Raw genomic sequence first — 164682 nt, 5'->3', positions numbered from 1 at the left:
CGTGCATATCGGCCCGGCAACCGTGGGCGAAAGCTATCTTCGCGGCGATACGATCATTGCGGCGGCGCTGGCCACGGGGGCGCAGGCGATTCACCCCGGCTATGGGTTCTTGTCGGAAAACCCTGATTTCGTCGATGCTGTTACCAAGGCCGGGCTGGTGTTTATCGGCCCGCCTGCCGATGCGATCCGGGCCATGGGGTTAAAGGATGCGGCAAAGACGCTGATGGAACAGGCCGGTGTGCCTGTCGTTCCCGGGTATCACGGGGCGGGGCAGGGGGGCGATCTGTTGGCGCAAGAGGCCGAAAAGATCGGCTATCCGGTTCTGATCAAGGCCCGCGCCGGGGGCGGCGGCAAGGGAATGCGTCTGGTTGAACGGGCGCAGGATTTTGCCGCCGCGTTGGAAGGCGCACAGCGCGAGGGCGAGTCGAGCTTTGGCGATGCTGCGGTTCTGGTTGAAAAATACGTCACCAAACCACGCCATATCGAAATTCAGGTGTTTGGTGATGCCCACGGCAATGTCGTGCATTTGTTCGAAAGGGATTGTTCCCTGCAACGCCGCCACCAAAAGGTGATCGAAGAGGCCCCCGCGCCGGGCATGACCCCGGACATGCGCGATGCCATGGGCCGCGCCGCCGTTGAGGCGGCACGCGCGGTCGGCTATCAGGGGGCCGGGACGGTGGAATTCATCGTCGACGGGTCGGATGGGCTGTGCCCGGATCGGTTCTGGTTCATGGAGATGAACACGCGGTTGCAGGTTGAACATCCAGTGTCCGAGGCAATCACTGGCCTTGATTTTGTTGAACTGCAACTGCGCGTGGCGGCGGGCGAACCCTTGCCCTTTGCCCAGGATGATCTGGCGATCCATGGTCACGCGTTTGAGGCGCGCCTATACGCTGAAGATGTGCCAAAGGGTTTTTTGCCCGCCACCGGGCGGCTTGACCATCTGGCATTTCCCGAGGGCATCGCGTTTGAACGCGGGCCGGTTCGGATCGACAGCGGGGTGCGCACGGGTGACGCGATCACGCCGTATTATGACCCGATGATCGCCAAGGTGATCGTGCACGGCGATACCCGGGCGGCGGCGCTGCAACAGCTGATCGCTGCGTTGCGTGCGGCCCATGTGGCCGGAACAGTGACGAATGTGGATTTCCTGACGGCCTTGGCACGCGATCCGGGGTTTGCCACGGGCGATGTCGATACCGGGCTGATCGCCCGCAACATTGACGATCTGGTGGCACAGCCCGATCCCGATGGCACAGTCCGGGGTTTGGCGGCGTTGTCGGCCCTGGGGCTGCTGGATGTTTCGGCGGAACCGGACCCATGGCAGGCCCTGACCGGCTGGCGGGCCTGGGGTGTCGCGGCCCATGATGCGGGCCTGATCCACCGGGAAGAGGCACAGAACCTTCGGGTTGAGGTGCTGGGGCAGGGTGCCTTTGTGGTGAACGATGTGGCGCTGACCCTGCGCCGTCAGGGCGATTTCACGTTCGACATCACCCGGAATGGCCAGATCCGGCGTTTGCATCTTGTGCGCCACGGCCCCCAAATCACGGTGTTTGACGATGGCCAGACCCACCGTTTCACCGTGCCCGATCCGCTGGCCGAGGACGGCGAAGCCGGGGCGGGGGGCGATGTGGTGATCGCGCCGATGCCGGGTCTGATCAAACGCATCATGGCCGAACCGGGGCAGATGGTCGAGTTGGGCGCGCCCATGCTGGTGCTTGAGGCAATGAAGATGGAACACACCCTGACCGCGCCGCGTGCCGGACAGGTGGCCGAAGTATTGGCCGAGGTGGGCGATCAGGTGGCCGATGGCGCCATCCTGCTGCGGTTTGAGGGCGAAGATGGCTGAAACCGTCACGATTTTCGAAGTGGGGCCGCGCGACGGGTTGCAGAACGAGGCGGCGCAAATCGCAACGGCGGACAAGGTTGCGCTGGTCGATCTGCTGTCGGATTGCGGGATGCCCCGGATCGAAGTGACCAGTTTCGTCAGCCCCAAGTGGGTGCCGCAAATGGCCGATGCCGCCGAGGTGCTGGCCGCGATCCGGCGGCAGGCCGGTGTTTCCTATGCGGCGCTGACCCCGAACATGCGGGGGTTTGAAGGGGCATTGGCGGCGGGGGCCGATGAAGTGGCCGTCTTTGCCTCGGCCTCTGAGGGGTTTTCCCGGGCCAATATCAACTGTTCCATTGCAGAGAGCCTTGAGAGGTTCGCGCCGGTTTTGACGGCGGCAAAAACCGCCGGCATCCCCGTGCGCGGCTATGTGTCCTGCGTCACGGATTGCCCCTATGATGGCCCGACTCCGCCCGCGTCGGCGGCCCGGGTGGCCGGGGCGCTGCGCGAAATGGGGTGTTATGAAATCTCGCTGGGCGATACCATTGGTCAGGCTAGGCCAGAGGCCACAGACCGGATGCTTGATGCCGTGCTGAAAAACATTCCCGCCAATGCCCTTGCCGGGCATTTCCACGACACCGCCGGGCGGGCGCTGGCCAATATCGAAACGGCGCTGGCCCGGGGCGTTCGCGTGTTTGATGCGGCGGTGGGGGGCCTTGGCGGGTGCCCCTATGCGCCCGGCGCGGCGGGGAATGTTGCGACCGAACGGGTTGTCGCCCTGCTGCACGCGTTGGGGTTCGCAACCGGGGTTGACGTGGCGCGGTTGGCCACCGCCGCCGCATTCGCACGGGGGTTAAGACCATGAGCCTGTATCAGACACTGACACTGGATATAGACGCGCGCGGCGTTGCCTATGTCACCCTGAATCTGCCGGACAAGCGCAACGCGATGTCGGCGCAGATGATTACTGACCTGACCGATCTGGCCCAAACACTGGGCGCTGCCCAATCCACCCGTGCCATGGTTTTGCAAGGCGCGGGCAAGGTGTTTTGTGCCGGCGGCGATCTGACATGGATGCAGACGCAGATTGCCGCCGATCGCGCCACGCGCATGGCCGAGGCGCGGCGGCTGGCGATGATGCTGAACGCGCTGAACGAAATGCCCACCCCGCTGATTGCGCGCATTCACGGGGGGGCGTTTGGCGGTGGGGTCGGGCTGGCTTGTGTGGCGGATGTGGCGTTGGCGCAAACCGGAACACGCTTTGCGCTGACCGAAACCCGGCTGGGGCTGATTCCGGCAACGATTGGCCCTTATGTGATTGCCCGCATGGGCGAGGGGCGCGCGCGACGGGTGTTCATGTCGTCGCGGGTGTTTGACGCGACCGAGGCGCAGGAACTGGGCCTTGTCGCGCGGGTGGTGGACCCGGCGCAGATGGACAGCGCGATTGAAGCGGAAATCGCGCCCTATCTTGGCGTTGCCCCCGGCGCAGTGGGCGCGGCGAAATCCCTGGCGCGCGCCCTTGGCCCACGGATTGACGCGGCGGTGATTGATGACACCATCACCCGGCTGGCGGACATCTGGGAAGGCGCGGAAGCCGCCCACGGGATTGCCGCCTTTCTGGATCGCACCGCGCCGCCATGGGCCGCCGATTGAGCACTGCGCGCTCATACCCCCTTGCCAATCCTGCAAGTTATGCCATTCAAAGTAGACGGCATTCGTATCCGGGCAAAGACGGTGAGAGGCAAGGATGACACAACATCAAAGCTATGACGTGGTGATTATCGGCGGCGGAATCATGGGGGCATCGACCGCCTGGTTCCTGACCCAACAGCCGGATTTCGATGGCCGCATATTGGTGATAGAACGTGACCCCAGCTATGAAAACTGTTCCACCAGCCATACCAACAGTTGTATCCGACAGCAGTTTTCAACCACGATCAACGTGCAGGTTTCCCAATTCGGCGCCGAATATGTGCAGAACCTGCGCGCCCATATGGGCGGCAATCCCGATGTGCCGGATCTGAAAATCCAGAACTTTGGCTATATGTATCTGGCCAATACCCCGGCCTATGCCAAGGCCCTGCGCGCCAGTCACAAGGTGCAGGTTGCCGCCGGTGCGGGAACGCGGCTGTTGACCCCGCGCCAGATCGCCGAGGCGTTTCCGTTCTATCATCTGGATGATATTCTGCTGGCCAGCCACAACACCGTGAACGAAGGCTATTTTGACGGCAGCACGATGTTTGACTGGTGGCGCCGGGGGGCGCGGGCAAACGGTGTTGAATTCATCGCGGACGAAGTGATCGGAATGGACCTGTCCAAAGGTGGCAGCCGGGTGTTGCGGGTGCGGTTGAAATCGGGGGTGTCGGTGTCTTGCGGGCAGGTGGTAAATGCCACCGGGCCGCGCGCCGCCATCACCGCGCGCATGGCGGGCATCACTGTACCAGTCGAGCCGCGCAAACGGTTCACCTGGATTTTTCAGGCCGAAACCCCGCTTGATCGCCCCTTGCCCCTGACCATTGATCCTTCGGGCGTGCATGTGCGCCAGGAAGGCACGCAATATTACATGGCCGGCGCGCACAGCGATGATGACCCGGCGGTTGATCCTGATGATTTCGACATGGATCTGGACCTGTGGCAAGATCACGTCTGGCCCACGCTGGCCACCCGGATTCCCCGGTTCGAAGCCCTGCGCGTGATCCGCGAATGGGTGGGGCATTACGCCTGGAACCGGTTCGATCACAACGCCGTTGTCGGCCCGCACCCCGAAGTTTGGAATTTCCTGTTCATCAACGGATTTTCCGGCCACGGGCTACAGCAATCCCCGGCCATGGGGCGGGGAACCGCCGAAATGCTGGTGCATGGGGCGTATCAAACCCTTGACCTCAGCCCTTTTCACTTTGGTCGGATTGTGCGCAACGCACCTTTCGTGGAAAAGGCTGTGATCTGATTTTTGCGAAACACGGAAAGGCCACGATATGAAAAAACTTGTACTGACCGGCGCTGCGGGGCGGCTTGGATCGTATCTGCGCGAACCGCTTTTGGCGATGTGCGACACACTGGTTTCGACCGACATCGTCGAGGACATTGGCAAGCTGTATGATGGTGAAACCTATGTGCAGGCCGATCTGGCCGATCTGGACGCCATGATCGCAGTGACCGAGGGCGCCGATATGGTGGTGCATTTCGGTGCCATCGTGGACGAGGCGCCGTTTGACCAACTGCTGGGGCCAAACTTTATCGGGGCCTATAACGTCTGGGAAGCGGCCCATCGCAACGGACTGCGCCGGGTGGTTTATGCCAGTTCGATTCACGCGGTGGGCATGCACCCGAAAACCGATTTCATCGGCATTGATGCGCCCCACCGGCCCGACACCTTTTATGGTCTGGCCAAATGTTTCGCCGAAGATCTGGGCCGGATGTATTGGGAAAAGCGCCAGCTTGAATCGGTCTGCATGCGCATCCTGTCCTGTGCCAATGTCGGCAATCCCCGCGCCGTGGGAAGCTGGCTGTCCTATGATGATCTGATCCAACTGGTGACGCGGGCGGTTGATACGCCGGTGACCGGGTTCAGCATCATTTACGGGGTGTCCAACAATGACCGCGCGCCGGTCGACAATTCCGGCGCGGCGCATCTGGGCTATCGGCCCAAGGACAACGCCGAAGAATTCGCCGCCAAGGTGTTTGCCGAGGCGGGGCCGCTTGACCCGAACGATCCGGGCAACATGTGCCATGGCGGCCCCTTTGCGGCGGTCGATCTGGGCAACAGCGGGCTGGCCAACATGAACATCATCGACGACCGCAAAAAGACCTAATACGCCGGTTTCAAAGGGAACCAGCCGGGCGCCGCCGGATCGAGGTAAGCCCCCTCGATCCGGTCCACCTTGAACCGGTCGATCATGGCGCTGTCCGGCGTCACCCCAAGGCCGGGGGCGGTGGGCAGATCGAATCCACCGTCTGTCAGGGGCAGGGTGTCGGGGGCGATGTCCCCGGCCAGATAGGCGCGCTCTGTATCTATGGCCAGTGTCATGTTCGGGATCGCGGCGGCCAGGTGAACATAGGCGGCCTGTGACGGTGCCAGTTCGGCCCCCGAATGCAGCCCCACGGCAATGCCTGCCGCCTCGCAGATCGCGGCGGCCTTGATCACCTGCCACAACCCGCCCGCCTGATGGGGATCAAGCAGCACATAATCGGCGGCGCGGGCGGTCACGATATTGCCCACGTCCTGAAGGGTATAGGCGCTTTCATCCAGCGCGATCGGCACCGGTTGCGATTGGCACAGGGCGGCGTGGCCGGTCAGATCGTCCAGCTCCAGCGGTTGTTCCACATAGGCCGGGTCGCTGGGCAACAGACGCTGAAGCTGGCGCTTTGCCCGCCCCGGTGTCCAGGCGCCATTCACATCAAGGCGCAGAGGGTGGTGGCCAATCCGGGCGCGCGCCGCTTCGGCCAGCGCGATGTCGCTTTCGGGGTCAAACCCGATCTTGACCTTGAAACTGGTATATCCGGCATCCAGAAACCGCCCCAGCCTGTCGGCCAGCGCGTCAGGATCGCGGGTAAAGGTATAGGCCGCCGCCGCGACCCGCTGCCGAAAGGCGCCACCCCACAGGGCATACAGCGGCTGACCGGCGATCTTGCCAAAAGCATCCCACATGGCCATTTCCAGCGCCGCGATGGCCATGACCGCGGCGCGTTTGTGGTGGTAATATCCGGCGCCCAGAATGTTGCGGTACAGCCGCTCGGCGTCGCTGACGGCATAGCCAAGGCCGATCTTTGCCACCACTTCGTCAAACACCGCCGGAACCGTGTCGATCAGGCACAGGGTTTCGCCCCAGCCCACATGGCCGCTGTCGGTTTCGATCCGGCAGATCAGCCGTGTGGTGCCGATGCGTTTGCCCGATCCCCATGCGATGGTTTCGCTGAACGGCACCCGCACAAGGGTGCGGTCGATGCGTGTGATCTTCATTGTGGCTCCAATCTTCGGTTGACTTGGAACTAAGTTTCAAAATATGCAGAGGTCAAGGAAATTCAGCAGAAAGACCCGATATCTTGGCACAGGATACAATCGAAACCGTCGATGCAGGCACCAGTCAGCCCGGAATGCAGGCCCTGGTGCGGGGGCTGCGGGTGCTGGATTTCATCGCCGAATCGCCAAAGCCGGTGCGCTTTACCGCGCTGTTGGATGCCACCGGCCTGCCCAAGGGAACGTTGCACCGGATTTTGCACACCCTGATTGACGAACGGTATCTGCAACTGATGCCGATCGATCAATCCTACAAGCTCGGCTCGCGGCCCTTTCAACTGGCCCATCGGGTGTGGGATCAGTTCGACCTGCGCGGTGCCGCCGACCCCGAACTGTCGCGCCTCGCATCCCTTGCCCAAGAGGCGGTGCGCCTTGGCACTCTGGACGGTGACACTGTGCTTTATATCGACCAGCGCGATCCGGCCCGTCAGGTGCGCATCGGCAATGGCATCGGGGCGCGCACCGCCATTCATGCCTCGGCCATGGGCAAGGCGATCGCCGCCCATTTGCCCGAAACCGAACGCCGCGCGCTGATTTCCGAAGGCCAGCTTCAGGCCTTTACGGATCAGACGATCGTGTCGCACGGCGATCTGCACCAGCAGTTGAACATCATCAAGGCGCGCGGCTATTCGATTTCCATCGGCGAACAGCATGACGACATCAGCGCCGTCGCCGCCCCCATTCTGGATCATCGCGCCCGGCCCATCGGGGCCATCGGCATTGTCGGGCCAAGTTACCGGTTGTCGCCGGAACAGCTGCACGCGCTGGGGCGCGATGTCATCGAAGCAGGGCGGCGGATTGCCGGCAACGTAGGAGAATTGGCCATGTCGATCTCGGTTCAGTCGCGACCCCTGGGGGTGAGCAGCGATGAGGTGCGCTATGCCGTCCCGGGCGAGGATTTTCTGGGCGAAGGCCCGTTCTGGTCACCCGACGACGGGCGGCTGCACTGGGTTGATATTCTGGCCCCCGCTGTCATTTCCGCCGATCCCGATACGGGCGAACGCACGTCCTGCGCCATGCCCGAACTGATCGGGGTGGCGGTGCCAAAGGCCAGCGGCGGCTATGTCTGTGCCACCGAAACCGGGGTGAAAACCCTGTCGCCCGATGGTCAGATCGCCACCCTGTGCGACCCGGAACGCGAAATTCCGGGCAACCGGTTCAACGACGGGAAATGCGATGCGCTGGGGCGGTTCTGGGTGGGTAGCCTTGCGATCAACACCGAACCGGACAAGGGCCGTTTGTGGCGGATCGACCCGGACGGCACGGCGGTGTGCATGATCAAGGGCGTTCACATTTCCAACGGTCTGGGCTGGAGCCCGGACAACACCACGTTCTATTTCACCGACAGCGGCAAGCGGCTGATCTGGGCCTATGATTTTGATCTTGGCGCCGGAACCCTTGGCGAACGGCGCATATTTGCGCGCTTTGATGACGAACAGGGCGTGCCCGACGGGTTGTGCGTGGATGCCGAAGGCGGCGTCTGGGTTGCCATCTGGGACGGGTGGAAAATGCGCCGCTATCACCCCGATGGCCGCATCGACCGCGATGTCGCCTTGCCGGTGCCCCGCCCGACCAGTTGCTGTTTCGGGGGGCGGATATGAAAACGCTGTTCATCACCACCGCGCGGATCCGGCTGTCGGCCCAACAACTGAGCGACGCGCCCATGTCAGGCAGTGTTCTGGCGATCCGCACCGATGTGGCGGGGCGGCAGGAAACGATATTTGCCGGCTGACGGCGCAGAAAGGAACGAAAGCATGGCAGATCTGCAAATCGAAGGCCTGAGCAAGAAGTATGGCGAGGTCGAAGTCCTGCGCGATATTGATCTTGAGGTGGCGGATGGTGAATTCGTGGTCTTTGTCGGGCCGTCGGGCTGTGGCAAATCCACGCTGTTGCGGATGATCTGCGGGCTGGATGATGTGACCTCGGGGCGCCTGATGCTGGGGGGCGAAATCATCAACGACGTGCCGTCCTCAAAGCGGGGCATTGCGATGGTGTTTCAATCCTACGCGCTTTATCCGCATATGAGCGTGGCGGGGAATATGGGCTATGCCCTGAAACTGGCCGGGACGCCAAAGGATGACATCGCGCGCCGGGTGCAGGGCGCGGCGGATATCCTGAAAATCGGCCCGCTGCTGGATCGCAAGCCACGGCAGCTTTCGGGCGGGCAACGCCAGAGGGTTGCCATCGGGCGGGCCATTGTGCGCGAACCCGATGTGTTTCTGTTTGATGAACCGCTCAGCAATCTTGACGCCGCCCTGCGGGTCGACATGCGGATGGAGTTCGCCCGGCTGAAAGACCGGCTTGGCACCACAATGATCTATGTCACCCACGATCAGGTCGAGGCGATGACCCTGGCCGACAAGATCGTCGTCATGCACGATGGCCGGATTGAACAGGTGGGCAGCCCGATCGATCTTTATACCCATCCGATCAACCGGTTTGTGGCCGGGTTTATCGGATCGCCCAAGATGAATTTCCTTGGGGTGCGTCACAACGGCGGCGCGCTGGTGCTGGAGGCGGGGCGGCTGAGCCTGCCCCATGTGCCGGGCGATCTGGCCGAGATCGGCGTGCGCCCCGAACATCTGCGCCTTGGCGATGATGGGGATGGGGTGCTGAGCGGCGTGGTTGTGGCGACCGAACACCTTGGCTCTGACACCTTCGCCCTGCTTGATATGGCCGGAAGCGAGCGGGTCGTGATGGTGCGCATCCCCGGCGAGCGGCGTTTGCCCCATGGTGAGGCGGTATCGGTGACGTTTGATGCCGCAGCGGTGCATGGGTTCGATACGGCGGGGCGGGCCTTGGCCCTTGATCGCCAAAAGGCGGATGCCGCATGATGCTGGAACAATCGGACCATCCTGAACTGTCGCCCGTCGACATCGACGCCGCGCAATACCCGAGCTTGCGGGGCCGGTCGGTTCTGATCACCGGTGGCGGATCGGGAATCGGGATGTATCTGGTCGCGGCGTTCTGCGAACAGGGTGCGCGGGTGGCGTTTGTTGACAACAACACCGAGGCCGGTGAACGGGTGGCGGGGCTGTTGACCGATGCCACGGGCAACGCGCCCATGTTCCTTGCCGCTAATCTGACCGATATCGCCGCCCTGCGCGGCGCGGTGGCGAAAGCGGCCAAGGCCCACGGTCCGGCTCAGGTGTTGGTGAACAATGCCGGCAACGATGACCGGCTGCCGATCGAGGATGTAACGCCGGACTATTGGGATCAGCGGTTCAATGTGAACCTGCGCCACCATTTCTTTGCCGCCCAGGCGGTGCTGGGCGATATGGCGCCGGGGGCGTCGATCGTGAATATGGGGTCGAATTCCTGGATGCAGGGGGCGGCGGGCCTGATTTGTTATACCACGGCGAAATCGGCGGTGCAGGGCCTGACCCGATCCATGGCGCGCGAGGTGGGCGCGCGGGGTATCCGGGTTAATTCCATCGCGCCGGGCTGGATTCTGACCGAACGGCAGGTCAGCCGGGCCAAGGCGATCTATCAGGGCAAGTTTGACGATTATCTGGCGCGTCAGTGTCTGAAAGAATTCCTGTTGCCCCCCGATGTGGCGCGGATGGCGCTGTTTCTGGCCGCCGATGACAGCCGGATGATCGCGGGCCAGACCTTTATCGTCGATGGCGGCGTGGTGTGAGCGCGCCGAACATCCTGTTTCTGATGCCCGATCAGTTGCGGCCCGATTTTCTGGGCTGTTACGGTGCGGATTTTCTGCAAACCCCGGCGATTGACGGGCTGGCGGCCCATGGCACCCGGTGGGAGGTGGCAATTTCGCCGTCCCCGATCTGTGTTCCCGCCCGCGCCTCGATGCTGAGCGGGCAAGAGGCCCACGCCACCGGCGTGATCGACAATCTGTCATGGTTGCGCCCCGATCACGCCGCGATGGGGGTGCAAAGCTGGCCCGCGCTGTTGGCGCGGGCAGGGTATCGCACAGCGGCCATCGGCAAGATGCATTTCTATCCGTGGGACATTTGCGAAGGGTTCGATGAACGGATCATCGCCGAGGACAAGCGGCACATCCACATCGCCGACGATTACCACGATGCCCTTGCCGCGCGTGGATTTGCCCGGCGCCACGGGCGCGACATGGCGGGCTATCGCGAAAACGGCGGGGCGGGGGTGAATGACCTGCCTGACGATCTTCAGGTGGATCGCTGGGTTGCCAATCGTGCGGCGGAATGGATCGCCGGGCTTGCGGGGGATGCGCCCTTTGCGGCGATGGTTGGCTTTCCCGGCCCCCATTGCCCCTATGATCCGCCCGCCGCGGCGCTGGCACGGATCGACCGGGCGCGCCTGCCCGGGGCGCTGCCGATGACCGCAGAAAGCGCAACCCACGTTGACGCCTGCGTTGCGTCGTACCGGCGGGACTGGGCGGATCTTGACTATTCCACCCTGAATGCCGGTCAGATCGCCACGATGCGACAGCATTACGCCGCATTGGTTGAACGGCTGGATCGTGATGTTGCCACCATTCTGACCGCCCTGAAAGACAGCGGACGGTTGGACAATACCATTGTCGTCTTTGCCTCGGATCACGGGGATTATCTGGGCGATTTCGGGCTGGTGGGCAAAACGTTTTTCCACGACCCCAGCATCCGGGTGCCGCTGATCGTGACGGATTTCCGTGCGCCGCCCTTGGGCGATTGTCAGCCCGGGCCGGTGTCGCTGATTGATCTTTATCCCAGCTTTCTGGCCTGGGCCGGGGTGGCGGTGCCGTCTGCGGCGCAGGGCATCGCCCTCGGCGAACCGGTGACGGACCGGGTGATTTGCGGCGTGACGGCCCAGGGGATGATGGCGCGGGATGTGCGGTGGAAACTGGTGCGTTACGCCAATGGCAGAGAGGCGCTTTATGATCTGGCGAACGATCCGGGGGAACAGCGCGATGTTCTGGCCGAACAGCCCGGTGAACGGGCGCGGCTGGATCATGCGCTGACCCGCAGCCTGTTGGATGGGTTGCGCGCCGGGCATGGCGACAAACGGGTGCCAGAGGCGCAATCGCCGCCCGATCACGGGTTTTACCAACGGGGCTGGAGACGGCCCTATCCACAGACAAGCGCGTTTTGAAACTTTGTTCCAAAACTCTTGCAATGCTGCGGATTGTACCGTACCGATATGTTGGAACGAAGTTTCATTTCTGGGAGGACACGATGAAGCATACCCTTAAACTGACCCTTGCCTGCGCAACCGCAATTTCCCTGGCCATGCCCGCCATGGCCGATGAGGTTGATTTCATGACCTGGACCTATACCGAGGATTCGGGAAAGGCCGCCATCGAGGGCCTGGTGGACGGGTTTGCTGCGCAGTCCGACAACACGGTCAAACCCATCGGCTATGCCTGGGGTGACATGATCAAGAACACCTTTCTGCGGGCGCGCACCAACACCCTGCCGGACATTTCGCAGGTGCAGGGGCGGCTGTTGCCCACGGTGGCCAATATCGACGGAATCGTCGATCTGAACGGTGTGTTCGGCAAGGACAAGCTTGAGGCGATGTTCCCCCCGGGGTTCCTGGCCATGGGGCAGGTCGGCGGCAAACAGGTGGCGCTGCCGTTCATTGCCGGCACCATCGGCATGGTCGCCAACCAAAAGGTTCTGGATGCCGCCGGGGTGACGAGCCTGCCCAGGACCGTGGATGAATTCCACGACGCGCTGATCAAGGTGCGGGATGCGGTGCCGAATTCGGTGCCATATGGGCTGGCCACCAAGAACAACGCCTCGATCCTGCTGGATTATCTGGTCTGGGTCTGGACATTTGGCGGCGACGTTCTGGTGGATGGCCATCCGGCGGTGAACACCCCCGAGGCCGTGGCCGCGCTGGATTTCATGGTCGGGCTGGTCAAGGATCGCCTGTCCGCCCCCGAAATGGACCGCCCCGATGCGCGCCGCCTGTTCGGACAGGAAGCGACCGCGTTCTATTTTGACGCCCCCAGCGCCAAGAAATTCGCCGCCGATTTTTCGGGGCAGGGCGATGCCTATACGGTGAACGTCGTGCCGATGCCGACCCCGGTTCTGAAAGAGGGCAACGAACCCACCTCGATACAGTGGGGTCATGTGTTGGCCATGTTTGGTGACGAAAACGCCAACCCCGACAGCGCGGCGTCGGAATTCCTGATGTATGTCCTGTCCGATGACGTGATCGTGCCCTATGCCCTGGCCAGCGGCGCGATCCCGCCCACCACGACCGGATCGAACAGCGAAGCGGTTCAGAACGACCCATATCTTTCGGCATGGTCGGCGGCGGCTGTGGCGCCCCGGCGCAACACCATCGCATCGCTGGATAACGGATCGCAGGTGAATGACATCATCGGCGAAGAAGTGCAGGCGGCGCTGCTGGGGCAGAAAACCGCGCAGGATGCGGCAGATGCCATGCAGGCCCGTCTGGAAGATGCGATCGACGGCTGATCGCCTTTGGCCCCGGCGCCGCGCCGGGGCCTGACCACCCACGCCCCTGATTTCGACCAAGGATTGATCTGATGGCACTTCACGGCTGTTTTCCGATGCGCAAAAACGTCGCCGCCCCGCAACCCGGGCGGTCGGCATGAGCGATCTTGCACGCCCGGAACCACGGGTTTCGCCCCATGCCCGGCGGGGCGGGATCAAGGCCGGGGAAAACCGGTTCGGCATCCTGATCCTGATGCCTGCGCTGATCGCGTTCGGGGTGGTTGTGCTGTTTCCGTTTCTCGATGCGCTGCGGCTGTCGTTTTACGAATTCACCATCCAGATGATGGAGCCGAAATTCACCGGGCTGGACAATTTCCGCGCCATCCTGAGCGATCCGACGATCATCGGATCGTTTGTGACCACGCTGATTTTCGTGTCGCTGACCACGTTCTTTTCCCTGGCCATCGGGCTGGGCTGGGCGTTGATTTTGAACCATCCGTTTCCGGGGCAGGCGGCCATTCGCGGGCTTTCGCTGTTGCCATGGGTGATGCCCGCGGTGGTGGCCGCGTTTCTGTGGGGGTGGATTTTCAACTCCCGTTACGGGCTGATAAATTCTCTGGCGCTGGATATGGGGCTGATCGAATATCCGGTGGCCTATCTGTCGACCAACGCCGGGGCCATGGCGGCGGTTGTGATCACCAAGACCTGGCTGTCGGTGCCGCTGTTCATGGCGTTCTTCATTGCCGGGTTGCAGAACCTTGACCGCGAACAGATCGAGGCGGCGCGGGTCGATGGCGCGGGCAACTTTCATGTGCTGAAAGACCACGTTCTGCCCCATCTGCGGCCGGTTCTGATGGTCACGATCGTTCTGGGCATCATCGGCAACCTGCAACATTTCGATACCATCTGGGCGCTGACCGGCGGCGGGCCGGTACGGGCCACCACGGTTTTGTCGATCGAAGTGTACCGCCGCGCGTTTGAACAGTGGGATATCGGCATGGCCGCCACGGTTGGCGTTGTCTGGGTCGCGACAATCCTGCCGCCGGCCTATTTCTATCTGCGCCAACTGATGCTGAGGGCTGAATGATGCTCGATCTTTCCTCGACCAAGGCCCGGTTCGGGTTTGCCTTCTTTGCGCTGCTGATCGGGTTCTTCCTGTTCTTTCCGGTGTATTGGCTGATTATCTCATCGTTCAAACCCAATGCCGAACTGTACCTGACCCGCCCGACGCTGTTTCCCGAAACTTTCACGCTCGATCATTTTCGCCGCGCATTGTTTGAGGGCGGGTTGCTGTTGCAACTGGGCAATACGCTGTTTGTGTCGCTCTGTTCGGCGGCGCTGAATGCGACGCTGGCCTGTTATGCCGGGTATTCCTTTGCCAAATACCGGTATTTCGGCCGCAAGCCGATCATGCTGTTCATGCTGAGCGCACAGATGTTTCCCTTTGGGCTGTTGCTGATCACGCTTTATCCGACCCTGACAAGCTGGGGCCTGCTGGATACGCGGGGTGGGCTGATCCTGTCCTATGTGGTCTTTGCGCTGCCGGTGGCGACCTATATGATCTATAGCTATTTCAGCCAGATCCCGAACGAGCTGATCGAGGCGGCCCGGGCCGACGGGGCCGGGGATCTGCGGATCTTCCACACCATCGTTCTGCCGATCTCGGTCGCGCCGGTGGTGACGGTGTTCCTCTATTCCTTCATGTGGAGCTGGAACGATCTGCTGTATTCGCTCACTCTGATTGTAAGCGAGGACAAGCGCACCGTCGGGCCGGGGCTTTTGCTCAGCTATCTCAATGACAGCAAGGCCGACTGGGGCGGCGCGATGGCGGGGTCATTGCTCGCCTCGCTGCCGGTGATCGTCGGGTTCGTCATGCTGCAACGATTCTTTATCCAAGGTGTAACGGCAGGAGCGGTGAAATGAATTTGCGTGGGGTTTTTCCGGTGGTGCCGACACCCTTTGACGGTGCGGGCGCTGTCGATGGCGCGGGGTTCGACCGGGTGGTTGATTTCGTGGTCGCGGCGGGGGCCGATGGCTGTGTCTATCCCGGGGTCGCCTCTGAGGTGGATACCCTGAGCGACGATGAACGCGCGGCGCAGGTTGCGCGTCTGGGCGCGCGGCTGGCGGGGCGTATTCCCTTTGTGGTGGGCGCCAGCGCCCCGACCCCCGAGGCGGTGCTGCACCATATCCGCATCGGTGCGGCGGCGGGTGCGGCGGTGGCCATGGTGATTGCGCCCGGGGCCATCGGGCGCGATGCCGCCGCGCAGACAGCGTTTTTCGCTGCCATCGCCAAGGACAGCCCCCTGCCGATCATGTTGCAAAATCAGCCGGTGCCGGTTGGCGCGGGTCTGAGCGCCGAAATGGTGGCTGAAATTGCCGGGGCGGTGCCGAACCTGCGATATGTGAAGGAAGAAACCCTGCCGTGCGGGCAAAACCTGACCCTGATCCGGGCGGCTTGCGGCGATGCGATTGACGGTGTGTTCGGCGGGGCAGGGGGGCGGTATATCACCGACGAACTGGCGCGCGGATCGCTGGGCACCATGCCGGCGGCGGAATTCACCGATCTGCATGTGCGCCTGTTCCGCGCCTGGGACAGGGGCGATACCGCCGAGGCCCGGCGCCTGTTCATGGTAGCCCTTCCGGCGCTGAACCATCAGGCGGTGTTTCGGATGCACATGACCAAGGAAACCCTGCGCCGTCGCGGTGTGCTGACCGGCACCCATGTGCGCGGCAAGGGGCCGGTGCCCGACGCGGGGGACCGGGGCGAACTGGCGGCGCTGCTGGATCTGCTGGCGCCGGAATTTCAAACCTTTCCGATCACCGCAGCACAGGCCGCAGAATAGATGAAAGACCACAGCATGACCAACCGGCTTGACGCCATCGCCCGGATCGAAACCTTCATTATCGATGTCCCGCGCGCCGTGCCATACCTTGGCCCCCTGCGCGACGGCGAGGCGGTGAACGACAAGGGTTATCTGGTGCGCAAGGGCAACCGGTCGATCTATCCCGCGTCGGATCTGAGCGTAATCATCAAGATCACCGGTGAATCGGGCCATGTGGGATGGGGCGAAACCTATGGCATCGCGGCCCCCGAGGCGGTGACGGCGATCATCGACAATCTGCTGGCGCCGGTGATGCTGGGCCGTGACCCGTCGGATGCGGCGGTGATCCATGACGATCTTTACGATCTCATGCGCGTGCGCGGGTTTTTCGGCGGGTATTACGTGGATGCCCTGGCCGGTCTCGATATCGCCTGCTGGGATCTTTACGGTCAGGTGACGGGCCTGTCGGTCAGTCAGCTTTTGGGCGGGCGGCGGCACGACACCCTGCCGGCCTATGTGTCGGGCCTGCCCCGCGCGACCCTGCAAGAGCGGTGCGATATGGCCGTTGAATGGGTTGCCAAGGGGTTTCGCGGCATCAAATTTGCCGCTGCCGTATCGGACGAAGGCATCGTTCAGGAAATGGCCGCCCTGCGCGAGGCGGTGGGCGATGACATTGACCTGATGGTTGATCTGCACTGGAAATTCGAAGCAAGCGAAGCCATCCGCCTGATCCGGCGGCTGGAGCCCTATAACCTCTATTTCGCCGAGGCCCCCTGCCAGCCCGAAGATCTGGAAGGGCAGGCGCGGGTGGCGCGGGGGATTGGCGTGCCTCTGGCCCTGGGCGAAGAATGGCGCACCACCTATGAATACCGCCCCCGGTTCGAGGCCCGCGCCATGGGCCTGATCCAGCCCGAAATCGGCCACACCGGGATCACCGAATTCGCCCGGATCGGGGTGATGGCCCAGGCGTTTCATGTGCGGGTGATCCCCCATGCATCAATTTCCCTGGGGCTGTTCATGGCGGCATCCCTGATGGCGACGGCGGCGCAGGGGCGGGTGCCCTATCACGAATATCAGCATTCGATCTTTGACCGGAACCTGACCTTTACCGATGGCGCCATGGGCTGTGCCAATGGCCATTATACCTTGCCCACGGGGCCGGGTATCGGGGTGCGGCCCAACGAAAAGATGTTCGATTATATCCGAAAGGCCTGAGCGATGGCACATGCGTGGCAGGGGATCTATCCCATACTTTATGCCTTTTGGGATGATTCCGGCGCGCTGGATCGCGCCGCGATGGCGCGACAGGTCGATCATTGCATCGCCGCCGGGTGCCATGGCATCGCGGTGCTGGGGCTGGTAAGCGAAGTTCACAAGATGGACATCAACGAACGCCTGCATCTGGTCGAAATGGTCGGTGATCTGATCGGCGGACGGGTGCCCTATGCGGTGACTGTGGGCGAACCTTCGATCCCGGGGCAGGTGGGTTTTGCCCGCGCGGCGGCCCGCGCCGGGGCCGATTGGGTGATCCTGCAACCCCCGGCGATCAAGGGCACGTCACAGGCTGATCTGATCCGCTTTTTTGGTGCGGTGGCCGATGCGGTTGATGTAGATGTGGCGGTGCAGAACAATCCGGTCAATCTGGAGGTGTCCCTGTCGGTGGACGGGCTGACGGCGCTGAACCGGCAACACCCCAATATCCGCCTGCTCAAGGGCGAGGGGTTCTCCGTCGATATTGCCCGGGTGATTGACGCCTCTGGCGGGGCGTACCGGGTGTTCGGCGGCCACGGCGGAATCGAGTTTCCGGCGCTGCTGCGCTCGGGCGGGGCCGGGTTGATTCCGGCGCCTGATTTTCTGGCGCCCCAGGTTGAAATGTTCAACCTTTGGCAACACGGCACACCCGCGGCCCTGGCCCGGGCCGAAGACATTCACCGTGCGCTGTTGCCCGCCATCGTGTTCATGTCGCGCAGCGTTCCGGCGATGTTATGCTATGGCAAGCGGCTGTTCGCACGGCAGGCCGGAATTGCCCCGGGGGCCGACCGCGCCCCGGCCCTGCAACCAACACCGTTTGGCCTGTCGGAACTTGACCGGTTTGCGGATGAGATCGCGGCGATTGCCAGCGCCTGACGTTCAGTCCAGCACCCGTTGGGGATCATTCGTCGTCGGCACCTGACGCGCCCAATCACCATAAGCGCCGGTGGTGGCGCGGTGGTGCAGATCGCTCAGGGCGCCGATAGGATCGGATTCGTGGTGATCGACCCGCAGGGTCAGGGGCGGGTGATCGGGGTGCAGCACCAACAGCGCGGCCGACAACAATCCCCGGCTGTCACTGCCCGCCCGTTCCGCGCCCCGCAACGCGGTAATCAACCGGCTGTCAAACGGCCCTGTTGCGGCCTGAAATGCCCGGATCATCGCGGCGATGACCCCGGTGTTGGCCAGCATGTTGCCCGCCGCGACACCTGTTTCAAACACCGCACTGGCGATTTCGGGCGTGTTTGCGGTGCCGTCGAATGCGGCGCCGCCCCCCGCCGGATCAAGCGCGGCAAGCTGGCGATGGGCGCGGCCTGTATCGGCGCCGGTGATCCGGGCCACGGCAGTGCCGGCGTTGGCCCCCGCCTGCATCGCGTGCAACACATCTTCGCCCCAAAAGGTTGACGGCGCCGCGCCCTGACTGGCCGACATCCCGGCCCCCAGGCGCCCGCGCAACACCCACCCCCCGACACAAAGGCTCCCGGTGGCGGCGGCGCCACCGATGGCACCTGTTTCGGGATCGCGCGCAAGAATCGAAAAGGTCATAGCCTGTCCCTGAAATATTCACGTTCCAATTATCATGAAAAATTGACCGATGCAATTTATCATGATAATTTTACCCCAGAAGCCAACCTGGGAGAGCAACAGATGAACCTTTTCAATTGGACGCGGCGGGGCGTTCTGGCGGGCGCTTTTGCGCTTACGGCCATGCCCTTTGGCGCTGTCGCGCAGACGCCCGAAGGCGTGCTGATCGTCGGGCAGATTGCCGAACCGAAATCGCTTGATCCGGCGGCGGTGACGGCGGTGAACGATTTCCGCATTCTTGTTAATCTTTACGAAGGTTTGGTGCGTTACAAACCCGGCACGCTGGAGGTTGAACCACAACTGGCAAAAGGATGGGAAATCAACGACGACGGCACCGAATACACCTTTACCCTGCGCGATGGCGTGACCTTTCATGACGGCACCCCCTTCAACGCCGAGGCGGTGAAGTTCAACTTTGACCGGATGCTGGACGAATCGCATCCGTTTCATGACACCGGGCCATTCCCACTGGCGTTCTTTTTCAGCGCGGTGGAAAAAACCGAGGCTGTCGATGATCTGACGGTGAAATTCACCCTGAACGAACCCTATGCGCCGTTCCTGTCAAACCTTGCCTATCCCACGGGCCTGTTGGTGTCGCCCGCTGCGGTCAAGGCGAATGGCGCTGATTTTGGCCGCAACCCGGTGGGCACCGGCCCGTTCAAATTCGCCGAATGGCGCAGCAATGAGGCCGTGGTGATCGAGCGTTACGCCGATTACTGGGGCAATCCGGCAGGCACACAGGCGGTTGTGTTCCGCCCGATCACCGATGCCAACACGCGGGTGGCGGAAATGCTGGCGGGCGGCATCGACATGATGGTCGAAGTTCCGCCCACCGCCCTGGGCCAGTTTCAGGGCGATGGCTTCAACGTGGTCGAACAGGCGGGACCGCACGTCTGGTTCCTGATCCTGAACGCGAAAGAGGGGCCGTTTGCCGATAAACGTGTCCGGCAGGCCGCCAATTACGCGATCAACAAAGAGGCGATCGTCAACGACGTGTTGGAAGGCACCGCCGCCGTGGCCGCAGGGCCGACACCACCGGCCTTTGCCTGGGCCTATGACAAATCGCTGGAGCCGTATCCCTATGACCCCGCACGCGCCAAGGAATTGCTGGCCGAAGCGGGCGCCGAAGGGGCCGAGCTGACATTCTATGTCACCGAGGGCGGGTCCGGTATGTTGGACCCGATCGCCATGGGCACCGCGATTCAGGCCGATCTGGCCGCGGTCGGGCTGAAGGTGAACATCGAAACCTATGAGTGGAACACGTTCCTTGGCGAAGTGAACCCGGGGCTGGAGGGCAAGGCCGACATGGCCGAAATGGCCTGGATGACCAACGATCCCGACACGCTGCCCTATCTCACCCTGCGCACCGATGCCTGGCCCGACAAGGGCGGCTTCAACTCGGGCTATTATTCCAACCCCGAGGTGGACGCCCTGCTGGAAGAGGCCCGCACCGCCACCGATCAGGGCAAGCGCGCCGAACTTTATCGCAAGATGCAGGACATCGTGCAGGACGACGCGCCATGGGTATTTGTCGCCAACTGGAAACAGAACGCGGTGACAAGCGACCGGGTGCAGAATTTCAGCCTTGAACCCTCGTTCCTGCTGCAACTGGCGGATGTTGTGAAAAACTGAAACGGTTGGGGGCGGCGCGCCGCCCCCGCCCACACCGGGGGAAACCATGGGCCGCTATATCCTGAAACGTCTGATCTCGGCCATTCCGGTTCTGTTGGGGATCACAATCATCGTGTTCCTGATCATGGCGATGATCCCGGGCGATCCGGCAACGGCCATTCTGGGCAGCTATGCCACCCCGGAAAACGTGGCCAAACTGAACCGTGATCTGGGGTTGGATCAACCGCTGATACAGCGTTATTTCATCTGGCTGGGCAATATGCTCACCGGGGATTTCGGGCGGTCGTTTTCCCTCAACCGCCCCGCGCTGGATGAGATCACCGAGCGGTTCAGCGCCACGCTCGTTCTGGCCGGAACCAGTTTCATCCTCTGTTCGATCCTTGGCATTCTGGCGGGGGTCATTTCCGCCGCGCGCCAATATGGCCTGGCCGACAAGGCGATCACCTTTGTGGTGCTGATCGGCATTTCGGTGCCGTCGTTCTTTCTGGGCATGATGATGATCCTGCTGTTCGCGGTCAAACTGCGCTGGCTGCCGGTGTCGGGGATGTATGCGATTTATGGCGGCGGCGATCTGGTGGATTTGCTGAAACATCTGGCCATGCCCGCCCTTGCGCTGGCGGCTGTGGCAACGGGGGTGATTGCGCGCCTGTCACGCTCGGCCATGCTGGAGGTGCTGCGTCAGGATTACATCCGCACCGCCCGCGCCAAAGGTGTGCCGGAACGGCGGGTGCTGATGGGCCATGCCCTGCGCGCGGCCATGGTCAGCATCATTCCGGTGCTGGGCATTCAGGCCGGGTTTGTCCTGTCGGGCGCGGTCTATATCGAAATGGTGTTTCAATGGCCCGGGGTGGGGCGGATGCTGGTCGATGCGATTTTGAAACGTGACATCATTCTGGTGCAGGGGGGCGTGGTGTTTGTCGCGGGTTGTTACGTGCTGTTCAACATCGCGGTGGACGTGGCGCAAAGCCTGCTGGACCCGAGGATCAAGACGTGAGCGCCTTTCTGCGCCTGCTGTTCCGCAATCGCCTTGCCGCCCTAGGCGCCGTGGTTCTGGGCGCGATTCTGTTGCTGGTTCTGGCGATCCCGCTGTTGCCCCTGCCTGACCCGGATGTGATTGCCACCGCCGACAGGTTTCAGCCACCGTTCAGCGCGGGGCATCTTTTGGGCACCGATCATCTGGGCCGTGATCTGTTGTCACGGCTGCTTTATGGCACGCGCCTGTCATTGGCGGTGGGGGTGGTTGCGGCACTGGGGGCGGCGACCATCGGGTCGGCCATCGGGATCATCGCCGGATATTTCGGCGGGCGCACCGACAATATCATCATGCGCGGAGTCGATATGTTGATGGCCTTTCCCTATATCCTGCTGGCGCTGGCCATCGTTGCGGCCCTTGGCCCCGGGTTGCTGAACGCGCTGATCGCCGTGGCGGCGGTGAACATTCCGTTCTTTGCCCGCAACATTCGCGGCATCACGGCGGGTCTTGCGGGACGTGAATTTGTTGATGCGGCGCGGCTGGCTGGAATGGGCCACACCCGGATCATCCTGCAAGAGTTGTTTCCAAATGTCCTGCCGGTGATCGTGATCGCCATGTCCACCACCGTGGGCTGGATGATCCTTGAAACCGCTGGCCTGTCGTTTCTGGGTTTGGGGAGCCAGCCGCCACAGGCCGATCTGGGGTCAATGCTGGGCGAGGCGCGGGCGGCGCTGATTTCGGCGCCCCATACATCGCTGGTGCCGGGGCTGATGATTTTCCTGATTGTGATGAGTGTAAATCTGTTGGGCGACGGCATCCGTGATGCGCTGGACCCGCGCCTGAAATCCGGCGCCCTGTCCCGCCCCCTCGCGACGACGCGGGTGGAACGGGCCGGTGCGGTGCCCCCCGCCACCGACGATCTGCTGGCGATTCAGGAGCTTGAGACACAGTTTCACGTTGGCAAACGGGTGTACCGCGCGGTGAACAGGGTGTCACTGGCAGTGAAGCCCGGCGAATGCCTTGGGGTGATCGGGGAAAGTGGCTCTGGCAAATCGGTGACGGCGCTTTCGGTGATGGGCCTCGTGTCATCGCCTCCCGGTGTGATCACCGGCGGTGCTGTGCGGCTGAGCGGTGAGGATCTGCTGGGTGCGAAATACGAAACCCTGCGCCGGTTCCGGGGCGAAAAGGTGGCCTATATTTTCCAGGATCCGCTGGCCACGCTGCACCCGCTGTACAAGATCGGGCACCAACTGGCCGAGGCAATTCAGGTGCATCACAAGATCGCCGATAAAGACGCCCGCGCCCGGGCGCTGGACCTGCTGCAATCGGTGCGGATGCCGAACGCGCAAAGCCGGCTTGATAACTACCCCCATGAAATGTCGGGCGGAATGCGCCAGCGCGTAGGCATTGCCATGGCCCTTGCCAATGACCCCGAGGTGATTATCGCGGACGAACCCACAACCGCGCTGGATGTGACGGTGCAGGCGCAAATCCTTGCGCTGCTCGATGATCTGCGGCGCGAACGGGGGTTGGCCATTGTGTTTATCACCCATGATTTTGGCGTGGTGGCGCAATTATGTGACCGGGTGGCGGTGATGTATGCGGGCCAGATCGTGGAAGAGGGGCCAACCGCTGCGGTGCTGGAGGCTCCCGCCCACCCCTATACCAAACGCCTGATTGCCTGTGTGCCGGAACTGGGCGGCGGGCAGCGTGAACTGGCCGCGATTGCGGGCCTGCCGCCGGTGGTGGATAACCTGCCCGAGGGTTGCGCTTTTGCGCCCCGGTGCGACAAGGCGCGCGCTGAATGCAGGCGCGGTGCTGTGGCACTGGCCGGGCAGGCCCCCCGCGCCGTGCGCTGTCTGTTCCCCGAGGAGGAGGTCGCATGAGCGCGCTGAACGTGACCGATCTGTCAAAAACCTTTGCCTTGCCGCGCCGCCTGTTTGGCCCCGCCCGCCCCGGCGTGCGCGCCGTGCGCCCCGTGACGTTTCAGGTGGAAACCGGCGAAACCCTTGGCATCGTGGGGGAATCCGGCTGTGGCAAATCCACCCTTGCACGGATGCTGGTGGGATTGTTGGAGCCGACCACGGGCCAGATCGAAATCGCGGGCAAGGCGTTGGATAACGCCGATCCGGCGGTGTTCGGGCGGTTGATCCAATATGTGTTTCAAGATCCGATCAGCAGCCTGAACCCCCGCAAGACCATTCGCCAGATCATGGAAACACCCCTGAAACGGCTGTATGGCATGGACAAGGCGGCGCGGGGTGAACGGATTGCCGAAATCTTTGCCAGCGTGAACCTGCGCGAGGAATTCCTTGATCGCTACCCCCACGAATTTTCCGGCGGACAGGCGCAACGCATCGGCATCGCCCGCGCCCTTGCCGCCAGCCCACGGATTATCGTGCTGGATGAACCTGTATCGGCGCTGGATGTATCGGTGCAGGCGCAGGTTCTTAACCTGATGGGCCGGTTGCGCGCTGACTTTGACCTGACCTATCTGTTCATCAGTCACGATCTGGCCGTGGTCGAGGCGGTAAGCGACCGGGTGGTCGTGTTGTATTTCGGCGCGGTGGTGGAAATTGGCAGTGCAAAGACGATTTTCAGCGCGCCCAAACACCCCTATACGAAACTTCTGGCCGACAGTGCGCCCGTGGTGGGCCGCCCCCTGCGCGCGCCGGAACAGAAAGGGAGCGAGCTTCCCGATCCGTTGAACCCGCCGCCGGGGTGTGCCTTTGCCGGGCGCTGCCCCCGCGCTACCGAAATTTGCCGCACCGATGACCCGGCGCTGCGCCAGATGCAAGAGGATCAGTTTGCCGCCTGCCACCACCCCATCGAATAGCGAGGTAAAACTCAGCCGCCCGGTTCGGGTGGCCGAGGCGATCAAATCATGGGTCGTGGACGAGGGGCTGCGCCCGGGCGACAGGTTGCCGGGTGAAACCGAGCTGATCGCGCGCTTCGCCATGTCAAAGGGCACGATACGCGAGGCGATGCGCATTCTTGAGGCGCAGGGATTGATCAAAACCCGCACCGGCCCCGGCGGCGGCAGTTTCGTACACGAGGTGTCGCGCCAGCGGGCCAGGGCGCTTTTGGGCAATTATTTTTACTTCAAGGATCTGACGATCGGCGATATTTACCAGTTGCGTCTGGCGCTGGAACCGGCGCTGGTCACGGCCCTTGCTGGCACCCTTTCGGACGAGGTGATCGCCCAGCTTGAGGCAAACACCGCCCGCTATGACCGGCCTGCCCGCACCCTTGATGAAGAACGCGAACAACATGTGGCCTCTCTGCGGTTTCACGCCATTCTGGCGGCGCAATCGGACAATCCGCTGCTTAGTTTCATGATTGATTTCATGGTGAACATGCTGTCGGACCTGACCGTGCACCGCGAACTGTATGTCCCGCCCAACCCCGAACTTTGGGCGCGGGGGCGCGATTATCAGACGCGGCTTGTTGCGGCGCTGCGCGAGGGGGATGGCGGTGCTGCGCGGGCGATCATGACCGCCCATATGGAAACCGCCTGGGCGCTGATGCGTGGGCAAGAGGTGGAAATGCAGCGGCGGTTTATCTCGGAATAGGGGGAACCACTTGCGCGATGGCTGGTGGTGCGCTCTACACACCCGTGAAACGCACCTCTGAAAGGCCCCGATCATGCGTGATCTGTTGTTCGCCCCGCCACCCCTGAACACCCTGCCTGTCCATGGCGAAACCGGGGCCTATCCTGTTGGCCGCATTTTCTGTGTCGGGCGCAATTATGCCGCCCATGCCGCCGAAATGGGCAACACGGTGGACCGCGAGGCGCCGTGGTATTTCACCAAATCGTCGCAATCCATGTGTGCCAGTGGCGCCACGGTGCCCTATCCCCCCGGCACGTCGAATTTTCACTACGAGATGGAAATGGTCATTGCCATCGGTGCGGCAGTGTTTCGCGCTGACAAGGCGGCGGCGCAAAGCGCGGTTTATGGATACGGCTGCGGGTTGGACATGACCCGGCGGGATCGCCAGCAAGACGGCAAGGATCATCGCCGCCCCTGGGATCTGGGCAAGGATGTGGAAAATTCCGCCGTTCTGGGGCCATTGACCCGGGTGGGGGATGCCGGACCACTGGCCGAGAAACGGATTCACCTGTCGGTGAACGGTGAGATCCGCCAGGATGCGGTGCTGGGCGATATGGTCTGGTCGGTTGCGGAAATCGTCGGCCACCTTTCGGGCTATTATCACCTGCGCCCCGGCGATTTGATCATGACGGGAACACCCGCCGGGGTGGGGCCGGTTGTGGCGGGCGATCGGATTACCGGGGGGATTGACGGGTTGGGTGACATCGCGCTGACGCTTGGGCCGGCCGAATAGGCGCGACCACAAAACAGGGTGACATCCGCTGGCCCATGTGCATGACATCGCGTATCGGATTTGACCATAGGGAGAATATCCAGATGATGACCAACAGACGCCGATTTCTGGGGGCCATGGGCGGTTTGGCCCTTGCCGGGATCACCGCAACCGGGGCCTTTGCGCAGGATGTGACCCTGAAACTGCACCAATTCCTGCCCGCGCAGGCGAATGTGCCCAAGCTGGTTCTGGATGTCTGGGCCGATAATGTTGAAAAGGCGTCGGACGGGCGGATCAGGATTGATCGCTTTCCCTCGATGCAGTTGGGCGGCACCCCGCCGGGCCTGATGGATCAGGCGATTGACGGCGTGGCCGATGTGATCTGGACCGTGGTTGGCTATACCCCCGGGCGGTTTCCCAGCACCGAAGTGTTTGAATTGCCGTTTTTTGTCAGCGATGCGCGCGCTGCCTCCTATGCCTTTTGGAAGATGTACGCCGAACACATGCAGGAGGAATTCAAGGCGGTTCATATCCTTGGCGCATGGGTGCATGGCCCCGGCGTGATTCATTCCAGTGACCCGATCCTGACCCCCGCCGATATGAACGGCATGAAAATCCGTGGTGCATCGCGGCAGGTGAACGCGCTGCTGGAAACTCTGGGCGCCACCCCGGTGGGCCTGCCCGTTCCCGCGATCCCCGAGGCGCTGTCAAAGGGGGTGATCGACGGCACAACAATCCCGTGGGAGGTAACTGAATCGCTCAAGATTTCGGAACTGGTCGATTATCACACCGAATTCACCGGCCCGATGCTGTACACGGCGACCTTTGTTCTGGCGATGAACAAGGATGTTTATGACGGCCTGCCGGACGATCTGAGACAGGTGATCGACGATAATTCCGGGCTTGACCTGTCGGTCATTGCGGGCGGCGTGATGCAGGACATGGATGCCCCCGCGCGCCAGATTGCCCTTGATGCGGGCAATGAGATCGACACGCTGGACGCGGCGCAATCCGCAGTTTGGGCCAAAGCGGCACAGCCGGTTTATGATGCATGGCTGGCCGATATGGATAAAAAAGGCATTGATGGCCAGGCGTTGATCGACGAGGCCAAGGCGCTGATGGCAGAATATTCCGCCGCGCATCAATAACGGCGGCCTGGGGGGCATCATGCACGGGTTTTTCCGGGCTCTGTCGCGGGGTATGGCCTGTCTTGGCGGGGTGATGTTAAGCGGGCTGATCCTGCTGACCTGTGTGTCGGTGCTGGGGCGCGCCCTGAACGGCGCGCTGCACAGTGACGCCATGCAGGGGGCCATTCCGGGGCTGGCGGCGTGGCTGCTGGGCCTTGGTATTGGTCCGGTGCAGGGCGATTTCGAACTGATCGAGGCGGGTGTCGCCTTTTCGATCTTTGCCTTTCTGCCCTATTGCCAGATCACCGGGGGCCATGCCGCCGTTGATATTTTCACCGCCCGCTGGCCTGCGCGCCGGGATCGGTGGCGCCAGATGCTGACCGATATCCTGTTTGCCGCCGTGCTGATCCTGATCGCGGTGCAGCTTGGCGCCGGAATGTTCAGCAAGATGCGCAGCGGGCAGACGACGTTCCTGTTGGAATTTCCCCTGTGGTGGGCTTATGCGCTCAGCCTGACCGGGGCGGGTGTTGCGGCGCTGGTGGCCGCTTACATCGCCCTTGCCCGGATCGCTGAGGTGATCAAGGGCCGCGCCTTGTTGCCCGCCGAAGATGGCGCGCCATCGTGAGCGATCTGGCCATCGGTCTGTTGTCGTTTCCCGGATTGCTGGTGCTGATCTTTTTGCGGGTGCCGATCGGGCTGGCGATGTTCGTGACCGGGTTGGTCGGGCTGGTTCTGGTGACCGGGGGAGCCGGGCTGCCCCTTGCGCGGCTGAAATCCGAAACCTTCACGACATTTTCCAGCTATTCCCTGTCGATCATCCCGATGTTCCTGCTCATGGGGCATTTCGCCACCCTTGGGGGCATGTCGCAGGCCCTGTTCAAGGCGGCAGAGGCATGGTTGGGCCACCGGCGGGGCGGGGTGGCCATGGCGGCGGTGGGGGCCTGCGCCGGGTTCGGCGCGATCTGCGGATCGTCCCTGGCGACAGCCGCCACCATGGGGCGTGTCGCCCTGCCTGAATTGCGCCGCTATGGCTATGCCGGGGGATTTTCCACCGCGACACTGGCGGCGGGGGGGACATTGGGCATCTTGATTCCGCCCTCGGTGGTTCTGGTGATCTATGCCATCCTGACCGAACAAAACATCGCCAAGCTGTTTCTGGCTGCTGTCGTTCCGGGCATTCTGGCGGCACTTGGGTATTTCATCGTGATTTCGCTCTATGTGCGGTTCAATCCCGGCGCGGCAGGCACCCGGGCGCGAATGCCTTATGGCGCGCGGTTTCGCGCATTGCTCGCGGTCTGGCCGGTGCTGGTGGTGTTCGCGCTGGTGGTCGGCGGAATCTATCTGGGCTGGTTCACCCCGACCGAAGGGGCGGCGGTGGGCGCCCTTGGGACCGGGGTGATTGCATGGGTGAATGGCGGGTTGAACCGCGCCAGTCTGGGCGAAAGTTTTCTGGTCACGGCGAAATCCACCGCGATGATCTTTTTCATCGTGTTGGGAGCGGCGTTTTACAACGGGTTTCTGGCGCTGACCCAGGTGCCCCAGGAAATGGCACAGTGGGTCGTGGCCCAGGGGTTCAGCCCGGTTCTGGTGCTGCTGGTGATCCTGCTGTTTTATCTGGTGCTGGGGTGTCTGATGGACAGCCTGTCGATGATCCTGCTGACGATCCCGATCTTTTGGCCGGTGATGCAGGGGCTGGATTTCGGCATGGTGAACATGGCCGATCTGCACGCCGCCCGCGCGACCGAGGCTTTGGCAAAGGGTGCGCAACTGGCCCCTGACATGCTGCATTCGGTGCAGAACGCGCTGGCGCAGGGGGTTGAGCTGAGCCGCGATCAACTGCGCGCGCTGGACATCCGGGGGGTAAGCCGGGGTGCGCTGGCGCGGATCAACGGCGAACAGGTGGCGATCTGGTTTGGCATTCTGGTGCTGATCGTGGTCGAAGTGGGGTTGATCACGCCGCCGGTGGGGATGAACCTGTTCATCATCAATTCCATGGACCGCGAGACGCCGATGGGCGAAACCTATCGCGCGGTGCTGTTTTTCGTGCTGTCTGATCTGGTGCGCGTGGCGCTGTTGGTGGCCTGTCCGGCCATCACCCTGATGTTTATTCCCTGGTAGGAGAGGCAAGATGCAGATCGACGGACAAGTGGCCCTGATCTCGGGCGGTGCCAGCGGGCTGGGTGCGGCGACGGCGCGCTATCTGGCGGCACGGGGCGCGCGGGTCGTTATTCTTGACCGCGACGGCGACGGGGCCATGACTGCGGCGGCGGATTTTGGCGGGCAGGGGGTGCAATGTGACATCACCGATGCCGCACAGGCCCAGGACGTGATCGGTGCCTTGCCCGAGGCCCCCCGGATCGTGGTGAATTGTGCAGGCATCGCCGATGCCGCGCGGATTGTCGGGCGCGACGGGGCCACCTCGGTGCCGTTGTTCCGCCGGGTGATCGAGGTGAACCTGATCGGCAGTTACACAATCATGTCGTTCGCCGCCCAACGGATGATGGCGTTGAAACCGCTGAACACGGGTGAGAGGGGCGTGATCGTCAACACCTCATCGGCGGCGTTCGAGGATGGGCAGGTGGGGCAATCGGCCTATGCGGCATCGAAGGGGGCCATCGCCGCCATGTGCCTGCCCGCCGCGCGCGAATTTGCCCGCGCGGGCATCCGGGTGATGGCGGTGGCGCCGGGGCTGTTTCAAACCCCGATGATGGCGGCCCTGCCCGCCGAAGTGACGGATAAGATCACCGCAAACATCCCCTTTCCCGCCCGGTTGGGCGATCCGGGGGAATTTGCCCAGATGGTCGGGGATATTGTCGCCAACCCCTATCTGAACGGCACCGTGATCCGGCTTGACGGGGCGGTGCGGCTGCCCCCGCGCTGAGCGCGCAGGCACATTGTCACGCGGGTTTTTCGGCTGCGATCCAATCATGGATGCGGTCGATGGTGCGGCTCATGCGGCTGACGATCTGTTCCACGTCATCGCCCGTCACGATCAGCGGCGGGCACAGGGCCAGCGTGTCACCCAAGGGGCGGGTGATCAGGCCCTCTTCCTGCGCGAAAGCGGCGGCTTTCTGGCCCACCTTGCTGCCCGGTTCAAAGGGGCGGCGGCTGGCCTTGTCGGCGACCAGTTCAACGGCGGCGATCATGCCTTCGCCGCGCACTTCGCCCACATGATCATGGTCGGCCAGTTTGCGCAGCCCGGTCTGAAAGCCTTTGGTCTGGCGTGCGGCATTGCCGACCAGATCACGTTCTTTGATGATCGCGAGGTTTTCCAGCGCCACGGCGCTGGCCACCGGATGGCCCGACGCGGTGTACCCATGGCCAAAGGTGCCGATACTGTGGCTGTTGTCGGCCACGGGGCCATAGATTTCTTCGGAAAACAGCACAGCGGCCAGCGGCATGTAAGACGAGGTGAGCTGTTTGCTCAGCGTCATGATGTCGGGGGTGAACCCGTAATGTTCACAGCCAAAGGTGCTGCCCAACCGGCCAAAACCACAGATCACCTCATCGGCCACCAGCAGGATGTCGTATTTGCGGCACAGGGCCTCGATCCCTTGCCAGTATCCCGCAGGCGGGGGCATTACGCCGCCTGCCGCCATCAGGGGTTCACCGATAAAGGCGGCGATGGTGTCTGGGTCTTCGCGCAGGATCACCTCTTCTGCCTCGGCAATCAACCGGGCACAAAAGGCGGCTTCGTCCTCGCCCGGTGCACCAAAGCGGTAATGATGCGGGCAGGTCAGGTGATGCACCGGAATTGCGGGCAGATCGAAATCGCGGTGGTTGCCCGGCAGGCCGGTCAGCGACCCCGAGGCAACGGTGATGCCGTGATATCCTTTGAGGCGCGACAGGAATTTCTTCTTCTTCGGGCGGCCCAAGGCATTGTTCATGTACCAGACGAGTTTGATCACCGTATCGTTCGCCTCGGACCCGGACGAGGTGAAAAAACTGCGCGTCAGATTGGCCGGGGTCATATCGACCAGGGTTTGCGACAGGCGGATCGCCGGTTCGTGGCTTTTATGGGCGAAGGTGTGATAATAAGGCAGCTTTTCCATCTGCGCATTGGCGGCGGCGCGCAAGCGATCTTCGCCATATCCGACGGCGACCGACCACAGACCGGCAAGTCCGTCGATATATTCGCGTCCTTCCGTATCCCACATGCGGATGCCCGTGGCGCGGTCCATGATGACGGGGCCCTGGGCCTCGTGGGTGCGGGCGTCGGTATAGGGGTGCAGCATCGTGGTGACATCACTGTGATGCAGCGAGTTTGGCTTGGTGTTCATCATTGGCTCCGGGGCGTAGACTCAGGCAGATTGCCAGCCGACCATGAAGGTCGAAAGGTTGCGCGACAAGTGGTCTGACAGATAGCCGCCTTCCTGCACGATCACGCTGGGCAGGTTTGCGCGCGCAATGAGGCGCGCGGCTGTGGCGAATGTCGGGGTGGTGACGGCAAGGCCGCGGAAAGGATCGGCCTCGTGCGCATCCAGCCCAAGGGACAGAACCAGCGCGCCGGGGTTGAAGGCGGCAATCCGGGCAAGGGCGGTTTCGATGGCGGCGCACCACGGGGCATCGCCGCTGTCGCGGGGCAGGGGGATGTTCAGGTTGGCGCCGTCCCCCGCGCCTGCGCCGGTTTCATCGGTATAGCCGGTGAAGAACGGGTAATAGCTGCTGGTTTCGGCATGGATCGAAACGGTCAGAATATCGCCCAGGTCCCAGAATATGCCTTGGGTTCCGTTGCCGTGGTGCACGTCGATATCCAGAATGGCGACACGATCATGATGGCGGCGCAGATATTGCGCGGCAATGGCGGCGTTGTTCAACAGACAATGGCCCCCCGCCACCTCGGCCAGGGCATGGTGCCCGGGCGGGCGGCACAGGGCATAGGCTGCGTTTTCGCCCCGTGCCACGGCATCGGCGGCGGCCAGGGCGGTGTCGGCGGCGCGGCGCGCGGCGGTCCATGATTGCGGGCCAAGGGGGCAGGCGGCATCGGCCATATGCCACCCGGCCCGCCCGACGATTCCGGTGGGATATTGGCGCACCGGTCCGGCGGGGTGGACGTTGGCCACAACCTCTGGTCCCTGGTCGGGCAGGGCTTGCCATTCAGCGTGGGCGGTGGCGAGGAAATGCAGATAGCGTTCGGAATGCACCGCGCCAAGGGCCGCATCGGGGAAATGCCCCGGTTCTTCGGTGGTTAGCCCCGCATCGGCCAATCCGGCACAAAGCAGTTCGGCCCGCCGTGGCAGTTCCTTGTTCGTGGCCATCTGACCGCGCACCAGATAGAACCGCGGATCATGGCCTGTGGTTTCGGGGGCGTAAAAACATCTCATGCCGCATCCCCCTGTTCGGCGGCAATGGCGCGGTCCAGCATCAGGCGAAACATCTTGGCCCCCGCATCAAGGCCAAGGTCGATGGCCGGGACGCGCGGATTTTTCATGCCCTTATGCACGGCCTCCAACACGGTGCGGTCTTCCTCAAACGCCATCCGCGCGCCTGCGTTCATCTTCTCGGAAATCGCCCGGTCCGTTGGGTCGGTGTTGCGGTGCTGGAACCAGAAATAACGGGTGCGGTCGGCGTTGATCGGGGTCATGAAATTATAGGATATATTCACGTAAGTGTCGGCCACGTGCGGCGCATCCGGCCCGCCCGTTCCCGCAGGGGTGTAAACCGATTTGTTCAATGCAATCCCCGGCAGGCACATCTCGTAATGCTGCAACCGGTCGCATGGCCCATCGAACCGCACCAGCCCGGCGTAATAGGGCGAAGGCGGTTTGCCATAGATCCAGCGCGACACGATCACGCCGCGCTCGGTGCGTGCCACATCAAGGGGTTCGCCGTCAGTGCCCGCCCCCGCAAAGGATGTGACATGCACCCAGGCCACATGGCTGGGATCAAGCAGATTGTCGCAGACCCACAGATAGTTGCACTCAATATCCAGAACCCCGCCATCGGTGCAGCCCCATGTGGGATCATCGTAATTTTCAATGGGGAAAATCAGATCGGGATCGGCCAGCGCCGGATCACCCATCCAGATCCACAGCAGCCGATACCGATCAACCACCGGATAGGAATGCACCACGGCGCGGCGCGGAATTGCACCCGGCTGGGTGGGCGCGGCCACGCAACTGCCTGAACAATCAAAGGTCAGCCCGTGATAACCGCATTCAACCGTATCACCGATCAGCTTGCCCTGGGACAGGGGCAGCTTGCGGTGGGGGCAGGCATCTTCCAATGCGACGGGCGCGCCATCATTGCGGCGATAAAACAGGATGTTTTCGCCCAGCAGGGTTTCGGCTTTCAGATCGCGGGTGAAATCCTTGCTCCAGCCCGCCACATACCAGCAGTTTTTCAGAAACATCGCGCGCTCCTTTATTTGGGTTGGCCCGAGTCTGATCCGCCGCCGGGGGATTTTCCAGCCCCAAACGGGTTATGACTGTCATTAGCGTGACTAATGGCGTCGGGCAGCGGGGGTTGGATTTCCACTTCGTTGCGCAGCCAGGCGATGAACATTTTTATCTTTGGCACCTCCTGCGCGCGGCTGGGACAGACCAGCCAATAGGACAGGGGCGAAGGCGCCGTTTGGTCAAACGGGCGCACCAGCCGCCCGTCACACAGGGCATCAATCACCAGAGGTTCGCGCCCCAGCGCCACGCCCAGCCCTTCGATTGCGCCCTGAATCACCATGTTGGATTGCCCGAACCGGCGCGCCGGCAGGCGGGATGTCAGATGCACGCCGCATTCGCGCGCCCAATAATCCCATGTGGGTTGCGAGCCGCCAAAATCCCCCAGAACATCATGCAACAGGGTGTTTTGGGCCAGAAAGCTTTCAATATCGCGCACCGGGCGGCGGGCCAGAAGGCTGGGACAGCAGACGGGGAACAGCCTTTCCTGCATCAATCGTTCGACGTGCAGGCCGGGGAAATGGCCAAACCCGTACCTTATGGCAATATCGGCGTCCGAGCCGGAAAACGGCGCGGTGCCGGCATCGGTGTTGATGGAAATGGCAATGTCGGGATGATTCAGATCAAACCGCAAAAGCCGGGGAAACAGCCAGGTAAAGGCAAAGCCGGGCAGGCAGCTGATGACGATGGTGTTGTCGGCGCGGCGCCGGTCGCGCAGATCGGCACAGACCTCGGAAATCCGCCCCAACCCTTCGGAAATGGCCCGCGCCAGTTGATCGCCCTCGCGGGTGGGCAGGGATTGGCGCGCCCCCGGGTCAGCAATTCCTGACCCAGCCATTCCTCAAGGGATTTCACATGCTGGCTGACCGCGCTTTGGCTGACGCCCAATTCGTCGGCGGCGGGGCTGAACCCGCGGTGGCGCACCACCGCCTCGAATGCGCGCAGGGCGCTGAAGGGCAGGTTGAGGATCATATTAGACACCCTAATGGCCTACATTAAGCCTTTCAAATGGTATTCGCGCCCGCGACCCCGCACCATAAGGGAATGACCCACCCCATTGTCAGCAACGCCCCCCAGAGTGGCGCCCTTAACCTGTTGGTGAATTGTGCCAAGGCGCGGCCGGGGCAGGCCTTGCTGATTCTGCGTGAATCGCCTGATTTCGGGTATTATGAACCGGGGCTTGCCGAATGTATTGCCGGGGTGGCCCGCGATATGGGCATGGCTGTCACCCTGCACGACGTCGGGTTTTCGCCCGAAGCACCCGAGCTGACCCCGGACATTCAGGCCAGAATGGCACAGGCCGATATTACCCTGTTTCTGGCCCGGCTTGGCGATCAGTTGCGCTTTTGCGACATGCCCCATGAACGCGTCGTGGTCTGTTTCGCCATCAGCGAAGGCTGCCTTGGGTCGGCGTTTGGCACTGCCGATTATCGCGCCTTCACAGGGTTAAAGGATCTGGTCAACGACCATATGGCCAAGGCCCGGTTGGTGCGCGTGACCTGCGCCGCCGGGACCGATTTTTCGGGCCGCCCTGATATGGGTGATATGGCCGACACGTCTGTTTTGCGGTTTCCGGTGTCGGTCTTTGCCCCCGTGCCGGCGGGCGAATTTTCCGGTCGCGTTGCCTTGCCCCGGTTTCTGGCGGGCACGGGGTCGCGATATTATGATGATTACACGGTGCGGTTTCAGGGGCCGGTTCTGGCCCGGTTCCGCGCCGGGCGCCTGACCGGGTTTGAGGGCGGCGCGCAGGATGTGGCACGGGCCAACCGGCATTATGATGATGTGGCGCGGCGCTATGGGATTGACCGGAATCTGATTCATTCCTGGCACGCGGGCATTCACCCCGGCTGTGGCTTTGTCTGGAACGCCTCTGATCACATGGAACGCTGGAGCGGCATGGCGTTCGGCAACCCCCGCATCCTGCATCTGCACACTTGCGGGGATGCAGCACCGGGGGAAATCAGCATCAATGTGATTGATCCCACGGTTGAGATTGATGGCGTAAGGGTGTGGGAAAACGGCGTGTTCCACCCCGAGCGGCTAAGTGGCGGCGCGGCGATCCTGCATCAGGCACCCGAGGTGGGCGAATTGTTCGCCAACCCGGATCGGCGGATCGGGCTTGCCCCTGTCAAGGCCGCCGTTCCAGCCGCCTGAACAGCATCGACAGGGTGAAACAGATCACGAAATAAAACCCGGCGGTGGTGATCCATGCCTCGAATATCAGTCGGGTCGAGGCGACCAGTTCAACGGTCTTGTAAGTCAGTTCCTGCACCGAAATCAGCGAGATGATCGAGCTGTCCTTGATCAGGGTGATGAATTGGTTGGCCATGGGCGGCACCACTTTTTTGAACGCCTGCGGCAGCACGATAAAGCGCATTTCCTGCCATCGGCCCATGCCGATGCTGCGCGCCGCTTCGCGCTGACCCTTGGGGATGGATTGAATCCCGGCGCGCACGATTTCGCCCACAAAGGCGGATTCGAACAGGGCCAGAACGATCACCCCGGCCACGACCGAGGGAAACTGCCGCATATCGCCAAAGAAGAACTCCCAGATCCCGGCGTTGTCACCGCGCGCGATTTCCCGTGCCCAGCGGTTGAGATTCAGCGCGTCGATCAACTGTTGACTGAGAAAGAAAAAGAAGATGAACACGATGACCACGGGCGGGATATTGCGCAGCAGTTCCAGATAGGTGCGCGCCAGCATCCGCATGGTCAGGTTTTCGGCGGTGCGGGCAATGCCCAGAAGCGTGCCGAAAATCAGAGCAAGGACCGAGGCGTAAATGCTGATGCGGATCGTATTGATCAGCCCTTGCAGCAACAGGTTGGCAAACCATGTGTCGGTATCGCTGCGATAGCGCAGGATATAATTCGGGATCAGGTCCCACCGCCAGTTATAGTTCAGCTTGCCCCCGACCGTCACGGCAATATAGCCGAAGAACCCGGCCAGAACGGCCAGGATCAGGTAATCGGCCCATTTCAGGCGGCGGAAAAACGGGGGCAAGCTGGCGAATCCTTACTGGCTGACCTGATCGGCCCATTCGTCGCCTTTGAACCAGTAATCATTGCGCTGTTTCAACCAACCGCTGGCGGTGCGTACCTGAATCCAGTTGTTGAAAAAGTTAAGCGCGTCGATGTCACCCTTGCGCAGGGCAAACCCTTCGCCGGTGGCCAGAAAGGTTTGATCGAAAGGCACGTTCACGATGCCGGGGTGCGCCCGGGCGTCGGTGCTGGGGGTGGGTTCGGCGCCCATGGTGGCGTGGGCATTGCCGTTCAGCACCTCCTGGGTGGCGGCGCCGTCTTCGTCAAATTGCAGCAGCTTTGCCTTGGGGAACAACTGTGCGATCACGGAGGAAGGGGTGCCGCCGCGGCGTGCGGCAAAGGTCACATCGGGGCTGTTGTAATCCTCAAGCGTGAAACCCTTGGTCATGGCGGTATTGGCCAGGATCGTCAGCCCTGAATAGGCATAGGGCGTGGTGAAGTTGACGGTCAGGTTGCGCTGGGGCGTGATCGACATGCCGGAAATGATGACATCGAAATTGCCGGCGACAAGCGCGGGAATGATGCCATCCCACGAGGTGGGCACAAATTCGGCATCCACGCCCATATCTTCGGCCAGAGCGCGGCCCACGTCCAGTTCGAACCCGATCAGTTCGCCGTTCAGATCGCGCATGGCCCAGGGCACAAAGACCGAAAGACCGATGCGGATCACGCCGTCTTCCTTGATTTTTTCGATCACGGATTCGCTGCTGAGGCTTTGCGTGGCGGTCTGCGCCGAAGCGGCGATGCTGGTGGCGGCCAATGCGGCAAAGGCCAGGCCGAGAGTGCGGCGGGTCAGTGACATGATGAAGGCTCCTTGGGGTTGATTATTGATTGGCAGCAAGACGTTTCTCAAGATGCGATACGCCGATGGACAGGATCAGCGTGACCACCAGATATACGGCGGCCACGGTAAACCAGATTTCAAAACTCATGAAGGTGTCGGAAATGATATTGCGACCGACCGTGGTGAGTTCGGCCACTGCGATCACGCTGACGATGGCGCTGGATTTGATCAGTTGCACCATTTCGCCCGTCAGCGGGGGCAACATGAACCGCACGGATTGGGGCAGGATGATCCAGCGATAGGCCTGCGCGCGGCTCATCCCGATGCTGTCGGCGGCCTCCCACTGGCCCTTGGCGACGGCATTGATCCCGGCGCGGAAGATTTCCGAAATCAAGGCGCCGTGAAAAACGGCGAGGGTCAGGATCGAGGCCGTCCAGCGATTCAGCCCGAAAATCGGCCCGAGGACGTAATAAAACAGATAGAGCAGCACCAGCAGGGGAATATTGCGGATCAATTCCAGAAATCCGACCGCCACCGCGCCACCCACAACGAGCCCCGACAGCCGCAACAATGCCACCAACAACCCGATGACCATGGCCAACAGAAACGCCGTGCCCGACAACACCAGCGTGGTGACAAGCCCGACCATGATTTCGCCCCACTGAAACCCGTTATCCGTATAGGTAAACAGGTATTTCGGCACCTGATACCATTGCCAGTTATAGCCCATCTGCTGTGCCCCCACATAGGACGACCAGACGATCACCCCCATGATTGCAAGGTAAAGCGCAACGGAAACGGACCGTGTGTTCATCACGCGGCCCAGGGTCATGGGGCGGTTGGGGCGCACGCCTTAATGCTCCAGTATCTGATCAAGGAACAGGCGGGCGCGGGCGGATTCGGGGTTGGTGAAAAAGGTGTCGGGCGGCGCGGTTTCCACGATCCGCCCCTGTTCCATGAACACCATCGTATCGGCGACCTTGCGGGCAAACCCCATTTCGTGGGTCACGACAACCATTGTCATGCCCGATTGCGCCAGTTCGACCATGACATCCAGAACCTCACCGATCATTTCGGGGTCAAGGGCCGATGTGGGTTCATCAAACAGCATCACCCGGGGTTCCATGCACAGGGACCGGGCAATCGCGACACGTTGCTGTTGCCCGCCCGAAAGCTGCGCGGGTTTCTTGTCGGCCTGTTCGGGAATATGCACCCGCTCCAGATATTTGCGCGCGGTCGCCTCGGCCTCGGTGCGGGATTGTTTGCGCACTTTCATCGGGCCGATGGTCAGGTTTTCAAGGACGGTGAGGTGGGGAAACAGGTTGAACTGCTGAAACACCATCCCGACGTGCTGTCGCATTTCGCGCATCTTGGGCGAGCCTTCGAACAGATCGACACCTTCGACGCGCAACCGCCCGCCATCATGATTTTCAAGCCCGTTGAAACAACGGATCAGCGTTGATTTTCCCGACCCGGACGGCCCGCAGACGACAACCCGTTCGCCCTGGTGAACGCTCAGGCTTACATCGTCCAGCGCCTTGAAACTATCAAAGAATTTGTCGATATGTTCCGCCTGTATGATCGGTTCTGCTGGCATGTCGTGCTTTCACCGTTGCGCTTGCCGGTTTATCATAGGGCGTTTTTTGCGACTGCACAGGGCGATTTGCCCATTGGCAGCCAGACCAACGCAAAATTGTGCAATGGTGTTTTCGCCCGGCCCATGATCGGATGCGCCAAAATCAGGAGGAACCCCCATGGCCGCATGGATCAGAATGATCCCCGACGCAGAGGCGGAAGCCGATCTGCGCGACACCCTCGATCTGGCGCGCACGCCCCATGGTACGGTCGATAACGTGATGCGGGTGCATTCCCTGCGCCCCAACACGATGGTGGGCCATGTCAAACTGTATCGGGCCTGCCTGCATGACGGGGCCAACACCCTGCCCACATGGCTGCAAGAGGTCATCAGCTCTTACGTGTCGGTGCTGAACGATTGCCCCTATTCCTATGCCAACCACTGGGCCAACGCGGCCCATCTGATCGGTGATCCGGCGCGCGCGGCGGCGGTCGAAGTGGCGCTGAAGGCACGGCGCCCGGGCGATGTGTTTGACGGGGGCGAATTGGCGCTGCTGATCTATGCGCAGAAACTGACCCTGCAACCGGGACAGATGGTGCAGGGCGATGTAGAGGCCCTGCGCGCTGCGGGTCTGGACGACGGAGAAATTCTTGAGGCCAACCAGATCATCGGATACTTCAACTATGTCAACCGCTTGCTTAACGGTCTGGGTGTAACCACCGATGGCGATGTCGTCGGATATTACGCCAAATCTGAATAATATAACGATAGGAACCCTCTCATGGCTCTTCGCCCTCTCGGGATCGACCCCGGCCTTTGTCTGATCGCCAACCGCTGGGTGGCGCCCGGTTCGGGGGATACACTCGATCTGCGCAACCCATCCGATGGCAGCACCCTTTGCGCCATCGCGCGCGGGCAGGGGGCCGATATTGACGCAGCGGTTGGCGCGGCAGAGGCCGCGTTGCAGGGCGAATGGGGCCGCATGACCGCGTTTGAGCGGGGGCGCATTCTGCACCGGATCGGCGTTCTCGTGCTGGAACAGACCGAGGCGCTGGCCGAGCTTGAGGCGCTGGATGTGGGCAAGCCCCTGAAACAGGCCCGGGCCGATGTTATCGCCTTGGCGCGCTATATGGAGTTTTACGCCGGGGCGGCGGACAAGGTGCAGGGGGCCACGATCCCTTATCTTGACGGATATACGGTTTACACCCTGCGCGAACCCCATGGTGTGACCGGCCATATCATCCCGTGGAATTACCCGATGCAGATCATCGGGCGTTCGGTCGGGGCCGCGCTGGCCATGGGCAACGCTGCCGTTCTGAAACCGGCAGAAGAGGCATGCCTGACGGCGCTGGCCTTTGGCGAATTGGCGCGCCGTGCCGGGTTGCCCGATGGCGCGTTGAACATCGTGCCGGGCCTGGGGGCCGAGGCGGGCGCGGCGCTGGCCGCGCATCCCGGGGTGCGCCACATTTCCTTTACCGGCTCGGTCGCTGTGGGCAAACGGATTCAGGCGGCGGCGGCGGAAAACGTGGTGCCGGTGACCTTGGAACTGGGCGGCAAATCCCCGCAACTGGTGTTTGAGGATGCCGATATCGACGCGGCCCTGCCGTTTCTGGTGAATTCCGGCATTCAGAACGCGGGCCAGACCTGTTCCGCCGCCTCGCGCATTCTGGTGCATCACAGCCGGTTTGACGAGGTGGTCAGCGGCATGGCCGCGCGCTATCGCGATCTGCGGGCCGGGCCTGCCATGGCCGATCTTGAGGTGGGGCCGCTGGTGTCGCAGCGCCAGAAACAGATCGTCGAGGGGTTCCTGGCGCAGGGGGCCGACCTGACCATTGCGGCGCAGGGGGCCATTCACGCCGATGCGCCGGGGGGCGCCTATGTGGTGCCGACGCTGTTTACCGGTGCCGCGCCCGATCACGCCTTGGCGCAGGATGAAGTGTTCGGCCCGGTGCAGGTGGTGATCCCTTTCGCGGACGAGGCGGAAGCGGTGCAGATCGCCAATGGCACGGCCTTTGGTCTGGTTGCTTCGGTCTGGTCGCAAAACGGGGCGCGGCAGATGCGGCTGGCCAGGGCGCTGCGCGCGGGGCAGGTGTTTTTGAACAATTATGGCGCGGGGGGCGGCGTTGAACTGCCCTTTGGCGGCACCGGCCTGTCGGGTCATGGCCGTGAAAAAGGGTTCGAGGCGCTTTACGGGTTCTCGTCACTCAAGACTGTCGCGGCGCTGCACGGGTGATACATTCGATAGCGGACTAACGCCCCCGCCCCGTCATGCGATGCAAGGCTGCCGGGTGGACGACGGGTGGCTTGTGTGCATAATCAATATTTTACATGCGTTAAAATAATAGCGCCAGTTGCGCAGAATTGACACGGGGCCATCCGTGCCGTGTTGTGCGGGGCAAGTGGAGGGGCGGGAAATATGAAGAAGCCAAAGATTAAAACCATGGAGGCGCTGTCCGAGGCGATCGGCGTGTCGCGCCCCACGCTGTCGCGTTATTTTCAAAGCCCGGACAGCGTGCGCGGGTCGACCTCGAAAAAGATCCAGCTTGGGCTTGAGCGGGTGGAATATGTGCCGAATTTTTTCGCCACCCGAATGAATCGCAAAACCACCGGGATCATCGGCGTTATCATCCCATATCTGAACGATCTCTTTTTTACCAAGCTGCTGGAATCAATCGAAATGGCGGCGATGGAGGCCGGGTTTACCGTCATCACCCAATGTTCCCATTCCGATCCGATGATCGAGGCGCGCGCCATCGAAACGCTTATGTCGATGAGCGTTGATGGCGCGTTGGTCGTACCTCTTGGCAATCAAAGCGACCTTGAAGCTCATCGGAAACTGCAAGATCGTCTGCCTTTTGTGATCGTCGATTCACGGCCGGTGACGATGTATGACGTTGATTTTGTCGGAACAAACCATGAGCAAAGCACTGGAATAATTACAGAATATCTGTGTCGTGTTGGCGCGCCGCCCATCTTTCTTGCCATGCCCCGGGTTAATTTCAACGCGGTCGAGCGCGAGAATGCCTATATGTCGCGGTTGCGCGCCCTGGGGCATGAACCCACCGTTATCGGGACGGACCTGATCGAGGATCTTTGGCATTTCGAAGCCCATGGCGAAGCGGTGCTGAGCGATTATTTTTCCCGGGGGCAATATACGGACAGGTCGATTCTCTGTGCAAATGACCGGGTAGCCATCGGCGCATTGCGTGCTGCGTCGCGGCATGGATTGGTTCCGGGGCGCGGGCCAAAGGGCGGATTGCGGATCGCGGGGCACGACGATTACCCCCTGTGCCCCTATACCTGCCCCGCGTTGACAACCGTGGCGCAGGATCTGGATGTCATTGGAAAGGCGTCGGTTTTGCGGTTGGTTGATATTATTGGCCGGGGTGGAAACGCCGGGTCGCCGGTTGTCAGACTTGTCGATGGTGTTTTGAAACTGCGGGAATCTGCCTGATCCCGAAACAAGGAAAAATGCAGGGCTGAAAATTTTTTGTTGACGCGCGATAAGTTTCTCGCCTAATCTTTACACACGTAAAATTGGGAGGAGACATTATGACCATGACCCGCGCTCTGCTGAGCACTGCGGTTGGCCTTGGCCTTTCGGCTGGCATCGCATCCGCTGTGGCGGCTGAAGAAATCACCATTGCGACCGTGAACAACGGCGACATGATCCGCATGCAAAAGCTGGCCCCCGCATGGGAAAAGGCGACCGGCAACACGATCGAATGGGTTGTTCTGGAAGAAAACACCCTGCGCCAGCGCGTCACCACGGATATTGCCACCAAGGGTGGCCAGTATGACGTGATGACCATCGGCACCTATGAGGTTCCGATCTGGGGCAAGCAGGGGTGGCTGACATCGCTGAACGATCTGCCTGCTGCATGGGACAAGGACGATATCCTGCCCGCCATTGCTGGCGGTCTGACTGTTGACGGCGAACTTTACGCAGCACCGTTTTATGGCGAAAGCTCGATGGTGATGTATCGCAAGGATCTGATGGAAAAGGCCGGCATGGAAATGCCCGAGGCCCCCACATGGGATTTCATCCGCAAAGCCGCTTCCGCAATGACCGACAAAGACGGCGAAATCTATGGCATCTGCCTGCGCGGCAAGGCCGGCTGGGGTGAAAACATGGCGTTTCTGACCGCCATGAACAACAGCTTTGGCGGCAAATGGTTCGATATGGACTGGAACGCCCAGTTTGACGGCGAAGCCTGGAAAGACACCCTGACGTTCTACATCGAAATGATGAACGAATCCGGCCCTCCGGGTGCATCCAGCAACGGGTTCAACGAAAACCTGACCCTGTTCCAGACCGGCAAATGTGGCATGTGGATCGACGCGACCGTTGCGGCATCCTTCGTGACCAACCCCGACGACAGCCAGGTTGCAGATCAGGTTGGTTTCGCGCTGGCACCCGACAAGGGGCTGGGCAAGCGGGGCAACTGGCTCTGGGCATGGTCGCTGGCGGTTCCGGCAAGCACGGACACCCCTGACGCGGCCAAGGATTTTGTCGCCTGGGCAACCTCCAAGGAATACACCGCGATGGTTGCCGAAAAGGAAGGCTGGCCCAACGTCCCCCGGGAACGCGCACATCGCTGTATGAAAACCCGGAATATGCCAAGGTGCCCTTTGCGAAAATGACGCTGGACAGCATCAATTCGGCTGATCCGACCAACCCGTCGGTTGATCCGGTTCCCTATACCGGCGTTCAGTTTGTCGCGATCCCCGAGTTTCAGGGCATTGCCACCGCCGTCGGGCAACAGTTCTCGGCCGCGCTGGCCGGAACGACCAGCATCGACGATGCCCTGGCCAATGCACAGGCATTGACCACATCGGAAATGGAGGACGCGGGTTACCTCGACTGACCGCGCCTGCATTCAGAGTGGGGCCGATGGCCTTCCGGTTGGCCCCACTCGTTTTTTCCATTGTACCTTGAACCTTGCGTGGCACCCGGCGGGTAATGCCCTGCGGTTCGACGTAACCCGGTGACAACGAACAGTGCAGACCGCCAGTATGGCGTGGGTCTGCCGGGGGAGAACACGATGTCAACTCAGCATTCCCGATCCGCAGCCAAGATGATGATCGCGCCCGCGACATTTCTCTTGCTTGCCTGGATGCTCGTGCCGCTTTGCATGACGCTTTATTATTCGTTCCGGCGCTACAAGCTTCTGACGCCTGACCGGCAAGGCTGGGTCGGGTTCCGGAACTACGAAAACTTCCTGACAAACCCGGCGTTTACCAGTGCGCTGATCAACACCCTCGTTCTGGTGCTGGGGGTTCTTATCATCACCGTGGTGCTGGGTATCCTGCTGGCGATGTTGCTGGATCAACCGTTCTGGGGGCAGGGGATTGTGCGTATCCTTGTGATTGCGCCGTTCTTTGTGATGCCCACGGTTTCGGCGCTGGTCTGGAAAAACATGTTCATGAACCCGGTGAACGGATTGTTCGCCTACGCCGCCAAGGCGGTGGGGTTGCAGCCCTATGATTTCCTGTCCCAGGCGCCGCTGGCGTCGATCATCGGGATTGTAAGCTGGCAATGGTTGCCCTTTGCCACGCTGATCCTGCTGACGGCCATTCAATCGCTGGACAGTGAACAGATGGAAGCGGCAGAAATGGATGGGGCAAGCCCGCTCAGCCGGTTCTGGTTCATCACCTTGCCGCATCTTAGCCGGGCAATCACGGTTGTGATCCTGATCCAGACGATTTTCCTGCTGTCGATCTTTGCCGAAATCCTTGTGACCACCAATGGTGGCCCGGGTACGGCCAGCACGAACCTGACCTATCTCGTCTATGCCGAAAGCCTGTTGAACTATGACGTGGGCGAAGGCTCCGCCGGTGGCGTTGTCGCCATCATCCTTGCAAACATTGTTGCGATCTTCCTGATGCGGGCGATCGGCAAGAACCTGGACGCTTAGATATGGCACGCGCAATTTCAAAACGCCGCACGGTGATTGTGACAGCTTCGGCCTGGATCATCGGTCTGCTCATCTTTTTCCCGATCCTGTGGACCATCATCACCAGTTTCAAAACCGAGGCCGAGGCAATTGCCGATCCGCCGTCCCTGTTCATGTTCCACTGGACGCTGGACAATTACACGGCGGTGAATGCCCGGTCGAACTATCCGCTGCACTTCATGAACTCGGTGATCATTTCGGTCGGTTCAACGCTGATTGGCCTTGCCATCGCCATTCCTGCCGCATGGTCCATGGCCTTTGTGCCGGGCAAGCGGACCAAGGATGTGCTGATGTGGATGCTGTCGACCAAGATGCTGCCGCCTGTCGGTGTGCTGATCCCGATCTATCTGATCAGCCGCGACACCGGCCTGCTGGACAGCCGCTTTGCCTTGGTGGTGATCCTGACCCTGATCAACCTGCCGATCATCGTCTGGATGCTTTACACCTACTTCAAGGAAATCCCCGTCGATATTCTTGAAGCGGCGCGGATGGACGGCGCCAGCCTGAAATCCGAGATCCTCTATGTGCTGACGCCGATGGCGCTGCCCGGGATCGCCTCGACCCTGCTGCTGAACATCATCCTTGCCTGGAACGAGGCCTTCTGGACCCTCAACCTCACGGCGGCCAAGGCGGCACCTCTGACGGCGTTCATCGCCAGCTACTCCAGCCCCGAAGGGCTGTTCTATGCGAAACTCAGTGCGGCCAGCACGATGGCCATCGCGCCAATCCTGATCATGGGTTGGTTCTCTCAGAAACAGCTCGTTCGGGGCCTCACATTCGGAGCGGTAAAATAATGGGCCAGATTAGTCTTAATCAAGTCACCAAGAGTTTTGGCGATGTTCAGGTCATTCCCCCCTTGATCTTGATATCAACGAAGGTGAATTCGTCGTGTTTGTCGGGCCTTCGGGCTGTGGCAAATCCACCCTGCTGCGCCTGATTGCCGGGCTTGAGGATATCAGTTCCGGCCAGATCACGATCGATGGGCGCGAAGCCACCGAACTGCCCCCCGCCAAGCGCGGCCTGGCCATGGTGTTTCAGTCATACGCGCTGTACCCGCATATGTCGGTGCGCAAGAATATCGCGTTTCCGCTGCGCATGGCGGGGCTGGATCAGGCGGCACAGGATGCCAAGATCGAAAGCGCGGCCAAGGCCCTGAACCTGACCGATTACCTTGATCGGCGCCCGGGGCAACTTTCGGGTGGTCAGCGACAGCGTGTGGCCATTGGCCGGGCGATCGTGCGCGAACCTTCGGCGTTCCTGTTTGACGAACCCCTGTCAAACCTTGACGCCGCCCTGCGGGTGGGAATGCGGCTTGAAATTTCCGAGCTGCACAAGAAACTTGCCACGACGATGATCTATGTGACCCACGATCAGGTCGAGGCGATGACCATGGCCGACAAGATCGTGGTGTTGCGTGCGGGCAATATCGAACAGGTCGGATCGCCGCTGGAATTGTACCACGCGCCGCGCAACAAATTCGTTGCGGGGTTCATCGGATCGCCCAAGATGAATCTGATCGATGGCCCAGAGGCCAAGAAACACGGTGCGGACACCATCGGAATTCGCCCGGAACACATGTCGGTGTCCACCACCGACGGGTTGTGGAAGGGCGTTGTCGGCGTGGCCGAACACCTGGGGTCGGATACGTTCATTCACGTCCATCAAACGGGCCTGATGGATATGATGACCGTGCGCATCACCGGCGACATTCAGGTGCGCCATGGTGACACGATCTATCTTTCGCCCGATATGGACAAACTGCACCGTTTTGATGCGCAGGGGCTGCGGGTGTCATGAAAACGCAGGATATATCTGTCCGGTGGGGGCGTCGATGAAACTTGCTCTGGAAACCCTGGACGCTCTGCCGCAACAGGTGGATCGTCCAACCTATACACGCTCGGATCTGACGGCGGGCATTGTGCATGTCGGGTTGGGCAACTTTCACCGCGCGCATATGGCGCTGTACCTGCATGACCTGTTTCAACTGGGGCAGGATCACGACTGGGCCATCATCGGGGCCGGTGTGCGCCCGTCTGACCGGCAAATCCGCGCTGACCTTGGCGCGCAGGATTGGCTGACCACGGTGTGCGAACTGGACCCGGCAGGCGACCGCGCTGTTGTCACCGGGGCGATGGTGGATTTCCTGCCGGTCGAGGATGGCAATGGGGCGCTGATCGCGGCCATGTCCGACCCGGCGATCCGTATCGTTTCGCTGACCGTGACCGAGGGCGGCTATTACATCGACGCGGCCACGGGCGTCTTTGATCCGTCCCACCCCGACATGCAATATGATGCCGCAATGCCCGATCACCCGCGCAGCGTGTTTGGCGCGATGATCGCGGCGTTGCAGGCGCGGCGCGCGGCAGGCGTGATGCCATTTACTGTCATGTCCTGCGATAACCTGCCGGAAAACGGTCATATCGCCCGCGCCACCGTGATCGGGCTGGCACAAAAGATCGACGCGGATCTGGCGGCCTGGATCGCGGAAACCGTCGCCTTTCCCTGTGCCATGGTCGACCGGATCACCCCGGCCACATCAGACCGGGAGCGGGCGATGGTGCATGAACGGTTCGGGATCGAGGATCAGCGCCCGATCACCTGTGAAAGCTTTCGCCAATGGGTGCTGGAGGATAATTTTCCCGCCGGGCGGCCCGCGCTGGAAAAGGTCGGTGTCACGCTGACCCATGATGTCGCGCCTTACGAGCTGATGAAGATCCGCATCCTGAACGGCGGGCACGGGGCAATGGCCTATCCTGCGGCGTTGCTGGATATTCACTTTGTTCATGATGCCGCACGCCATCCCTTGGTGCGCGGTTTTCTGGACCGGCTGGAACATGACGAAATCCTGCCCATCGTCCCGCCGGTGCCCGACACCAACCTTGAGGCATATTACGCCAAGGTGATCGAACGGCTGGAAAATCCGGGTGTTGCCGATACGATCCCGCGACTGTGTCAGGACGGTTCGAACCGCCAGCCGAAATTCATCCTGCCCACCACCCGCGATCAACTGGCGCGGGGCGGGTCGATCGAGGGGCTGTCACTGGTGTCGGCGCTGTGGTGCCGGTATTTGCAGGGGGTCAGCGACAGTGGCGCCAAGATCGGGATCGACGATCCCTCTGCCGCGCTGTTGCACGAGCACGCCGTGCGCGCCAAAACCGACCCGGCGGCGTTTTTGCAACTGGGGTTTGTTTTTGGTGACCTGGCCGCCAACGCCACCTTTGCCGAACATTTCGCCCGCGCCCTGACGGCGCTGCAAACCCATGGAACGGCGGCGGTGCTGGAAAGCTATATCGCGGGGGGCTGATCCCTTGTCACGGGCATAGGATTTTTGTACCGATCAGAGGCTCGAAAACCCACGGCGCCAAGACAAGCCACGCCGTGAAGATGTTGGCACGGGCCGATCCGGCGGCAGATGCCGTTCCTTCGCGGGCGACTGGCTGTTTGATAAACGCTGTCAAAGGATGGTCCGGTATGGTGCCTCGTTACAAATCTGTGCTTGTTTTCATGTTGGCCTGTCTGGCCGTTCCGGCCACCGGGGGGCTGATCCCCTGCTGGACGAGGCGGTGGGATTTGGCGCGGTTGTGTTCCATTTGCAATCGGGCGCGCCGGGGGTGATTGTCGGCGCGGTGCGCGCCGGGCAAACGGCGGTGGCCGGGGTTGGGGAAACCCGCGCTGGCAATGGGATTGCGCCCGATGGCGACACGGTGCTGCGCATCGGGTCGATCACCAAGGTGTTTGCCGGTGAAATGCTGGCCCACGGCGTGGCGCGGGGCGAGGTGGGATTCACCGATCCCGTTGCGCCCCTGCTGCCCGGAGCATTGGGCAAGGCGGCGGCAGGGCAACCCGCCATCCGGCTGATTGATCTGGCGACCCACGCCGGTGGCCTGCCCCGTGAGGTGCCCCGCCCGGATGGCCCCGCAAGTGATCCCTTTGCGACCATCACCTATGATGCCTTTGCCGCTTGGCTGTCCGAAAATGCCCTGTATTTTCAGCCGGGCCATGCCATTTCCTACTCCAACTTCGGGTTTGATCTGTTGTCGGCGGCCCTGTCCCATGCCGGGGGCAAACCCTATCCGGTGCTGTTGTCTGACCGGATCACCGGCCCGCTTGGCATGGATGACACCGGGTTTTCGGTGACCCCGGCCATGCAGCCCCGGTTGATGAGCGGCCATGGCTTTGATGGTGCGCCCCTGCCCGAGGTGCCGTCGGGCGATGTTATCACCGGCTCGGGCGGGCTGCGCACCAGTGCGAATGACATGCTGCGCTGGATGCAGTGGCATCTGGATACGGGTGGCGCGGCGGCCGAGGCGCGGTTTCTGGACCATGCCATTTATGTTCAGCGCGACGGGCTGGACAGCGTGCTGTCCATGGATGAATCCGGGCATATGGATGGAATGGGCCTTGGCTGGGTCGCGATGAACGCCAATGGGGATCACCCGTTCATCCTGCAAAAGGCAGGCGCGCTTCAGGGGCAGATGTCACTTGTTGCGCTTGCGCCAACGCAAGGCACCGCCGTCTTCGTCACCATGAACCAGTTTGATTTCGCCGCCGCCTATGGCATGGCCGATTTCGCCATCTCTCTGCTGAGCGAGCTGAGCGGCGGATAAAGATTTACCCATCCCGCGCCCTGTCATAGCATCACGAATTGCAACACACCCGGATCGGAGCGCCCTCATGCCACTGCACAACCTTGGTTCAATCAACATTGATCTGGTTTTTCGTGTGCCACATATTCCGGCGCCCGGCGAAACCCTGTCGAGCCATGGCATGACGCGGGGGTTGGGCGGCAAGGGGGCCAATACGTCGATTGCCTTGGCGCAATCGGGGGCCAGCGTGTTTCACTATGGCGCGATCGGCGCGGACGGCGATTGGACGCTGGACACCCTGACAGCGCGCGGTGTTGACTGCGCCGGGGTGTTGCGGCTGGACATGCCCACGGGGCAGGCGGTTATTCAGGTGGCTGATGACGGAGAAAACTGCATCACCCTGCTGAAGGGCGCCAACTGGGAATTTCCTGCGTCGATTGGCGATGAAATTCTGGCCAAGGCGAAGGCGGGCGATTGGCTGGTGGTGCAGAATGAAACCGCCCATGTGCCGGCCATTGCGGCACAGGCCAAGGCGGCAGGGGTGTCGGTGTGCTATGCCGCCGCGCCGTTTGATGCCGATGCGACGCGCGCCGTTCTGCCCCATATCACCCTCTTGGCCTTGAACGAGATTGAGGCGGAGCAACTGGAAACCGCACTGGGCAAGCCGCTGCTTGATCTTGGGCTTGATATGCTGCTGGTGACCCGGGGGGCCAAAGGCGCGACGCTGTATTGTCGGGGCAAGGAACCGATGGTTCAACCCGCCGCCAAGGCAGAAAAGATTGTCGATACCACGGCGGCGGGCGATACGTTTCTGGGCTTTTTCCTGGGGCGGCTGAGCATGGGTGACAATGTGGCAGAATCGCTGGCCATGGCCAGCGCCGCCTCGGCCATCACGGTCGCGCGCCCGGGGGCGGGCGATTCAATTCCCTCTCTTGACGAGGTGCGCGCCAGATCACGCGCCGGGGAATAACGTGGCCAGTCGCGCGACGCACCAATATCCGGCAACGGCAAGCGAAGCCACCAAAACCAAACCCGACCCAAACCGGAACGCCCGTTCCGATTCACGGCGGATCGACCAACTGAGCGCGAGGACGATCACGACGATGATGACCTGTGCGATCTCGATCCCGACGTTAAAGGCCAGAAGCGCGGGGATAAGATCGGGGGAATCCTGCCCCAGTATATTGCGCAGCACGAATGAAAATCCGAACCCGTGCAACAGCCCGACCAGCACCAGCGACAGGGGATGCGCGGGGTGTTTGCGCAGGGCCTGAATGGCGGCAAACCCGACAGTGGCGGCCACCGCCGCTTCGACCAGAATGATAAACACCGACCCCGGTGCAGTGACCCCCAGAAACCCGAGGATCAGGGTCACGGAATGGCCCAGGGTAAACCCCGTCAGCGAAATCAGCAGCGGGCGCAGGGCAAGGGTGCCAAGGGTCACGCAGACGATCAGCAGCACATGATCAAGCCCGCCAAACACATGCACCATGCCCTGATGAACGAACTGCACAAAGATTTCGATCACGCCGGGGCTGATGGTGATCGGGGTTTCCATCTGGCCGGGCACCGAAAAGCTGCGCGGTGGTGTCTGGCGCAGGTCAATGACGTGGTTTTCCAGTTGCAGCCCGGGGCGCAGTTGTAACAGCGGCAGGGCGGTTGTGACATGCAGGCGCGTATCCGGCGGCACATCGAAATGCAGCGCGAATTCAACAGTGGCAGTGGCGATGTTCACGTCGGCGGTGCTGCCTGGGCGGGCCAGGGCGGCCTTGGCATCTTCGGCGCTGCGCAGATCCTGCGCCAGCCGGGTCGGGTCAACCCGCCAGCCGGTAAGGGTGGGCGTCAGCGGGCCGTCCGGGCCGCTCCAGATGGCGTGGTTCAGCAGGCGCGCGACAAAGGCATCAGGTGCCTTTGCAATCGCGGCGCCCGACAGCATCACGCCGCTGCCCGGAACGGCAAACAGAACTTGAGCGGGATCATTTCGGGGCAGGGCATTCACATCCTGCAACAGATCGGCAAACAGCAACGGCACCGGCACCCGCTGATAGATCACGACCCCGGTATCGTCGGACGTGGCCAGAAAGCTGCGCACCACATAATTGTCGGCAAAATGCGCGGCCCCCGTCGATGCCCCGGCCAGAAACAGGACGAAGGCCATGAAAAGCGCCCGCGCCGCAGGGCGCAATGAAACCGTAAGAAATTGTCTTAATGCCATGATTTCTTTCTGAAATAATAATCATATAGATCGCAAATAATGCCTTTGCCGGGGCTTTGGCGCACTGACGTTGATAGAATCAGTTAAGCGCGGTAACATTACTGTGTGAAGGGTTTATTTTGCCGGCTATTTTGCCGGTGTGCGCTGTTCGCTTCCCGTGGGGGGAATAATGATTTTGGATCGACGTTTTATATTGGGTTTTGGCCTTGCATTGGGCGCAACGGGGGTTTTGCCGGATCTGGCAAGGGCCGACATATGCGCCGCCGCCTTTCCCGGATGTGTGCAAATTACATTTTCGGCGCTTTCGGCGCGCCAGCAATCCTTTTCCGCCTTTCGGATCATGCCTGATGACACGGTTCATTTTGCCCGGTGGAGCGGGCAAAAACAGCTTTTGGCATTGGGGCGCCGTCGCGCCGCCCCGGTATCCGCTATAATTCCGCCCTTGAGATCGTTTCCGCTGCCTTCGGGGGGAGGACGGCGGCGGTGGGTCGGGCGGCGAAGGGCAATTCGCCAATTGGGTCGAGGTGGCGCATTTCGGCGCCCGCAAGACCCGCTCTAGGGTGTTGACAACACCATCAAAAGAGCTGCGCAGCCTGATCGGCCAATTGGGCGACGGCGCGGTTACATTCACACCGGGGAAGGGACAAAAATACATCTGGACCACGCCAGTGCAATCTGCCGGAATTATTGATGTGCAGATGAACCACCCCCCTGTGCAGGGCCGGTTGAACAGGCCATCGCAACCTCGCTTGCGACGGGGCCGGTGGCCGTGCCGGTGGATGGCGGAACAATGCCGTTTCTGACCGGGGAAAACACCAACAGAATCGTGTTCGTGGCGGATATCGCCGGCCGGTTGACCCAGTTCGGGGTTGTCGCGGCCTGATTTCTTTTCAGTGCAACAGAAATTAATGGAGGAAAGAACTTTGAGATCCAAATTCATAGACAGGGTCAACGATACGGCCAGAGCGGCCTGTATCGCGTCACTGACCCTCCCCGTGGGCGTCCCGGCATTTGCGGGCGATCATTGGCTCAGCGGTGTGCAGGGCATGCCAGACAGCGCAGTACAGCACGCCCCGTCCCTTGGTGGACCCCAGGCAGCAAGCAGCGCCACCAGCATTTTCAACATCGTGATTTCGCTTGAGGCCGACCCCCAGGGCGATGACGATGCCACCGCCAATGACGGGGCCAACGACGCCGCACAGCGGGTCTACGAAGCCAAGATCAAAGCCTTTGCCGATGATGTGTTTCAGATGACCAACGGCGCGCACAAGCTGGGGCGCGTGACCATCTATCGCAAGAACGATCAGAAAAGCCGCGCCGACATCACCTGGAAGGAAAACTGCGCCGCAGATCTGGGGCCACGGGCAAATCCCAGTGGCTATGGCAATGTTGGCAAACACATATGGATGTGCACCAACTGGCCCGGCGCGGCGGGGCTTATCGAAACCGCGGCAGGCGGCGGTGCGGTGTTGGCGCATGAATGGGGCCATTATGCCTATGGTCTGTATGATGAATATCAGGCGAACCAATGTACCCCGACTGCGATGAACGATTGTGCAGGGCGACCCACTGCCACTGATACGGCGGTTTCGCCTTCGATCATGAATTGTCAGTGGTTTGCCGTTGGCGGCGGTTGCACCGCGACCAATTATTCCGGTGCGCGGGGGGATTTTCTTGAATTTTCAACCCCCGATCTTGCGCCCTATACCGCAACCAGCACGGGCAGCACCGCCCACAAGCGGGTGTTCAACGAAAGCGGCTGGGATACCCTGGCGCGGTCAACGAGCAGCGATCCGTTCTGGCATTTCCTGTTCCGGGCCGAGCGCACCCATTACACCAACCTGACCGCGCCCACGTCGGCCAATCCCATTGTGCGCGATGCGATCACAACAGCCCAAAGCGCGCTTGATATTCGCTGGACATCGAATTCGGTGATCGAACTGATGATCGACCGCTCCGGGTCCATGTCGGGTGCGCCCATTGCCAACGCCAAGACGGCAGCGGCCCTGCTGGTTGATCAACTGGTGCCGGGCAAGAATGCCATCGGGATCGGCAGCTTTAACAGCGCGGCTGGTCAGAACTTCATGATTGCCGACATTCCTGATCCTGACACGGGCATCCGCACTTCGGTCAAACAGGCGATCGCGTCGATCGCTGCGGGGGCAATACCGATGTGAACGGCGGCCTGCGCCTTGCTCTGGCGCAAACCATCGCGTTTGATCCGGCGCGCCCGGCGGTTGTCTATCTGCTGTCTGATGGGGTTGGCGGAACCTCGAACCGTCAGCCGGTGATTGATTCCTACAATCAGGCGGGCGTGACCATCGTGGCGTTTGCCTATGGCACCAATGCCGACGAAGCGGCCCTGCGCGATTACGCCAGTCAGACCGGCGGCGCATTCTTCCAGTCGCCCACCACGCTGGCGGAAATCCAGGCGGCCTTTGTTTCGGCCAACGCGGCGTTTTCCTCGTCGGTTGCGATTGCATCCGACAGCACGGCGGTGCCCGCCAACGGCAGTGCCACGCTGGAGGTTCCCCTTGACAGCACCTTGGGATCGGCCCTGATTGCCGTGTCCTATTCGGGCGCTGTTGGCGATCTGAACCCGACGCTTCTGTTGCCGGGGGGCGGTGCCGCAACACAGACCTTTGCCTGTAGCGGTGCCGGCACGGTCAGTTGTCAGCTCGATCTTGGTCAGGCGGCCCTGACCGCCGGCGGCGCCGGTGTCTATACGGTGCGGTTCGACAATACCACCGGCGGTGAAATCGCACCGTCCACCCTGGTGTCGGGCGCCCCCACCGCAAGCGGGCTGCCCTATGATGTTGTGGTCGATTTCGAAGATGCCACCTATCCCGAGCCGATGATCCTGCGCGCCACCGTGCGTCAGGATGCGCCGCTGTCGGGGCTGACGGTGACGGCCGATCTGGTTGATCCGTCCAGCACGGAAACCCAAATCGTTCTGCATGACGATGGAATGGGGGCCGACAATATCGCGGATGATGGCACCTATTCGGCCAGCATCGCCTATCGCAGTGATGGCAACTACAACATCACCGTGAACGTGTCGAACCCGACAGGCGCGGCCCAGACCACCTTTGAGGGGCTCTCCCTTGCGGTTGGTCTGGACGGTGCCACCTCGAACCCGGTGCCACAGCCCGTGACCGAAAACTTTACCCGGTTTGCGGCGGCAACGGCACAGGCTGTGGGCGTTCAACCTGACGATCACGCCAATGATCCGACGGCGCCCGGGGCCTGCACGGCCATCGCGGATGATAACATCGCCACTGACGGGCGGATTGATGTGGCGGGGGATGTGGATTGCTTCTTCTTCACCCCCACCGCAACATCCGATGCGCTGGTTGTGCGCGGCACCGGCCTGACCGAGGGCCTGATGCCGATCATCCGGGTTTATGACGCGACGGGCACGACCGAACTGGCCATGGTCGATCTGGCCACCTCCGAAGCGCCGGATTCGGGGGCGGTGTTCACCGTGCCTGCCAATGTTCTGGATGCGGCGGGCCATGTGGTAACCGTGGAAAGCGCGGACGCCACCGCCGATGTCGGGGGCTACAGTGCCTCGGTCGGCATGGCGCTCGTTTCGGATGCCGCTGCCGGGGGAACGGATCCGATCGTTCCCAGTGGCGGTGCGCTGGATCGCTGGGCGCTGCTGATGCTGGCGTTCCTGGCCATGGGTGGGTTGTATCTGCGCCGCAGAACCCACTGAGCGACTGAGTGACAAGATAAAGGGCGGCCTCTCATCGGGCCGCCCTTTTGCCGTTGTGCGGCACCGGCTGCATGTCACGGAATGCCCGGTGGGCATTGGATGTGTCGAATTTCGGGAGCCGCCCGATCAACAGCAGCCCTGCGTTCCAAAAACGGTGGTTTTTGGAAGGGTGCGGGATGTGAAGCGGACCTACACAAATAAGCTCGCCACTGTCCGCAGTGCGGACGAAGTGAATTTTCGCTGCGCAAAGTGCAAAGGTCCGGTTAAGCTGGTATGCTCAAACTGAACGTGCAATCAGAACGAAACTCAATCATCTCCCTCCTTTTTCGACCCTTTCAGGAGGGCATAGACCGCCATCGCATGTCCGTGACCAAGGCCGAGATCGGCTTTGAGCCAGTCGGTGACCGCTGTTGCCTTGGTGCCAGACGTGAGCGTGCCGTTGGCGGTAAATCCTTTTTCCTCTGCCAGCTTACGAAGGTCGGCGGGCGACTTCCCGGTCTGGCGTTCGATGGTGTCGAGATACGCTTGAAATGACATATTGGCTTCCTTATGCCCGACGTAGTGGCAGGACGGCGCGCACGGACGGATCGCGCAGCCAGAGGCCGCCCCACATTATAGCGCCTAAGTAAATTGAGAAAAGCACGTGGGAAAAAAGTGGCGAATCTGCGCGTATCTGGGTGGCCATCGCACCGCCCAGAATTCCCATCATCAGGATCGCAGCAAACAATGCCGTCCGTGGCCAGAGAAACAGGAGGGCAAGACCTGCCTCCATCACCCCGATCCAGAAGACTGGCGCATCGGGCCAGCCAAGATCGGCCATCGTCTGCGCGGCAACCGGCATTCCGGCCAGTTTGGGCAGGGCGGACGCGCCAAGCATAAATGCGGCGAATAATGCGGACAGCGTCCAGCCAGCGATCGCGACTTTGTTGCGATGGCCGGCGGGAGCGTTTTTGGTGTTCGAGGCGATCATGGGAGTCTCCAATGTTGTAAGCGGAAGGGTCCGTTGAATGCTCGCAATCGAGGTGGAATCCGATGCACTCACGCCTCTTTCCAGAAATTAGGCCAGTTTCTTCAATAGTTTGTCGAGCTGGGCGAGGGTGGCCTCCATCCCTTGCTGCATGCCCATGTCTATGATCTGTTGGAGTGCCTCGGGCGTCTCATAGGTCGAGACGATCTGCACGAGTGTGCGCGGGGACACGTCCTCGAATGTAACGTCCCAAGTGGAGACAGGCATGTCGCGATTGATACCGCCGTCCGCATCGCTGAAGGCGTCCTGTGCGCGATAGCTGTCCTTTGGCGTGATCGTCTCATAGTCGAACCGGATCCAATGTTCATTGCCGTCAGGATCAACCATGGCAAAATGCCAATGCCCGCCTTCCTTAAAGGCGATGGATTTGGTTCTCGCGGAGAATGGTTCAGGCGCGAACCACTGGTCCAGCAATTCAGCCTTTGTATAGCAATCCCAGACCAGATCTTTCGGCGCATCAAATTCGCGCCGGATCGTGAGCCGGTTGGTCTGCATGTCGGCCTGGAAGCTGTAATGGAGGTCGGGTTTCATCTGTCTTTATCCTTCATTTTCTCAAGAAGTTGATCGAGTTTTTGGTAGCGTGATGCCCATTGCCTGCGCTGATCCTTGAGCCAGTCTTCTACAGCCGCATACTTTTCGGGATTGAGTTCGCACGTTCTGACCCGGCCCACCTTTTCGGTGGTGATCAGCCCCGCATTCTCTAGCGTCCTGATGTGCTTCATGAACGGAGGCAGCGCCATGTCGAAGGGCGCGGCCAGATCGCTGACCGAGGCAGGGCCATCGCCAAGCTGCCGCAAGACTGCCCTGCGGGTGCTGTCCGCGAAAGCGAGGAATACAGCGTCGAGTTCGGGGTTATTGTTATCCATAAGGGTAAGTATAGCGTGGAGCATTACTTACCGCAAGGGGTAAGTAATGTCCGGCACCCTCACAAGCAATACCGACCATTCGAGCAACGCGCAGCATTGGTTACTAACCGCTCTCCCGGCGCATTCGCCGCGCGACGCATGAACGGCTGGTCTGGGTAAAACCATCCCTCGCTCTGCCCTTCCAAAAACCCTCGTTTTTGGAGCGTCCATTCATTGCCTCTTTTCGCGCTTCCACAAACCGCGTTCAAAACCCAATCAGTTGTTGAAGGTTATAGCCTGCCTTCACCCCGACAACAGCCACACCACACCTGCCGCACCTGCCAGATAGGTGCCGAAGGGGAGTTCGGCTGTTTTTTCGGCCCGCGTGATCGCAGCAAGTGCCAAGGCGGCGAGGGCGGCCAGAAGGGTGATCCAGGGCAGGGCGGCAAGGCCGGTTGCGGCGCCGATGCCCGCCATCAGTTTGACATCGCCAAGGCCCAGCCCCTCGCGCCCGCGCAGCAGCCAATATGCGGCACGCAAGCCCCAAAGCGCCCCGGCGCCAATCCCCGCGGCCAACAGCGCCTGACCCATGCCAAAGGCGCCCCCGGCCCAGACCCAGAACAGCGCAACCCCGAAAAGTGGGACGGTCAGAACATCGGGAAGACGGCGGCAGCGCAGATCGCATAGGGCCAAAGCCAGCAGTAGCCAGAGCCAGATCAGGCCGACAATCGGCGCGGGGGGCGCGGCAACGGCGGTGCAAATGGGCAAAGCCGCGCCCAGCCCCATGGCCCGGAATGCGCCCCCATCGCGCCGTTCCCCCGGCGCGAACCGCCAGACAAGATATCCGACACCAAGGCCCACAAGGGCCAACAGGCCCGTCATCAAAGGGTTATCCATCGACGCTGACAGGGGTGGGGGCCATTGGTGCAAAATGACGTTCATGGGCCATGGCGGCGATGATGGCGACACAGGCCAACAGGATCAGCCAGGGTTTGGCGGCCCGGTGCCACGGCCCCGCCACGGCCCCCGCCAGCGTTCCCAACCCGTGGGACAGCGTGCTGACCCGTCCGGCAATCGCCGCGTCGGCCCCCGGCACCGGGCCGACCAGAATTTCAAATCCGATCTTGGCGCTCAGGGCCGCCAGAACGACCCAGCCAAACCAGCGCGGCCCGGCGCGCAGATAGGCCAGCGCGCCAAAGGCGAATATCCCGTGAACCGTCCCTGAAAACCCCGCATAGGTCACCCCGTCGGGCTGCAATATCCACCACCCGAGCGAGATTGTCGCAAACCCCAGCGCGCTCACCCCCAACAGCGCCCGCGCGTGCAGGACCGGCGAAAGGGTGGCCGCAACCAGCACCAGCCCGAGAGAATTCAACACCGTATGATGCAGGCTCAGATGCACCAGATGCGCGGTAAATGCCCGATACCACTGCCCCGCCGCCAGCGCGCCGTTTTCCAGCATCAGATCATCGCGCCGGGCGCCAAAGGCCCATTCCACCCCCCAGAACACCGCCAGAAACCCAAGCAGCGTCAGGATCAGCGCCAGCGCGCCCGGGGTTGAATTTCGCTTTGAAAACATGGTAGAAATCCAGCCATATCGGGGGGATATTTTGATATGTTGTCCGAATTTAGCCTAAATGAATTTTATCTGAACGCAACCAGGCGCAAATCCTCTACACACCCCAAAGGGGACGCAGGGTTTTCGCTGCTTGAGATCATGGTTGTGGTGGTCATCATTTCGATCCTGTCGCTGGTCATCGCGCCACGCATCATCGACCGCCCCAATCAGGCCCGGCTGGCGCGGGCAAAGTCGGATCTTGGATCAATCCAAAGTGCGCTGATGCTCTATAAGCTCGACAATTACCGTTTTCCCAGCACCGAACAGGGCCTTGCCGCCCTTGTCGCGGCGCCCAGCCTGCCGCCGGTGCCACAGAATTACGCCGCCAAAGGCTATATCGGATCGTTGCCAAAGGATCCCTGGGGCGCAAATTATCAATATCTCTCGCCGGGGGTTCACGATGAATTCGATGTGTTCACCTTTGGCGCCGATGGTGTGGCTGGGGGCGAGGACGTGAACCGGGATATCGGCACATGGGATCTGAACTGAGCCGCAGGCAGGCGGGGTTTACCCTGATCGAGGTCGCCGTGGTCGTGGCGATCCTGTCGGTTCTGTCGGTGGGCAGCGTTCTGGCGCTGCGTCCCGATGGCACCCCGTCGGACCGGGTGCAATTGTTGCGCAATCACGCCGATCTGCGGGCCGAGGCGGTGCTGGGCGCGCGCCCCCTTGCCCTGTTCCTTGGGCCCGAAGGTCAACAGCGCGAGGTGTGGCAACCGAATGCCGAGGGTGGCCCGTGGGTTGCGGCGGGCAATGTCACCCCATGGCAAAACCCGCCGCGCATCGACACGCCGGAACAGGAAATCCGCATCGTGTTTCTGCCCGGCGGCAGGGCGACACCCCTGCATCTGCGGCTGGGCGCACCGGGCCAGCGCGGGCAGGATTGCACCGCCGGATCATGGGGGCCGCTGGAATGCACACCTCTGTAACCCGGGATCGGGGGATCACCCTGATCGAGGTGGTCGTGGCCATCGCCGTGCTGTCGATCGGGGTGATCGCCAGCTTTCGCGCGCTGAACCAATCGGCGCTTTTGGTCGATGGGCAGGCGCCGCGCGCGCTGGCCCTTCTGGTGGCGCAAAACCGCGCCGAGGAACTGAAGCTGCTGGGCGCGGTGGCGGGGCGCAGCCTGCCCGCCGAGGTCACGATGGGGCCGATTGACTGGAGCGTGGCGCAGAGCGAAACAGTGACCGAAGTTGGCCTGATCGAGGTTGAAATCACCGTGCGCGCCGCCGATTGGCCCGGTGCCCGGCTGATCGCTTATGTCCCGCCCGAGGTGACGCCATGAACGGGCGCTGGCGCAGGGATGCAGGGGTCACGCTGATTGAACTGGTGGTGGTGATCGCGCTGTTTGCCATGGTCGCCCTGATCGGCACCCAGGCGTTGCGCCTGATGGTTCGCTATCAGGAAAGCCTGACCCGCCACGCCGCGGCTGCGGATGATCTGGCCATTTCCCTGCAAGTGTTGCGCCACGATCTGGGCGCGGCAACGGGGCTGGGCGACGATCAGGCGCCGGGGGCCGTGACGCTGAATGTTGCGGGTGTTGGCGATCTTGATGATCCGGCGCAGACCGGGTTGGCGCGCGTGGTGTGGCGGTTTGACCGGGCCAACCGCCGCGTGACCCGCAGCCAGAGCGCCCCCGACGCCACCCGACTCGCCACGGCGCAACCGATGTTTACCGGGGTGCGCGATTTCGATGTTCTGGCACTGTCGCCTGACGGCTGGGCACCCGCCAGCCGCACCGCACCCGACGGGGTGCGCGGGTATGACGCCCGGTTGGAAACCGAAACCGGCCCCCTGCGCGTGTTGGTGGTGCAATGACGGGCCGCGACAGGGGAATGGCCCTGATCAACGCGCTGATCATCGTGGCGATGCTGTCGGCAGCGGCGGTGGCGCTTGAGGCGCGCGCTCTCAGGGGGTGTCCTTGGCGCAGTTGCAGAGGGATACGGCGCAGGCTGCGATCTACCTTGATGGCGCAACCGAACTGGCGCAACTGGTGTTGCGCCATGACATGGCGACCAGCAGCTTTGACAGTCTGGATGAGGATTGGGCGCGCCCCGATTATACGGTGCCGGTGGATCGCGGGCGGATCGCCCTGACCCTGCGTGATCAGCAGGGGCTGTTCAACCTCAACCTGCTGGCCGATCCTGATGATCCTTCGGGCGCGCGGCCCACGTTTTTGCGCCTGTGCAACGCCATTGGTATCGCGCCGCGTACGGGCGCACAGGTGATCGTGCAGATGCAAAGGGATGGGCCGTTGCGCCTTTTGGCGTCGCTGAGCGGCCTCACACCCGATGAACGGGGGGCGCTGCAACAGGTCGCAACGTTTTTGCCCAAACGCCCCGCCCTTAACATCAACACCGCGCCCCGCGCCGTTCTGGCCGCCCACCTGCCCGAACTGAACGCCGAGGCGCTGACCACTTTGCTGGACCTGCGCACTGCCCAGCCCTTTGAGGATGCCGATGGATTTGCCGCCGCCGTGCGCGCCCGGGTGCCTGTGCCAGAGCGGGACGAAATCAACTTTCGCCGGTTCGCCACCGGTTCGGATTGGTTTGCCGCGTTTGCCACTGCCGAACTGGGCGAAACGCGCCTGTCGCGCTACACCCTGTTGCATCGGTCGGTCGAAGACGATCAAATCCGCCGTGAATTAAGGGTGAACGGGTGGGAATGACGCCGGATATTGCAATTTTTCGACCCGGCAACGGGCAACGACCCCCCAACGGGCCGTTTGTTGCGCTGATCCCGGGTGAGATGGCCGTGGTCCACACGGTTGATCTGCCTGCCCGGGTGTCGGGCGCGGCGCGGGCCGGGATTGCCCGGCGGCAGGTGGCCGATCATCTGTCCTTGCCGCCCGGCGCGGCTGAACTGCACCTCGTGCGCGGCAGCGGCTGGTCCCATGTGGTGGTGATTGACGGCACAAGAATGGCCGCCCTGCGCGAAGGTGTCGCGCCCATAGGCGAGCGGTGTCAGGCGCTGATGCCCGATTATTTCGCGCTGCCCTTTGCGCCCGACACATGGGCGCTGCACCTGCAACCGGTGGGGGATGCCCCGCGTGTGGTGGCGCGGTTGGGCGAAGCGTTCGGGTTCAGCGCCGAATGGCCCGTCGCGCTGGAACTGCTGCGCCTTTCCGGTCCCAAACCTGCGGCGATTGATGTTTATGGCCCCTTGCCGGATGCGGTGCGCGCTCAATTGGAAACTCTGGGCGGGGAATTGCGGCACAAGGGCGATGCCCCGCCTTTGGCACCGCCGGTAAAAGGCGCATACCCTGTTGACCTGCGCGAAGACCGCGCCGCAACCCTGCGCCGGATTGAAACGGGCCTGCGCCGCTGGGTGGCAACCGCCGCGCTGGTTCTGGTCGCCGCGCTGAGCTGGACAGTGGCAGAGTGGCTGCGTCTGGAGCGGGCCGAAACCGCTCTGCGCAGCACCAACGTGGCGGTTGAACGTCTGCTGCGTGATACGTTCATTCCCAGCGGCCCGATTCTGGATGCCCGGGCGCAGGTCACCCGGATCACCGCCGCCGCCCCGGGTGACGGCGGTACGCCCGCTGACGGGGCGGATGCGCTGGCGCTGTTGCAACAGGCGGCGGTGGTGATGCTGAACGCCGGGGCGGCGGTACAATCCCTGACACATGGGACAGGAGAGGGGCTTTCGGTGACGCTGGACGTGGCAAGTTTCGCCGCCCTTGACGGGCTGGTGGCTGATCTCAGGGCGGGGGGATTGCGGGTCAGCGTGCCGCAATCATCGGTGACGGACGCGGGCCTGACCCGGGCCATCCTGCGGATCGAACAGACATGAGGGCGGGGCGATGATGCGTGGACTGGCCGAATATCTTGCCAACCGGCAACCGCGCGAACGCTGGCTGTTGTTCGGCCTGATCGCGGTCATCGTGCCGCTGGGGTTCGGGTTTCTGGTGCTGTCGCCCATTGCCGAGCGGACCCGCAGCATCGAGGCGCGCACAGACGAGGCAAAGGATCTGTTGCGTTGGGTGTCCGGGCAGGCGGCCACCTTTGATCCGACGGTTCTGACGGTGACCGAGGTGAATGTGCAACCGCCCCCCGGGGTGGCGGATGTTGAACGCAGCGTTCACGATGCGGGCCTTGCACCGCACCTTGCCCGGCTGTCGTCGGAAGGCGACGGGCGGATCGAACTGGGGTTTGACAGCGTGCCGTTCGAACCCGCCATGACATGGCTGCGCGGGCAACAGGACAAGGGGCTGAACCTGATCCAACTGCGGATCGAGGCGGTCGCGGACCCGGGCGAAATCCGGCTGGATGCGGTGTTGGAGCCGGGGGCGTGATCAAGGGGTTGTTGATCTTTTTGGGGTTGGTTCTGGGCGCCCTTGTCGCGGTGGCGCATCTGGGGCGGGTGGGGCATCTGGCGATGATCCCGGGCATCGCCCCCCGCCATGGGCCGCCTATCTGACGCCCGATACCGGGCTGACCCGGGGGCGCAGCAGGCCCCTGGCCGGGGCAACCCTGTCTTGGGCCATGGCGCCCCTTGGGCTGAGCTCGCCGGTTTGGAATGCCGATTTGCGCGCACCGGGGGGCGCGGCGGACATCCAGGTTTGGCCGGGCCTGCACGGGGCCGATATTGCCCTGCGGCGCGGCACCGTCGATCTGGCCGCGATGATGCCGCCAGAATATGGTGTTTCCGGTGATGTTCTGCTGACAGAGGGGCAGGCCAGCCTGCCTTGGGCAGTGCGGCGCCTGTCCAGCCTGACCGCAACGGGGCGGGTTCTTGATCTGCGTGTGCAGGGCGTGCCGCTGGGCGCTTTCGATCTGATGATCAAGGCGGCGCAACCGACATGGCGCGCCCGGCTGAGCAGCGTGGCGAACAACCCGGTCACGGCGCAGGCCGCGTTCGAGGGGCTGTCAGGGGCCGCCGCCCTGCAAGTCACCCTGAGTGTTGCCGATACGCCCGATCTGCCCGACCAAATTCGCGCGATCCTGCAACGCACCGCGAAAAAGGATGGCGACGGGTGGAGCCTGCGCCGCCGGATCGCCCTGCCCCGTGCGTTGCCCTAGCCGTTCGAGGCCGAAAGCCCGTTGAACACGCGCATGTCCTCGGTAATGGCGGCGCGGCGCTTTTTCATCCCGCCTGCCGGGTCCATTCCGGGGTTGGTTTTCAGCATCTCATCCAGCGCCCCGGCGGCGCGCAGGAAATGCGCCTCGGTTGCCTTGTCCCATTTGCCGCTTTTGGAACGTTGCCGCCCCATTTCATGTTCGGCAGTGCCCAGCACGGCCAAAGCGGCGGCGCGCATCTTGTCATCTTCGGCCTGCGCAATTTGCTGTGCTGTCTGGGCGGCGTCGTCAAACTGACCGGCGCGCAATTGTGCGTGGGACAGCTCCAACAGCAAACGCGGCTGAAACGGCCCGGCTGATTTCATCAACCCGGAATAACGCCGCATGGCGGATTTGAACGCGCCCGATTCCAGATCGGCCCGCGCGGCGACATATTGCGCCTGAAATCCGCCGCGCGTCACCTGTGCACCACCACCACCGGTGGGCGCGCAGGACATGAGCGCAAACAGCGCCATTGACGCCACGCCTGCGGGAATTGATCTTGTCACTGACCACATTGTTTCTACCTGCCCCGTTTTTTGGTATTGCTTTCGGATATACAGGAGTTTGCCGTTTTGGAATATCCGTCGATTTCACGGGCGATGGCCAACTGTTGCATAAATGCGCAGGAGGTAAGGTGAGGGCGATCGAGCGGCTTTTCGCATTCATCGCGGCGTTGGGGGCCGGATATGGCCTGATGGCTGTGGCGCTGACCCTGAGCGCGCCGCCGCCCGATCCGGTGGAATTGCCCGCCCGCCCCGTTGCCACGCCCGCGCCACAGGCCGGGGGGCTGTGGGTGCGGCGCCGTGGCCGCCCCTGTTCGGCACCCCGGCGGCGCCCGCCCCCGCCCGAGGCGGCGCCGGAAATCGCGCTGAATTACCGGCTCAAGGGGCTGGTGGCCGGAATTGATGGCGGCTGGGCCATCGTGGGCGACGGGAAGAACGATCAATTGTTGCGCAAGGGTGATAGGGTGTCGGGCGGGGAAACCGTGATTGAAATCACCCCCGACGGCGTGTTGATCGAAGGCGACGGCACGCGGCGGCTGATCACTTTTGATCCGCTGGACCGGCCCGACGCCCCGGTCACCACCGCCGAAACCGACCCCGAAAAACACCCCCCGCGCCGCGAGGTGGCATCGCGCGCCCTGCCGCCGGTCACGCTTGATCTGACGCCATTTGTCGGTCAGCGGCTGAGCAATATCATCACCCGGGCCGGGGGAATCGCGCAAACGGAATTTGGCGACGGCAGCCGGGGATTGGAAATTTTATGGGTGCGAAACGGGCTTTTATACGATAGGTTGGGCCTTAAAAAAGGCGACAAGATCAAAACAATAAATGGTCAGGCGATCACCGATGTTCAGAATTCCGCCGAATTGGCGGGCGCGCTGCTGCAAACGCGCGTTTTCGAGCTGGAACTGATAAGGGACGGATCGCGATGGTCACTGCGGATCGAGGTGCAGGATGCAACTTAGGGCAATATGGCTGGCGATGATATTGTGTCTTGGCCTGACCGGCCCGGGCACGGCGCAGGTTTCGCTGAACCTGCGCGATGCGGATCTGAATTCGTTTATCCAGATCGTCGCCGAAACCACCGGGCGGAATTTCATTCTTGATCCACGGGTTGCGGGAACCGTGACAATCGTGGCGCCGGGGGAAATTTCCAGCAATGCGATTTACGATGTCTTTCTCAACGTGCTGGAGTTGAACCGCCTGACCATCGTTGAGGGCGTCGAGGCCGACCGGATCGTGCCCATCGACACCGCCAGCGTGCTGTCATCGGACAAAAGCCTGCGCCGGCCAAGCGGGGTGTTTGAAACACGGGTGCTTCAACTGCGCAACGTCAGCGTGGACGAGATTGTCGAGGTCATCCGCCCGCTGTTGCCCGCCGAGGCGGTGCTGTCGACGGTGCCGGCATCGAACCTGATCATCCTGTCAGACCGGGGCGCCAATCAAGACCGGATCGCGCGGCTGGTGCAACGTCTGGATCAGCCCCGGCAATCGGCGCTGGAAACCATCCGCCTGCGCAATGGCGATGCGCCCGAACTGGCCGAAGTGATCCGCGGGCTTGAGATCATCCCGGCGGGGGCAACCATCGCCGCCGATTCCCGTTCAAATTCCATCGTTGTGTCGGGGCCTGAGAGCTTTCGGCGCCGGGTGCGTCTGCTGGCCAATCAGCTTGACAGCCCGGGGCGCACGACCAACACGGCGGTGGTCACCCTGAATTATGCCGATGCCGCCTCTCTTGAAGGGGCGGTGCGCCAATCCTTTGCCGGTGGTGGCGGAGAAGAGGGCGGCAGCAGCGATGTGACCGTGGTTGCCGAACCCCAGCAGAACGCCCTGATCATCACCGCGCCCGAAAACAAACTGCACACCATCGTTCAGGCCATCCGCCAGTTGGACCATCGCCCAAAACAGGTGTTGATCGAGGCGGTGATCTTTGAAATTTCAGTCGACAGTTTTTCCGATCTGTCGGTGCAATTCGGCGCCATCGTCAACGGGGCCGTGGCGGGGGGCGTGCAGTTTTCGCTGGAAGGGCGCCCCACGCTGACCGGGCTGGTCACCTCGATCCTGGCGCGCAGCACGGCGCCCGCGGTTGGCGATGGCGGCGCATTGGGTGGCGCCGTGGGCAACGAACGGCGCGGCTTTGGCGCATTTCTCGCCGCCCTTGCCTCGGAAACCAGCACGCGCCTTTTGGCCACCCCTTCGATCATGACCCTGAACAACCGCGAGGCGCGGATCGTCGTGGCCCAAAACGTGCCCTTTGTCACCGGCAGCTTTGCCACGGTGGGCGACAGCGCAATCCCGGATCAGCCGTTTCAGACGATCCAGCGTCAGGATGTGGGCCTGACCCTGACGGTAACGCCACAGATCACCGCCGACCGCAACGTGCGGCTGGCCATCGCGCAAGAGGTGTCAAACCTCACCAACGCTGCCTCGGCCGCGGGGGGCGAGATTACCTCGAAACGTGAAATCAACACCAACGTGCTGATCGCTGACGGGCGGGTCATCATGCTGGGCGGGCTGTTGGAAAACGGCAATGGATCGGTGTCCAAAAAGGTGCCGGGGCTGGGCGATGTGCCGGTTCTTGGGCGGCTGTTTCGCGGGCGCAACGTCAGCGAGGGGCAGCGCGTGCTGTTGGTCATGCTGCGCCCCCGGATCGTGAACAACGACGACGAGGCGGAGCGCATGACCCGCGAGGTGGCCTTGCAGGCGAAAAAGGCCAGCGCCCAGATCAGCCCCGATGACGATGGCATTTACCCCGCCCTGCCCAATTCGGATCTGCCCTTTGACGGGGCCGACCTGAACCAACCTTTTGGCGCCGGGTTTGTCGATGGCATGGCGCGGCGCAACCTGTATCCGCCCCTGCCTGACCCGTTAAAATTTCCGGGAAAATAACCATGGCAAAGGCGCTGCTTCCGTTTTCCTTTGCGCGGGATCAGGGCGTGGTGCTGGACGCGGGGCGGGTGTTGCTTGGCCCTGCGGCCACGCGCACCGGCCTGCTTGAGGCGCGGCGGCGCAGTGGCGACGCGGCGCTTGAGGTTGAGCGGCTGGAGCAGGAGGCATTCGCCGCCCTGCTGTCGCGGCTTTATTCCGATCAGGGGCAAAGCGGGCAGAATGGCGCGCCCGACGATGACGAAGCGGTGTTCGATCTGGAAGACGCGCAGGGCGGCGAGGCTGTCGTCGATCTGCTGGAGGACAGCACCGAGGCGCCGGTCATTCATCTGGTCAACGGTCTGATCCGTCGCACGGTGCAATCGCGCGGTTCGGATCTGCATATCGAACCCCATGAGGGCGGCCTGCGCGCCCGGATGCGGATTGACGGGGTATTGCAGACGGTAATGGATCGCGGCGATGTGCCGGTGCGCCGGGTTGTGTCGCGGCTCAAGGTGATGGCGCAGCTTGATATTGCCGAAACGCGGCTGCCACAGGATGGGCGGATTACGGTGCGTCTTGGCGGGCGGGCAATTGATCTGCGGGTGTCGACCCTGCCGGGCAATTACGGCGAACGGGTGGTGATGCGGATTCTCGACCGCTCCGAAGGGTTGCTGCCCCTGGCCGATCTGGGGCTTCCTGCCAGCCAGATCACGGCGTTGGAGCGGCTGGCGGCGCGGCCCAACGGCATTATCCTTGCCACCGGCGCCACGGGCAGCGGCAAAACGACGACGCTGTATTCCCTGCTGAAACTCGCCAACCGGGCCGAGCGGAATATCGTCACCGTCGAAGACCCCATTGAATTTGATCTTGAGGGTATTTCCCAAAGCCAGATCAACGCGGGTATCGGCATGACATTCGCCGCCGGTCTGCGCGCCACCCTGCGGCAAGACCCTGACGTGATCCTTGTGGGGGAAATCCGCGATGGCGAAACCGCCAGTGTCGCGGCACAGGCAGCGCTGACCGGGCATCTGGTGTTTTCCTCGCTGCACACCAATTCCACCCTTGGGGCCATCACCCGCCTGCGCGATCTGGGGCTTGAGGATTACCTGATCGGCACCACCTTGCAGGGGGTGATTGCGCAGCGTCTGTTGCGGCAGTTGTGCGACCACTGCAAGGTTTTCGGCACCCCCGGCGATGAAGACGCCGCCCTGTTCCGCGCGGCGGATTTGCCGGTGCCGGATCGGGTTTGCGATGCGGTGGGCTGCGATCATTGCCGCGATACAGGCATGGCGGGGCGGTTCGGGGTGTTCGAAATTCTCGAAATCACGCCCGCGCTGCGCAATGGGATTACCGAGGGCGACTCCGAGATCGCCCTGCGCGCCCACGCGGGCGATGGGGCGCCCCTGCGCGATCTGGCGCTTTTGGCGGTGGCTGAGGGGCGCACGTCGGTTGCCGAGGTGCGGCGTGTGCTGGGGGATGCGTTGTGAGGGCGTGGACCTATATCGCCTATTCCGACAGTGGCAAGCGCGCCAAGGGCGTGATTGTCGCCGCGACCGAGGCACAGGCCACCGCCGATCTGCGCGCGAGGGGGTTATTCACCGAAACCCTGACCGCCAAGGCCGATGCTACGCCCGCGCGCCGCTGGCGGCTGGGCCAGCGCGGGCCAAATGCCGACATGCGCGCGGTGTTCCTGCGCCAACTTGCCGTGATGCTAGAGGCGGGTCTGACCGTGGAACAGGCGCTTGAGGCGATTGCCCAATCCGACACCAGCCCGCAGATCGAGGCGCTCGCCTCGCAAACCCGCGCCGGATTGATGAGCGGTTACACATTGGCCGACAGTCTGACCCGCGCACAGGCGGGGTATCCGGCCTATTGTCTCTGCGCCCTTCAGGCGGGCGAAGAGGCGGGGCGGCTGGTGCAGGTCACCGGCACCTTGGCCGATTACATCGAAACCCTGCGCGCCGAACAGACCGGGTTGGCGACGGTGCTGATTTATCCGGCCTTCGTGGCCTCGGTTGCCATTCTGGTTGCCGGGGTTCTGTTGCGCACCGTGGCACCGGAACTGGCCCGGCTTTACGAAAGCACCGACCAACCCCTGCCGCAACTGACCCGGGTGATGATGGGGGTCAGCGATGCCATTTTCGCCAGTTGGCCGTTTATCATTGCCGGTCTGCTGGCCATGGGTGCGGCGTTCGTCTTTGGGTTGCGCCGTCCGGCGTTTCGCGACCGCTGGCACCGGTTTGTTCTGCGTCTGCCCTTGTTGGGGCGTTTCAAACGGCTGGCCGGGGCGGCGCAATATCTGCGCACCCTTGCGGTTCTGGTGCAAAGCAAACAACCCATCGTGCCGGGGATGCAAAGCGCCTGCGCGGTTCTGGACGTTGCCGATTTCCGCGCCCAGGCCGAAGCCGCAGCCACCGCCGTGCAGCGTGGCCAGACCCTGTCGCAAAGTATCGCCATCATGGGGTTCATCCCCGCCGTATCGCGGCAGTTGATCGGCGCGGGCGAGGCCTCGGGGCGGTTGGGCCATATGACCGACCGGGCGGCGGCGATGGTGGAAAACACCCTGACCAACGAACGCAAGCGGGTGGCGGCCCTGATCGAACCCCTGCTGATGGTTTTGATCGGTGGCATGGTTCTGACCATTGTTCTGGCGGTGCTGTTGCCGATCTTTGACCTTCAGGCCGCAATCGCACCCTAGGCCGCGCAGGGGCGGTAAAATTCAACACTTGCAAGATGCGCAACTCACTGCGTCTACTGTGGATCGGAGCAAATCCAAAGGATTGCCGGACGCTGATCGGGCATCCTGAAAGGTGGGCCGGAACATCGCGAACACCGATGGCGATGCGCACCGGAACGACAATGAAACCGAAACGGGAGGAACGACAATGAAACGATATTTCCAAAGCGCAGCAATAATTTCACTGCTTGCCGGGCTGGGATCCGTGGCCAGCGCCGAGGGCTATACCCTGGGCATTTCCAACACCGTTCAGGGCAACGGTTGGCGCGAAGAAATGGTCTGTGCGATGAAGGCGCAGGCACTGGACAGCGGCGAAGTTGATTCGCTCAACATCGCCCACCGCAACACCGATGCCGCCGGTCAGCTTGAGGATATCCGCAATCTGGTCGAGGCAGGCGTCGATGCCATCGTGCTGAACCCCTCCAATTCCGAGGGCGTGAATTCCGCCATCGAAGAGGCGATCGCCAAGGGTATCGTTGTGGTCGCTGTCGATCAGGCCGTAACCGCCGAGGGCGCCTATATCCTGTCCAACAACCAGGAAGAATACGCCTATCTGGGCGCCAAGTGGCTGTTTGAACAGGTCGGCGGTGCAGGTGACATCGTGTATATGCGCGGCGCTGCCGGGGCAGGGGCCGATAACGACCGCGATACCGGGTTCAAACGGGCGCTGGCCGAATTCCCCGACATCAACATCGTTCACGAGGTCTTCACCAACTGGCAGCAGGATCAGGGCAAACAGCAGATCCTTGATTATCTGGCCACCGGCCTGCCCGTTGACGGGGTCTGGACCAGCGGCATCGACAACGTGATCGTCGACGCCTTTGTCGAATCCGACGCGCCACTGGTGCCGATTGTCGGTGCCGATAACGCCGGTTTCGTCGGGCAGCTTGCCACGGTTGATGGTCTGGTGGGCGCGGCGGTGACGAACCCCGGTTCGATCGGTGGTGCGGGTGTGACGCTGGCGTTGCAGATCCTTGATGGGAAAATGCCCGACAGCCACACGGTGCTGGTCGATCCGGCGATCTGGGCCAACAATGATCCGGCGGGCATGGCCCTGATCGAAGCGGCGCAGAACCCCAACCTTGACCCGGAATGGCCGGTCAGCGTGTCGATCCCGGGTTGGACGACCTATTCCATGGACGAAATCATCGCCTGCAAAGGCCCGGGCGAGTGATTTAGGACGGCCCCGGTGCAAACCGGGGCCACCGACCATCTGACACGAACCAAATGACGGGCACAGGCATGAATGACCCGACCGGGGAAACGCCCCTGCTTTCGGCGCAGGGCGTGAAGAAACATTTTGGCGCGGTGATCGCCCTGCGCGATGCATCGCTGACCCTGCGCAAGGGTGAAATCGTTGCGCTGATGGGGGCGAACGGCGCGGGCAAATCGACCTTTGTGAAAATCCTGACAGGGGCCTTGCGCCCCGATGGCGGCGCCATTCACATCAAGGGGCAGGCACGGATTGCCCGATCCCCCGCCGATGCCCGGCGTGCCGGGTTGATGCCGGTCTATCAGGAACCCTCGCTTATTCCCGATCTGGATGTGGCCGACAACCTGCGCCTTGGGGCCACCCCGGTTGAACCGTTCCGCCACTGGGTGGATCAACTGGGCATCACCGGTTTGCGGCTGGACGATATGATCGGCCATCTGCCCCTTGCCACCCTGCGCATCCTTGATCTGGCCCGTGCCCTGGCCAGCGAACCCGAGGTGCTGATGCTGGACGAAATGACCGCCGCCTTGCCCACCAATCTGGTGGAACGGGTGTTGCAGGTGGTGCGCGCCCAGGCTGATGCCGGGCAATCGGTGATCTATATCTCGCACCGTTTCACCGAGATTTCCGAACTGTGCGACCGGGCCACGGTGCTGCGCGATGGCGCAACTGTGGGCGATCTGCCGATCGAGCCGGGGGTCGAGGAACGCGTGGTCGAACTGATGCTGGGCGCGGCCCTTGGGGCCGGTCGCGGCGCGGGGGCCGAGGTGACCAGCGCCATTCCCGAAGGCCCGCCGCGCCTGCGGGTGCGTGGCCTTGCGGCGGGAACCAAACTTGCCGATGTGTCGCTTGATCTGCACAAGGGCGAGGTTCTGGGCGTGGTCGCGCTGGAGGGGCAGGGGCAGGACGAATTGTTCGATGCCCTGGCCGGGGTGCGCCGCCCCTCGGGTGGCACCATCGAGATTGACGGCAAGGCCGTCACATTCCGCCACCCCGCCGATGCCATTGCCGCCGGTCACACCTTTGTGCCGGGGGACCGGGCCGACGGGTTGTTCATGCAACGCTCGGTGCGCGAAAACATCGCGGTGCCACTGGTGGCGCGGATGCGCAAATGGGGCGCGATCCCGATGAAGGACGAGGCGCGCCGCGTCGATGACGCCATCGCGCAGCTTCAGATCGACACCCGCGCCATGGGCGAGGTGCAGCGCCTGTCGGGGGGCAACCAACAAAAGGTGACCATCGGGCGCTGGATCGCCACCGGGGTGAATACCCTTTTGTTGTTCGATCCGACCCGGGGCATTGATGTACGCACCAAGCGCCAGATTTACCAACTGGTGCGCAAACTGGCCGATGAGGGGGCGTCGATTTTGTTCTATACATCCGAGTTGGGCGAGGTGCCCATGGCCTGTGACCGCGCCGTCGTTATCTTTAATGGCCGCGTTGTCGATGTGATCGAGGCGGCGGATGCCGACGAACCCACCCTGCTGCGCGCCGCCTATGGCCTGCCCGCCGAAGAAGAGTTGCCCGCATGAACCGGTTTATTGCCAAACACGGCTGGGTTCTGGGCCTGTGTGTGTTCCTTGCGCTGCTGTTCGTGCTGACCCGGATGATTCAGCCTGATTTCGGGGTTTCCGGGCTGGATTCCCTTGGCCGTGCCACACTGCCCTTTGCCTTTGCCACGGCGGCGATGGCCGTAGTGGTGATCGCGGGGGGGATCGACCTGTCGGTCGCCTCGATGATGGCGGTGGCGGGGGTCAGCGCGGCGGTGTTGATGGATGGCGCGGGGGATGGTGGCACGGTGATGGCGGTGATTGCCGTACTGCTGATCGGGCTGGTGATGGGGGCGATCAACGGCGCTGCCATCGTGTTCACCCGGGTGCCTGACATCGTTGTCACCCTTGCCATGCTGTACGTTTGGGAAGGTGTGGCGCTGTTGATCCTGAACGCGCCGGGGGGTGGGGCCACGCCGTGGTTGCGCGCCCTGATCGTGGGCCATGTGATTTTCCCGTGGTTGCCCAAGTCGGTTGTTTTTCTGGTGATCTGCCTTGCCGTGGTCTGGGTGCCTTTGCGCCGCTCGAAACTGGGCCTGTCGATCTATGCCATCGGCAGCGATGAACTGGCCGCTTATCGTTCCGGCGTTGCGGTGGGGCGCACGCGGATACTGGCCTATGCGATCTGCGGGTTGCTGTCGGCCATGGGCGGGCTGACCCTGACCATGTCTACCGGCATCGGCGAGCCCATTCCCGGCCCCTATCTGATGGCCAGTGTCGCCGCCGTGGTGCTGGGCGGCGTGGTTCTGGGGGCGGGCGCGGCGCGCTGCTGGGACCGATCATCGCGGTGTTCATCCTGCGCCTTGTGCGGATGGATCTGACGCTGGCATCGGTTGACCCGAATGTGACAACCATTGTCGAAGGCACGATCATGGTGGTCGTCGTGATGCTGGGTGCGGTGCTGGCCGTGAAAGGACGCAAGACATGACAAGTGAACGTGAAACCGCCCCGTTCCTGACCCGGCTGGGCAGGTTCCTGGGCGATTATCCGATCATTCCGCTGATCGTTTTGCTGTTTGCCCTGATCGGCGTGCTGGAATTCATGCGCCCCGGCATTTTCAACGAACGCTGGATCGCCAACACGGTGAAATTCGCCATTCCGTTGGCCATGCTGGCGGCCTGTCAGACCCTGACCATGCTGACCGGCGGGATTGATCTGTCGGCGGCTGTGGCCGCCACGATCACCGCCTTTGTCATGGCCACGCAGGTGCCGATTGTCGGGGTGCCGCTGGCCATTATGATCGGGCTGTTGCCGGCCATTGCCATCGGGTTGGTCAACGGGTTTGGCGTGGCGGTGTGCCGGGTGCATCCTTTGATCATGACGCTCGGCACCGGGTTGATCGGCACCGGTTGTTTGCAGGTCTATCAGCGGTTTGTCATCGCCACCGGGTCGGTCGTGCCGGACAGCCTGTCGTGGCTTGGCACCGGGCGCACATGGGGCTGGCCCAATTCATTGCTGCTGTTCGTGCCCTTTGCCGTGCTGATCATCTGGGCGCAAAAGCGCACGGGGTTTGGCCGACTGCTCTATGCGCTGGGGTCAAACGAAACGGCGGCGCGGATTTCGGGGGTGCGGGGATGGCAGGTTTATCTGGCGCTTTATGCCCTGTCCGGGGTGATCGCCGGGGTCAGCGGGCTGCTCTATGTGGGGTTGATCAAGGCGCCGTCGCTGTCGCTGGTCAGTCCCTTGATGTTGCCCTCGGTGGCGGCGGCGGTGATTGGCGGCACGTCGATCTTTGGCGGACGGGGCGGATATTCCGGCACCATCGTGGGTGCGCTGATCCTCACCGTTCTTGGCACGCTTCTGACCCTGCTGCAAATGCCCGAGGGCGCGCGGCGCATCCTGTTTGGCCTGATCATTCTGGCCGTGACCACGATTTACATCAGACTGACCGATCAGAGATAGGAGGCTGTCATGGCGAAATGGCGCATTGCGGGCATCAATTTCGATCACATGCACATGGGCGATCTGCTGCGTCTTGTGCAGGATCACCCCGACGCCGAGATTGCCGGGATCTACGACCCGGACCCGGCCCGCATGGCGGATGCGATCGAAACCTTCGCCATCCCGCCGGACCGGGTGTTTACCGATCTTGACGCCTGCATGATCACGGCCAAGCCCGACCTTGCCATCCTTTGCGCCGCCACGGCGGATCACGCGGATTATACCGAACGTCTGGCGCGCCATGGTGTGCATATCATGGTGGAAAAACCCTTTGCCGGGTCGGTTGCCGATGCCCGGCGGATGATCGCCGCCATGGAAGGAACAGGCAAACATCTGGCCATCAACTGGCCCCTTGCCTGGGTCGAAAGCCATGTGACCGCGAAACGCCTGATTGACGAGGGCGTGATCGGTGAGCTGACCGAGGTGCATTTTTACGATGGCAACCGTGGCCCGCTGTATCATCTGGCCGACAAGGTTTCGGTCTCGCCCGAAGAGGTGGAGCGCCAGAAGCCGGATTCCTGGTGGTATAAAAAGGCGTCGGGCGGGGGCAGCTTGCTCGATTATCTTGGCTATGGCGCGACCCTTGGCACCTGGTACATGGACGGGCGCGTGCCGCTGGAAGTGACCAGCGTGATTGATGAAACCCCGGGAATCGAGGTGGATCAGCATTCGATCACCATTTGCCGCTATGCTCATGGGCTGTCGAAAATGGAAACCCGCTGGGGCACCTTTACCGATCCCTGGACAACCCAGCCCCAGCCCACCTGTGGTTTTGTCTTTGTCGGGCGCGATGGCACGATCGCCAGCGCCGATTACGCCGATCACGTCACGGTGCAGACCCGGGCGCGCGCTGAGGTCACATCGGTGCCCGCCGACGCCCTGCCCGAAGGGCGGCGCAACGCGGTGGAATATGTGCTGAATTGTCTGGAGCGTGGCGAAGACATCACCGGCCCGCTGAATGCGGCCCTTTCCCTCGACGCCCAGCGGATCGTCGATACCGCCCTGCGTTCGGCCCATGAAAAACGCACGCTGGAGCTGCTGCCATGAGCGAGCCTCGACGCCGATACCTATGCCCTGAAAACCACCGATGTGCCGGTGATTGCCGCGCCTGATCTGGCCTATCAACCGCCCATGCCCCGCGCCTATCGCCCCCGGATCGGGGTGATCGGGGCCGGGGGAATCGTGAGCGCCCATCTTGATGCCTATCGCACCGCCGGCTGGGATGTGGCGGCGATCTGTAACCGCACCCGCGACAAGGCGGCGGCAAAAGCGGCCGAGTTTTACCCCGACGCCCGGGTCAGCGATGATGCCGCCGACATTCTGAACGACCCGACAATCGACGTGGTCGACATCACCCCCCACCCCGCCGACCGGGTGCCGCTGATCGAACGGGCCTTGCTGGCGGGCAAACATGTTCTGTCGCAAAAACCTTTTGTGCTTGATCTGGATGTGGGCGACCGGCTGGTCGCGCTGGCCGATGAACGGGGGCTGAAGCTGGCCATCAACCAGAATGGCCGTTGGTCGCCCCATATGGCATGGATGCGCGCGGCGGTGCGCGGCGGGCTGATCGGTGATCCGGTGGGCTGTCATTGTTCGCTGCACTGGGATCACCGCTGGATCACCGGCACGCCGTTTGAAGAAATCGAAGATCTGATGCTCTATGATTTCGGCATCCACTGGTTTGATTTCATCACCAGCCTGACGCCCGGGCGCGTGCGGTCGGTGTTTGCCACGGCGGTCAGGGCAACCGGGCAGGGCGCAAAAATTCCGCTGGCCGCACAGGTGCTGATCGAACTGGACGGCGGGCAGGCGTCGCTGGTGTTTGATGGGGCCACGCGTTTTGGTGCCGATGATGCCACCTTTATCGCCGGGACAAAGGGCAGCCTGCACAGCACCGGCCCCGATCTGGGGGTGCAAAGGGTGACGTTGACCACGGCCGACGGTGCCGCAACGCCCGATCTGCAAGGCACATGGTTCAACGACGGGTTTCGCGGCGCTATGGGGGCGCTGTTGGTCGCCATCGAAGATAACGCCGAACCCGAGAACGGCGCGCGCGAAAACCTCGACAGTCTCGCGCTGGGGTTTGCCGCGATCCGGTCGCGCCGCATCGGACAGCCGGTAAAGGTGGGCGACGCCCGGCGGCTTGAGAGTTGAGGAAGGGAAAGACATGATCCGTGTTCTGATTGTCGGGGTGGGCAACATGGGGCTGTCCCATGCCCTGGCCCATCACCATAACCCCGAGAGCGAAATCGTGGGCATCGTCAACCGTTCGGGGCGTGCCTTGCCCGACGAACTGGCCGGCTATCCGGGGTTTACCGGTTTTGACGAGGGGTTGAAAACCAACCCCGATCTGGTGGTGATCGCCACCTATTCCGACGCCCACGCGGCGCAATCCATCGCGGCGATGGAACAGGGCGCCCATGTGTTCGTCGAAAAACCTCTGGCGGCGACGATTGCCGATGCACAGGCGGTGGTCGACACCGCCACCCGCCTGAACCGCAAGCTGATGGTCGGTTACATCCTGCGCCATCACCCGTCATGGATGCGCCTGATTGCCGAGGCCCGGTCATTGGGCGGGCCATATGTGTTTCGCATGAACCTGAACCAGCAATCCAGCCGCGCGGAATGGGAGGTGCACAAGGCGCTGATGCAATCCACCTCGCCCATTGTCGATTGCGGGGTGCATTACGTCGATGTCATGTGCCAGATCACCGATGCCGCGCCGGTGCGGGTGCAGGGGGTTGGCCTGCGCCTGAGCGATGAGATTCCCGAAACCATGTATAATTACGGCCAGTTGCAGGTGGCGTTCGCTGATGGGTCGGTCGGCTGGTACGAGGCAGGCTGGGGGCCGATGATGTCGCAGACCGCGTTCTTTGTGAAAGACGTGATCAGCCCCCATGGTGCCGTGTCGATCACCGATGCCGACAAGGGCGATTCCGCCGATATTGACGGCCACACCAAGGTGGGCGGGCTGTTGGTGCATCGCATGGACGGCGACGAGATGATCGCCCTGCCTGATGAGCCGGGCCATCAGGGATTATGCGACGCGGAACAGGCGGCGATGATCGCGGCGATCCGCGACGATCACGACCTGACCCGCCACATGGGCGATGCCCTGTCATCGCTGCGGATTTGCCTGATGGCGGATGAAAGCATCCGAACCGGGCGGGTGATTGAATTATAGGGGAAAGACCCATGGATCTGACCTTGCAAGGCAAAACGCTGTTGATCACCGGCGCAACCCAGGGGGTCGGCGCCGAAATCGCCCATGAGGCGGCGCGCCGGGGGGCCGCGGCCATTGCCGTGGTCGGGCGCAGCCGTAAGACGGGCGAAGAGGTGGCGCGCGCCCTGTGCGAAACCGGCTGTGCCGCGCAATTCTTTGCCGCCGATCTGGGGCAGGCGGGGGCGCCGCAAGACCTGTTTCAGCGGGTGCTGGATTGGCGCGGGGTGGTTCACGGGCTGGTCAACGGCGCGGGGATCACCACCCGCGCGTCGATGCTCGACGGAAACGATGCCGATTGGGACAGCCTGTTCGCCCTGAACGCCCGCGCGCCCTATTTCCTGATGCAGGCGTTTATTGCCCATCGTCTGGCGGTGGGCGAACCGGGCGCGGTGGTCAATATTCAGTCGATCAATGCCCATTGCGGCGCGCCCGATCTGGCAATCTATTCGGCGTCAAAGGGGGCGCTGGCAACGCTGACCAGAAACGCGGCCAACGCCCATCTGGCCGACCGGATCAGGGTGAATGGCGTGAACATGGGGTGGTCGCCCACGCCGGGCGAAATGGTGATGCAGGCGCAAACCCTGAACAAGGGCGAAGGCTGGCTGCGCGATGCGGCCGAGGGGCAACCCCTGAAACGCCTGTTGCAACCCGCCGAGGTGGCGCGGCTGGTGGTTTATCTGCTCAGCGATTATTCGGGGCTGCAAACCGGCACCTGCATTGATCTGGAACAGCGGGTGATCGGCGCACCATGACCGGCGCCGGGGATTTTCAGGGATTGGTGGCCTATCTGTCATCGGACACCCTGAAACTTTCGCCCCGGTTGCGGCAGGTGGCGCAATTCGTGCTGAACAACCCCGAAGACGTGGCGATTTACAACATTGTCGAACTGGCGCGCATGGCCGGTGTGCCCACATCAACCCTGACCCGGTTCACCAAGGAAATCGGGTTTGCGGGCTTTGCCGAGCTTCAGGCCGTGTTCCGCCAGCGTCTTCTTGGGCCGCGGATGCCATACGCCGACCGCCTGAATGTTGTGTCTGCATCCGAGGGTGACGTGCCCGATCTGGACAATCCCGATGCGGTTTTCGATGCCTTTGTCCGCTCGGGCATCGACACGCTGATCCGCCTTCAGGAAGATACAGACCGCACCGCATTGCGCGGGTTCGTCGATGCCATCGCGGCGGCGGATACGGTGCATATCATCGCGGCGCGGGGGGCGTTCGGGGTTGGGGCCTATTGTTTTTACGGGCTGTCGCAGGTGGGGGTGCGGGCCAGTCTGATTGACAATGCCGGGTCGATGCGCGCCGCGCAGATGCGGTTTATCCGCCCCGAGGATGCGGTGATCGCCATCACCTTTGACGATTACACCCCCGAAACCGTCACCGCCGCCCGACAGGTGGTGGCCCGGGGCCATTGCCTGTTGGCGATTACCGATAACGAGCTGAGCCCGATTGCCGGGATCGGCGCGCAAACCCTTTATGTGCGCGAGGCGCGGCTGGGGCATTTCCGGTCGCAAATTCCGGCCATGGCCCTGTGTCAGTCGATCATCGTCAGCGCCGGCCGGCGGATTGATCGCACCCCCGCCAGCGGGGCCGGGCATGAGTGACAGTATTTTACCAACATTTATATTTATGAAAATATCCTTGCAACTCAGGGGTGGTGGGCGCAGGATTTTCCAAGGGGGATCCGATGATGGGCAACAGATTCGACATTGATTTCACTGGCCGCCGGGTGCTGGTGATCGGGGCCAGCCGCGCCGGGATCGGCGCCGCGATTGCCCGGGCGTTTCAGGATCGCGGTGCCGAGGTGGTGATCACCGGGGTTGAACCCGCCCCCGACCCGCAGGACCGCGACAGGTTTACCTATCATCAGCTTGACGTGACCGACGGCGATGCCATTGCCGCGCTGGCCGCCACAACCGACAGCCTTGACGTGTTGGTGAATTGCGCCGCGATCACCTCGCGCGGGCAAGAGATGGACCCGGCGTTCTTTTCCCATGTGGTGGATGTAAACCTGCACGGATCGTTCCGTTGCGCCTTGGCCTTTCGCGACCAACTGGCGGCATCACAGGGCGCTGTGATCAACATCGCGTCGATGTATGCCAATTTCGGCAGTCCGAAAAACCCCGCCTATGGGGCCAGCAAGGCGGCGGTCGTGCAACTGACCAAATCCCTGGCCGTGGCCTGGGCGGGGGATGGTATTCGGGTGAATGCGGTTGCGCCCGGGTTCATCATCACCGAACAATCCGCCAAAAGCCGGACCGACCCGGCCCATGTGGCCGCCGTTGCGGCCCGTACCCCCATGGGCCGCTGGGGCGAACCGGGTGATATTGCCGGGACGGTCCTGTTCCTGGCCTCGCCTCTGGCGGGGTTCATGACCGGGGCCTGTCTTGCGGTTGACGGGGGTATTCGGTTGGGTGACCATGCTTTGACAGAAAAGGAAATTTGATGAGCGATTTCAAAAAGATCGGCGTTGCCGTGATCGGGACCGGGTTCATCGGCGGCGTTCATCTGGGCGCTTTGCGGCGGTTGGGCGTGGATGTTCGCGGGGTTCTGGGGTCAAGCCCCGAACGGGGGCAGGCGGGCGCGCAGGCGATGGGTGTCGCCCATGCCTATGACAGCCTTGATGCGCTGTTGGGTGATGACGGGGTGCAGGTGGTGCATGTCACCTCGCCCAACCATGCCCACTATCCACAGGTCAAGGCAATTCTGGCGGCGGGCAAACATGTGATCTGCGAAAAGCCCCTGTCGCTGACGGCGGCGGAATCGGGCGAACTGGTGCAGATCGCGCGCGGCAGCGGATGCATTGCCGCCGTCTGTTACAACATCCGGTTTTACCCCCTGAACCAGCAGGCCCATGAAATGGTGCGCGACGGCGATCTGGGGGATATCAGGTTTGTCACCGGCCATTACCATCAGGATTGGCTGGCGAAAGACACCGATTGGAACTGGCGGCTGGAAACCGATCAGGGGGGCGCGCTACGCTCGGTCGGGGATATCGGCACCCACTGGATTGACCTGATGCAATTCATCACTGGAATGAAGGCCGAGGCGGTGTTTGCCGATCTGAAAACCTTTATCCCCCAGCGCCAGAAACCCACCGGCCCGGTTGCCACCTTTTCCGCCGCCGCTGGCGATACCAAACCGCGCGAGATTGCCACCGACGATGCGGCGATGATCATGCTGCGGTTTCCGAACGGCGGGCGCGGTGTGATGTCGACCAGTCAGGTAAACATGGGGCGCAAGAATTCGCTGTGCTGGGATGTTGCCGGGTCAAACGGCTCGGCGGCGTGGGATTCCGAAACCCCCGATCATCTGTGGCTGGGCCACCGCGATGCGCCGAACCAGATCATGCAGCGGGATGCGGCGATGATGAAACCGATCGCGGCCCGCACCGCCGCCCTGCCCGGTGGCCATGTCGAGGGGTTTGGCGATACGTTTCTGGCGCTGTTCCGGCAGGTTTATGGTGATGTCATCACAGGCGCACGGTCGGCGGATCTCGACCTATGCGAGCTTTGAGGATGGCGATTATGAAATGCGGTTCTGCGACGCGGTGCTGGAAAGCAACGCGCGCGGATGCTGGGTTGAGATTGGCCGCGGCTGACAGGAAGGAATGACAAGATGAAACTGGGAATTCTTACGGCACCTTTCGGTGATACGCCCCTGATGGATGTGGCCGATTGGGCCGCTGCGGATGGATTTTCGGCGCTGGAAATCGCCTGCTGGCCGGCCTCGGGCGGCGAGGCGCGCCGTTATGCCGGGACGTCGCACATTGATGTGGACGGCCTGAGCCAAAGCGCGGGTCAGGACATCATGGATGCCTTGGCTGACAAGGGCGTCGCGGTGTCGGGCCTTGGCTATTATCCCAACCCCCTGCACGCGGATGCCGCACAGCGCGACATGGTGCTGGGCCATCTGAACAAGCTGATCGATGCAGCCAGCGTGATGGGCGTGGGGGTGGTCAACACCTTTGTGGGCGGTGATCGCAGCCTGAGCCTTGATGAAAACTGGGCGCGGGCACAACAGATTTTTCCCGAAACACTCGCCCATGCCCGCGATATGGGCGTGACACTGGCCTTTGAAAACTGTCCGATGCTGTTCAGCGGCGATGAATGGCCCGGCGGGCATAACATTGCCTATTCCCCGAAAATCTGGCGGCGTATTTTCGATGAATGGGGCGATGCGGTGGGCATGAATTTCGACCCCTCGCACTTGGTCTGGCAAATGATTGACCAGGGCCGGTTCATCCGCGAATTCGGCGGTCGCATGGCCCATGTCCACGCCAAGGATGTGATGATCGACCGGGATGGGCTCTATGAAAATGGCGTGATGTCGGTGGGCATGGGGTGGCAGGTGCCACGGATGCCGGGGCTGGGCGATGTGAACTGGTCACAGTTCTTTGCCGAACTCTATCGCGCCGGATATGACGGGCCGGTGATCATCGAACATGAGGATCGCGATTTCGAGGGAACGGACGACAAGGTAAAACGTGGGTTCCGGTTGGCCCGGGACGTTCTTTCGCCCTTCATCAAATAGCCGGCGCACCGTGCGGCGCGGCCCCCGCGCCGTCCGGTAAGATTTATTGACCACAGGCGTGATCTTTGTGGTCTGGCATCTTGGCATATGCCGGGGGAATAACCATGTGGTGATTGTTACGGTTGGTGTTTGTGTGTTGGCCCTTCCCGTTCACTGGGGCGGTTTGCGCTGTCCCGCACAACACCCGCCCGCCTGCCGGAGGCCCCATGACGACACCGACCCCTGCCAAATCTTCGCTGCGGTATTTCCGCGGCCCCTTCATTGTAACGATCTTGGGTCTGATGTTGGGGGCATGGGTTGGCTGGGCCTTTACCGGCACTGTGTCGGGGATGCTGTCGGTGCTGTTTATCTGCACCATTCTGGCGGTTCTGGAAATTTCGCTCAGTTTTGACAATGCCATTGTGAATGCCAATAAGCTTCGGCATATGACACCGGTTTGGCAGCACCGTTTCCTGACCTGGGGCATTGTGATCGCGGTGTTCGGGATGCGGATCATTTTCCCCCTGGCCGTGGTGGTGATTGCCGCCCATGTCAGCCCGATCGAGGCGGTGCGTCTGGCGATCACGGACCCGCAGCATTATGCGGCGATGATGAAGGGGGCGCAGCTTTCGATTTCGGCGTTTGGCGGCACGTTCCTGATGATGGTTGCGCTTGGCTATTTCTTTGACCCCGAAAAGGATCTGCACTGGCTTGGCCCGGTTGAACGGCGCTGCGTTGGCTGGTCGTCGATCCGGGGATCGAAATCACCATCGTTCTGGCGCTGGTTCTGGCGTTTTCGCATTTTCTGCCCGATCACAAATCAATGCCATTCATTGTTGCCGCCCTTTACGGGTTGATGACATTTCTGGCGGTCGAGGTGCTGGGCCGGCTTTTGGATCGCAAGGATGTGGTTGATGGTGTTGCCAAGGGCGGTCTTGGCGCGTTCCTGTATCTCGAAGTGCTGGACGCCAGTTTTTCCTTTGACGGTGTGATCGGGGCCTTTGCCCTGTCGCAAAACCTGTTCGTGATCGCCATCGGGCTGGGGATCGGTGCGATGTATGTCCGGTCGATGACAATCATGTTGGTGGAAAAGGGCACGCTGGTCGAATACCGTTTTCTGGAACACGGGGCCTTTTATGCGATCCTGTTGTTGTCGGTGATCATGTACGTTCATACGGTCATGCACATTCCCGAAATCATCACCGGTCTGGGTGGCGTCGTCCTGATCGGGCTGGCCTTTCGATCGTCGCTCAGGGCGGGAGACGAACCGGACCAGGCCGATGAGTTGCAGGGCGCACAGGCTGGCAATGTTTCGCGATAACCTGCGGGGCATGCATAGGGGCCCCGTCATATGAGCGGACCGGTGGCCCTGATTACGGGTGCGGGGCGCGGCATCGGGCTGGCCACGGCCCGGGCGCTGGCGGGCGAAGGGTTTGCGGTGGCGCTGAACAATGCGGCGCAGGATGATGCCCTTTTGGCGGCGGTTGATGAGATGCGCAATGCCGGGGCAAAGGTATGTGCCGCGCCGTTCGACGTGGCCGATCCGGGCGCCCACGACGGGGCGCTTGAGGCCATCGAATCTGCCCTTGGCCCCGTGACCACCCTTGTGAACAACGCAGGTGTCGGCGTGATCCAGCGCGGCGATCTTCTGGAGGTAAGCGAGGCCAGCTATGACCGCTGCATGGCGGTAAACGCGAGGGGCTGTTCTTTCTCTCGCAGGCATTCGCACGCCGGGCAATCGTCCGGGCGACGCGCAACCCCGCGCTGTTCCACGCCATCGTCAACATCACCTCGGCCAATGCCGGGGCGGTGGCGGTCGAGCGGGCGGAATATTGCGCCTCGAAGGCGGCGGCGGGGATGATCTCGCAGGCGTTCGCCGTGCGGCTGGGGGCAGAAGGGATTGCCGTTTATGATATACGCCCCGGATTGATTGAAACCCATATGACAGCGCCGGTCATTGACAGTTATGCCAGACGGGCCAAAGACGGGCTGACCCTGCTGCCGCGTGTCGGACAGCCCGCCGAAATCGGCGCGATTGTCGCGACCCTGGCCACGGGCAAGCTGCCCTATACCACCGGACAGGTGATCGCCGCCGACGGCGGGCTGTTGGTGCAGCGGTTTTAGGACATTGATGGCCATTCCACCGCGCCAACGCTAGGCTGGCGTGAATGTTGGGGTGACGGGCCATGGCAAAAGCGATTGTTCTGGGCGCATACGGGTTGATCGGAGCGGCCTGTGCCCGCGCGTTGCGCGATGCCGGGTTTCATGTGGTCGGGATTGGCCGGTCGGAACGCGCGGCCATGGCCAGCGCCCCCGATGGCGATTGGCTGATCCGCGATATTCCCGCGATCACCGTCGCGGAATGGCGGGGCATCTTGACCGGTGCCGATGTGGTCATCAACGCTTCGGGGGCTTTGCAGGATGGCGGGCGCGACAATCTGGCGGCGATCCATGTCAGCGCGCCGGAGCGGCTGGTTGCCGGGATCGGCGATCTGCCCATCCGGTTGGTTCATATTTCGGCGGCAGGTGTTTCAACCGATGCCAGTACCACGTTTTTTCGCACCAAGGCGCGCGGCGATGCCATTGTTGCGGGGGCGCGCGATTGGGTGATCCTGCGCCCCGCGCTGGTTCTGGCGCCCGAGGCCTATGGCGGTACGGCGGTGTTGCGGGCGATGGCGGCGCTGCCCTTTGTGTTGCCGCAGGTTTTTCCCGATGCGCAGGTTCAGACCGTTTTCGTCGGGGACGTGGCCGATGCGGTCGTTGCGGCGGCCATGGGGCAGGTGCCATCTGGCACCACCGCCGATCTGTGCGAACCAGAGGCGCGGGCATTTCCAGAGCTGGCCGCCACCATGCGCCGTTGGCTGGGCCTGCCGGCGCCAAAGTTTCGCCCAAAGCTGCCCGGTTTCTGCCCGAGGCTGGCAGGGCAGGGGGCGGATATGCTTGGCTATCTCGGGTGGCGATCACCCCTGCGCACCAACGCATTGCGCGCGCTTGGCGATGGTATTCGCGGTGATCCGGCAATGTGGAACAGTATCGGTGGCCGTCCCTGCCGCAGCCTTGATGAAACCCTTGCCCGCCTTCCCGCCACCCGGCAAGAGCGGATTTTTGCCCGGTTTTATCTGGCGCTGCCCCTGGCCATCGCCACGCTGGCGCTGTTCTGGTGCCTGTCGGGGCTGATTGCGCTGTGTGATGTGGGGCGGGCCGTGGAATTGTTGGTGGCGCGGGGTTTTTCGGTCGGGCTTGGCCGGGGCATCGTCGTGGGCGGCGCCCTGTGCGATATTGCGCTGGGGCTGGCGATCCTGTGGCGGGGCTGGGTGAAACCCGCCGCGCTGGGGATGATGGCGCTGTCGACCGCCTATCTGATCGGGGGTGCGTTCGTGGCGCCGGATTTATGGAGCGACCCTTTGGGCCCGATGGTCAAGGTCTTGCCAGCCATGGCGCTGGCCGGGTTGGTGTGGATGGTGATGGAAGAACGATGAGCCATGAACTGCTGCTTTATGCCCATGTGATTGGCGCCATTGTTCTGTTGGGCACCGGGGCGGGTATCGCCTTTTTCATGGTGGTTTCGCATCAAAGCGGCGATCCCCGCCTGATTGCCCATGTGGCCGGAATTGTCGTGCTGGCCGATATGCTGTTCACCGCGCTGGCGGTGGTGGCGCAACCGATCACCGGCTTTTTTCTGGCGCGCATGGCGGGCTGGCCCCTGACCGAAGGCTGGCTGGCCCTGTCCATCGGGTTGTATGTGCTGACCGGCACGTTCTGGTTTCCGGTGGTGTTCATGCAGATGCGGATGCGCGATCTGGCTGCGGCGGCGCGCGACACAGGAACCGCGCTGCCGCATGCGTATCACCGGCTTTATCGCTGGTGGTTCGCCTTTGGCTGTCCGGCCTTTGCAGCTGTGATGGCGGTCCTGTGGCTGATGCTGAATAAGCCGGTGCTGTAGTTTCGCCCCCCGTCCGGGCGCTGCCGCGCAGATGCCTCCCTGCGCCGAATATCCGGTTATCGGCAATCGGTGCCGCAAAATCGGCATGGTCGGTGGAAATGGCCGCACAGGAAAATGGGGTGGCAAAGCCTTTGTGCAATGACGCGTCCTGTCGTTTTCTCAACGGATCGGCGTGACGTTTCTGCGTTTCGGATACGCATTCCCGCCTGGTTGGTAAGGTAAGCCGGGCATCGCGATGCCTTGCCTTGACGAACGCACCGACCGGTTGGTATGTAAATATCCATGGCAGAGAATCATACATTCCAGGTGGCCCCCAAACCCGATGCCCGCGCAAAGTTGTTGAATGCGGCTTTGACGGTGATCCGCGCCAAAGGATATGCGGCAACCTCAGTTGGCGCGTTGTGCGCCGCCGCTGGCGTGACCAAGGGCGCGTTCTTTCACCACTTCAAAAGCAAGGATCATCTGGCGGTTGCCGCCGCCGGCCATTGGTCAGAAATAACCGGCGCCCTGTTCGCGCAGGCCCCCTATCACGACCACGCGGATCCGCTGGACCGGATCATCGGCTATCTGGAATTTCGCAAGGCGCTTTTGCAGGGGGAGGTGGCAGAGTTCACCTGCCTTGTGGGAACAATGTTGCAGGAAACCTATGACACCGCCCCCGACATCCGCGCCGCCTGTGCGCACAGCATTTGCGACCACGCGGCGACGCTGGAAGATGACATAAGCGCGGCGATGGCGGCACGACCGACCGGGGCAGGGTGGGATGCCGCATCCCTTGCGCTGCATACGCAGGCGGTTCTTCAGGGCGCGTTCATCCTGGCCAAGGCCACGGGCAGCGCCGCAGTCGCGGGCGACAGCGTCGATCACCTGATCCGCTATGTCAGATTACTGTTCAACGCAGACACCGATCAACCGTTTCATCCAGCAGGAGTTCACGCCATGAGTGCAGAAAAGATCACCGTTCAAACCAATGTTGCGGCCCCGATTGCCAAGGTCTGGGCGGCCTATACGACCCCTGATGATATCAAACGGTGGAACACCGCATCCGAGGATTGGCACACCACGACGGCAACGGTGGACCTGCGCGAAGGCGGCGCGTTCTCGTCACGAATGGAGGCGAAGGACGGCAGTATGGGGTTTGACTTTGCCGGAACCTACACGAAAATCGAACCGCACAGCTTGATTGAATACACCTTTGGGGATCGGTCCGGGCGGGTCGATTTCATTCCCGGGGCAGAGGGCGTCACGGTGCGGGTCACTTTCGAGGCCGAACCCGAAAACCCGATCGAACAGCAGCGCGCCGGATGGCAGGCGATCCTTGATAATTTTGCCCGTCATGTCGGCGCGGCGTAACCGTGAAAGGAATAGTAAAATGAAACCGATCACGCCCAACCTTTGGTTTGATGGCAATGCCGAGGACGCGGCCGTCTTTTATACCGGGCTGTTTCCTGACAGCCGGATCGACAGCCGCATGGCGGCACCCGCCGACAACCCTTCGGCGGTGAAGGGCGATACACTGGTCGTTGAATTCACGCTTAACGGTCAGAAATTCGTCGGAATCAACGGTGGCCCCGCTTACCGCTTTTCCGAGGCCGTGTCCTTTGCGATCGAGTGCGACAGCCAGGCCGACGTTGACCGGTATTGGGATGCGCTCACCGCTGACGGTGGCGCACCCGGCCCCTGTGGGTGGTGCAAGGATCGGTTTGGCCTGTCCTGGCAGGTGGTTCCCCGGCGTTTGAAAGAGCTTCTTTCCGCCGAAGACAGCCCCACAGCGGAACGTGCGGCGCAAGCCATGTACCAGATGACAAAAATCGACATCGCCACGCTGGAGGCCGCAGCAGCATCGGCGCCGCCTAGCTGAAATTTGATCCTTCCACGCGCGGGCGCTTGACCGAATCGCGAAATGTTACTAGTTGGTAGCATGTCTACCAGTTGGTAGTATTTGGGAGGATTACATGAAAAATAAAGTTACCACGTCGCTTGCCGCTCTGGGTTTGCTTGCAACCGTGCCCATGGCCGCGCTGGCCGATGGTGCCGCCACATGGCAGCCGGACCGCCCGATCAACATCATCGTGCCATGGTCTGCCGGTGGGTCGACCGATCAGGTGACCCGCGTTGTCGCCCCGATTCTGGCCGAGGCCCTTGGCACCGACGTTGTTGTCGTCAATCAGCCGGGTGCGTCGGGCGCAATCGGCACCAAGGCGGCGCTGGATGCCCCGCGCGATGGCTATACCTGGACGGCAAACGCCGTGGCCAACAACGCCACCTATGCCGTGACCGGCCTTGTCGAGGGCACCTCGATCGAGGATTATGAAATCTACCTCAGCGTGGCCAACGTGCCGGTTGTCAGCGTGAATGCCGACAGCGAATACACCGATTTCGGGCAGCTTCTTGAGGCGATGAAAACCAGCGGCGTGACGGTCGGCACTGCCGGCGTCAATTCGTCGGGCGGTATGGCTCTGGCGGCGATCGGCGAGGCGGCCGAGGGCGCCCTGGCCGCGCGCATGGTCACCTATGACGGCGGCGCGCCTGCCGTGATGGCAGCGGCCAGCGGCGAAGTGGCGGTGACCACCCAGCTTGCCGTGGAACAGACCGAAATGATCCGCGCCGGCCGGCTGCGGGCGCTGACGGTTCTGGCCGATCAGCCCCTGAACGTGGAAGGGATCGACCCGATTCCGCCGATCACCGAATTCATGCCGCATTTCAAGGTTGCCGCAGATTACTTTGGCATTCTGATCCCCACCGGCGCCCCGGACGAGGTCTATGCGACCGTTGAAAAGATCTGGAACGAAAAGGTGGCCACCTCGCCCGAGCTTCAGACCTATGCCAAGGATCGCGGTGCGGTCTTTGCGCCTGCGGCTGGTGCTGCGGCCCTTGAAAAGGCAATGCCCGTCATCGTGTCCGAGGCCTGCGCCCGCGTGATCCGTGGCGAAGCGGTGGTTGATCCTTCGACCATCGGCATCACCTGCCCGGCTGAATAAAGCCTGTCGCGCCGCCCTGTTGCGGGGCGGCGCGCCCAACGCCTGCATTCACACATTCCCATCTCAAGACGAGGACGCCTCATGCGCCTTGATTCCGCACGCGCCGACCGTATCACCGCCATTCTGTTGATCGCCATGGGGCTGGTCATGCTTTGGGCGGGGTATACCATGGACCGGCTTGAAATCCGCCATATCCACCCGTCGTCCATTCCCGGTCTGGTGCCGATGATTCTGGGCGTTGTCATGTGTCTTTGTGCCGCTGCGCTGTTCATCAGCGCCCGCGACCCGGACACGCCCGCGCCTGACGCGGCATGGGGCACCACGGCAATCGCGGCGGTCTGGTGCATCATCTATGCGCTGCTGATGGTGGGGCATCTGCCATTCTATGTGGCAACGGCGATCTTCATTGCCGGGTTTCTGATAATCTTTGATACGGGAATGCCGCCCCTGAAACGCACCCTGATGAGCATCGCGTTCGGTATCGTCATGGCGGGCCTGATCGGGGCGCTGTTTCGCTATGCGTTTCTGGTGCGTCTGCCATGATGGGGTTCAACGAATTCGCCGCCGCGCTGTTTGGCCTGGCCACGCCGGTGATGTTGTTTCATGTGGTGTGGTCTACGCTGCTGGGCATCTTTGTCGGCTCGCTGCCCGGGTTGACGGCGACCATGGGGGTCGCGCTGCTGACCACCCTGACCTATACCATGGACCGCGACGCCGCGATCCTTGTGCTGATCTGCATGTATGTCTCGGCCATTTATGGCGGGTCGCGTTCTGCCATTCTGCTGAACATTCCGGGCACCCCGGCCAGCGCGGCAACCGCGCTTGATGGCTATCCTTTGGCACAGCAGGGGCGCGCGGGCTATGCCATGGGGCTGGCCACTGCCGGATCGGCCCTTGGCACGCTGATCGGCATCATCCTTTTGGTGCTGCTGGCCCCGCCATTGGCCGAAGCGGCGCTGAAATTCGGATCTTACGAATTCTTCTGGCTGGCGTTGTTCGGCATCGTGATTTCGGGGCAGCTTACCGGTGGCGCGTCGCCGCTCAAGGGGTATATCTCGGGGGTGCTGGGGCTTATGGTGGCGATGGTTGGCTCTGACGGCATCCATTCCTCGATCCGCCTGACCGGCGGCTGGGATCAGTTGAACGGAGGGATCGGCCTGATCCCCGCCATGGTGGGTGCCTTTGGCTTTGCCGAAGTCCTGAGCGTGATGTGGCAGACAGTGCCCGACATGGCCGCGCGCACTGCCAAAGGGGCCAGCCTGCCCCGGCTGATCGACCTGTGGCGTTATCGGATCACCATCATCCGTTCGGGCATCATCGGCACCCTTGTGGGGATCATCCCCGGCGTGGGCGAAGACATCGGCGCCTGGGCCAGCTATGCTGCCGCGCGCCGCAAATCCCCCGAACGCGACCAGTTCGGCAAAGGCAGCACCGAGGGCCTGACCGCCGCCGAAACCGGCAATTCATCGGTTGTGCCCGGCGCCCTGATCCCGGCGCTGACACTGGCGGTGCCGGGGTCCGCCCCGGCGGCGGTGCTGATTGCGGCATTGTTCATTCACGGTATCCGCCCAGGGCCGATGATCATGATCGAGGAACCGACCTTTATCTATTCCGTCGCGGCCATGCTGGTTTATGCGACCATCGCCATCGGCCTGTTCGGGGTGGCGCTGACACCGTTGTTCATTCAGGTGTTGCGGATTCCACGGGCCTGGCTGATGCCGGTCGTGTTTACCCTTTGCGTGATCGGGCCATACGCCCTGACCCAGCGGTTGTTCGATGTCTGGGTGATGGTTGCCTTTGGGCTTATCGGGTTCATGATGCGGCAGATGAAATATCCCGTGGCCCCCATGGTGCTGGGGATCATCCTTGGCGATCTGTTGGACAAATCCCTGCGCCGGGGGCTGATCCTGTCGGATGGGGATGTAACGGCGTTCTTCACCCGCCCGATTTCGGCAGGGTTCGCGATCATCATCGCCCTGTCGATCCTGTTGTCGATTGGCCCGGTGCGGCGTGCGATGTCAGCGCGCAATCCCTTTACCCGGAAGGCGCGGGAATGACCGCCCGCCGCACGCCCCGCCGCCATGATGCCGAAGCGGCCCGCGCTGATATTCTGGCCGCTGCCTTGACCGAGTTTGCCGAATATGGCCACGCCGGCGCGCGGGTTGATCGCATTGCAGTGGCCAGCGGCATGTCCAAGCCGATGATCTATAGCTATTTCACCGACAAAGATGGGCTTTATGCCGCCGCCCTGCGTGAGGCTTATGTGCAGATCCGCGAGGGCGAACGCACGCTGAAACTGACCGATTCCGACCCGTCAGCGGCGATCAGTGCGCTGGTGGGGTTCACGCTGGACCATTTCATCGAAAAGCCGTGGTTCGTGTCGATGCTGAACACCGAAAACCTGCGCGGCGGGCATACCATTGCCGAAATCGGTGATCTGACGGAAATCCAGTCTCATCTGGTGCGCGAGATCGGCCTTATCCTTGATCGTGGGGTGGCCGAGGGGCGGTTTCGCGCCGGGGTCGATCCGGTCGAACTTTATATCACCGTGGCGTCCCTTTGTTATTTTCCGGTGGCCAATCGCCACACCCTGAAATCGGTGTTTGGCCGCGATATTGCAGAACCCGTGCAACGGGCCGAGCGGCGCAAACTGGTGACGGAAATGGTGCTGGCATGGCTGGAGCATGTAGAATGAAACCGAAGATCAGCTTTTGCAACGAGTTGTTGGCAGCGGAACACCCGCGTTTGGGCGATCAGGCCCGGATCGCCCGTGAATTGGGGGCCATGGGGCTTGAGGTTGACCCGATGACCCTGGGCGATGCGCCGCACCGCCTTGCCCCTGCCGCGATTGCCGATATTCGGCGTGAGATTGAGGGCGAGGGTGTGCGCGTTACCGGGCTGCACTGGCTTTTGTCGGGCTATAAGGATGCCTCGGTTACCGATCCGGCCCGGCGCGATGCCACGCGCGATATTCTGCTTGGGCTGGTCGATCTGGCTACCGGTCTGGGGGCCGGGGTCATGGTGCATGGATCACCGAAACAGCGGGTGCCAATGCCCGGTGCCCCCCCAGAGCAGACCATGGAGGATCTGGCCGCCTTCTTTGCCCCCGTGGCACAGGCGGCGCAGGATCGCGGGCTGCTCTATTGTATCGAACCCCTGTCGCGGGCCGAAACGCCGGTGGTCAACACCATTCAGGACGGCGCCGCCCTGTGCCGCCTGGTGGACAACCCGGCGTTCCGCACGATGATCGACACCTCGGCCGCGGGGCAGACAGAACCGCCGGTGGCCGATCTGATTGCCCACTGGCTGCCCACCGGCATGATTGGCCATATGCACTTGAACGACACCAATCGCGGCGCGCCGGGCACGGGCCGCGATCCGTTTGGCAACATCTTCACGGCCCTGCATGACCACGGTTGGGGCGCCCCCATGGGGGTGGAGCCTTTCGTGCTGTCTGGCAGCGCCCGCGACACCTTTGCAACCGCCATGGACACAGTGAACAAACTGTGGCCGGGCGAGACACACCAACAAGCACAGCGATAAGGAACACACCATGGCAACGCAGCGTATCGGGATCATCATGCACGGGGTGACGGGGCGGATGGGGATGAATCAGCATCTTATCCGTTCGGTTCTGGCCATCCGCGATCAGGGGGGAATGCGCCTGAAAAACGGCGATCTTCTGATCCCCGATCCGATCATCGTTGGCCGGAATGAGGCCAAGATCGCCGAGCTGGCCAAACGCCACGGGGTGGAACGTTATACCACCGATCTGGACGCGGCTTTGGCGAACCCCGACGACACCGTGTTCTTTGACGCGGCCAGCACCCAGATGCGCCCGGGCCTGTTGAAAAAGGCGATCGACGCGGGCAAACATGTGTATTCGGAAAAGCCGGTGTCGGAATCCCTGGAAGAGGCGGTGGATATCGCCCGCCACGCCAAGAAGGCCGGCGTGAAGAACGGCATCGTCCATGACAAGCTGGACCTGCCCGGCCTGCTGAAGCTGAAACGCCTGCGCGATTCCGGGTTCTTTGGCAAGATCCTGAGCGTGCGGGGCGAATTCGGCTATTGGGTGTTTGAGGGCGACTGGATGGAGGCACAGCGACCGTCGTGGAATTACCGCAAGCAGGACGGCGGCGGGATGGTGTCGGATATGCTCTGCCACTGGCGTTATGTGCTGGATAATGTGGTGGCGCCGGTCAAGGCCGTGTCGTGCAATGCTGTCACTCATATCCCGGAACGCTGGGATGAAAACGGCGAACCCTATGATGCCACCGCCGACGATGCCGCCTATGCCACGTTCGAGCTTGAGGGCGACATCATCGCACAAATCAACAGTTCCTGGGCCACCCGGGTGCGGCGTGACGATCTGGTGACATTCCACATCGACGGCACCCATGGCAGCGCGGTTGCCGGCCTGCACACCTGTTATTCACAGGCGCGGGTGAACACACCCAAACCCGTCTGGAACCCGGACCAGAAACAGACGATGAATTTCATGGAAGACTGGGTCGAGGTGCCGGACAACAAGGTGTTCGACAACGGGTTCAAGGTGCAATGGGAACAATTCCTGCGCCATGTCGTCGAGGATGGTCCGTGGTCCTATACCCTGAGCGAGGGGGCCAAGGGCGTGCAACTGGCGGAACTCGGGTATCAATCCTCGGCCGAACGTCGTTGGCTTGACGTTCCCGCGCTGGACATCTGAGGGGGCGATATGACACAACTTATCCTTCCCACCAGTGACCGGGGCACGGTGCCCCTGACCCTGACGGCGGGGCCGGTGCCCGTGCGGGGCGGCAACTGGACACGCACCGCCTATGCCGCCGCCCATGTGGTGGCCGATCCGCTGGCACAGGTTGATCCGGGCGACGGTGTGGCCGTTGATTGGGACCGCACGCTGGCCTTTCGCCAACATCTCTGGTCGCTCGGGCTGGGCGTGGCCGAGGCGATGGACACTGCACAGCGCGGCATGGGCCTTGATTGGCCCACGTCGCTGGAACTGATCCAACGCAGCATGGCGGCGGCCCCCAAGGGCGCGCTGATCGCCAGCGGGGCAGGGACAGATCACCTGACCCCTGGCCCGGATGTGACCATCGACGATGTAATCGCAGCCTATGAAATGCAGTGCGAAGCGGTCGAGGCGACCGGTTCGCGCGTCATCCTGATGGCCAGCCGTGCCTTGGTGGCGGCGGCGAAAACCCCCGAGGATTATGCCCGCGTCTATGGCCGGGTGCTGTCGGGGCTGCAACAACCCGCGATCCTGCATTGGCTGGGTGAAATGTTCGATCCGGCGCTGGCAGGATATTGGGGTGACAGCGACCACGGACGCGCGATGGACACCTGCCTGTCGGTGATTGCCGATAACGCCGCCAAGGTGGACGGGGTCAAGATTTCGCTGCTGTCGGCGGACAAGGAAATCTCCATGCGCCGCCGTCTGCCCGAAGGCGTGGTCATGTATACCGGCGATGATTTCAACTATCCCGACCTGATCGAAGGCGATGATCAGGGGTTTTCCCATGCGTTGTTGGGGATATTCGACCCCATCGCCGGGGCGGCCTCGCGTGGCCTTACCGCATTGGCGGCGGGCGATAATGCCGCTTATCGCGCGGCGCTTGACCCCACGGTGGCGCTGTCGCGCCATATCTTCAAGGCGCCGACGCGGTTCTATAAAACCGGGGTGGTGTTTCTGGCCTATCTCATGGGGCATCAGGATCACTTCACCATGATTGGCGGGCAAGAGGCCGTGCGTTCGACCCTTCACCTTGCCGATGCGATCCGGCTGGCCAATGACGCGCAATTGTTCACCGACCCCGAGGAAGTGGCCCGCCGTGCCCGCCCCGTGTTTCAGGCGCGCGGGGTGGCCGCATGAGAACGCTCACCGCCGCTGATCTGTCCCTGAACACGGCGACGGTCAGCAAACAATGGACCCTTGAGCAATGTATCGACGGATGCCAACGCCATGGCATCGGCGGCATTTCCCCCTGGCGGGACCGGTTGCAAGACTGCGGCGTGGACAAGGCCGCGCGCCTGATCCGTGACGCGGGGCTGGGGGTTTCGGGCCTGTGCCGGGGCGGGTGGTACACCGCCGAGGGGGCGTTGACCCAGGCGGTGATCGACGACAACAAACGCGCGGTTGACGAGGCAGCGGCGATCGGCGCCGAATGTCTGGTGATGGTCGTGGGGGGCCTGCCTGAAGGATCGAAAGACGTCAACGCCGCCCGCGCCGTGGTGACTGAGGGGCTGGCGAACACGTTGGACTATGCCCGCACCGTTGGGGTGAAGATCGGCATCGAACCCCTGCACCCCATGTATGCCGCTGACCGGGCCTGTGTGAACACCACCGCCCATGCGCTGGATATTTGCGACCTCTTGGGCGACGGTATCGGCGTGGCGCTGGATGTGTATCACGTCTGGTGGGATCCCGATCTGGCGGCCCAGATCGCCCGTGCCGGCAAGGATCGGCTGTTGGCGTTTCACGTCTGTGACTGGCTGAATCCCACGGCCAACCTTCTGACCGACCGGGGGATGATGGGCGACGGGGTGATCGACATTCCCCATATCCGCGGTCTGGTCGAGGCGCAGGGGTTTGCGGGCCTGAATGAGGTGGAAATCTTTTCCGCCGACAATTGGTGGACAAAGCCCGGCGACGATGTGTTGACGGCCATGATTGACGCGCTGAAGGTGATTTAACGCGCCAGCGCCGTTTCTTGATCAATCCGGCATGATGCCGTGTCGGCCCCTTTTCAACAGGGCCGGCGCGGCAATTGTCGTGCAGGTTTTCCCGATAAAATTACGCAGCGGCATCGTGTTTTCCGCATCCTTGCCCTTGAATGGTAAGCATGCTTATTATATCTGCCGCTTATGAAATCAGAAATCGAAACATTTGGCCCCCTCGTCCACGACGCCGCGCGCCTGTTGCGCAAGCGATTTGAGCTGCGTGGAAGCGAAATGGGCCTGTCCTCGGCGCAATGGCGGCTGTTGCTGCGTTTGCTGCGCGAAGGGCCGACAAATCAGGCGCGCCTGGCCGACATCCTTGAGGTCGAACCGATCAGCGTGTCGCGGCTGGTTGATCGCATGACCACCGCCGGATGGGTGGAACGCCACAAAGACCCCAATGACCGGCGGGCGCATATCGTCGCCCCGACGGAAAAGACACTGAATGCCCTTGGCGATATTCGCGAGATGGCGAATGACGTTTACGCCTGCGCGACCGTGGGCCTGAGTGATGAAATGCGGCGCCAGATGATCGCGTCGCTGCAATTGATCGTCGACAACCTGTCGCGATGTGACGAGTCAGCCGACACCAGATCGGCGCTGGAGAGAACGAAATGACAAGTGTGACGAAAATCAAACAGCCTGCCGAAGAGGCTCTGGAAGACACCCCGGCAGCCGAGACACCGGAACCGCGCCGCAAACGTGGCGGGCGTTTTGTGGTGATGCTGCTTGTGCCGCTGGTGCTTGTCGTTGGCGGGGGTTTTTGTGGCTGTCGGGCGGGCGGTATGAAGAAACCGAAAACGCCTATCTGCATCAGGCCCGTGTTTCGATTGTCAGCGACCTGTCAGGTCGTGTGGTTGAATCGGACGTGGCGGACAATCAAAAGGTTCACGCCGGTGATATCCTGTTCCGCATTGATCCCGAACCCTACCGCCTTGCCGTGGCCGAGGCCGACGCGGCCATTTCCAGCGCCCGGTTGCGGGTGGAACAAATGAAGGCCGGCTATCAGCAAAGCGTCGCCCAGGAAGACGTCGCCCGTGACGAGGTGTCCTATCTCACCAAAGAGCTGGAGCGGCAGCAATCCCTGGCCGACCGGGGGGTGGCGACCGCTGCCGCCCTTGACGGATCGCAACATGATTTGCGCAAGGCACAGGAACAGCTCAGCGCGCTGCAACAGGCCACGGCCAGCGCCCAAGCCGCCCTTGGCGGCGATCCCGCCGCCCCGACCGACGACCACCCCTCTGTCCGGTCGGCCCTGACCGCGCGCGAACGTGCAACCTATAACCTTGAATTGGCCACGGTGCGCGCCCCTGCCGATGGCGTTACCTATCAGGCGGCGTCGTTCCGCGAGGGGCAGTTTGTTGCCGCCGGAACGCCGCTGTTTGTGCTGGTTGAAACCGGCGATTCCTGGGTCGATGCGAACTTTAAGGAAACCCAGTTGACCCACCTCACGGCGGGCCAGTCGGCGGAAATCGAATTCGACATCTACCCGGGGCAGAAATTTGCCGCGACGGTCGAGGCGATCGGGGCGGGAACGGGCGCCGAATTCTCGCTTTTGCCGGCCCAGAATGCGACGGGCAACTGGGTGAAGGTGACGCAACGGGTGCCGGTGCGCCTGCGCCTTGACGGGCCTGTGCCTGCGGGGGTTGACCTGATCTCGGGTGCCAGTTCGACCGTCAGCATCGACACGGGCATCACCCGCACATTGCCGGGCCTTACCGCCTTTGCGGCGCAGTGAGCCGGGAAGGAACCTGAAAGATGAATGCCGCCGCCACGATTGACCCGGATAACGTACCGCACCGGGGATTGATCACGTTGTCAATCATGTTGGCGACGATCATGCAGGTGTTGGACACCACGATTGCCAACGTCGCCCTGCCGTCGATGACCGGCGATCTTGGGGCGTCGCGGGATACGATCACCTGGGTTCTGACCTCTTACATCGTTGCGGCGGCGATCATGACGCCGATGACCGGCTGGGTGTCGGACCGGTTTGGCCGGCACAATGTGTTCATCGTTTCGGTGGTTGGCTTTGTTGTTGCCTCGATGCTGTGCGGATTGTCGTGGAGCCTGAATTCCATGGTGGGATTCCGGCTGTTGCAGGGGTTGTTCGGGGCGGCCATCGTACCGCTGAGTCAGACATTCCTGCTGGATATCAACCCGCGCGAAAAACACGGTCAGGCCATGGCCATGTGGGGCGCCGGTATCATGGTTGGTCCGATCATCGGCCCGACGCTGGGCGGTTGGCTGACCGAGAGTTTCAACTGGCGCTGGGTGTTTTTCATCAACGTGCCGGTTGGTGCGCTGGCACTGGCCGGGTGCCTTGCCTTTTTGCCCCGGGCGGCAACATGGAAACGGCGGTTCGATTTCTTTGGCTTTGCCATGCTGGCCATCGGCATCGGTGCCTTGCAGTTGATGCTGGACCGGGGCGGCGAGGTGGAATGGTTCGCCTCGTCCGAAATCTGGATCTATACCTTTCTGGCCGTCAGCTGTGTCTGGGTGTTTGGCGTGCATATCATGACCGCCAGGGATCCGTTCCTTGACCCGCGTATCTTTGCCGACCGGAATTTCGCCACCGGGCTTATCTTTATCTTCATCATCGGCATCGTTCTGCTGGCAAGTCTGGCATTGCTGCCGCCGATGCTGTCCACGATTTTCGGCTATTCGACGATCACGACCGGGCTTGTCATGGCGCCGCGCGGGGTTGGCACGATGATTTCGATGATCCTTGTCGGGCGGCTGGTGCAGCGGTTCGATGCGCGGTTGCTGGTGGTGGGGGGGCTGTCGCTGACCACCGCGTCACTTTACATGATGACGGGGTTCACACCTCAGATGGATGACATGCCGATCATCGTTTCCGGTGTGGTTCAGGGGTTGGGGCTGGGCCTTGTGTTTGTGCCGCTGTCCACCGTCGCATTTGCCACGCTGCCGCCCAATTATCGCGCGGATGCCACCAGCCTGTTCAGTCTGGTGCGCAATATCGGGTCGTCCATCGGCATTTCGGTTGTGTCGCTGATGCTGGCCCGCAATATTCAGATCAACCATTCCGAGCTGGGCGCCGCGATTTCACCGTTCAACCCGGTGTTGCGCACGCTTTCGCCCGGTGCGGCGGCGGGTGATCCGGGGGTGCTGGCGCAGCTTGACGGGCTGGTGAACCAACAGGCATTGATGATTTCCTATATCGACGATTTCAAACTGATGATGATCGTCACGATGCTGGCGATCCCGCTTGCCCTGCTGTTGCGCCGCCCGGATCATAGCCCGGCTGCCGGTGCGGCCCCCGCGATGGAGTGATCGCGGCGCGCGAATGCAACAGAGCGCCATTGGTTGCCCTGTCGCCGCGCCGTCAGGCTTGGCGGTGGGCGCGAAAAGTGTGATGCATTGACGCGGCAGGGTGCAACGAGGGTCAGATGCAAAAAAGCGCGTATATTGCATCCCTTGATGGAATCCGCGCGATTTCCATTCTGATCGTTTTTGCATCACATGTGGGGTTTGGCCATATCGTGCCGGGCGGGTTCGGCGTTACGATCTTTTTCTTCCTGTCGGGCTATCTGATTACGGCGCTTTTGGCGCGGGAATACAATGGGTTTGGCAGTATCTCGCAGATTGCCTTTTACGGGCGCCGGGTGATCCGGCTGGCGCCGCCCATCATCGTGACGCTTGCCGTCAGCTATGCCCTGTTGTTTCTGGGGCTTGCCGAGGGCGGGTTTGACCTTAACACCCTGATCAGCCAGATATTTTTCTATTTCAATTACTTCAGCATCTGGTCAGATTCGATGCAGACGGTGAATGGTTTGGGAATTCTGTGGTCCCTCGCGGTCGAAGAACATTTTTACCTGCTCTGGCCGATGCTGTTCATCTTTCTTGTCAACAAACGATACGCCAACCATTGTGTTGTTGGCCTGCTTGTCGCGGTGTTGCTGTGGCGCGGGGTGCGTTGGTATCTTCTGGGGACAGGCGATTGGGAGATTTACATTTCCACCGATACGCGGCTGGACAGCATCCTGTTCGGCTGTCTTCTGGCGCTGATGCAATGGCGCGGCATCGCGCAGCGGATGTTCGAGCGGCCCGCAATGGTGCGTTGGGGGATCATTACCCTGGCCATTGCCGTTCTTCTGGCCTGTCTGGTCATCCGGGACGGGGCGTTTCGGGCCACCCTGCGCTATACCTTGCAGGGGATCGCGTTGATGCCACTGTTTTACTATGCGGTGACGCGGCCGGATGATATTGTCTTCCGGCCACTGAACTGGAAACCGCTGCGGCGGATCGGGCAGTGGTCGTTCACCATTTACCTGATCCATCTGGTCGTCATCAACGCGTTGATTTTCAACAACATCAGCACCAGTGGCGCGCCGCTTTTGGTGGGTCTGTCGCTGGTGATTTCCATCGCCTATGCGGCGTTGGTCTTTGCATGGATCGAAAAACCCCTGCACCCGTTCAGGCGCCGGATGATCGGGCATGAAACTGCGGCAGGGAAATTCCCCCGCCGCAGCCCCCTTTAAAGAAAATCGTCGCGCCGTGGTGTAAAGCAATCCACCAACTGGCCCGGCTCAAGGCAGACACAGCCATGGGGCGTGCCAGAGGGCACCACAAGGCTGTCGCCCGGTCCGATCTCAAGCGTCCGGTCGCCCACTGTCATGCGAAAGCGGCCACTGGCAACATAGGTCGATTGGATGTGGGGATGATCGTGAAGGGCGCCAATGGCGCCCTCCTTTTCAAACCGGAACGCCACCATCATCAGATCAGGATGGTCGGCCATCACCTGCCGTGTGACGTGATCGGCGGTTTTGACAACTGGAAAATCCGTCATCGTGTGGTGCTCCTTTTCTTAGCTGAACAACATGCCGCCATTGATATCGACATTTGCCCCGGTAATGAATGCGCTGTCGTCGCAGGCCAGGAACAACACCAGATTGGCAACGTCCACGGGCACGCCCTGGCGTTTTACCGGTGCTGCCGCTTCGACATTCTTGCGCACTTGCGGGGCGGTGTGAATGTTGTGGAAATCGGTGTCGATCATGCCGGGGCACAGGGCGTTGACGCGAATTTTCGGCCCCAACTCTTTGGCCAGACCCCGGGTCATGGTCATAACCGCACCTTTCGATGTGGCATAGGCGATCGAGCCGGGCCCGCCGCCATCACGGCCTGCCTGACTGGCGATGTTGACGATGGCGCCGGTGTCCAGATGGGGCAGGCACGCCTTGATCATCAGAAAGGTGCTGGTCAGGTTCAGATCCATGACCGCGTTCCAATGTTCCAGCGACATTTCCGAAATCGTCTTGCGGGCAATCAATCCGCCGGTGTTGTTGACCAGAATATCGACGCTGCCAAATTCGGCGACGGTCTTGGCGACCAGCGCGTCAACGCCCGCCTGGGTGTTCAGGTCGCCCTGAAGCGCAAATGCCTTGCCACCCGCAGCGGTGATTTCGGCCACGGCACTGTCGGCGCCTTCGCTGCTGGAGAAATAGTTGATGGCGACATTCGCGCCTTCTTCGGCGAGACGGATCGCACATGCGCGCCCGATGTCACGCCCGGCACCGGTGATAATGGCCGTTTTTCCTGCTAGTTTCATGTTGTTTCCTTCCTGTAAGGTTACGTGCGCGGCGTCGTGCCGACATTGAATGTTTTGGGGACGATAACCCTGAAGCTGCGGTCAGCGGAATCGGTGAAATAGAGGTCGCAGTCATAGCCCTGGTCATCGAGGAAGCTAAAGATGCGGCGCGGCGCCGACAAGGGATAGGGGACGATCAATGTTGCGATCCGGTGGCGGATTGCCTTTGGGAACTTCGCGTTCAGGCAGGTGCTGACGGGCAGACCTTCAATTTCAGAGGGATCGACACCGGCAAAGCCGGTTTCCTGCGTCAGGCGGGGCGCGCCCGCTTCGGACCACAGGAATTGGCCGTAAAAACCCGCCTTTTCGCCGGTATAGCGGAATGTGCTATCCCCCAGCGCCATGGGCGCGTTGGCATGAAGACGCCAGTCAATCTCAACCGGTTCATCGGCATCAATGCTGTCGACCACGACGAAAAACATGTTGTTGACGAAATAAACGTCACGCTGAACCGAAGTCACCTCGGGGGTCAGCGTTTTATAGGCCGCCGTGGCATCGCCCTGCATGAAGATGTGATCGTCGTGGGTTTCGGCGCGGGTGATCTGCCCGGTCGATTGCATCGCGCGGGCCTTGTCCTTGCCTGCGTATTGGCCTTTTCCGTTGATCAGGATGGCGTTTTTTGAATGGGTCTGCCTGCGCCATGCCTGGTGCATGGTGCTGTTGAAGGCCACGTAATGCCCCGACAGGATTGCCAGATCTTCGCCAAAACCGGCAAGGCAGAATGCGTTCTGATCGCCGTGACTGTGGCTGATCGACCCATAGGGCGACGATTTCATCACGAATTGGATGTGGTTGTCGGGGTCTTGCATCCGGTGCTGAATCGCGACCCAACCGATGCCCTTGAACCAGCGGAACTGATCGTCATCGGCGGGGGGCACCGCTTCGATAATCGGGAAGTCGGTGCGATAGGCCAATTCGTCGAAATTGAAATCCCACCAGCCCCAGTTATAAAATGCCTTTTCGGTGCCGGGGTTGGTGCGTTTGATTTCGTCGTAATACCATTGATAGGCGCCGTTGCCGGTCACCCCCGCATATTGGCGCAGGTTATAGCCGATCTTGACGGCGGGCAGATCGCCCTGCGTGCTGTCATCGCCAAAGGTTGCGCGGCGGGTATCGGTGGCCTTGGTGTAAAGCGGGAAATCGCCGGTTTTCTGAAAGAACGGACGTTGATACAGGTCGATCCCGGCATAGCCCTTCAACAGGTTCGCCGCATCAATCAGATAGGCCATGCCGGTCATCCAGTAATGCGGCCCTTCGGCCCACCCGCCATCGGTATCGCCCCAGGGGGAATAGACGGTGAACAGGAATTCGATGGAATAGTTCAACCAATCCTCGGCCTCGGGGGCGTCATCCAGCAGGGCGATGGCCGCAGGCACAAGAACGGCAGAAACCGCACGTACCGCGTGGCTGTCAAAGGGAAACAGTTGAATGTTGGCGTGTTTGATCACGTGATCGGCGGTTTCGCGGGTGCGTGCCAAAAGGGCCGCCCTGACGATTTCGCGTTCGCCATCGTCAAGCTGATCGTGCAACCAGTCATAGCCCCAGGCCAGCGCGAGGTTCACCCGAAACGCCCATTCGTCGGTATAGCTGCGCGATGTGGTGCCCACCGGATCCCATGCGGCGGCGGCCAGCAGCCATTCCTTGGCCCGGGCCAGCATCGCGGCATCGCGGGTAACCTGCCCGCCAATGGCCAGATGGCGGATCGCATAAAGCAATTCCTGACAGTCGATATAGGTCTGCCGCCAGATTGGAGCGATACGTTTGTGCCCCGGATATCCTGCCGGTTCGGCCATGATTTCGCGGTCCATCCATGGCAGGACAGAGTGCTCAAAGAACGTGGACCATGTGCAATGGCCGGCGTCCGTTGCCACGTCCCTGGCGAAACTGGCAAGGCGGTCGGGGGTCAGCCACAGGCGCGGATGGCTGCGGTTGGTGTGGGCCAGGCGGGTCTTGCGGTCGGCCAGTGGCGTTTCGGGCAGGCCTTCGGCCAGGCTGAAGGTGCGGTCACTGCTCCACCCGGTTGCGGGTTTGCCGGTTTTCGGGTCGCACACGGCATAGGACCAGACATAATCGCCCGCAGGCAGGATGATGTCGGGGGTAAAGAAATTCAGCGGAATGTCAGTGAATACATGGGTGTTCTTTGTCGGATACCCCGGATCGGCCGAGACCCGCAGCATATAGCGCGCCTCGTCTTCAATCACCGGCAGCCAACTGAAACGGGGCGGGTTTTCCGCGACGGCGGCACCCCCTGTCGGGCCATATTGGATGGTTAGCCGGCCGGTTGTCGGCTCATCAAGCATGGGGAGTGTCTGGCTTGGCATAGGAGCGCTTTCTGGTGGTGCGGAAAAATCGGGTGCGGCCCCGCAAGGCCGCGCCCGGTGGGTGCCTGAATCAGTTATACTGACGCGCGTAAGCGGTGTTCATGACATCAATCACCTTGTCATACCCCATCTTGGTCAGGGTCGCGGTGTAGTCGTCCCAATCTGCCTTGATGTCGCCGGTGCCCAGAACCCAGGCCTGCTGACGTTCCAGCATATAGGTGCGCAGCGAGGGCCAGTATTTGTCATAGACCGACTGTTCCTCTTCGTTCAGCGCAACGCCGAGAAATTGGTCAATCAGCAGATCGTTGGCTTCGTAAAGCTCGATCCCTTTGCGCGCCGCTTCGGTTGTCCACTGCCATTCATAGCGGTAATCCTGCCAATAGCCGCGCGGAATTTGTGCGCCGACCAGATACATCTGGCTGTTTACCGGTGAATCGCTGTTCAGAACCTCGGGCTTGTAGATCGGCTCGCCGTCGATCATGTCCCATGTCTGGCCTTCAACACCAAAGTTCGACAACAGGCGGCCCTGTTCGGTGAACCAGAAATCAAAATACTTGATCGTTTCGATCTGATGTTCGTTCTGATAGCTGATCGCCCAGCCGTCGGGCTTGATCGGGATACGACGGTGTTCTTCCATCCGCACGCCACCCGCCGATTCAGGCGGCAGGAACGGGATAAAGTTGATCCCTTCGACCTTGTCGGCCAGCGCGTCGTTATACCCCGAGGTGGAGGCGAACCAATCGTGGGTTAAACCGCCAAGGTTTTCTGACAACAGGTAATCGCGTGACGACGACCCACGGGTATAGATTTCGGGGTCGATCAACCCTTCCTTGTACCATTCCGCCACATGGGCCAGACCATCGCGATAGGCCGTTTGCGCATAGGGATGCACCACCTTGCCGTCGTCGGTGACATAAAAATCGTGATAGGTGTCCGAACCGGACGACCGTGCATCCCAGAAGGTAAGAAGGCGGTTTACCTCTTCCCACTGGCGGGCAAAGAACGGAATTTCATCTTTTATGCCGTTGCCGTTGGGATCCTGGTCACGGAAAGCGACAAGAACATCGTGCAGTTCGTCGACGTTCTGCGGCTGTTCCAGCCCCAGTTTATCAAGCCAGTCCTGACGGATGAACCAGGCCCGGCCAAATTTACCATCGGGCAGATAGGGAATGTAATAATAATTCCCGTCATAGGACGAAATTGCCTGTTGCAGGCCCGGGTGCGAATCCCAGAAAGCCTGAATATGGGGGGCGTATTCCTTGACCAGGTCGTTCAGTGGCACAAACGCCCCCTGAGGCCCGTATTGGTTGACCGGCTGCTGGATCGCGGCGCCCCCGACGATATCGGGCAGATTGCCCTGAGCCAGCAGCAGGTTCATCGCCTCAATGGAATCGGTGGTATTGCGGCCCGCTGTCTTGTCGACCAGATGGATGTTCGTCATCTCTTTCGCGGCGGTTTCAACCGGATATTCCGCGCCCGTCTTGGGCACCTCATAGCCCTGCGTGCGGGCCCAGTGCATGTGAATCGTCAGGTCCATCGGTTTATCGGTTACCAGCAAACTGTCGTCTGCAAAGGCTGGTGCGGTGATTGCCGTGGTCAACAGGATGGCCGAAGCCAGGGTTAATTTGCGCATGGTTTCCTCCCTAATGCGGTCGATTGTCATTCTTTCACGCCGCCAAGCATGATGCCCTTGTTGAAGTATTTTTGCAGGAACGGGTAAATCAGCAGGATCGGAATGATCGAGCAGACGATGATCGCGGCGCTGACCGTTTCAAAGGAATAGGCCGCGTTCAAAAGGCTGCTGGCGAATTCCTCGTCGTCGGACAATTCAACGATCACATGGCGCAGATACACCTGCAGCGGCACCTTGCTTTCGTCCTGCAACAACACCATCGCCCAGAAAAACCCGTTCCAGCGTGACACGATGCAAAACAATGCAACGGTGGCGATGGCCGGCTTTGACAGGGGCATATAGACCTTCCACAGCACCTGAAATTCATTCGCGCCATCCATCCGCGCCGCTTCTTCAAAGGATTGCGGGATGCCTTCGAAAAAGTTGCGCAGCAGAATGATGTTAAAGCCGTTGACGGCAAACCCGATGATGATCCCGAAATAGCTGTCGAGCAGGCCAAGATCGCGCATGTTCAGGAAAAACGGGATCATCCCGGCGTGAAACCACATGGTGAAGGCCACCATCAGGTTCCAGAACCGCCGCCCGTAAAGCTGTTTGCGCGACAGGGCGTAGGCCCCGGGAATGATGAACGCCAGGCTCATCAATGTGCCGCCGATGGTATAGATGAACGTGTTCTTGTAGGACGTCCAGAACATCGGTTCCGACAGGACACGTTTATAGGCTTCGAGGGTGAACCCGACCGGCGTCAGCACCACGTTTCCGGCGCGCGCCTCAAGCCCGGTACTCATGGACAGGGACGCGATATAGATAAACGGATAAAGCGCCGAGAGGGTGAATATACCGATCAGGATCATGTTGAGGATGACGAAGGCCTTGTCACCGCGCGAATAGAGATTCATGTTCAACATCAGAGGTTTCCCTTACCAAAGCGACGTGCGTGAATAACGCTTGGAAATGGTGTTCGCGCTCATCACCAGAACAAAGGCGACGATGGCGTTGAACAGCCCGGCGGCGGCGGCCAGATCGTATTGTCCACCCTGAATACCCTGACGATAGATAAAGGTGTTCACCACATCCGCCGTTTCATAGGTGGCGGGCTGATACAGCAGGATGATCATCTCGAACGACACTTCGAGCATGTTGCCGATGCGGATGATCAGCATGATGATGATCGTGGGCAGGATTGACGGCAGCGTGATCTTCCACATCATCTGCCAGCGTGACGCCCCATCCACCACTGCGCTTTCATACAGTGTGGGCGATATGCCGGCGATGGCCGCAAGATAGACGATCGATTGAAAACCCGCCTCTTGCCAGATTGTCGTTCCGACAAAGATCGGCCTGAACCATTCAGGTTTGGTCAGGAAATAAATCGAGTCGATCCCGAACCACCCCATGATTGTATTCACAAGACCCGCAGATGGTGAAAACGCCGTAATCACGATCCCGGCGATAATCACCGATGAAATGAAATGCGGCAGATAAACGATGGTTTGCGCGGTTTTCTTGAACGTCTGGTGCAGAACCTCGTTGAACATCAGCGCCAGAAGGATCGGCATGGGAAAGCCGAAAAGCAGGCTGAGCATGCTGATATAGATGGTGTTGCGCAGGGCGCGGATGAATTGATCATTGCCGAACAGCGTGTAGAAATGCTCAAGCCCGATCCAGGGGCTGCCGGCGACGCCGCGGAAGATACTGTAATCCTTGAAGGCGATCTGCAGCCCGTACATCGGTTTATAAAGAAACACGAGCAGCCAGATGATCGTGGGCAGCAACATCGCGTAAAGCTGCCATTCCTTGCGGAAATGGTCGGTTACGCGGGTGATCCGGCTGGGTTTGCGGCTGCGCAGCGCCTCTTTTGCGCCGACAATCAGTTCCTCGGTCGATCCGCCGACCTTGCTTCCCGGGGCCTTCATGCGACCCGGGTCTGGCCTGACAGGGCCGCTCCGGTCTGGGCATCGAACACCTTGATCAAATCAGGTTTGACGGTAAAGCCACTGGCGGAATCCAGCTTGGACATCTGCCCCAGTGTTTCGGTGCGGATGACAAAGGGGTCACCTGCAAGGGTCATGTGCAACAGCGCCTCGGACCCGAGGGTTTCGACCAGTTCAAGCGCGCAGGCGACACTGCCCGCGACGGGTGCCGAGACAACCTCGGCGTATTCGGGGCGAACCCCGACGATCACCTTGCGCCCCACGGCATTTTGCAGGCCGGGCAAGGGGGGCAGGGGCAGCGTTTGCCCCGCGAAACTGGCCACGGGCGCTGCGTCGCCATCTGCGATCACGGCCGCGATCATGTTCATCGGCGGGGCGCCAAGAAACCCGGCCACAAAGGCGTTTGCGGGGTTCAGGAACAATTCCATCGGTGATCCGATCTGTTCGATCCGCCCGTCGTTCATCACGACGATCCGATCCGCCAGGGTCATCGCCTCGACCTGATCGTGGGTCACATAGATGCTGGTGACACCCAGACGGTTGTGCAGGCGTTTGATTTCGGCCCGCATCTGGGTGCGCAGTTTCGCGTCAAGGTTGGACAGGGGTTCATCGAACAGAAACACCTTGGGGCGGCGCACGATGGCGCGGCCCATGGCCACCCGCTGGCGTTGCCCGCCCGAAAGATCGGCCGGGCGGCGTTCAAGGTATTCGGTCAGGCCGAGAATGCCGCCAACCTCTTGCACGGCGGCGTCGATGTTGGCCTTGCTTTCCTTACGGATGCGCAGACCAAAGGCGATATTGTCGGCGACGTTCAGGTGCGGATAAAGGGCATAGTTCTGAAACACCATGGCCACGTCACGATCTTTTGGCGCGACGCGGTTCACCGCGCGCCCGTCGATGGTAAGCTGCCCGTCCGAGATTTCCTCAAGCCCGGCGATCATCCGCAGGGTCGTGGATTTGCCACAGCCGGATGGCCCCACCAGAACCACGAACTCTTTGTCCTGCACATCAAGATCAATTCCATGGACGACCTGAACGGCCCCATACGCTTTGACGATGCTTTCAAGTTGAACCCCTGACATGATCCCTCCCTGCCCTACGCGGCCCTTTAAAAGCGCCCGCAAATTCGGTTCCCGATGTGTGCCCGACGCGGGGCTGTGATTCTAAAGCCGGTCTCACTTATTCCAACTGGCATACTAGTAATTGATCTGACATACTAGTATGAATTCACGTAAAGGGAGAGAAAATTCCGCGACTCTCTCAACTCAGAAGGGATTTGTGATGGAAATCAAAGAAGTGGATGCGCCCCCGATCACGGCACCCACCGCCGTTGGGATTGGTGGCGGAACAACTGGCCTTTCGTGGCCGGTTTGGGTATTCAGCCAAAACTTTTGAGGACGCCCCGATGGAACATGTCACGCAAATCAAAGATCGCCGAACCAGCGTGGAAACCATATTCGATCATCTTTACGAAGAAATTGCCTCGCTGCGGCTATTGCCCGGTGACAGGATATCCGAGGCTGAAATCGCGTCTCAGTTCGGGGTTTCCCGCCAGCCGGTTCGCGATGCGTTCAGCCGGCTGGAAAGCCTTGATTTGTTGATGATCCGCCCACAGCGGGCGACCGAGGTAAAGCGGTTCTCGGTCCGGGAACTTGCCAAGGCCCGGTTTGTGCGCGCCGCCGTGGAAGCCAAGGTTCTGCAACAGGCGGCTGCCGAATGCGATCCGACAGGTGCCGCGCTTCTTGATGCTTGCCTTGATCGACAACGCATCGTTGTTCAGGCGGGCGATTATGCAGCCTTCGGACCGCTGGATTACGAGTTTCACAAGACCCTGTGCGACATTGCAAAAGCAGATTTCGCGTTCGAGGTTATCGCGTCGGAAAAGGCCAAGGTCGACAGGCTGTGCCTGCTTGCTCTGGCAAAAGAGGACCGGATGGTCCAACTGCTGAGCGATCACGAAACGATTGCCGAGATGGTCAAAGGCAACGACGCCGACGGGGCAACCAAGGCGGGGATGGTGCACCTGTCCCGTCTGGATGCCACGATCGAAGCGGTTTCAAAATCAAATGCCCGGTATTTCGACCCATAGCCTGCCCCCCGGCCTGACCAAGCCATAACGCCCGTTTCGGGTGTTCCCGACCCGGCGCATGCGGTGCCGGGCCGATCTGCCGTGGCAGATGCACGACGGATGAAACTCTCAAGACGGCAGCCCATGCAACACAGTTCCACCCCGTCCACCTATGCCATTTTTCAAATGGCATGGCCGCTGACGTTAAAGGCGATCATGCTGCACGGCATTGTTGTAATCGATGCCTTTCTTGTTGCCGGGCTGGGGGAACAGGCGTTGGCGGCCATGGGGCTGGCCAGTGCCATAGGCGGGTTGCTTTTGGGCGTTCTGCTGGCTTTTTCGACCGCCACGGTCATTCGTGTGGCACAGGCCTATGGCTCGGGGCAGGCGGTCGCCCTGAAAACGGGGTTTTACTGCGGCTTGCTGATCAACTTGGGCGCCGGCATATCGGGCATTCTCGCGGTGTGGCTGGTGGGTGATGATATCATCGCGGCCTTTGCCCACAGCCCCGAAATTGCCGTGCAGGCCGAACGCTATCTCGCGGTTTTCACGCTTGTGGTTCTGGGCGAGGCCGTGGGCCAGTGCATTGCGGGACATTTCAACGGCTGTGGCGAAACGAAAATTCCGTTCTACAGCTATCTTATCGCGGTTCCGGCGAACGTGGGCCTAAGTATCGTGCTGATTCACGGGCTGTATGGATTTCCCGAACTGGGGCTGATGGGGGCGGCGGCGGGCAGTGCCATCGCGTCATTCATGCGGGCATTGTACCTTGGTATCCGGTTTTACCGGTATTGCGGCGGATATCTGGATGTTCCGGGTTGGTTGCAGGGCACGTTGCACCATTCGGTCAGGCGGCATCTGGTGTTTGCCCTGCCCATTGCCGCAACATTTATCAGTTCCAACGCGGCCAACAGTGTTGCAATGCTGCTTTATGCCAATCTGAGCGTGAACCAGTTTGCCGCGCTGACGTTGATTTTGCCCTGGGTTCAGATGGCGGGTACGTTCGGAATCACCTGGGCGCAAGCCACGGGAATCATCGTTGCGCAACTGTTGGGCAAGGCACAATCCAGTGCCACGCTTGATGAATTTCTGGTCCGGGCGTGGCGCGCGGCCTTTGTGGCGGCGGCGGTGGTTGCGGTGATCTATCTCTGCGTCGGCCTGTCGTCGGGCTGGCTTTATCACGACCTGCAACCCGAAACCAAAGCGGCGCTTTTCGCGTTTCTTCCCGTGCTGTTGCTGTTGCCGTTTCCCAAAGGCTCAAACGCGATTTGCGGCAATACCCTGCGGGCGGGGGGCGATACGGTTTACGTCATGAATATCTTTGTCGCGTCCCAGTGGCTGTTCCGGGTGCCGCTGACGGCGGTTCTGGTGCTGTATCTGCACCTGTCGGCCCCATGGGTGTTTTCGCTGTTATTGATGGAGGAGCTGGTCAAATTCCCCGCCTTTCACTTGCGGCTGCTGAAAGGGAAATGGAAGCGCGCGCTATAGCGAAAGCCCCGACAGAACCGCCAACACATAGATCCCCGCAATGGTCAGCGACAGCCCAACGGCCAGCGACCCGAGATCCTTGGCGTGTTTTGCCTCAAGCGACCATTCCGGCGAAATCCGGTCGGTCAGAACCTCGATCGCGGTGTTCAGGGCCTCGACCACCAGAACGCCCAGAAACAGGCACAGCAACGTCAGCCACTGACCGATGGACGCGCCCCGGATCAGAAACAGAACCGCCGCCAACGCCGCCGCGCCCAGTTCAAGGCGTGCGGCGCTTTCATCCATCAGGCGGCGAAATCCGGCAATCGAATACCCCGAGGCATCGACAATATGCGCCAACCCGCGCCTGGGTTTTGGCACGGGCCGGGGTTCGGAGGGGGTGGTTGCGTCTGCATCATGTCTCTTTGTTGCCACGGCAGGCGGCGGTCAGATCAAGCGCGTCGTCACGCACGGATGTTTCGACATCCATCAGGCCCAGTACCGTATGAAATACATTGTCCTGACTTACCCGCTGTTCCGCAGTGTCGGCAAGACATTTGACATCAACCCCCACCGCCTTTGCAAACCCGGGCGACAGCCACATCAGGAATGGAATGTGGGTCTGTTGTGTGGGCGCGATAAAGACAGGCGCGGCGTGCAGGTACAACCCGTTTTCGCCCAAAGATTCCCCGTGGTCGGACAGATACAGCATGGCTGTGTTCACCCGATCCGACGCGGCAAGTTTGTCGATCGTGGTTGCCAGAATGCGGTCGGTCTGCACGATCGTGTTGTCATATGTGTTGACGATTTCCGGGGTGGTGCAATCCGAAAACTCCGAGGTCTGGCAGGTGGGCTGATAGGGGGCCTGAGTTTCGGGATAGCGCAGATAATACGATGGTCCGTGGCTGCCGATCATATGCAGCACCAGCACGGTGTTGGTCTGCATGTCCGCCAGGACCCTGTCGATCACCGGGAAAAACGCATCGTCCAGACATTCTACCTTGCAAACATCCGGTGACAGGGTGGCATCGACGGTTTTCCAGCCGGTCCGCTTGGCCACGCTTTGATCGCCGGTGTTGTTGTCCCACCATTGGGTGGCAACGCCCGCATGGTCCAGCACATCAAGCAGGTTTTCCTGACTGAGAAACCCTTCGCGTGAATATTCGGCCTGGGGCAGCGCGGAAAACATGCAAGGCACGGACACCGCCGTTGATGTGCCGCAGGAATGAGCATCGGGAAAGTTGATCACGTCACGTTTACGCAGTTCGGGGGTGGTGTCACGGGCGTATCCATCCAGCCCGAAATTTTCCGCCCGCGCGGTTTCACCAACAAAAAACACCAACAGAACGGGTTTCTGCGCGGCGGCGATGGCCGGGCCGGGTTTGGCATCGCGGCCAAAGGGGGCGGCCACGGGATCGGCGGTACGCCATTCCTGTTTCGCATAACGCCCAAAGGCCCAGATCGACGCCCCCGGTTGATAGGCGCCCATCAGATCATGCCGATGGCGCAGCATGACCGAATAATCCTTGTAGTGGCTGTAGACCGATCCAAGAACCAGCACCGCACTTACCACCACCCCAAGGGGCCAGCGCCACAACATATGCCACCCGGCCACCCGGCGCACCTTTGGCCAGAACACCAGAGCGGCAGGGACAACGCCGCTGATCAGGATCGTCCCGATCATTTTCGGGGTCACCAGATGGCGTGATTCATTGAAGGTGGTTTCAACGATACTGCGCACCAGTTCACGGTCGATCAGAATGCCCAGATGTTGTTCATAATATTGCGCACTGGCGGCGACTACGATCATCACTGCCGCGATCGGTTTTTGCAGCCGCCACGGACCAAACAATTCAAGCAGCAGCAGCGTCAGCGCCCAGACCCCGAGGCCGAAGACGATCGCCTTTGACGGCGCTTCGGGAAACACCCCGAAAATGCGCGACCAGAACCCGAGATTCAGCAGCGCCATGATATAGGTGACCACGATCAGGTTGAGCATGGTATGCGACAGGACAGGACGCGCAGACAGAATGCGGCGCAACGGGGATGTGGGGTTTCTGGTCATATGCCTTGGAATGCTTGATTGTGGCGCCAATCGCCGTGCGCATCCTTTGGCCTGTTAACATTACGAAAAGCTTACGCGCCCGATTCCCGCATCAGATGGTCTGTGTTCTGTGAATGTCATGCACTGTTTTTGACAGCCCAAGGCATAACATCACGTTATCGAATCCCCCCATCCGATATTTGACAGAATAAATTTCCCCAGCATAGCCTTGCCCAATCGGACACCACAAAACGCGATAGGTCGTTTCAGTTGCGTGGTGGTTTGTGAAGGCGGAACAGGGAGGAATAACAAATGCTTTTGACAAGGACAGTGCCGAAGCGCGGCTTTTTAACCATGGCGGGATGCTTGCTTGCCGCGACGCTTGCAACGGCAAGTGGCGCAGACTCAAAGACCCTGCGTTACAGTGACCATGACCCGCTGGGGGGGATGCGGACACAATTTGTGAACGATGTCTGGTTGCAACAGATCGAAGAACAATCAGACGGAGACCTGACCACGCGGGCATTCTTTGGCGGTGCGTTGATGGGGTCAAAAGAGATCCTGACCGGGTTGGGCGATGGCGTTGCCGATCTTGGCTTTGTCTTTCCGGGTCATTACCCCGAACGTCTGGTTGCGCACACGATTTTCCCGCTGTTTCCGCGCGGCCCGTCCAAATACGAAAACATGGCGTGGTTCTATAATCAGGTTTACGACCGTGTGCCTGCTTTCCGCGAAGAACTGGCCGAGGCCGGGGTTGTTCCCCTGCTGGCCACTGCCGGGTTGCCGGGTGCCTTTGCCGCGACATACGAGGTCGACGCGCTTGGTGATCTGGAATCCTACAAATGGCGCGCGGGTGGGAAATGGCCGCTCAAATATCTGGAAACGGCAGGCGCCTCGCCTGTTTCCGTGCCATGGGGCGATGTTTACATCGCGCTGCAAACCGGCACGATCGACGGTGTTTTCACCAATTATGACGGCTTGAACCTGATGAAGTTCGACGAGGTCGCGCCAAATCTTCTGATCTCCAAGCAGCTCTGGTATGCGGTGCCGTTCCTGCATCTGGCCAACAAAAAGTTTTACGATGCCCTGTCGGATGAAGAACGCGCCGCACTTGCGGCGGCGACGGCAGAGGCGGAAAAACAGTTCGGCCAAGTCTATGACGACACGTTTGATCTCGATCCGCAAGGCAGAAGAGGCCGCAGGCGCGAACGTTACCGAACTTTCCGATGCCGATGTTCTGAAGTGGGAAAACAGTGACAAGCTGGCCGATTTACAGGCTGAGTGGGTCAAAGAGGCCAAGGCCTCGGGGCTGGAAAACGCCGACGAGGTGATGACCCAGGTTCGCGCCATTCTGGCTGAGGCCATGGCCCGCGAATAAGCATCTGCGGCGGCCCGGTTTTCTGGCCGCCGCATCCCTCTCTCAAACTCGGATGACAATCATGCAGCGCTATCTCAGCCTGGCAAACAATATCCTTTCCGCGATCACCGGGTGGTTGATGATGGCGATGGTCGCCTTGCTGACCGTCGATATCATCTGGCGCACCTTCGCCAAACCCTTGCTGGGCATGGCGGAAATGTCGGTTTTCGTGATGATGATCGTCATCTATCTGGGGCTGTCGCGCTGTGAGGAATACGGCGAACACGTGCGGCTGGAGTTTCTGGTGGATATGGTGGGGCCGCGTCTGCGCAGGGCGATGATCTTTGTCGCGCGTCTGCTGGCGGTGATAACGGTCCTGCTGCTGTATTACGCTGTGGTGAAAGATGCCGCGAACGCGTTTCGCACCAATGATTCCATCGAAGGTATGGTCAGCCTGCCGATTTGGCCGACAAAATTCGTCATGGTGATCGGTGCAACGCTTTTCACCCTGCAGGTTATCGTCAATCTCTTCCGGTATCCCGGCACGCTTGATGGGCCAACACCCGAACACGCGCTTGAAACCAATTAAAGCCGTCAATACAGGACATCACCGCAAATGGAATTCTTGACCGCAGGCATCTTGTGCATTGCATTGCTGCTGGCCCTGATGAGTCTGGGCATGCAGATCGGACTGGCATTCATCCTGAGCGGGTTTGTCACCGGCACGATCCTTCTAAGCTTTGACAGCACGATATCGCTTTTGGGACAGGCGGCCTATTTCTCGGTTGCGTCACCAACCTGGACCGCGATTCCCCTGTTTATCCTGATGGGGGCCTTTGCATCGAACGGCGGATTGGCAAAGCGGGCCTATGACGGGGTTCACGCCCTGACCCGCCGGATCAAGGGGTCGCTTTTGATCGCAACCTGTTTCAGTTGCGGGCTTTTTGGCGCTGTTTCAGGATCATCCATCGCCACGACCGCGATCTTTGGCAAGATGGCGCTGCCGGAAATGAACCGGCTGAAGTATGACAATGCCCTTTCGGTCGGGTGTATTGCATCGGCGGGCACGTTTGCGTCGATGATTCCGCCCAGCATGATGATGATCGTCTATGCCCTGTTCACCCAGCAATCCATTGGCAAATTGTTCGCGGCGGGCATCCTGCCCGGTGTGCTGACGGCGGTTGCCTATGCGACCCTGATCAACGTGATGGTGCGCCGCAACCCGGCGCTGGCCCCCGAGTTGCCTGAACAAAACGATGTGGCCACCAAAGTCGAAAATACCGGGGGGGCCGGGCAAATCTGGCCTGTTGGGTTGATCGCCTTTGTCATCCTTGGCGGCATTTACAGCGGTTTCTTTACCCCGACAGAGGCGGCGGCGGTTGGTTCGGTCGTGACCCTCGCGCTCAGCTGGTATCTCAAGGCGTTCCGCAGTGTCGGCGAAGTGTCCAGCGCGATGCGCGATGCGGCAAATGTGACGGCGATGCTGTTCCTTATCAATATCGGCGCGTTGTTTTACAGCCGGATTCTGGCGGTGACGGGTCTGCCGACGGAACTGACGATCATGCTCAACACCATGAACGTGCCGCCGTTTGCGATCCTGTGTGGGATCATGCTGCTGATGTTTTTGCTGGGCATGATCATGGTGCCGGTGGGCATCTATGCCCTGACCCTGCCCATTGTTTTTCCGCTGCTTGTAAAGCTTGGGTATGATCCGATCTGGTTTGGCGTCATCGCGTTGAAACTGACGGAAATTGGCGCGATCACGCCGCCTGTGGGGCTGAACGTCTTTGCCATCAAGGGTGTGATCCCCCGTGAAATGAAGGTCAGCACCGAGCAAATCTACAAGGGCTGCTTTCCATTCCTGCTGTGCGATCTGGGCGTTCTGGCGGTGCTTGTTGCCTTTCCGGCCATCGCGCTCTGGCTGCCCAACCTGTTATCCTGAACTGAAAACCAAAGGGGATTCCCGATGTCCGATTTCGATATGGTGTTTGTTGGCAACGTTGTGTTGTCTGACGAAGTGATCACCGATGGCTTTGTCGCTGTGCGTGATGGCAAGATCGCGCAGGTGGGCCGTGGCGCGCCGCCACAGGCGCGCGAGGTGCAGGATTGTTCCGGCTGCTGGTTGATGCCGGGCGTGATTGACGGGCAGGTCCATTCAGCCAGCCAACTGGGCCAGGAGGGGCTGGGCAAGGCATCGCGTGCGGCGGCAGCGGGGGGTGTCACGGTCATGGTCGATATGCCCTATGACGACCCACAGGCGATTTCGACGCGCGCCGCTTTTGACGGCAAAGTTGCCGAATTGCGCCGGGATTGCCACGTTGATGTTGCCCTCTATGCCACGCTTCTGGACGAAGACAACCTGCCCGAGGCTGCCGGGCTGATCGAGGCGGGGGCATGTGCGTTCAAGTTTTCCACCTTCGAAGCTGCACCGGGCCGGTTTCCGAAGGTTGATGACGATGTGCTGGAAAAAGCGTTTGAACTGATCCGGCCTTCGGGTCTTGCCTGTGGTGTTCACAACCAGATTCAGCACCTGACACGCAAGAATATCGAACGGATGCGCGCGGCGGGCGATACCGGCTGGGATGCCTTCATGCGCGCCCATACACCGCTGATCGAAGATCTGGCCACTGCGGAGGTCTATGAGCTGGGCGCGCGCACCGGCACCCGCGCCCATGTCGTTCATGTATCCACCGATCATGGATTCGAACTGCACCGGATGTACCGCAACGCGGGGCACAAGGTGACCATCGAAACCTGCGTGCAATATCTGATGCTGAACCACGAAGACCACGCCGAGCGGCTGGGCGCCAAGATCAAACATTATCCGCCGATCCGCCCCAAGGCCGAGATGGAAAAACTCTGGAGCCATATCGGCGCGGGGAATTGCACCTTTGTATCGTCCGACCACGTCAGTTGGGGGCTTGAGCGCAAGAGCAACCCGGATATCTTCGCCAACACGTCGGGGGGGCCGGGTCTGGAAACCTTGTTGCCGGCGTTCTGGACAGGTTGCGCCGAACATGGGCTGTCTCCGTCAACGGTGGTTCGGATGCTGTGTGAAGGCCCGGCGCGGCATTTCCTTCTGGAGGATCGCAAGGGCGCACTCGCCCCCGGCATGGACGCCGATATCGTGGTGCTGAAGCCGGAAACCTATCTGTTTGACCCCTCCAACAGCCAGTCTGCCGTTACATGGTCGTCCTTTGCCGGGCGGGAATTCCAGGTGCGTGTCGCGGCCACATGGTGCCGGGGCGAACTGGTTTGGGATGGCAGTGCCATCGTGAACGAAGGCGGTGGGCTGGATCGGTTCCTGCGCCCCCACGCGGCATGAGTGCGCCCAAGGTCAACGGTGATCGGCTCTGGCAGCGGCTTCAGGCCCTTGCCGAGCTGACAGAGCCTGACCGCCCATGGACCCGCCAATCGTTCACGCCAATGTTTTTGCAGGGGCGTGAATGGTTGCGTGCGGCCTTTGCCGACGCGGGGCTGGCGGTTGAAACCGATGTTGCAGGCAATCTTGTCGGGCGCGTGGGTGGCACCAGCAACCACGCCCCGATCCTTTTGGGATCGCACAGCGATACGGTGCCCGAGGGCGGGCGTTTTGATGGGGTTCTGGGGGTGCTTTGCGCGTTGGAAGTGGCGCAAACCCTGATTGAAACCGGCCATGCCCTGCGCCACCCGATCGAGGTGATTGATTTTCTTGCCGAAGAATTAAGCGCCTTTGGCCTGTCGTGCATTGGCAGCCGCGCGATTGCGGGCAAGCTGGATTCAACCATGCTGGCCATGACGCGGGCAGATGGCATGACATTGGCCGAAGGGATCGCCTTTGTCGGTGGGCAACCCGACCGGATTGGGGATGCAAAGCGGGGCAGCAATACCACCGCCGCCTATCTTGAGGTGCATATCGAACAGGCCCGCGCCCTGGAAACAGCGCAGGTGCCTGTGGGGGTTGTCACGGGGATTGCCGCAATCGCGCGTGAACGGATTCGGATCAAGGGCCAGACCGATCACGCGGGGGCAACGCCGATGGCCCTGCGCCGGGATGCCCTGGTTGGCGCGGCGGATCTGATCCGCAGTGTCTGGGATCTGGCCCATGGGGCCAACACGGCTGAATCGGCATTGGTTGCCACTGTCGGCTGGATCGAAAACCACCCCAATGCCGCCAGCGCCGTTCCCGGCCGGGTCGATCTTATTCTTGAGGTCCGATCAACAGACGCCGGGAAATTGGCGCGGTTTCTGTCTGACGATCTTGCCCCATGTTTTGCGAAACTTGCCGCTGACGGCTTTGATGTGACGCGCAGCACCCTCAGCAATGTCGGCGCCACCCAATGCGATCCGCAGATTGTGGGGATCATCGCCGATGCGGCGCGCCAGAATGGCGTGGACCCGGTGCATATGCCCAGCGGGGCAGGCCATGACGCGGTTTTTGCCGCCCATACCGGCCCGGTCGGGATGATTTTCCTGCCTTGCAAGGGTGGGTTAAGCCATACGGCAGATGAATGGGCCGACAAGGGTGATTGCACCCTCGCGGCGCAGGTGATGCTGGACGCGGTTCTGGCCCTGGATCAAACGTAATCGTGCGCCCCCTTGGCCAAAGCGGCTTCAACGCTTTTGATGACCCGTTTGGTCAGGCGTGACATGGGGCGGTCACGGGCGGTCACCGCATAGGCTGTCACCGGGACTTCGGGCAGGAACGGTTTGCAGATCAACCCCGGATAATCGCCCGCCGCCATCACGAATTGATCAACGACGCCAATGCCCACACCGGCCTGAACCAGCGAACAGGCGGTGTTGCAATACCGGGTTTCAACCGCCGTCGAAATTTGCAGATCCGCCTTGCCCAGATTGCTTGCGATCAGATCCCCCAGAGGGCTGGAGCGGGTCATGCGAATGAACGGATATGGCACAAGGTCTGACACATAAATCGCGCTGCGTCTGGCAAGAGGGTGGTTCACAGGCATGATGCAAATCAGCTTGCCGGTATAAAGCGGTTTGTTGATCAGGCCGGGCCGGTCCTTGGCCAGCAAGGCCAACCCCACATCGGCAGTGTTTGCCTCGATCTGCGAGACGATCTGCTCCCAGCGGCGAATATCGAGCGATATTCGGATATCGGGCGCATTTTCACGCAATTCACGCAGAATATTGGGCACGACGGAATTTGCCAGCGTCGGAATGGCAACAATCCGGATGCTGCCGGCCCGGCCATCACGAATGTCGTATATCCGTGACTGTGCCGCCTCAACGGCAAGGAAAAGCGGCTCGATCTCGCGGTGCAGGTGCAGCGCCTCTTCGGTGGGAACAAGCCGGCCCTTGAACCGTTCGAACAGGCGCAGGCCCAGGGATTGTTCGGTGTGCGTGATCATCCGGCTGACAGCAGGTTGCGACACCCCCAATGCCATGGCGGCCCCGCTTGTGGTTCCTGCGGTGATGACGGCGCGAAATGTCTCTAACTGGCGAAGGTTCATTTGTATGCCCTGATGTTATGCACGGGTCAAAACCTAGCATACGACATTATGGCGTCCAGCCGATAGACATAAGCCAACCCCGATTGAGGACTGTCCATGGCCATTCACGTCATAAACCCCAACAGCCTGACCAATGTAACGGCGGGCATTGACAGGGCGCTGGCGCCCATGCGGTCGGCCTGTGCCGTTGACATCGTTACCCACACTTTGGCCGAAGGCCCGCCGGGGATCGAAACACAGGCCCATGTCGATCTGATCACCGGACCCCTGCTCAAGGTGGCGGCGACACTGGAAGACACGGCATCGGCCTTTGTGATTGCCTGTTATTCCGATCCGGGCCTTGCGGCGCTGCGCGAACAATCGGCGCGCCCGGTGTTTGGAATTGCCGAAAGCGCCATTCTCACCGCGATGACCATGGGTCAGCGGTTTGGGGTTATTTCCATTCTCAACCGGTCGATCCCACGGCATCTGCGTTATGTCGGGGCCATGGGCGTGATGGATCGCATGGCCGGGGATCTGGCGCTGGAGCTTGGCGTTGCCGAACTGGCGGACGAGGCGCGCACCTATGGCCGCATGGCCGAGGTTGGCCGCCGATTGCAAACCGATCACGGCGCCGAGGTGCTGATCATGGGCTGCGCCGGTATGGCGGCATTTCGGGCGCGTCTGGAAACAGAGTTGGGGTGCCCGGTCATTGACCCCAGTCAGGCCGCCACGGCCATGGCCATCGGCGCGCTGGCGCTGCAACAGACCCAATCATCGAGGATTTGAGACATGAGTAAATTCGACGCAAACGCCAAGGGCGTTTACGTGATCGCTGTAACCCCGTTCAAACCGGACGGTTCGATCGACGAAGACAGCACCGACCGGATGGTCGATTTCTATCTCGAAGCCGGGGTTACAGGACTGACCGTTCTGGGCATGATGGGCGAGGCGCCAAAGCTGACCGTTGATGAAAGCCAATCCATCGTCCGGCGCATTCTGAAGCGGGTGAACGGCAAGGTGCCGGTTGTTGTCGGTGTTTCGGCCCCCGGCTTTGCCCAGATCGAAGCCCTGAGCAAGATGGTCATGGATGATGGTGCGGCCGGGGTGATGATTGCACCGCCCGGCAGTCTGCGCACCGATGATCAGATCGTGAATTACTATCATCAGGCCGCCGATTTTATTGGCGATGCCCCGTTTGTCTTGCAGGATTTCCCATTGGCGACGGGCGTGCAGATGTCGGTGCCGGTGATTGCCCGCATCGTGCAGGATTTGCCTGCCTGTGTCTGCCTGAAACACGAAGACTGGCCGGGGCTGGAAAAAATCAGTGCCCTGCGCAAGGACGGCACGCTGAACCGGCGGATTTCCATTCTTTGCGGCAATGGCGGAATGTTCCTGCCCGAAGAAATGCAGCGCGGCGCCGATGGGGCCATGACCGGTTTCGCCTATCCCGAAATGATGGTCAGCGTTGTGCGGGAATATCAGAACGGCAATCCGACACGGGCGCGGGATTTGTTTGATGCCTATCTTCCCCTTGCCCGGTTTGAACAACAGCCGGGGCTGGGTTTGGCGATCCGCAAGCATACTCTTGCACAGCGCGGGGTCATCGCCCACGACACCCTGCGCCGTCCCGGTGCCGGTGTAACGGATGCCATGAAAGCCGAAATCGCGCTGTTGATGCAGCGCGTGGAGCAACGATTGAAGGAGCTGAACTGATGGATCTTGGTCTTAAAGGAAAACGCGCCCTTGTGTTGGGGGCCAGCCGTGGCCTTGGCATGGAGATTGCCAAAGGGCTTGCCCGTGAAGGCGTCACCGTTTTTGCGGCGGCCCGCAATGGCGGTGCCATTCAGGCCTGGGCCGCGGAAATGGGGCAAGTGGATGTGCGCCCTATTGCCTTGGATCTGTCGGATCTGACGGCGATTGATACCACCCTTGCCACCCTGCAACAGGACGGCGGGGTTGATATTCTGGTCAACAACGCAGGCGGCCCACCCCTGGCACTGCGGCGGGTGCCGCGCGGGCCGAGTGGCTGAAGCATTTTGAAACCATGGCCGCGAACCTGTTTCACATCGCGACAACCCTGTTGCCCAAGATGCAGGAACGCGGCTGGGGCCGGATCATCACCATCGCATCTTCGGGGGTTGAACAACCGATCCCGAACCTGGCCCTGTCAAACGGTGTGCGCGCGGCCATTGTCGGCTGGTCCAAGACCCTCGCGTCAGAAGTGGCCAGCGACGGTGTGACGGTGAATATCGTGATGCCGGGGCGTATTCACACCCAGCGGGTTGATGAACTGGACGCCGCCGCCGCAAAACGCAGCGGCAAGGACGTGAACGATGTCGCGGCAGCCTCGGCTGCGGCTATTCCTGCCGGGCGCTATGGCAAACCCGAGGAATTTGCTGATGTGGTGACGTTCCTTGCCTCGGAGCGCGCCTCTTATGTCACTGGCAGCCGCATCCGCATCGACGGCGGCGCGATCCGTTCGATCTAACCCCATATCAGGGCCGCAGTATGACACATATTTCTGACGTTCTGGGTGATCTGGAACAGGCGGTCGGTGCGGCCCATGTTTTGACCGATCCGGGCGATACCGCAGGGTATCTGAAGGATTGGACGGGAAAATTTACCGGGCGGGCCATGGCTGTGGTGCGCCCGGCAAACACCGCAGAGGTGGGCACCGTCATGGCGGTCTGCACACGGCACCGTTGCCCTGTCGTCACCCAGGGCGGCAACACCAGCCTGTCAGGCGGCAGCACGCCGGATGATACGGGCGCGGCGATCGTGTTGTCGCTGTCGCGCCTGACGAAAACCGGCGCCGTCGATCCGGTGGCGCAAACCATCACGGTGCAGGCCGGTGCGACACTCGCCAATGTTCAACAAGCCGCCGCCGATGCGGGTTTTCTCTTTCCGCTGACCATGGGGTCAGAGGGCAGTTGCACCATCGGCGGAACTCTGGCCACCAATGCCGGGGGGATTGCGGTGTTGCGCTACGGGACCATGCGGGCGCTTGCCCTTGGGATTGAGGCCGTCCTGCCCGATGGGCGTGTCTGGGATGGCATGTTCAGCCTGCGCAAAGACAACACGGGCCTTGACCTGAAAGATCTGTTTATCGGGTCCGAAGGGACGCTGGGCGTCATCACCCGCGCGGTGCTTAAACTGTACCCACAGCCAACCAGCCGCGCCACAGCTTTTGTTGCCGTGAATGATCTGCAACAGGCCCTGACCCTTCTGCAACTCATGCGCAAACAGCACGGCGAACAATTGTGCGCGTTTGAGTTTCTTGAAAAACCCTGTCTTGATCTGATCGCGGCAAAAATACCTGACGTCAGAATGCCATTTCAACCCACGCCCGCCGCTGTCGCGCTGATTGAACTGGCCGACAGTCAGGATCCCGGCGCCTTGCAACAGGCGTTTGAATCGATTCTGGTCCATGCATTGGAACAGGGGATGGCGAATGATGTTCTGGTGGCGCAGAATGAAACCCAGCGCAACGCATTCTGGCGCGTTCGCGAAAGCATCTCCGAGGCGTTGGTTGCCGCAGGCAAGGCAGCCAAACATGATATCGCGCTGCCGCTTCAGAACCTTGTGCCCTTTGCGACCGAGGCGGGCCGGTTTGTCCAGCAGGTGACACCGGGCGCGCGCCCGATTGTTTTTGGCCACCTTGGCGATGGCAATCTGCATTACAACGTGATCGCGCCGTCAGACGCGGATCAGGCAGGATTTTACGCAATGCGTGATCCCCTGGCCCGTGGGGTTCATGATCTGGTCCGCAAATTTCGTGGCTCAATCAGTGCGGAACATGGCATCGGCCAGTTGCGGCGCGATGAACTGGCACGGGTCAAACCTGCCCTTGATCTTGAACTCATGCAACAGATCAAGGCGGTGTTCGATCCATATGGCCTGATGAACCCCGGCAAATTGTTTGGATGCCCCTGACCACAGCCCTGCGTGCGCTGTGTGCACGGACAGATACAGACGGCTTTGGCAAACTGGTTTCTGACACCGAAACAGGGTTGCCCCGTGGCGGTGGCGCGTGAATTTCGTTGCCATGCTGAAGAATGACCGGAGCAGAAAAATCGGATTGCGCCGCTACAGCGCCGTCCACAACCACCAGAAATTCCTCTGGACGGTGTTCAGATCGCTTTGGCGGCATGCCCGGCCAGGGCGCGGGCCAGAACCAGCGCGCCCCTGGCCCTTTCAGGCACCTGATTATTCGGGTTTGGTGGCAACCATCGATGGGCGGGCTGAGAATGCTTCATACCAACCTGCCAGTTTGGGATGTGTCGCGCGCCAGTCCTTGTCGCCAAAACGGAAATCAAGATACCCAAGCGCACAAGCCGCTGCGATATTGCCAATGTTGACCGGGGCGTTCAGGGTGTCCATCCAGCGGGATTCAAGATCGTCCAGCGCACTGTCGATCTTTTCCATCTGGCTGTCATGCCACAGACCCCAGTAAAACTCGGACGGGCGCAGCATCGTTTCGTAGCGGCAAAGAAGGGCCGCACCCAACAGGGTATCGGCCAATGCCTCAAGCGTCAACGCGGCGAACCGCGGCGTGCGTTCGGACGGCATCAGCGGAACAGCCCCGGACATGGTATCGACAAAGGCGCAGATCACCCGGCTGTCAAACAGCGCCGTGCCATCATCGGTCAGCGCAGTGGGAACCTGCCCCGAAGGATTTTCCCGCACGATTTCGGGGTCGCGTTTCACCGGCCACGCCTTGGCAGGCAGATTTTCGATCTGATCGGCAATGCCTTTTTCATGGGCGCACACCAGAACCTTGCGAACAAAGGGGGACGCGGGCGAATGGAACAGTTTCAGTGTCATGGTTTTGCTTTCTTCAGGTGTGTGGGCAAGGCGCCTGCGGTTGTGATCAGGTGTTGCAGGGCGGCTTCGGGATCATCGCGCAGCCGGTCGATCAACAGATCACCGGCAAAGTTGACATGTTCATTCATGATTGCCGCGGCCCGTTCGCCTTCGCCCTGACGCAGGGCGCGGGCGATGCGGTGGTGATCATCATGAGAGCGGTGGATAATTTCAAAATTGTCCCACAAAATGACCCGGTCCGACACCATGGGCACGTTATGGGTGCGCGCCACGAATTCACCCAGCAAGGGGTTGCTGGCTGCCTGAATGATTGTTTCGTGGAATTCGACATTCATCCGGCGCCAATCGGGCAGGGCGGCGCATTCCAACCTGCCGGGCGCAAGGATCGCATCGCCCTGCAACACCAGTTGATCAAGCCGGTCAAGCACCAAAGCCGAACACCCCAGCCGGGCGGCAATCCGGCAGGCCTGAGCCTCTAATACCGAGCGGATTTCGAAAACGCTGCGGATTGTATCCACCGAAAATTCCCGGACACGATAGCCGCGATTTGCCTCGTAATCCAGCAGCCCATCGGTGGCCAATGTTGCAAGGGCCGTGCGCAATGGTGTGCGTGACAGCCCCAACAGCTCGGCGAGCCTGATCCTGATGAACCCGTTCGCCCGGGCGAAGCTGCCCCGCAAGGATCATTTCCCGCAGGGCCTTTGCAGCGCCGTCCGCCACGGTTTGTCCGTTAATATTCATCGGGATGCCTTCGGGTTTCATGTCACTGACTGTCGCGCAATCGCCTTCTGGCTGCAAGAGGGTTACTTCAATAATTTATCCAATCAGACGATTTATGGCAAATAAATGTTGACATAGGCCCGATATTGTATCCATTTTGCCAAAGGAAATCGAATTGGAGGCACCATCATGGCCAAACTTGCGCTTGTCACCGGGGCGGCTGGCGGAATCGGCAAAGCCGTTTGTCAAAGGCTGGCCGAGGACGGGTTCAGCGTGATCGCAACCGATCTTTCGGCACAGGCGGCGGAATCGGTTGCCGCAGGCCTGCCCGGAAGCGGCCACACAGGTTTCGCGCTGGATGTCTCTGACGAGGGGAGCATCGCCACGCTGATGGCCCGGATTGAAACAGAACAGGGGCCGGTCGCGGTTCTGGTCGCGGCTGCGGGCATCCTGATCATGGATGAAACCGGCCAGCGCCGCGCGATCACTGAAACCTCACTTGAGGAATGGTCAACCACCCAGACGATCAACAGCACCGGCACGTTCCTGCTGCTGCGTGAATTTCTGCGGACGCGCCAGAGCCGCAAGGTTGCGGGTGCGCGGTTCATCGGGTTTTCCTCGGTCGCGGCGCAGTTGGGGGGCTATCGGTCCAGTTCTGCCTATATCGCCAGCAAATCTGCGGTTTTGGGCCTTGTTCGGGCTGGCGCGCGGGAAGGGGCCCTGTTGGATGTTGCGGTCAACGCCGTGGCACCCGGGCTGATCGACGCGCCCATGTTGCGCATTTCGCTTGATCCATCCCGTGACGCGGAAATCGCGCAGTCTATTCCGCAGGGCCGGATCGGCACCCCCCAGGATGTGGCCGGTGCCGTATCGTTCCTTGCCGGGCCGGACAGCGCCTATATCACCGGAAGCGTCATTGACGTGAACGGCGGATACCGGATGCAATGATGACCCGGCTTTCACATTTTATCGCGCATTTTCTGGCCGTGATCGCTGCCTTGGCGTTGTTGTTGATGATGGTGCATGTCACGGCGGATGTGATCGGCAAGTATATCTTCAACGCGCCCATTCCCGGCACCGCCGAAGTGGTCGCCAGTTATTATATGGTCTCGGCAGTGTTTCTGCCTTTGGCCTGGGTGGAAATCACCGAAGGCTCGATCATTGTCGAGCTGCTGTATGATCTGTTCGGTCGTCGGGCCAGAACACTCGCTTTGCTGGCGGCAACCGCGTTATCGGCGGTCTTTTATGGTGGATTGGCCTGGCTGTCCTGGGCCCCGGCCATTCAGGCCTGGCGGATCGGTGAAATGGTCGAAGGCACCTGGCGGGTTGTGATCTGGCCGACAAAATTCCTGCTGCCCATCGGGCTTGGCCTGGCCTGTCTGGTGATGGTGCTGCGGATGGTTGAGATCATCGCAGGCCGTTATCGCCCCGATGCCCACCCCGCAGACCCAAGTTGAGAGGAGACGCAGATGGAACGTCTTGAAATCGGGCTATTCGGCGTTGTTGTCATGCTGGTGGCCATTATTCTGCGGGTGCCCATTGCGGTGGCGATGGGGCTGACATCCTTTGGTGGAATCTGGCTGATGATGGGGCAGATGCCCGCCGTCGGAATCGCCAAGGCGATCCCCTATGAGATGATCGGCGACTGGAACCTGTCGGCGGTACCGATGTTCCTGTTGATGGGGTATCTTGCCTCGGGGGCCGGGCTGACCAGCGGGTTGTTCAACGCCGCACGTGTGTTTCTGAATCGCGTCCCCGGTGGCCTGGCCACTGCCTCGGTTGCGTCATCGGCGCTGTTCGCCTCGGCCAGCGGGTCAAGCGTGGCCACGGCGGCGGCGTTTTCGCGTATCGCCATTCCCGAAATGCTGAAGGCGGGATATGCCCCGTCATTGGCGGCGGGGTCGGTTGCGGCGGCGGGCACCCTTGGGTCGCTGATCCCGCCCAGTGTTCTGCTGATCATTTACGGGCTGATGATGGACGTTTCCATCGCCACCCTGTTTCTGGCAGCAGTCATTCCCGGCATCCTGTCCGGCGTTGTTTTTGCCGCGATGATCACCATCCGTTGTAGCCTTGATCCCGAACTGGCGCCGCGTCTGAACGAAACGGCATCCTGGCGTGAAAAACTGGCGCTGCTGCGTGAAACATGGCCCCTGCCGCTGTTGATCGCGGGGGTTCTGGGGGGCATCTTTTCGGGCATTTTCACCGCAACCGAGGCAGGCGCCGTCGGGGCGTTTCTGGCCGGGATCATCGCCCTGACGCGCGGCGCGCTCAGCTTTCGGATGATGCGTTGTGCGTTGATCGACACGGCGATCAGTACGGCGGCGATTTTCATCATCGTGGTCGCGGCGGCCCTGTTTGCCCGCTTTATTGCCCTGTCGACCTTGCCTGTCTGGGTGACGGGGCAATTTGCCGGGCTGGACACGATCTGGGTCATCATCCTGATCTGTCTGCTTTATCTTGTGTTGGGGTGCTTTCTGGAAAGCATCTCGATTATCCTGCTGACCGTGCCGGTGCTGGCCCCGCTGTTGCACAACCTTGACATCAACCTGATCTGGTTCGGGGTTCTGGCTGTCAAATTGTTGGAAACCGGGCTGATCACGCCGCCTGTGGGCATGAATGTCTATGTCATCAAATCAAGTTTGGGGAACACCATTTCCCTTGGCACAATCTTTGCCGGGGTGTCGTGGTTTATCCTGGCCGACGCTTTCACCATCGCGCTGCTGGTTGCCTTTCCGGTTATCACGCTCTGGCTTCCGGGGCTGACCGGATAGGTGCGCGCAAAGCAAAATAACTCCGTGGGGTGGTCCTGCGGCACAATGAGGAGGAAACCATGAAACATTACACACTTTCCGCGCTGGCGCTGTCGGGCCTGATCGCGACGCCCGCAGTGGCGGACAATTACATCGCAACCAACTGGCTTGCGCCCGTGCATATCCTGAACGAACAGCCCTATCAGCGCATGGCAGAAGATATTGCCAAGGACAAAGCGGCCAATATCACGTTCGAGGTATATTCCAGCGGATCCTTGGTGCCCGCCAAATCAACGATGCAGGGCATCCGCGACAACGTTGCGCAGCTTGGGGTGGTCTATCCCGGCTATACACCATCGGAATTGCCGGTGAATAACGTTCTCAACGATCTGGTGTTCACCGCTGATGATGCGTTGGCCTCGGCGCTGGCCTATACCGAAATCGGGATCACCAACGATATGGTGCAGGGCGAATGGGGCAAGAACGGCGGCATCTTCCTGGGGGGCTATTCCACTCCGGTCTATAACTTTATCTGCATGGACCCGATCCGCACACCCGAAGACGCCAAGGGCAAGAAAATCCGCACGGCCGGCGGGGCACAAACGAATTGGGTTGAATCCCTGGGCGGGGTGCCTGTTTCAGTGCCGATCGGCGATGTCTATTCCGGTCTCAGCCGCGGATCGCTTGACTGCACCATGTCTGATCCAACCAATCTGGATAAAGGCAACAAATTCTGGGAGGTTGCGAAAAGCGTGACAACCCTGCCCATGGGCGTGGTTATGGGGGCCACATATGTTGTGAACCCCGATTTCTGGAAAGGGCTGGGCGAGGATCAGCGCAAGGCACTTCTCGATCATATGGCCTTGGGGTTGGCCCGCACGCAGGTGACCTATGCCGCCGATGTGGCAGCCGCAATGGAAGGCTCGCGCGAGCGTGGCCTTGAAATCATCGAACCAGACGCCGCCCTGAGCGAAGCTTTGGCCACCTTTCAGGCCAATTTCGTAAAGGAACTGCCACAGAAATCCGTGGCCGACCGGGGCGTTGCAGACCCAACAGCACTGATTGACGCCTTTCTTGCCAGCCAGACCGCATGGAAAGAGCGCCTGAGCGCCATCGACCGCGAAGATCCCGAAGCTGTCGCGCAGCTGATCCGGTCCGAAATCTACGGTAAACTCGATCTTGCCAGCTTTGGTATGTGAAACTTTGGCGGGGGCCTGTTTGGCCCCTGTCCTTTCGACGGGGCATGAAATCAATGACACAGGCAAAAAATTCGATCGTCACTGGCGGGGGTGCCGGTATCGGGCGCGCCATCGCGCTGCATCTGGCACAGGCCGGGGATCATGTGATCGTCGCCGATCTGAACGAGGCGCGGGCCGATGAAACACGTGCGCTGATAAAACAGGCGGGCGGAACAGCGCATACCCGTGTTCTGGATGTGACAGACAGGGAGGCGGTCGACGATCTGATCGCCAATGCGGGCAAACTGCGCTGTCTTGTGAACAACGCAGGGATCTTCAATGTCAAACCCTTCGATACACTGACCGCCGATGATTTTCGCAGCATGTACGAGGTCAATCTGGTGGCCATGTTCGGCCTGTGCCAGCGGGCCGCGCAGGCAATGCCAGCGGGCGGTGCCATCGTCAACATCGCCTCGCGTGCCATGTTGGGCGCGGCGCAATATGTTCACTATGCCACCTCAAAGGCGGCTGTGGGCGGGTTTACCCGGTCGCTCGCGTTGGAACTGGCGCCAAGGGGTATCACGGTAAACGCCGTGGCCCCCGGCGTGATCGAAACCGATATGCTGCGCGCCCGGTCCGACACCAATCTTGACGCTTTGCGCGCAATGCAGCCCGGCGGCACCCTGGGCAGCCCCGATGATATTGCGGCAGCGGTGCAATTTCTGGCCTCGGGGCAGGCGCGTTTCATCACCGGACAGGTTCTGTTGGTTGACGGCGGGCGATCCTTGGGCGGCTCATTGGGCATTTAAAGGCACAAACCATGACATTCGACAATAAAATCGCCGTAATCACAGGTGCCGCAGCGGGCATCGGCAAAGCCACCGCAGATATGTTTGCCGCCCGTGGTGCGCGGGTTATCGCCGTGGATCGTGATGCCGAGAGTCTGAAACCCCTTGCAGATGCGGGAATGACCACCCTGTGCGGCGATGTAACGGACAGCGCCCTGTCGGGTGCGGTGGCCGAAAAACTGGACGCCCTTGGGGGGCCGCTGGCCATTCTGGTGAACAACGCAGGGATCGGCGGCGGTGGCCGCGTGGATGCCACCACGGATGACGATCTGCGCCGGTTCTTTGAGGTCAACGTTATCGGCCTGTTCCGGTTGGCGCGCTTCGCGATTGACCGGATGCAGGCGGCAGGGGGGCAGCATTGTCAATGTTGCGTCGATCTATGCCGAAATCGGCGCAACCGGGTCTTCGGGGTATTCTGCGTCAAAGGGGGCGGTGGCGGCGCTCACCCGGCAGATGGCAACGGATTATGGCCATGACGGCATCCGCGTGAATGCGGTGGCCCCGGGGCTGATTGAAACACCTCTGACCGCCGAGCGCATCCGCACCGAGCCATGGCGTCACACGATTTTTGTCGAACAATGCCCCTTGCAACGGGTTGGGCAACCGGGCGACGTGGCCCGGGCCATCGCCTTTTTGGCCAGCGACGATGCGGCGTTCATTTCGGGCGAAATCCTGCGCGTCGATGGCGGCTGGGCGATGGGCCGTTACCCGCGCGAGCCCCAGGCATGAGCGCGACAGCGAAACCGGCCGACACCTATGATCTGATCGTTGTCGGTTCGGGTGCGGCGGGCATGGCCGCAGCGTTGACCGCACAGATCGGCGGGCTTGATGTTGCGATCTTTGAAAAAGACAGCCACTTTGGCGGCTCGACCGCCGTATCGGGTGGCGCGCTGTGGGTGGCAAACAACCCGCTGATGCGCGCCGCAGGGATGGAGGACGATGCCGGGGCGGCCTTTGAATATCTTTCCGGCGAGATCGGCAATCTGATCGACACCGATCTGGTTCATGCCTTCATCGACACCGGCCCTGAAATGGTCAGCTTCTTTCAGGACAACACTGACCTGCAATTCGAATACCGCGCGTTTTCACCGGATTATCACCCCGACCGGCCCGGCGCCGCGATGGGGGGCGCGTTCTGGATGCCCAAACCTTTGATGGCCGCCGTTTGGGGGATGAATTCACCCGCCTGAAACCACCCATCGGTGATTTCACCATTTTTGGCGGGATGATGCTGAACAGGTTCGATATCGGCCATTTCATGAACATGACGCGCAAACCCGCCTCGGCGCTTCATGCGGCAAAGCTGCTGGCGCGGCAGGCCCGTGACCGGCTCAGCCATGCGCGTGGCACCCGGCTTACCCTTGGGCAGGCGGTTGCCGGGCGGCTGGCGCTGTCGGTCCTGCAACGCAACATTCCGATCTTTACCGATATGGCGCTGGTGCGGGTGCTGACCGATGAAGGTCGGGCAAGCGGCATCGAAACCCAGGATGGCACACAGGTTTTCGCCCGGCGCGGTGTCGTTCTGGCCACGGGCGGATTCCCGGCCAATGCAGAGCTGCGCAAAAAGGTCATGCCCCATGTGGCGGGGGGCGGCGCATCATTCCATGTCGCCCAAACCCGCCACGGGTGGTGCCATCGCTGCGGCGCAACAGATCGGTGCCCATTTCATCACCACCAACCGCAACGCCGGATTCTGGGCGCCTGTGTCGCTGATCCCCGAGGCGGGGGCGGCACGCGCCCTTTTCCGCATCTGTTTCTTGACCGGGCCAAACCCGGGGTGATTGCCGTTTCGCCCCAGGGCAAGCGTTTCGTGAACGAGGCGCTGTCCTATCATGATTTCGTTTCAGGCATGAACGACGCCCAAGTCACCGAAGCCTGGCTGATCTGCGATCATCGCGCCCTGCGTCGTTATGGTCTTGGCCCTGTGCGCCCCGCTCCGGCCCCTTACCGGCATCATTTGCGCACCGGGTATCTGAAACGCGCCGGCACGCCCGCCGCATTGGCCGCCCTGATCGGAGTGCCGGAACAGGCGCTGACAGACACCATAAGCAGGTTCAACGCTGATGCGGCCCAAGGCAAAGACCCGGAATACGGCAAGGGTTCGACAGTCTATCAGACCTATCTTGGTGACGCCGAACAAAAACCCAACCCCTGCCTGCGCCCCCTGGACAAGGCACCATTTTACGCCATTCGCATCTATCCCGGCGATATCGGCACGACAATGGGCCTTGCCGTAGATCGTCACGCGCGCGTGTTGCGCGAGGATCGCACGGTCATTCCAGGTCTTTATGCCTGCGGAAACGACATGAATTCGGTCATGGCAGGCACTTATCCGGGGGCAGGGATCACACTTGGACCAGCCATGACGTTTGGCTATATCGCCGGGCGGCATATCGCCCAGCTTTCTGCGGTCAGTGACGAAACGCTAACCGGCCCTGATCATATCTGATGCCTTCTCTGCGATCATCACCACGGGTGATGCGGTGTTGCCGGACACGATTTTCGGCATGATCGAGGCATCGACAACGCGCAGACCTTTCAACCCGTGCACCCGCAGCGCGCCATCAACGACGGCGGTCGGGTCACTGCCCATTTTGCAGGTTCCGACGGGATGAAAAATCGTCGTGGCGATATCCCCTACCGCGCGCAGGATGTCAGCCTCGTCCGCACAAGACGGACCGGGCAGGATTTCATCGGGCTGGTAGGGGGCCAGTGCCCTGGCCGACATGATCTGGCGCGCCTGTTTCACCGACATGGCCGCGACGCGCCGGTCTTTTTCGGCCGAGAGATAGTTCAACCTGATATCCGGCTGTTTGCTGGTGTCCGGCGTCGCAACATGGCTTGATCCGGTGCTTTCCGGGCGCAGGTTACAGACGGAAACGGTGATCGCCGGAAACGGATGCAGCGGATCGCCCAGCTTGTCGGTGGACAAGGGTTGCACGTGATATTCCAGATCGGGTGTCGCCATGGACGGGTCTGATTTTGTGAAGATGCCGAACTGGCTCGGGGCCATCGACATCGGGCCCGAGCGCGTCATGCCATATTGTGCGGCAATCTTTGCCTTGCCGATCAGGCTGTTGGCCATGGTGTTCAGCGTCTTTGCATTCCGCACCTTGAACACGGTGCGGATTTGCAGATGATCCTGAAGGTTCTCTCCTACGCCGGCGCTTTCGTGACGCACGGAAATACCATGCTGTTCCAGCACATCAGGGCGCCCAATCCCCGACAGCTCAAGGATCTTGGGCGAGTTGATTGCACCCGCCGCGAGCAACACCTCGGCCTTGGCGGTGGCGTGAAACACTGCGCCCTTGCGGCGGAATTGCACGCCGCGCACCTGTCGCCCGTCAAGGATCAGGTGGTCCGTATGGGCATGGGTCAGCACCCGCAGGTTCGGGCGTTTCATGGCCGGACGCAGGAACCCGCGCGCAGTGTTCCACCGCACGCCGTTCTTCTGGTTCACCTCGAAAAAGCCGGAGCCTTCGTTATTGCCATCGTTGAAATCGGCGCGCGGCTGGATGCCGAATTCTTTCGCCCCTTCCTGTACCGCTTTCAGAATGTCCCATTTCATCCGTTGCGGCGCCACCTTCCACGGCCCGCCGGCACGGTGCATCTGGCTGTCACCGCCGTGGTGATCCTCGGATTTCAGGAAATAGGGCAGAACATCATCCCAGCCCCAGCCAGTGTTGCCCATCTGCCGCCAATGATCGTAATCGGCTGCCTGCCCACGCATATAGATCATGCCATTGACCGAGGTGCAGCCGCCCAGAACCTTGCCCCGTGGATAGGTCAGCGCGCGGCCGTTCAAGCCCGGCTCGGGCCGTGTTTTCATCATCCAGTCGGTGCGCGGGTTGCCAATGCAATAGAGATAACCCACGGGGATTTTTACCCAATGATAATTGTCGGACCCGCCCGCCTCAAGCAAAAGCACCCGCGTTTTGGGGTTCTCGGTCAGGCGGTTGGCCAACACGCAGCCCGCCGTTCCTGCCCCGACGATGACATAATCGTAATCGCCGTCCAACTGCACCTGATCTGTCATGTCCGCCCCCTTGCAATGCCGCGATTATAGCGCACGATTGGCCTGTTGTGTCGCCCAGAAACCCTGCATCGCCTCGGTCAGGGCCAGATAGGTTTGATAGCGGTTGGCGTAGTGGGCTTTCATCTTTGGATCAGGGTCAAACGTCTGTTTGATCCGTGTCATGCGATCCAGCCCCTCTTCATAGTCTGCGACGTGCCCCGTCGCGACAGCGGCACCGATGGCCGCACCCAAAGCGCCGGTTTCACGCGCATCGGCAACGCGGATCGTCAGGCCCAGACTGTCGGCAAACATCTGCGGCCAATGTGGGCTGCGCGATCCGCCGCCTGACATCACCGCCTGATCAAATATTACCCCGGCATCACGCAAAACGCCAATGTGGCGACAATGTTCAAACATCACACCTTCGAACAGGGCACGCAACATGTGGCCTTCGGTGTGCCACCCGGCAAGGCCATGAAACCCCGCACGATAGGCCGCGTTCTGCCCAGACCCATAAAGAAACGGTTGAAAGAACGGATCATCCAGGGCCGGTGTGACCTCGCCCACTCTGGCGTTGCAATATCCGAAGGGGTCGTCGTGATGCCCGCCGCGTTCGATCAATTCGCGCACATACCATTCGAGGTTTGCCGCCGAGGTCGCGCTTGCCTCGATGTTCACAAACCGCCCCGCACCAAACCCCGACACCATGAACACGCTGTCATTCTCGACCGGCGCGTCTGAAAACACCTGATTGATGCCCCATGTTCCGGTAATGATCGAGGCCTCGCCCTTGCGCACCACACCAGAGCCAAGTGCGCTGGACACCACATCGAAATAACCGCCAATGACGGGGGTTCCCACGGCAAGACCCGTGGTTTGGGCCGCCTGCGGTGTGATTTCACCCGCGATGTCGGCAGGGCCGATCAGGCGCGGCAGCAAGGCGCGCGCGTCGGTCAGACCGTACAGTGCAAGCAGCGCGTCACTATAGGCGCACTCGGGCATCTTGATCAGGCCACAGCCGGACATGTCCGAAATCTCGCTTACCCGTTCACCAGTCAGTCGATAAGTCAGGAAATCCTTGCACAGCAACACGGTGCCCGTCTGGGCATAGATTTCGGGGCGGTTGCGTTTGATCCAGGCCAGCAAGACCGGCGTTTGCGATGGCCATGGTTTTTGCAGGCACAGGGCATGCAAGGCTGCGCCTTGCCCTACCGCCAGTTCCCTGGCCAGATCGGCAGCGCGGGTATCCAGGGACTGGATACCCACCAGCGGCGCGCCCTGCCGGTCAAGCAGATAAAGCCCGTTACCGTGCCCCGCACAGCCCACTCCGACGATCTGTGCCGCATCAATTCCCGCCTGCGCGATGCAGCCGGAAATCGCCTCGCCGGCGTTGCGCCACAATTCGTTCAGGTCACGTTCCACATGGCCGGGTGCGGGCGTCGATGACTGCCCGTCCAGCGCGTGCATGGCGATCTGGCGGCCCTCAAGATCGAACAGAACCGCCTTGATTACCGTATTGCCGGCATCCAGCCCCAGCAGATATTTGCCCTTGTCAGCCACGGTTATAGATATCCCATGCTTCGTCGCCGCTGGTGCGATCATGGATAAGCGACATCAGCGCAGCAACCACCGCCCTGGGGTTGTCGTGCTGATAAATATTGCGCCCGTAAACCATGCCATGGGCGCCTTGCCCCATGATCGCTGCGGATTTGTTCAGCACGCTTTTCAGGTCTTCCTTGCCACCGCCACGCACCAGAACCGGCACGCGGGCGGCCTCGATCACACGGTGAAACTCTTGCGGGTCATCGGTCGGGTCGGCCTTGATGATATCCGCGCCCATTTCCGACGCCAGCCGCGTCAGCGTGACGATCTTTTCGGCATTCCCGTCGACCTGATAACCGCCGCGCACATCGTTGGGCAGCATCACCAGAGGTTCGATCATCAGTGGCATTCCGTATTTGCTACAGGCGGCCCGCACCCGGGAAATGTTCTCGACACATTGACGGAACAATTCCGGCTCTCCGGGAAGCATGAACAGGTTGACAACCACACAGGCCGCATCCATTTCCAGGGCGCCGATGATCGGCTCGTCAGCGTTTTGCAGCATCGACCACATGACGTCGTGGCGCTGGTCGTTATAGGGGTTGCCCATATCGATCCGCATCACCAAGGCGGGCTTGTCCTTTTCGGGGCGCGATTGCAGCAGGTCCGCCTGCCCATAGGCACATTGAATGGCGTCAGGCCGGGCGGCAATCAGGGCGTCCATTACCGCTGGCATGTTTTCCAGACCGACAAGAAAGCTTGGTTCATTGCAGACCCCGTGATCCACGGCCACGTCAAGGCAGCCGCCATTGGTAAACATCCGGTTCATTCTTGCTTTGGGGCTCAGGCGCATTGGTCTCTCCATGGTTCGTTGCGTCGGGTCAGGGTTTCAGGGCTGACGCCGTAAAATTCTGAAAGGGTTGTTGTCAGTGTTGCAATCTGTGCTGCGCGGTCGTCCGCAGACAGGCCGCGCGCCACCATAAGGCGGTCGGCGATCCGGTGAATGATGTCCTGCGTGATCTGTCCGGTGATCGCCAGTGATGTGCGGCGCAGGACAATATCAGACAGGGTTTCGACGCATTCACCCTTTATCAGCCAGTCAATTTCCGCAGTGCTATAGCCGCAGTTATCGGCCAGCGGGGCATCCGTATCCTGTGCCTGACAATAGCGCAGAACATCACCAGCGCGGCCGCCGTAGTGATCCAACAGATGGGCGGCGCGGGCCGCTGGAACAGCATGGGACGCTGCGAATGCCGCCACATCCGGCGCAAAATCCCGCCCACCCCCGATGGGCAACTCTGCTGTGGACGCTTGCCGCGCATGGCCCAGCTCGGCCAATACGTCATCGGTGGCCTGTTCGGCGAAGGCGCGGAAGGTCGTCCATTTGCCGCCCACCATGCAAAACTGCGGCACTGCACCGGCCAGCCGTCTGATGAAATGGCCGCGGGAAATGCGCCCGGTGAAATTCTGATCACTTTTCGGCAAAGGACGAATGCCGCTATAGCTGAATACCACCTGATCCGACGTCACGCGGACATCGGGAAACACCAGGCGCAACGATTCTAATATATAGGCCTGTTCCTCTGGCTCGCAGCGCACCCGCGTGGGTTCGCTGACCCTGATATCGGTCGATCCGGCCAGAACCTGCCCCAGATAAGGGAACACGATACAGACCCGCCCGTCTGCATTTTCGAAATAGACCATATGGTCATTCAACGCGGCCTTCAGGTCGGGATTATCAATCACCAGATGCGACCCCTTGGTGCCTGACACCATCTGATCAGCGGGCGCATTGCCAAGGTCCGACGCGGTGGAATCGAGCCAGGCGCCGGTCGCATTGACGATCACCCGGGTGGTCACCGGAATCGTCTTGCCGCTGCGCTGACAGGTGATGACATGGCCCCCGTCCTGCATCGTCATCTCGGCATAATTCAGGGCGATGCAATCCGGGTTGTCTTGCGCCACATCGCCGATCATTTCGATGCACAGGCGCTCTGGATGGCTGATCCAGGCATCGTGATAGATTGCCGATCCCTTTGCCTGTGGCATCAGTGCGGGCCAGTTCCGGCGGGTCGCGGCGCGGCTGTTGAAGGTGTGGCGCGGCAACACCCGCCGTTTGCGCGTCACCCAATCATAAAGAGACAACCCCGCCTTGATTGGCAGCGCACCACGGGTGGACGGCTTGCGCGACCAGCCAAAGAAGCTGGCGGCGCCATTCAGCAGCCCCGAAAACACCGTGGTGATCGGGATCAGCGTCGGCAATGGGCGCACCATGTGGGGGGCATTTTGCAACAACAGGTCGCGTTCGCGCAAACTCTCGCGCACCAGGTCGAATTCACCGTTTTCCAGATAGCGCAACCCGCCATGGATCATCCGGGACGGTGCGGCACTACACCCCGAGGCAAAATCGTTCCTCTCGATCAGCAGCACCCGAAGGCCCTGCAACGCAAGGTCGCGATAAACGCCAATGCCGTTCACACCGCCGCCCATGACAACGACGTCAAACGCTCCGTCGCGGTCAATACGGCCGAATTTTTCGTGTCGTGTGTCGGGCATGGCTTTCCCCTTCGCCGGCGGGTCACCGACGTTGCACAATTAAAAATGTGACGCGTTTCAGGCGTCCAGATCGGTCAGATGTTCGGATGCCGCAGCACTGATCGCCGCAACCTCATCCGCGCTCAGGCGGATCAGACCGGCCTTTGCGTTCTCGGCGGCCTGCGTTTCGTTCCGCGCCCCGCAAAGTGAGAACGTGATGCCCGGCTGTTGCAGGGTCCACGCGATGACGATCTGCGCCTTGGTGGCTTGATGGGCCTCGGCCACCGGTTCGATCGCCGTCATCAACCGTGCAACCTTTTCACGGTTCGCCAATGAGAACCGCGGATTGTCGCGGCGCTGATCGTCGCCTTCAAACGTGCGGTCGGGGCCAATCTTGCCCCCCAGCAAACCCAACGCCAATGACGAATAGCTGAGCACGGAAACATCGTTTTCGCGCACCAGTGGAATATGCGTCGCTTCGATGTCACGTTTGACCATCGAATATTCCTCTTGCACGGCATCCAGCTGACCCGCTGCAAGATAGGCCCTGATATCCTCGGGCGCGGTATTGCTGGCGCCGATCGACCGGATCTTGCCATCTTTCTTGAGCTGCTCCAGTGCTTCCATCGTTTCGGCGATGGGGGTTGTGGGATCCTGCCAGTGGGTGATGTAGTGATCGATCACGTCTGTCCCAAGCCGTTTAAGGCTTTGTTCCACCTCATAGATGATCGCGTCTTTGCCCAGATAGCGATGCACCGGCGTTCCGTCATTGTCAAAGAAATGGTTGCCCTTTTGCGTGTGCCAAACCAGCCCGCATTTGGTGGCCAACACGACCTTGTCGCGCCGCCCCTTCAACGCCTTTCCGACAATCTCTTCGGCCACGCCTGCCCCATACATCGGGGCCGTGTCGATCAATGTGATCCCATGGTCGATGGACGCCTGCACCGCCGCGATCGATCGTGCCTCGTCGGTGCCACCCCACATCCAGCCGCCAATGGCCCAGGTGCCCAGCCCGACAGCCGAAGCCTGAATGCCGGATTTTCCGATTCGACGGGTAAGTTGGTCTGTCGCATTATCAAGCACTGTTCTGCACCTTCGAGTTAACGTTGTTAAGGATCGCCGTGGCGGTGTCTTCGTCCGTCACGAATGAATTGAGATAGCCGCCATTGAGCGCGGCAATCACCGGCTCTACCTTGTCTTGCCCGGACGCAATGCCGATGGTCACCGGAATTTCCAGCAACTCCTTTGGGGGCAGCGCCACCAAACGGGAATTGAGAGCATTGTCGGAAAGGTTTCCGTTGTTGTCGATCAGATGCCCCAGCAGCTCGCCGCGCACCCCCACTTCGTAAAGGCGGGTACGCTCTGCCTGACTGACCGCATGCATATCGTAATAGGTGGATTTTTCGCCGACCACAGCGCCGATTCCGAACACGGCCACATCCGCGACACGCACGATGTCCATCACATCGCGCACAGATCGCATGGCCATGACCAGATCACGCTCGTGCGAGGTTTCCGCATGCAAAGGCGCATGAATCAACCTTGCATGCCCTGACAGCCGTTCGGCCAATTCCGTCGCGATATGGTTAACGTCCGTATAGTGGTGGCCCTGGATGCAGCCGTGCATCGGCACCACCTCGACGTCGAACGCCTGTTCGGTGGAAAGTTCAGCGATCATTGCGCTGAGGGACTTGCCACCGGAAATCGCGATCGTGTTGCCGTCTTGCAGGGTCGTGACAAGCAACCGACCCGTCGCATTCCCCACATTCGCAAGCGTCATCTCGGGATTGCCGTCAACCGAAGGCACCACAAGACAATTCTTGAGTTTCCAGCGTTCATTCAACGCCCGCTCCAGTTCAAACTGGTGCAGGAACGGGCTGTTTATGGTGATCTGCACCATGCCCAGGGCGCGCCCGCGTTTGATCAACCGGTTCACCTTGGCCGAGGACAGGCCGAGTTTCGTCGCGATCTCGGATTGCAACAGATCTTCCTTGTAATGCAGCGTCAGGATTTGGGCGATCAGCCGATGAAGCTCGGGGTCGGGTCCAATGGTGCTCATCATGCGGTCTCCTTGCGGCTGATCAGATGGTTCGAGGCCGCCGCCGCCAACAGGGCCCCACCAATCACCAATGTCTGGTAATAGGCCGGGACCAGGGTCAGCATCCCCACGGTCAGGGCCATGATGATCAAGGCCCCGATGAAGGAACGCAAGACCCGCCCTTCACCGCCGCTAAAGGCTGTGCCGCCGATCAGCACCACAAGGATGGCCGTCAGCTCCATACCGTCGCCCGAAAGCGGATCACCCAGCGACATGAAACTGGACCGCGCGATCCCCGCCATGGCCGCCGTCAGCCCGACCAGTACATAAATCCCGAACACCACTTTCGTGGTATTGATACCAGAGAGTTTTGCCGCCGTCGGATTGCCCCCGGTCGCGGCCGCGTATTTGCCCAACAGGGTGCGGTTCTGCGCGAACACCAACAGCAGGGTCACGACGACGGCCACCCAGAATGCCATCGGAAGCCCAAGAAGAACCCCTCGCGGCCATAGGAATTGAACCATCCGGGCATCCGCAAATCGCCCACGGATTTGATCGCCGACACCCCATCCTGCACCAGCAACAGGGCGATGCCCTTGAACAGGCTCAGCGTGATCAGTGTCGCGATCACCGGGGTGATCTTCATCCGCACCACCAGAAATCCGTTGATTGCGCCCAGCCCCATTCCAACGATCATCGTCAACCCGAAGCACAGCAAGAATGGCACGCCGTTGATCGCCAGCATCGCATAAACCACGGCGCTCAGGCTCATGGTAGAGCCAACGGACAGGTCGATATAGCCCGACACCATCAACAGGGTGAACGCCCCGGCAAGCGTCAGGATCGGGGCCGAAATCCGCAGGACGTTGATGATGTTGCGCTTGTTCAGAAAATTGCCACGCTCAAACAGGGCGAACTGGTCAAGATTTGCAACACTCAGCACCGCGACCACCGCCACGAGAACGAAATAAATGTAATAGTTGCGCAGGAAGTCAGCGACGCGGGCACCGTGGGAACGCTGCTGTGTGAAAGATGTGGATCGGGTCATCAGGGTCACCTGTTACGGCGGGCCAAGGCCCAGGTTTGCGCCACGATGGCAAGGAAAACGGCCAGCGCCTTGAGGATGAATTGCCAGTCCGGCGACAGCACCAGCCCGGTCGCGGCCGAGGTGACGACTGCGAGAATGATCGCGCCAAAGAACATGCCGACCACCGACCCAAAGCCCCCCGCAATGGCGACGCCGCCCAACAATGCAATCACCAGCGCGTCGAACTCCATCAACAGACCACGGTTGGAAAAGCCGGACTTGAATTCCGAGGCAAGCAGAATACCGACAATGCCCGCAATCCCCGCGCTGACCAGATACAACCGCGTCACATGGCGGGCGCGGTCGATGCCCGACAACGTCGCCGCCACGGGATTGGCCCCTGTCCAATAGGTCAGCCGCCCGAATACCGAACGCCGTTCAATGAAAATCGCAACCAGCAACAACACCGCCATCACCACGACCGGAAACTTGACCGACGCGCCAAAGACCGAAAGATTGCCCAGCAGGCCGAAATCCTGTGGCAGGTTCGTGTTGCGCTGCGATCCGTGGGTGATGACCTGTGCAATGCCACGCGCCAGCATCATTGTGCCCAATGTCACGATAATCGACGGAATGCGCAACCGCACCACAAAGAGCGCATTCAACGCCCCTATGGCCAGCGCGCCAAGCAGCGCACAGAAAAATGCCAGCCAATAGGGCATTCCCCATCCGGTTGACAGCGGGTTTCCCCCACCGGTCGATTGTGCAAACCACACCGCCAGAACCCCGGACAGGGCCACGACCCCGCCCACAGACAAATCGAAATTGCCCGACACCAACAGAAACGTCACTCCGATCCCGAGCGAGATCACAGGCCAGTTGTTGGTGACCAGATTGAGCATGTTCAGCGGCTGAAAGAAATTCGGCACCAGCAAAGATGCAAGGATGAACAATACAACCGCAGCGCCAGCAACCAACATCGCGATGAACATCTCATCGCTGAGAGCGCGGCGCATCGTGGGTTTGGCTTTTACGGGGTCCATGTCAGTTATATCACTCATCGGGCCACCTCTTCGCGACCACCGGTCACGACATTCAGGATATGGGCCACGTCCACGTCCGGCCCGTTCACAATTTCATCCTCCAGCGCGCCATCGAACAGCAAAAAGACGCGATCACACAGGCCCAGCACCTCTTCCAGCTCTGACGAAAACACGGCGACGGAATTGCCCGCATCCGCCAGCCCGCGGATAATGTCATAAATCTCGGATTTTGCCCCCACATCGACGCCGCGTGTCGGTTCGTCCAGCAACAAAAGCCCGGCCTCGGAAAACAGACATTTCGCCAGCACCACTTTCTGTTGGTTGCCCCCCGACAGTTTTTCCACGTGTTTTTCGATCGAGTGGGTCACGATGTTCAGGCGCTTGCGAAAATCTTCTGCGGCTTTGATTTCCACCGCACCATCAAACACACCGTGTTTCGACACCCGTTCAAGGTTCATCACGGGAATATTTTCGCGGATTGTCATGCTGGTGAACAGGCCCTGGGTGCGGCGCTCTTCGGGGACAAGCGCGATGCCTGCGGCAATCGCCTTTTTGGGTGTATTGCCAACGGGATGGCCCTTGAAACGCACGGTTCCTTGCGCCTTGTCTGCCCCGAACACGGCGCGCGCAATCTCGGTTTTGCCGGCGCCGACGAGGCCGTAAAATCCGACGATTTCGCCCTTTTTAATCTCGAACGACACATCCTTGAGCAAGGCGTTGGTCATCCCCTCGACAACCAGCACAGATTCGTCTGTGACAGAGGCGCGCGGCTGATAATCATGCAGCACACTGCGCCCGATCATCAGTTCGATCAGGTGCGCCCGTCCATTGATCTGGGACAAGGGGCAGGTCTTGATGTGCTTGCCGTCCCGCAAGACGGTCACGGAATCGCCGAGCGTGAAGATTTCTTCCAGTTTGTGTGAAATATATATCACGGTGACGCCCGCCTCGCGCAGGCGTCCGATGACGCCGAACAGCCGCTCTACCTCGCGTTCGGACAGGGCCGCTGTGGGTTCATCCATGATGATGACATTCGCACCGGAGGATGCCGCGCGGGAAATCTCGATAATCTGCTTTTGCGCCACACTAAGCGACGAGACCCGCGCAGACGGATCAATCGACGGCTCGATCGCGGCCAGCGTTCTGGTCACGCGGTCCTCAAGACCGGACCGCACCAGAATGCCAAAGCGGCTCTGCTCCATTCCCAATGTCAGGTTTTCCAGCACGGTCAGTTCGTCGACCACATGCAATTCCTGAAACAGGGTGGCGATGCCGTTGTCGCGGGCGTCCTGGGTGCTGCACGGGGCATAATCCTGCCCGTTCACCTTGAGGCTGCCGCTGGTTGGCTTTAGCGCACCGGTCAGCATTTTCACCAGCGTGGATTTACCGGCCCCGTTCTCGCCCATAAGGCAATGCACGACACCGCGTTGGATGCTGAAACTCACGTCATCGACGGCGCGGACACCGGGGTAATCCCTGGTCAGACCGTGGACGGACAAAATGGGGGTATCGGCTGGGCCGGACACAGCGTTCTCCTTGCGGGTTGATTGGCGAATACTGACAGAAAGGCGGCCAACGGGAACCTCCGGGGCCGCCTTTCGATTTCAGTTAATTGCCGAACTGCGTATCAAGCCAAACCTGAGCTTCTTCCTTGGGCATTGACCAATAGGAAATGGTGTATGCCTTGTAAAAGAACTCTTCCGCCGGATCCGATGTCATCGCGACATCGCCATTGATTACATCCATAACCAGATCAACACGGCCCCGGGCGGTTTCGACCGGCGGCAGACCCATAGAAACCTTGAGGCTGGAATTCGGATCATAGATCTCACCGAATTCAACTGAATCGAAATCGACGCTGGCAACGATTTCGGTCAGCGGTTTGCCATCCTCGAATTTGCCGCGTCCCAGTTGGCTCAGGCCCGCCATGGTGCCGACCGTCAGGTTCGACGCTTCGGAATAGATCAGGTTCACTTCGGGGCGCTGGGTCAAAAGATCGACGACAATCTGCTTCGCGGCCTCCTGACCACCGCTGGCATCCAGCGCACCAAGGTTTTCCGCATCCGGCGCGACCGACAACACACCTTCGACGAACGGGTTGGTGCGGCCAGAGATCACTTCGGTGTGGTTCGGCCAGCCCAGTTGCACCATGATGATCGGCTTGTCGGGGTTCGCCTCTTTCCAGGCGGTCGCCATCTGCGCGCCCATCTCGAACGAGACTTCGGCCTCATTGCTGCGCGCGGTCGGAATGCCGGTGTCGCCCAGCGGGTTGAAGAAGGATGTCATCGCGACGCCTTCGCTCAGGGCGTCATTGATGCCCGGGGTGGCCGCTTCGGCATCCCAGATGTGCAGCGTTGCACCGTCAAACCCACCTGCCAGCACCTGATCGACGTTTTGCGTCATCACCGCAGAATCGGCCTGACCGTCGAAAATGACAACATCGGCCCCGTATTTCTCAGCGCCATAACGCTGCGCTTCGGCGGCTTGCGACTGGTGAAATACGTTCGACAAATCCGACACAAAAAACGCAATGCGCTTTCCGTTGTCTGCAAAAGCTGCGGGCGTCGCAAAGGTCGTCGCCAGCAGTGACGCGACCAATAGTCCTCTTCTCGTAAGCATCTGTGTCTCTCCCAAAATCAGACGAATACTGTGTTCGTCCATGCTCCCTTGACCACAAGCATCTCCACTCCTCTGAAGATTCTTGCAGCTCGTGATATTTTTTGCGCATTGTGAAATTATTGTCAACAGATGATTTTTATTGCGACTCCGCAGCTCAGACAGGCCTGCCGCGCGCGCCATGAATCGCCCGTGGTCGCAGCAGAATGAAAATAAAAGTTTCCTTTCGGTGCACATGGTTAGGTTGGAATTTTTGGTATGACCAAACTTAATAGTCGACACCAACAACGAAATCGTCGACTATTTATGAAACATCGTTAGTCGATACAGCGTACGGTCAGGAAGAATGCGGGAGGAATTCATGGGGTCGATACGGGCATATGCGAATGCGCCGGGAGTCACGGAATGACCTGTGCGCCGGATATTCTGCTGATCACAACGGACCAACAGCGCGGCGATTGCATCGGTGGGGCCGGGCGCGGCGTGCGGACACCGAACATCCAGCGCATCGCTGATCGCGGCGCGCGGTTCGACACCTGCATCACACCGCATCCCATGTGTCAGCCTGCCCGCGCGTCGATCCTGACTGGCAAGCTGCCTTACAGTCATGGCGTCCGCGACAACGGACGCAACCTTGACCCGGCAATTGCCGGGGACGGACTCGGCGGGGTGTTTTCTCGTGCCGGCTATGACACGCGGTTCATCGGCAAGGCGCATTTGTCCACGCATGAGACCTTTGAACCAACAGGTCAGCCAGAGTGTTACAGTTCGGTCGCGGATTACCCCGAGGATTGGTCCGGGCCGTACATGGGCTTTGACCGGGTCGAGATGATGCTGCGCCCACACCATCACTGCGGCTGGAAGGATCGACCCTTTACCTTGCACTACGAGAATTTCCTCGATCAGGACGGGCAGGGCGGCACTCGCTGGGCGCGGGCCAAGGAGGCGGTTGCGCCGCTGACCCGGCACAAACAGGTCTGGCGGTCAGCGCTGGAGGATGAGTGGCAATCAACATCGTGGATAGGTGATCGGGCGATGGAGATGCTGCAAGAGGACCGGGACGAACCGCTGATGGCCTGGGTGTCGTTTCCCGATCCGCATCCACCGTTCCTTGCCTCTGACCTGTGGTCGCGATTGTACGATCCGGCAGAGGTGGACCTGCCGCCGCATCGCGAACTGGATCTGGACCGGCGGCCGTGGTGGCATCGGGCGTTTTTGGAAAGCCCGGTACGGCGCAACCAGAAGCGCGACCATGCAGGGAATCAACCCTTTTGGGGATATGATGGCGCGTTGAACGAACGCGACCTGCGCGATGTGACTGCCGTTTACTATGGCATGATCACGGCAATTGACCATCAAATCGGGCGCATTCTGAATTACCTGGAATCCCAGGGCCGGTTGGACAACACCATCGTGATTTTCACGTCCGATCACGGGGAATGGCTGGGCGATCACGGGCTGCTGCTGAAGGGTCCGATGCTGTACGATGGGCTTTTGCGTGTGCCGATGGTCATGGCGGGGCCGGGAATCGGGCGGGGGCGCCATGCTGCGCCGGTGTCCACACTGGATTTGCGGGCGACCATGGCGGAATTGGCAGGCCTGAGCGTCAGTGACGACGATGGCACATCGCTCACCGATGTCATGCAGGGCGCCACGCGTGACGTGGCCCATAATGAATGGGAGGTGGACCCGGTGCGCAGCGGCGTCGACCTTGACCTGCGCACGGTACGGTCTGCCTCGCACCGCCTGTCCATTGATCTGAAAAGCGGGGCAGGCGAGCTATACGATCTTGCCGCCGATCCCCACGAAATGACCAACCTCTGGGACGACAAATCCGCCGCCGCCACGCGCGACCGGCTGACCGCGAGCATCGCGGCGAACCGTCCCGGCATGATCCCCGTCGCGCCGCGCGTCGGCTGGCACTGAAAGGCCTTTGTATATGTCCAGAATTACCGCTATCGAACCGCTGCTGGCCCGTGTGGGTATCCGCAATCAGTTGCTTGTGAAGGTCACCACTGATGACGGGCTGATCGGCTGGGGCGAATCCGGTTTGTCCGCACGCGAAGATTCGGTTGCCACCACGATCCGGCATTTTGCGGCGTTCCTTGTCGGCAAGGATTCCAACCAGATCGGGCGCATCTGGCAGGAAAGCTATCGCAGTCAGTATTTCGAAGGCGGGCGTGTGCTGACCGCTGCCATGTCGGCCATTGATATCGCGCTGTATGATATTCTGGGCAAACGTCTGGGCGTGCCGGTTTACCAACTTTTGGGCGGCAAACAGCGCGATGAGATCCCGACCTTTCCCAGCGCGCAATCCAGTGATCTGGACACGCTGATCGCCAAGGCCCGGGTGCTGGTGGGTGCGGGATGGGATTGCCTGCGCATCTATACCGGAGAGTTCAACGGCGACGGGGTTTTTGACCCGCGCAAGAACCTGAACCGCGCAACGAAAGAGCTTATCGCGCTGCGCGAGGAATTCGGCCCGGACCTGTGCCTTGGGATCGACCTGCATCACCGCCTGTCGATTGCCGAAACGGCGGATTTCTGCAACCGCCTGCCTGCCGGGACGCTGGATTTCCTTGAGGAACCGATCCGTTGCGAGACGCCAGAGGCCTATCGCACCCTGCGGGCCATGACCAACATCCCTTTTGCCGTGGGCGAGGAATTCGCGTCGAAATGGCAGGCCGCGCCCTATATCGAGCAAGGCCTGACCCAGTACATGCGTCTGGACATCTGCAACATCGGCGGCTTCACCGAGGCGATGAAGGTCGCGGGCTGGTGCGAACGCCACTATATTGATCTGATGCCGCATAATCCGCTGGGCCCGGTCTGCACGGCGGCGACAATCCACATGGCCGCAGCGGTGCCGAATTTCAGCTGGGCAGAAACCCGGCAGGGCCCGACCGAGGATCTTGGCTTTCACGATCCCGAACTGTTTCCCGTTCAGATCCCGCTGGAGGGCATCACATATACCGTCCCCGACCGGCCCGGTCTGGGCGTCGAGGTGGACGAGGACAAGATCCGCGCCACCACACCCCAACACGTCGAGCCACCGCACCTGTGGCGGCCTGATGGATCTGTCACCAACTGGTAAGATCGATAAACCGGTCACCGGTCGGCAACGCAGAAGTTCAACAAGGAGGAGGAAAACAATGCCGAGAATGAGGAGAATGACGACCCTGGCCAGTGTCATCGCGCTTGCGGTGGCCGGACAGGCGTTTGCCTGGGAAGAGGCGCCGCAACTGGCGCAACAGGTCGCGGATGGCACGCTGCCCCCCATCGACGAGCGTTTGCCGGCGGACCCGCTGGTGATGGACGTGATCGAAGGGCCGGGCGAATACGGCGGCACCCTGCGGCGCGCGATCCTTGGCGGTGGCGACCAGCATAATCTGGTTCGCACCATCGGCAGCGACAACATGGTGCGCTGGTCGCCGGACTGGAAAGAGGTGCGCCCGAACATCGCGAAATCCTGGACCGTGTCCGATGACGCGTCCACGTTCACATTTACCCTGCGTGACGGGATGAAGTGGTCAGACGGTGCGCCCTTCACCGTTGATGATATCATGTTCTGGTATGAGGATGTCTTTACTGACCCCACCCTGACCCCGAACAAGGACGCCACCTTTGTCGGCCCGAACGGCCCGGTCAAGGTAACAAAGGTCGACGATTTGACGGTCGAGTTCGATTTCGGCGCACCGAACGGGCTGTTCCTGCAAGGGTTGGCCTATGGCTTTGGCTATCACCCGACGGCCTATCCCAAGCATTACCTCAGCCAGTTCATGCCGAAATATAACCCCGACATTCAGGCGCTGGTGGATGCAGAGCCGACGGCAGGCGACTGGGTGCAACTGTTCAACCTCAAGGCCGGGCCGATGGATACGCCGCTGTTCTGGCAGAACCCGGACCGCCCGACGTTGCACGCCTGGCACCTGACCAACGCGTATGGTTCAACCGACCGGGTCGTGGCAGAGCGCAACCCTTATTATTACAAGGTCGACAGCGAGGGACAGCAACTGCCCTATATCGACCGCATCACCTATGATCAGGTCGAGGATGTGGAAACCATCCTGCTCAAGGCCTTCAACGGCGAAATTGATTACATGTTGCGCCACATCGGGCGGCCGTCGAACAAGGCGGCGCTGACCGACAACATGGAACGCGGCAAGTACCGGTTCTTTGACGTGGCCGATCTGCCGGGCAACAGCATGATCCCGATGATGAACCTCAACCACACCGACCCGGTAAAGCGCGAGGTGATCGGCAACAAGGATTTCCGCATCGGCGTCAGCTATGCCATGAACCGGCAGGAAATCATCGACTTGCTGTATTTTGGCGCGGGCGAACCGGCGCAGGTGTCACCGCGCCGCGGAAGCACCTTTTACCGTGAGAAATATCAGAAACAATACACCGAGTATAATCCGGACCTGGCCAACGAATATCTGGACAAGGTGCTGCCCGAAAAGGATGCCGAAGGCTTTCGTCTTGGCCCGGACGGCAAGCGGTTCACGCTGATCTTTCTTGTGGCGGATGTTTTCGGGATGCAGTTCCCCGACGCGATGGAACTGATCCAGGGCTATGCCCGCGATGTCGGTCTGGATTTCCAGATCCGCGCCACCGACCGGTCACGCCTGATCGAATTGCACACCTCCAACAATTTCGACGGCTACCTGTGGAATTGTTCGGGGGGCAGGCCGATATCTATACTTCGCCCATGTGCTATATGCCGATGATCTCGAACTCGGTCAGTTGGGCGCGGGAATGGGCGGCCTGGAACCTGGACCCGACAACAGGTGAGGAACCGCCGCAAGCGGTCAAGGATATCTTTGACAAGTACAAGGAAATTCGCGCCGCCGCGACGCCGGAACGTCAGGAAGAACTGATGTTTGAAATGCTGGACATGCAGGCCGAGCAGTTCTTTACGATCGGCATGATCCACACCGACCCGGTGTTCGGTATCGCCCGGAACAATGTCCGCAATGTGCCGGACCCGCTGCCGATCTCTGGTCAGCTCTGGTTCCCGGCGCCCTATACCGCGCAGATGTACTTTGAGGGCGGTGTCAACCTGCCCTGATCCGAAGTACCCTCATGGGCGCCCGCTCCTCCTCCCGGCGGGCGCCCCGACCAAACTCTGCAACGCAACGGAGAAAACATGGGCGGCTTTATTCTGCGGCGGGCGCTTTACATGATCCCGACCGTCTTTCTGGTTTCCATCGTGACCTTCATCATCATCCAGCTTCCGCCAGGCGACTATCTGGACACGCTGGCCGCCGAGATGGGCGAGGCCGGTGTCGACAACACCGCCGTCGTCGAACAGTTGCGCCAGCAATACGGGCTGGGCGAGCCGATGTACCTGCAATACTGGAAATGGATCACCGGCATCCTGCTTGAGGGCGATTTCGGCATTTCGTTCGAAAAGAACGTTCCCGTGACAGAGGTGATCTGGGACAGACTGGGCTGGACCTTTGCGATCTCGATCCTGACGCTGATCTTCATCTGGGTCGTCGCGCTGCCCATCGGCATCTATTCGGCGGTGCGCAAATATTCCGTGGGCGATTACGTCGCAACCCTGCTTGGCTTTATCGGGTTGGCCGTGCCGAATTTCCTGCTGGCGCTGGTCATGATGTATGTGGCCTTCAAATATTTCGGCCAGTCGGTCGGCGGGCTGGTCAGCCCTGAATATCTGGATCAGCCGTGGTCGTGGGCCAAGTTCAGCAGTCTGTTGCAACATATCTGGATGCCGGTGTTCGTGGTCGGCACATCCGGGGCGGCCGCACTGATCCGCATCATGCGCGCCAACCTGCTGGATGAGCTTTACCGCCCATATGTCGTTACCGCCCGCGCCAAGGGCATGTCGGAATTCCAGCTTTTGCTGCGCTATCCCGTGCGCGTCGCGCTGAACCCCTTCATCTCGACCATCGGGTGGATTTTGCCGACGCTGGTGTCGGGTGAAATCATCGTCGCGGTGGTTATGAACCTGCCCACCACCGGGCCGCTTTTGCTGCGCGCCTTGCTGGTGCAGGACATGTATCTTGCCGGGTCGCTGATCCTGATCGTCAGCATGCTGACCGTGATCGGCACGCTCTTGTCCGATGTCCTGCTTGCCTGGGTTGACCCGAGGATACGTTACCAATGACAGCCATCAATTCCACTCCCGAGGTTCAGGCGGCGGACTCTGTCAAGGCACCTGACCTGCTTGGCCCCTGGGCGCTGATGTGGCGGCAGTTCCGCCGGCACAAGATCGCCTATTTCAGCCTGTTCATCGTCGGGATCATCTATGTGGTCGCGCTTTTCGGTGAATTCCTGAGCCCGGCCAGCCACCTTGAAACCAACACCCGCGCGCCCTTTGCGCCGCCCCAGGGCATCCACTTTTTCGCCCCCGGCGAGAATGGCGAAAGCCGGTTCATCCTGCACGCCCGCGGCCAGAAAATGGAAATCGACCGCGAAGCGAAGCGCCGTCATTTCGTCGAAGACCCGGAAAAGGTGATCCCGCTGGGTTTTTTCGTGAAAGGGTATGAATACAACCTGCTGTGGCTGATCCCGACAAACCGGCATTTCTTTGGCGCCAAGGATCCGAAACAAAGGGTCTATTTCTTTGGCGCTGACCGGCTGGGCCGGGATATCCTGAGCCGGATCATCATGGGCACACGGATTTCCATGTCCATCGGTCTGGTCGGTGTGGTGGTGTCGCTGATCGTGGGTGTCAGCCTTGGCGGGATTTCGGGCTATTACGGGGGCTGGATCGACACCGCGATCCAGCGCTTGATCGAATTCCTGCGGTCCATTCCCACGATCCCGCTCTGGATGGGTCTGGCCGCCGCGATCCCGCTGGATTGGCCGCCCTTGCACACCTATTTCGTTGTGACGCTGATCGTGTCGATGATCGGCTGGACGACTCTGGCGCGTGAGGTGCGGGGCAAGTTCCTGTCGCTGCGGCACGAAGATTTCGTCACCGCCGCGCGGTTGGACGGGCTGTCCGACTGGGAGGTGATCCGCAAACACCTTGTCCCCAGTTTCGCCAGCCACATCATCGCCTCGCTGACGTTGGCGGTGCCGCTGATGATCCTTGCGGAAACCTCGCTGTCGTTCCTCGGGATCGGCTTGCAGCCCCCTATCGTGTCATGGGGCACCTTGCTGAAAGAGGCACAGAACATCCGCACCATCATCGAGGCGCCCTGGCTCCTGATTGCGCCCGCTACGGTCATCGTGACGGCGGTGCTTGCCCTCAACTTTCTTGGAGACGGCCTTCGTGATGCCGCAGATCCCTATGCAAACTGACATGACAGACCAGCCAATGATCAAGATTCGCGGGCTGAAGACCCATTTCTTTACCGACGACGGGTTGGTGAAGGCGGTCGAAGGGGTGGATCTGGATATTCTGCCCAACCGCACGCTTTGCCTGTTGGGAGAGTCCGGCTGCGGCAAGTCGGTTCTGGCCCGGTCCATCCTGCGCATCGTCGATGCGCCGGGGCGGATCACCGGGGGCAGTATCCTTTATCACGCCGCCGATGGGCGCACCGTCGATCTGGCGCGCGCGCGGCCCGGGTCACGGGCGTTGCGCTCGATCCGGGGCAGCGACATTTCAATGATCTTTCAAGAGCCGATGTCCTCGCTCGGGCCGATCCAGAAAATCGGCAGGCAGATTACCGAAACCATTCGCCTGCACCGCAACGTGACCCGGGCCGAGGCAAAGGCAGAAGCCATCGACATGCTGGCCCGTGTCGGCATTCCGCGCCCGGCAGAGCGGTTCGAATCCTATCCGTTCGAGCTGTCAGGCGGAATGCGGCAGCGGGCGATGATCGCCATGGCGTTGTCCTGTCAGCCGCGGCTGTTGATTGCGGATGAACCGACCACCGCGCTGGACGTGACGACGCAGGCGCAGATCCTCGACCTGATTGCGGAACTGAAAGAAGAGTTCCGGATGGCGGTCATGCTGATCACTCATGATCTTGGCGTGGTGGCCGAGGTGGCCGATGATGTGGCAGTCATGTATATGGGCCGGATCGTTGAAAAATCTGATGTCTACGGGTTGTTCGAAACGCCCCGCCATCCCTATACCCGCGCGCTGCTGAATTCAGTGCCGCGCATCGGAATGACATCCAAGGCCCGGCTGCCTGCCATTCGCGGCATGGTTCCGCACCCCTGGCGCGGCCGTCCGGCTGTACCTTTCGCACCCGCTGCGATCAGTTCATGCAGGGCACCTGTGACCTGCATGAACCCCGGTTAAAGCCCGTCGAAGGTGGCGAAGTGGCCTGTTTCCTGCACGACATGGAGAATGCCGATGTCTGATGCCATTCTTGAGGTGCGCAATCTGACCATGTCCTTTGGCAGCACCAAGGGCGGTCTTTTGTCCAAACCGGCCAAGGGATTTGTTGCCGTGGATGCGGTTTCGTTTGACGTGCGCCGCGGCGAAACCTTTGGTATCGTGGGCGAGAGCGGCAGCGGCAAGACCACGCTGGGCCGCTGTATCCTGCGTGTGCTGGACCCCAGCGGTGGCAGCATCCGATTTCGCCCGAAAGCGGCGGCAGAAGTTGAACTGACCGGCGCCCCGACCGATCAGTTGCGGCAGGTCTGGCGCAAGCTGCGGATGATCTTTCAAGACCCCCAGGCCTCTCTCAATCCACGTTTGCGGGTGATCGACATCGTGGGACAGGCCTTGCAGAAATCCGAAGGGCTGAAGGGCAAGGCGCTGGCGGAACGGGTCGGCGGATTGTTGGAAAACGTCGGCCTGCGCCGCGAGTTCATGCACCGCTATCCCAACGCCTTTTCCGGCGGCCAGCGTCAGCGCCTGGGCATTGCCCGCGCCCTGTCCACCTATCCCGAACTGGTGGTCGCCGATGAGGCGGTGTCGGCCCTGGACGTGTCCATTCAGGCGCAGACGCTGAATTTGTTGCAGGATCTGCAAGCAGAATTCGCGCTGACGTTTGTATTCATCGCTCATGATCTTGCGGTGGTGGAACATATCTGTGACCGGGTGGCGGTGATGTATCGCGGCCAGTTCGTCGAGGTGGCGGATACCGCGACCCTGTTTCGCAGCCCGCAGCACCCCTATACCCGCGCGTTGTTACAGGCGGTGCCCGTGGCCGACCCACGCCAGCGCCGCCGCAAGGCCGGGGCAGGGGCGGAACCTGTGGATGTGACCGCCCCGACCAAGGGCTGCCAGTTTGCTCTGCGCTGTCCGCACGCCACGGACCTGTGCCGCAGTACCCGCCCGCCGGTCCGCACCATCAACGGTGCGGATGTGCTGTGCCACCACGCGGGCAAGATATGATCGTGCATCTGTGCGCTATGGTCCCGACGAGGAGGCTTGGTTATAGTGGCTGCTAATCCGAACAAGCGGGCTTGGCGCATGGCAAAAGACGACCGTTCCGAAGATACCTCGCTGTACGAGGCGATCCTTGACGATATCTATGAAGGGCGGCTTGCCGGTGGGCAGCGGCTCAAGGTGTCGGAACTGGCGGAACGGTTTGGCGTCAGCACCAGCCCCGTGCGCGAGGTTCTGCGCCGGATGCAGGGCGAAGGTTTCGTTCAGATCCACCCCAACAGGGGGGCCACGATCCGCCCGACGGATACCGGGTTTTTGCAGAACGTCTTTGAGGTGCTTCAGATGCTGGAGCCCTATTTCGTCACCTGGTTCGCCGATTACGCCTCGTCCGAAATGGTCGATGAACTCGACGCGATCCAGCAGCAGATCAAGGCGACGCCGCACGCCGAGCAGCGCGCCTTTCGCAAGCTGGATTTTGAATTTCACGATATTTTCAGCCGCAACCACTATAACCAGACCGCCGCCGAGATTTGGCACAACCTGCGGACTTCGCTGAACGTGCAGGCGGCAAGGTTGCGGATTTCACCGGCGCGGTTCGAGACAATCAAGGAAGAGCATGACGAAATCGTCGCCGCCTGTCGGGCCCATGATGCCGCGCGTGCGCATCTCGTGATCTGCAAACACGTGGACGGGTCTTTTGTTCAGATGTCACAGCAGATCCGCGCGCTTGGGTTGTCCGCCAACACCGCTTTCTAAGGTGCAACGCACCGCCCGGATCGCGCCCTGATGACGGCGCCCGGGTGATTTTCACCATCAAAGGGCATCGATGTGCCAACCGGGCTTTGCAATGATCCTCACAATCGCGGCCATGTCGGAGGGTGATCACATTCGGCAAACCTACGAGGGCCTCAGTACAACCCTGCCGCGTTGTCGTGGTACAACGCCCGACACTCCGTGTCACAGACCTTTAGCGCTATGAGAGCCGCGTCGAGCAGGTCGCGCCAATACGCGGGCCGGGCAAGGGCCGTCGCGACTGGCCAGTTGCTCGCATAGAGCAGGCGGTTGGCGCCGAAAAGATCAATCATTGCGGCAACATGGCGTTGCGCCATCCGGCTGTCACGATCCAGATCACCACAAAACGGCAGGCCGGACAGTTTGACATGAACATTGCCCAGACGCGCCAGTTTGGCCATCGACTGACGCCAGCTATCAAAATTTTCCGGCCGACCGTCCGGCAGGCCGAAATGCGCCACAACGACCGGCAGGCCGGGATGGGTCGCCGCGATTGCCGCCACCGCATCGAACAGCGGGGGCGACGCCAGTATTTCGACAAGGTGCCCCCGATCCTGAAGCGCCGCACAAGTCTGCAAGGCCGCATCGCTGCGAAGATATGCCTCGGGGTTCTTGTCCAGAAACGGCGTGAACCGGACGCCGCGAAAGGCAGGATGCGCCGCCTGTTCATGCAATTCCGCGCCGCATGATGGATCGCGCAGATCAACCCATCCAACCACCGACCGAAAGACATCATGACGGTCACAAAGGTCAAGACAATGCAGCGCATGGTCCACCGTGGCCGGCCCATGCACGAGAACGGCAGCGGTCGCACCTGTTTCAGCCAAAACCGGGGCGACATCTTTTGGCAAAAACGCCTTGTCGGTCAGCACCGGAAACTGTTGTTCGGCAATGAAGGTTTCGCCCCGTGTGCGATCCCAGATATGCACGTGGGCGTCGATAGCTGTGCGGGTCATGCGAAATCTCCGATGGGGGACGGGATGCCGATCGCGGCCAGCGCGGGCCACAGGGTTTCGGGTACGGGCGCTGCAAGGTCGTCAAAGTTCGATTGCAGCCCTTCGGGATCGGTCAGCCCCAGCACAAGCCGCGTCACCGCCGGGTGCAGGGCGCTGTAGTGCAGGGCCGCACGTTTGAGCCCGACGCCGTGTTTCGCGCAAATCTGTTGAATGGCACGGACCTTGGTGCGGGTCTTGTCATCCGGGGTCTGATAATCAAACCGGGTGCCGGGGGCGTCCGGCCCGGTGGCAAGGATGCCCGAGTTGAAGGGCGCTGCCAGTTCCACGTTTACCCCTCGATCAAGGCAAAGCGGGAACAACGCCCCCGCCGCAGATTGATCCAGCAGGGTGAACCGTCCGGCGACCATCAGCAGGTCAAGTTCGGCCTCGCGCAGCAAGGCCAGGTGGGTGGCGGCAACATTGCTGCCACACCCGATGGCGCCAACCACGCCCTGCGTTTTCAGCTCTGCCAGTGCCGGCAGTGCGCCATCAAGGGCCGCGTCTGGCCGATCATCGCAATCGTGGACGAAAACGATGTCGAGCCGATCTACCCCCAGCCGCGTCAGGCTCTGCTCGACCGAACGCAACGTGGCATCGCGGCTGTAATCGCGCCAGTCACCGGGGTTGTCCTTGGGGTTGCTGACCGCCGCGGCATAATCGCGATAACGCCCGACCTTCGAGGACAGCACAAAGGCATCGCGCGGCATATCGCGCAGCAACCGCCCCAACCGTTCCTCGGACAGCCCACCGCCATAAAGCGGCGCAGTATCAAAGCGGCGGATGCCCATATCCCAAGCGGCGGCAAACATGCGTTCGGCCTCGGACTCCGGGATCGGTGCGGTGTTGGTCGTGCCCAACAGACCAAAGCCAAGGCCAACGGGCACGACAGGCCGCACCTTGACGGGATCGGATGCACTGGCCCTGTTCATCGGATGCGCCGTTCGGTTTCGGGGTCAAAGAAATAGGCATGGGTCATATCAAAGGCCAGCGGATGCGAACTCCCTTCGGCCATATCCACACGCCCGCCGGTCTTGCCGACCAGTGCATGTTTGCCGACACGGAAATGCACCAGCTTTTCGGTGCCCAACTGCTCGATCAGATCGACGGGCAACGTGGCCGAAGGCCCGTCGGGCAGGTCTGCCGCAGGACGGATATCATCAGGACGGATGCCACAGATCACTTTGTCATCCACGCGCAGGGATGCGGGCATAGAGCAGGGGATATCAATGTCACCCAGTTTCAACCCCGTTGGTGTCACCATGCATTCCACAAGGTTCATCGGCGGGCTGCCCATGAATCCGGCGACAAAGACGGTATCGGGATCGTGGAAAATCGCGTCCGGCGTGCCCTGTTGTTCGATCCGCCCGTCGCGCATGATGACGATGCGGTCGGCCAGGGTCATCGCCTCGACCTGATCATGGGTGACGTAAATGATGGTGTTTTCCAGCCGCTGATGCAGGCGCTTGATCTCGGCCCGCATCTGGCCGCGCAGCTTGGCGTCGAGGTTCGACAAGGGTTCGTCAAACAGAAACACTTCGGGGTCACGCACGATGGCGCGGCCCATGGCAACCCGCTGGCGCTGACCACCTGACAGGGCGCCGGGTTTGCGTTCCAGCAGCGGCGTCAGTTCAAGAATCTCGGCCACCTCGCGCACGCGGCGCTGGATTTCCGGCTTTGGCATGCGCGACAGTTGCAGCGAAAACGCCATGTTGTTGTAGACGGTCTTTGCCGGATACAGCGCATAGTTCTGAAACACCATGGCGATGCCCCGTTCCTTGGGGCGCAGTCCGTTGACCACCCGGTTACCGATGGCAATTTCACCGCCGCTGATGGTTTCCAACCCGGCGACCATGCGCAGGGTGGTGGATTTGCCACAGCCTGACGGGCCGACGAGGACGCAGAATTCGCCCGGCTGGATCGAGATGTCGATCCCGTGCAGCGCCTGATGGGCGCCATACATCTTCACGAGGTTTCGGATTTCAATACGTGACATGGGAAACTCCGGGCTTACAGACGGCGCGCTTCGTTGCGCAGATAAAGCAGCGTGAAGGCCGCCGAGATGACGAGGATGGACACGGCGACCGTGGCGGCCTGGCTGAACTGAAAATCGACAAAGGCAAGGCGGAACGTCAAAGTTGACAACACCTCTGTCGCGCGGCCGGGACCGCCGCCGGTGGCCAGCCAAACCAGCGGGAAAAGCTGAAAGGTCCAGATCAGATCAAGCAGCGCAACCCCGAGGATCACCGGTTTAAGCTGCGGCAGGGTGACGTGCCAGAACTTGTGCCAGAACCCCGCGCCGTCGATTTCGGCGGCCTCATACAATTCACGCGGGACGGTTTGCAGCCCGGACAGGAAACTGACCATGATAAACGGATAGCCGCGCCAGGTAGAGATCAGCAAAAGCGACCACATGGCAAGGCCGGGATCGCCCAACCAATCCAACGGCTCGGATGTCAGGCCCAACCATTGCAGGCCATAGTTGATCAGGCCGAAAGGGTTGAGCAGCAATTGCCAGTTCAACGCCACCACAACGGCGGTAAAGATCCACGGCATCACCAACATCGAGCGAAAAAAGGTGCGCGCGCGCGGCGAGATATCGGTATTGACCAAAAGGGCCAGCCCGATACCGACGATCATATGGCCCAGCACCGACCCCACGGTAAAGACGACGGTGTTGAATCCCGCGCTCCAATACCCGGGATCAGTGAACAGGGCTTTATAGTTGTCGAGGCCAACATAGGTCGGGTTCCGCTCGACGATCACATTGTCGTAGAGCGAGTATTCGACCACCTTGTAAAGCGGCACAGACAGCAGCGCGCCGAGGATCACCAGCCCCGGCAGCAGGAACAGGTAAGGCGTGCCCCGGGGGATCATCTGGCGAATGGTTGAGGTCACTTTGAAGTCCTTCTTGCATGGTGGACCGGGCGCAAAAGGTACGCCCGGCCCGGGCGTATCACTTGGCCAGATCCATCCAGCGTGCCTGAACGGCGGCGGCGGCCTCTTCGGGGGTTTGATCGCCGCGCAGCATGGCCTGGATTTCCTCGGTCATGACAGACCAGCTTGCAGCGGCTTTTGGCGATTGGCGCATCTCCTCGACGGGGGTATCGCCCGACAGGATGTCCATCTGTTTGAGCAGACTTTCATCAGCACCTTCGCGTACCGTATCCAGCGCCGCCAGGTTGCCCGGCAGTGCATTTGCCGCCTTGGCGGCGCGCGCGTTGACGTCCGGGCTGAGAAGGAAATTCACAAAGGCCCAGGCTTCTTCCTTGTTGGGGCTGTCGGCGGCGATGCCGAGCTCCCAGCCGTGTACGCGATAGGCCGTCGCGCCATCGGTCGGAACGCGGACAAGCGCATAGTCGAGGTCAGGATTGCGGCTGGTGATCGAGCTGGAGTGCACGCCGGGCGAGATCAGGAAACCGGTGCGCCCGGCAATGAATTCTTCCAGATCGACGCCCCCGGTGCGCGAGGCGGCCCCCGGTGCGATACCGCCTGCATCGGACAGATCCTTGAGAAATTGCAGCGTTTCAACCACCTTGGGGTTGTCGAAATTCGGCGTCGTGCCATCCATGATCCGCCCGCCATGCGCGTAAAGCAGCGGCAGGAATGTCAGGATCGGGCCGTTTGACGGGGGCTGGGAACTGAACGGCATGCCGATACCCGAGGTGCCATCCGCCAGTGCCGAGATCGCCTTGGCCTGCGTGGCCAGTTCGTCCCATGTGGTCGGTGGCGCGTCAAAGCCTGCCTCATGCACAAGCGCCATGTTCACATGCATCACAAAGGGAAAGGCGTTGAGCGGCACCATCCAGGTATGGCCGTCGATCTTGCCGATCGGCGCTTCGACCAGATCAGAGGTGGCAAAGCTGTTGTCGTCACGGGCAAGGTATTCATCCAGCGGCGCCAGAATGCCAATATCAAGAAATTCCTTGGTCCAGGGCATATTCAGCCCAAGCACGTCCGACCCCACGCCAATGGCATTGTCCGTCACGATGCTTTCGCGCACTTTGCCAAAGGGCTGGGTCACCAGCTTGACCGTGATATCCGGGTGCTGCGCCTCGAATTCGGCGACAAGATCGTCATAAAACCCGTTGGTGTTTTCGGCCGCGAACCATTGCAGCCATTCGATTTCGGTCGCCTGCGATGCGATGGGGGTCAGCGCCGTTGCGGCGGCCAGTGCCCATGCGGACAAGCGGTATTTGGTTTTCATCATTGGTAGTCTCCTCCACTTTGGTTTTCCGGGGCATCCGCCCGGGTTTTCGGGCTTTTCACCCTTTGACGCCCCCTGCGGACAGGCCGCCGACGACAAATCTTTGAACGAACATGAACAGGATCAGCACCGGCAGAGACCCGATGACTGAAAAGGCCATCATCTCGTCCCACTTCAGGCCGAATTCGCCCACCATCATCGAAATCCCCACCGGGACGGTGCGCATGTCCATTGACCGGGTCAGCGCCAGCGCAAAAAGGAATTCGTTCCAGGCCAGAAGGAAGGTATAGACAGCGGTCGAGATGATCCCCGGCAGCGCCACCGGCAACAACACCCGCACCAGCACGCCCAGGGGCGTGCAGCCGTCGATCGTGGCAGCTTCGTCAAAATCCTTGGGGATCGTATCGAGATAGCCGTTCATCATCACGATGGAATAGGGCAGTGCAAAGGTCAGGTAAGTCAGGATCAGGCCCCAGAGCGTGTCATAAAGCCCGAGAAAGACGATGACGCCGAAATAAGGGATCAGCAGCGTGATCGTTGGCACCATCTGGGTCGTAATGACAAAAAGTTTCGCCACCCGGTCGCCAAAGAAGCGATAGCGCGAGAACCCGAATGCGGCGAGCGTGCCGATCACCAGCGACAGCGCGGTAACGGCAAGGCCGACAACATAGCTGTTGATCAGGAACGCGCGAAACTTGGGGTCGGTCATGACCTTCAGGTAACCGCCCCAGTTGATATCCTCCGGGATGAGCCGGGGCGGCAGTGAGAAAGTTTCGGTTGTTGGTTTTAGGGACACCGACACCATCCAGAGGATCGGAAAGACCATGACAAAGGTGACGATTGCGAGCCCGGCATAGATCGCCACCTGCCGCCAGCGGCGGCGGCGTTCTTCGTTTACACTCCGGCCAGAGCCGTCAGGCTGGGCGATATCTGCCATCACAGCACCTTCAATGTCGCGTTGTCGATGAAATCCCAATCCAGCGCGATGCCGAGGCCCGGTCCCTGTGGCAAGTGGGCCTGACCGTCGCGGATGTCGATCGGGGCCTTCAGGCCGATGGCAAAAAGGTCTTCGGGCACCAACACCTCGAAAAACTCGTTGTTGCGGATCGCAGCGGCGCAATGCAGGTTCACCAGTTCCAGAGGGTGATAGATCGCGGTGTGGATTTCGCAGTTCATCCCGTGGGCTTCGGCAAGATGCGCGGTTTTCATCAGCCCGGTGATGCCACCAGACCACGATGCATCGCCCCGCACGATATCCACCGCCCGGGTCGCCACCAGTTCGGCCACGCCAGCCGGGTGATTTTCCGCGGTTTCGCCGCCAACGACGGGAATGCGCAACGCGCGGGTCAGTTCGCGCATGGACCCATGGCATTCATCGAACATCGGTTCTTCGAGCCAGTAATAATTCAGTTCTTCCAACATCTTTCCGAAATGCAGGTTCTGCTGAAAATTGAAGTTGCTGACCGGATCGGACATCAGGCGGAAATCCGGCCCGACGGCTTCGCGGCAAAGCCGGTGCGCCTCGAACGCGATGCCGATATCCGCCGGGGGGTGCAGTTTGTAGGCGGCCCACCCCCGTGCCTGAAGTGCTTTGGCCTCATCTGCATAGGCCTGTGCCGTGGGCAGGGTCAGGGATGATCCATAGATCGGCACCGCGTCGCGTACTGCACCCAGATGTTTGTAAAGCGGTACGCCCGCCGCCTGTGCCTGTGCCAGATGGCAGGCGATGTCATACGGCGCATAGGCATACGACGGCGTGAAATTCCACGCGCGGTTGAACCGGCGATAATCATGCCAGTGCTGTTCGCGGTAATCGGGATCGCGCCCCAAAAAGAAAGGCCGCAGCAGTTCCGCCGAGACGGCGCCCATGGCCAGCGCGCTGCGCCCGGCAAAACCGAAGGTTTCGACACTCAGCCCCTCGTCGGTGTCAAAGCGCATGGCGAGAAACTCAAAGTCGATCGGCTTGCCGTCTTTCAGGCTATAGGCTCGGTCGGGTTCGTGCCGGCAGGCGCGAATTTCGATGTTGGTGAATTTCATGAAAAATGTTCCTTCAGCCCGCCAGATAGGCGGCGTGTTCTGTCGTGTAAAAATCAAGGGTAGAGGGGCCGACAGACCCGGTGCCAAGGCCAGAGGCGCGGATACCGACAAAGGGCATGTTGTCATCAGGGGCGGTGCCGTGATTGACGTGGATCATGCCGGTCTGAAGCTCGTTCATCGCGCGTTGGGCAAAATCAAGCCGGTCGGTAAAGATCGCACTGGTCAGGCCAAAGGCGGTGGCATTGGCCAGTGCCAATGCCTCATCATCAGAGCGATAGCGCGAAATCGTCAGTACGGGGCCAAAGATTTCATCCTGCGATGCCGGGTTTTCCGGGTCATCGGTGGCCAGAAGCGTTGGGGCAAAAAAGAGCCCCTCTGGCGCGCTATCGGGTGTCAATCGTTGCCCCCCGGTCAGCACCTTGGCGCCGTCAAGTTCTGCGGCACGCACAAGTTGCGTGATCCGGTCCAGTTGCGCCTGGGTCGTGATTGGCCCCAGCGATGTCGTTGCCGCGCGCCCCGGCCCGGCCGTCAGCGCCGTCATCCGGCGGATCAGCCCTTGGCAGGCGGCATCGTATACCTCGTCTTGCACGATCACCCGGCTGATGGCGGTACAGCGTTGGCCCGAGCATTGGAACGCCGCGCCGGCGATTGCGTCCAGCGCCGCATCCAGATCGGCAACCCGGTCGATGATGGCCGCGTTCTTGCCGCCCAGTTCCAGCGAGACGGGCACGAGATTGCCCCCCGCGACCGCCGCGATAGAACGCCCGGTGGCCACCGACCCGGTAAAGGAAATCGCGTCAATTTCATTTGCCGCGACAAGCCCGGCAGCGACGGTTCCCGCACCATTGACCAGGCAAAGCGCGCCCTCGGGCAAAATCCCCTCGGCGGCGCGCACCAGGCGCATTGCCGCTGCGGGGGTGAATTCCGACGGTTTCAACACCACGGCATTGCCTGTGGCCAGGGCCGGAACCAGTTTGCGCAGGGGTGTCAGCACCGGAAAATTCCACGGGGTGATCGCCAAAACCACCCCACGGGGACGGCGCAGGATCATGTTGGTCCACCCCGGGCCGCGCCCCGGCAAGGTTTCGCCGCCATGGGACCGGGCAAAGCCCAGCATTTGCCGTGCTTCGCGCAGGGATTTTCCGATTTCGGCCTTTGACTCGGCCAGCGGCTTGCCCTGTTCATCGGTCATCTCGGCGGCCAGTTCATCGCCCTGTGCCTCGATCCGGGTCAGCCAATCGCCCAAGAGATCGCACCGTTGATTGACCGTCCGGCCTGACCATGCGGCAAACCCCTGCCGCGCCGCAGCCAATGTTGCGGCAATATCCTCGGGTGACGCGCTGGCATAGCGCCCGACGACATGACCCAGCGCGGGGTCACGGGTCTCAAAATCCTGTGGCCCTGACCCGTCTGGCGGTGACGGCAAAACCGGCGGCTGCACTTCGATCTTTGCGGCGTTCATGACCGGCCCTCCACAGCTTTGGCCAGTCCGGCAATCATCGCCTGCGCACCTGCGCGCAACATTGTCTGGTCAGATCCGGCGGGCACAACCTGCGCGCCACGCTGCACCAATGTCGTGACCTCCAGATGTGGCGCGGGCAACGCGCCAAAGACCTTGCCCGCCGCCAGTGTGGCCGTGAGCACCAGATCTATGGCTTCGCGGAAGGCGGGTGCATCGAATTGCCGGAACAGCCCCATCGCCGCAGAAAGATCGTTCGGACCCACAAAAACCCCATCCAGCCGGGGCAGGGCGAGGATATCGTCCAGATTGGCAACCGCTTCGGGCGATTCGATCTGCACCAGCACCGTCAGCGCGTCATTGGCATGGGTGAAATAGGCCCCGGCCTCATACCCCCAATCGGCGGCCTGGATCGCGCCCACGGCAACGCCGCGCCGCCCCTCGGTCGGAAACAGCGCCGCTTCCAATACTCGCGTCGCCATGTCGGCGGTGTCGACCTGCGGCACCAAAAGGGCGTTCGCGCCTGCATCCAGACAGCGTTTGACGCTGCCCGCATCGTGATCAGGCAGGCGCACCATCACTGCGGTGTCAAACCCGGCCAACGCCTGTACCTGCGCGGCCAGCCCGTCAATGCCGCCGCGTCCATGCTCCAGATCGACCAGCAGATAATCCAATCCGGCGCGGGCCATCAGACAGGCAACCTCGGGTGAACCAAGGGTCGACCATGCGCCGGAAACGGCCAGGCCATCGGCCAGCTTCTTTTTAAAGACTCGCCCTTTTTCCAAGGTGCGCGGCAAAGTTTCGGTCATTCTGTTTCCTTCAAAACCGTTGAATAGGCACTGACGAGGTTGTGCGTATGCACATGCGCGCCCGTCGCGATGTCGGCCGTGGCCCGCCCGATGGGCCAACCTCCGCGCCAGATGGTTTCGCCTGCGCGGATGTCGCGCAGGGCGATCTTGTGAAAGACCGGGACCGTCTCGTGT

At 61.2% G+C, this 164682-nt stretch carries 152 protein-coding genes and 10 pseudogenes; 111 read left to right on the top strand and 51 right to left on the bottom strand.

Annotated elements, in window-relative coordinates; all coding sequences use genetic code 11:
* The 5 genes from AC0L7P_RS21865 to AC0L7P_RS21845 form a co-directional block, all read left to right on the top strand.
* The coding region (locus tag AC0L7P_RS21865) for an acetyl/propionyl/methylcrotonyl-CoA carboxylase subunit alpha (RefSeq protein ID WP_473436219.1) at positions 1 to 1849 on the top strand (1849 nt) is incomplete at its 5' end.
* Positions 1842 to 2693: a hydroxymethylglutaryl-CoA lyase gene (locus tag AC0L7P_RS21860; protein ID WP_473436218.1), complete on the top strand. Its 852-nt coding sequence runs from the start codon at positions 1842 to 1844 to the stop codon at positions 2691 to 2693. The genes AC0L7P_RS21865 and AC0L7P_RS21860, both read left to right, overlap by 8 nt.
* 2 nt (positions 2694 to 2695) lie before the next feature.
* Complete coding sequence (locus AC0L7P_RS21855) at positions 2696 to 3481, top strand: crotonase/enoyl-CoA hydratase family protein (RefSeq protein WP_473436244.1); 786 nt, start codon at positions 2696 to 2698, stop codon at positions 3479 to 3481.
* A 94-nt stretch (positions 3482 to 3575) separates the two neighbouring features.
* Positions 3576 to 4775, top strand: coding sequence for an NAD(P)/FAD-dependent oxidoreductase (locus AC0L7P_RS21850; protein WP_473436217.1), 1200 nt, complete (start codon positions 3576 to 3578; stop codon positions 4773 to 4775).
* 28 nt (positions 4776 to 4803) lie between these two features.
* A complete protein-coding gene (locus AC0L7P_RS21845; protein WP_473436216.1) occupies positions 4804 to 5640 on the top strand; it encodes an NAD-dependent epimerase/dehydratase family protein in 837 nt (278 codons plus the stop codon).
* On the opposite strand, the gene AC0L7P_RS21840 is transcribed toward AC0L7P_RS21845, so the two are convergent.
* Complete coding sequence (locus tag AC0L7P_RS21840) at positions 5637 to 6788, bottom strand: mandelate racemase/muconate lactonizing enzyme family protein (protein WP_473436215.1); 1152 nt, start codon at positions 6786 to 6788, stop codon at positions 5637 to 5639. The two genes, AC0L7P_RS21845 and AC0L7P_RS21840, sit on opposite strands and share 4 nt — an antisense overlap.
* Before the next feature lie 83 nt (positions 6789 to 6871).
* Between AC0L7P_RS21840 and AC0L7P_RS21835 the strand changes: the two genes are divergently transcribed.
* The 11 genes from AC0L7P_RS21835 to AC0L7P_RS21785 all read left to right on the top strand — a co-directional run bounded on the left by AC0L7P_RS21835 (position 6872) and on the right by AC0L7P_RS21785 (position 18177).
* On the top strand, positions 6872 to 8446 hold the full coding sequence (locus AC0L7P_RS21835; RefSeq protein ID WP_473436214.1) for an SMP-30/gluconolactonase/LRE family protein: 1575 nt from the start codon (positions 6872 to 6874) through the stop codon (positions 8444 to 8446).
* On the top strand, positions 8443 to 8577 hold the full coding sequence (locus AC0L7P_RS21830) for a hypothetical protein (RefSeq protein WP_473436213.1): 135 nt from the start codon (positions 8443 to 8445) through the stop codon (positions 8575 to 8577). Before AC0L7P_RS21835 ends, AC0L7P_RS21830 begins: the two co-directional genes overlap by 4 nt.
* 22 nt (positions 8578 to 8599) lie before the next feature.
* Positions 8600 to 9679: an ABC transporter ATP-binding protein gene (locus tag AC0L7P_RS21825; RefSeq protein WP_473436212.1), complete on the top strand. Its 1080-nt coding sequence runs from the start codon at positions 8600 to 8602 to the stop codon at positions 9677 to 9679.
* Positions 9679 to 10485 (top strand): SDR family NAD(P)-dependent oxidoreductase, encoded by an 807-nt coding sequence (locus tag AC0L7P_RS21820; protein WP_473436243.1) that lies wholly within the window; start codon positions 9679 to 9681, stop codon positions 10483 to 10485. Before AC0L7P_RS21825 ends, AC0L7P_RS21820 begins: the two co-directional genes overlap by 1 nt.
* Complete coding sequence (locus AC0L7P_RS21815; RefSeq protein ID WP_473436211.1) at positions 10482 to 11912, top strand: sulfatase family protein; 1431 nt, start codon at positions 10482 to 10484, stop codon at positions 11910 to 11912. Before AC0L7P_RS21820 ends, AC0L7P_RS21815 begins: the two co-directional genes overlap by 4 nt.
* Before the next feature lie 83 nt (positions 11913 to 11995).
* A complete protein-coding gene (locus AC0L7P_RS21810; protein ID WP_473436210.1) occupies positions 11996 to 13249 on the top strand; it encodes an extracellular solute-binding protein in 1254 nt (417 codons plus the stop codon).
* 136 nt (positions 13250 to 13385) lie between these two features.
* Entirely contained in the window at positions 13386 to 14315 is a 930-nt protein-coding gene (locus AC0L7P_RS21805; protein WP_473436209.1) for a carbohydrate ABC transporter permease, read from the top strand.
* Complete coding sequence (locus tag AC0L7P_RS21800) at positions 14312 to 15151, top strand: carbohydrate ABC transporter permease (RefSeq protein ID WP_473436208.1); 840 nt, start codon at positions 14312 to 14314, stop codon at positions 15149 to 15151. Before AC0L7P_RS21805 ends, AC0L7P_RS21800 begins: the two co-directional genes overlap by 4 nt.
* Entirely contained in the window at positions 15148 to 16071 is a 924-nt protein-coding gene (locus AC0L7P_RS21795; RefSeq protein ID WP_473436207.1) for a dihydrodipicolinate synthase family protein, read from the top strand. Before AC0L7P_RS21800 ends, AC0L7P_RS21795 begins: the two co-directional genes overlap by 4 nt.
* A 15-nt stretch (positions 16072 to 16086) precedes the next feature.
* The gene (locus AC0L7P_RS21790) at positions 16087 to 17265 is read left to right on the top strand and encodes a mandelate racemase/muconate lactonizing enzyme family protein (protein ID WP_473436206.1); all 1179 of its coding nucleotides are present in this window, start codon (positions 16087 to 16089) and stop codon (positions 17263 to 17265) included.
* A 3-nt stretch (positions 17266 to 17268) separates the two neighbouring features.
* Positions 17269 to 18177: a dihydrodipicolinate synthase family protein gene (locus tag AC0L7P_RS21785; protein ID WP_473436205.1), complete on the top strand. Its 909-nt coding sequence runs from the start codon at positions 17269 to 17271 to the stop codon at positions 18175 to 18177.
* A 3-nt stretch (positions 18178 to 18180) separates the two neighbouring features.
* Here AC0L7P_RS21785 and AC0L7P_RS21780 read toward each other — a convergent pair whose 3' ends face one another.
* Positions 18181 to 18846 carry a DUF1028 domain-containing protein gene (locus tag AC0L7P_RS21780; protein ID WP_473436204.1) on the bottom strand — a complete coding sequence of 222 codons (666 nt, stop codon included), beginning with the start codon at positions 18844 to 18846 and terminating at the stop codon, positions 18181 to 18183.
* A gap of 102 nt (positions 18847 to 18948) precedes the next feature.
* Here AC0L7P_RS21780 and AC0L7P_RS21775 point away from each other — a divergent pair, with 102 nt between their 5' ends.
* From AC0L7P_RS21775 to AC0L7P_RS21730, 10 genes are all read left to right on the top strand, one after another.
* Entirely contained in the window at positions 18949 to 20517 is a 1569-nt protein-coding gene (locus AC0L7P_RS21775) for an ABC transporter substrate-binding protein (protein WP_473436203.1), read from the top strand.
* A 46-nt stretch (positions 20518 to 20563) separates the two neighbouring features.
* Positions 20564 to 21511, top strand: coding sequence for an ABC transporter permease (locus AC0L7P_RS21770; protein ID WP_473436202.1), 948 nt, complete (start codon positions 20564 to 20566; stop codon positions 21509 to 21511).
* Positions 21508 to 23376 carry a dipeptide/oligopeptide/nickel ABC transporter permease/ATP-binding protein gene (locus AC0L7P_RS21765; RefSeq protein ID WP_473436201.1) on the top strand — a complete coding sequence of 623 codons (1869 nt, stop codon included), beginning with the start codon at positions 21508 to 21510 and terminating at the stop codon, positions 23374 to 23376. The genes AC0L7P_RS21770 and AC0L7P_RS21765 overlap by 4 nt, the downstream gene beginning before the upstream one ends.
* Positions 23373 to 24326, top strand: coding sequence for an ABC transporter ATP-binding protein (locus AC0L7P_RS21760; RefSeq protein WP_473436200.1), 954 nt, complete (start codon positions 23373 to 23375; stop codon positions 24324 to 24326). Before AC0L7P_RS21765 ends, AC0L7P_RS21760 begins: the two co-directional genes overlap by 4 nt.
* Positions 24298 to 25062: a FadR/GntR family transcriptional regulator gene (locus tag AC0L7P_RS21755; RefSeq protein WP_473436199.1), complete on the top strand. Its 765-nt coding sequence runs from the start codon at positions 24298 to 24300 to the stop codon at positions 25060 to 25062. The genes AC0L7P_RS21760 and AC0L7P_RS21755 overlap by 29 nt, the downstream gene beginning before the upstream one ends.
* Positions 25063 to 25135: 73 nt before the next feature.
* Positions 25136 to 25834 carry a fumarylacetoacetate hydrolase family protein gene (locus tag AC0L7P_RS21750; protein ID WP_473436198.1) on the top strand — a complete coding sequence of 233 codons (699 nt, stop codon included), beginning with the start codon at positions 25136 to 25138 and terminating at the stop codon, positions 25832 to 25834.
* An 86-nt stretch (positions 25835 to 25920) separates the two neighbouring features.
* A complete protein-coding gene (locus AC0L7P_RS21745) occupies positions 25921 to 26961 on the top strand; it encodes a TRAP transporter substrate-binding protein (protein WP_473436242.1) in 1041 nt (346 codons plus the stop codon).
* A 19-nt stretch (positions 26962 to 26980) separates the two neighbouring features.
* A complete protein-coding gene (locus AC0L7P_RS21740) occupies positions 26981 to 27565 on the top strand; it encodes a TRAP transporter small permease (protein WP_473436197.1) in 585 nt (194 codons plus the stop codon).
* On the top strand, positions 27562 to 29058 hold the full coding sequence (locus AC0L7P_RS21735) for a TRAP transporter large permease (protein ID WP_473436196.1): 1497 nt from the start codon (positions 27562 to 27564) through the stop codon (positions 29056 to 29058). Before AC0L7P_RS21740 ends, AC0L7P_RS21735 begins: the two co-directional genes overlap by 4 nt.
* 10 nt (positions 29059 to 29068) lie before the next feature.
* Entirely contained in the window at positions 29069 to 29821 is a 753-nt protein-coding gene (locus AC0L7P_RS21730; protein WP_473436195.1) for an SDR family NAD(P)-dependent oxidoreductase, read from the top strand.
* A gap of 16 nt (positions 29822 to 29837) precedes the next feature.
* On the opposite strand, the gene AC0L7P_RS21725 is transcribed toward AC0L7P_RS21730, so the two are convergent.
* The 5 genes and pseudogenes from AC0L7P_RS21725 to AC0L7P_RS21705 all read right to left on the bottom strand — a co-directional run.
* Positions 29838 to 31223 carry an aspartate aminotransferase family protein gene (locus AC0L7P_RS21725; protein WP_473436194.1) on the bottom strand — a complete coding sequence of 462 codons (1386 nt, stop codon included), beginning with the start codon at positions 31221 to 31223 and terminating at the stop codon, positions 29838 to 29840.
* Positions 31224 to 31241: 18 nt separating this feature from the next.
* Positions 31242 to 32264: a histone deacetylase family protein gene (locus tag AC0L7P_RS21720; protein WP_473436193.1), complete on the bottom strand. Its 1023-nt coding sequence runs from the start codon at positions 32262 to 32264 to the stop codon at positions 31242 to 31244.
* On the bottom strand, positions 32261 to 33292 hold the full coding sequence (locus AC0L7P_RS21715) for an aromatic ring-hydroxylating dioxygenase subunit alpha (RefSeq protein WP_473436192.1): 1032 nt from the start codon (positions 33290 to 33292) through the stop codon (positions 32261 to 32263). The genes AC0L7P_RS21720 and AC0L7P_RS21715 overlap by 4 nt, the downstream gene beginning before the upstream one ends.
* Positions 33293 to 33303: 11 nt before the next feature.
* Complete coding sequence (locus AC0L7P_RS21710) at positions 33304 to 34173, bottom strand: LysR substrate-binding domain-containing protein (protein ID WP_473436191.1); 870 nt, start codon at positions 34171 to 34173, stop codon at positions 33304 to 33306.
* 26 nt (positions 34174 to 34199) lie between these two features.
* Positions 34200 to 34307 (bottom strand): annotated as a pseudogene (locus AC0L7P_RS21705) (LysR family transcriptional regulator); the annotation flags it as partial.
* 72 nt (positions 34308 to 34379) lie between these two features.
* Between AC0L7P_RS21705 and AC0L7P_RS21700 the strand changes: the two are divergent.
* The gene (locus AC0L7P_RS21700) at positions 34380 to 35489 is read left to right on the top strand and encodes a hypothetical protein (protein ID WP_473436190.1); all 1110 of its coding nucleotides are present in this window, start codon (positions 34380 to 34382) and stop codon (positions 35487 to 35489) included.
* Here AC0L7P_RS21700 and AC0L7P_RS21695 read toward each other — a convergent pair.
* The 4 genes from AC0L7P_RS21695 to AC0L7P_RS21680 are packed head-to-tail and all read right to left on the bottom strand — an operon-like array spanning position 35464 to position 38755.
* On the bottom strand, positions 35464 to 36336 hold the full coding sequence (locus AC0L7P_RS21695) for an amino acid ABC transporter permease (protein WP_473436189.1): 873 nt from the start codon (positions 36334 to 36336) through the stop codon (positions 35464 to 35466). The genes AC0L7P_RS21700 and AC0L7P_RS21695 overlap by 26 nt on opposite strands.
* Positions 36337 to 36348: 12 nt before the next feature.
* On the bottom strand, positions 36349 to 37176 hold the full coding sequence (locus AC0L7P_RS21690; protein WP_473436188.1) for a transporter substrate-binding domain-containing protein: 828 nt from the start codon (positions 37174 to 37176) through the stop codon (positions 36349 to 36351).
* A gap of 22 nt (positions 37177 to 37198) precedes the next feature.
* The gene (locus AC0L7P_RS21685) at positions 37199 to 37972 is read right to left on the bottom strand and encodes an amino acid ABC transporter permease (RefSeq protein WP_473436187.1); all 774 of its coding nucleotides are present in this window, start codon (positions 37970 to 37972) and stop codon (positions 37199 to 37201) included.
* Positions 37973 to 38011: 39 nt separating this feature from the next.
* Positions 38012 to 38755 carry an amino acid ABC transporter ATP-binding protein gene (locus AC0L7P_RS21680; RefSeq protein WP_473436186.1) on the bottom strand — a complete coding sequence of 248 codons (744 nt, stop codon included), beginning with the start codon at positions 38753 to 38755 and terminating at the stop codon, positions 38012 to 38014.
* Positions 38756 to 38912: 157 nt separating this feature from the next.
* Between AC0L7P_RS21680 and AC0L7P_RS21675 the strand changes: the two genes are divergently transcribed.
* The 10 genes and pseudogenes from AC0L7P_RS21675 to AC0L7P_RS21630 all read left to right on the top strand — a co-directional run bounded on the left by AC0L7P_RS21675 (position 38913) and on the right by AC0L7P_RS21630 (position 50247).
* Positions 38913 to 39494, top strand: a complete 582-nt coding sequence (locus AC0L7P_RS21675; protein WP_473436185.1) for a carboxymuconolactone decarboxylase family protein — start codon at positions 38913 to 38915, stop codon at positions 39492 to 39494.
* Between the two features lie 21 nt (positions 39495 to 39515).
* Positions 39516 to 40967: an aldehyde dehydrogenase family protein gene (locus AC0L7P_RS21670; protein WP_473436184.1), complete on the top strand. Its 1452-nt coding sequence runs from the start codon at positions 39516 to 39518 to the stop codon at positions 40965 to 40967.
* A 183-nt stretch (positions 40968 to 41150) separates the two neighbouring features.
* Positions 41151 to 42188, top strand: a complete 1038-nt coding sequence (locus tag AC0L7P_RS21665; protein ID WP_473436183.1) for a LacI family DNA-binding transcriptional regulator — start codon at positions 41151 to 41153, stop codon at positions 42186 to 42188.
* A gap of 98 nt (positions 42189 to 42286) precedes the next feature.
* A pseudogene (locus tag AC0L7P_RS21660) lies at positions 42287 to 43602 on the top strand (ABC transporter substrate-binding protein).
* A 177-nt stretch (positions 43603 to 43779) separates the two neighbouring features.
* The gene (locus tag AC0L7P_RS21655; RefSeq protein ID WP_473436182.1) at positions 43780 to 44652 is read left to right on the top strand and encodes a carbohydrate ABC transporter permease; all 873 of its coding nucleotides are present in this window, start codon (positions 43780 to 43782) and stop codon (positions 44650 to 44652) included.
* 2 nt (positions 44653 to 44654) lie between these two features.
* Positions 44655 to 45485 carry a carbohydrate ABC transporter permease gene (locus AC0L7P_RS21650; protein ID WP_473436181.1) on the top strand — a complete coding sequence of 277 codons (831 nt, stop codon included), beginning with the start codon at positions 44655 to 44657 and terminating at the stop codon, positions 45483 to 45485.
* A pseudogene (locus AC0L7P_RS21645) lies at positions 45485 to 46488 on the top strand (ABC transporter ATP-binding protein). Before AC0L7P_RS21650 ends, AC0L7P_RS21645 begins: the two are co-directional and overlap by 1 nt.
* A 34-nt stretch (positions 46489 to 46522) precedes the next feature.
* Positions 46523 to 47995: a mannitol dehydrogenase family protein gene (locus tag AC0L7P_RS21640; RefSeq protein WP_473436180.1), complete on the top strand. Its 1473-nt coding sequence runs from the start codon at positions 46523 to 46525 to the stop codon at positions 47993 to 47995.
* Between the two features lie 157 nt (positions 47996 to 48152).
* On the top strand, positions 48153 to 49298 hold the full coding sequence (ampH, locus tag AC0L7P_RS21635) for a D-alanyl-D-alanine-carboxypeptidase/endopeptidase AmpH (RefSeq protein ID WP_473436179.1): 1146 nt from the start codon (positions 48153 to 48155) through the stop codon (positions 49296 to 49298).
* A 67-nt stretch (positions 49299 to 49365) separates the two neighbouring features.
* Complete coding sequence (locus AC0L7P_RS21630) at positions 49366 to 50247, top strand: PfkB family carbohydrate kinase (protein ID WP_473436178.1); 882 nt, start codon at positions 49366 to 49368, stop codon at positions 50245 to 50247.
* Here AC0L7P_RS21630 and AC0L7P_RS21625 read toward each other — a convergent pair.
* The gene (locus AC0L7P_RS21625; RefSeq protein ID WP_473436177.1) at positions 50230 to 51492 is read right to left on the bottom strand and encodes a HupE/UreJ family protein; all 1263 of its coding nucleotides are present in this window, start codon (positions 51490 to 51492) and stop codon (positions 50230 to 50232) included. The two genes, AC0L7P_RS21630 and AC0L7P_RS21625, sit on opposite strands and share 18 nt — an antisense overlap.
* Before the next feature lie 923 nt (positions 51493 to 52415).
* Between AC0L7P_RS21625 and AC0L7P_RS21620 the strand changes: the two genes are divergently transcribed.
* Together AC0L7P_RS21620 and AC0L7P_RS21615 are read left to right on the top strand one after the other, a co-directional pair.
* The gene (locus tag AC0L7P_RS21620) at positions 52416 to 53669 is read left to right on the top strand and encodes a hypothetical protein (protein WP_473436176.1); all 1254 of its coding nucleotides are present in this window, start codon (positions 52416 to 52418) and stop codon (positions 53667 to 53669) included.
* Positions 53666 to 55210: a choice-of-anchor X domain-containing protein gene (locus AC0L7P_RS21615; RefSeq protein ID WP_473436175.1), complete on the top strand. Its 1545-nt coding sequence runs from the start codon at positions 53666 to 53668 to the stop codon at positions 55208 to 55210. Before AC0L7P_RS21620 ends, AC0L7P_RS21615 begins: the two co-directional genes overlap by 4 nt.
* 306 nt (positions 55211 to 55516) lie before the next feature.
* Here the strand turns inward: AC0L7P_RS21615 and AC0L7P_RS21610 are convergent, their stop codons facing one another.
* The 6 genes from AC0L7P_RS21610 to rrtA form a co-directional block, all read right to left on the bottom strand.
* Entirely contained in the window at positions 55517 to 55747 is a 231-nt protein-coding gene (locus AC0L7P_RS21610) for a DUF4287 domain-containing protein (protein ID WP_473436174.1), read from the bottom strand.
* 10 nt (positions 55748 to 55757) lie between these two features.
* A complete protein-coding gene (locus AC0L7P_RS21605; RefSeq protein WP_473436173.1) occupies positions 55758 to 56180 on the bottom strand; it encodes a DoxX family protein in 423 nt (140 codons plus the stop codon).
* Between the two features lie 87 nt (positions 56181 to 56267).
* Positions 56268 to 56768 carry an SRPBCC family protein gene (locus AC0L7P_RS21600; protein WP_473436172.1) on the bottom strand — a complete coding sequence of 167 codons (501 nt, stop codon included), beginning with the start codon at positions 56766 to 56768 and terminating at the stop codon, positions 56268 to 56270.
* Positions 56765 to 57103, bottom strand: a complete 339-nt coding sequence (locus AC0L7P_RS21595) for an ArsR/SmtB family transcription factor (protein WP_473436171.1) — start codon at positions 57101 to 57103, stop codon at positions 56765 to 56767. The genes AC0L7P_RS21600 and AC0L7P_RS21595 overlap by 4 nt, the downstream gene beginning before the upstream one ends.
* Positions 57104 to 57385: 282 nt before the next feature.
* Entirely contained in the window at positions 57386 to 57964 is a 579-nt protein-coding gene (locus AC0L7P_RS21590; RefSeq protein ID WP_473436170.1) for a prepilin peptidase, read from the bottom strand.
* A 7-nt stretch (positions 57965 to 57971) separates the two neighbouring features.
* Positions 57972 to 58661 carry a rhombosortase gene (gene rrtA, locus AC0L7P_RS21585; protein WP_473436169.1) on the bottom strand — a complete coding sequence of 230 codons (690 nt, stop codon included), beginning with the start codon at positions 58659 to 58661 and terminating at the stop codon, positions 57972 to 57974.
* A 36-nt stretch (positions 58662 to 58697) separates the two neighbouring features.
* On the opposite strand from rrtA, the gene gspG reads away from it, so the two are divergent.
* The 9 genes from gspG (at position 58698) to AC0L7P_RS21540 (ending at position 63718) form a co-directional block, all read left to right on the top strand.
* Entirely contained in the window at positions 58698 to 59189 is a 492-nt protein-coding gene (gene gspG, locus AC0L7P_RS21580; RefSeq protein WP_473436168.1) for a type II secretion system major pseudopilin GspG, read from the top strand.
* Positions 59174 to 59626 carry a prepilin-type N-terminal cleavage/methylation domain-containing protein gene (locus AC0L7P_RS21575; protein WP_473436167.1) on the top strand — a complete coding sequence of 151 codons (453 nt, stop codon included), beginning with the start codon at positions 59174 to 59176 and terminating at the stop codon, positions 59624 to 59626. The genes gspG and AC0L7P_RS21575 overlap by 16 nt, the downstream gene beginning before the upstream one ends.
* Positions 59611 to 59982, top strand: coding sequence for a prepilin-type N-terminal cleavage/methylation domain-containing protein (locus AC0L7P_RS21570; protein WP_473436166.1), 372 nt, complete (start codon positions 59611 to 59613; stop codon positions 59980 to 59982). Before AC0L7P_RS21575 ends, AC0L7P_RS21570 begins: the two co-directional genes overlap by 16 nt.
* Entirely contained in the window at positions 59979 to 60515 is a 537-nt protein-coding gene (locus AC0L7P_RS21565; protein WP_473436165.1) for a PulJ/GspJ family protein, read from the top strand. Before AC0L7P_RS21570 ends, AC0L7P_RS21565 begins: the two co-directional genes overlap by 4 nt.
* A gap of 103 nt (positions 60516 to 60618) precedes the next feature.
* Positions 60619 to 61365, top strand: coding sequence for a type II secretion system minor pseudopilin (locus AC0L7P_RS21560; RefSeq protein ID WP_473436164.1), 747 nt, complete (start codon positions 60619 to 60621; stop codon positions 61363 to 61365).
* Positions 61362 to 62489 (top strand): type II secretion system protein GspL, encoded by a 1128-nt coding sequence (gene gspL, locus AC0L7P_RS21555; protein ID WP_473436163.1) that lies wholly within the window; start codon positions 61362 to 61364, stop codon positions 62487 to 62489. Before AC0L7P_RS21560 ends, gspL begins: the two co-directional genes overlap by 4 nt.
* 10 nt (positions 62490 to 62499) lie before the next feature.
* Positions 62500 to 62991, top strand: a complete 492-nt coding sequence (gene gspM, locus AC0L7P_RS21550) for a type II secretion system protein GspM (protein WP_473436162.1) — start codon at positions 62500 to 62502, stop codon at positions 62989 to 62991.
* On the top strand, positions 62988 to 63116 hold the full coding sequence (locus AC0L7P_RS21545) for a hypothetical protein (protein ID WP_473436161.1): 129 nt from the start codon (positions 62988 to 62990) through the stop codon (positions 63114 to 63116). Before gspM ends, AC0L7P_RS21545 begins: the two co-directional genes overlap by 4 nt.
* 65 nt (positions 63117 to 63181) lie before the next feature.
* Positions 63182 to 63718, top strand: a complete 537-nt coding sequence (locus AC0L7P_RS21540; RefSeq protein ID WP_473436160.1) for a hypothetical protein — start codon at positions 63182 to 63184, stop codon at positions 63716 to 63718.
* Here AC0L7P_RS21540 and AC0L7P_RS21535 read toward each other — a convergent pair.
* Positions 63715 to 64230, bottom strand: a complete 516-nt coding sequence (locus AC0L7P_RS21535; RefSeq protein WP_473436159.1) for a hypothetical protein — start codon at positions 64228 to 64230, stop codon at positions 63715 to 63717. The genes AC0L7P_RS21540 and AC0L7P_RS21535 overlap by 4 nt on opposite strands.
* A 161-nt stretch (positions 64231 to 64391) precedes the next feature.
* Here AC0L7P_RS21535 and AC0L7P_RS21530 point away from each other — a divergent pair, with 161 nt between their 5' ends.
* From AC0L7P_RS21530 to AC0L7P_RS21360, 35 genes and pseudogenes are all read left to right on the top strand, one after another.
* Positions 64392 to 65225, top strand: a complete 834-nt coding sequence (locus AC0L7P_RS21530) for a type II secretion system protein N (RefSeq protein ID WP_473436158.1) — start codon at positions 64392 to 64394, stop codon at positions 65223 to 65225.
* On the top strand, positions 65215 to 67149 hold the full coding sequence (gene gspD / locus AC0L7P_RS21525) for a type II secretion system secretin GspD (protein ID WP_473436157.1): 1935 nt from the start codon (positions 65215 to 65217) through the stop codon (positions 67147 to 67149). The genes AC0L7P_RS21530 and gspD overlap by 11 nt, the downstream gene beginning before the upstream one ends.
* Before the next feature lie 2 nt (positions 67150 to 67151).
* Positions 67152 to 68615, top strand: a complete 1464-nt coding sequence (locus AC0L7P_RS21520; protein ID WP_473436156.1) for a GspE/PulE family protein — start codon at positions 67152 to 67154, stop codon at positions 68613 to 68615.
* Positions 68612 to 69826 carry a type II secretion system F family protein gene (locus tag AC0L7P_RS21515; protein ID WP_473436155.1) on the top strand — a complete coding sequence of 405 codons (1215 nt, stop codon included), beginning with the start codon at positions 68612 to 68614 and terminating at the stop codon, positions 69824 to 69826. The genes AC0L7P_RS21520 and AC0L7P_RS21515 overlap by 4 nt, the downstream gene beginning before the upstream one ends.
* 187 nt (positions 69827 to 70013) lie before the next feature.
* Positions 70014 to 71039 carry an ABC transporter substrate-binding protein gene (locus AC0L7P_RS21510; protein WP_473436154.1) on the top strand — a complete coding sequence of 342 codons (1026 nt, stop codon included), beginning with the start codon at positions 70014 to 70016 and terminating at the stop codon, positions 71037 to 71039.
* Positions 71040 to 71107: 68 nt separating this feature from the next.
* Positions 71108 to 72610, top strand: a complete 1503-nt coding sequence (locus AC0L7P_RS21505) for a sugar ABC transporter ATP-binding protein (protein ID WP_473436153.1) — start codon at positions 71108 to 71110, stop codon at positions 72608 to 72610.
* Positions 72607 to 73449: an ABC transporter permease gene (locus AC0L7P_RS21500; protein WP_473436152.1), complete on the top strand. Its 843-nt coding sequence runs from the start codon at positions 72607 to 72609 to the stop codon at positions 73447 to 73449. Before AC0L7P_RS21505 ends, AC0L7P_RS21500 begins: the two co-directional genes overlap by 4 nt.
* A 103-nt stretch (positions 73450 to 73552) precedes the next feature.
* Positions 73553 to 74530 carry an ABC transporter permease gene (locus tag AC0L7P_RS21495; RefSeq protein WP_473436151.1) on the top strand — a complete coding sequence of 326 codons (978 nt, stop codon included), beginning with the start codon at positions 73553 to 73555 and terminating at the stop codon, positions 74528 to 74530.
* Between the two features lie 9 nt (positions 74531 to 74539).
* A complete protein-coding gene (locus tag AC0L7P_RS21490; RefSeq protein WP_473436150.1) occupies positions 74540 to 75616 on the top strand; it encodes a Gfo/Idh/MocA family protein in 1077 nt (358 codons plus the stop codon).
* A gap of 48 nt (positions 75617 to 75664) precedes the next feature.
* On the top strand, positions 75665 to 76723 hold the full coding sequence (locus AC0L7P_RS21485) for a Gfo/Idh/MocA family protein (protein ID WP_473436149.1): 1059 nt from the start codon (positions 75665 to 75667) through the stop codon (positions 76721 to 76723).
* 13 nt (positions 76724 to 76736) lie between these two features.
* Positions 76737 to 77753: a Gfo/Idh/MocA family protein gene (locus AC0L7P_RS21480; RefSeq protein WP_473436148.1), complete on the top strand. Its 1017-nt coding sequence runs from the start codon at positions 76737 to 76739 to the stop codon at positions 77751 to 77753.
* A gap of 11 nt (positions 77754 to 77764) precedes the next feature.
* Positions 77765 to 78544: an SDR family oxidoreductase gene (locus AC0L7P_RS21475; RefSeq protein ID WP_473436147.1), complete on the top strand. Its 780-nt coding sequence runs from the start codon at positions 77765 to 77767 to the stop codon at positions 78542 to 78544.
* Positions 78541 to 79395 (top strand): MurR/RpiR family transcriptional regulator, encoded by an 855-nt coding sequence (locus AC0L7P_RS21470; RefSeq protein ID WP_473436146.1) that lies wholly within the window; start codon positions 78541 to 78543, stop codon positions 79393 to 79395. The genes AC0L7P_RS21475 and AC0L7P_RS21470 overlap by 4 nt, the downstream gene beginning before the upstream one ends.
* An 83-nt stretch (positions 79396 to 79478) precedes the next feature.
* A complete protein-coding gene (locus AC0L7P_RS21465; RefSeq protein WP_473436145.1) occupies positions 79479 to 80237 on the top strand; it encodes an SDR family NAD(P)-dependent oxidoreductase in 759 nt (252 codons plus the stop codon).
* Positions 80237 to 81307, top strand: coding sequence for a Gfo/Idh/MocA family protein (locus AC0L7P_RS21460; protein ID WP_473436144.1), 1071 nt, complete (start codon positions 80237 to 80239; stop codon positions 81305 to 81307). The genes AC0L7P_RS21465 and AC0L7P_RS21460 overlap by 1 nt, the downstream gene beginning before the upstream one ends.
* 102 nt (positions 81308 to 81409) lie before the next feature.
* A complete protein-coding gene (locus tag AC0L7P_RS21455; RefSeq protein WP_473436143.1) occupies positions 81410 to 82324 on the top strand; it encodes a sugar phosphate isomerase/epimerase family protein in 915 nt (304 codons plus the stop codon).
* A gap of 206 nt (positions 82325 to 82530) precedes the next feature.
* Positions 82531 to 83624: pseudogene (locus AC0L7P_RS21450) on the top strand (DUF475 domain-containing protein).
* Between the two features lie 30 nt (positions 83625 to 83654).
* A pseudogene (locus AC0L7P_RS21445) lies at positions 83655 to 84427 on the top strand (3-ketoacyl-ACP reductase).
* Between the two features lie 62 nt (positions 84428 to 84489).
* Positions 84490 to 85782 (top strand): SDR family oxidoreductase, encoded by a 1293-nt coding sequence (locus AC0L7P_RS21440; protein WP_473436142.1) that lies wholly within the window; start codon positions 84490 to 84492, stop codon positions 85780 to 85782.
* Positions 85779 to 86246, top strand: coding sequence for a DUF2269 family protein (locus AC0L7P_RS21435; RefSeq protein WP_473436141.1), 468 nt, complete (start codon positions 85779 to 85781; stop codon positions 86244 to 86246). The genes AC0L7P_RS21440 and AC0L7P_RS21435 overlap by 4 nt, the downstream gene beginning before the upstream one ends.
* 282 nt (positions 86247 to 86528) lie before the next feature.
* Positions 86529 to 87086, top strand: a pseudogene (locus AC0L7P_RS21430) (TetR/AcrR family transcriptional regulator); the annotation flags it as partial.
* Between the two features lie 99 nt (positions 87087 to 87185).
* Complete coding sequence (locus AC0L7P_RS21425; protein WP_473436241.1) at positions 87186 to 87599, top strand: SRPBCC family protein; 414 nt, start codon at positions 87186 to 87188, stop codon at positions 87597 to 87599.
* A gap of 19 nt (positions 87600 to 87618) precedes the next feature.
* On the top strand, positions 87619 to 88107 hold the full coding sequence (locus AC0L7P_RS21420) for a VOC family protein (protein WP_473436140.1): 489 nt from the start codon (positions 87619 to 87621) through the stop codon (positions 88105 to 88107).
* 94 nt (positions 88108 to 88201) lie between these two features.
* Complete coding sequence (locus AC0L7P_RS21415; RefSeq protein WP_473436139.1) at positions 88202 to 89227, top strand: Bug family tripartite tricarboxylate transporter substrate binding protein; 1026 nt, start codon at positions 88202 to 88204, stop codon at positions 89225 to 89227.
* A gap of 81 nt (positions 89228 to 89308) precedes the next feature.
* Positions 89309 to 89770 (top strand): tripartite tricarboxylate transporter TctB family protein, encoded by a 462-nt coding sequence (locus AC0L7P_RS21410; RefSeq protein WP_473436138.1) that lies wholly within the window; start codon positions 89309 to 89311, stop codon positions 89768 to 89770.
* Positions 89767 to 91284 carry a tripartite tricarboxylate transporter permease gene (locus AC0L7P_RS21405; RefSeq protein ID WP_473436137.1) on the top strand — a complete coding sequence of 506 codons (1518 nt, stop codon included), beginning with the start codon at positions 89767 to 89769 and terminating at the stop codon, positions 91282 to 91284. Before AC0L7P_RS21410 ends, AC0L7P_RS21405 begins: the two co-directional genes overlap by 4 nt.
* Positions 91281 to 91922: a TetR/AcrR family transcriptional regulator gene (locus AC0L7P_RS21400; protein WP_473436136.1), complete on the top strand. Its 642-nt coding sequence runs from the start codon at positions 91281 to 91283 to the stop codon at positions 91920 to 91922. The genes AC0L7P_RS21405 and AC0L7P_RS21400 overlap by 4 nt, the downstream gene beginning before the upstream one ends.
* Positions 91919 to 92770 carry a sugar phosphate isomerase/epimerase family protein gene (locus AC0L7P_RS21395; protein WP_473436135.1) on the top strand — a complete coding sequence of 284 codons (852 nt, stop codon included), beginning with the start codon at positions 91919 to 91921 and terminating at the stop codon, positions 92768 to 92770. The genes AC0L7P_RS21400 and AC0L7P_RS21395 overlap by 4 nt, the downstream gene beginning before the upstream one ends.
* Positions 92771 to 92780: 10 nt before the next feature.
* A complete protein-coding gene (locus AC0L7P_RS21390) occupies positions 92781 to 93932 on the top strand; it encodes a Gfo/Idh/MocA family protein (protein WP_473436134.1) in 1152 nt (383 codons plus the stop codon).
* A 9-nt stretch (positions 93933 to 93941) separates the two neighbouring features.
* On the top strand, positions 93942 to 95096 hold the full coding sequence (locus AC0L7P_RS21385) for a dihydrodipicolinate synthase family protein (protein WP_473436133.1): 1155 nt from the start codon (positions 93942 to 93944) through the stop codon (positions 95094 to 95096).
* Entirely contained in the window at positions 95093 to 95917 is an 825-nt protein-coding gene (locus AC0L7P_RS21380; RefSeq protein ID WP_473436132.1) for a sugar phosphate isomerase/epimerase family protein, read from the top strand. Before AC0L7P_RS21385 ends, AC0L7P_RS21380 begins: the two co-directional genes overlap by 4 nt.
* Before the next feature lie 171 nt (positions 95918 to 96088).
* Complete coding sequence (locus AC0L7P_RS21375) at positions 96089 to 96559, top strand: MarR family winged helix-turn-helix transcriptional regulator (protein ID WP_473436131.1); 471 nt, start codon at positions 96089 to 96091, stop codon at positions 96557 to 96559.
* A pseudogene (locus AC0L7P_RS21370) lies at positions 96556 to 97679 on the top strand (HlyD family secretion protein). The gene AC0L7P_RS21375 and the pseudogene AC0L7P_RS21370 overlap by 4 nt, the downstream one beginning before the upstream one ends.
* Before the next feature lie 20 nt (positions 97680 to 97699).
* On the top strand, positions 97700 to 99235 hold the full coding sequence (locus AC0L7P_RS21365; RefSeq protein ID WP_473436130.1) for a DHA2 family efflux MFS transporter permease subunit: 1536 nt from the start codon (positions 97700 to 97702) through the stop codon (positions 99233 to 99235).
* A 116-nt stretch (positions 99236 to 99351) separates the two neighbouring features.
* A complete protein-coding gene (locus tag AC0L7P_RS21360) occupies positions 99352 to 100443 on the top strand; it encodes an acyltransferase family protein (protein WP_473436129.1) in 1092 nt (363 codons plus the stop codon).
* Here the strand turns inward: AC0L7P_RS21360 and AC0L7P_RS21355 are convergent.
* The 7 genes from AC0L7P_RS21355 to AC0L7P_RS21325 form a co-directional block, all read right to left on the bottom strand.
* Entirely contained in the window at positions 100440 to 100751 is a 312-nt protein-coding gene (locus AC0L7P_RS21355) for a cupin domain-containing protein (protein ID WP_473436128.1), read from the bottom strand. The genes AC0L7P_RS21360 and AC0L7P_RS21355 overlap by 4 nt on opposite strands.
* Positions 100752 to 100769: 18 nt before the next feature.
* Complete coding sequence (locus tag AC0L7P_RS21350; RefSeq protein ID WP_473436127.1) at positions 100770 to 101513, bottom strand: SDR family NAD(P)-dependent oxidoreductase; 744 nt, start codon at positions 101511 to 101513, stop codon at positions 100770 to 100772.
* A gap of 20 nt (positions 101514 to 101533) precedes the next feature.
* Entirely contained in the window at positions 101534 to 103873 is a 2340-nt protein-coding gene (locus AC0L7P_RS21345; RefSeq protein WP_473436126.1) for a DUF4962 domain-containing protein, read from the bottom strand.
* A 70-nt stretch (positions 103874 to 103943) separates the two neighbouring features.
* Positions 103944 to 105506, bottom strand: coding sequence for an extracellular solute-binding protein (locus AC0L7P_RS21340; RefSeq protein WP_473436125.1), 1563 nt, complete (start codon positions 105504 to 105506; stop codon positions 103944 to 103946).
* Between the two features lie 26 nt (positions 105507 to 105532).
* Positions 105533 to 106414 (bottom strand): carbohydrate ABC transporter permease, encoded by an 882-nt coding sequence (locus AC0L7P_RS21335; protein ID WP_473436124.1) that lies wholly within the window; start codon positions 106412 to 106414, stop codon positions 105533 to 105535.
* Positions 106415 to 106426: 12 nt separating this feature from the next.
* The gene (locus AC0L7P_RS21330; protein WP_473436240.1) at positions 106427 to 107284 is read right to left on the bottom strand and encodes an ABC transporter permease; all 858 of its coding nucleotides are present in this window, start codon (positions 107282 to 107284) and stop codon (positions 106427 to 106429) included.
* Between the two features lie 134 nt (positions 107285 to 107418).
* Complete coding sequence (locus tag AC0L7P_RS21325; RefSeq protein ID WP_473436123.1) at positions 107419 to 108522, bottom strand: ABC transporter ATP-binding protein; 1104 nt, start codon at positions 108520 to 108522, stop codon at positions 107419 to 107421.
* A gap of 323 nt (positions 108523 to 108845) precedes the next feature.
* Between AC0L7P_RS21325 and AC0L7P_RS21320 the strand changes: the two genes are divergently transcribed.
* Positions 108846 to 109529 (top strand): GntR family transcriptional regulator, encoded by a 684-nt coding sequence (locus AC0L7P_RS21320; protein ID WP_473436122.1) that lies wholly within the window; start codon positions 108846 to 108848, stop codon positions 109527 to 109529.
* A 123-nt stretch (positions 109530 to 109652) separates the two neighbouring features.
* On the top strand, positions 109653 to 110996 hold the full coding sequence (locus tag AC0L7P_RS21315; RefSeq protein WP_473436121.1) for an MATE family efflux transporter: 1344 nt from the start codon (positions 109653 to 109655) through the stop codon (positions 110994 to 110996).
* Here the strand turns inward: AC0L7P_RS21315 and AC0L7P_RS21310 are convergent.
* Together AC0L7P_RS21310 and AC0L7P_RS21305 are read right to left on the bottom strand one after the other, a co-directional pair.
* Positions 110991 to 111335: a diacylglycerol kinase gene (locus AC0L7P_RS21310; RefSeq protein ID WP_473436120.1), complete on the bottom strand. Its 345-nt coding sequence runs from the start codon at positions 111333 to 111335 to the stop codon at positions 110991 to 110993. The two genes, AC0L7P_RS21315 and AC0L7P_RS21310, sit on opposite strands and share 6 nt — an antisense overlap.
* A gap of 55 nt (positions 111336 to 111390) precedes the next feature.
* Positions 111391 to 113040 carry a phosphoethanolamine transferase gene (locus AC0L7P_RS21305; protein ID WP_473436119.1) on the bottom strand — a complete coding sequence of 550 codons (1650 nt, stop codon included), beginning with the start codon at positions 113038 to 113040 and terminating at the stop codon, positions 111391 to 111393.
* A gap of 441 nt (positions 113041 to 113481) precedes the next feature.
* Here AC0L7P_RS21305 and dctP point away from each other — a divergent pair, with 441 nt between their 5' ends.
* The 5 genes from dctP to AC0L7P_RS21280 all read left to right on the top strand — a co-directional run bounded on the left by dctP (position 113482) and on the right by AC0L7P_RS21280 (position 118942).
* Entirely contained in the window at positions 113482 to 114276 is a 795-nt protein-coding gene (dctP, locus tag AC0L7P_RS21300; RefSeq protein WP_473436118.1) for a TRAP transporter substrate-binding protein DctP, read from the top strand.
* A 182-nt stretch (positions 114277 to 114458) separates the two neighbouring features.
* Positions 114459 to 114965 (top strand): TRAP transporter small permease subunit, encoded by a 507-nt coding sequence (locus tag AC0L7P_RS21295; RefSeq protein WP_473436117.1) that lies wholly within the window; start codon positions 114459 to 114461, stop codon positions 114963 to 114965.
* Between the two features lie 27 nt (positions 114966 to 114992).
* Positions 114993 to 116318: a TRAP transporter large permease gene (locus AC0L7P_RS21290; RefSeq protein ID WP_473436116.1), complete on the top strand. Its 1326-nt coding sequence runs from the start codon at positions 114993 to 114995 to the stop codon at positions 116316 to 116318.
* 24 nt (positions 116319 to 116342) lie between these two features.
* Positions 116343 to 117701: a dihydroorotase gene (locus AC0L7P_RS21285; RefSeq protein WP_473436115.1), complete on the top strand. Its 1359-nt coding sequence runs from the start codon at positions 116343 to 116345 to the stop codon at positions 117699 to 117701.
* Positions 117698 to 118942: a hydantoinase/carbamoylase family amidase gene (locus AC0L7P_RS21280; protein WP_473436114.1), complete on the top strand. Its 1245-nt coding sequence runs from the start codon at positions 117698 to 117700 to the stop codon at positions 118940 to 118942. Before AC0L7P_RS21285 ends, AC0L7P_RS21280 begins: the two co-directional genes overlap by 4 nt.
* Here the strand turns inward: AC0L7P_RS21280 and AC0L7P_RS21275 are convergent.
* Entirely contained in the window at positions 118933 to 119832 is a 900-nt protein-coding gene (locus AC0L7P_RS21275; protein ID WP_473436113.1) for a LysR family transcriptional regulator, read from the bottom strand. The two genes, AC0L7P_RS21280 and AC0L7P_RS21275, sit on opposite strands and share 10 nt — an antisense overlap.
* A 96-nt stretch (positions 119833 to 119928) precedes the next feature.
* Here AC0L7P_RS21275 and AC0L7P_RS21270 point away from each other — a divergent pair, with 96 nt between their 5' ends.
* The 4 genes and pseudogenes from AC0L7P_RS21270 (at position 119929) to AC0L7P_RS21255 (ending at position 123747) form a co-directional block, all read left to right on the top strand.
* Complete coding sequence (locus AC0L7P_RS21270; protein ID WP_473436112.1) at positions 119929 to 120600, top strand: aspartate/glutamate racemase family protein; 672 nt, start codon at positions 119929 to 119931, stop codon at positions 120598 to 120600.
* Positions 120601 to 120603: 3 nt separating this feature from the next.
* The gene (locus AC0L7P_RS21265) at positions 120604 to 121527 is read left to right on the top strand and encodes a dihydrodipicolinate synthase family protein (protein ID WP_473436111.1); all 924 of its coding nucleotides are present in this window, start codon (positions 120604 to 120606) and stop codon (positions 121525 to 121527) included.
* Positions 121527 to 122302, top strand: a pseudogene (locus AC0L7P_RS21260) (SDR family oxidoreductase). The gene AC0L7P_RS21265 and the pseudogene AC0L7P_RS21260 overlap by 1 nt, the downstream one beginning before the upstream one ends.
* A 20-nt stretch (positions 122303 to 122322) precedes the next feature.
* The gene (locus tag AC0L7P_RS21255; protein ID WP_473436110.1) at positions 122323 to 123747 is read left to right on the top strand and encodes an FAD-binding oxidoreductase; all 1425 of its coding nucleotides are present in this window, start codon (positions 122323 to 122325) and stop codon (positions 123745 to 123747) included.
* Positions 123748 to 124020: 273 nt separating this feature from the next.
* On the opposite strand, the gene AC0L7P_RS21250 is transcribed toward AC0L7P_RS21255, so the two are convergent.
* A complete protein-coding gene (locus AC0L7P_RS21250; protein ID WP_473436109.1) occupies positions 124021 to 124638 on the bottom strand; it encodes a glutathione S-transferase in 618 nt (205 codons plus the stop codon).
* Complete coding sequence (locus AC0L7P_RS21245) at positions 124635 to 125318, bottom strand: GntR family transcriptional regulator (RefSeq protein WP_473436108.1); 684 nt, start codon at positions 125316 to 125318, stop codon at positions 124635 to 124637. Before AC0L7P_RS21245 ends, AC0L7P_RS21250 begins: the two co-directional genes overlap by 4 nt.
* Before the next feature lie 229 nt (positions 125319 to 125547).
* On the opposite strand from AC0L7P_RS21245, the gene AC0L7P_RS21240 reads away from it, so the two are divergent.
* The 8 genes and pseudogenes from AC0L7P_RS21240 to AC0L7P_RS21205 all read left to right on the top strand — a co-directional run bounded on the left by AC0L7P_RS21240 (position 125548) and on the right by AC0L7P_RS21205 (position 132583).
* Positions 125548 to 126306: an SDR family NAD(P)-dependent oxidoreductase gene (locus tag AC0L7P_RS21240; protein ID WP_473436107.1), complete on the top strand. Its 759-nt coding sequence runs from the start codon at positions 125548 to 125550 to the stop codon at positions 126304 to 126306.
* Positions 126306 to 126815, top strand: a complete 510-nt coding sequence (locus tag AC0L7P_RS21235; protein WP_473436106.1) for a TRAP transporter small permease — start codon at positions 126306 to 126308, stop codon at positions 126813 to 126815. The genes AC0L7P_RS21240 and AC0L7P_RS21235 overlap by 1 nt, the downstream gene beginning before the upstream one ends.
* A 12-nt stretch (positions 126816 to 126827) precedes the next feature.
* Positions 126828 to 128129, top strand: a complete 1302-nt coding sequence (locus tag AC0L7P_RS21230; protein WP_473436105.1) for a TRAP transporter large permease — start codon at positions 126828 to 126830, stop codon at positions 128127 to 128129.
* A 59-nt stretch (positions 128130 to 128188) separates the two neighbouring features.
* Positions 128189 to 129307, top strand: coding sequence for a C4-dicarboxylate TRAP transporter substrate-binding protein (locus AC0L7P_RS21225; protein ID WP_473436104.1), 1119 nt, complete (start codon positions 128189 to 128191; stop codon positions 129305 to 129307).
* Positions 129308 to 129360: 53 nt separating this feature from the next.
* The gene (locus AC0L7P_RS21220; RefSeq protein WP_473436103.1) at positions 129361 to 130095 is read left to right on the top strand and encodes an SDR family NAD(P)-dependent oxidoreductase; all 735 of its coding nucleotides are present in this window, start codon (positions 129361 to 129363) and stop codon (positions 130093 to 130095) included.
* An 11-nt stretch (positions 130096 to 130106) separates the two neighbouring features.
* A pseudogene (locus AC0L7P_RS21215) lies at positions 130107 to 130863 on the top strand (SDR family NAD(P)-dependent oxidoreductase).
* Positions 130860 to 131324, top strand: coding sequence for an FAD-dependent oxidoreductase (locus AC0L7P_RS21210; protein ID WP_473436102.1), 465 nt, complete (start codon positions 130860 to 130862; stop codon positions 131322 to 131324). The pseudogene AC0L7P_RS21215 and the gene AC0L7P_RS21210 overlap by 4 nt, the downstream one beginning before the upstream one ends.
* Positions 131300 to 132583 (top strand): FAD-binding protein, encoded by a 1284-nt coding sequence (locus tag AC0L7P_RS21205; RefSeq protein ID WP_473436101.1) that lies wholly within the window; start codon positions 131300 to 131302, stop codon positions 132581 to 132583. The genes AC0L7P_RS21210 and AC0L7P_RS21205 overlap by 25 nt, the downstream gene beginning before the upstream one ends.
* On the opposite strand, the gene AC0L7P_RS21200 is transcribed toward AC0L7P_RS21205, so the two are convergent.
* From AC0L7P_RS21200 to AC0L7P_RS21150, 11 genes are all read right to left on the bottom strand, one after another.
* A complete protein-coding gene (locus AC0L7P_RS21200) occupies positions 132560 to 134170 on the bottom strand; it encodes a GMC family oxidoreductase (RefSeq protein ID WP_473436100.1) in 1611 nt (536 codons plus the stop codon). The genes AC0L7P_RS21205 and AC0L7P_RS21200 overlap by 24 nt on opposite strands.
* A 24-nt stretch (positions 134171 to 134194) precedes the next feature.
* A complete protein-coding gene (locus AC0L7P_RS21195; protein WP_473436099.1) occupies positions 134195 to 135709 on the bottom strand; it encodes an FGGY-family carbohydrate kinase in 1515 nt (504 codons plus the stop codon).
* Entirely contained in the window at positions 135702 to 136544 is an 843-nt protein-coding gene (locus tag AC0L7P_RS21190; RefSeq protein WP_473436098.1) for a class I fructose-bisphosphate aldolase, read from the bottom strand. The genes AC0L7P_RS21195 and AC0L7P_RS21190 overlap by 8 nt, the downstream gene beginning before the upstream one ends.
* Positions 136535 to 138247 (bottom strand): glycerol-3-phosphate dehydrogenase/oxidase, encoded by a 1713-nt coding sequence (locus AC0L7P_RS21185; protein WP_473436097.1) that lies wholly within the window; start codon positions 138245 to 138247, stop codon positions 136535 to 136537. The genes AC0L7P_RS21190 and AC0L7P_RS21185 overlap by 10 nt, the downstream gene beginning before the upstream one ends.
* A gap of 57 nt (positions 138248 to 138304) precedes the next feature.
* Positions 138305 to 139309 (bottom strand): aldo/keto reductase, encoded by a 1005-nt coding sequence (locus tag AC0L7P_RS21180; protein WP_473436096.1) that lies wholly within the window; start codon positions 139307 to 139309, stop codon positions 138305 to 138307.
* Positions 139302 to 140285 carry a sugar-binding transcriptional regulator gene (locus tag AC0L7P_RS21175; RefSeq protein WP_473436095.1) on the bottom strand — a complete coding sequence of 328 codons (984 nt, stop codon included), beginning with the start codon at positions 140283 to 140285 and terminating at the stop codon, positions 139302 to 139304. The genes AC0L7P_RS21180 and AC0L7P_RS21175 overlap by 8 nt, the downstream gene beginning before the upstream one ends.
* Positions 140285 to 140743: an ABC transporter permease gene (locus AC0L7P_RS21170; protein WP_473436094.1), complete on the bottom strand. Its 459-nt coding sequence runs from the start codon at positions 140741 to 140743 to the stop codon at positions 140285 to 140287. Before AC0L7P_RS21170 ends, AC0L7P_RS21175 begins: the two co-directional genes overlap by 1 nt.
* Positions 140716 to 141312 (bottom strand): ABC transporter permease, encoded by a 597-nt coding sequence (locus tag AC0L7P_RS21165; RefSeq protein ID WP_473436093.1) that lies wholly within the window; start codon positions 141310 to 141312, stop codon positions 140716 to 140718. The genes AC0L7P_RS21170 and AC0L7P_RS21165 overlap by 28 nt, the downstream gene beginning before the upstream one ends.
* Positions 141313 to 141317: 5 nt before the next feature.
* A complete protein-coding gene (locus tag AC0L7P_RS21160) occupies positions 141318 to 142352 on the bottom strand; it encodes an ABC transporter permease (RefSeq protein WP_473436092.1) in 1035 nt (344 codons plus the stop codon).
* Positions 142349 to 143860, bottom strand: coding sequence for a sugar ABC transporter ATP-binding protein (locus tag AC0L7P_RS21155; protein ID WP_473436091.1), 1512 nt, complete (start codon positions 143858 to 143860; stop codon positions 142349 to 142351). Before AC0L7P_RS21155 ends, AC0L7P_RS21160 begins: the two co-directional genes overlap by 4 nt.
* Positions 143861 to 143942: 82 nt before the next feature.
* Entirely contained in the window at positions 143943 to 145232 is a 1290-nt protein-coding gene (locus AC0L7P_RS21150) for a sugar ABC transporter substrate-binding protein (protein WP_473436239.1), read from the bottom strand.
* Positions 145233 to 145355: 123 nt separating this feature from the next.
* Here AC0L7P_RS21150 and AC0L7P_RS21145 point away from each other — a divergent pair, with 123 nt between their 5' ends.
* From AC0L7P_RS21145 to AC0L7P_RS21105, 9 genes and pseudogenes are all read left to right on the top strand, one after another.
* A complete protein-coding gene (locus AC0L7P_RS21145) occupies positions 145356 to 146876 on the top strand; it encodes a sulfatase family protein (protein WP_473436090.1) in 1521 nt (506 codons plus the stop codon).
* A 13-nt stretch (positions 146877 to 146889) separates the two neighbouring features.
* Positions 146890 to 148044, top strand: coding sequence for a mandelate racemase/muconate lactonizing enzyme family protein (locus AC0L7P_RS21140; RefSeq protein ID WP_473436089.1), 1155 nt, complete (start codon positions 146890 to 146892; stop codon positions 148042 to 148044).
* Between the two features lie 76 nt (positions 148045 to 148120).
* Positions 148121 to 149680, top strand: coding sequence for an ABC transporter substrate-binding protein (locus AC0L7P_RS21135; protein ID WP_473436088.1), 1560 nt, complete (start codon positions 148121 to 148123; stop codon positions 149678 to 149680).
* Positions 149671 to 150021: a hypothetical protein gene (locus tag AC0L7P_RS21130; RefSeq protein WP_473436087.1), complete on the top strand. Its 351-nt coding sequence runs from the start codon at positions 149671 to 149673 to the stop codon at positions 150019 to 150021. Before AC0L7P_RS21135 ends, AC0L7P_RS21130 begins: the two co-directional genes overlap by 10 nt.
* Positions 150022 to 150099: 78 nt before the next feature.
* Positions 150100 to 151083 (top strand): ABC transporter permease, encoded by a 984-nt coding sequence (locus AC0L7P_RS21125; protein WP_473436086.1) that lies wholly within the window; start codon positions 150100 to 150102, stop codon positions 151081 to 151083.
* Positions 151080 to 152225, top strand: coding sequence for an ABC transporter permease (locus AC0L7P_RS21120; RefSeq protein WP_473436085.1), 1146 nt, complete (start codon positions 151080 to 151082; stop codon positions 152223 to 152225). Before AC0L7P_RS21125 ends, AC0L7P_RS21120 begins: the two co-directional genes overlap by 4 nt.
* Position 152226: 1 nt before the next feature.
* Positions 152227 to 153236, top strand: a pseudogene (locus AC0L7P_RS21115) (ABC transporter ATP-binding protein).
* Entirely contained in the window at positions 153229 to 154218 is a 990-nt protein-coding gene (locus AC0L7P_RS21110) for an ABC transporter ATP-binding protein (RefSeq protein ID WP_473436084.1), read from the top strand. Before AC0L7P_RS21115 ends, AC0L7P_RS21110 begins: the two are co-directional and overlap by 8 nt.
* A gap of 78 nt (positions 154219 to 154296) precedes the next feature.
* Entirely contained in the window at positions 154297 to 154968 is a 672-nt protein-coding gene (locus tag AC0L7P_RS21105; RefSeq protein ID WP_473436083.1) for a GntR family transcriptional regulator, read from the top strand.
* 152 nt (positions 154969 to 155120) lie between these two features.
* Here AC0L7P_RS21105 and AC0L7P_RS21100 read toward each other — a convergent pair whose 3' ends face one another.
* From AC0L7P_RS21100 to AC0L7P_RS21060, 9 genes are read right to left on the bottom strand one after another with little or no spacing between them, the layout of a single operon-like run.
* Complete coding sequence (locus AC0L7P_RS21100; RefSeq protein ID WP_473436082.1) at positions 155121 to 155960, bottom strand: amidohydrolase family protein; 840 nt, start codon at positions 155958 to 155960, stop codon at positions 155121 to 155123.
* Complete coding sequence (locus tag AC0L7P_RS21095; RefSeq protein WP_473436081.1) at positions 155957 to 156928, bottom strand: aldo/keto reductase; 972 nt, start codon at positions 156926 to 156928, stop codon at positions 155957 to 155959. The genes AC0L7P_RS21100 and AC0L7P_RS21095 overlap by 4 nt, the downstream gene beginning before the upstream one ends.
* Positions 156925 to 157992 (bottom strand): ABC transporter ATP-binding protein, encoded by a 1068-nt coding sequence (locus tag AC0L7P_RS21090; protein ID WP_473436080.1) that lies wholly within the window; start codon positions 157990 to 157992, stop codon positions 156925 to 156927. Before AC0L7P_RS21090 ends, AC0L7P_RS21095 begins: the two co-directional genes overlap by 4 nt.
* 14 nt (positions 157993 to 158006) lie before the next feature.
* A complete protein-coding gene (locus AC0L7P_RS21085) occupies positions 158007 to 158894 on the bottom strand; it encodes a carbohydrate ABC transporter permease (protein WP_473436079.1) in 888 nt (295 codons plus the stop codon).
* 58 nt (positions 158895 to 158952) lie between these two features.
* Positions 158953 to 160206, bottom strand: coding sequence for an ABC transporter substrate-binding protein (locus AC0L7P_RS21080; RefSeq protein WP_473436078.1), 1254 nt, complete (start codon positions 160204 to 160206; stop codon positions 158953 to 158955).
* Positions 160207 to 160261: 55 nt separating this feature from the next.
* Entirely contained in the window at positions 160262 to 161140 is an 879-nt protein-coding gene (locus AC0L7P_RS21075; RefSeq protein ID WP_473436077.1) for a carbohydrate ABC transporter permease, read from the bottom strand.
* Positions 161140 to 162240, bottom strand: a complete 1101-nt coding sequence (locus AC0L7P_RS21070; RefSeq protein ID WP_473436076.1) for an enolase C-terminal domain-like protein — start codon at positions 162238 to 162240, stop codon at positions 161140 to 161142. Before AC0L7P_RS21070 ends, AC0L7P_RS21075 begins: the two co-directional genes overlap by 1 nt.
* A gap of 13 nt (positions 162241 to 162253) precedes the next feature.
* Complete coding sequence (locus AC0L7P_RS21065; RefSeq protein WP_473436075.1) at positions 162254 to 163702, bottom strand: aldehyde dehydrogenase family protein; 1449 nt, start codon at positions 163700 to 163702, stop codon at positions 162254 to 162256.
* Positions 163699 to 164508: an HpcH/HpaI aldolase family protein gene (locus tag AC0L7P_RS21060; RefSeq protein WP_473436074.1), complete on the bottom strand. Its 810-nt coding sequence runs from the start codon at positions 164506 to 164508 to the stop codon at positions 163699 to 163701. Before AC0L7P_RS21060 ends, AC0L7P_RS21065 begins: the two co-directional genes overlap by 4 nt.
* Positions 164509 to 164682: the final 174 nt, after the last annotated feature.

This window comes from Oceaniglobus sp. K40-3 (assembly GCF_055808395.1).
This window is presented reverse-complemented; position numbering and strand designations above follow the sequence as displayed.

Coding starts and splice junctions, on each gene's coding strand:
- AC0L7P_RS21710 (WP_473436191.1), bottom strand. CDS start 34,173: ATGGCTGGGTCAGGAATTGCTGACCCGGGGGCGCGCCAATCCCTGCCC.
- gspD (WP_473436157.1), top strand. CDS start 65,215: ATGCAACTTAGGGCAATATGGCTGGCGATGATATTGTGTCTTGGCCTG.
- AC0L7P_RS21590 (WP_473436170.1), bottom strand. CDS start 57,964: ATGACGGGCCTGTTGGCCCTTGTGGGCCTTGGTGTCGGATATCTTGTC.
- AC0L7P_RS21280 (WP_473436114.1), top strand. CDS start 117,698: ATGAGTGCGCCCAAGGTCAACGGTGATCGGCTCTGGCAGCGGCTTCAG.
- AC0L7P_RS21395 (WP_473436135.1), top strand. CDS start 91,919: ATGAAACCGAAGATCAGCTTTTGCAACGAGTTGTTGGCAGCGGAACAC.
- AC0L7P_RS21850 (WP_473436217.1), top strand. CDS start 3,576: ATGACACAACATCAAAGCTATGACGTGGTGATTATCGGCGGCGGAATC.
- AC0L7P_RS21305 (WP_473436119.1), bottom strand. CDS start 113,040: ATGACCAGAAACCCCACATCCCCGTTGCGCCGCATTCTGTCTGCGCGT.
- AC0L7P_RS21125 (WP_473436086.1), top strand. CDS start 150,100: ATGGGCGGCTTTATTCTGCGGCGGGCGCTTTACATGATCCCGACCGTC.
- AC0L7P_RS21425 (WP_473436241.1), top strand. CDS start 87,186: ATGAGTGCAGAAAAGATCACCGTTCAAACCAATGTTGCGGCCCCGATT.
- AC0L7P_RS21435 (WP_473436141.1), top strand. CDS start 85,779: ATGAGCCATGAACTGCTGCTTTATGCCCATGTGATTGGCGCCATTGTT.
- AC0L7P_RS21460 (WP_473436144.1), top strand. CDS start 80,237: ATGAGCGATTTCAAAAAGATCGGCGTTGCCGTGATCGGGACCGGGTTC.
- AC0L7P_RS21350 (WP_473436127.1), bottom strand. CDS start 101,513: ATGAAACTAGCAGGAAAAACGGCCATTATCACCGGTGCCGGGCGTGAC.
- AC0L7P_RS21105 (WP_473436083.1), top strand. CDS start 154,297: ATGGCAAAAGACGACCGTTCCGAAGATACCTCGCTGTACGAGGCGATC.
- AC0L7P_RS21240 (WP_473436107.1), top strand. CDS start 125,548: ATGGCCAAACTTGCGCTTGTCACCGGGGCGGCTGGCGGAATCGGCAAA.
- AC0L7P_RS21075 (WP_473436077.1), bottom strand. CDS start 161,140: ATGGCAGATATCGCCCAGCCTGACGGCTCTGGCCGGAGTGTAAACGAA.
- AC0L7P_RS21830 (WP_473436213.1), top strand. CDS start 8,443: ATGAAAACGCTGTTCATCACCACCGCGCGGATCCGGCTGTCGGCCCAA.
- AC0L7P_RS21475 (WP_473436147.1), top strand. CDS start 77,765: ATGGATCTGACCTTGCAAGGCAAAACGCTGTTGATCACCGGCGCAACC.
- AC0L7P_RS21270 (WP_473436112.1), top strand. CDS start 119,929: ATGGCCATTCACGTCATAAACCCCAACAGCCTGACCAATGTAACGGCG.
- AC0L7P_RS21655 (WP_473436182.1), top strand. CDS start 43,780: ATGTCAACTCAGCATTCCCGATCCGCAGCCAAGATGATGATCGCGCCC.
- AC0L7P_RS21535 (WP_473436159.1), bottom strand. CDS start 64,230: ATGGCGCTGTTTGCGCTCATGTCCTGCGCGCCCACCGGTGGTGGTGGT.
- gspG (WP_473436168.1), top strand. CDS start 58,698: ATGTTGTCCGAATTTAGCCTAAATGAATTTTATCTGAACGCAACCAGG.
- AC0L7P_RS21760 (WP_473436200.1), top strand. CDS start 23,373: ATGAGCGCGCTGAACGTGACCGATCTGTCAAAAACCTTTGCCTTGCCG.
- AC0L7P_RS21800 (WP_473436208.1), top strand. CDS start 14,312: ATGATGCTCGATCTTTCCTCGACCAAGGCCCGGTTCGGGTTTGCCTTC.
- AC0L7P_RS21745 (WP_473436242.1), top strand. CDS start 25,921: ATGACCAACAGACGCCGATTTCTGGGGGCCATGGGCGGTTTGGCCCTT.
- AC0L7P_RS21360 (WP_473436129.1), top strand. CDS start 99,352: ATGCAAAAAAGCGCGTATATTGCATCCCTTGATGGAATCCGCGCGATT.
- AC0L7P_RS21595 (WP_473436171.1), bottom strand. CDS start 57,103: ATGGATAACAATAACCCCGAACTCGACGCTGTATTCCTCGCTTTCGCG.
- AC0L7P_RS21600 (WP_473436172.1), bottom strand. CDS start 56,768: ATGAAACCCGACCTCCATTACAGCTTCCAGGCCGACATGCAGACCAAC.
- AC0L7P_RS21740 (WP_473436197.1), top strand. CDS start 26,981: ATGCACGGGTTTTTCCGGGCTCTGTCGCGGGGTATGGCCTGTCTTGGC.
- AC0L7P_RS21070 (WP_473436076.1), bottom strand. CDS start 162,240: ATGAAATTCACCAACATCGAAATTCGCGCCTGCCGGCACGAACCCGAC.
- AC0L7P_RS21170 (WP_473436094.1), bottom strand. CDS start 140,743: ATGGCATTCTGGGTGGCCGTCGTCGTGACCCTGCTGTTGGTGTTCGCG.
- AC0L7P_RS21185 (WP_473436097.1), bottom strand. CDS start 138,247: ATGCCCGACACACGACACGAAAAATTCGGCCGTATTGACCGCGACGGA.
- AC0L7P_RS21810 (WP_473436210.1), top strand. CDS start 11,996: ATGAAGCATACCCTTAAACTGACCCTTGCCTGCGCAACCGCAATTTCC.
- AC0L7P_RS21295 (WP_473436117.1), top strand. CDS start 114,459: ATGCAGCGCTATCTCAGCCTGGCAAACAATATCCTTTCCGCGATCACC.
- AC0L7P_RS21090 (WP_473436080.1), bottom strand. CDS start 157,992: ATGTCACGTATTGAAATCCGAAACCTCGTGAAGATGTATGGCGCCCAT.
- AC0L7P_RS21480 (WP_473436148.1), top strand. CDS start 76,737: ATGATCCGTGTTCTGATTGTCGGGGTGGGCAACATGGGGCTGTCCCAT.
- AC0L7P_RS21100 (WP_473436082.1), bottom strand. CDS start 155,960: ATGACCCGCACAGCTATCGACGCCCACGTGCATATCTGGGATCGCACA.
- AC0L7P_RS21470 (WP_473436146.1), top strand. CDS start 78,541: ATGACCGGCGCCGGGGATTTTCAGGGATTGGTGGCCTATCTGTCATCG.
- AC0L7P_RS21420 (WP_473436140.1), top strand. CDS start 87,619: ATGAAACCGATCACGCCCAACCTTTGGTTTGATGGCAATGCCGAGGAC.
- AC0L7P_RS21640 (WP_473436180.1), top strand. CDS start 46,523: ATGAAACTTGCTCTGGAAACCCTGGACGCTCTGCCGCAACAGGTGGAT.
- AC0L7P_RS21630 (WP_473436178.1), top strand. CDS start 49,366: ATGCCACTGCACAACCTTGGTTCAATCAACATTGATCTGGTTTTTCGT.
- AC0L7P_RS21465 (WP_473436145.1), top strand. CDS start 79,479: ATGATGGGCAACAGATTCGACATTGATTTCACTGGCCGCCGGGTGCTG.
- AC0L7P_RS21410 (WP_473436138.1), top strand. CDS start 89,309: ATGCGCCTTGATTCCGCACGCGCCGACCGTATCACCGCCATTCTGTTG.
- AC0L7P_RS21265 (WP_473436111.1), top strand. CDS start 120,604: ATGAGTAAATTCGACGCAAACGCCAAGGGCGTTTACGTGATCGCTGTA.
- rrtA (WP_473436169.1), bottom strand. CDS start 58,661: ATGTTTTCAAAGCGAAATTCAACCCCGGGCGCGCTGGCGCTGATCCTG.
- AC0L7P_RS21665 (WP_473436183.1), top strand. CDS start 41,151: ATGAAGAAGCCAAAGATTAAAACCATGGAGGCGCTGTCCGAGGCGATC.
- AC0L7P_RS21160 (WP_473436092.1), bottom strand. CDS start 142,352: ATGAGTGATATAACTGACATGGACCCCGTAAAAGCCAAACCCACGATG.
- AC0L7P_RS21210 (WP_473436102.1), top strand. CDS start 130,860: ATGAGCGCGACAGCGAAACCGGCCGACACCTATGATCTGATCGTTGTC.
- AC0L7P_RS21605 (WP_473436173.1), bottom strand. CDS start 56,180: ATGATCGCCTCGAACACCAAAAACGCTCCCGCCGGCCATCGCAACAAA.
- AC0L7P_RS21820 (WP_473436243.1), top strand. CDS start 9,679: ATGCTGGAACAATCGGACCATCCTGAACTGTCGCCCGTCGACATCGAC.
- AC0L7P_RS21095 (WP_473436081.1), bottom strand. CDS start 156,928: ATGAACAGGGCCAGTGCATCCGATCCCGTCAAGGTGCGGCCTGTCGTG.
- AC0L7P_RS21825 (WP_473436212.1), top strand. CDS start 8,600: ATGGCAGATCTGCAAATCGAAGGCCTGAGCAAGAAGTATGGCGAGGTC.
- AC0L7P_RS21415 (WP_473436139.1), top strand. CDS start 88,202: ATGAAAAATAAAGTTACCACGTCGCTTGCCGCTCTGGGTTTGCTTGCA.
- AC0L7P_RS21575 (WP_473436167.1), top strand. CDS start 59,174: ATGGGATCTGAACTGAGCCGCAGGCAGGCGGGGTTTACCCTGATCGAG.
- AC0L7P_RS21080 (WP_473436078.1), bottom strand. CDS start 160,206: ATGATGAAAACCAAATACCGCTTGTCCGCATGGGCACTGGCCGCCGCA.
- AC0L7P_RS21225 (WP_473436104.1), top strand. CDS start 128,189: ATGAAACATTACACACTTTCCGCGCTGGCGCTGTCGGGCCTGATCGCG.
- AC0L7P_RS21405 (WP_473436137.1), top strand. CDS start 89,767: ATGATGGGGTTCAACGAATTCGCCGCCGCGCTGTTTGGCCTGGCCACG.
- AC0L7P_RS21135 (WP_473436088.1), top strand. CDS start 148,121: ATGACGACCCTGGCCAGTGTCATCGCGCTTGCGGTGGCCGGACAGGCG.
- AC0L7P_RS21845 (WP_473436216.1), top strand. CDS start 4,804: ATGAAAAAACTTGTACTGACCGGCGCTGCGGGGCGGCTTGGATCGTAT.
- AC0L7P_RS21795 (WP_473436207.1), top strand. CDS start 15,148: ATGAATTTGCGTGGGGTTTTTCCGGTGGTGCCGACACCCTTTGACGGT.
- AC0L7P_RS21145 (WP_473436090.1), top strand. CDS start 145,356: ATGACCTGTGCGCCGGATATTCTGCTGATCACAACGGACCAACAGCGC.
- AC0L7P_RS21110 (WP_473436084.1), top strand. CDS start 153,229: ATGTCTGATGCCATTCTTGAGGTGCGCAATCTGACCATGTCCTTTGGC.
- ampH (WP_473436179.1), top strand. CDS start 48,153: ATGGTCCGGTATGGTGCCTCGTTACAAATCTGTGCTTGTTTTCATGTT.
- AC0L7P_RS21255 (WP_473436110.1), top strand. CDS start 122,323: ATGACACATATTTCTGACGTTCTGGGTGATCTGGAACAGGCGGTCGGT.
- AC0L7P_RS21540 (WP_473436160.1), top strand. CDS start 63,182: ATGGCGCCCCTTGGGCTGAGCTCGCCGGTTTGGAATGCCGATTTGCGC.
- AC0L7P_RS21380 (WP_473436132.1), top strand. CDS start 95,093: ATGAGAACGCTCACCGCCGCTGATCTGTCCCTGAACACGGCGACGGTC.
- AC0L7P_RS21495 (WP_473436151.1), top strand. CDS start 73,553: ATGACAAGTGAACGTGAAACCGCCCCGTTCCTGACCCGGCTGGGCAGG.
- AC0L7P_RS21130 (WP_473436087.1), top strand. CDS start 149,671: ATGCCGATGATCTCGAACTCGGTCAGTTGGGCGCGGGAATGGGCGGCC.
- AC0L7P_RS21230 (WP_473436105.1), top strand. CDS start 126,828: ATGGAACGTCTTGAAATCGGGCTATTCGGCGTTGTTGTCATGCTGGTG.
- AC0L7P_RS21455 (WP_473436143.1), top strand. CDS start 81,410: ATGAAACTGGGAATTCTTACGGCACCTTTCGGTGATACGCCCCTGATG.
- AC0L7P_RS21375 (WP_473436131.1), top strand. CDS start 96,089: ATGAAATCAGAAATCGAAACATTTGGCCCCCTCGTCCACGACGCCGCG.
- AC0L7P_RS21120 (WP_473436085.1), top strand. CDS start 151,080: ATGACAGCCATCAATTCCACTCCCGAGGTTCAGGCGGCGGACTCTGTC.
- AC0L7P_RS21315 (WP_473436121.1), top strand. CDS start 109,653: ATGCAACACAGTTCCACCCCGTCCACCTATGCCATTTTTCAAATGGCA.
- AC0L7P_RS21165 (WP_473436093.1), bottom strand. CDS start 141,312: ATGACCCGATCCACATCTTTCACACAGCAGCGTTCCCACGGTGCCCGC.
- AC0L7P_RS21670 (WP_473436184.1), top strand. CDS start 39,516: ATGGCTCTTCGCCCTCTCGGGATCGACCCCGGCCTTTGTCTGATCGCC.
- AC0L7P_RS21780 (WP_473436204.1), bottom strand. CDS start 18,846: ATGACCTTTTCGATTCTTGCGCGCGATCCCGAAACAGGTGCCATCGGT.
- AC0L7P_RS21290 (WP_473436116.1), top strand. CDS start 114,993: ATGGAATTCTTGACCGCAGGCATCTTGTGCATTGCATTGCTGCTGGCC.
- AC0L7P_RS21610 (WP_473436174.1), bottom strand. CDS start 55,747: ATGTCATTTCAAGCGTATCTCGACACCATCGAACGCCAGACCGGGAAG.
- AC0L7P_RS21860 (WP_473436218.1), top strand. CDS start 1,842: ATGGCTGAAACCGTCACGATTTTCGAAGTGGGGCCGCGCGACGGGTTG.
- AC0L7P_RS21680 (WP_473436186.1), bottom strand. CDS start 38,755: ATGCCAGCAGAACCGATCATACAGGCGGAACATATCGACAAATTCTTT.
- AC0L7P_RS21840 (WP_473436215.1), bottom strand. CDS start 6,788: ATGAAGATCACACGCATCGACCGCACCCTTGTGCGGGTGCCGTTCAGC.
- AC0L7P_RS21340 (WP_473436125.1), bottom strand. CDS start 105,506: ATGCGCAAATTAACCCTGGCTTCGGCCATCCTGTTGACCACGGCAATC.
- AC0L7P_RS21320 (WP_473436122.1), top strand. CDS start 108,846: ATGGAACATGTCACGCAAATCAAAGATCGCCGAACCAGCGTGGAAACC.
- AC0L7P_RS21725 (WP_473436194.1), bottom strand. CDS start 31,223: ATGATGAACACCAAGCCAAACTCGCTGCATCACAGTGATGTCACCACG.
- AC0L7P_RS21775 (WP_473436203.1), top strand. CDS start 18,949: ATGAACCTTTTCAATTGGACGCGGCGGGGCGTTCTGGCGGGCGCTTTT.
- AC0L7P_RS21730 (WP_473436195.1), top strand. CDS start 29,069: ATGCAGATCGACGGACAAGTGGCCCTGATCTCGGGCGGTGCCAGCGGG.
- AC0L7P_RS21335 (WP_473436124.1), bottom strand. CDS start 106,414: ATGTTGAACATGAATCTCTATTCGCGCGGTGACAAGGCCTTCGTCATC.
- AC0L7P_RS21685 (WP_473436187.1), bottom strand. CDS start 37,972: ATGAACACACGGTCCGTTTCCGTTGCGCTTTACCTTGCAATCATGGGG.
- AC0L7P_RS21720 (WP_473436193.1), bottom strand. CDS start 32,264: ATGAGATGTTTTTACGCCCCCGAAACCACAGGCCATGATCCGCGGTTC.
- AC0L7P_RS21500 (WP_473436152.1), top strand. CDS start 72,607: ATGAACCGGTTTATTGCCAAACACGGCTGGGTTCTGGGCCTGTGTGTG.
- AC0L7P_RS21650 (WP_473436181.1), top strand. CDS start 44,655: ATGGCACGCGCAATTTCAAAACGCCGCACGGTGATTGTGACAGCTTCG.
- AC0L7P_RS21355 (WP_473436128.1), bottom strand. CDS start 100,751: ATGACGGATTTTCCAGTTGTCAAAACCGCCGATCACGTCACACGGCAG.
- AC0L7P_RS21220 (WP_473436103.1), top strand. CDS start 129,361: ATGACACAGGCAAAAAATTCGATCGTCACTGGCGGGGGTGCCGGTATC.
- AC0L7P_RS21190 (WP_473436098.1), bottom strand. CDS start 136,544: ATGCGCCTGAGCCCCAAAGCAAGAATGAACCGGATGTTTACCAATGGC.
- AC0L7P_RS21235 (WP_473436106.1), top strand. CDS start 126,306: ATGACCCGGCTTTCACATTTTATCGCGCATTTTCTGGCCGTGATCGCT.
- AC0L7P_RS21065 (WP_473436075.1), bottom strand. CDS start 163,702: ATGAACGCCGCAAAGATCGAAGTGCAGCCGCCGGTTTTGCCGTCACCG.
- AC0L7P_RS21175 (WP_473436095.1), bottom strand. CDS start 140,285: ATGAGCACCATTGGACCCGACCCCGAGCTTCATCGGCTGATCGCCCAA.
- AC0L7P_RS21325 (WP_473436123.1), bottom strand. CDS start 108,522: ATGTCAGGGGTTCAACTTGAAAGCATCGTCAAAGCGTATGGGGCCGTT.
- AC0L7P_RS21060 (WP_473436074.1), bottom strand. CDS start 164,508: ATGACCGAAACTTTGCCGCGCACCTTGGAAAAAGGGCGAGTCTTTAAA.
- AC0L7P_RS21390 (WP_473436134.1), top strand. CDS start 92,781: ATGGCAACGCAGCGTATCGGGATCATCATGCACGGGGTGACGGGGCGG.
- AC0L7P_RS21770 (WP_473436202.1), top strand. CDS start 20,564: ATGGGCCGCTATATCCTGAAACGTCTGATCTCGGCCATTCCGGTTCTG.
- AC0L7P_RS21275 (WP_473436113.1), bottom strand. CDS start 119,832: ATGAACCTTCGCCAGTTAGAGACATTTCGCGCCGTCATCACCGCAGGA.
- AC0L7P_RS21365 (WP_473436130.1), top strand. CDS start 97,700: ATGAATGCCGCCGCCACGATTGACCCGGATAACGTACCGCACCGGGGA.
- AC0L7P_RS21440 (WP_473436142.1), top strand. CDS start 84,490: ATGGCAAAAGCGATTGTTCTGGGCGCATACGGGTTGATCGGAGCGGCC.
- gspL (WP_473436163.1), top strand. CDS start 61,362: ATGACGCCGGATATTGCAATTTTTCGACCCGGCAACGGGCAACGACCC.
- AC0L7P_RS21570 (WP_473436166.1), top strand. CDS start 59,611: ATGCACACCTCTGTAACCCGGGATCGGGGGATCACCCTGATCGAGGTG.
- AC0L7P_RS21805 (WP_473436209.1), top strand. CDS start 13,386: ATGAGCGATCTTGCACGCCCGGAACCACGGGTTTCGCCCCATGCCCGG.
- AC0L7P_RS21490 (WP_473436150.1), top strand. CDS start 74,540: ATGGCGAAATGGCGCATTGCGGGCATCAATTTCGATCACATGCACATG.
- AC0L7P_RS21250 (WP_473436109.1), bottom strand. CDS start 124,638: ATGACACTGAAACTGTTCCATTCGCCCGCGTCCCCCTTTGTTCGCAAG.
- AC0L7P_RS21520 (WP_473436156.1), top strand. CDS start 67,152: ATGGCAAAGGCGCTGCTTCCGTTTTCCTTTGCGCGGGATCAGGGCGTG.
- AC0L7P_RS21385 (WP_473436133.1), top strand. CDS start 93,942: ATGACACAACTTATCCTTCCCACCAGTGACCGGGGCACGGTGCCCCTG.
- AC0L7P_RS21400 (WP_473436136.1), top strand. CDS start 91,281: ATGACCGCCCGCCGCACGCCCCGCCGCCATGATGCCGAAGCGGCCCGC.
- AC0L7P_RS21345 (WP_473436126.1), bottom strand. CDS start 103,873: ATGCCAAGCCAGACACTCCCCATGCTTGATGAGCCGACAACCGGCCGG.
- AC0L7P_RS21285 (WP_473436115.1), top strand. CDS start 116,343: ATGTCCGATTTCGATATGGTGTTTGTTGGCAACGTTGTGTTGTCTGAC.
- gspM (WP_473436162.1), top strand. CDS start 62,500: ATGATGCGTGGACTGGCCGAATATCTTGCCAACCGGCAACCGCGCGAA.
- AC0L7P_RS21700 (WP_473436190.1), top strand. CDS start 34,380: ATGACCCACCCCATTGTCAGCAACGCCCCCCAGAGTGGCGCCCTTAAC.
- AC0L7P_RS21510 (WP_473436154.1), top strand. CDS start 70,014: ATGAAACGATATTTCCAAAGCGCAGCAATAATTTCACTGCTTGCCGGG.
- AC0L7P_RS21675 (WP_473436185.1), top strand. CDS start 38,913: ATGGCCGCATGGATCAGAATGATCCCCGACGCAGAGGCGGAAGCCGAT.
- AC0L7P_RS21785 (WP_473436205.1), top strand. CDS start 17,269: ATGGCACATGCGTGGCAGGGGATCTATCCCATACTTTATGCCTTTTGG.
- AC0L7P_RS21140 (WP_473436089.1), top strand. CDS start 146,890: ATGTCCAGAATTACCGCTATCGAACCGCTGCTGGCCCGTGTGGGTATC.
- AC0L7P_RS21625 (WP_473436177.1), bottom strand. CDS start 51,492: ATGGCATTAAGACAATTTCTTACGGTTTCATTGCGCCCTGCGGCGCGG.
- AC0L7P_RS21565 (WP_473436165.1), top strand. CDS start 59,979: ATGAACGGGCGCTGGCGCAGGGATGCAGGGGTCACGCTGATTGAACTG.
- AC0L7P_RS21750 (WP_473436198.1), top strand. CDS start 25,136: ATGCGTGATCTGTTGTTCGCCCCGCCACCCCTGAACACCCTGCCTGTC.
- AC0L7P_RS21715 (WP_473436192.1), bottom strand. CDS start 33,292: ATGTTTCTGAAAAACTGCTGGTATGTGGCGGGCTGGAGCAAGGATTTC.
- AC0L7P_RS21505 (WP_473436153.1), top strand. CDS start 71,108: ATGAATGACCCGACCGGGGAAACGCCCCTGCTTTCGGCGCAGGGCGTG.
- AC0L7P_RS21330 (WP_473436240.1), bottom strand. CDS start 107,284: ATGTTGCTGCCCACGATCATCTGGCTGCTCGTGTTTCTTTATAAACCG.
- AC0L7P_RS21690 (WP_473436188.1), bottom strand. CDS start 37,176: ATGTCACTGACCCGCCGCACTCTCGGCCTGGCCTTTGCCGCATTGGCC.
- AC0L7P_RS21790 (WP_473436206.1), top strand. CDS start 16,087: ATGACCAACCGGCTTGACGCCATCGCCCGGATCGAAACCTTCATTATC.
- AC0L7P_RS21200 (WP_473436100.1), bottom strand. CDS start 134,170: ATGACAGATCAGGTGCAGTTGGACGGCGATTACGATTATGTCATCGTC.